This window comes from Mycoplana sp. 10N416 (genome assembly GCF_056394765.1).
The window spans coordinates 282,340-458,605 of the sequence record NZ_JBFTIM010000004.1 but is presented as its reverse complement, the minus strand read 5'-3'; the positions used below and the strand labels follow the sequence as shown (position 1 = coordinate 458,605).

Genomic DNA, 176,266 nt, shown 5'->3' with positions numbered 1-176,266 from the left:
CAGACGGTGATGTTCTCGCAGCCGGTGAACATCACCGCCGGCACGACCTATGTCGCCAGCTACCAATCCAACGGCCGCTATGCCGCGACGCCGAACTACTTCACCACGACGCGGACGAACGGCGTGCTCAGCGCRCCTTCMAGTTCCAGCAGCGGCGGCAACGGCGTCTACGCCTACGGCTCCGGCAACGAGTTTCCGACCTCGAGCTGGAGTTCGWCGAACTACTGGGTRGAYGTCCTGTTCGAGCGCTCCACCRCCAACGCGGTTCCGGTGGCCGCCAACGACAGCGGCTTCACCACCACGCCCGGAACGGCTGCGACGATCCAGGCGTCGGCGCTGCTCGCCAACGACAACGATCCGGACGGCGACCCGCTGACGATCACAGAGGTGGACAACGCAGTGAATGGCACCGTTGCCTTCAACGGCCAGACGAATGCCGTCACCTTCACGCCGACGGCCGGCTACAGCGGCCCGGCGAGCTTCCGCTACAGCATTTCCGACGGCCGCGGCGGCACGGCATCGGCGACCGTCAGCCTGACGGTGGTCCCGCCCTCGACGGGCACGCAGAGCGTCTTTGCCGCCACCAGCACGCCGACGACGCTCTCGGTCAACGACAACAACCGCGTCAACCTCGGCATGAAGTTCCAGGCGGACGTGGCCGGTTCCATCACCGGCTTCCGTTTCTACAAGGGCGCCAACAATACCGGCACGCACACCGGCTATCTGTGGAGCGCGACCGGCACGCTGCTGGCAAGCGCGACCTTCACGAACGAGACCGCCAGCGGCTGGCAGACCGTCAATCTCTCGAACGACGTCTCGATCCAGGCGAACACGACCTACGTCGTGTCCTACAGCAGCAACGGAAATTACTCGGCAACCAGCAACTTCTTCAATTCGGGCGTCGACAACAACAATCTTCATGCCCTGTCATCGGCCTTGAGCGGCGGCAACGGCGTTTACGCATACGGGGCGGCAGGGGTGTTCCCCACGAGCAGCTACAACAACACGAACTACTACGTGGACGTACTCTTCAGGCCGCAGCTGGCGGCATAAGTTTGGGCACAAGGGGCAGGCATGGTCGACGACAATCGACTCCCGGTAACCGTGCTGGCAGGGTTTCTGGGGGCTGGCAAGACGACAATTCTCAATCACGTGCTTCGCAATCGCGAGGACCTGCGGGTGGCGGTCATCGTCAACGACATGAGCGAGATCAGCATCGACGCGGATCTCGTACGTGATGGCGGAGCAGACCTTTCGCGGACGGACGAGGCGCTGGTCGAGCTGACCAACGGCTGCATCTGCTGCACGCTGCGCGACGACCTGCTCGGCGAGGTTCGCCGGCTCGCAGACGAGCGGCGCTTCGACTATCTCCTGATCGAAGGCACCGGAATAGCCGAACCCCTGCCGATCGCAGCGACATTCTCCTTCCGCGACGCGGCTGGGGCGGCGCTCGCCGACATCGCACGGCTGGACACCATGGTATCGGTCGTGGACGCCGCCAATCTGCTGGCGGACTATGCCAGCACTGATTTTCTGAGCGACCGCGGTGCGACGCGCGACGAGAACGACCATCGCAGCCTCGTCGATCTCCTGGTCGAGCAGATCGAATTCGCCGACGTCGTCGTCGTCAACAAGGTCTCCGAGGTGCCGGCCGAAACCAGGCAGGCCGTTCGCCGCGTCATTGCCGCGCTCAATCCGGATGCACGCGTGCTGGAGACGGACTTCGGCGTGCTCCCGTTGCGGGCCATCCTCAACACCGGCCTGTTCTCCGAAGCAAAGTCGGCAAGGCATCCCTTGTGGCACAAGGAATTGTTCGGCTGGGGCGACCACGTTCCGGAGACGGAGGAATACGGCATATCCAGCTTCGTGTACCGGGCGCGCCGCCCCTTCGATCCCTCGAGCTTCCATGCATTTCTTTCCAGGGAGTGGCCCGGCCTGATCCGGGCGAAGGGTCATTTCTGGTTGGCGACGCGGCCGGACTGGATCGGACTGCTGTCGATTGCCGGCGTGCAGCGGCGCACCGAGGCGAAAGGCCTCTGGTGGGCGACGGTGCCGCGCGCCCACTGGCCGCGCCAGCCACAGTTCCATGCGCTTCTCGACCGTCACTGGAGCCCGATCTGGGGCGACCGACGGCAGGAGCTCGTCTTCATCGGCACCCGGCTGGCCGAAGCCACAATCCGCTCAGCGCTTGATGAGTGCCTGGTCGGTGGCGAGGCCGGCTTCGATTCCAGCAGCGCGCGCGATCTGGATGATCCCTTTCCGCCCTGGCAACACGATTCCCCTCCTCCTTCACCTGCGAGCAACATCCTATGGAGACAACAATGACCCAGGAGCTTTATTCCGATGGCATCGGCGAGATCACCGTCACGGGCACGATCGTCCGCATCGACCTGATGTCCCTGTCGGCGACCGAACGCGACGCGAACAACAATCCAAAGCCGGTGTTCCGCCAGCGGGTCGTCATGCCGGTGGATGCCTTCGCCAATGCGGTCGACCTCATGCAGAAGGCGCTCAACGGCCTCGTCGAAGCCGGCGCCGTTCGCCGCATCGGCGACATTGCGGCCCTTCCGGCGGGCGATGCGGGGCAGCAGACACGGGGCTCGTCAAACGAGTCGCCGAATTTCAACTGAGCACGCGCGGCACTTATTGGGAGCGGCGATGGGCGCGTCTCAGCACACCAACCTCCAATGCCTGACGCTGGTCGCGCGTCATCATGGGATCGACCTGGCGCCCGAACGGCTAATGCATGACTATGCCATTGGCGAGCAGCCGGTTCCTACGCGAAAGCTCCTCAGGATGGCGAAGGATGCGGGCCTGAAGGCCCGGCATGTCCGCCTGAGCTGGGATGGCCTGTTCACGTTGGGCCAGGCCTATCCCGTGCTCGCCGAACTCGACAACGGCAACTGGATCGTGATCGCCGCCGCCGCCGGCAGCGGCGAGGACCGGATGATCCGCGTGCTCGATCCGCTCGCGAAGCGTCCGGAGTTCATTCTTCTCGACGAGGAGAAGTTCTCCCGAAGCTGGCATGGCTCCATCGTCCTCCTGAAGCGCAACTATCGCCTCTTCGATGACGATCAGCCCTTTGGCCTGCGCTGGTTCATTCCGGAGATCGTGCGCCAGCGCAGCCTCTTTCGCGACGTGGCGCTGGCGGCCTTCGTTCTCTACGGGCTTGGCCTCACCACGCCGATCTTCTTCCAGCTGGTGATCGACAAGGTTCTGGTGCACCAGAGCTATGCGACGCTCACCGTCCTCACCGTCGGCATTGCCATCGCGCTGATCTTCGATGCGGCCTTCACCTTTCTGCGGCGTTATCTGCTGCTCTACGCAACCAACAAGATCGATATCCGGATCGCCACCCGAACATTCGGCCACTTGCTGGATCTGCCGATCGCCCTGTTCGAGCAATCCTCAGCCGGCGTGATCGTCAAGCACATGCAGCAGACCGGGCGAATTCGCGAATTCCTGACCGGCCGTCTGTTCCTGACGCTTCTGGACAGCCTGTCGCTGCTGGTGTTCGTGCCGATCCTTCTTCTCTACAGCGTCAAGCTGACCTTCGTCGTGCTCGGCTTTGCCTTGCTCGTCGGCCTCGTCGTCATGATGCTCGTTGGGCCATTCCAACGACGGCTGCAGGCGCTCTACCGGGTCGAGGGGGAGCGGCAGGCGCTGCTGGTCGAAACCGTGCACGGCATGCGCACGGTCAAGTCGCTTGCCCTGGAGCCGCGGCAGCGGCAGGTGTGGGACGATCGTTCGGCCGAAACCATTTCCGTGCGCTTTCGCGTCGACAAGATCTCATCGATCGCCCAGGCCATCACCGGGCTGCTGGAAAAGCTGATGAGCGTCGCCATCATCGGGCTCGGCGCGCTCGACGTCTTCAGCGGCGCGATGACAATCGGCGCGCTGGTCGCCTTCAACATGCTGGCCGGGCGCGTTTCCGGGCCGCTCGTCCAGATCGTCACCATGGTGCATGAGTATCAGGAAGTGGCGCTTTCCGTGCGGATGCTCGGCGAGATCATGAACCAGCGCCGCGAACAGGCCGGCCGCGGCCGCGGAATCCGGCCGGAGTTCAGCGGAAAGATCGAGTTCGACAGGGTCACCTTCCGTTACGTGCCGGAAAACGCCCCGGCGCTCGACGACGTGTCGTTCACCGTTCCCGCCGGCTCGGTCTTCGGCATCGTCGGCAAGAGCGGCTCCGGCAAGACGACCGTGACGCGACTGATCCAGGGGCTATACCAGAACCAGCAGGGGCTGGTCAGGATCGACGGCTACGACAACCGGGAAATCGATCTCGTTCATCTGCGCTCGAGCATCGGCGTGGTGCTGCAGGATAATTTCCTGTTCCGCGGCTCGGTGCGCGAGAACATCGCCGCGGCCAAGCCGGACGCGAGCATCGAGGAGATCGTCGACGTCGCCCGCATTGCCGGCGCAGAGGAGTTCATCGAGCGGCTGCCGCGTGGCTTCGAGACCATGCTGGAAGAGAATGCCGCAAACCTTTCAGGCGGCCAGAAGCAGCGTCTTGCGATCGCGCGCGCGCTGCTGACCAACCCGAAACTGCTCATTCTCGACGAGGCCACCAGTGCGCTCGATCCCGACAGTGAAGCGATCATCCGCGAGAACCTGAGCAAGATCGCGAAGGGGCGCACCGTCATCATCGTTTCGCACCGGCTGTCGACGCTGGTCGACGCCGACGCGATCCTCGTCGTGGAGCGCGGCAAGGTTGCCGATATCGGCCGCCACGACCAACTGGTTTCGCGCTGCATGACCTATCGCCACCTATGGTCCCAGCAAACAAGGCAGGTGGCATGAGCGACGACAGCGCGAGAGGGCACGAGAACCTTCCCGTTCCGGCCGGCAAGCCCGGAACCGAACTCGTCGTGCAATACGCCCGCCCGCCGGTGATCGCGGAATTCCAGTCGGACGCCGTGGAACTCGAAGAACGCGCGCCGCCCAGGGTAGCGCGGATGACCCTCTACGGCATCACCGCGCTGATCGGCTCGGCGATCCTTTGGGCATCGCTATCGAAGATCGACGAGGTCGTCATCGCCCCCGGCAAACTCGTCACCACGCAGCCGACCATTGTCGCCCAGCCGCTCGAGACGTCGATCATCCGCTCCATCGAGGTCTCGGCGGGAGACGTGGTTCACGCCGGCCAGACGCTGGCCAGAATGGACGCAACCTTCAGCCAATCGGACGCCGACCAGCAGCGCACGAAATTTTCCGCCCTCGACGCGCAGGTGAAGCGCATCGACGCCGAACTCGCAGGGGTCGACTACACGGCAAACGCAGGCAGTTCACCGGATGAGCTGCTGCAAGCGCAGCTTTTCGCCCAGCGCCGCGCTTACTACCTCGCGCAGGTGCAGAATTTCGACCAGCAGATCGCCGGCCAGCTTGCGGCGATCGCCTCCAGCAAGGATCAGCAGGCGGTGCTGACGAACCGGCGCGACAATCTCAATCGCATCGAAGGGGCGCGCGAGTCGCTCTACCGGAAGGACAGCGGATCGCTGATCAACTTCCTTGGCGCGCGTGACGCGCGGCTTGATGTCGAGACGAGCCTGTCGGCGTTGCGCGGCAAGGCGGCGGAAGCCGATCACACGCTGGCGAAGCTGCGAGCCGACCGGCAGGCTTTTGTCGAGGACTTTCGCAGGGCGTCGATGGAACAACTGGTCGAACTACGCAACCAGCGCGACACCGCCGCCGACGAATTGAAGAAAATGGAACTGAGGCGCGAGATGATCACGCTGACAGCGCCGGCCGACGCCGTCGTCCTCGACCTGGCCCAGCGCTCGGTCGGCTCGGTGGTCCGCGAGGCGGAGCCGATCGTGACGCTCGTCCCCCTCAACGTCCCGCTCGAAGCGGAGGTCTCGGTCAACTCCCGCGACATCGCGCGCGTCGCAGTCGACAGCGAAGCCCGGATCAAGCTCGACGCCTATCCGTTCCAGAAGTACGGAACGGCTTCCGGGACGATCCGCACGATCAGCCGCGACGCCTTCAACCCGACCCAGCAGGAAGCGGCCACGGGACAATCGCCTGCTCCCTACTTCAAGGCCCGGGTGCCGCTGACCGACATGCAACTCCACTCCGACGGTGAGACGATCCGGCTCCTGCCGGGCATGACGGTCTCGGCCGAGATCAAGGTCGGTCGCCGAACCGTCATCTCCTATTTCCTCTATCCGCTGCTGCGCGGGCTCGACAGCGCCATCCGGGAGCCTTGATGGCCTTGCCGAGGCACCGCAGTGATCCCTACGCTAAATGACGAAGAAGTCGCTGTAAGCGATGCCCGCACTTTTCAGGCCGGCTGACAGGTCGGCGAACTGCACGGCCTTGTAGGCGGATCCGGAACCATCGCGATCGAAGAACAGCGCCCCGGTCGCATCGTTGTAGATGATGCGGTCGCTGGCATCGGCAGCGGCAGTTCCGATCCGGAAGGCATCGGCTGACAAAGCACCGGCCTTCAGGCCGCGGAAGATCGCGTCGTCCAGATGGATGATATCGGACTTCGTGTCGAAGTCGCTGATTTTGTCGATATTCTTGCTGCTCAGGGCGGAGTTGAAGACGAAAGTGTCACTGCCACGCCCCCCGGTCAGAGTGTCGGCACCCGCGCCTCCGTTCAGAACGTTCTTTCCGGCGTTGCCGACCAGAACGTTGTCGAGCGCGTTGCCGGTGCCGCCAATGCTTTTGGTACCGGTCAGCGTCAGGTTTTCGAGGTTTGCACCGAGCGTGAGCGTGACGGAACTCTTGACGAGGTCGATGCCTCCATTCGCATCCTCCTTGATCGTGTCGCCGCCATCGGTGATGTAGGTGTCGTTGCCGGCACCGCCAATCAGCGTGTCCTTGCCGGTACCGCCGTTCAGGACGTTCTTGCCGGCATTGCCGGTCAGTGTGTTGGCGAGGGCGTTGCCGGTGCCGTTCAGCGCGCCGGTTCCGCCAAGGATCAGGTTTTCGACGTTCGCCGAAAGCACCAGACTGACGGTGGATTTGACGGTGTCCCTGCCCGCACCCGCTTTTTCGACAACGACATCTCCCGCGTTGGCGACGATATAGGTGTCGTTGCCGGCACCGCCGTCGAGCCGGTCGCCCCCCTTTCCGCCATCGAGCACGTCGTCGCCCTCGTAGCCGAACAGCCGGTTGGAGGCGATGTTGCCGGTCAATGCATTGGCAAGCTCATTGCCGTGCCCCTCGACGCTCGCGTTGCCGGCGAGCACTAGGTTTTCGAAGTTGTCGTCCAGATACCAGGTGGTGCGGGTTTCGACGGTATCGACGCCTTGATTCGCTGTTTCAGTCAAAACGGCGTCTGCGTTGCGGATGACGTAATAGTCATTTCCCTGGCCGCCCGACACGGTGCCGGTGATCGATCCGCCGATCAGGTTGATGCGGTCGTTGCCCTCTCCCATGTCCACATTGCCTTCGATGATGCCGCCGCTATTGAGCGTCAGCGCGTCGTCGCCAGCCAGGAAGAAAATGTTGCCCTGAACGAAACCGGAGTTTGAGAAGGTGTCTGCCCCCCCGCCGAGGTCCAGGTGCCCCCTTATTGTGCCGGTATTGACCACCTGCTCGGCAGCAAGGCCACCGACGACCGCGTCCTGACTACTCCCCAACTTGTCGTGCGCGGCTATCGTACCGGAATTGAAGACCGTGTTGACCTGTGCTGCGTTCGTGAGCACATCGAGCCGACCATTGATGGTGCCGGTGTTGTTGATCGCAGCTTTGCCAGCGGCGTCCCCATAAGCAGCAACGAGACCATTCATCACCCCATTGTTGACGATGTAGGTGAAGTTCGATCTGGCAACTACGGCGCTATAGCCTCCCCCGATCATCCCATTGTTGGTGAGGTCGAGTTTCGTCAGGAGGACATAGATACCTTCGTTCGAGCCGTAGACCTCTCCATCGTTTTCAAGTCTCAGTGTGGCCTCCACCCCTGGTGCCCAGGCCATCATCGCCGTCGACGAGCTTCTGACCGAACCTGTGTCCCCCACGACGATCTTGGTATCGGTTCCCGCACCCAGATAGATGCCGACCTCGCTCCCAAAAACGTTCCCATCCACGATGAACTTGCGGTTATTCGCTGTGACGCTGGCGTCGATCGCGCCGCGGGGCGAGGGCGCGACGGCAAGCGTGACACCCTCACGTATCATCCAGACATCGTTGTCGGTCGAGGCCGTAACGGGTGTGATTGACTCTACTTCTATAACGTGAATCGCCATTTGAGCTTCCCTCCATCACGGTTCAATCCGATGCCGCGACAGCGGCCTGGCTTCGGTTGCTAGCGCGAAGCGAGACAACTGGTTGTCACCGAGGAAACAGCTAACGTGAAAATCGAGAGAGGATGCCGAACGAGCGGCAGCGGCGAAGCTGCGGCCGGCGCGCGTCGGGACTCATTCGAGCGGGTCGCAGTGAACGCCCGGCTCAGCTGGTGCGGAAATGCTTCGACAGCTTCAGGCCCTGCGCCTGGTAGTTGGAGCCCAGTCCGGTGCCGTAGAGGCTTTCGGGAAGCTCGAGCATGCGCTCGTAGACGAGACGCCCGACGATCTGGCCGTGCTCGAGGATGAAGGGCACCTCGTGGCTGCGCACCTCCAGCACCGCACGGCTTCCCGAACCGCCGGCGGCGGCATGGCCAAAGCCGGGATCGAAGAAACCGGCATAGTGGACGCGGAACTCGCCGACGAGCGGATCGAATGGTGTCATTTCGGCGGCATAGAGCGGCGGCACGTGCACCGCCTCGCGCGAGACAAGGATGTAGAATTCATCCGGATCGAGGATCAGTTCGTTGCGGCCGCGGCTGAACAGCGGCTCCCAGAAATCGAACACGTCGTGCTGGTTCTTCTTGTCGACGTCGACGACGGCCGTGTGGTGCTTGCCGCGATAGCCGACGAGGCCGTCCGGCCCGGTGCCCACCAGGTCGATTGACAGCGCGATGCCGCCGCCCGAGACGTTCGGCGTGTCGCTCGCCACCAGCGTGTCGGATGCGTGCAGCGCCAGAAGCTCGGCATCCGTCAGCAGCGCATTGCCGGTACGAAAGCGGATCTGCGACAGGCGCGAGCCGCGCCGCACGACGATCGGAAAAGTGCGGGGCGAGATCTCGAGATAGAGCGGCCCCTTGTAGCCGGCCGGGATCTTGTCGAATTCCTGCGCCCGATCGGTGATGACGCGGGTGAAAATGTCGAGCCGGCCGGTCGAGCTTTTCGGGTTGGTGGAGGCGGACAGATCCTCCGGCAGGTCGAGGCTTTCCATCAGCGGCACGATATAGACGCAGCCCGTCTCCAGCACGGCGCCGTCGGTAAGGTCGATCACATGCAGCTTCAGCCGGTCGAGCTTGTCGGCGACCAGATGGGCAGGCCCGGGCAGGAAACTGGCGCGGACGCGGAAGGCCTTCGAGCCCAGGCGCAGATCGAGGCTCGCCGGCTGAATCTGGTCCGGGTCCAGCGCGGCCTCGCTTATCAGCCTGTTGCTGTCGAACAGCCCCTTGATGGCGCGATCCGCCAGAATTCCCGTTGCACGTACCATAGACCGTTCCTTTAAACTGGCCGACAAAACCAAATGCCGGCAATTGACGCAAGCACCGCCTCGCAGTATGGAGCGGATATCCCGTGGTGATTTGGCCGGTCGGCTTGCAGCCACGTTAAACAAGTAGCTAAAAAGGCCGGGTGTCCAACCGGCCTGCTTTTCGCGGCCGGTTTTTTTGTTTTGGAAGGCAATCATCATGAGCAAGTCCTGGCGCCCGGCAACCCAACTCGTCCATGGCGGCACCACCCGTTCGCAGCACGCCGAAACCTCCGAAGCCATCTTCCTGACCCAGGGTTTCGTCTACGAGACCGCGGAAGCCGCCGAGGCTCGCTTCAAGGGTGAGACGGAGGGCTTCATCTATGCCCGCTACGGCAGCCCGACCAATGACATGTTCGAGCGGCGCATGTGCCTGCTCGAAGGCGCCGCGGAAGGCCGCGCCATGGCATCCGGCATGGCGGCGGTTGCGGCCGCGATCCTCTGCCAGGTGAAGGCCGGCGACCATATCGTCGCCGCCCGCGCCCTGTTCGGCTCCTGCCGCTGGGTGGTCGAGACGCTGGCGCCGAAATACGGCGTCGAGTGTACGCTGGTCGACGGGCGCGATCTCGCCAACTGGGAAAAGGCGATCCGGAAGAACACCAAGGTCTTCTTCCTCGAAAGCCCGACGAACCCGACGCTGGAGGTAGTCGACATCGCCGGCGTGGCCAAGCTCGCAAACCAGATCGGCGCCAAGGTCGTCGTCGACAACGTCTTCGCCACCCCGCTCTTTCAGAAGCCGCTTGAGCTCGGCGCCCATGTGGTCGTCTACTCGGCCACCAAGCACATTGACGGCCAGGGCCGCTGCCTCGGCGGCATCGTGCTGTCCGACAAGGAGTGGATCGAGGAAAGCCTGCAGGACTACTTCCGCCACACCGGTCCCGCCATGTCGCCGTTCAACGCCTGGACGCTGCTGAAGGGGATCGAAACGCTGCCGCTGCGCGTCAAGCAGCAGACCGAAAACGCTTCGCGCATTGCCGACCTTCTCGCCGATCACCCGAAGGTTGCCCGCGTCATCTACCCCGGTCGCAAGGATCACCCGCAGGCCGACATCATCGCCAGGCAGATGTCCGGCGGCTCCACGCTGATCTGCATCGAGCTCAAGGGTGGCAAGGAAGCCGCCTTCGCGCTGCAGAACGCCCTCGAGATCGTCGAGATCTCCAACAATCTCGGCGACGCGAAGAGCCTGATCACCCATCCGGGAACGACGACGCACAAGAACCTGACCGACGAGGCCCGCGCCGAACTCGGCATTTCGCCCGGCACCGTCCGCTTCTCCGCGGGCATCGAGGACAGCGAGGACCTGCTCGCCGACTTCGCCCAGGCGCTGGAGAAGGTGAAATCCTGAACCCGGTGAAGCAGCGCATGCCGGCCGTGCGCTGCTTTTTTTGCGCCCAGGGGCAGCCAACGCCGCTTGACGATCGACAATTGTCTTGATCGGATCGTCGAGAACGTGCCAACCAATGGATGGCGGTGAGCGTGCTGCCGCAAATGCCAAAGCGCAGATGCGATGCACCTGCGCGCATGGTTCGCCGCAACCCGTTCGAGAGCAATCAGCCTAAGGCCTTGGAATGTACAGAGCGCTTACCCGCGATATCGAGGTCACTGTCGAGCCCTATTTTCTGGAGGAGCAATCCGACCCGGACGACAGCCGCTATGTCTGGGGATACCGCATCGTCATCGCCAACCATTCCGATGCGACCGTCAGGCTGATGACGCGCTATTGGCACATCACCGACCAGAACGGGCTCGTTGACGAGGTCAGCGGTCCCGGCGTGGTTGGCGAACAACCGGTGCTGGGACCGGGGGATACTTACGAGTATTCCTCCGGCTGCCCGCTCGACACGCCATCCGGTGTCATGTTCGGCCATTACCAGATGGAAACGACAAGCGGCGAAGCGTTCGATGTCACCATCCCCGCCTTCTCGCTCGATGCGCCGGGCCAGAGCCGCACCCTGAACTGACCCCCGGCGTCTAGAGCCTTTCCGGGTTAGATTGAAGCATTAGATCGCGCCGTCGCTGTTGAAGATGTCGGCCATCACCTTCCAGTCGTCGCCGGCTTTCTTCCAGACGACCACGTACTTTCCCTTTTCGTCAACGGGCTTGTCGGTCGAGTATCCGAGTTCGTACGTTCCGATCTCATAGGCGATGTCGCCCGACTGGGCGACCTCGACAAGGGAGGGCGAAAAGGTGAGGGAAAAGTCCTTCATGCCGACCAGGCCCTTCCAGGCGGCCTCGACTGCGTCGCGTCCCTTGGCAATCGGCATGCCCGGCGCCAGGATCGATCCGTCTTCGGCATAGAACGCGGCGATGGCCTGCGGGTCCTTTGTCGCGACCGCCTTCAGCCAGGCCTCGTCATTCTTCAGAATCTGCTGCTTGTCGGCGTCCGAGTTCGCCACCGGCATATCGGCCGCCATCACGACGCCGATTGTCATCGGCACGAGAAAGGCAAATGCGCGGATCATGGCCTGCTCCTCGACGAGCGCGGCGGCCGGACGAAGCGGTCACCGCGGTCGTACTGTCCAGCGTGCGCGCAATTCTAACACAAAAGCGGACGCCGGGGCGGGCGTCCGCTTTTGCAACAGATCGAGTGCGTCAGGCGGCGGTGACTTCGCCAACCTCGAAGCGGTACGTCGTCGAACAGAATTCGCACGTTGCCGCGATATGGCCGTCGGTCGCCGTATGCTCGACCTCATCCGGCGACAGGCCCGACAGCACCGCCTTGAGCTTGTCGCGCGAACAGGAACAGCGGTCGAACACCGCCTGTGGCGGATAGACCCGCACGCCGCGCTCATGGAAAAGCCGGAACAACAGCCGCTCGGTTCCGACATTCGGATCCGTCAGCTCGTCGGCATCGATCGTCTCGACGAGCGATCGGGCTTCGGACCACTTGTCGTCCTCAGCGATGCTGTGGCCGACTTCCTCGCCGTCTCCGCCCGGCAGATCCGCCTGGCGCATGCGCTCAGGCGACTCCGGCAGAAACTGCGCAACCATGCCGCCCGCACGCCAGCGGTGACGGGCTTTGCCGTTCTCATCGCGGTCGAACAGTTCGGCCACGCCGAGGCGAACCCGCGTCGGAATCTGTTCCGACTGGCGGAAATAGACTCCGGCGATCTCCTCGAGCGTGTGGCCGTCGAGCGCGACGATGCCCTGGTACCGCTGCATGTGAGCGCCCTGATCGATGGTGAAGGCAAGGATACCCTTGCCGAGCAACTCGTGCGGGGCGACCTTGCCGGACTGTACCGCTTCCTCCAGCGCGTCGGCGTCGAACCGGGCATAGGCGCGCACGTTCTCGGGGCTGGAAAAGTCCGCGACGAGCAGATCGACCGGGCCGTCGCTCTTCGTCTGCAGGATCAACTTGCCCTCGAACTTCAGCGACGTGCCGAGCAAGACGGTCAGCACGATCGCCTCGGCCAGAAGGCGCGCGACGGGCTGCGGGTAGTCGTGTCGCTCGAGGATCGCGTCGAGCAACGGCCCAAGCTGGACCGCGCGGCCGCGCACGTCCAGGCCTTCCACCTGGAACGGCACGACGTGGTCGTCGCCGGCAAAATCGAGTTCGCCAAGTATCGGGGCTGGCTGGGCCATATTTCGCTCCTTCAACGCCATCGGCCGTCCGGCGGGATGCTGGCCACACCTGCCTGCGACGGCTGCGTTCTTCAGTGATTCTGCGCTATCGCCGTCGGAATGATCTCACATCCGGCGGATGCGACGCCAGCGGCGCCGCTGCAACATCGGGGTTCGCGCCATAGATCGTGGCGCGTCAAGCCGTTTTCAATAGGGCGTGAACGGCCGGTCAAATGGCGTTCAGGCACCAGGCAAGGATGGACTTCTGCGCATGCAGGCGGTTCTCCGCCTCGTCGAAGACGACCGACCGCGGTCCATCGATCACCTCATCGGTGACTTCCTCGCCGCGGTGCGCAGGCAGGCAGTGCATGAAGAGCGCGTCCTTGTCGGCCTTCTGCATCAGCGCCTCGTTCACCTGGAAGGGCTGGAAGATGTTGTGGCCACGGGCGCGGTGCTCCTGGTTCATGGAAACCCAGCAGTCGGTAACGACGCAGTCAACGCCGGCGACGGCCCGATCGGCGTCGTGGCAGAGCATGATCTCTCCGCCATTGTTGCGCGCCCAGTTGAGGATCTTGTCCTCCGGCTCGGAGCCAAGCGGCACGGCCATGTTCATGCGATAGCCGAAGCGGGCCGCACCCTCGACGAAGGAATGCAGCACGTTGTTGCCGTCCCCGGTCCAGGCGATCGTCCGTCCCTTCACCGGTCCGCGATGCTCCTCGAAGGTCATGATGTCGGCCATGATCTGGCAGGGATGCGTCAGGTCCGTCAGGGCGTTGATCACCGGCACGGTCGCATGCTCGGCCATCTCCAGCAGGCGCGCATGATCGGTCGTACGGATCATGATCGCGTCGACATAGCGCGACAACACCTTCGCCGTATCGCCGATCGTCTCGGCGCGGCCGAGCTGCATCTCGGTGCCCGACAGAAACAGCGTCTCGCCGCCGAGCTGGCGCATGCCGACGTCGAACGAGACCCGGGTGCGGGTGGAGGGCTTTTCGAAGATCATCGCCAGCATCTTGCCGGCAAGCGGCCTGTCGGCCGTGCCCTCCTTGGTCGCCGCCTTTCGCACCTTGGCGTCGTCGATGATCGTGCGAAGATTCTCGGCCGTCATGGCGGAGAGGTCGAGGAAGTGTCTGGCCATGCTGTCAGTCCTGCTGTTTGAGCCTCGGCAACGCCTCAGGCCTGCTTCTTCTCGGCGCTCAGTTTCTCCGCCGCCCGTTCGATCCGTGCCAGCCCCTCGCGCGCCTCTTCGGCCGTCGTGACCAGCGGCGGCAGCAGCCGCAGCACGTTGTCCCCGGCCGGGACGAGCAGCATGTGTTCCGCGCGAACCGCCTTGAGCAGGTCGGCCGAGGGAACCTTGGCCTTGATGCCGAGCATCAGGCCCTCGCCGCGGACATCCTCGATGATATCCGGAAAGCGGTCCGCCAGCGAGGCCAGGCCCTGACGCAGCACGAGCGCCACGTCGCGAACGTGTTCCAGGAACCCCTTTTCCAGCACGACGTCCAGGACCGCGTTGCCGACGGCCATGGCCAGCGGATTGCCGCCATAGGTCGAGCCATGCGTGCCCGCGACCATCCCGGCCGCAGCCTCCGCCGTCGCCAGGCAGGCACCGAGGGGAAAGCCGCCGCCGATGCCTTTCGCGACCGCCATGATGTCCGGCGCGACACCGGCCCATTCATGGGCAAACAGCCTGCCTGTCCGGCCGACGCCGGACTGCACCTCGTCAAGCACGAGCAGCAGCCCATATTCGTCGCAGAGCGCGCGCAGTTCCCGCAGAAACTCCTTCGACACGACGCGGATGCCGCCTTCGCCCTGTACCGGCTCGATCAGGATTGCCGCCGTCTCTTCCGTTATCGCGGCCTTTACGGCGGCGATGTCGCCGAAGGGCACCTGATAGAAGCCGGGCGCCTTGGGCCCGAAGCCTTCGAGATACTTCTCCTGGCCGCCGGCGGCGATCGTCGCCAGCGTCCGGCCATGGAAGGCCCCCTCGAAGGTGATGACGTGAAACTTGCCGGGATGGCCCTTGGCGAAATGATAGCGCCGCGCCGTCTTGATCGCGCACTCCAGCGCCTCTGCGCCGGAATTGGTGAAGAACACCTTGTCGGCGAACGTCGCGTCGATCAGCCGCTTGCCAAGCGTTTCCTGTCCCGGCACCTCGTAGAGGTTCGAAACGTGCCAGACCTTGTCGGCCTGGCTCTTGAGGCTGTCGACCAGATGTGGATGGGCATGGCCGAGCGAATTGACCGCAACGCCGGCGGCAAAGTCGAGATAGCGCGAGCCGTCTTCCGCGATCAGCCAGACGCCTTCGCCACGCTCGAAGCGCAGCGGCGCACGCAGATAGGTCTCGTAAAGCGGCGTGGCATCAGCCATGGCGCGTATCTCCTTCGCAGCGGATGCGGAAATCCATTCCCGTCTTGAGCTTTCCGTGTGGAAAAATGAAAAATGCCGCCCTGCGGCGGCCGCGGCACTATCAGCATTTCGGGGGTCGATGTCAATAAAAGTAGCTTCCATCCGTTCCGCCTCAATTGATCGCGTAGACGGACCCGAATTGCGCGCGGAAAGTGTCGCCGGGCAGTCACACCAAACTAGCAAGTTGGGGAAAACTGGAAAATCGATTCGGCCTGAATCGGGCGACTCTTGTCACAGAGTCCCCCTGTCAGTAGGTTAAAAGTCAATTGCTAGACTGCATGCGGCGGAACTAGTCACCCACAGTATCAAGGCGTTCCGTGCTCCGGAGCCATCCGGGGCATTGGCGACGGATTCCCGGTAGCGAACGCTGGAATGGAGGCGATAGGATGAACTGGACAGACGAGAGGGTCGAGAAGCTCAAGAAGCTCTGGTCCGAAGGACTGAGCGCCAGCCAGATCGCAGCACAACTCGGCGGCGTCAGCCGCAACGCGGTCATCGGCAAGGTGCACCGCCTCGCCCTTCCCGGTCGCGCTAAAGCCGGCGGCACGCCGACGGCGACACGGGCCAAGCGGCCGGCCGCCGCGCCGCGCCCCTCGAACTTCGCCCCGCGGGTCGTGACCCGCACCGTCGCCCGTCCGGCAGGCGCGACCGTCGTCAAGGAGGAAGTCGCGTTTGAGTACGACGACGCGCCGCTCGCGCGGATCAACACGAACGTCGTCTTGCCGATGTCGCGTCGGCTGGAACTGACGGAACTCACCGAGCGCACCTGCAAGTGGCCGAACGGCGACCCGCTGACGGACGATTTTCACTTCTGCGGCAACGAGTCCCCGGACAACTCGCCCTACTGCCTCTTCCATCAGCGCCTGGCTTACCAGCCGTCGGCCGAACGTCGGCGCATGCGGTAACCGGCGACACGCTGGAAAGAGACAGAATTGCAAACGGGCCCCGCGGGGCCCGTTTTTCGTTTCCGATTGTTTCCAGCCGATCAGGCCTCCAGCGAATAGCCGGCCCCGCGCACGGTGCGGATGACGTCCTGCATGTTGGAGAAGTTCAGCGCCTTGCGCAGACGGCCGACATGCACATCGACCGTGCGCTCGTCGACATAGATGTCATGTCCCCAGACGCCGTCGAGCAGCTGCGAGCGCGAAAAGACGCGCCCGGGAGAGGTCATGAAGAACTCGAGCAGGCGGAATTCCGTCGGACCGAGGCGCACCTCGCGCGTCCGGCGATGGACGCGGTGCGTCTCGCGGTCGAGTTCGATATCGCCGCACTTCAGCAGCGTCGAGACCACTTCCGGCCGGGCGCGCCGCAGCATCGCCTTCACCCGCGCCATCAACTCCGGCGTCGAGAAGGGCTTCACCACGTAGTCGTCGGCACCGGTGGCAAGACCCCGCACCCTTTCACTCTCCTCGCCGCGGGCCGTCAGCATGATGATCGGCAGGCGTTCGGTCTCGGAGCGCTGGCGCAGGCGGCGGCACAGCTCGATGCCGGAAACGCCGGGCAGCATCCAGTCGAGGATCAGGAGATCCGGTTGACGCTCCTGCAGGCGGATCTCCGCCTCGTCGCCGCGCAGGATCGTATCGACCTCGAAACCCTCCGCTTCGAGATTGTAGCGCAAGAGGACGCTCAGCGCCTCTTCGTCTTCGACCACGGTAATCTTGGGAACCATGCCTTGCGAACTCCGGCGTTCTAGAATTCAAACAATGCGACGCAGATCATTCCTTCTCCGCGCCGACTGAGGTGGTGTGATCGTCCTTCGGGCGCTCGCCTTCCGGTGGCGCACCCGTCGCCATGTAGAAGATCGTCTCGGCGATGTTGGTGGCATGGTCGCCGATGCGTTCGATGTTCTTGGCGCAGAACAGAAGATGGGTGCAGGGCGTGATGTTGCGCGGGTCTTCCATCATGTAGGTCAGAAGCTCCCGGAACAGCGAGGTGTAGACCGCGTCGATCTCGTCGTCGCGCTCGCGGATCTCCCTGGCCTTCTCGACGTTGCGCGACGCATACACGTCGAGCACTTCCTTCAACTGCATCAGTGCCAGTTCCGCGAGATGCTCCAGGCCGCGGGCAAGCTTGCGCGGCATGCCGGAACTCTGCACGGCGATGACGCGCTTGGCGTTGTTCTTGCCAAGGTCGCCGACGCGCTCGAGTTCCGCAGCGATGCGGATCGCGCCCATGATCTCGCGCAGGTCCGCCGCCATCGGCTGGCGCTTGGCTATCGTCAGGATCGCCTTCTCGTTGATCTGCCGCTCGGCAGTGTCCAGGATGACGTCTTCGGAGATGACCTTCTGCGCCAGCGCGGCATCGGTGTTGACCAGGGCGCGCACGCTGTCGCCCACCATCTGCTCGGCGGTGCCGCCCATCTCGGAGATGCGGCGCGCAAGGTACTTCAATTCTTCGTCGTAGACGGAAGCGATGTGGGGCGATGACATGGTGTTATCCTCAACTGGCGCCATGGCGCCGGGTATTCATTTGCGACGTTGCACCGGGTTCAGCCGAACCGGCCCATGATATAGTCCTGCGTGCGCTGGTCGTCGGGGTTGGTGAACATCTTGTCGGTGTCGTTCTCCTCGACCAGGTTGCCCAGATGGAACATGGCGGTGCGCTGCGAAACGCGCGCGGCCTGCTGCATCGAATGGGTGACGATGACGATCGTGAAGTTTTCGCGCAGCTCGTGGATCAGTTCCTCGACCTTGGCGGTGGCGATCGGATCGAGCGCCGAGCAGGGCTCGTCCATCAGGATCACCTCCGGACTGACGGCGACGGCGCGGGCGATGCAGAGGCGCTGCTGCTGGCCGCCGGAGAGGCCCGTGCCGCCTTCATGCAGGCGGTCCTTCACCTCGTTCCAGAGACCGGCCTTTTGCAGACTGTGCTCGACGACCTGGTCCAGATCCGCCTTGTTCTTGGCGAGACCGTGGATGCGGGGCCCGTAGGCGACGTTCTCATAGATCGACTTCGGAAACGGGTTCGGCTTCTGGAACACCATGCCGACACGGGCGCGAAGCTCGACCACATCGATCGCGGGGTCGTAAATGTCGTCCCCATCGAGCGTGATCGCACCGGTGACGCGGCAATTGTCGATCGTGTCGTTCATGCGGTTGAGCGTGCGCAGGAACGTCGACTTGCCGCAGCCGGACGGGCCGATCAGGGCCGTCACCGTATTCTCGCGGATGTTGAGGTTCACGTCGTAGAGGGCGCGTTTGTCGCCGTAGTAAACGGAGACATCCCTGCCGATCATCTTGTAAGGCACAGAGTTCATCTTCTTTTCCAGCGCTTCTTCAGCCACGGCTTCGGTCATGATGTTCATCTGCTTCTATCTCACTACCAGCGGCGCTCAAACCGGCGCCGCAACAGGATTGCGCCAAAGTTCATAATGATGAGGAAGACGAGCAGGACGATGATCGCCCCCGAAGTCCGCTCGACAAAGGCGCGCTCGGCCTCGTTCGCCCACATGTAGATCTGTACCGGCAGGGCCGTCGACGGATCGAGCGGCGTGGCGGGGACGTTGGCGACGAACGCGACCATACCGATCAGGAGCAGCGGCGCGGTCTCGCCGAGCGCGTGCGCCAGCCCGATGATCGTGCCGGTCAGGATGCCGGGCATGGCAAGCGGCAGGACGTGGTGGAAGATCGTCTGCATCTTCGAGGCGCCCAGCCCAAGGGCGGCCGCACGGATCGACGGCGGAACGGCCCGCAAAGCCGCGCGTGTGGCAATGATGATGGTCGGCAAGGTCATCAGCGTCAGCACCAGACCGCCGACGAGCGGCGCCGAGCGCGGCAGGCCGGCAAAGTTGATGAATACGGCAAGCCCGAGAAGGCCGTAGACGATCGAAGGCACGGCGGCGAGATTGTTGATGTTGACTTCGATCAGATCGGTCAGCCGGTTCTTCGGCGCGAACTCCTCCAGGTAGATGGAAGCGGCGACGCCGATCGGCAGAGACAGCACCAGCACGATGCCCATCAGATAGAGCGAGCCCACGAGCGCCACGCCGAGGCCGGCGGCTTCCGGCCGGCTGGAATTGCCATTGACGAACAGCCCGGTATTGAAACCCTTGGCGAGCACGCCTTCCTCCGCAAGCTGCTTCATCCAGCCGACCTGCTTGTCGGAAACCTTGCGGTTCTTCTCGTCGACGGTCAGGTCGAACTGCCCCTTGAAGGCGGAATCAATGGTGGCGCTGGCGAGAACGGTGACGGGCACAGTCTTGCCGATGATCGAGGGATCGTCGGCCACCATGTCGCGCAGCGTCACGCGCGCGCTATCCGACACCATCGCCGAAACCTGTTTCAGCGCCGCCCGATCGGTCGACTTGACGCCGAGTTTCTCGGCCAGCGCATTGCGCACCAGCAACGGATAGTTGGCGGTAACCAGCACCTTCGGATCGGTGGCGCGCTTGTTGGAGGGGTCGATGACCTTTTCGGAGAATTCGACCGGCAGCGTCATCTCCGTCTGCTGGAAGGCGGTGTAGCCCTTGCCGGCGACCGACCACAGCAGCACGAACAGGAACACGAGGCCGAAGACGATCGCGGCGAGACCATAGAAGCGGAAACGGCGTTCGGCGGCATAGCGGCGGCGAATGCCGATGTCGCGGCGCGGCGGCGCCTTGGAGACCGTATCGCCGGAAACCGCTGAGAGGAGATCGGTCATTCGTACTGCTCCCGGTATTTGCGGACGATATAGAGCGCGTAGATGTTGAGTGCGAGCGTGATGCAGAACAGGGTAATGCCCAGCGCGAAGGCCACCAGCGTCTGTGGCGAGGTGAACTCCAGGTCGCCGGTCAACTGGTTGACGATCTTTACCGTCACAGTCGTCATCGGCTCGAACGGATTGAACTGCATGCGCGCGGCGACGCCGGCGGCCAGAACCACGATCATCGTTTCACCGATCGCGCGGGAGGCGGTCATCAGAAGCGCACCGACGATGCCCGGAAGGGCAGCCGGCAGGATCACCCGCTTGATCGTCTCCGACCGAGTGGCGCCGAGGCCGAGCGAGCCGTCCCGCAGCGCCCGCGGCACCGCGGTGATGATGTCGTCAGACAGCGAGGAGACATAGGGGATCAGCATGATGCCCATGACAATCCCGGCGGTGAGAACGCTCTGCGCCTGGATGAAGCTGGCATAGTTGCCGGTGACCAGACCGTTGAGGTTTGCGGAAAGGTCGCGCAGGAACGGGCCGACGGTGACGAGCGCGAAGAAGCCGTAGACGATCGTCGGGATGCCAGCCAGCACTTCAAGCAGGGGCTTTGCCAGCGAGCGCATGCGAGGGGACGCATATTCGGCCATGTAGATGGCGGCGAACAGGCCGACGGGAACCGCCACGAGCATGGCGACGAAGCCGATATAGAGCGTGCCGGCCAGCAGCGGGATCAGGCCGAACTGCCCCTCCGAACTCGACCCAGCACCGGCGAAACGCGGATCCCAAACGGTACCGAAGAAGAAATCCCACGCTGGGACCGCGTTGAAGAAGCGGATAGACTCGGCCAGCATCGAGGCAACGATGCCGATCGTCGTCAGGATGGCGATCGAGGACGCCAGCACCAGGGCCCACAGCATGACCCGCTCGACCCTATTGCGCGCCCGAAACTGCGGCGCGACGGTGCGCAAGGCGACGAAGGCGCCCGCAAGTGACAGCACGATCGAGACGCCGGCGAGCGCCAATTGGCTCGACTGCGCCATCGCGTTCAGCGTCGCCGCGGACTCCAGCATGTAGGGCTGCGCCTCGGCGGCGACGGCGACACCCTTTGCGGCGAAGACCGACTGCAGCGTCGAGGGATCCTGCTTGACGGAAAGTACTTCGCCCTCCGAGAGCAGCGGAAGACCGCGGGCGATCGTGGTGACCATGCCGAAGGCAAGGCTCTGCTGCGCCGACGACTGCGCCTTGACCGCGTCCGGGAAGCTGTCACGGACGGAAGAGTTGACGACGAGCGGGCTGATCGTCAGCCAGAGGGCGACGAGGATCAGCGGCGGCAGGAACGCCGCGAGCGCCACATAGGCGCCGTAGTAATTCGGCCGGGAATGCAGTGCGGAAGGCTTGCCCCCGGACACCGCGGTTGCCCGCATGCGGCCGAGAACAAAGGCGACCGCGGCAATGGCCGGCAGGATGGCGAGTAGTAGCGTCGTGCTCATGCGGATGTCCTGGCCGCCTCATGCGGGAAAGTGCAAATGAGCGGAACCGGCGCAGCAGGCTGCGCCGGTTCCCTCGGTGTTACATGGTCTTGCCGCCTTCGACCGCCGTGCGGATCTCTTCGCGCTCAGCGTCCGGAGCGGAAACGAGACCGTACTCGGCGAGCGGGCCGTCGGGGCCGATCATCTGGTCGGATACGAAGAACTCGACATATTCCTTCAGGCCCGGGACGACACCGACATGCGCCTTCTTGACGTAGAAGAACAGCGGACGGGACACCGGATATTCGCCGGAGGCGATCGTCTCGACCGACGGCGTCACGCCGTTGACGGTGGCGACCTTCAGCTTGTCGGCGTTGTTTTCATAGAAGGACAGGCCGAAGACGCCGACGCCGGTCTTGTTGGCGGCGATGCGGGCAAGCGTTTCGGAGTAGTCGCCGTCGATGTCGACTGCAAGACCATCCTTGCGGACCGCGATGCACTTCTTGCCGGCTTCCTTCTCGTCGGCAACGACGGCCTTGATCGCGTCGACAGCACCGGTGTCCTTGCAGCCGACAGCGAGAACCTTCTCTTCGAAGACTTCGCGGGTGCCGTGCTTTTCGCCCGGAATGTAGGCGGCGATTTCGGCGTCCGGCAGCGCCGGGTTCACTTCCGACCACTTCTTGTAGGGATTGGCGACGAGCTTGCCATCGACCACGACCTCGGCGGCGAGCGCCTTGTAGATGTCGGCCGGAGCAAAGGCGAGGTCCGGATTGCCGGCGTCGGTCGCAAAGACGATACCGTCATAGCCGATCTTGACTTCCTGGACGTCGGTGACGCCGGCTGCCTTGCAGGCTTCCAGTTCCGAGTCCTTGATCTTGCGCGAGGAATTGGCGATGTCGATCGTGTCCTGACCGACGCCCTTGCAGAATTCCTTCAGGCCGGCGCCGCTGCCGCCGGATTCGACGACGGGCGTCTTGAAGTCGCCAAAGGTCTCGCCGAAGGTCTCGGCGACGATCTTGGCATAGGGCAGCACGGTCGAGGAGCCGGCGATCTGGACCTGGTCGCGGGCGGCGGCAACGCCGGCGAAGGCGACCGAGGCGACCAGTGCGGCTACGGTGAGCTTAAGAGAATTCATCTGTTGTCTCCCATGATGGGCTTGTGTGGGTTCGCCGGCGGCCGGCCTTTGCCTGCCGTCGATCGGCCGCCCTATCTAGCGCTGCGTCACAATCGCTTTTATGTCACTTTGATGAAACATTTGTGACGCACTAAGCATATGATACTACTCTGCTATTTCGGATGCCGCCTGTTTTTCGTCGGTCTTTGTGTCAGAACTTGACGGTGAAGACCGTCCCCTTGCCGACTTCGGACTTCACCACCAGCCGGGCGCGATGGCGCGTCAGGATGTGCTTGGCGATCGCAAGCCCGAGCCCGGTGCCCTTCTTCGAGCGGCTCGCCTCCACGTTCACACGGTAGAAGCGCTCGGTGAGGCGCGGGACGTGCTCGGGCGGTATGCCCGAGCCGAAATCAGTGACGGTCACTTCCGGATGCTCGGCATCCGACGCCGAGAGCAGCACTTCGACGCGCTTTCCCTCCTGGCCATACTTGCACGCGTTCTCGATCAGGTTCTCGAACACCTCGGTCAGTTCGTCCCGGTCACCGGCGACCTCGACCGTCTGTTCCGGCAGATCCAGATGGATCTCAACGCCCAGCTCAGCCGCAAACGGCTGCAGACTGTCGCGCACATGACCGAGCAGCGGCTTCAGATCCACCATCTCGTCGGGGACAATATTCGACTTCAACTCCAGTCGAGAGAGGGACAGCAGATCGTCGACAAGGCGGCTCATTCGCGTCGCCTGCTCATGCATGATGCCTAGGAACCGCTCCTGTGCCTTCTCGTCGGCCTTCGCCGGTCCCTGCAGGGTTTCGATGAAGCCGCGCAAGGAGGCAAGCGGGGTGCGCAGCTCGTGACTGGCATTGGCGACGAAATCGGACCGCATCTGCTCAATCCGCCGCGCCTGCGAGACGTCGCGGAACGAAATCAGGAAGTAGCGTCCACCGCCGAGACGTTGGCCGAGCGACGGCATCGGCGCCGCACGCACGATGTAGACCGTCTCCGCCGGCAGCCGCTCGGAATGCTCGATCTCCTTCGTCTGGCCGATTGCGATCACCTCGCGTGCCATGTCGAGGATTCCCGGCGCGCGGATGCGCCCGGCCAGATCGGCATTGCGCGGGATCGGCCCGAAGAGAGCGGTGGCGGCCCGGTTCTGGAGCTTGACCGTTTCGTCGGCGGTCACCACCAGGACGGGCATGTCGAGCGCATCTATCAGCACGGCGATCGACGCAAGTCCATCACCGGCGTTCGCATCCGATCGCGCCATGGCAACGGGCACGGCGTCAGCTTTGCCCTCGAGGCGATCCGCGCGGGCAAAGCCGGCGAGAACCAGCAGCACGGCCGCAAAGACAACCCAGCCTACCGGCACCCCACCCATCCACATCAGGAAGGCGGTAAAGACAACAGCGGCGAGAAGCACCCGCTCATCCCACAACTGCGCCAGGAGCCACCGAATTGTCGACCCACGCGTCTCCACCAGAACTCCCTTCATCAACTTCATCGGCTTGCTCCGCGATTGCCTTTGCAACAGGCAGCAATAGCGCGATTTGATGACATGTTTTTCACGGTGCGCTTGAAATCGCAACGCGGATATGTCCTCCTCGCCTGACATCGAGCGGAGGACGCGCGGCATGGTGATCTTTCCCGACATCAAACCTGTGGAGATCGAGATCGGCGGCAAGAAGCGCTCGGTCGACATCGACGATCCGAAGCTTCCGAACTGGGTCGATGACAACGCCCTGTCTTCGGGTGGATTTCCCTATGACAAGAAGATCGACAAGGACGAGTACGACGACGAGCTGAAAAGGCTGCAGGTCGAGCTCGTCAAGGCGCAGTACTGGCTGCAGGCGACCGGCCGGCGCGTGATCGCCGTCTACGAAGGGCGCGATGCGGCCGGCAAGGGCGGCACGATCTTCGTCACGCGTGCCTATCTGAACCCGCGGTCTGCACGTGTGGTGGCGCTCGCCAAGCCGACTGAAACCGAGCAGGGTCAGTGGTACTACCAGCGATACGTGACGCAGTTCCCGACCGCGGGCGAATTCGTCCTGTTCGACCGGTCCTGGTACAACCGGGCCGTCGTCGAACCGGTCATGGGTTTCTGCACGCCGGAGCAGTATGAAACCTTCCTCGAAGAGACGCCGCACTTCGAGCGAATGGTGCTCAACGATCACATCTTCTTCTTCAAGTTCTGGCTGGACATCGGTCGCGAGATGCAGATCAAGCGCTTCCATGATCGCCGGCATGATCCGCTGAAGACGTGGAAGCTGTCGCCGATGGACGTTGCCGCCCTCAACAAATGGTACGACTACACCGAGAAGCGCAACCGCATGCTTCACAAGACGCATACCGAGCGTGCGCCCTGGACCGTGGTGCGCGCCAACGACAAGCGGCGCGCCCGTCTCAACGCCATCCGCCACATCCTCGAACGGATCGACTACGACGGCAAGGATCGCAGCGCGATCGGCGAGGTCGACGACAAGATCCTCGGCTCAGGCCCGAAGTTCCTGAAATAGCGAACCGGACGTTCTTCCCCGCGGCTGCGGATTTGTCATTCGCCCGGCAGGACGCGGATGGCAAAGAGGTTGACCCCGGCCCCTCCGCCGCTCACGTCGCTGTTGATGAACAGACGCCCCGTCCCGTTCGGCGAAAGCGTGCGGTCGAAGGTCACCTGGAACAGCAGATCGGTGCGATCCGAAACGGCGAAGCGATGCCGATCGCAGTCGCCGAGCGTGGCGAAGTCGCATTCGACCGAGACCTGAACCGGCTTGCCGCTTTCGGGCTCGACGGTCAGGGCAATGGTCGACGTCTTGCCCGCCATGGCCTGCAATACAGCAGGCTCCACCGAAACCGCGACGGCGCCGGCGCGATCGGGAACCTGCGAGACAAGCCGGACCGCCGGCCCCTCGTCCGTGCTGACAGGCTCGAAGCGCCCCTTGGCGCCGGCCGTCAGCGCACTGGTCAGTGTCGGATCGAAGATTTCCCGCCAGTCGGCTGAAAAGGTGTTCTGCGTGTCGAGCGCCTCCTTGATCGGATCGGCTCCGGAGAAATCCTCTCCCCGCACCGTCTGCGGCGGGTTGGCGACGCTGCCGTCGCGTGCGCCAGGAGGCAGCAGCAAGCCGCTGCTTTGGACCCACCAGGCCGCCGTACCGACCGCGGCAGCAAGCGTCGTCACGACGAGCAGGAAGGAGAACAGCCGGCCGCGTCGCCTGGGCGCCTTGGCCATTCGGGGGGAGGCTGCAACGGTCGCATCCATCTGCCCTGCAGGCTCGCTGGCGGCTGGCCGCGCACCTTTGGCGGCCGCCCCAAATCCATCACCGCGATCAGGACGGATCTCGTCAAGCGTCGGCACCGCTCCGGCTGCGGCGGGTGGCTTTTCCCGCGCCATCGGCTGCTCGGGCTGCACCTGCGCATCCGCCGCCGGTGTAGTGCGCTCGTTCGCCACGCTTGGCGGCGCAACCGGTGCACGCTCCGCAGGCGGCCGCTCCGCCTTGAGGACAGCCCGCTGTTCGCTCTCGATCTGGCGGATGGTCACTTCGAGGCGGTGACGCTGTGCGGCGATCGCCTCCGGATTGTTGATCTCTTGCTTGCGCAGGCCCGCTTCGAGCGCATTGCGTGCCGACTGGTAGATCCGCGCACGGGTCTCGGGGTCGTTGCTTTCGGCGCGCGCGAGCGCGTTCCTGATGGCCTGTTCCAGTCCGCTCACATTGCCTCCTCGGGCGGCTTCGCGCAGATCCATCCGCGCGGGTCAAACGCGATCAAGGCGTCTTCGTTTTCCTTTGTTTAAGGATTCGGTAAACGTTGCGGCAGCGTTCTGCAAGCCTTGCGACGATCCATGCGACCGCAATGGGCGAAAACAACCCGCGGAACCGAGCCCCGGGCCGCTTGCAGCCGCTCCGGTCGATGGCGGCGAGCCGGAGAGAACGATGCGAGGCCTTTTCAACGCGCAGGAAGATTGTTACGCTTTTTACGTTTTCGTAAGCGTCAATTTATGGACCGATCATGCCCCTGCCCGCCATCCTGCGCGACAATCTGCGGCTACCCGCGATCGCTGCGCCGCTCTTCATCATTTCGCATCCGGCGCTGACCCTGGCCCAATGCAAGGCGGGCGTGATCGGCGCGTTCCCCGCACTCAATGCGCGGCCGGAATCGCAGCTCGACGAGTGGCTTGCCGAAATCACCGAAGGCTTGCGCGACCATGACGCCAGGCACCCCGCCCGCCGCGCCGCGCCCTTTGCCGTCAACCAGATCGTCCACAAGTCCAACAGGCGGCTCGAGCACGACCTGATGCTGTGCGTGAAATACAAGGTGCCGATCGTCATTTCGTCCCTGGGCGCGGTGCCCGAGGTCAACGACGCGATCCATTCCTATGGGGGCCTGGTGCTGCACGACGTCATCAACAACCGCCACGCCAACTCCGCGATCCGCAAGGGGGCCGACGGTCTCATCGCGGTGGCCGCCGGCGCCGGCGGGCACGCCGGCACGCTGTCGCCTTTCGCGCTCGTCCAGGAGATCCGCCAGTGGTTCGACGGGCCGCTGCTTCTGTCGGGTGCAATTGCGACCGGCGGCGCCATCCTCGCCGCCCAGGCGATGGGCGCGGACATGGCCTATATCGGCTCCCCCTTCATCGCCACGACCGAGGCCCGCGCCAGCGATGCCTACAAGCAGACCATTGTCGAGGGCAACGCGGCCGATATCGTCTACTCCAACCACTTCACAGGCATCCACGGCAACTACCTGCGGTCGTCGATCCGCGCCGCCGGGCTCGATCCGGACAATCTCCCCGAAGCCGACCCCTCCAAGATGGACTTCGAGAAGTCGGAAAGCGGCGCGAGGGCCTGGAAGGACATCTGGGGCTGCGGCCAGGGGATCGGTGCCGTCACCGAAGTCACCTCTACCGAGGCGCTCGTCGCCCGCCTGGAAGGCGAGTACCGGGCCGCTCGCACCCGCCTTGCCGCCCTTTGAGGCCGGCCACGTCCGCAAGTCATCCGAAAAAGCACCAAAGCGCGAACAGATGACTTGAAATCTCCGCGCAATGCGGTTATCAGCCCCACACATTCCGGCCCACGAAACTTCGCGGGCCGATACGGGCCGCTTTAGCTCAGTCGGTAGAGCACATCATTCGTAATGATGGGGTCAGGTGTTCGAGTCACCTAAGCGGCACCATTTTTCCCTCAATTTCAAATAGTTGGACAGTTGTCCTGTGCGCGTCCATTGGCTGGGTCGCCACGAGGCGCCACGTGCTTAGCTCGCACCTGCCTTAGAGGCGGCTTTTTAAGCGAGGGGACACTCGGGGGGAGGAGCTTTGCTCCCCCTCCTATCCTTTCCTCTTCTCATTCTCCTATATGCGGGAAAGTGGAAAGCATCCGCACTGAGCATCTACCCCCAACCATCAAATAGTGAAGGCTCGCTGTGCGGGGCATCCAGGATACCCACGATTGCTTCGATTGCGTCAGGTGTGAGGGGGTCAGCCAGCTTGACTCCATTGAACTCAAGGACACGTAGAACACGGCGGTTTTTTGGTCTGCCTTCGGTGAGCAGATAAGCCCATTGCACTTTGAGGTTATCCAGCACCTCCACGGGCAAGTCTTTTCTATTTACCAATCGCCAAAACTCAGCATCGTCGATCAAAAAATAGCAGTCACGGCGGATTTGGTCTTTGCCCTTCCACTGGCGTGTCCTCTGATCTTCCTCGTCCCAATTAGGGGAAGTGACATAGATGTTTTCGATATCAACTTTCCATTCAAGCGGCTCCTCCTCTTTTTCTTTCCGAGTTGGCTTCTTAGCTCGTTCGGCGAAAGAGTTGCGGGGAATCGGAAAATCGTCGTCGGGTGTGAAGCCGATCCCCTTGACTTCTCCGTCGTTAATGCAAGCGGCGTAAAACTCTGCCCGTGCGTCTAGTGCATGGGAAAGAGTGCCGGCTTCCATGCCTATCTTACTCAACTCCTCACTTTTCCTTTCAAGCACACCTCTCGTCAGAGCGACAACAATCTTCGCGCTTGATCGACAGGCGGCTTGGTCGCTCTCAAGTTTGTTGTAGGTTGTGGGGTCGAGCGCAGCTAGGAGCATCTCGTAAGTCATGGGTTTGTCGAGCGCAGGGAGCATCTCGTAAGTCCCTTGGGCTAGATCTCGGTGGTTCTGTCCAAGTTCCTGCGCCCACTCAGTTGGTGGTTTCCCCGTCAGCCCCTCTACATAAGCTGCGCCCACATCAGTATTGAGAAAAGCGAACACCGCAGCAGCCCCGCCACTGACTGTCATTGCGATTTTTGACAGAAAACTACCATCTTTCGGGGGCAAGACAATCAGTTCATACTTCAATGAACCTTGGAAGAAGGCTTCGTCTAGTGCCGCAATGATATTTCGGGTACTTTCTGCTGTGCGAATAAAAGTATCGAGCTTGAGGAAATGATCTTCCACGTCAAAATGGACGAACAAGCGATCTGATCGCCAATCAAACTCCCGCGGCAAAACTTCTGTCATATAGTTGCTGTCCTCACCTCAACCCCAGATGGCAAAACCTATTCTGCCGACGCCGTGTTGGGCAAGCGAAACCTGCAGATACTTGGTGATTGCGGGTTCCATCGGTCCGCCAGTCAGTGTCGTGTCAGTGAGCCGCGGCGCTATTGCGGTGCGTTTCACCCTTGCGTCACGGCTGCTTTGTTGCCGTGGTCGAGATCACGCCCTCCATCGAGAAGATAACGAACACCGGCAAGATCATCGGCAACCTGGCCCTGAAGACCGGCAACGACGTGTATGACGGCACGGGTGGGCGGCTGACGGGAACGATCTTCGCCGGCGCAGGCCACGGCACGCTACGCTACGCTACGCTACGCTACGCTACGCGGCGGCATCGACAACGACAACGACAACGACAACGACAACGACAACGACAACGACAACGACAACGACAGGTTCAACGGCGACACCGGCAACGACAACGACAGGTTCAACGGCGACACCGGCAACGACAAGCTCTATGGCGGAAAAGGCAACGACACGCTGAAAGGCGGTGCCGGGACATGTTTGTTTTCAAAAGCCTCAGGGACAGTACGATCGACTCCCTGGGCCGTGACGTCATCAAGGATTTCTCCCGTGCGGAAGGCGACAAGATCGACCTGAAAGGGATCGATGCCAACGCCAAGGCAAGCGGCGAGGCGTTCATCTTCATCGACAAGCAGGCGTTTCACAAGACGGCTGGCGAACTGCGCTACGAGATCAAGTCGGGCGACACCTACATCCACGGCGATACGAACGGCGACGGCAAGGCAGACTTCTCGATCCTGCTCGATCTCTCCCTCGCCATGAAGGCGTCCGACTTCATCCTGTGACTGCCGCCAGGGGCTCAGGGGGCGTGCGACATTCCGTGCGCCCAGCCCCTGCTCGCAAATGGTTTTTCGAGCCGCCCTTTGAGGCTGGACGCCCCCGGCGATGCCTGCCCCCGCGCTTGGCAACGGACCTTCCTTGCGGGCATGTCCAAGCGTGTTTCCGCGCGACTACTCCGCCGCCCGCTTCTCGATGACCGAGTCGGCCTCGCTGGTCAGTTCCACCTCGCGCACCCATTCGCGCCAGACCGCGACCAGGAGCGCCATCAGCACGGGGCCGATGAAGAGCCCGAGGAAGCCCATCGTCTTGACGCCGCCGATCAGGCCGAAGAAGGTCGGCAGGAACGGCAGCTTGATCGGGCCGCCGACCAGCCGCGGGCGTAGCGTCTTGTCGACGATGAAGAGCTCGATCGAGCCCCAGAGGAACAGCGCGATGCCGGCAAAGGGCGAGCCGCTGGAGATCAGGTAGACCGAGACGAGCGTGAACGAAAGCGGCGCGCCGCCGGGAAAGAGCGCCATCAGGCCGGTCAGGACGCCGAGCGTGACGGCCGAGGGAACGCCGGCGATCCAGTAGGCGACGCCGAGCACGATGCCCTCGCCGATCGCAATCAGCGTCATGCCGGTGACGGTCGAGCTGATCGTCGCCGGGACGATGCGCGAGATGCGCCCCCAGCGCATCGGCAGGATGCGTTCGCCGATGCTGTCGACCTGCGCCATGAAGGTCTCGCCGTCGCGGTAGATGAAGAACAGGGCGATCAGCATGAACAGCATCGTCAGGAGCAGGTGAAACGCCGCCCCGCCGGCGGCCAGCGCCACCCGATAGATGTTGCCGATGTTCGCACCGCTGATGATCTGGGTCAGCTCGCCAATGGCGCCGGGATGATCCAGGAGATCCGTCCACTGCTTCGCAGTCCACTCGCCGATAACCGGCAGGGCGCGGATCCAGTCGGGCACCGGCGCGCCTGTCTTGTTGGTCGCCACCGCCCAGCCGATCCACTCGCGCACCTCCTGGAAGGCGTAGGTGATCGCATACATCAGCGGCACGACGATGAAGCCGAGGATCAAGAGGATGGCGATTGCCGCGGCCAGCGTGCGGCTGCCGCCGATCGCCTGGCGGAGGCGGCAGAAGAGCGGCCAGCTTGCAGAGGCGATCACCAGAGCGGCGAGCACCGGCACGACGAAGCCATGGAAGAAATAGATACCGGCGACGATGATGAGGAAAAGGAGCCAGCGCGCGGCGGAAATCGGCGAGATCAACGCGACGCTGGAAGGCCGGGCGGCTCCGAGCAGGCGCGGTTCGGATCGGATGTTGCGCACTTCGGGCTGATGCACCGTCTTCCTCCTTGTCGGCGTCGCCCCTCGTACCAGTGTTCTCGGGCCGATCACCTGCCTATCGTGATATCAGCGTCTTATGTCCCGGCAAAGAAAACCTTGCGTGTACGGCGATCTTTTTTGCCGCAGCCGCCGGTACACATCGGGTTCCTTGCAGGCGCGCAACGATGGAACCACCGATTGCGACGACCATTGCCGCACTTGGAAGGGATGATGCTGGCGCTGTTCGGCACAATGGCCCTAATTTAGGTCCTCGTCGGGAGAGCACGATGCACGACAAGGAAAGCAGCAGTGACGATCCGGCATCGGCTGGTGCCGGCGCCCTGACCGGGCTGGCGACGCCCCTCCCGCCGGAAGGCGTTGCCGGATGGCGGAGACAGGAACGGGAGCGGCTGATCGCGCAGCGGCTCGCCCATTCTGCCGAGAGCCGGACGCAGGCCGCGGCGAACATCCTTGATCGGCTGCGTGCGGCGGTGGGGGACGTGCGCGGCCGCCGCATCAGCCTGTACTGGCCCTTCCGTGGCGAGCCGGACCTGCGCCCCTGGATCGAGGAGATCTGGGCGGGCGGAGGCATGGCGCTGCTGCCGATCGTCGTGGAGAAAAGGCATCCGCTGCTGTTTCGCAGCTGGCGCCACGGCGAGCGCCTCGAGCGCGGCGTCTGGAACATCCCCATGCCGGTGGAGGGTGTTGCCGCCGACCCGGATATCGTGATCGCGCCGGTGGTCGGCTACGATCCTGCCCACTATCGGTTGGGCTATGGCGGCGGCTTCTTCGACCGCACGCTCGCAGCACTGCAAAAGAAGCCGATGGCCATCGGCGTCGGCTACCGCTCGCAGGCGATCGCGACGATCCATCCCCAACCGCACGACATCCCCATGGACCAGATCATCGCGGCCGATATCGGCTCAGCCGGTTTGCGTCGCGGCCGGCCGGGTGCTGGCCCCTAGATAGATCAAGGGGGCCCGGCTCGCGGCTTTCCGAACTGGGGGCGGCCAGACTACCCGTTTGGAGTTTAGGCAGCTTTCAAAGATCCGCGACCGGAACATGCTCGTCGATGATATCGACAAATCTCCTCTCGCGCGTAACGCCTTCGCGCCATTGATCATTGAATTCCCCGACCAGCGCTTCAAGTTCGCTCCTGATCGTCTCGGATTCGAATTGTTCCATGTCATCAAAGTAATAGATGGCGATGTGTCGATGGGGAGTGGACCGATCGACCAGACGGAGCGCTTTCCTCGCCCTTAGCCGCTTCACGGCCTCCGGCATATGGATGTCGCTGTACCATCGGTTGAAATCCGCCCAAAGTTCGGGCTTTACCTCGGCCAGCACAAGCATGCATCCGGGCGTGGCCATATCTCTCTCCACTCGGTCATCTCGGAACGCCACGCGTGCGGCGGCCCGCCCAACGCGGACCTATTGGGCCGGGGCTGTCTCTTCGACTCGCTCGCTGCCGCCGAGGACCCAGCGGGTCAGCGGGCGGGCGAGAAGGATGAGCACCAGCCCGAAGGCGGCGCTGGTCATGAAAATGCGCAGGAAGGCGTCCTCCAGGCCGGTCGCATGCTCCGTGTCCATCCCGGCGGCGAGCAGCCCCGCCATCAGGTTGCCGAGCGAGGAGGCGACGAACCAGAACCCCATCATCTGGCTGGTAAACCGTTCCGGCGCCAGGCGGGAGAAGGTCGACAGGCCGACCGGGCTCAGCATCAGTTCGCCGACGGTGTGGAGGAGATAGGTGGCGATCAAGAACAGCGCCGAGACCCTCACGCCGGTTGCCGCGGTTTGCGCCGCGGGCACCAGCACCAGATAGCCCAACCCCATGGCGACCAGCCCCGCGCCGAATTTCACGAAGACCGGAATGGTCCAGCGCTGCTCGGCATAGATCCAGAACGCGGCGAAGGCCGGGGTCAGCAGGATGATGAAGAGCGAGTTGAGGTTCTGGAACCACGAGGCGGGAACGGTGAAGCCGCCGAGTTCGCGCCGGGTGAGGTCGTTGGCGAACAGGTTGAGCGAGGACCCCGCCTGCTCGAAGCCGGACCAGAACAGGGCTGCCGCCACAAAGAGGATGGCGAGCGCAATCATCCGCCTTTTTTCGGGCCCGGTCAGGTCGCCGGCAAGGAAGATGTTGAGGAAGAAGCCGACGGCCACGGTGACGATAATCAGGCCCATGGCCCTGGCGAGACCGGTGGCGCTGGCGAGGTCGATCAGGCCGGTGATCGCGGCGGCAGCGACAAGCACGACGACGACGCCGCCGATCATCCCGGTGAAGAGGTGGTCGCGACGGCCAGTGGCAACGTCGGGGTGGTGGTGGACGGCGGGCACGCCGCCCTTGTCGCGCAGCGACCTGCGGCTGGCGTAGACGAAATTGACGAGGCCGATCAGCATGGCGATGGCGGCGGCGCCAAAGCCCCAGTGCCAACCCCAGTTCTCGCCGAGATAACCGGCGATCAGTCCGCCGAGGATCGCGCCGACATTGATGCCCATGTAGAAGAACGAGAAGCCGGCGTCGCGGCCGCCGATATCGTTCTTGTCGTAGAGCTGGCCAACGAGGGTCGAGATGTTGGGCTTCAGCAGCCCGGTTCCGGCAGCGATTGACACGAGGCCGAGGAAGAAGATCGTGGCGGCGGACCCGGATACGGCGAGCAGGGCGTGACCGAGCATGATGGCGATGCCGCCGACGATGATCGCCCGCTTGCATCCCCAGAACCGGTCGGCGATCCATCCGCCGGGCAAGGCCAGTATGTAGGCCGAAGCCGTGTAGAGACCGTAGATTGCCGCCGCGTCGGCCGTCGTCAGGCCGAGGCCGCCGGTCTGCACCTGGTCGACAAGGAAGAGGATCAGGATCGCCCGCATGCCGTAGTAGCTGAAGCGTTCCCACATCTCGACGAAGAAGAGGGCAATGAGGCCCGACGGATACTTCACGGACGTCGCCATTGACGCCTCCCCGATCGTTACTCGAGGCAACTATAGCGCAGATCGACGGCCTCGACACGCGCGAAGACCACGGACCGCTCGAAAGCATTGCGTGAGCGACCTTTGGTCATGGCCAAGTGCAGGCCTGCCCACACTCGCTGTCGCCGTCAGGGGCGGACCCGTAATGAAGCTCGGCTTGGGCCTGCCTACTGCGGCACGCACGGGACGCGTGGACCGCCAGTCCTCGGCAGGTAGGTGTTGTCGGTGAGACGATAGCTCCGGTAGCGATTGGCGCACCATTGCTCGGCCGTCATGCCGTAGATCGGCGCGCCCGGTCCCACCGTCACGTCGCCGAGCAGTTCGCCGGTGGTGAACGCAGAACGCGGATACCAGTAACCATCCCTGTAGCGAAAGTACCCATCTCGATAGAACCGGCTGCCGAGGAAGCCGCGATAGTAGCGCCCGCCGCCGCGCAATGTGTCGACGGGATCCCCGCCGCGTCCGAGCGCATCCACCGGGTCACCGCCTCCCAGCAGGGTGGCGTCGTTGGATGAGCGCAACGCATCGATCGCCCAGGCCGGCGCTGGCGCGGCGAAGGCAAGACACCCCTCGAGGATGGCTGCGAACAGGATGGCGAACAGTTTTTTCATTGCTCTCTCCCTTCCGCTCTATCTGTCATTCTTTCACCCTCGCGGACACATTTCCAGTCTGCTTGCCAGCGGCACCCATCCTGTCGTCATGGTACGATTGCATCGAAACAAAGTCCCGGATGCGTGTCTCATTGACGCGTACGTCAATGTTATCCGGCGATTGTGCTTGAAGCCATGGATCAAAGGCATCATGCTCGTTGCATCGGAAGGTTGGGGATGCGATTCCGGGCCGTGGATGCAGTCGAGACGAGGGAGGAAGCGCGCTCATGTCAGCAACCGTCAAGGACCAGGCCGCCCCTACCCCAAACAAGGTCTGGCTCGCCTCTTACCCTCCGGGAACCCCTGCCGAGATCCCGCCGCTGGCATACGAATCGATCGGCGCGGCCCTTGTGCACCATTGCGGAGAGTATGCCGACCGCCCGGCCTTCACCAGCATGGGCAAGGCGATGAGCTTTCGCGAGCTTGAGGCGCTGTCGGCCGGGATCGGGGCGTGGCTGCAGTCACGCGGCTTGGCCAAGGGTGATCGCGTCGCCGTCATGATGCCGAACATCCTGCAGAACCCGGTCGTGGTCTACGGCATTCTGCGCGCCGGCTATACGGTGGTGAACGTCAACCCGCTCTACACGCCGCGCGAACTGGAACATCAGCTGAACGACGCCGGCGCCAAGATCCTGTTCACGCTGGAAAACTTTGCCCATACGGTTCAGCAGGTTGTCGCGCGCACCCATGTCAGGGATGTCGTGGTCTGCAGCATCGGCGACATGCTGGGTGTGAAGGGCCTCATCGTCAATCTTGTCGTGCGCAAGGTGAAGAAGCTCGTCCCGGCCTGGTCGCTGCCGGGCCATCATGCCTTCAAGGCAGTCCTTGCCCGCGGCATGGGCCTGAAGCTCACCAACCCGGAGGTGCAACGCAGCGATATCGCCTTCCTGCAGTACACCGGCGGGACCACGGGCGTTTCGAAGGGGGCCATGCTGACCCATGCGAACCTGCTGTCGAACATGGAGCAGATGGGCATCTGGCTGGAAACCGCCTTTCTCGGCAAGCAGCGGCCGGAGCGGCTGGTGTTCCTTTGCGCGCTGCCGCTCTACCATATTTTCGCGCTGACGGTGAATTCGCTGGCCGGGCTGCTGACGGGGGCGAACAACATCCTCATCGCCAACCCGCGCGACATCCCATCCCTGGTAAAGGACATGGGTGCCTACAAACCCAATGTCTTTCCCGGCCTCAACACGCTGTTCAACGCGCTGATGAACAATGCGGAGTTCCGCAAGCTCGACTTTTCCGACCTGGCGCTCACCTTCGGCGGCGGCATGGCCGTGCAGCGGCCGGTCGCCGAGCGCTGGCACAAGATGACCGGCTGCCCGATCGCCGAGGGCTATGGCCTTTCGGAGACCTCCCCGGTCGCCACCGCCAACCGTCTCGACTCCGCCGAGTTCACCGGCACGATCGGCATGCCGATTCCTTCGACCGACGTCGACATTCGCGACGACGCGGGCCACTCACTGCCGCTCGGCGAGCTCGGCGAGATCTGCATCCGTGGTCCGCAGGTGATGGCGGGGTACTGGAACCGGCCGGAGGAGACCGCCAAGGTCATGACGGCGGACGGTTATTTCCGCACCGGCGATATCGGTTTCATGGACGACAAGGGCCTGATCAAGATCGTCGACCGCAAGAAGGACATGATCCTTGTTTCCGGTTTCAACGTCTTCCCCAACGAGGTGGAAGAGGTGGCAATGACACATCCCGGCATCGCCGAATGCGCGGCGATCGGCGTGCCGGACGAGCACTCCGGCGAGGCGGTCAAGCTCTTCGTCGTCAAGCGGGATCCGGAGCTGACGGAAGCGGACGTGAAGGCCTTCTGCAGGGAGAACCTCACCAACTACAAGCGGCCACGCTATGTCGAATTCCGCAACGAACTGCCGAAATCGAACGTCGGCAAGATCCTGCGGAAGGATCTTCGCCAGCAGTAGCCGCCTCAGGATAAATCGATTTAAATTTTTCACGAATTTGGCGCAGTGCCCTTGATTCGCCTCGTTTAAAACGACTAGCTAGCGCCCATCAGCCATGTAGCGATTCAAGGAGCCCGCCATGACCGCGCTTGTCGAGACGCTGAAAACCACTGCTGCGGAGACCAAAGCCACGGACATTCGTGCCGCCTTCGCCGCCGACCCACAGCGCTTCGCCCGCTTCAGCGTCGCGCTCGACGACTTCCTCTTCGACTATTCCAAATGCGCGGTGAACGATCGCGTGCTGGACGGCCTCGAGGCGCTGGCAAGACAGGCCGGCGTCGAGAAGAAGCGCGACGCAATGTTTGCCGGCGAAAAGATCAACATCACAGAGGACCGCGCCGTCCTACACACGGCCCTCCGCAACCGCTCCAACAGCCCGGTTCTCGTCGATGGCCGAAATGTCATGCCGGATGTCAACGCGGTGCTCGAGGCGATGGGCGCCTTTTCCGACGGCATCCGCTCCGGCGCGCTCACCGGCGCGACCGGCAGGAAGATCACCGACGTCGTCAACATCGGTATCGGCGGCTCCGATCTCGGCCCGGCCATGGCGACGCTGGCACTCGCCCCCTATCACGACGGGCCGCGTCTGCATTTCGTCTCGAACGTCGACGGCGCCCACATTGCCGACACGCTGAAGACCCTCGACGCCGAGACGACCCTGTTCATCGTTGCCTCGAAGACCTTCACCACGATCGAGACGATGACCAACGCCGAAACGGCGCGCCGGTTCATCGCCGGCAAGCTCGGCGAAGCTGCCGTCGGCCACCATTTCTGCGCGGTCTCGACGGCGCTCGACAAGGTCGCAGCCTTCGGCATTGCCGAAGATCGTGTGTTCGGCTTCTGGGACTGGGTCGGCGGGCGCTATTCGATCTGGTCAGCCATCGGCCTGCCGCTGATGATCGCCATCGGCAAGGACGACTTCGCCGATTTCCTCGCAGGCGGTCATGCGCTCGACAATCATTTTCGCACCGCGCCGATCCGCCGGAACATTCCAATGCTGCTTGGCCTGATCGGCTTCTATCATCGCGATGTGCTGGGCTACCCGTCGCGCGCGATCCTGCCCTACGACCAGCGCCTGTCGCGCTTTCCGGCCTACCTGCAGCAACTCGACATGGAATCGAACGGCAAATCGGTGACGATGGAGAGCAAACCGGTGGAGGGGGCGACCGGACCCGTCGTCTGGGGCGAGCCGGGCACCAATGGCCAGCACGCCTTCTACCAGCTTATCCACCAGGGCACCGACATCATCCCGGCGGAGTTCATGATCGCCGCCAAGGGCCATGAGCCGGAGCTCCGTCACCAGCACCAGTTGCTGATGGCAAACTGCCTGGCACAGTCCGAAGCCCTGATGAAGGGCCGAACCCTTGCCGAAGCAAAGGCGCAGCTGACCGCCAAGGGCATGGACGAGACGAAGGCGGACAAGATCGCACCGCATCGCGTCTTCTCCGGCAACCGGCCGTCGATCACGATGGTCTATGACACGCTGACGCCGTTTGCGCTTGGCCGCCTGATCGCGCTCTACGAGCACCGCGTCTTCGTCGAGGGCGCGCTGTTTAACATCAACTCGTTCGATCAGTGGGGCGTGGAGCTCGGCAAGGAACTGGCCACCGGTCTGCTGCCAGTGATTGAAGGCAAGGAAAGTGCAGCCGGCCACGATTCGTCCACGGCAGGGTTAGTGGCAGCGCTGCTGAAGGCGGCCAACGTGTAGAGCGCTCGCCCCTCATCCGCCTGCCGGCATCTTCTCCCCGCAAACGGGGCGAAGGACGACTGCCCCGCCCGCCCGACTACCTCCGGCACACCGGTCGCCAACTCATTCCCTCTCCCCGCTCGAGGAGAGAGGGTGAGGGGCAATCTAAAAACAAGCGTTACAGCCCGATTTCCTTCGCCCACGGCGGATTGGCGCCGGCGCGCGACACCGTCACCGCCGCTGCCTTCGCGGCAAGTTCCAGGGCGTCGCGTAGCGCGTCTTCGGGAAGGGACGCCACTGCCGCCTTCGTCAGCAAATTGCTGCGCTTCAACGACGCCAGCACGCCAGCGTCGAACGTGTCGCCGGCCCCGATCGTATCGACCACCGCCACCTTCTCGCCGGGCACCGACACCTTGAAGTCCTTCGTGTAGCCATCGGCGCCCTCGGCACCCTTGGTGATGACCACTACCTTCGGCCCCCGCTTCAGCCACTCGGCGGCAAGCTCATCATGGCTGCCGTGCATGCCGAACCAGGCGAGGTCCTCGTCCGAAAACTTGATGATGTCGGACTGCGCGGCCATCCGGTTGATGCGTGCCATATGGGCTTGGGCGTCCTTGATGAAGCCGGGGCGGATGTTCGGGTCGAGCGAGATCACGCGCCGGTCGTGCTCGCGCGCCAGCAGCGTTTCGTAGGTGGCCCCGCACGGCTCGGGGATCAGGCTGATGGCGCCAAAATGCAGCGCCTCGCAGTCGTCGTCGAGCACCGGCAGATTTTCGAGCGTGATCATGCGGCCGGCAGTGTTCTCGTCATAGAAGGCATAGGTCGCCTGGCCGTTGACGAGCTTGACGAAGGCGACGGTCGTCGGCCGCGAGAGAACCGCGCAGGGACCGTAGTCGACGTTGCTGGCAGCCAGCGTCTTGCGCAGCACGTCGCCCAGAATGTCGTCGGAGAGGCCCGTGAAGAAGGCAGTCGGTACGCCGAGCCGCCCGAGCGCGACCGCCGTGTTGAAGATCGCGCCGCCCGCATAGGGCGCATAGGCGTCCTCGCCGAGCGTCGATGTCCGCGGCAGCATGTCGATCAGCGCCTCGCCACAGCACAGGATCATGAGAGCCCTCCTCCGTTATTTAATCGATTTAATCGAGTGCCGCGGAAAATGCCAGTGGTTTTGCTCAGGTCGTCGGAAGCGCGTTGACGCCGCCGTGGTCGGCCGACCAGAGGAGCGGTGCGTTGAGAAAGGCTTCGACCGAGGCGAGCGTTGCTTCGTCGAAGAGCTTTTCCGACCGGGCGGCGGCAAGCACATGGCGCCAGGTGGCGATGTGGTGCAACTTCACCTTTCCGTTGGCGAACCGCGTCTCGGCCTCCGGGAAGATGCCGTAGTAGAACAGCGCCATACCGTGATCGACGACGCCACCGGCTTGCCGGATTGCATCGATGAAGGTGAACATGGAGCCGCCGGCCGTCGTCAGGTCCTCGATCACCAGCACGCGCGCGCCTTCCGGCATGTGCCCCTCGATCTGCGCGTTGCGGCCGTGCCCCTTGGGCTTCTTGCGCACGTAGATCATCGGCAAGCCGAGGCGATCGGCAAGCAGCGCGGCAAAGGGAATGCCGGCCGTCTCGCCGCCGGCCACCACATCGAACTGCTCGAAACCCGCGCCGCGCAGCACGGTGGCGGCGGCAAAGTCCATGACGGCCGAGCGGATGCGCGGATAGGAGATCAGCTTGCGGCAGTCGATATAGACCGGGCTCGCCATGCCCGACGCTAGCTTGTAGGGCTCCTCGGGCCGGAAGTGGACGGCCTTGATCTCCCACAGCATGCGGGCGAGCAGCTCCGCCATCGTGTCGCGATCCGGAAACGAATTGGAAAACATGACAACCCTCCTGCTGGTGATTGCGAGCGAATACCAGCAAGACGCGGCATTTGCCATACGAACCGGCGATTACAGCGGGCTGCAGAAGCAAAAAAGCCTCCCCGGTGCGCCGGGGAGGCCTGTGTCATTCCGGAAAAGACAAGCGTCTTAGGCGACGGCCGGGGCGGAACCGCGGTGGGCATCGACGGAGAGCGCGCCGGGGCCGAAGGCGGCCAGCACGAGGAAGCCGCCGGCAATCGTCAGGTTCTTCATCATCATCAGGCTGTTGAACATGCTGAGCATCATGTTGGCGCCGTCCGGAAAGTCCGGAACGTTGATCGGGCTGCCATGGAAGACGAGCGCGGTGAAGGCACAGAAGGCGGCGAGCAGGTAGGCGGTGATCTTCGTCTGGAAGCCGACAAGAATGAACAGACCGGCGACGAGTTCAAACAGGCCGGCGAGATAGGCAAGCGCAGTGGCAGCCGGCAAGCCAGCGCCGGCGATCATGCCAGCGGTGCCGGAGGGATCGAGCAGCTTGGGATAGCCGGCGAGGATGAACATGGCCGAAAGCAGGATGCGTCCGACGAGGATGACGACGTTCTGGGGCATGGAATGGCTCCTGAAAGAGTTGCAGCGGATCTTTGCAACCATTTTTACCAGAACGCCACGTCTACACTAGCCTGCCATCAAGCTACACATCGTTCAACATTTGTGCACAATGCCGAGGACAGCTCACGTATTTGCGGCCGCGGCCTCGCAATTTCACCCCCCGACTTTTCTGTTGCAACCGACGTCGGAGTGCGGGAAGAATTCCTGAAAGATCGGGGATGGGGAGCGTCACGGCATGAACGAGATCAGCAGGAGCACCGCGTTCTGGCGGTCGTTTCCGATCTTCGAGGGCTTCAGCAAGGAAACGATCGCCGATGTCGCCGGGATCGCAAGTTACCGCAAATGGAACGCGGGCAACGTACTGTTCCAGCGCGGCGACGAAGGCAGCTATCTCATCGTCGTCGTCTCCGGCCGTATCAAGATCTCGCTGATCACCCCGCAAGGCAAGGAACTGACGCTACGCCACCTGGAGGCCGGTTCGATTTTCGGCGAGATGGCGATCCTCGACGGCCAGCCGCGCTCGGCCGACGCCACGGCCATGACCGTCGCCGAAGGCTACATCATCAGCAAGCGCGATTTCCTCGAGGTGCTGGAGCGCAACCCCAAGGCCTATCAGGCCATCATCCACTATCTCTGCACCAAGCTGCGCGAAACGACGGAGCAGCTCGAAACGATCGCCCTCTACGACCTCGACGCCCGCGTCGCCCGCTTCTTTCTGGCAACGCTTCGCCAGATCCACGGCAACGAGCTGCCGGAAAGCGCAAACCTGCAGCTTTGGCTGAGCCAGACGGAGATCGCCAGTATCGTCGGCGCAAGCCGGCCCAAGATCAACCGCTCGATCCTGACGCTCGAGGAGGCCGGGGCGATCCGCCGCACGGACGGCATCATCTTCTGCCATATCGGCAAGCTGCGCAGCATTGCCGAGCCTGAAGACGAGTAGCGGCCGTGCCCCCCGAATTCCGACAGTTGCGCTCCAAGCCGCTTCTTGTCGGGGTTCTGGCAAGCCTCCTCGGCACCCTGCTGATCTACACCCTTCCCCGCGGCGCGCTCGAAACGCCGCGCGAGCTGTTCTTCGACACGCTGACCCAGTCTGTTCCGGCGCCGGAGAGGGACGGGTTGCTCGTGGTCGATATCGACCACCGCTCCTTCCAGTCGGTGGCCGGCGGCGAGTGGCAACGCGCGCAAACGGCGGAACTGATATCGACGATTGCGGCGGCAAAGCCCGTCGGCTTGGCGCTCGATTTCGTCTTCAGCGGCAATTGCGATGCCACCGATCCGGCGAACCGGGCGTTGGCGGATGCCATCGGCGGCGTCCCGGCCGTGCTGGGCTTCCTGATCGGCGATCGCCCGCTTCCGACGCCGCGACCCGTGCCCGGTCTGGCCGTGCAACGGCCGGTGGAGGTCCCGGCTTCCTGGTTCGTCGACGGGACGGAGACGTCCTGCCCGATGTTCCAGGATCGCGCCGCCGCGGCGGCTTCGGCCTTTCTCGTCGGCGACGCGGACGCACTGGTGCGCCGCGTCCAGGCCTATTCGATCGTCGATAACGCCGCCTATCCGGCCCTGGGCGTCGAGGTGGCGCGCCGCGCTGCCGGCGCGGGGACGCCGGTGCTCGGCGGCACGCCCGCCTGGATCCGGCAAGACACACGCATTCTTCATCCGGACGAGAGCGGCAGCCTGCGCTTCGTCGCTGCGGACGCCGCCCGCATCGCGCGCCGGACGGCATCCGCCGTCGACGTGCTGCGCGGCGTCATAGCACCGGAACGCATCGCCGGCAGGATGGTGCTGATCGGCAGCAGCATGCCGGCGCTCGGGGGCCTGAGGGCCAGCGCCTCGATGCCGCTCGAGCCTTCCGTGCAGATCCACGCCGACCTCGCCACCGCGATCCTGACGGGTTTCGTCCCGACACGGGACCAGCGCCTGATTGTCTGGGAGGCGGCATTTGCGCTGCTTGCGGGGATCGGCATTGCATTTTCCATCACACGGCTGCGGCCCATGCCTGCCGCCGCGCTCGGGCTTGTCCTCCTGGTCGCGACCATAGCTGCGGCGGCACTGATCTACCGGCAGACGGCCCTCCTGGTCGATGCCGTGAGCATCGTGCTGGCGCTGACCTCCGTCCTGCTGGTGACCGGCATCTTGCAGTTCTCGCAGGTTCGCCGCGCCGAGCAGACCGCCCGCCAGCGCTTTGCGCAGTACCTGCCGGAATCCGTCGTCTCACGCTACCTCGACAATCCGGGCCTGGACCGCGTCGCCGGCGAGGAACGGCAGGTCACTGCCCTCTTCACCGATATCGAAGGCTTCTCCGCGCTCTCCCACCGCATCGGTCCGCAGCGCCTCGTCCCCTTGCTCGACATCTACTTTCGCGAGGTCAACGCGCTGGTCGAGCGCCAGGGCGGCATGGTCAACAAGATCGTCGGCGATGCGGTCACCGCTCTGTTCAACGCGCCCGACGACCTCGACCGCCACGTCGACAAGGCTATCGAGTGCGCCGTCGCGATTCACAGCCTGACCGAAGAGATGCGCCAGCGGTCGCCATTTGCCGCCGTCGCCTTCGGCCGGACGCGGATCGGCATTGAAACGGGCCTGGTGGTGCTCGGCGAGGTCGGAACCGGCGGACGGCTGGACTACACCGCCCATGGCGAGGCGATGAATGTTGCCGCGCGGCTGCAGGAGGAAAACAAGATGCTTGGAACCGACATCTGCATCGGACCCGTCGCCGCCGCGCAAACCACCCGCCCGTTGCGCTCCCTTGGCGCTCACGAGATCCGCGGGATCGGCTCGATGGAACTCTTCACCCCGGACGCGCCGCAATAGCGCCGAATGCTACGGCCGGCGACTGCCTTCAACGCACGCCGACGCTGGCATAGGCTTCCCTGATGCGTGCTTGCCCCCAACGCCGCACTGGCCCAGGCGCCGCGCCCGGGGCCGCAATGTCGATGCCCTCTCCCGCGCCGACCCGGCGCGTCACACCGCCGCCGGTGACGTCGACGGACCCGTGCTCGACGAAGACGGCGAAGGCCCCGCGATTCGGCCCGGCAAAGAACTTGGTGCCGCGCACGCCGATCATGCCGAAGGCGGTGCGCAATGCGAGGTCCAGCTTTGGCGCCCCCTGCGGCCGATCGAAGATCAGCCGGCCCGTGCCCAGCTCGATCGTGCCGCCCTGGCCGGCGATGAAACTGTCGACCAGCAGTTGGGTCTGGCTGCCGAGCAGAAGCTTGGTGTCGCTGCCGAGCGTCAGCGCCGCGAAGCTCTCCTCGCCGGTGACGATGAAGTCGCGGTCCATGATATCGGCGCCGGCATGGATCGGAGCGTTTTTGCCGCCGATCTTGCGGCTGACCGTGCCGCGCACCTCATCAGCGGCACCGATGATGGCATTGGCCGCGGCGGCCCTGGAGGCGATCGACGCGATCGCGAGCAGGCTTCCTGCGACGAATTCACGGCGGCCCACCGGCAGCCTGCCCAAAAGGTCTCGTACCTGCATCACCAACCTCTTCCGTTGGGAGATAACCCGGCCAATGGTGGCGTCCATCACCTTGGAAACGGTCCGGCTGGTCCGTTTCTTCATATCGGCCGCAACCTTTCGGACGAAAGGCAGCGGCCGATTAGGTTCGTTTCCCGAGAATGCCTCTCAGTTAACGCCGTCAGATCTCCGTCAGACGATCTCGCCGGCCTGCGGACCCCAGGTGTCGGTCATGGCAAAGCCGTTCGCCAGCGGATCGGTCGGATCGAGCGCGACCTGGTGCAGGCCGAAGGTCCAGCCGCGACCGGTGATGGTCGGGATGATCGCCTTGCGGCCGGCGACTTCCGTCTCCGCCTGCAGGCCGACTTCGAATTCGGAGCCAATGATCGAGCGCGACTTGAAGGTATCGCCGACCTTGACCTTGCCGCGGGCGTGCAGCGTGGCAAGGTTGGCCGAATTGCCCGTGCCGCAGGGCGAGCGGTCGACGCGGCCCGGCCACATGGTGGTGGCGGTCCGGATCGTGCCGTCTTCCTCGCGGTCGCGGAACATCACATAGGCGATGCCGTTGATCTCGGGGATTTCCGGGTGAACGACGGGCATCGCCTTGTTGATCAGGTCCTTCAGCGCCATGCCGGCGTCGACCAGCTTGCGGGCATTGGCCTTTTCGATCTTCGTGCCGATCTGGTCGACATCGACCAGCGCATAGAAGATGCCGCCGTAGCTGATGTCGAAGCGGACGCGGCCCCAGTCGGGCGTGTCGATCTCGGCATCGAGCTCATGGGCGAAGGACGGCACCATTGTCAGCTTCACCTTCTCGCAGCGGCCGTCGCGGCAGGTCGCCGTCGCCCTGACGAGACCGGCAGCCGTATCGAGCGTGACGATCGTTTCCGGTTCCTTCATCTCGATGATGCCGCTTTCCAGCAGCGCCGTCGTGATGCAGATCGAGTTGGAGCCGGAGGAAGCATGCGCCTGGTCGGCCTGCAGGATGATGAAGCCGGCATCGGCTTCCGGGCGCTTGGCCGGCAGCAGCAGGTTGACCGAACCGGTCGCCGCCGCGCGCGGCTCCAGGCAGAGCCACCGCCGCAGGCTGTCATCGACCGTGTTGATGTAGTTCAGCTGCTCGGCGATCGTGTTGCCGGGGATTTTTGGCACGCCGCCGATCGCGACCTTGCCGATCTCACCCTCGCAATGAACGTCCAGCAATTGGATCGTACGTTTCCATCTCATCGTATCATACTCCACTCATGTGATTGGATGTGTGGCGCCACACGCTCTGCCCGTCCTTGCGGGCAAGCGATGCGAGCGCCGCAATGTCGTCGAGCGCCCGGCGCTGGCGAACGAGCGCCGCAACCGCTTCCTCCCTGTCGATCAACGCGAACCTCAGCGTTGCGCCGACCGGGGCCTGCGCGAGCCGCCACAGGTCGGCCTCGATGACATTGGCGATCTTCGGATAGCCCCCGCAGGTGTTGGCCTCGGCGAGCTGGATGATCGGCTGCCCCGACGGCGGCACTTGCACGGTGCCCGGCATGATGCCGTGCGAGAAGAGTTCGAGTTTCCGCGTCAATGCCAGTTCGGGTCCGCTCAGGCGGTAGCCCATGCGGTTGGCCTCGTTGCTGACACTCCACTCGGTCGAAAAGAAGGCTTCCAGCGCGGCGTCGGTGAAGGCCAGGTACTCCGCCGACGGCAGCACGCGCAGGACGACCGGGCTCTCGGTGGGCGCCCCGCCGTCGCGCAAGTTCGTCGGATCAATGCCGATGCCGCCTTCGGGAAGCGCGCCGCCTTCCACGAGCAGCAACTGGTCGCCGCGATTGAGGCCCCGCCCCTGCCAGCCGCCGAAGCCGCTTTTCAGGTCGGTGGCACGCGAACCGAGCACCTCCGGCACGTCGACACCGCCACCGAGCGCCAGATAGGCGCGTGCGCCTGCGCGCGGCAGGCCGAGCGTCAGCGTCTCGCCGGCCCGGGCCGTCTCCGCCCACCAGGACGGCAGCGACCGGTCGCCGAGGGTGATCGGGCAATCGGCACCGGTGACGGCGAAGACGGTGTCGCGCAGAAACCGCAGGCGGAAGGGAAAGAGCGAGACTTCGATGCCGGCCGCATTGGACGCGTTGCCGAGCAGGAGATTGGCGGCCGCGAGCGCCGGGGCATCCATGGCGCCCGACCAGCCGACGCCGACGTCGAGGAAGCCGGGGCGGCCCAGATCCTGCACGCTGTTGACCGCCCCGGTCGAAAGAATCTCGATCACAGCTCGATCCTTTCTGCGCGGAAGCGGATCCGGTCGCCCGGGCGGAAGGCGGCTGGCGGCTCGCGTGACGGGTCGAACAACGTCATCTCCGTCCGCCCGATGATGTGCCAGCCAGATGGCGCCGTCACCGGCATGATGCCGGCCTGCGCGCCGCCGATGATCACCGAACCGATCTCTACCTTCATGCGCGGCACCGCCCGACGCGGCATGGCCAAACTGGGATCTAGCCCCGACAGATACACGAAGCCCGGCATGGCGCCGACGGCGGCGACGGAATAGTGAGCCTCCGAGTGCCGCCGCACGACCTCCGCCGGCGTCAGGCCGCAATGCTGCGCAAGGGCGGCAAGGTCCTCCCCCGTCGCGCCGCCATAGGCAACCGGCACCTCGATCTCGCGGCCGGCGACGGGGTCGGGGACGATGTTGTGCCAGGCCGCGTCGAGCTCTCGCTCCAGCTTATCCGGCGTGATCGCGACCGGATCGAAGACGACCATCAGGTTGTTCATGCCCGGCACGGTCTCGCGAACGCCGTCCACCGCGCGCAACGCCTTGGCCACCGCCCAGATCCGCTCCTGTGTCGCAGGCGAAAAAACCGCATCCGCCGCGTCGAGCAGCACGGCGCCCGCACCCTCCATGCTGATTACCGGATATTCGCTTCTGTTGGTCAAACGGGGGATCCAATCCGGACGGCGTTACAGGATTGACGATGACGGCCCTGATATATCAGAGCGGACCGCAATCCAACTGCTTTCATCATGCGTCGGCGACCGCATCGCATCAACTGCGCTTTGGGCGGGACAGATGGAGAAAATCATCCTAGAACCAAGAGGGAAGCGGGAGGAGACGAGAATGACCGACAAGCCCTTGAGCGTCGATCTCAATTCGGACATGGCGGAAGGTTTTGGCGCCTATCGCATGGGAGATGATGACGCGATCCTGCGCGTCGTGACTTCCGCCAACATCGCCTGCGGCTTCCACGGCGGCGACCCGGAAATCATGGCGACGACCTTCGCACTGGCGCGCGAGCGGGGCGTCGCCGTCGGTGCACATCCCGGCTTTCCCGACCTGTGGGGCTTCGGCCGGCGCAATATTCCCTTCTCTGCCGGCGAGATCGAGCGGCTCGTCGCCTACCAGATCGGCGCCGCCCAGGCGCTCTCCACCTATGCCGGCCATCAGATCACCCATGTGAAGGCCCATGGCGCGCTTGGAAACCTCACCCAGCAGGATGCCGAGGTTGCGATGGCGGTCAACCGGGCGATCAAGGCCGTCGAACCGAAACTCGTCTGCCTCGTCATCGCCCTCGGCCATCAGCAGCGCCAGGCAAACGAGATGGGGCTCGCCACCGCCTCGGAGATCTTCGCCGACCGGGCCTATACCGAGGAAGGCCACCTCGTTCATCGCAGCCAGCCGGGCGCTGTCATCCATGACGCGGTCGAAGCCGCCGCGCGCGTCGTGCGCATGGTGCGCGCCGGTGCGATCGAGACCGTGACCGGCAAGTGGATTGAGACACCGATCGATTCGATCTGCGTCCACAGCGACACACCGGCCGCCGTGACGATCGCGCGGACCGTTCGTGATGCCCTCGAGGCGGACGGCATCACCGTGCGCAATTTCCTGAAGTAGGCGGAGACGAGGATGGATCTCGAAGTCATCGAACGGCTGATGCAGATGCTGTCAAATTCGGATGTCGAGGAACTGGATGTGACGGAGGGCAACCTGCGCATCCGGCTTGCGAAGGGCGCGACTGCGCGTAGAAACGCCGTCCCCGCTGCCTCGGAGGGTCGCCATCAGCAGTCGCCGATCCTGCCGGACGACCCTTCCACCGCCGTCGACAGCAACGTGCACACGATCGTGGCCGGCCTTCCGGGCACCTTCTATCGCGCCCCGGCACCGGGCGCTGCGCCGTTCGTCAATGCGAAAGACGAGATCCGCGACGGCCAGCAGATCGCGATCGTCGAGGCCATGAAGATGATGAACCCGGTGGAGGCGGACTGCGACGGCACCGTGCTGGAGATCCTGCTCGACGATGCCGCAGCGGTGCAGGCCGGAACCCCGCTGTTTCGCATCCGCAGGGTGGCCGGCTGACCATGTCCCGCCAAACCACTCGCCCTGTTCTCGATTGGATCGCGTCATGACCCGGCGTTTCGGCACCGTGCTCATCGCCAATCGCGGCGAGATCGCGCTTCGTATCCTGCGCGCCTGCCGGGAACTCGGCCTTGGCACCGTCGCGGTGCATTCGGAGGCCGACCGGACCCTGCGGCATGTCGAACTTGCCGACCGCTCGATCTGCATCGGCCCCGCACCATCGAGCGCAAGCTATCTCGACATGCACGCGCTTCTGCTCGCCGCCCGCCATTCGGGCGCTGATGCCATCCATCCGGGCTACGGCTTTCTCTCGGAGAACGCGACCTTCGCGAAGGTGGTGGAGGATGCCGGCCTTGTCTTCATCGGCCCGCCGTCGCAGGCGATCGCGCTGATGGGCGACAAGGTTTCGGCGAAAGCGGCGATGCGCGCCGCCGGCGTGCCCTGCGTGCCCGGTTCCGACGGTGCCCTGCCCGACGACCCGGCCGAGATCCGGGCAATCGCTGAGGCCACCGGCTATCCGCTGATCGTCAAGGCCGCAGGCGGTGGCGGCGGCCGCGGCATGCGCGTCGTGCGCCGCCCCGAAGATCTTGCGAACGCCGTCGCCGTGACCCGCGAGGAAGCCGGCCGCGCCTTCGGCAACCCGGCGCTCTATGTCGAGCGCTTCCTGGAACATCCGCGCCACGTCGAGATCCAGGTGCTGGCCGATTCGCACGGCAACGCCGTCTATCTCGGCGAGCGCGACTGCTCGGCGCAGCGCCGCCATCAGAAGGTCGTGGAGGAAGCGCCGGCACCGGGCATCGCGCGAAGCCTGATCGAGACGATTGGCCGGCGCTGCGCCGAAGCCTGCCTCGCCATCGGCTATCGCGGCGCCGGCACCTTCGAGTTCCTCTACCAGGACGGCGAATTCTTCTTCATCGAGATGAACACCCGCGTCCAGGTGGAACACCCGGTCACGGAAATGGTGACCGGCATCGACATCGTCCAGGCACAGTTGCGCATCGCGCAGGGCGAACCGCTCGGCTTCCGTCAGCAGGATATTCGCCTTGAAGGACACGCGATCGAATGCCGCGTCAACGCGGAAGATCCGTTCCGCTTCACGCCGTCGCCGGGCCGGATCGAACGCTTCGTTGCACCGGGCGGCTTCGGCATCCGCGTCGACAGCCACCTCGTTGCCGGCTACGAGGTACCGCCCAACTACGACTCGCTGATTGCCAAGATCATCGCCCATGGCGCAACTCGCGAGGAGGCACTCGTCCGCATGCGGCGCGCGCTTGCGGAAACAACGATCGAGGGCATCCGCACCAACATCCCGCTGCACCTGAAGCTGCTCGACGAACCGGGCGTCGTCGCCGGCGGCTTCGATATCCACCACCTGGAACGGCTGCTCGAAGGTGGCACCCTCGGAGGCGCGGCGCGATGACGGACGAACTCGCCAGCCAGCTGGACGAGCTGATGGTGCGCTACGGCATCGCCGAACTCGACATCGAGGAAGGCGGCCTGCGGCTGAGCCTGCGCCACCGCGCGCACCATCCCCAGGCGCCAAGTGATGCGGCGAGTACTGGCGCGGCAGCCGCCTCGATCTTTCGCTCGACAAGCTTCGGCACGCTGCATCTGTCGCATCCCGCAAGCGCCGTCGCCCCGCCGGTCCTGCCCCGCAGGGTCCGGCGCGGCGAGATCATCGCCTATGTCTCGATCGGCCCGCTCCTGCGTCCCATCCTTGCCGAGCGGGATGCCGTGCTCGTCGCGCAATTGCCGGCGGACGGGTCTGAGATCGGCTATGGCGATCCTCTGTTCGAGGTGGTGGCGGCTGCCGTTCTGCCATCCCCATGAAACGCCCCGGCTTCGCTACAAGACTTTCGCAATCCGGCTCTTGACCGACACATCCCCGCCGGAGAGATTTCACCGGCCAATTCCTGATGCGGAACCTTTTCCATGACCAAGCTCATCGTCTTCACCGACCTGCACATGACGCCCGAGGGCACCACCATCATCGGCCTCGATCCCTACGAGCGCCTGCGCAAGGGCATCGAGCACGTCAACCTTCACCATCCGGATGCCGACCGCGTCATCTTCACCGGCGATCTGACGCACCGCGCCGACCATGCCTCCTACCTGCGGCTGAAGGGTCTCCTCGCCACCCTGGTGCCGCCGGCGGCGATCACCATCGGCAACCACGACAACCGCGAACGCTTCCTCGACGCCTTCGACCATGTCGCACCGGACGAGGGCGGCTTCGTCCAGCAGGCAATCGACTTTCCCGACTGCCGGGTGCTGTTGCTCGATACGCTGTTCGCCCCGCCCTACGACTATCCCGCCAGCCATTCCGGCCTTCTCTGCGAGCGACGCCTCTCCTGGCTTGACCGGAAGCTGGCGAAGGCGGAAAGGCCCGTGCTGCTCTTCATGCACCACCCGCCGCATCCCACCGGGTTCACCGGAATGGATTCGATCCGCTTGACCAACGAAGCCGCTTTCTACGACCTGGTTCTGCGTCATGGAAACGTGCGCCACATTTTTGCAGGCCACGTCCACCGCACGATCGGTGGCTCGCACCACGGCATCCCCTTTTCGATCTTCAAGAGCCCGGTGCACCAGCAGCCAATGCCATTCGACGCCCCGAACGCCTCGCTGTCGGTCGATGAACCCGGCGCCTATGGGATCGTGGTGCTGACGCCGGAGGGCCTGCAGGTGCACAACGAGGACTACGAAATCGCCCGACGCGACAGCGCGATCGCGTGACGGTTCGTGACGCCCCCTTTCGGATGTCGGAACCCAATCCACCGGCAGGCGTTTTGCCTTGGTGAAGGGACCGACAGACCCAATTCGAAAGGAAAAGGTTATGTACAGGATTCTCATGGCTGGCGTTGCGCTTGCATTGGCAGGTGCGATGACCGTCCACGCTGAAGAAAAGAAGAACAACCCCGGGCTCGGCGCCGCCACGGGCGGGGCGGCAGGTGCTTTGACCGGCGCACTCGTTGGCGGGCCCGTCGGTGCTGCGATCGGCGGTGTGGCCGGTGCGACGCTTGGTGCGGCCGCCTCCGTTCCGCCGGCGGCACGAACCTACGTGATAGAGCATCCCGTCGAACCGGTCGTGCTCGAAGGGCCGGTCACGGCCGAAACGCGCCTGAGGCAAGACGTCGTGCTGACACCCATTCCCGATCATCCCGATCTGGCCTACATCTATGTCGATGGCAACCCGGTGATCGTGCGAACCCACGACCGGCGGGTGATCTATGCGCAGGACGTGCAGACGACCGGAAGCATCGCTCGCGAAGTGCCGCCAACAACGATCACCTATATCGAGCGCCACCCGGTAGGCCCGGTCGTGCTTGAGGGACCCGTCGCGGCCGGAACCGTCATTCCCGACAACGTCGACCTCGTCGCCGTGCCAGACAGTCCCGCCTACGGCTACATCTACGTGGACGAGCGCCCGGTCCTCATCGAGCGCAACACCCGGAAAGTCGTCTGGGTGCGCTGACCTTCCCGCTCCATGAATTGGCGGCCCGCTCCTCGTGGCGGGCCGCTTCTGCATGTGTCGCTGAAGGGGGCCGGCTCAAGGGCATTTTACGCCGCGACGCGCCTCAGGGGTGCCCCGCCTCACCGCCTCCACGCTTCAGCGCCTCGATGACCTCGCCGTCGGAAACCTGCGCAAAATCGAGATAGTGCAGCCCCACGGCGCGGAAGTCGCGCGGCTCACGAAGGCAGACGACACGGTCGGCGGACGGCGTCAGGAGTTCGATCGCCTCCGGCGGGGCAACCGGGATGGCAAGCGTGACCGAGCGTACGCCTTGCAGACGGAGCGCTTTCAAGCCGGCGGCAAGCGTGGCACCGGTTGCCACCCCGTCATCCGCGACGATCACGTCGCGCCCCTCCAACGCCACGGCCGTTTTGCCGCCGAGATAGGCCGTCCGCTGGCGATCGATCTCGGCGATCTGCCGAGCGACCTCGGCCTCGATATAGGCCCGGGTGGCACCGCTGGAGACGACGAGATCACTGTTAATAACCGTCTGGGGCGTGTCACTGCCGGCAACCGCGCCGATCGCCACTTCCCGGTTCCAGGGAGCACCGATCTTTCGAACAAAAAGGAGGTCAAGTTCGGCCCCGAGCCGGGCGGCGATCTCCGCTCCGACGGCAACGCCGCCACGCGGGATGGCAAGGACCACCGGCCGCTCGAAGGGTTCGCGCGACAGCACTTCCGCCAGGCTTCGGCCTGCATCGGCTCGATCGACAAACTGATGGAATCCGGACATCCCGGCACCCGCTGACAGCAAGAGGAAGATGCTGGAGTTCGCACCCCATCATATCAAATTCGTTAATGTCTTGCCGATACTGAAATAGGACAGACGAGCAGACTCCGCAGGGTCTGGAGCTGCTCCCCGGATGCCGGTCGGCATTTCCACCTCTCCATGACGGAGCCACTCCCATTTCGATTGCGTCTGATCGCCGTGAAACACCGGCGAAGGTCTCAGCTCGTGAGGATCACATGTTCAACATACAGCCCAAGTCGCTGGCGACGAAGCTGATCGCAGTAACCGGAAGCACGATCGCCCTCGTTCTCCTGGCATCGAATTTCATCCTGATTTCCCAGTCCGAGGACCGGGTGCAGTCGCTGATCCTGAACGAGGCCAACAGCGAGGCCCGTGCGATCGCCGCAGACATCGCCGGAGCGGTCGGTGAGCTGGCCAGTGCCGCTCGCTCGACAATGGGCATCATTGGCACGGGCCACGAAACCGGACAGCTTGACCGCAAGAGCGTCATCGATCTCCTGAAGGTCAACGTCGAGAAGAACGACTTTGCCTTTGGCAGCTGGTTCGCAGCGGACAAGGATGCTTTCGACGGCAAGGCAGCCGAGTTTGCCGAGAACGCCGAGTTCGGTGGTGCCAAGGACGGCACCTTCAATCCCTACTGGACCAAGCGCGCGGACGGCATCACCTTCTCTACGTTCGAGTCCGAGTACGACGCGGAGTTCTATCAGCTCGCGGCAAAGAGCGGCAAAGGCGCGATGACTGCACCCTACCTGGAGACGGGAACGGGCCAGGCCATTTCCATCTCGTCGATCGCCTATCCGGTCATGTCGAAGGGCAAGCTGATCGGCGTCGGTGGTGTCGACGTCAGGCTCACCACGCTTGCCGAACGTGTCTCCCAGCTCAAGCCCTTCGGCTCTGGTCGCGTTCTGGTTCTGACCCAATCCGGCAAGTGGTTGGTCGCCCCGCAACCGGATCTGCTGATGAAAGACTACGAGGGAACCGGCAGCGAGGTCATCAAGGAGGCACTCGCCTCGCAGAAGGCCGGCTTCGTCCCGAACCTCGAGTTCGAGGATGGCGCGTCCTTCGACCGTGTCGTCTATCCAGTCGCGCTGCCAGACGTGAATGCGACCTGGGTCGTGCTGGTCGACATTCCGCGCGCGGTGATCAACGCTCCGGTGGAGGAGCAGACCTTCATGATGGTCATCGGTGGCCTCATCGTGCTTGGCGCCGTGCTGGCCGGCCTCTGGATCGCCGTCCGTCGGTATGTGCAGAAGCCGCTCGCAGGCCTCGTCAGCGACGTCGAGAAGCTGAGCCACGGCAACTACGCCGATCCGGTTTCCGGTCAGGAGCGTGGCGACGAGACCGGTACGGTCGCGAAATCGCTTGAAGGGTTCCGCCACCAGCTCGCCGACGCCAAGCGCCTCGAGGCCGAGGCCGAGAGCCATCGCCAGATGAGCGAGACGGAACGCAATCGCTCGGAGGCCGAGCGGCAGGCCGCAAGCACCGTGCAGCGCGACATCGTTTCGCGTCTTGCCGATGGTCTAGCCCGCCTTTCGGCCGGCGAGCTTTCCTATCGCCTGGGTGGCGAGTTCCCCGGCGAATACGCCAAGATCAAGACCGACTTCAACTCGGCCATGGCAAGTCTCGAAGAGACGATCCAGACGGTGAATGCATCGGTCGCCAACATCGGCAACGGCACCAACGAGATCTCCAACGGCGCTGCCGACCTGTCGCACCGCACCGAACAGCAGGCCGCAAGCCTGGAGGAGACCGCAGCCGCCCTCGACGAACTGACCTCGCAGGTCAACTCGAGCGCCGACAATGCCCGCACCGCCGCCCAGTCGGTCGCCACTGCGAGCGACGACGCCGGCAAGTCGGGAGAGGTCGTGCAGAAGGCAATCGCCGCCATGAAGGGCATCGAGAAGTCGTCCGCCGAAATCTCCAACATCATCGGTGTGATCGACGAGATCGCCTTCCAGACCAATCTTCTGGCGCTCAATGCGGGTGTCGAGGCGGCGCGCGCCGGCGAGGCCGGCAAGGGCTTTGCCGTCGTCGCCCAAGAGGTGCGCGAACTTGCCCAGCGCTCCGCCAACGCCGCCAAGGAGATCAAGAACCTCATCAACGCCTCGGAAACGCAGGTACGCGAGGGCGTCAACCTCGTCGGCAATGCTGGCAGCGCGCTGGAGAAGATCGCCGAGCAGGTCATGCACATCAACGAGCTGATCCGTCAGATCTCCTCCTCGGCATCCGAACAGGCCGTCGGCCTGAAGGAGATCAACTCGGCAGTGAACCAGATGGACCAGGTGACGCAGCAGAACGCCGCGATGGTGGAGGAAACCACCGCCGCCAGCGTTGCGCTGAACGAGGAGGCGAAGACGCTGCAGTCGCTCGTTGCCCGCTTCCGCACCGAGCGCGGCCAGCCGGTCGTGGCGCGGCAGCCGCAGCGTCCGGTCCAGGCCGCGGTGCAAACGCCGGTCCGCCGCCCTGCTCCGGCTCGCGCAATCCCGCAGGTCTCCGGAAATGCGGCACTTGCCCGGGACGACTGGGAAGAATTCTGATCCGAACGGCATGGCAGAAAACGGCAACGGCGCCCTCGTGGCGCCGTTCGCATTTCAGTTTGGTGCTGGCGCCGCTCAGCGGCACCAGCGGACGGCACGCCGCCTCACAGCCGTGCGACGCGCTCCGTCAGCAGCTCGAAGAACCCGTGCGAGTCGACGTCGCGCATGACCCGGGCGTTCGGCTTGCGGTCGGTGACCTGCCACCAGTCGACGACGGTCATGCCGGCGGTCAGTTCAGAAGCGGTCTCGATCGCGACGTTGCAGACGCGGCCGTCGAACAACTCAGGGCGCAGCAGATAGGCGATGACGGTCGGGTCGTGTAGCGGTCCGCCGTCGGAACCGTACTTCTCGACGTCGAAGCGCTCGAAGAATTCCAGCATCTCCACCAGCGCGATCGCCGGGCGTGAGCCGATGGCGCGGAGCTTCTCGACCCGGGTCTTCAGCGTCAGCACCTTGTGCGTGACGTCGAGCGGCATCATCACGATCGGGACGCCGGCGCGAAAGACGATATCGGCGGCCTCCGGATCGACATAGATGTTGAATTCCGCAGCCGGCGTGATGTTGCCGCCCTCGAAGAAGCCGCCACCCATCATGACGATCTCCTCCACCCGCTCGGCAATGTCCGGTGCCTTCTGCAGCGCCAGCGCGACGTTCGTCAGCGGCCCGAGCGTGCACAGGGTCACCGTGCCTGCAGGCTCGCTCCGCAGCGTATCGACGATGTAGTCGACCGCATGCATGGCCTGCAAGGGCATGGTGGGCTCGTCGAGGTCCGGACCATCGAGCCCGGTCTTGCCGTGCACGTGCTCGGCGGTGACGAGCGGGCGGACCAACGGTGCGTCGGCACCGGCGAAGACCTTTACGTCGGGGCGTCCACACAGCTCGCAGAGGATGCGGGCATTGCGCGCGGTGAGCGTCAGGGGCACGTTTCCGGCGACCGTGGTGATGCCGAGAACGTCAAGTTCATCGGGGCTGCCGAGTGCCAGCATGATGGCCGCCGCATCGTCCTGACCCGGATCTGTGTCTATGATTATTTTTCTTCGTTGCGACATAGGTCTTCACCTTCCCGAATCATCTGCAGTGCCGTCCTTCCGGCAAAGGGCCGACTATATTTGCCGGAGGCCGCGAGGCAAGCGTCTTGCGCCTCTGCCGGACAGTCCCCATATTGCGCTCTGCAGGATGCTGAAAATTCGGGTCCTGCAACGGTCGCTTGAACGCAAGGACTAATGAAATGAGCCGCATCACGCCCTTTGCCAGCCCGCTCCTTCTCGGTTTCGACGCGATGGAAAAAACGCTCGAACGGATCGCCAAGGGCAACGACGGTTACCCACCGTACAACATCGAACGGATTCGCTCCGACATCGCTTCCGGCGATCCGGAACGGCTGCGCATCACGCTCGCCGTGGCCGGTTTTGCCGAGGACGATCTCGAGGTGACGACGGAGGAAAACCAGCTGGTCGTCCGCGGCCGGCAGAGCGACACCAGCGAGCGCGACTTCCTCTATCGGGGCATTGCCGCCCGGCAGTTCCAACGCATGTTCGTCCTTGCCGACGGAATGCGGGTGCTCGGTGCCGAACTGCGCAACGGCCTTCTTTCGATCGACCTCGTACGCCCCGAACCGGAGCGTTTGGTAAAGAAAATTAACATTTCCGTACCAGACTAGGCCAAGCGATCATTGCGGCGGGAGCGCCGCGGAAATGCTCACGGATAGTCTGATCTAAACCGGACGCACCGACGGGTCATGACGACAGCGGGCATCCGGGCAGGCCGGTAACCAATCCGGCGAATTGCCAGGAGGCAAACATGGGACTGAAGACAATCACGCCTCAATTCACCAAAGCCGACCTTGCGCATCTGGGCGCGGGCGAAGTCGGGTATATCCGCAAGATGCGGGCCGACGAAGTTTCGCGCTGCTTCCCGGAAGCGCCGGACATCGATCCGAACCTCGACCTGTGGGCGCTGTTTGGCGCCGACGGCACGCCGATCCTTTTGACCGACAATCGCTCCAGCACCTTCTACAAGGCCGCGGAAGACGAACTGCGCACGGTCAGCCTGCACTGATCTCGCGGCCATCTTCCAGGCTCGCTTGCTGAGCTTTCCTTCCGCTTTTCGCACGTCTCCGTCCCGAAGCCGGTCACCGATTTCGGGAGAAATACGCCACAAGCGCCGGCGGGATCAGACCCGCCGGAAGGTCAGGTAGGCGGAGCTTCGCCCTTCCCGCCGCGCCTTGGCCTCGTAGCGCGTTCCGGGCCAGCCGGCAAACGGCGTCAACCAGTCGGCGGCATTGCCTGCCGTCCATTCGAAGGCCGGGTGCGCGCCGCAGTGCAGCAGCGTCCAGTTGACATAGGTGTCGATGTCGGAGGCAAAGCAGAAGTGCCCGCCGGGCTTGAGCACCCGGGCGAACCGGTCGAGATTGACCTTCGAGACAAACCTACGCTTCCAGTGCTTCCGCTTCGGCCACGGGTCGGGATAGAGCAAATCGATCTGGTCGATCGAGGCCGCCGGCAGCCAATCCAGAACCTCGGTCGCGTCGTCGTCGTACAGGCGAATGTTGCGCGCGCCGGTCTCCTCGATCCGGCCGACCAGCTTGGCCATGGAATTCACGAACGGTTCCACGCCGATGAAGCCCGTATCCGGCTGCTCCAGCGCTCTGTGTATCAGGTGCTCGCCGCCGCCGAAGCCGATTTCCAGGCGCAGGCGGGCCGGCGTGAAGGCGAACAGGTCCTCGATCCGATCCGGGGCCGGCTGCGACAGGTCGAGCGCCAGCGTCGGCAACACCTCATCCAGCTGCCGCGCCTGCCGTTCACGCAGCGGCTTGCCCTTGCGGCGTCCGAAGAAGGCTTCCGTGGCGCGGCTCGGGCGCTGCTGTTCTGTCATGGGCTGGTCTCTCACGATAAAAGCGAAAAGCGGGTGCCTTCCTGAAGCCGGCCCCACGGGGGAACCGGTTTTTCAGGAAGACGCCCGCTTTACAATCTTACGACGCCTCGGAAAAGGCCGATCAGGCCGCCTTAAGCGTCTCCGCCGTCCTCACCGCCTCTTTCAGCGGCTTGACCAGGTCCAGCTTCTCCCAGGAGAACGACCCGTCGCGGCCAGCCTTGCGGCCGAAGTGGCCGTAGGCGGCGGTCTTGGCGTAGATCGGCCTGTTCAGGTCGAGATGCCGGCGGATACCGGAGGGCGACAGATCCATCACCTGGCGGATCGCGGCCTCAACCTGATCCTCGCTCACCTTGCCGGTTCCGTGCAGGTCGACATAAACCGATAGCGGCTGGGCGACGCCGATCGCGTAGGACAGCTGGATGGTGCAGCGATCGGCGAGGCCGGCCGCAACGACGTTCTTGGCCAGATAGCGCGCCGCATAGGCCGCCGAGCGGTCGACCTTGGTCGTATCCTTCCCGGAGAACGCGCCGCCGCCGTGTGGCGCGGCACCGCCATAGGTGTCGACGATGATCTTGCGGCCAGTCAGGCCGGCGTCGCCGTCCGGTCCGCCGATGACGAACTTGCCGGTGGGGTTGATGTACCAGTTGCAGTCGTCGGCGATCTTGATGTCGTGCAGCGCCTCGCGGATATAGGGCTCGACCACCTTGCGGACCTTGGCCGAATCCCAGCTGTCGTCGAGGTGCTGGGTGGACAGGACGATCGAGGTGACTTCCGACGGCTTGCCGTCGACATACTTCACCGTCACCTGGCTCTTGGCGTCGGGGCCGAGCTTGGCGACGTCGCCATCGCCCTTCTTGCGGGCTTCGGCCAGAAGCTGGAGAACCCGGTGCGAATAGTAGATCGGCGCCGGCATCAGTTCCTCGGTCTCGCGGCAGGCATAGCCGAACATGATGCCCTGGTCGCCGGCGCCCTCGTCACCCTGCTGGTCGGCGGCATTGTCGACGCCCTGGGCGATATCGGCGGACTGCCCGTGAAGCAGCACATCGATCTTGGCATTCTTCCAATGGAAGCCGTCCTGCTCATAGCCGATGTCGCGGATCGCCTTGCGCGCAGCCGCCTTGAACTTCGCAGGGTTGATGACGTCGTTGCCGTGCTTGTCCTTCTTCATCAGGCTCGGCGGCAGCCGCATCTCGCCCGCAATGACCACCCGATTGGTGGTCGCAAGCGTCTCGCAGGCAATGCGAACGATCCAGGGATCGAATTTCGTCTTGTTCGCCTCGCGGTAGACCAGGTCTACGATTTCATCGGAGATCCGGTCACAGACCTTGTCGGGATGTCCCTCGGCCACGGACTCGCTGGTGAAAAGATAGTTGCTGCGCATACGGGAGTTCCCTCAATGAAGACGCTTCCGTCTTAGTCAGTTCGGCCCCGAAAAACAAGCGCAGAACGACATAAACATATCTTTATGTCCAACTATTTCACCTGAGCCGCCGCAAAAGAAAACGGCCCCAAAAGGAGCCGTTTTCTTGCGCACGATTTGTCAAGCGACGCGAGAGGCTACTCCACTTCCGCCTCGGCCGCGAGCGCCTTCACGAGGTCCACGAGTTTGCGACGCACCTTGGGATCGGCGATCTTCACGAAGGCGCGGTTCAGCTGCAGCCCCTCCGAGGAGGAGAGGAAATCCACCACATAGTTCGAACTGGAGGCCTCGGCCATGCCGGGTTGATTGCCCGAGCCATCGCCCGGGGCATCCTCGAAGAAGAAGGAAACCGGCACGTTCAGTATGCTGGAAATGTTCTGCAGACGGCTCGCGCCGACGCGATTCGTGCCTTTCTCGTATTTCTGGATCTGCTGGAAAGTGATTCCCAGGTTTTCGCCCAGTTTTTCCTGACTCATGCCAAGCATGGTGCGGCGAAGGCGGATCCGGCTACCGACATGAATGTCGATCGGGTTCGGCTTCTTCTTGTTTTCCATCTTTGCTGTTTCCTAACGCGCGAATTGGCCTGTCATCCGGCATCGACCTTTAGACCTAACGTCACGTTGTACCCGAAAATTTTCCGGACTTGATATACGACTATGATGCCGGTGAAGGTCACTATGCAATTTTAGGGGTTTTTGGTCAATTCGCTCGCCTGATAAAACCATGGCGAGAAATCACCGCAGATCCGAAAAAGATTGCAACTAGACACCAAAACCAGAGGTTTTGTGACACAATATCATGAAAGGGGGCGACTTTTCCCGGTATGGCTGCATCGACAAATCCACTCCTATCATAAGGAAGCCCTAATGCAACCTCGCCCCTGGAATTCACAACCGCCGAGACCCCATTATTGGCGGCCCGCACGAGCGGCAGACCGGTTTCGACCGCGCGCACCCGCGCCTGATGGAAGTGCTGGTAGGGTCCGGGCGTGTCGCCGAACCAGGCATCATTGGTGATGTTGAGCAGTGCGTCGGTCGCATAGGCGGTCGGGTCGATCTCGCCCGGAAATATCGCCTCGTAACAGATGAGCGGGTAGAACGAGCGTCCCTTCGGCAGGGTCAGCACCTGATGGACGCGCGCGCCCGAAAAGCCGCCCGGGAAGGCGGCGACGGCATTGATCCCCCATGAATTGAGTACCTCCTCGAACGGCATGTATTCGCCGAAGGGGACGAGATGGACCTTGTCGGCCGCACCGAGGATCTGCCCCGTGCCGTCGATCGCATAGATCGAGTTGTAGTAGCGCGGCGGCTTGCCGGTGCCCCCCTCCTCCGCGCGCACCGCGCCGGCAATCAGCACCTGATCATCATCGAGGACGTCGGCGATCCTTGCGAGCGCATCCGGATTGTCGGTCAGGATGAAGGGGATCGACGTCTCCGGCCACACGACGATGTCGGGGCGATTTTTGCCGGAAGGAGGTGCGGCGGTCAGCGCCAGGTGCTTCTCGAACACCGCGGCCCGCTGCCCGTCGTCGAGCTTGACGGACTGGTCGATCATCGGCTGCACCAGCCGGATGGTCACATCCGTATCGGCCGGATCGGGCTGCAGGTGCAGCACGTAGAAGCCATATCCGGTCTGCAGCGCCAGGAGCAGGACCGCCAGCGAAAGACCCAGCCGCTTGCCGCGGCCGGTCCAGAGAAGCGCAGGCGCAGCGAAGACGAAAACAGCCAAAACGTTCATGCCGGCAATGCCGAAGATGCGTACCGGCTGCATCATCAGCGCCACCGGCATTGCGCCGTAACCGATCGCATTCCAGGGAAAGCCGGTGAACAACCAGGAGCGGAGCCACTCGGCGAGCCCGAAGGCGGCGGCAAGTGCAAACATGCGTCCCACGCCGTCGGACCAGAAGAGCCGCGCCAGCGCCGCCGCAAAGCCATAGAAGAAGGCAAGGACCGCCGGCAGTCCAAGCACCGCCAGCGGCAGCGCCCAGGCAAATTCGTCCGCCTCGACCAGCAGCGCATTGCCGAGCCACCAAAGCCCACCGAGGAAATAGCCGAACCCGAAACACCAGCCGATGCGGAAGGCCGGGGCCAGCCGGTGCAGGAGGCCGGCGTCGGGATCACCGCTCGCCCCGTCGATCAACCAGACCAGGACCGAAAACGAGACAAACAGGGCGGCAAAGAAGCCAAACGGCTGCAGCGCCAGCACCCCGACCAGGCCCGCCAGGAATGCTGCCAATGCCCGAGTCCAACCGGACATCAGCATGACCTTGCCTGCCAGTCGCTCCATACCGCTCCCTCGAACCTCGCGCGAATCAGCGCGCCAAGTCTTTCAAAAAACGGCGCACTTGTCGCGCACCGCTAGATGTCGGGAAGATGGCAAAAGATCGACGGCGAAAGGCGTGAGAGCGCCACTGACGGCATCAATTCAGCAATACGCTACCAACCAAGCAACCGACGATCAGGAAATAAAACAGAATAATAAAGTGAATATATTTTCTGCGCTCGATGAAGAAGAACGACATGTAGTTGGGATGGTATATCCGTCGTCGATCCTTGATAATCACGGACACGACTGTTGCTCCAAACAAGAACACAAAAACATAGACCAGATAAAATAATGCGATACCCATACCCCAAAACCTTGCCACCCACGCGACCGAAATTGACACTTTTCGCTCACGTAGGCAAGCAACGCCGGGTCAGGCGTTGCCTTGGGTCTTGTCACCTTCAACAGGGGCGTGCTCGGGTACGGCGACAACATTCTCGCTCTCCGGCTTCGCCTGTCGGCGGCGCTGGGCGGGCGGGCGCTTGCGGGTGATCCGCACGCGCTTGACGCGACGGGGATCGGCGTCGAGCACATGGAACTCGAAGCCGGGCAAGGCCTGCACGACCTGGCCGCGAACCGGGATGCGGCCAAGCGAGTTGAAGATGAGGCCGCCCAGCGTATCGGCATCCTCGAGCTGCTCGCGAATGTCGAAATCGCCGCCGATCGTCTCGGCCAACTCCTCGAGTTCGGCCCGCGCGTCGGCGATGAAGACGTCGTCGGAGACCGGTGTGATCATCGCCTCGTCGTCGTCGTGCTCGTCTTCGATGTTGCCGACGACCATCTCGACGATGTCCTCCAGCGACGCAAGACCGTCGGTTCCGCCGTATTCATCGATGACGAGTGCCATCTGCGTGCGGGCGGCCTGCATGCGTCCCATCAGGTCCGATGCGAGCATCGAGGGTGGCACGAACAGCACTGGTCGGATGATGCCCGCCTCCAGCACCGTCTTGCTCAGGTCGGCTCGGGCGAGATCGAACTGCGGCTTCGGCGCCTTGGCCGGTTTTTCACCGACCGCAGCCGGGACCGCCGTGGCGGCGCCGTTCTTCGCTCCGTTGCGCCGCTTGTTGCGCGCCTGCTTCGTCACATAGGCGAGAAGGTCGCGGATGTGCACCATGCCGCGCGGGTCGTCGAGGCTGTCGCAATAGACGGGCATGCGGGAATGGCCCGATTCCTCGAAGATCACCATCAACTCACCGATGGTGACGTCCTGCTCCACCGCCTCGATGTCGGCGCGCGGGACCATCACGTCCTCGACGCGGATCTCGCGGAAGCGCAGGATGTTGTGCAGCATTGCCCGCTCTTCGGGCGAAAAGGCCGCGTCGTCGGACAGGTCCGAGGTCTTCAGCGCCTCGGCCAGGTCATGGCGCAGCGTCGAAGCGTCCTGGTTGCGGAAGAAGCGCGTGGCGCGCGCCCAGAAGGATCGTGCCGGTCTCGACTGAGGTTCCGGCTTGGGCGTACTGCCCCCGTCGTCCTGCTCTGAGGCGCCGGCCTCGTTCGTGTCAGCCGTCAGCGGCTGTGTTCTCAAATCGCTCATTGTTCCAAACTATTGAACCGGGTCGTCCCCGTAGGGGTCAGATAGGCCAAGCTCGCCCAAAATGCGAGTCTCCAGCCCCTCCATTTCTTCGGCCTCGTCGGTTTCCATATGATCATAACCGAAGAGGTGCAGAAATCCATGCACCAGAAGATGCGTCAGATGCTCGTCGAACGGCTTGCCCAGTTCGCCGGCCTCCCGTTGCAACGTCTCGTATGCCAGGATGATGTCGCCCAGCATCGGACCGGGCATGTCGCCGGGCGCCAGAGGATAGGCCGGAAAAGACAGGACGTTCGTCGGCTTGTCCTGCTCCCGCCATTCGGCATTGATCGTGCGGATCGACGCGTCGTCGGTGAAAAGCAGCGACAGTTCCGGCGGCTGTTTTGGGAAGGGCTGCCCTTCCGCCCTGGCCAGATGGCCGGCCGCCGCGCCGATCACCCGCGCGCTCTGGGCAAGGAGCGCCGTCTCGTCGGGCCAGGAGCCCCCTTCGACGCTGATCTGGATGTCGATTTCAGTCATGGTACAAGGGACCGCCTCAGCGGTCCATCAGCTCGCTTTCGTCCTGGACGGCGCTCTGGGATTCGTAGGCACGGACGATGCGCGCCACCATCGGATGGCGAACGACGTCGGCATCCTTGAAGCGCACCACCGACACGCCTTCGACCCCTTGCAGGATGTGCAGCGCCTCCACCAGGCCGGACTTCATCCCGCGCGGCAGATCGATCTGGCTGGGATCGCCGGTGACGATCATGCGCCCGTTCTCGCCGAGGCGGGTGAGGAACATCTTCATCTGCATGGAGGTGGTGTTCTGCGCCTCGTCCAGGATCACCGCCGCGTTGGCGAGCGTGCGCCCGCGCATGAACGCCAGCGGCGCGATCTCGATGACACCGGCCGCGATCGCCCGCTCGACCTTGTCGCCGGGCATCATGTCGTAAAGCGCGTCGTAGAGCGGGCGAAGATAGGGATCGACCTTCTCCTTCATATCGCCCGGCAAAAAGCCGAGCCGTTCGCCAGCTTCCACGGCCGGTCGCGACAGGACGATCCGGTCGACGGCGCCGCGCTCGAGAAGCTGGGCGGCATAGGCGACCGCCAGATAGGTCTTGCCGGTGCCGGCCGGCCCGACACCGAAGACGAGCTCGGAACGCTCCAGCGCACGGATATAGGCATCCTGCATCGGCGTGCGCGCCGCGATCGTCTTCTTGCGGGTGGAAATCTGCGTCATGGTCAGCTTGGCCTTGCGCTCCATCGTCGGCAAGGAAAGCTGGTCGTCGGCAGCGACGGCCATGCGGATCGCGCCCTCGACGTCGGACAGCTCCACCGACCCGCCGCTCTGCAGCCGGCCGTAGAGATAGTCGAGCGCTCGGCGGGCCTGGTTGGTCGCCACCACGTCGCCGGAAATGACGACCGAGTTGCCGCGGGCACGCGCGTCGATCTGCAGCCGCTGTTCCAGCAGCTTCAGATTCTGGTCGAACTGGCCGAACAGCTCGCTGGCGTATCGATTGTTCTCGAAGGTTAGCACGAAGTGATTTGCGTCTGTCGCAGGCGGCTTCGACTGGCGCGGCGATGTCGTCATCAATTCGTGTCCGTTCAAGCGGCAAGGCTCCCTAGTTGTCCGCCCATCAACCGATCGCCTCAGCGAAGAGGCTGTTGGGGCCGGCACCGGTGATTCGCACCCTTATAATGTCACCGATTTCGGAACCTTTTGCATCAATATTAACAGGCTGCAACCAGGGCGAACGTCCGACGAGTTGGCCGGGCATGCGCCCCGGTTTTTCAAGCAGAAGGTCGATATTCTTGCCGACGCAACCTGCGGCGAAGGCCGTCTGCTGTTCGAACAGCAGGGCCTGCAATCTTTCAAGGCGTTCGGACTTTACACCTTCCGGGACCTGCCCGTCCATCTCCGCGCCCGGCGTGCCCGGCCGGGTCGAATACTTGAACGAGAACGCCTGCGCGTAGCCGACCTTGCGCACGAGCGCCATCGTGTCCTCGAAGTCCGCCTCGCTCTCGCCGGGGAAGCCGACGATGAAGTCACCGGAAATGGCGAGATCGGGCTGGACGGCACGGATGCGCTCGATCAGCGCGACGTACTCGGCCGCCGTGTGGCGCCGGTTCATCGCCTTGAGGATGCGGTCCGAGCCCGACTGCACCGGCAGGTGCAGATAGGGCATCAGCTTCGGCAGGTCGCGGTGGGCGGCAATCAAAGCGTCGTCCATGTCGCGCGGATGGCTGGTCGTGTAGCGGATGCGCGCCAGCCCGTCGATCTCGGACAAGCGGCCAAGCAGGGCGCCGAGCCCCAGTTCGACGCCGTCGGGACCGATCCCGTGCCAGGCATTGACGTTCTGACCGAGCAGGGTGATCTCGCGCACGCCGGCCTCGACCAGTCTCTCCGCTTCGGCAACGATCTTGGCCATCGGGCGGGAGACTTCGGAGCCGCGCGTATAGGGCACGACGCAGAAGGTGCAGAACTTGTCGCAGCCCTCCTGCACCGTCAGGAACGCCGTGACGCCGCGGGCGCGGGTCTGCGCCTTCTGTGGCGCGGGCAGATGGTCGAACTTGTCCTCGATCGCGTAGTCGGTCTCGACGACGCGCTCGCCCTGCTTGGCGCGCCTGAGCGCCTCCGGCAGGCGATGGTAGGTCTGCGGGCCGATGACGAGGTCGACCGCCGGCGCGCGGCGCAGGATCTCGTCGCCTTCGGCCTGGGCGACGCAGCCGGTGACGCCGATCATGAATTCGCGGCCTTCCTTGGCGCGCGCCTTCTTCATGTCGCGCAGGCGGCCGAGTTGCGAGTAGACCTTTTCCGCCGCCTTCTCCCGGATGTGGCAGGTGTTGAGGAGGACGAGATCGGCGTCCTCGAGCGTGGTAGTCGCCTCGTAGCCGTCCTTCGACAGCGCATCCGTCATGCGCTCGCTGTCGTAGACGTTCATCTGGCAGCCATAGGTCTTCACGAACACCTTGCGGGTGTTGGCGATCGCTGGCTGCTTCTGCTCGGCCATCTCGGTGGCGGAAATCTGGTCGGTCATGGCGGCTCTTTAGTCGAAATGGCCCGGAAATTGAAGCCCTTTCACCGCCCACGCAGCCGATCGCCGAGCATCTTGCGGATTCGTGCCTCCACCTCGCGGCTGACGACCTTGCGGTTGCTCGACGGGTCGTAGACGATCATCTCGCCAAAATCGACATCCACGTCGAGCGCACCCTCCTTCAGGATGCCGAGCAGATGCGGGATCATCGCGATGTCGCCTGGCCAGGCGGCGATCGGGCGATGATAGCGCCCCATCGCCATGCCGTGAACACCGGTATAGGCAATCGAAACCGGCTGGATGAAAACCGTGCCGCCCGGTGCCGCGGAGGCGGCGGTGGCGGCGGCACCGAACAGCGAGGTCTTGATCTCCAAGAGCCGGTTGCCGTCCGAGGTCGTGCCCTCCGGAAACAGAACGACGACCTCGCCGCCGGCGAGACGCCCGGCGATGTCGTTGACCTGCTCGCCGGTCTTGCGCTTCTCCTCGCGCACGACGAAGATCGACGCCTGGAGACGGGCGAGAAGGCCGAAGACCGGCCAGCCCCGCACCTCGGCCTTGGCGATATAGACGACATCGGCAATCGAGCCGAGCACGAGAATGTCCTTCCAGGACGCGTGGTTGGCCGCCAGCATCAGCGGCCGGCGCCGCTCCAACGTTCCATGCACCCGCACCTTCAACCCGATCAGCCGGCAGGCCGCGCGATGCCATAGCCGTGGAATGCGCCGGCGAAGCCTCAGGTCGAGGTGGAGGGCAACGAGTTGGACCGGCAGCAGCGCCAACGTCACGAGCGCCAGGCAGGAAAGGGCAAGGACGATGCGGAGCCAGGCGATCAAGCGGGTCTTGCGAGCAGACGGCGCCTCGTCAGACCGCCTTACTCGCCCTCCTTCTTCAAGGGCACGCCATAGAGCTCCAGCCGGTGATCGACGAGCTTGAAGCCATGCTCGCGCGCGATCCGTTCCTGCAGCGCCTCGATTTCCGGCGAGTGGAACTCGATCACCCGGCCGCTCTTCAGGTCGATCAGATGATCGTGGTGCTCCTCGGGAACCGTCTCGTAGCGCGACCGTCCGTCGCGGAAATCATGACGCTCGATGATGCCGGCATCCTCGAACAGCTTCACCGTGCGGTAGACCGTCGAGATCGAGATGCGCGGATCGACCTCCGCCGAGCGGCGATAGAGTTCCTCCACGTCGGGATGATCGGCAGAACTCTCCAGCACGCGGGCGATGACGCGGCGCTGCTCGGTCATGCGCATGCCGCGCTCGACGCAAAGCTCTTCCAGCGTTTTCTCCGGTTCTGTCATTTCGCATTATTCCCGTCGCAAGCATGCCGGTGTGCATCGAAATGCGACACCGCTCACAAGGGGACTAGCGAAGATCGCGCCTCATGACAAGCGCCGTGGACCGTCCACCGGCACCCTCGTAGTAGGCTTTCCGTTCGCCGACCTTGATGAAGCCGAGCTTGTCGTAGAGCCTCAGCGCGGCGATGTTGCCCTCATCCACCTCGAGGAAGATCTCGTCGGCGCCGCGCATGCGCGCCTCGCGCAATGCCGCCAGCATCAGCCGCCAGCCGAGGCCGGCGCGCTCGAAGCGCGCATCGACGCTAATCGTCAGGATCTCCGCCTCGCCTGCCGTGGCCCGCGCCAGCACGAAGCCGCCGGCCGACCGACCGGATTTGTTCACCTGCCAGGCGACGAAGCCGAAGACGGTGTCCTGGGCGAGCAGCGAATGAAACTCGCCGTCACTCCAGGCGCGGGCGAAGCGCGCCTTGTGCAGGCTTGCTGCCACGCCGCGATCGCCCGCCGCTATCGGAAAGATTTCGAACTCCGGCTTGCGAATGAAAAAGTCGGTCAGCGCCACGGCAATCAGGCCCTCGCAATGGCAAAGCCGGCCTGGGGCTTGGCGTCCGGGCCGCGAAGATAGAGTGGTTTCGGCCGATCGGCCGCGGGATCGGCAAGCGCGCCGAGCCGCGCGACCATGTCGATGGAGAGGCTGTCCGGCAAGCCGACCGTCTCGCCATCGCCGAGCAGCGGCGCAGCCGAACCGATGACGGCGCCTCCTGCCTTGGCCGCAGCGATCCGTGCTTCATCGAGGGAGAGCACGGCCGCTTGGCCGCCGGGCTGGCCGTCGGCCGAAAAGGGCTGGCAATAGGCTTCGCCGCGCTTGGCGTCGATCGCGACGAACACCGGCATCCCTGGCTGGTCACGCAGATGCTGCGCAGCCAGACAGGCGAGCGTCGTGACGCCGACGGAGGGAATGCCGAGCGCCAGCGACAGGCCGCGCGCGGCCGCGACCCCCACACGGATGCCGGTGAAGGAACCCGGGCCGATCGTAACGGCGATCCGCTCGATCTGCGGCAGGTCGACACCGGCATTGCCCAGCGCCAGGTCGATGAACTCCATCAGGCGCTCGGCATGGCCGCGGCCGATGTCCTCGCCGGCAGCGCCAAGCGTCTTGTCCGCATCACTGTCGTAGATGGCCGCGTTGCAGCCGCTGCCGGAGGTGTCGATCGCCAGCAGGATCATCGGAGGCACCCGGTCGGCGGGTGCCGGAATTTACATGACAGCTTCAACTTCCTGCACTTCCGGTATGAAATGGTGCAACAGCTTCTGCACACCGTGTTTCAGCGTGGCGGTGGACGACGGGCACCCGGAGCAGGCGCCTTTCATGTTGAGATAGACGCGGCCGTCGCGATAACCCTTGAAGGTGATGTCGCCGCCGTCCTGCGCGACCGCGGGACGGACGCGAGTGGCCAGCAGCTCCTTGATGGTGGCAACGATCGCCTCGTCGCCCTCGTCGTAGAATTCGCCTTCCTCGTTCTCCTCGGCACCCAACGCCCCATCGGCAAGAATGGGCTGCCCGGACATGAAATGCTCCATGATCGTGCCGAGGATCGCCGGCTTCAGATGCTGCCAGTCCGCGTCCTCCTTGGTGACCGTGATGAAGTCGTAGCCGAAGAACACACCGGTGACGCCCGGTACGGCAAACAGGCGCGCGGCGAGCGGCGAAGCGGCGGCGGCTTCCGTCTCGCTGCGAAACTCGGCCGTGCCCTGCTCCAGCACGATCTTGCCGGGCAAGAACTTCAAGGTCGCCGGGTTCGGCGTGGTTTCGGTCTGGATGAACATCGTTTCGTCTCCATGCTGCTGGGCCGTGCCCGCGGCGAACTGTTTAGAATTATTCAAAAGAAAGATAGACTTTTCCCTGCGCCGCATCAAGGGACCGGCGGCAAATTCACGCGCTCGCCAGCCGCAAGCCGATCAACTCAGCGCGTCGAGCTCCTCGTCTGTCAGGTCTTGCGGAATGACCGTCACGGGGATCGCAAAGGTCGCGCTGCGACCGGCGAGCGAGGAGACCAGCGGCCCCGGCCCCTCCTTCGTCGCGCCGGCTGCCAGCACCAGGATCGCGATGTCCCGGTCGTCTTCGATCTGGGCGTTGATCTGCTCGGTTGCGTTTCCCTCGCGGATCACCGTTTCCGGTTCGATGCCGAGCGTTTCGCGCAGCGACTGGGCGACCTTTGCAAGGATTGCTTCGGCTTCCTCGCGCGCTTCCGCCCGCATGATCTCTTCAACCCCGAGCCACTCGCGAAAATCGCCGGCGGGAATGACGTAGAGCAGCACCACGGCACCGTTGGAATTCTTCGCCCGTGAGGCGGCATAGTGGGTCGCACGCCGGCACTCGGGCGTTTCGTCGACGATCGCCAGGAACTTCCGGCGATGGCCGTCCAGGCGTGAAAGTCGTTGCGATACCATTGTGCATTCACCTTCCGGCCGATTCCATTGCAGCTTATACCAAATCGCGACAATGGGAATTGGCAAGCGTCAACGTCAGGCGACCAGCCACGTACCGCTTGCCTTCGATGCCCAGCCTCGCCCTCTCCCGGCACGCCGGAAAAGGGCGCAGGCACTGCAACCTCAGCGCAAGAAGCCGATGATGTCGGAGACTTCGCCCATTGTCTTCTCCGCCCGCTCGCGCGCTCGCTCGCCGCCGCTACGCAGGATGGCGTCGATGTGGCTGGTGTCGTCCATCAACCGGCGCATCTCCTCCGTGATAGGCGAAAGTACGCTGACGGCGAGGTCGACCAGCGCCGGCTTAAAGGCGGAAAACTGTTGGCCGCCGAACTCAGCCAGAATGTCCGCCTTCGATCGGTCGGAAAGGGCAGCATAGATGCCGACGAGGTTCTCCGCCTCGGGTCGGCCCTTCAGTCCTTCGACCTCGCTCGGCAGCGCGTCCGGATCGGTTTTGGCCTTGCGGATCTTCTTCGAGATCGTATCGGCATCATCCATCAGGTTGATGCGCGACAGGTCGGAGGGATCGGATTTCGACATCTTCTTGGTGCCGTCGCGCAGGCTCATGACGCGTGGCGCCGGCCCGCCGATCAGCGGCTCGACCATCGGAAAATAGGCATGCACCGGCTCGTCGCCGACCGTGATGTCGATGCCGGTTCCGGTGCGGCGGATCTTCTCCTGGAAGTCCAGGTTGAACTTCATGGCGATGTCGCGGGCCAGCTCCAGATGCTGCTTCTGGTCGTCGCCGACCGGCACGTGGGTGGCGCGATAGACGAGAATGTCGGCCGCCATCAGGCTCGGATAGGCCAGCAGGCCGAGCGAGGCGTTCTCGCGGTCCTTGCCGGCCTTGTCCTTGAATTGGGTCATCCGGTTCATCCAGCCGATGCGGGCGACGCAATTGAAGACCCATGCCAGTTCGGCATGGTGCGGCACCGCTGACTGATTGAAAACAATATGCTTTTCCGGGTCGATGCCGGAGGCAATGAAGGCGGCGGCGATCGAGCGGATCTGGCCGGGCAGGTCGTCGTGGACCAGTTGCGCGGTGATCGAATGCAGGTCGACGACGCAGTAGATGCAGTCGTTGCTTTCCTGCAGGGCGACGAACTTGCGAATCGCGCCGAGGTAGTTGCCGAGATGGAGATTGCCCGTCGGCTGGACGCCGGAAAAGACGAGCGGTTTGAAAGTGGTCATGTTGTCCTCGTGAGGCTGGTGGAGGGCCCAAGCAGCGATCGCTGCAACAGGTTCACGCCGGCGCTTATGCACGGCGACAAAGCCACAATCAAGGGGCGACCCTTGGGAGAGAACACCGGCCGCGCGCGTAATCGCGCCAAGCGGACACCGCGTTTACCCTACTTCTTAAGTATTATCTAATATTAGCAATTTTATCCGCAGAAAAGCCTTTTTCTGGATTTTAGTTCTCGCTTGGGCAGAAGGGGGACTCCGATCAGCACGCCTGACGGGCAAAGGGAGAGGTATCATGCGAAATGCCTGTTCCATCCTGCTGGCCGGCCTGTTCACGCTTTCGTCGCTCGTCATGGGCGAGGCGCAGGCCGGTGATCACACGAAAGTACCGTTGCGAACGCCGAAGGCCCGCATCACGCTGGCCTATGCGACACAGACGCCCCGCGTTCGGCACAGTTGCTTCCCGGGCAAACTGCATGCGGTCCTGGCGTATATCGCCGCCAAGACCGGCCGGCGCCCGCTCGTTACCTCCGGTCATCGCACCGGCGGCCGCCGCGGCTCCTATCACCGCAAATGCATGGCGGCCGACATCCGGGTTCCCGGCGTTTCGGTGAGCAAGATCGTCGCCGCGGCCAAGGCGGCGCCGGGCATCGGCGGCATCGGCACCTATTGCAACGGCATCGTCCATGTCGACGTCGGACCGAGCCGGCGCTGGAACTATTGCGGGGGCGGTCGGGCGCGCTCGAAGAAGCAGAAGGCGACGACGGTGGCCATGCGTTGAGCGTCGGGCTCCGCGGTGACGGGCGATCGGCCTCAGTCGCCGCCTGCCGGCGCGTCCGGCTTTGCGGTCTTGCGCCCGATGTTGCGTCGGATCATGCGGAGATCGGCGCCGCCGATGAGGAAGGCCACGCCGAAATAGACCGCCATGGCAAGCGCGACCAGCGCACCGAGCGCTGTGACCTGGTCGAGCAGCGGCGACGTCGGCGCCAGCCAGCCGGCGAGCGCCTCGGAGGCGTAGTCGAGGCAGACCGCCATGATCACCGTCGCGATCACAAGCCGCGCCACGCGCCAGGCCAGCGCCTTCTCCAGCGGCCAGTGGCCACGCCGGACGAGCGTTGCGAACAGGAAGATCGCCGTCAGCCAGCCGGAGGTCGCCTCGGCCGTGGCGATGCCGCGCTCGTAGAAGAAGGGAAAGAGCGACACGGCGAGCACGCAATTGATGATGACCGAGAGCATGGTGATGCGCATCGGCGTCTTGGTGTCCTCGCGGGCGAAGAAGCCCGGATTGAGCGCCTTGATCATCACGAAGCCGGGAAGTCCCAAACCGTAGATCGCCAGCGTCCCGGCAACGACGGAGGTCGTCTCCGGCGAGAACGCACCGCGCTCGTAGAGAACCCGCACGATCTCGTCCGAGATCACCCAGAGCGCGCCGGCCGCCGGCAGCGTCAGAAACAGCACGAACTCCATCGAGCGGTTCTGCAGATTGCCGGCTTCCTTTTCATGGCCCGCCTTCAGCGCCCGCGCCAGCTCGGGCAACAGCACGACGCCGACGGCGATGCCGACGACGCCGAGCGGCAGTTGGTAGACGCGGTCGGCATACTGCAGCACCGAGATCGCCCCGTCCTTGGTGGAGGCGATCATCTGGCCGATGATCTGATTGATCTGGGTGATGCCACCGGTCACCGCCGCCGGCAGCGCCAGCCACAGGAGCCTTTTGACGTTGGGCGTCATCCGCGGCCGGCGGAAGCCGATGCGCATCCCGGCGTGCCGCACCCCGGCATAGAGCACCGCCATCTGCAGCACGCCGGCCGCAAGCACGCCCCAGGACAGATACCAGGCGGTTTCGAGCGGCGCGGCACCGGTGTAGAGCGCAAGGCCGAGCGCGCCGATCAGCACGACGTTGAGGAACACCGGCGCCACGGCCGCGGCGAAATAGTGATGCAGGGAGTTCAGCATGCCCGACAGCATCGCCGTCAGCGACATGCACATCAGGTAGGGGAACATGACGATCGCCAGTTCCACCGCCACGTCGAACTTTTCCGGTTCGCCGACGAAGCCCGGCGCGATGACCCAGGCCACCAGCCATGGCATCGCCAGCTCCATGGCGATGGTGATGATCATCAGCACCGTGAACAGAACGCCGAACACCTCCTCGGAAAAGCGCTTGGCCCCGTCGATGCCGCCCGCCTCGATCTCCTTGGCAAACAGCGGCACGAAGGCGGCATTGAAGGCCCCTTCGGCAAAAAGCCGGCGGAAGAGGTTGGGGAAGCGGAACGCCGCATAGAAGGCGTCGGCCATCGGGCCGGTGCCGAGGGCGGCGGCCATCAGCGTCTCACGGGCGAAACCGAGGATGCGGCTGCCGAGCGTCGCTCCGCCGACGGTCGCGAATTTCCTGACCAGACTCATTCTTTGGTTCTTGTCCCTGCCTGCGTGCCGACCGGCGCGAGAATGCCGGAGGGCATCCGGTCGCGCGCCTCGTCCGCCTCCTCGGCCATGACGGCCTTGAGGCGGGCGGCGATGTTGTTCTGCCGGTTCTCGTTGGTGATCTTGTGGCCGAGCAGATCGGTCACGTAGAAGGTGTCGATCACCTTCTCGCCGAAGGTGGTGATGTGCGCGGAGGCGATGTCGAGCGACAGGTCGGAGAGCACCGCCGTCACCTCCGAGAGCAGGCCCGGACGGTCGAGGCACTCGATCTCGATGACGGTGAACTTGTTCGACAGCGTGTTCGAGATCGTCACCGCCGGCGGAACAACGAAGGTCTTTGCGCGCTTGCGGCCGCGCGTTCGCGTCGCGATCACTTCCGGCAGCCGCTTGCGGCCGGAGAGCACATCCTCGATCATCTTGCCGATGCTGGCCGCACGGCGCATTTCGTCGGAATCGTTTGGAAACTCGCGGTTGACCAGGATCGTGTCGAGCGCGCGCCCGTCCGAGGTGGTGAAGATCTGCGCATCGACGATGTTTGCCCCGGCTGCGGCACAGGCGCCGGCGATCACCGTCAAGAGCCGCGGATGGTCCGGCGACAGCACCGTGATTTCCGTGATGGCGTGGAAGGAATCGGTGCGCACCATTGTGGCGAGCGCCTGGCCCACCTTATCGGCGCCGCGGATGAACGCGGCGTGGCGCGCCTGGTCCTCCAGCGGCACAGTCAAAAGGTAGGGATCGTAGTGCAGCTGGGTATAGGCATCGCGATCCTTCTGGCTCCAGTCGACCAGCGCCTCGTGCAGCCTCTCGCGCGCGAACCTGGCGCGCTCCTTGCGGGAGACTTCGGAAAAGCCGCCCGAAAGCAACAGTTCGGTCTCGTAGTAGAGCGTGCGCAGCAACTGGCCCTTCCAGCCGTTCCAGACGCCGGGCCCCACCGCGCGGATATCGCAGACGGTCAGGATGAGCAGCATCTTCAGCCGCTCCATCGAGCGCACCTTGTCGGCGAAGTCGACGATGGTCTTGCGGTCGTTGAGGTCGCGCGTCTGCGCCACCATCGACATGACCAGATGCTCTTCGATCAGCCAGACGACCGTCTCGGTCTGCTTCGGTGAAAGCCCGAAGCGCTGGCAAAGCTTGCGCGCCACCCGGGCGCCGGCAACGGAATGGTCCTCCGGCCGGCCCTTGGCGATGTCGTGCAGCAGCACCGCCACATAGAGCGAGACGCGGTCCTCGATCGCCGGCATGATCTGCGCGGTGAGCGGATGCGCCTCGGCCTCGCGGCCCTGGTCGATCGCAGACAGCACGCCGACGGAGCGGATCAGGTGCTCGTCGACCGTATAGTGGTGATACATGTTGAACTGCATCATCGCGACGATCTTGCCGAAATCGGGGATGAAGCGGCCCAACACGCCCGACTCGTTCATGCGCCTGAGGCTCAGCGTCGGATCGCGCGGCGAGGTCAGGATCGACAGGAACAGCCGGTTCGCCTCGTCGTTCTCGCGCAGCGCGTTGTTCACCAGCTTCAGCGACCGGGTGACGAGCTTCAGCGCGTCGGGATGAAACTCGAGCCCATTGATATCGGCGATGTGGAACAGCCGGATCAAGTTGACCGGATCACGCTTGAACACCTCCGGGTCGGCGATGGTGATGCGCCCGCGATCGTCGACGAAATCGAGCGTGCCCGGGATCTTGCGGTTGCGGCGGGCAAAGCGGTTGATCGCCGCCGAAATCCCCGGCGCTTCCTTGGCCTGCTGGTCCTCCAGCGTGGCGCAGAAGATCCGCGTCAGGTCGCCGACGTCCTTGGCCACCAGGAAATAATGCTTCATGAAGCGCTCCACCGCCGACAGGCCGGGGTGCGGCTGATAGCCGAGGGAGGCGGCGATTTCCGGCTGGACGTCGAAGGAAAGCCGTTCCTCGGCCTTGCCCGTCAGGAAGTGCAGTTGGCAGCGCACGGCCCAGAGAAAGTCTTCCGCCTTCTGGAACAGCTTGAACTCGTGACGGGAGAGCACGCCGAGCTTCACCAGTTCCTCGGTGTCGCGGACGTGATAATGGTACTTGGCGATCCAGAAGAGCGTGTGCAGGTCGCGTAGCCCCCCCTTGCCCTCCTTGATGTTCGGCTCCACCAGGTAGCGCGTATCGCCCGCCTTGCGATGCCGCTCGTCGCGTTCGCTGAGCTTGGCGGCGATGAATTCCGGGCCGGTGCCGCGCATGATCTCGCGCGTAAAGCGCGTCCACAGCTCGTCAAACAGCGGGCGCGAGCCGCAGAGATAGCGGGCCTCGAGGATCGCGGTGCGAATCGTCATGTCCCCCTTGGAGAGCTGCACGCTCTCCTCGATATTGCGGGTCGCGTGGCCGACCTTGAACCCCATGTCCCACAGGATGTAGAGCATGAACTCGATTGCCGGCGCGCTCCACGACGCCGGCTTGGCCGGCAGCAGGAAGAGAAGATCGATGTCCGAGCCGGGCGCCAGTGTGCCGCGTCCGTAACCGCCGACGGCGGTCACGGTGATGCGCGCGGCCTCGGGCGCCATCGCGGCGTTGAAGATGTGGTTCAAGGCAAAATCGTGCAGCACCGTGATGATCTGGTCCTGCAGCCAGGAGAGCCGCGCGGCACACGCAAGGCCGCTTCCGTCGACGGACAGCAGTTCGCGCGCCTGCTCGCGCCCTTCCGTATAGGCCTTCTTCAGTTCGCCGAGGAGCGCCTTGCGCATCTGGTCGCGGTAGTCGGCATGCGCGCTTGCGATGAATTCGCAACGCCCCTTGAGAGCGGCGATATCGAGCAGGCCCGAATGGCCCGGAGCAGTAACCTTGCTGTCCATCGAATGCCGGTCGCCCGCTTTCTGTTGCTCCATCGTCACCCTTCAGTGCCAGGTCATCGCCCTTGGGTGCTAGGCGTATAGCCTTTTTCGGCGCGCCGCGACAGTCGTTCCCGGCGCTGGGGTCAACCGGGCTCGACACCTACCCTTTGCCGACCTCCCGCTTCAGGGCATAGAGCGCCTCCAGAGCCTCGCGCGGCGACATGTCGTCCGGGCTGAGCCCTTTCAGCATCTCGTCCACCTTCGACACGCCGGCGCTCTTCGCCTCTTCGCGGCGCACCGCCACCTGGAACAGCGGCAGGTCGTCGATCAGCTGGCTTGCCGGGTTCTTGCGGTCAGCGTCCTCCAGCTTGGCGAGCACGTCCTTGGCGCGCGCGACCACCGACGCCGGCAGGCCGGCAAGCCGGGCCACCTGAATGCCGTAGGAGCGGTCGGCCGCACCCGGTCCGACCTCGTGCAGGAAGATCACTTCGCCGTCCCACTCCTTCACCCGCATCGTGGCATTGGAAAGGCGGGCGAGCTTTTCCGACAGCACCGTCAGCTCGTGGAAATGGGTGGCGAACAGGCCGCGGCAGCGGTTGGCCTCGTGCAGGTGCTCGACTGCCGCCCAGGCGATCGAAAGCCCGTCGAAGGTCGCCGTGCCACGTCCGATCTCGTCGAGGATGACGAGCGAATGCTCGGTCGCCTGGTTGAGGATCGCCGCCGTCTCGACCATCTCGACCATGAAGGTCGAGCGCCCGCGTGCCAGGTCGTCCGAGGCGCCGACGCGGGAAAACAGCCGGTCGACAATGCCGATATGCGCGCTTTCGGCGGGCACGTAGCAGCCCATCTGCGCCAGGATGGCGATCAGCGCATTCTGGCGCAGGAAGGTCGACTTACCGCCCATGTTCGGACCGGTCAGGAGCCAGATCGCACCATCCCCCTTGGTACCCGTGCCGCCCTTCGGCGACAGGTCGCAGGAATTGGCGACGAAGGGATTACCGGCCTGCTTGCGCAGCGCCTGCTCGACCACCGGATGGCGGCCACCGACGATGGCAAACATCTTCGAGCGGTCGACGACTGGCCGGCAATAGGCCTGCTCCTCGGCGAGCACCGCCAAACCTTGCGAGACATCGACCACCGAAAGGGCACGCGCTGCTGCCTTGATCGCATCGGCCTCGGCGACGACGGCCGCGGTGAGAGCATCGAAGGCGGCAAGCTCGATCGCCAGCGCCCGGTCGGCCGCATTGGCGATCTTCGTCTCCAGTTCGGAGAGCACCGTCGTCGTGAAGCGCATCGCGCCGGCCATCGTCTGGCGATGGATGAAGCGGGCCTTCGCCTCGTCGCCATCCGTCAGCGCCGAAGCGTTGCCCGCCGAAACCTCGATGAAATAGCCGAGCACGTTGTTGTGCTTGATCTTCAGCGACTTGACGCCGGTCTCCTCGGCATATTGCAGCTGCAGTCCGGCGATCACCCGGCGCGACTGGTCGCGCAAGGCCCGCATCTCGTCGAGTTCTGCATCCGCGCCCTCGCGGATGAAGCCGCCGTCTCGCTTCAGGAGCGGCAGTTCTTCGCCGAGCATGCCTTCAAGCTGCTGCGTGAGGGCAGAGGGTAGTGCGGCGATCGCGGCAAGGGCTGCGTCCAGTTCCCCTTCCAGCCCCTGCCCGGCCATCATCCGCGCCACGGCATCCGAGGCCCGCAGACCGTGCAGCAGGGCGCCGAGGTCGCGCGGTCCGCCGCGGCCGAGTGCCAGCCGCGACAGTGCCCGCGGCATGTCCGGCAAGAGCTTGAGCATATCGCGAAGGTCGGAGGCAAACGACGGCCGCTCCAGGAGCGCGGCGATCGAATCGAGCCGTTCGTTGACCGGCTCCGGGTCGGTCAGCGGTGACATCAGCCGCTCGGCCAGCAGCCGGGCGCCGCCGCTCGTCACGGTGCGGTCGAGCGCCTTCAGCAGCGTGCCGCTCTTTTCGCCCGACAGCGTGCGCACCAGTTCCAGATTGGTTCGCGTCGCCGGGTCGATGAAGAGCGTCGAGGCCGAGCTTTCGCGCTCCGGCGGCCCCAGAGGCGGGCGCTCGGCAATCTGCGTCTTCTCGACATAGGCGACCGCCGCGGACGCCGCCGAAAGCTCGGCGCGCGAGAACGAGCCGAAGCCATCGAGCGTGCCGACGTCGAAGTAACGGGCGATCCGCGCTTCCGCCGTGGCACTGTCGAACAGCACCGCCGGCTGGGGCACGGCGACCCGGCCGAGCACGTCGATCACGGGGCGGAATTCCGGATCGTGGAACAGCGTGTCAGGCACGATCAGTTCGCGCGGTTCGATGCGCAGGATGTCGGCGAGCAATCGCTGCTGCGTGGTCTCGGCCAGCCGGAAAACACCGGTCGAGATGTCGATCCAGGCCAGCGCAAGCGCCGGTACCGCGCCGCCGCGGATGCGCGACAGCGTCATCAGGTAGTTGGCGTCCCACGGCGAGAGCAGCTTCTCCTCCGTCAGCGTGCCGGGCGTGACGAGCCGAACCACGTCGCGGCGGACCACCGATTTCGAACCGCGCTTCTTCGCCTCGGCCGGATCCTCGACCTGCTCGCAGACGGCAACGCGAAAGCCGAGCGCGATCAGCTTCTGCAGGTAATCGTCGGCCGCATGCATCGGCACGCCGCACATCGGGATATCCTGCCCCATGTGCTGGCCGCGCTTTGTCAGGGTGATCCCCAGCGCCCGCGCCGCATCCACGGCGTCCTGGAAGAACAGCTCGTAGAAATCGCCCATGCGGTAGAAGAGCAGACTGTCGGGATTGTTCGCTTTGATTTCGATATACTGCTCCATCATCGGCGTCGCCGATGCGCGGCTTGCCTGGCTGGCGAGCTCGGCGGTCGTCAGTATGTCGCTGTTACGCAGGATTTGGTCGTTCACGGAAAGACTGTTCAACGAAAAAAAGAAGTGTCACCCTAGCCGCGGGTCGCTATAGAACACAACACCTGAGGGGTGTCGCACGCACGCTTCCCACAGGAGCTTACTTCAAGACATGGGGAGACCGATGGCGGACACCAGCAAGACGAAACGGGCAGTTGCGAGCGTAACCGATCAGGAAGCACTGGATTTTCACGTCCATGGCCGGCCCGGCAAGCTGGAAATCACGCCGACCAAACCGATGGCGACGCAGCGCGACCTGTCGCTCGCCTATTCGCCGGGCGTCGCCGCTCCGGTCAAGGCGATCGCCGAGGATCCCTCGCGCGCCTATGACTACACGACGCGCGGCAACATGGTCGCCGTCATCTCCAACGGCACGGCGATCCTCGGCCTCGGCAATCTCGGCGCACTCGCCTCCAAGCCGGTGATGGAAGGCAAGTCCGTCCTCTTCAAGCGCTTCGCCGACGTCGATTCGATCGATCTCGAGGTCGACACCGAAAACGTCGACGAGTTCATCAACTGCGTCCGCTATCTCGGCCCCTCCTTCGGCGGCATCAACCTCGAGGACATCAAGGCGCCGGACTGCTTCATCATCGAGCAGCGGCTGCGCGAACTGATGGACATCCCGGTGTTCCACGACGACCAGCACGGCACCGCCATCATCGCCGCCGCCGGCCTGATCAACGCGCTGGCGCTGACGGGGCGCGACTTCAAGACGACGAAGCTCGTCTGCAACGGCGCCGGAGCGGCGGCGATCGCCTGCGTCGAACTGATCAAGGCGATGGGCTTCGCGCCTGATAACGTCATCCTCTGCGACACCAAGGGCGTCATCTACCAGGGCCGCGAAGACGGCATGAACCAGTGGAAGTCGGCGCATGCGGTCAAGACCGACCGCCGCAGCCTGAAAGAGGCGCTGGTGGGCGCCGACGTGTTCTTCGGGCTGTCGGCCAAGGGGGCGCTGACGGCGGAGATGGTGAAGTCGATGGCGCCGCAGCCGATCATCTTCGCCATGGCCAACCCCGATCCGGAGATCACCCCGGAAGAGGTCGCCCGCATCCGCAACGACGCCATCGTCGCAACGGGACGGTCGGACTATCCGAACCAGGTCAACAACGTCCTCGGCTTCCCCTATATCTTCCGCGGCGCACTCGATGTCCGCGCCACGACGATCAACGACGCGATGAAGATCGCCGCCGCCGAGGCGCTGGCGAGCCTCGCCAAGCAGGACGTGCCCGACGACGTCGCCGCCGCCTATCAGGGCAACCGCCCCCGCTTCGGCGCGCAGTACATCATCCCGGTTCCGTTCGACCCGCGCCTGATCTCGGCCATTCCCGTCGCCGTGGCGAAGGCTGCGATGGACACCGGCGTCGCCCGCCGACCGCTGCTCGACCTCGACGCCTATGCGCGCGAGTTGAAGGCACGGCGCGATCCGATCGCCTCGACCCTGCAGAACATCTATGCGCGCGTGCGCCGGCATCCGAAGCGCGTCGTCTTCGCCGAGGGCGAGGAAGAGCAGATGATGCGGGCGGCCGTCTCCTACGCCAACCAGCAGCTCGGCACCGCCATCCTGCTCGGCCGCGAGGATCGCATGCGCAGCGTCGCCGAAAAGGCCGGCATCGTTCTCGACCGGCCGGGGATCGAACTGCTCAACGCCCGCATCTCCAAGCGCAACGACGCCTATACCGACTATCTCTACGCCCGCCTGCAGCGGAAGGGCTACCTCTTCCGCGATGCCCAGCGGCTGATCAACAACGACCGCAACCATTTCGCCGCCTGCATGGTGGCGCTCGGCGATGCGGACGGGATGGTCACCGGGCTGACGCGCAACTACTCCACCGCGCTCGAGGACGTGCGCCGCTGCATCGACCCCAAGCCCGGCCACCGCGTCATCGGCGCCTCGCTGGCGCTCTGCCGCGGCCGCACCGTGCTGGTCGCCGACACCGCCGTGCACGACATGCCCTCGGCGGAGGAACTGGCCGACATCGCCGAGGAGGCCGCCGGCCTTGCCCGCAAGCTCGGCTACGAGCCGCGCGTCGCCATGCTCGCCTATTCGACCTTCGGCCACCCGACGGGCGAGCGTTCCGAGCGTGTGCGCGAAGCGGTGAAGATCCTCGACAAGCGCCGCGTCGACTTCGAATTCGACGGCGAAATGGCCGCCGACGTGGCCCTGAACCCGAAGATCATGGAGCAGTATCCGTTCTGCCGCCTCTCCGGGCCCGGCAACGTGCTGGTCATGCCGGCGTTCCACTCCGCATCGATCTCGACGAAGATGCTGCAGGAACTCGGCGGCTCGACCGTGATCGGCCCGCTGCTGGTCGGCCTCGACAAGCCGGTCCAGATCGTCTCGATGGGCGCAAAGGATAGCGACATCGTCAACATGGCGGCGCTGGCCGCCTATAACGCAGGCGTTTGACCGTTGGCAGCCGCCCCGTCTGGTGAGACGAGGGCGTAACGGTTCCCACTAGCCCGGGCGCAAGCGATTGCTGCGCCCGGCGCTGCGACCCGCGGCCGTCGACAGGCGACAGCAAACAACAGCCGGATTCGCACGCAGACCTCCGGTGCCAAGGCATGCTGCCGAAAGTGCAGCCGGTTTGGGACGAGACGTGCGACAAGCCAAAGAAATCGAAAACGCGGCGAGCAGCCCAGAAAGGCTCCGCTCGCCGCGCTTTTAGCCGGCTATGCAAGCAATAGGCAAAAAGAAGCCCGGGGCCTCGTACTCCCCGGGCTCAAGGGCCGCACCCCCAGGCGGGCTCCGGCTTATTCGTTGATCAGGCGCTTCAGCAGCTCGATCTCGTGGCTGAGCTTGGTGTCGCCGGCGATCAGATCCTCGATCTTGCGCACGGCGTGCAGCACCGTCGTGTGGTCACGACCGCCGAAACGCCGGCCGATCTCCGGGAAGGAACGCGGCGTCAAGGTCTTCGACAGATACATGGCGATCTGGCGCGGCATCACGACGACACGCGTGCGCCGGCTCGACACCAGTTCCTGGCGCGAGACGTTGTAGTGCTTGGCGACGACACGCTGGATGTCCTCGATGCGCACCCGGCGGGGCTCGCCGGCGGCAACCAGGTGCGCCAGCAGCTCGTCGACGCGCTCGACCGTCAGCTGCGGCTCGAAGGTGCGGCGGAACAGGAGCTGGTTGAAGGCTCCCTCAAGCTCGCGGCCGCTCGCGGTGATGTTGCGGGCGACATGGCTGAGGATGTCGGCCGGGATGTCGAGCGATGCGTCCTCCTGGCGGGCGACTTCGAGGCGACGCTTTAGGATATCAAGGCGCATCTCGTAGTCCGGCGCCTCCATTTCGATCGCCACGCCGCCCTGCAGGCGGGAGCGCACGCGCGGATCGAGCGATTCCAGCTCCCAGGGTGCCCGATCGGCCGCGACGACGACCTGCTTGGCAGAATCGAGCAGCATGTTGAGGAGGTGACAGAACTCGTTCTGGATCGAATTGCCCTGCAGGAACTGCATGTCGTCGATGACCAGCAGGTCGATGTTGCGCAGCGTCTCCTTCAGCGACAGCGCGTCGTTGTCGCGGATCGCGGTGGCAAAGCGCCACATGAAGTATTCGGCGGTCAGGTAGACGACGCGCGGGCTGCGGGCGCTCGAAAGGGCCGCATTGGCGATCGCCTGCAGGAGATGGGTCTTGCCGAGGCCGACGCTGGAATGGATGAACAGCGGATTGAACCGCACAGCACCGGCGCCGGCTTCCGCGATCGTCTTGGCAGCGGCGAGCGCCACCCGGTTGGACGAACCCTCGACGAAGCCATCGAACGTGTAGCGCGGGTCGAGCGGCGACCCGAAGAGCGTGCCGGCTTGCGTCGGCTGACGCTGCGGCGCGGCCGGCGGCGTGATACCGGCGGCGACCTGGGCGATCGGCTGCGGACCGGCGGCGCGGCGCGGCTGGACGGCCGGCGCGACTTCGGTTGCCGTCGCAACCTCCTCCGCGCCGGGGCGGGTGCCACGCATCGCGGTACGGACCAGGATTTCAACCTTCAGGATTTCCGCGTCTTCCTGCTGGAAGAGCGAGGTGATGAGGTCGAGATAGCGGTTGTTGATCCAGGATTTGAGGAAGGTCGTCGGCACGGACAGCCGCACGACGCTCTTGGACTGGGAGTGAAGCTTCAGCCGGCCGAACCAGCTGGCATAGACATCCTGGCCGACCTGCGCCTTGAGGCGCGCGCTGACCCGCTCAAAGAGGGCGTCATGCTTGGTCTCGGACTTGTCCCCTGGCTTATCGCTTCCTTCCGCGATTGCATTAAGTGCGTGATCCCCGTTTCCGAATGCACCTACAGACGTAGCCGTGTTCGTTTGCATTTTGCCGCCTTTCAAGTTCAGTCGATGCGCCGGCAAGTCATGCCGGCACCCTTTTATATGTCCATCCTCCACCGCCTCTGCCGGAGCCATCGGCAGGCGGTCTCGGTTATTGCCGGTCGCGTCGCCCCCACTGCCGGACGCGGCCAACATTTTTTGGGCAGATCCAGCGGTCGCGGCCATCGGCCGCGCCGTCCAAACTGCCCTTCCACGACGCGAACTCCTCGTACCGATCGCGCGCGGCATTCCCTCATCCGGCCTCCTCGTGGCTGCCGTCCTCGCGGCTCCACCGGACACGGCTGTTGGACGGCAAAAAATTACCGTTCCGGCCCCCTTCGCGCGGCGGCCGGTCAGCTGCTTCCGGTGTCAGATGAGACGGAGCTATGCACTCCGCTACAGGGTCGAACCGTCTCCCACCACCCGAACGAGCAGTGTTTGGCGTTTCTATATGCTTGCGTGTGCGCCCCCTGTGGAAGGCATTTAGGCAGGATCAAACGGTAGAATCAATGCCCTATTTTACGCAATATTAAGCCGTGGCCGTTGACTCTGGTGACGCAATTTGACTCAGGAAACCGGGCGTTTCGAAGAATCTGTTATGAATCAATGGCTTTGATTTTTCCGGGGTTTCAACGGGTGCGCGAATCAAAAAAAATAATTATTCGCTTGACTCATAAGCCGCCGCAATTGCCCCCACCCTAGGTGGCATCCCAGCCAGCATCCTCGCGCAAGCCTTTGTTTTTAAAGCATTTCTTCTGTCATCACGCTGACATGGAGCAGCTTTGCACGTTAACCATAGCGGCGACAAAAAGGCAAAGAAAAAGCCCGGCGAATCCGCCGGGCTCCTCCAAATTTGCATAGCTCGCGCTGTGATATCAGGCCGAGAGGGCCTTCACGCGGTTGGCGAGTCGCGAAACCTTGCGCGAAGCGGTGTTGGAATGCAGCACGCCCTTCGTGGCGGCGCGCATCAATTCCGGCTGGGCTGCCTTCAGCGCCGCAGCGGCCGCGGCAGCATCGCCGGAGGCGATTGCCTCCTCGACCTGACGGACGAAAGTGCGGACGCGCGAACGGCGAGCCTTGTTGACTGCGGTGCGGCGAGCGATCTTGCGGGTCGCCTTCTTCGCCGAAGTGGTATTGGCCATGGATGCCTCTCTTCAGATACCAGACACAAACTCCGCCTTCGCCGTGCCGGGTCACTGCGACCTGTCATTCAAGCAATTCGGGAGCAATATCGGAAAACCTTGGAAGGGGCTTTCCAAAACTGTGGCCGGCGTATAGCGGGAATTGGCAGGCACGTCAACGCGCAAATTGAAGAAATGCCACACCGGCATATGCGCTGGACCGATTCAGAATTCGGGCTTTTCTGCACTTTTGGCCGGGCGGCACGACTGCCGCCCAACCGAGCCGCCTTTGTCCGTACCAAGACGCTATTTCTGGCAGGCCGCACACTGGAATGTCGAGCGCCCGCTCTGGACGATGCGGCCGATGGTGCCCTTGCAGCCGGGCGTGCGGCAGGCTTGCCCCTCCCGATCGTAGACCGAAAACGAATGCTGGAAGTAGCCGAGCGAGCCGTCGGCGCGGATGTGGTCGCGGAGCGTCGAACCGCCCGCTTCGATCGCCTCGGCGATCACCGCGCGGATCGCCTCCGTCAGAAGCGAGAGTTCCTTTCTCGGCTTGCCCGCCGCCGTCACCAGCGTGCCCGCGGCCCGCTCCGGCGACAGATGCGCCCGCCACAGCGCCTCGCACACATAGATATTGCCGAGGCCGGCGATCGTCTTCTGGTCGAGCAGCGCCGCCTTCAACGGCAGGCTCCTGCCGCGGAAGCGCGCGGCGAGATAGAGCGCGTCGAGCGCGTTGCCGGTTGGCTCCTCGCCGAGATCGCGCAGATAGGGATGTTCGGTGAGCGCCTCGCGCCGGGCGAGATCCATGAATCCGAAACGGCGTGGGTCATTATAGATGACACGGCGCGGGCCACCCTCGGCCTGAAGATGCAGCACCACATGGTCGTGCCGCTCGTCCTTGCCGCGCGGCACATGGAAATCGCCGGGCACCGCCTCGCCCGTCCCCTCCGCCACGCGGAAGGAGCCCGACATGCCGAGATGGGCGATGATGACATCGCCACCCTCGAGATCGATCAGCAGATACTTCGCCCGTCGCCCGAGCGCGAGCACCCTTCGCCCGGTGACGACCTCGGCGAAACGATCGGGAAACGGAAAGCGCAGGTCCGGTCGCCTAAGCTCGGCGCGCGCGATCACCGCCCCCTCCATCACCGGCGCCAGCCCGCGCCTGACCGTCTCCACCTCCGGCAATTCCGGCATCGTCAGCTCCTTGAAGGGATTTAACCGTGCGGCGCATTTGCCGCAGCCCGGCAATTCCCTATCGCCCATCTTTATTCTATATACCAGCGCGACGATGCCGCAGGCCGAAATCGCGCCGGCGCGCAACCGCGGCGCGAGCGGCACACCGCCGGCGGCGCATCAGGTGGAGACAGGCATGAGCGATCGGGAACGCACGTCGGCGAATGGCGGCATGGAAACCTCCTACGGTTTCCGCCAGGTGGGTGCGGGCGAGAAGCAGGCGCTCGTCAACGACGTCTTCCACAAGGTCGCCAAGCGCTACGACATCATGAACGACATCATGTCCGCCGGCCTGCACCGGGCCTGGAAGGACGCGATGATCGCCGCCCTCAACCCGCGCAAGGACCCGGCCTACCGCACGCTCGACGTCGCCGGCGGCACCGGCGACATCGCGTTTCGCATCATCGAGGCCTCGGATCGGCTGGCGCACGCCACCGTGCTCGACATCAACGGCTCGATGCTCGCCGTCGGCGCCGATCGCGCGGCGAAGAAGGGGCTTTCCGCCAATCTCGATTTCGTCGAGGCCAATGCCGAGGAACTGCCCTTCGAGGCCAATTCCTTCGACGCCTACACGATCGCCTTCGGCATCCGCAACGTGCCGCGCATCGACGTCGCCCTCTCGGAGGCTTACCGCGTGCTCAAGCGCGGCGGCCGGCTGCTCGTGCTGGAATTCTCCGAAGTCGAGGTGCCGCTGCTCGACCGCTTCTACGACGCCTGGTCGTTCAAGGCGATCCCGCAGTTCGGCAAGATGATCACCGGAGAGGCCGAACCCTACCAGTACCTGGTCGAATCCATCCGCAAGTTTCCGAACCAGCAGGACTTTGCCGAGATGATCCGCAAGGCCGGGTTCTCGCGGGTCTCCTTCACCAACTATACCGGCGGCATCGCCGCCCTTCATTCCGGCTGGAAGCTCTGATGCGGTCAGATTTCGTCACGTCGACCGCCTCGCTCCTCTCGCGCCGCGCGCCACGCATCCGCGCCTCCGACGCCCGCGGTGGCCGCGCATGACCACGCCTGCCGCCTATTTCCGCCTGGCCCGCGTCGGCTGGGTATTATTGCGCGAAGGCGTTGTCTCGGAGCTGCCGGTGCAGGAAATGCCGCCCTCGGCGCGGTTCCTCTCGAAGGTCGCCGGCCTGTTCGCCCGCCGCCGCTCGGCCAAGGAAGGCCGCAGCGCCCGGCTCGCGCACGCGATCGAACGGCTCGGCCCCTCCTACGTCAAGATGGGTCAGTTTCTCGCCACCCGGCCGGACGTGGTCGGCGTCGCCATCGCCGACGACCTTTCGGCGCTGCAGGACCGCATGGCGACCTTCCCGATGGCGGACGCCGTCGCCACCGTCGAGGGCTCGCTCGGCCGTCCGGTTTCCGACCTCTATGTCAGCTTCGGCGAACCGATCGCCGCCGCCTCGATCGCCCAGGTGCATCCGGCGACCGTGCGCGACGCGACGGGCGAGCGCCGCGTCGCCGTCAAGGTCATCCGTCCCGGCGTGCGCCAGCGCTTCACCCACGACCTCCAGGCGATGTACGCCGCCTCGCACCTGCAGGAGCGCTTCCTGCCGCAGACGCGACGGCTGAAGCCGGTCGAGGTGACACGCACGCTCGAGCAGACGACGCGCGTCGAGATGGATCTGCGGCTGGAGGCCGCCGCCATCTCGGAGCTTGGCGAAAACACGAAGGACGATCCCGGCTTCCGCGTGCCTGTTGTCGACTGGGAGCGCACAGGGCGCGACGTCGTCACCATGGAATGGATCGACGGCGTGAAGATGTCGGACATCGAGGGCCTGCGCGCCGCCGGCCACAACCTCGACGCGCTCGCCGACACGCTGATCCAGTCCTTCCTGCGCCACACGCTGCGCGACGGCTTCTTCCATGCCGACATGCACCAGGGCAATCTGTTCGTCGATGCGCAAGGCCATATCGTCGCCGTCGACATGGGCATTGTCGGCCGGCTCGGGCACAAGGAGCGCCGCTTCCTCGCCGAAATCCTCTTCGGCTTCATCACCCGCGACTATGTGCGGGTGGCGAACGTGCATTTCGAGGCCGGCTACGTGCCCGCGCGCCACGACGTGTCGAGCTTTGCGCAGGCGATCCGCGCGATCGGCGAGCCGATCCATGGCCAGCCGGCCGAAACGATCTCGATGGCGAAGCTGCTGACGCTGCTCTTCGAGGTGACGGAACTGTTCGACATGGAGACGCGCACCGAGCTCGTCATGCTGCAGAAGACGATGGTCGTCGTCGAGGGCGTGGCGCGCACGCTGAACCCACGCTTCAACATGTGGAAGGCGTCCGAGCCCGTCGTCGGCGGCTGGATCCGCGACAATCTCGGCCCGAAGCGCATCCTCGCCGACCTGCGCGAAGCCGCGCATGCCGCTCTGCGGCTGGCCGAGGCCGCACCCGAGATCGCCGCCAAGACCGAAAAATTCTCCCGCGACCTCACCGCCATGGCCGAGAACGGCCTGCGCTTCGACGCAGCCACGGCGGAGGCGATCGGCAAGTCCGAGGCTCGCCACGGCCGCTCGGGTCGGATCGCCCTCTGGGTGATCGCGGCGGCCCTCATCTATATTGCCTGGGTGGTCGGGTAGCGATTGCCGTCGCGCTACCATAGAATCAGCATCGCCCCCGTCAGCAGCAGCACCGCGCTCCAGACGGCATCGACATTGACCCAGGCGCTGCGCAGGATGCCGAGCCCGACGAAGCGGTAGACGGCAAGCGCGGCCAGGCCCATGGCACAAAGCATCGCGCCGGTGTGCACGGCGACTGCCGCCAGCATCGCCGCCGTGCTTCCGCCGCCCGCCGCCGCCAGCGGCGAGGCCGCAAGGCAGATCGGTGTCAGCGCCGGCAGCACCATCAGCCCGGCGCCGTGCGCGGTCGCCATCAGGAAGGACCAGAGCGCCAGCCCCGCCAGCCCCGTCGTCATGCCGACACGCACGCGCTGGCGATGCCCGAACAGATAGTGCCAGGCGGCCCAGGCGACGAGGACCGCGCCCGTCGCCGTCCGCACCAACGTCGGATCGACGAACAGGCCCGCCATGACGACGGCTCCGACGACCAGTCCGACCGAAGCCGCATGGCCAAGGGCGATGACCGGCAACGCCCCCACCACCGCGGCCGCGCTCTGCCGGTGCAGGCCGAGCGCGACGGCGAAGAGCCAGCCCATCGCCGGGTTGAGGCCGTGAAAGGCCCCGAGCCCCGCAAGCAGCAGCCATGGCCACAGAGCGTTCATCGCCAGCTTCTCGCTTTAAAGCGTGACGCGCAGATACGCTTGTCACGCTTTAGGTTCTTTCGCATGTCCTTGTCCCGAAACCGGTTCCCACTTTCGGAAGACATGCTCTAGGGGTAGCAATAGGAGTCCGACGAGCAGTCGCCGCCCTGCAGGCGAACCTGGTGCGGCCGGTGCGACTTCGGCCATTCGACGAAGAACTTTTCGTCGAAGGCGATGCCGCCGTCCGGCCCCGCGTCGAGCTTGACCATCCAGCCGGTCAGGCCCTCGGGATAGAACTGCTCGTCGATCGCGCCATAGAGCGAATTGGTGAAATAGACGCGCCGGCCGTCGCGACTGATTTCCACCATCTGCGGCCCGCCGTTCAGGCCACCGTTCTTCGCACCCGGATGGGACGCGCGCGAGACGATGCCGCCGATCCGCACCTTGCCCGTCTGCTTCGGCTTGAACGGATCGGAGACGTCAAATTGCAGCAGGTCGCCGGTGCCCCAGCAGGAGACGTAGAGAAACCGGTCGTCCATCGACAGGTCGATGTCGGTGACGAGCGGCGGTACCGCCTTGAAGCCCTGCAGCATCGGCGGCAGCTGTTCCGGATCGGCCGGCTCGGCGGGAATGTCGATCACCTTGGTGACCGCCCACTTGTCGCCGTCGCGATGCCAGACCCAGATTGAGGAGGACAGATCCTCCAGGCACACCACGGAATTGACGAAGCCATAGGCCTTGGTCGGGTCGTGCGCCGGGCGCAGCTCGAACACCAGCTGGTACTTGTCACCGAGATCGATCGTCTGCAGGTGCTTTCGCTTGTGCAGGTCCCAGAAATGCAGCCGGCGCCCGTATTTCGCACCGAGCAGGATTTCCGGGACGAGGCCGTTTTCGAAGGTGTCGGGCGTCCCCCATTCGCTGGTGACGAGGGTGTCGTGGCCGAGGTGCCACCAGACATCATAGGAAAGCTCCTGCGGCCCGCGGTCCATTTCCCACTGCCCGCGGACCTCGAACGTCTCGTGATCCATCAGGAAGACGCCGCCCGGCGCCTTTCCCTCGCGATTGCCGAGCGCTGCGACATAGATGCCCTCCGGGCCGCAGTGAATGGTGTGGGGTCGCGTGTAGCCGGCCCGCTCGGCCACCTCCCCCGGCTCAATCACCTTGACGATCGCCGGCCTGCGGCCGTCCGGCTTGGTGTCGAGGATGTGGATGCGCGACGATTTCAGCCCCGGCACGACCAGGTAGCGCCGTTCGGCGTGCGGATGCGGCGCGTTGGGGCAGAGGCAGGAGGAGCAGGCGTTCCAGCCGAAATGGTGCAGTTCGTCGCCGACATTGGGCATCGGAACCGTGTGAACAATCTGCCCGTAGGTCGCCGAGGCGGGATCGACGTCGACGACGTCAAGTTCGTCCGGAACGGCCCGCGTCGGGTCGAACGCAGCTACATAGGCCAGCGTCTCGGGTGCGGCTTTCATCGCCATGCGCGGCGAGGGATAGAAGCTTGGATCGGGTTTCCACGTGACCATGTGAGGGCCTCCTGGCTTCGCGTTTGCAAAACAACTGGAATGCCGACTGTCCGCCGCTCCGGCATTGCGGGACGGCAGGATCAGCGATGCTTCAACAGGATACCGGGATGCGTCCTGAAGGCGCGCCTGGGCGCCGGGATCTCCCACTTGCGATTGTCTCAGATTAGCGCGGCCTTCGGCAACCTTTTTCCGCGTTCTGGCGGAAGCCTCGCAGCGCCGGTGTCGTCGCGACCGCCAACTGTCCGACTGCTTTCTTCCTTGCAGACCCGCTATCTTCAAACTCGCTAAAATTAACAGCTTCATATTATCGAATTGATCGCGGTTTAAGGAGCAGGCTTCGGCTCGTCGCGATCGGCCCGGCACATCGCCCGGCCTGCCACAAATTTGGCAATAAATGCAGCTCCAATGCCACCGGGGCGTGTAACAAAAGTGATTCGGAGGAATGCGCCATGCGCAGAATCAGTAACCTCGCCCTCGCGGCTTGCGTGTCCGCAACGCTTGCCGCCGTGCCGGTCGGTCTCGACCTGAAGGATCCATCCAAGCTCACCACCGCGTCCGCCTTCGCCAAGGAAGGCAACAATGGTGGCGGTAACAGCGGCGGCAATCGCGGCGGCAGCGACAAGAGCGGCGGTAAAAGCGGCGGCAGTGACAAGAGCGGCGGTAGCGACAAGGGCCGCGGGGGCGACAAGAGCGGCGGCAAGAACACTTCCGCACGGGGCAAGTCCGAAACCGCACACGCGCGGGTCGACACCAAGGAAAAGAAGGATCCGATCGCCAGGGCGTTCGGCAAGCTCTTCGGCAAAGATGACGCCAAGGGAAAGACCAAGCTGGCGTCGGTGGAAAAATCCAAACCGTCCAAGTCGGTCGGGAAGGCGACAAGCCCCACCACGACGACCGCCAAGCTGAAACAGGCGCAGGCGGAAAAGCCGCTGTCGGCCAAGCTTGGCAGCCTGAATTCGCTGAAGCGCAACTACCACGCCTACATGAATTCGCAGGATCCGCGCATGGCCGCAATCCGCGCCTATGTGACGGCCTATGCACAATTCGAGCTGGAAAACGGCGTCGACGCCGTGCCGGTCGATCCGGCGCTGAGCGACGAGGCCCTGAGCGCCGCCCTGCTTTCGGCCGCCAACAAGAACATCAATACGGCGCTGCCGGGCGAACCGGCGGTTGTCGATCCGCAAGTGATGGACTGGGCGAAGGGCGTTCTCGGCGTCGGCCCCTCGGTCGGCAAGATCGATCAGGTGCGCGAGGAACTGGCATCCCGACAGCCAACGGATGTGGTCACCGAGCCGGACACCGAGCAACCGACAGACGTCGTCGAGCAGCCGACCGAACCCGACGTCGAACAGCCGGCAGACGTTGTCGAGCAACCGACCGAGCCCGACGTCGAACAACCGACGGATGTCGTCGAGCAACCGACCGAGCCGGGCACCGACCTGCCCACGGAAACCGAACAGGCGGCCGTCGAATAGCACCGGCCTATGCCGGTCATCCGGCTGTAGGCGGGAACCACGGACCACCAAGGCAGGGGCGCAAGCGCGCCCCTGTCGTTTTTTGCCGGACGCGCGAACTGCAAAGCCAAATCTCGCCGCGATCACCTTGATTATCGCCTGACCGGCTTGGGATCAGGCATTTGGTTGCCCGACGATCTCAGCGCCCCGGTGCTGCCGGAGCCGTTCGGCAAGCAGATGCGCCGTATGCCGCCTCCTTGTAGGCGACGATACTTGCTGACACGTGCCAACCAGTTCGATCGTCTGGGCCTCGTCAATTTGATTGTCGACCACACTTCATTTCAATTTAAAGTAAAGTCGCGAATCTGGCGTGGCTCTGACGGGCTGTTCGCGTGATCGCTACGTTGGACGTCAGGAACCCAAGAGCGCAACACGCTTCTGCGGAGGGGAGAAGATTTGAGAGATGTGAAAGGACGGACAGATGAACTGGTTGCGACGATCTACGCGGCGCTGCTGGGGGAAACAAGCTGGCAGAGCTTTCTGGACGAACTGAACGGCGCCTCTCCCGGGGCGCTTTCCACCCTGTTTTTTCATGACATGCGCGCGAACGCCGGGGCCATGGCCTACGTATCCGGATCGGAGGGTCGCGAGAAGGCTCTGGGCGACTATGAAAGCTACTACAGCAATCTCAATCCGTGGATGAGAAAGGTCGCTGTAACTCCAATCGGCAGGGGTATCATCGGTGAAGCGATTGTGTCCCGCGACGAATTCAATCGAAGCGAATATTATAATGACTACATTCGCCGCAACGGACTTGAGACCGGCCTCGGCCTGACCCTGCACAGGGACAACGCCTGCTACTTCCTGTTGAGCACGCTGACAGACGACAAGGATGTTGACCGCAACCTTGCCCGCGCCGACACGCTCACGCAGATCGCGCCACATTTGAAGCGGGCGTTTCGTTATTATCGCTCCGGTGAGTTCCACGCCGCAGCACTGGATCTCGGCGAAGGCGTCGGCGATGCCAGCGGTCTGGGACTGATCGTCGTCAATGACGATCTGAGGGTGGTGAGGGTATCGGCTGCAGGCCAACAGGTGCTTGCTGCCGGTGAGCCGGTTGGCCTCGATGTGATGGGTCGGATACGATTCCAGGATCGTGACCTGCAGATGTCATTGCAGGCCATGTTTAATCACGGCCGCTCCGGGCAGACGACAGAGGTCACTTACGCGCCGCAACCCGGTATGCGCTTCATACGGTTTGGCGGAAGCCGGGTGCTGCAGTTTTTCGCGGGACCGATGGTCGCTATTCTGATCGGCGACACGCGCGGCAATCTGAAACCGACCCTTCTGGAGATCGCCGCTTCATACGGGCTTTCGCTTGCCGAAACGCGGGTGTTCTCCGAGATCGTGGCCGGCCTGAGCATCACAGAAATAGCCCGAAATGCCGGCGTCAAACGCGAGACGATCCGTTCGCAGCTGAAATCCATCTTCACCAAGACGGGAACGACGAGTCAAAAGGACATCATACGGCTGGCCGCGGGGATCTCTCGATAAGCAGAGCCACGCATCCCCCGATCGGGGGATGTGTCGTCGACCGTTATGCAATCTAACGCAGCGATCGACGCGGCTTTGCTCTGAGAGGATTGCAGATGGGGCAGATTTCATCGAACGTGGAAATAGAACTGAATGGCTCTTCGAGTTTTTCGATCGGGGCCGATGCCTATTCCTGGAGTGCTGATCGCCATCTCCTGATCGCCGACGTCTGGATTCCGCTCAACGCGACGGCACGCACCGCAACCTTTGCCCTTGCCGGCTCCGATTGGGGCATCGCGCTCCTGCGCGTTTCCGGCAACGCGAACGCCGTCATCAACGACGCCACCACCGGTGGAGACAGGTACATCGAGCACATCGCCCTGAGCAACGCGGGCGGCAACACGGTCAATCTCAACAAGGCGCAGGTAGGCGTCATCACCGGCAGTTCCGGGATCGACAAGATCACCGTCGGCGCGACATTCGTCGGAGCCCTGCATCTTGCAGGGGGCAATGACACCGTGGTCACCAAAAGTGGCTTTGTCGAAACCATCAACGTTGGTGACGGCAACAATTTCGTCACCGTTGGCGCTGGTGGTGCGGGCGTCGTCTTCGCCGGGAAAGGCCAAGACAATATCGTGGTCGCCGGAGACGTGGACAGCCTCCTTGCCGGTCACGGAAACGACACCATCAAAACGGGCGCGGGTTGGGTCGGCACGATCGACGCAGACCGGGGTAATGATACGGTCGTGCTGGGCAGCGGCGGCGCCAACTATGTCAGCCTCGGACGCGATGCTGACACGATCAAGCTCAGCCGCCTTGCCGACAAGACCATGACTGTGGTGATCGACGGCGGCTCCCAGGTTTCCAGTTCGTCGTACAAGGATTTCGACACGGTCGACTTCTCCGCTTTCGCCTCGAAGGTAACGGTCGGCCTCAACGGTGCCTATACCGTCAAGTCCGGCTACGGTAACTTCCTGATCCGGAACTTCGAAAACGCCACCGGCGGCCAGGGCAGCGACACACTTACGGGCAACAGCGGCAACAATGTTCTCAAGGGCGGCGCTGGAGACGACCGGATCGAAGGAGGCCTCGGCGCCGACAAGCTCTACGGGGGCACCGGTGCAGACACATTCGTCTTCAGATCCGTCAAGGATTCGACGGTATCGTCTCCCGGTCGGGACACGATCTACGACTTCAGCAGGTCCCAGAAGGACAAGATCGATCTTTCCGTGATCGACGCCAGCAGCAAGGGCGCCGGCAACCAGGCTTTCGATTTCATCGGGACCAAGAAATTCACGAAGACCGCCGGTGAGCTGCGCTACGAAAATAAGAACGGCGACACCTTTGTCTATGGCGACGTCAACGGCGATGGAAAGGCCGATTTCTCCATCATGCTCGACTTGAGCCTGGCGATGCGCAAGTCGGACTTCATCCTCTGAGGTCAAGACGCATTGCGCTCAGGCCCTCGATGCCCGGGAGCGCCGGGGGCCGCACGCCCGGGTAATCGGATCCAACGACATCCGGAGCGAGGTAACCGAGACCCGCGCATCCCGGCGGGCCCGCTTGACCGGGATACGGCGACGGCTAGATTGGCTGCATGGCTGAGCGACGGAACATTGACGAGGCGGCCGTGCCGCTGATGGCAGCACTTCGCCGTCATCTGCGCAGTCTCTACTATGGCAGCCATCCGCGCGCGCTGGCGTTTCAGTTCGCCATGATGATGGTGGACCTCGCCATCATCGTCTTCTTCCTGATGGGACCGTACCTGCGCGCCGGCAACGCCTATCTGCTGGTCGACTACGCCGTCACCGTCATCATCGCGCTCGAGCTGGTCGCGCGCATGCTGGTGGCGCCGAGCCTGCGCTACTGGCTCGGCCGGCCGATGACCTGGGTCGACCTCTTTATCCTCGCCACCCTGCTCTTTCCCAACCAGCTCGCCAACTTCGCCTTCCTGCGGGCACTGCGCATCTGGGCGATCAGCCAGAGCCGGCTGTTCTCGCTGATCCTGAAACGGCGGGGCTACAGCGAGTACGAGGACACGATCCAGGCCTGCATCAACTTCCTGATCTTCCTGTTTATCGTCACCGGCTTCGTCTACTCGACCTTCTTCTATGGCGAGCACGTCAGCGGCTTCATCGATGCGCTGTATTTCACCGTCGCCACCGTGACGACCACGGGTTTCGGCGACATCACGCTGCCGGGCCCGCTTGGCAAGCTGACCTCGATCGTGACGATGATCATCGGCATCTCGCTGTTCGTGCGACTGGCGCAGACGATCGTGCGCCCGCCCAAGGTTATCTTCCCGTGCCCGCAATGCGGGCTGCGTCGCCATGATGCCGATGCGGTTCATTGCAAGGCCTGCGGCTACCTGCTGAACATTCCCGACGAGGGCAACTGATGGCGAAGCGCATCGCCCCTCCCGGCCTGCCTTACGAGGCAATGCTTCACGATCGGCCAATCCGCGACCTTGTGGAAATCCGTTCCCGTTTGTGCGGTTATGCGCTAGGAACCTCGCTGCCCCTGCCCCGACGGCGGGGCCAGATCGCCATGGATGGAACCGGCTCATGACCTTGAAGGACAAGCGCATTCTTCTGATCATCTCGGGCGGCATCGCCGCCTACAAGAGCCTCGACCTGATCCGCAGGCTGCGCGAGCGTGGCGCGACGGTGGTGCCGGTCATGACGGCCGGCGCGCAGCAGTTCGTCACCCCGCTCGCCGTCGGCGCGCTGTCATCCGGCCATGTGTTCACCGAGCTGTTTTCCCGCGAGGACGAGCAGGACGTCGGCCATATCCGCCTGGCGCGCGACTGCGACCTCGTCGTCGTGGCGCCGGCCACCGCCGACCTGATGGCGAAGATGGCGAACGGCCTGGCCGACGACCTCGCCTCGACCGTGCTTCTGGCGACCGACCGCCCGGTGCTGATCGCGCCGGCGATGAACCCGAAGATGTGGACGCATCCCGCCACATTGCGCAACGCCGAGACGCTTGCCGGCGACGGCATCCGCTTCGTCGGGCCGAATGCGGGCGAGATGGCCGAGGGTGGCGAGGCGGGGCTCGGACGCATGGCCGAACCGCTGGAGATCGTTGCCGCCATCGAGGCGCATCTGGACGGCGGCCCGAAGCCGCTTGCCGGCAAGAAGGCGGTCGTCACCTCCGGCCCCACGCACGAGCCGATCGACCCGGTGCGCTACATCGCCAACCGCTCCTCCGGCCGGCAGGGCCACGCGATCGCCGCCGCGCTCGCGAAGCTCGGTGCGGATGTCACCCTCGTTTCCGGTCCGGTCGAGATTGCGGACCCCGCCGGTGTCACGACGGTGCATGTCGAGCGGGCCGAGGAGATGCTGGAGGCGGTCGTCGCAGCGCTTCCCGCCGACATCGCCGTGATGGTCGCGGCCGTCGCCGACTGGCGCGCCGCTGCGGCCGGCGCGCAGAAGATCAAGAAGAAGCCGGGCGAGGCCCCGCCGCCGCTGCAGCTTGCCGAGAACCCGGACATCCTGAAGACGGTCGGCCATCATGCCCAACGCCCGAAGCTTGTCGTCGGCTTTGCCGCCGAGACGCAGGACGTGGAGGCGAACGCGCGCGAAAAACTGAAGCGCAAGGGCGCCGACCTGATCGTCGCCAATGATGTTTCACCGGAAACCGGCATCATGGGCGGCAGCCGTAACAGCGTCAGGATCGTTTCCAAGGACGGCATCGACGCCTGGCCGGACCTCTCCAAGACCGATGTCGCCACGCGCCTGGCGGCGCTGATCGCCGAAAGGCTCGCCTCCCTGCCGTGACGCACCGCCCCATCGGCTACGATCCGCCGCGTCTCCCGGCGCGACGCGTCAGCCGACGACGGCGAGTTCCTGGTCTTTGGCCTGCGCGGCGCGGCTGTCAGGCGCGAAGAGCTGCACGTCGATCCCGTCCTCGCCGAGCACGACGGCGCTGCCGTCGGGGATTTCAACCCAGGCATCGGTGTCGTCGTTGAGCGGCTCGGAGACGAGGCAGTAGCCGCCCGTCCGGTCCATCGGCGCGGCATACAGCGTCGGGGCGCGGAAATCGGTGGCGTATCGCACGGCATAAAGGGTGCGTCCGTCGGAGAAGGCGGCGGTGAAGCGGACGAGGACCTTGCGATCAAGCTGCGCCGCCAGCCGCTCGACCAGACCGATCGTCTCGGCCATGGCGGCGAGCGGGTCGCGTTCGAGGCCGAACTGCATGGCGAGCAAAAACAGCAACTCCGAGTCGGTCGCACCGGTGCGGGCGGCATAGAGGTCATTGTCGAGCATCGACTCCATCGGCCGGCGCAGGTGCTCGAAATCGGCTATCTGGCCGTTGTGCATGAACGACCAGGCGCCGTGGACGAAGGGATGGCAGTTGTCGCGCCGCGTGCCGCCGCCGGTTGCCGCGCGTACATGGGCGAGAAACAGCGGCGAGCGAATCTGCCGGGCGATGCTCTTCAGGTTGCAGTCCGACCAGGCCGGCAGGATGTCGCGGTAGCGCCCCGGCTCCGGCCGCTCGCCATACCAGGCAATCCCGAAACCGTCGCCGTTCGTCGCCGTCTTCGCCCGGGTCGCGCAATGGGACTGCTCGATCAGCGAATGGGCGGGCGAGGAGACGAGTTCCTCGAGATAAAGCGGTTTACCGCGATAGGCTGCCCATCGGCACATTGGCTTCACTCGCTTTCTGCCGGCCTTCCGGCCGAAAGGTGGACGAACGCATTGACCCGGTGCTCGGAGCAGAATCATCGAAAAAAGGTAAAAATGCGTTAACGAAAGTAAACGGGCCGGAAACCATATGCGCCATTCTGGACCGGTTCCGTCGCCATTTCCGCACCCTGCGAGAGGGCGTTTGGTGAACACTGCGTTTCAGTCGTCCACAATTTCTTACCCGTCCGAGCCGCACTATATTCGCCTGCAAGTGATGAACCATTGAAAGGACCCCTTGCATGTCCATACGCCCCGTCAAGCACGAGAGCATCGCCCGCCCCGCCATGGAAGGCGCCGGCGTCAAGCTCCATCGCGTCTTCGGCTTCGGTGACCCGTCGATGACCGACCCCTTCCTGATGATGGATGACTTCCGCAACGACGATCCCAACGACTACATCCGCGGCTTCCCCTGGCATCCCCATCGCGGCATCGAGACGATCACCTATGTGCTCGCCGGCACCGTCGAGCACGGCGACAGCCTCGGCAACCAAGGCACCATGGGCGCCGGCGACGTGCAGTGGATGACCGCCGGAAGCGGCATCCTGCACCAGGAGATGCCGAAGGGCGATTTCGCCGGGCGCATGCACGGCTTCCAGCTCTGGGCCAACCTGCCGTCGTCGCTGAAGATGACCGCGCCGCGCTACCAGGACATCAAGTCCGCCGACATTCCGGTGGTCGTCGACGATGACGGCACGGCAGTGCGCATCATCAGCGGCGACTTCTGGGGCAGGAAGGGTCCCGTCGACGGCATCGCGGCCGAGCCGGTCTATCTCGACATCTCGGTTGCGCCGGGCCAGAAGAAGACGATTCCGATCGACACCTATCGGTCAGCCTTCGCTTACATCTTCGCCGGCTCCGGCACTTTCCGCGACGCCTCGAAGCCGTTCGGCGTCAAGGTCGAGAAGGAGTACCAGGGCGAGGAGCTGAACATCCGCGATCTCTCCGGAAACCGCACGCTGGTGGTCTTCGACACCGGCGACCACGTGACGGTGCAGGCAGGCGAAAAGGGCATCCGCTTCCTGCTCGTCACCGGCAAGCCGATCCAGGAACCGGTCGCCTGGCATGGACCGATCGTGATGAACACGCGGGAGGAATTGCAGCAGGCGATGCGCGAGCTGCAAAACGGCTCCTTCATCAAGCCCGCACATTGACTGGCCTTATTCGTTCCTGCCTTGACATGTCTTGAGCGGCAAGGCCGGCCATAAGCCCGAAACCAACGAAAAGGGTCGCACGCGGCCCTTTTCTCTTTGGTGGGCAATTGACCGATCCGCGCAGCATCTCTATTCATCGAGTCATCTGATGACTTGATGAATGTGCTATGGAATCGGTGCACCGAAGCAACCTCGCAGAAACCGCAGCTGCGGCGATCCGCAAGGAGATCGTCGCCAAGCAATGGCGCGTTGGCGACCGGCTGCCGAACGAGGCCTCGTTGTCGGCCATGCTGGCGGTAAGCCGCGGAACGGTGCGCGAGGCTGTGCGCGCCCTTGCCGCACAGGGCTACCTCGAAACGCGCCAGGGCTCTGGCACCTATGTGCTCACGACGGTCGATCCCGCACCCCGTATGAGCGTGGCGCGGAGCGCAAGCCTCCGCGACCAGTTCGAAGCACGTCTGGCCCTCGAGGTGGAAGCAGCCCGCCTTGTGGCTCTCCGCCAGACGCCCGAGATTATCGCGAGGCTTCGTACGCTTCTCGCCCGCCGCGGCAACTTCGACGGCACGGATCGCGCGGGATTCATCGAACGTGATCTTGCTTTCCACAAGGCGGTAATCGCTGCTTCGGGCAACCGGGCGATGGTCGAGATCTACGAGTTCTTCTCGCAATCGATCGCGGAAACGATCGAGGCCACGCTGGGCGACGACCTGCCCGAGCCCGACATGCAGGCCCACGCCGACATCGTCGACGCCATAGAAACCGGCGAGCCCGAAAAGGCAGATGCCGCCGTGCGACGCTTCATGCACCCCATAACTGCCGCTCTCGATCAAATGGCGAAATCATGAACCTACATCTCAAGGACGCGGACACCACCGTGGAGGATATCGACCGCCAACTGATCGACGCGGAAGCGGACAGCGTTCCGCCGCCTGCGCCGCCAGCAACGGGCAACGGCCTTTCCCGCGTCATTCTCGGGGCCAGTCTCGTGCTGATCGCATTCAACCTGCGGCCAGTCTTTTCCAGCGCCTCGGCACTTCTGCCGGAGATCCGCAGCACGCTGCAGCTTTCCCCACTCGGCGTGAGCCTGCTGACCACCTTGCCGGTTGTCTGCCTCGGCCTGTTCTCGCCGATCGCAGCACGCCTCGCGCAGAGGATCGGCAGCGAGCGCACGCTGCTCGCGGTTCTCTTGCTGCTGGCGCTGGGCACCGCCCTGCGCGGACTATCCTCGATCCCCCTCCTCTTCCTTGGAACGGCGCTCGCCGGCGCCTGCATTGCCGTTGGCAACGTCCTCCTCCCCGGACTGGTAAAGCGCGATTTTGCCGACCGCACGGCTTCGATGACCGGCTTGTACACAATGGCCCTGTGTGGCGGCGCTGCCGCCGCCGCCGGACTTTCCATCCCCGCCGCGCAGGCGTTCGGAGGCTCGCTGAATGCTGCGCTGGCGATCTGGGCCGTCCCCGCCGTCATCGTCGGCCTGATCTGGCTTCCCCAGGCGATGTCCGTCGACCGGGCCGGACGGCGCACCGGTTTCCGGGTCGAAGGTCTGTGGCGCGACCGCCTGGCGTGGCAGGTCACGCTTTTCATGGGCTTGCAGTCCGCCCTCGCCTACTGCGTTTTTGGCTGGCTGGTGCCAATCTTGCGGGAGCGCGGGCTCGATGGCGTCACCGCGGGCGCCATCGTCTCGATGTCCGTCATGGTCCAGTCGGCGGCCTGCATCGTCGCACCGCAGATCGCTGTCCGAGGCAAGGACCAGCGGCTGATCCACGTGGCGCTTTGCGCCATTGCCGTGATCGCCCTGCTGGGCCTCCTTTTTGCCCCGCTGTCGACCGCATGGTTCTGGGCTGCGCTGCAAGGCGTCGGCCAGGGTGGATTGATCGCCGTCGCAATGACCGCAATCGTGCTTCGCTCGCCCGATGCGCATGTCGCCGCGCATCTCTCCGGCATGGCGCAGTGCGTGGGCTACCTGCTTGCTGCCGTCGGCCCGCTGATCGTCGGCCTCATCCACAGCTGGACGGGAAGCTTCCAAGCCAGCGCGGTTCTCTTCGTGCTTCTCGGCGTCGGCGCTGCCATCCACGGCTGGGGCGCCGGACGAAAGCTTCATGTCGGCGCCAGAACCGTGAGGATCGACGATTGACGGCACGCCGAGCCAATGGCTTGGCGCAGGGCAGCGTCGGAGGCGCGGGCAATGCCGATAAGCAATCGCAAGGCGCGAACGGCGTACCTCCTCAGGCCGACGCATTGAACTGATGGTCCCTCGACCTATCCTCCTCCCCATGCTTGACGGGAGGATGGGATGGAAATCGACGGCCAATGCCACTGCGGATACATCACCTACGAGGCGGAGATCGAGCCCGAAGTGGTGTCGATCTGCCATTGCAGCGATTGCCAGCGACTTACCGGCTCTGCCTATCGCGTCAGCACCGTTGCCGCACACGAGGATTTCCGCCTGACGAGCGGCGAGCCCTCGGTCTACGTGAAGATCGGCGAAAGCGGCAACAGGAGCCTGCAGTATTTCTGCCCCCGCTGCGGCTCGCCGTGTTATCGGACCGGAGAAGGCGATCCTCCGGATGAGGTGACAATCCGCCTCGGCACGATCAACCAGCGTCGGGCATTGGTGCCGACGATGCAGATCTGGTGCAGCTCGGCATTGCCGTGGGTCGAGGAGCTGAGACATTTCCCCAAGCGGCAAAAGGATTAGCGCCTGGACGCAAGCGTATCGACGCTTCGACGCGGCGTGATCATTGCGTCGCCACGCCGTTTGGTAACGCGCTCAAGCCGCAGTCTGTGCTGGCAAGGCCTGCTCTTACAACTCCTTTGCTGGACAAGCAGAAGGCGCAGGTATTTAATCAGCGCCTTCTAATATTAACATTCCCGGGCATTGGAGGGCGTCATGGCGAGCGTCAAATGGAAACTCCAAGGACGTGAATTCATTCAGTGCAATTGTGCCTATGGTTGTCCCTGCCAGTTCAACGACCTTCCGACGCATGGCGATTGCCAGTCGGCCGGGGCAATCGACATCGAAAGCGGTTTTCATGGGGACACCAGGCTCGACGGGCTGCGGATCGCAATGATCGCGACCTGGCCGGGCGCGATCCACGAGGGCCACGGGCAGTGCGTGCCGATCATCGACGAACGCGCCACGCCGGAACAGCGCGACGCCCTGCTCCGCATCATGAGCGGCCAGGACACTGAGCCCGGCGCCACCTTCTTCGCCGTCTTCGCCACGACCTTCGACACGGTGCACGAACCGGTCTACGCGCAGATCGACTTCGACGTCGACGTCGACAAGCGGACGGCGCGGATCGGAGTTCCAGGATGGATCGACGCGCGTGGCGAGCCGATCCTCAACCCGGTAACAGGTGACAAACACCGTGTCCGACTCACCATGCCGCAGGGCTTCGAGTTTGATACCTGCGAAGTCGGCCGCGGCTGGGCGGAAATCAAGGGCCCGCTGACGCTGTCGCTCGCCGACAGCCATGCCCATTTCGCCCGCCTCCACATGACCGAAACCGGGGTCGTCCACTAGGCTCAGGTGAGGCCATGGCGCCTTCGGCATTCGACACGGTCCTCAGGCGAGACCGCACCATCGTTGCCCTGTGCCTTGCAGCGATCTCGGCGCTTGCGTGGCTCTACCTTCTCTCACTGGCTCGGTTGATGGGCGGCATGCCGATGGATGGCATGGAAGCCATGCCGGGGATGGACATGCCCGGCATGGCGGCGACGGTGGCAAGCCGGCTTGCCTGGAGCCCCGGCGACGCCGCACTCGTGTTCACCATGTGGTTCGTGATGATGGTCGGCATGATGCTGCCGTCCGCCGCGCCGATGGTCCTTCTCTATGCACGGGTCGGGCGGCATGCAGAGGCGCAGGGCATGCCGTTTGCTGCAACCGGCATCTTCGCCGCCGGCTATCTCGCGGTCTGGCTCCTGTTCTCGCTCGCCGCCACGTTCGGCCAGTGGCTGCTGGAGCGCTCACTTCTGCTGACACCGATGATGGAAAGCCGCAGCACCGTCCTCGACGGAGTGCTGCTGATCGTCGCCGGCGCCTACCAGTGGACCCCGCTGAAATACGCCTGCCTTTCGAAATGCCGGGCTCCGGTCGCTTTTCTGCAGGCGACCGGCGGCTTCCGGCGCGATCCGGCCGGCGCCTTTGCCATGGGCGTACGCCATGGTACCTATTGTGTCGGCTGTTGCTGGCCGCTGATGCTGCTCTTGTTCGTCGGCGGGGTGATGAACATCCTCTGGATCGCAGCGATCGCGTTCTTCGTTCTGGCGGAAAAGCTCTTGCCCCGCGGCGACCGGATCGGACGAATCGCCGGCGCGCTTCTCGTCGGCGCCGGCGTCTGGTTCATCGTCAGGGCGCTTCAGTGACCCTCGACATCACGCCGCCTTGGCGACGTGGTACTCCTTGATCGCGGCCATCTTGATCGCCGGATAACGCTCATGCTCGTAGCGCAGCGAGAACGCGTCCTGCGCCAGGAACACCGGATCGCCGTCGAGGTCGCGAGCGATATCGCCGCGGCGCACGGTGACGAACTTTTCCAGATCGGCCGGATTGTCGGCGGAGATCCAGCGGCAGACGGAGAAGCGCGACATCTCGAAGGAAACCGGCAGGCCGTACTCCTGCTGCAGACGCTCCTTCAGAACGTCGAGCTGCAGTGCACCGACGACGCCGACGATCGCGGGCGAACCGTCCTCCGGCGAGAAGAGCTGAACGACGCCTTCTTCCGCCATCTGATGCAGCGCTTCCTTCAGCTTCTTTGCCTTCATCGCGTCCTCGAGCCGGACGCGGCGCAGGATTTCCGGCGAGAAGTTCGGAACGCCCTCGAAGACAAGCGCCTCGCCTTCGGTCAGCGTGTCGCCGATGCGCAGCGTGCCGTGGTTCGGGATGCCGACGACGTCGCCGGCATAGGCCGTATCCGCCAGTTGCCGCTGCGAGGCGAAGAAGAACTGCGGCGCGGAGAGCCCGAGCTGCTTGCCGGTACGCGCAAGCCGGGCTTTCATGCCGCGCTCCAGCTTGCCGGAGCAGACGCGGGCAAAGGCAATGCGGTCGCGGTGGTTGGGGTCCATGTTCGCCTGGATCTTGAAGACGAAGGCCGTCATCTTGTCTTCCGCCGCATGCACGGTGCGGGTGTCCGCTACCTGGTCGCGCGGCGGCGGCGCATAGGCGCCGAGCGCGTTGATAAGATCGCGAACGCCGAAATTGCGCAGAGCCGAGCCGAAGAAGACCGGCGTCAGGTGGCCTTCGAGGAACGCTTTCTTGTCGAAGGGCTTGCAGGCCTCGATCGCCAGCGTCAGTTCTTCGATGAAGGCTTCGCGCTCGTTCTCGGGCAGGCGATGCGACGCCATTTCCGGGTCGTTGACCTTGGTGAGGCGTTCCTGCGTGTCTGCACCGCGCACCTCGTTGGTGCCCAGATGGTAGGATCCGCAGAAGGTCTTCGAGCGGCCGATCGGCCAGGTGACCGGCGCGCAGTCGAGCGCCAGCTTCTCCTCCACCTCGTCGAGGATCTCGAAGACGTCGCGGCTCTCGCGGTCCATCTTGTTGATGAAGGTGATGATCGGGATGTCACGCATGCGGCACACCTCGAACAGCTTCAAGGTGCGCGGCTCGATGCCCTTGGCGGCGTCGATGACCATGACGGCCGCGTCGACCGCCGTCAGCGTGCGGTAGGTGTCGTCGGCGAAGTCCTCGTGGCCGGGCGTGTCGAGGATGTTGAAGACATTGCCCTCGTACTCGAAGGTCATCACCGAGGTGACGACCGAGATGCCGCGCTCGCGCTCGATCTTCATCCAGTCCGAACGGGTCTGGATGCGGTCCTTCTTCGCCTTGACCTCGCCGGCAAGCTGGATCGCGCCACCGAACAAGAGCAGCTTTTCTGTGAGGGTCGTTTTACCGGCATCCGGATGCGCAATAATTGCGAATGTGCGGCGGCGGGAGACCGCCTCGGCGAGACTTTCGGCCATGCTCTCTGAATTTCCTGTTGATCGCGCGCCTTCTACTGGTTTCCTCGGCGATTTGCAAATTGACGGAGGAAACCCGCGGACGGTTTATGCATTCATGACCATGACCAAAGCGACCGCCATTCCGACCCTCAATCTTGTCCGCCTGCCGCATGGCGACGGCCTCGACCTGCCGACCTATGAATCCGCCGGCGCGGCGGGGATGGACCTGCGGGCAGCGATCAGCGAGGGCGACCGCTTGGTGATCCGTCCGGGCAAGCGGGTATTGGTGCCGACCGGCTTCGTCTTCGAAATCCCCGCGGGGTACGAAGGGCAGGTCCGGCCACGCTCCGGGCTCGCCTTCAAGCACGGCATCACCTGCCTCAACACGCCCGGCACGATCGACAGCGACTATCGCGGCGAGGTGCAGGTGCTGCTGATCAATCTGGGCGACGAGAAGTTCGTCGTCGAACGCGGCATGCGCATCGCCCAGATGGTGATCGCCCCCGTGGTGCAGGTGGCGGTGCGAGAGGCCGCAATTGCCGGCGAGACTGGTCGCGGCGCCGGCGGCTTCGGCTCGACCGGCGTGCAATGAACGACCGCACCGGCTTGATCCATCGCGAGGACTTTTTCGCCGATCCCGCCGGGTGGGCCGCCTTCAAGGATCTGCTCGATGACGTGTTCGGCATCGATCTTGACCCGCTCGACCGGCTGGGCGGTCCAGACCCCAGCAGCATGCCGTCGGCCTATTTCGATGCGGGCGGACGGTGTATCGCCAACTTCACCGCATTTTCCATGCCGCTCATGATCGACGGGCGGATGGTGAAGGCGGCCGGCCTGCAGTCCGGCGCCGTGCGGACGGAGTATCGCGGCCGCGGGCTGTTCAGGGACCTCATTCGTCGCACCCTCGAACGCTGCGATGCACACGGTTTCGAGGCAGTTTCGCTCTACACCGACAAGCCGGCCCTCTACGAGCGCTATGGATTTGCGATCGTGCTGGAGCACCGCTTTCGCGGTCCGGCGCCGCAAATTCCGGACGGACCGCCATCGGCGCGGGCGATCGACCTCGGCCATGCGGATGACCTCGCGCTGGTTCGGCGTCTTCTGGCGGATCGCGTAGCGGTTTCACAGCGCTTTGCCGTCACGCAGCAGTCCACCATGTTCCTGCTGAACGCCGCGATGCTCGACGGACTAAAGCTAAGCCACTTGCCGGAGCAACATTCGATCGTCGCCTGGCGCGATCGGGAAGATGGCACCTTCGAACTGCTCGACGTCGTCGCCGCGCAGCTCCCTGCACTGACCGCGATCCTGCAGGCGCTCGGCATCCGACCGGCAAAGGTCGACGTGGCGTTTCCGCCCGACAGACTCGACTGGCAGGGCGAGGCGGTAGCCGAAGAGGGTGAACTGCGGTTCATGCTGCGCAGCAAGGCCGGCCCCACGCTGTCAGGACCCGGTCGGCTATCGCCAATGGCCGAGTTCTGATCGCCACGGGCCCCTGAGGCCGCGGCTACGGCAACAGTCCCGGCAGCCGCCGCCTGACGGGCGTGGCCTTCACCAGCGAGGTGTTCGTCTGCGCCCGTTCGGCGATGCCATCGAGCAATGTGTCGAGCTCCTCCATCGAGCGCAGGTAGAGCCGGACAATAAAACAGTCGTCGCCGGTGACCTTGTCGCACTCGACGCATTGCGGCATCTCCTGGATCAGGCGCTCGACGATATGCAACTGGCCGGGCAGCGGGCGTACCCGCACGATCGCCTGCAGCGAATAGCCGAAATGCTGTGGATTGACGTCGATGGTGAAGGCGTCGATGACGCCGCGCTCCTCCAGCTTGCGCAGCCGCTCGGCCACACTCGGGGACGACAGCTCCGTCGCTGCGGCCAACTCCTTCAGCGACAACCGGGCGTTCTCCGCCAGAAGCAACAGAATGCGCCTGTCTGTATCATCCATAATCATAAATCCGCTCAAAACGCCTAAGATTATGAAGCGATGATAGCATATACCCTAATAAACTCCATGGAGATCTGATACCGCGTCTCATATTCTTCGCACATCACATTGAAGGAGACACAGCCCCATGGACAAGACAATCCGCACCGGCTCGATCGAAATGACCGCCGCCATGCTGATTTCCGGAACGATCGGCTGGTTCGTGCTGGTCTCCGGCCAGCCGACACTGAACGTGGTGTTCTGGCGCTGCGCGATCGGCACGGTCGCCCTTGCCGCCATTTGCGGGGTCCTCGGGTTGTTGCGCCCCGGTTTGCTTACGCGGCGACGGTTTGCCCTTGCCGTCCTTGGCGGCGTCGCGATCGTCGCCAACTGGCTGCTGCTGTTCGCCGCCTATCCGCTGGCTTCGATCTCGATCGCCACCACCGTCTACAATACCCAGCCGTTCATGCTGCTGGCGCTCGGCGCGCTGTTCTTCAGGGAGCAGATCACGGCGGCCAAACTGTCCTGGCTGGCGTTGTCCTTTGCCGGCATGGTGGCAATCGTCCAGGCCAAGCCGGCCGGCGATTTCGGCGGCGCCGACTACGCTCTCGGGATCGCGTATTCGCTCGGTGCCGCCTTCTTCTACGCGCTGGCCGCCATCGCCGCCAAGGGGCTGAAGGGCACGCCGCCACACCTGATCGCCCTGATCCAGGTTGCCACCGGCGTCGTGATGCTGCTGCCGTTTGCCGATTTTTCGGCGCTGCCGTCGTCCCCTGCCGCCTGGTCGAGCCTGGCAACGCTCGGCATCGTCCACACGGGACTGATGTATGTGCTGCTCTACGGGGCGATCCAGAAGCTGCCGACCCATCTGACCGGCGCACTTTCCTTCATCTACCCCGTGGCGGCGATCCTCGTCGACCGCGTGGCCTTCGGCCATGCCCTGCAGCCGATGCAGGTTGCCGGCGCGGCCGTGATCCTGGTTGCGGCGATGGGCATGAATCTCGGCTGGTCGCCGGCGCGCGTGCTGCGGCGGAACGCCAGCTAGGCGGAGAGCAGCGTCCCTGCGCCTGCTGCCGACGGCGCACCTTACATTGACCCACGAACGGTCCTGCTACTTGGCCTGCCGCGTCGTTTCGAACAGGAACCAGGTGCGGCGCTCGGCCTCGTCGATCCAGTTCTCGAGCAGGCTTGCGGTCGCTACGTCGCCGTGCTCGTCGCACAGACCATGCGTCTCGCGCAAAAGCGAAACGAGGTGCTTGTTGTCCTCCAGAAGTTCGGCCAGCATGTCTTCCGGGGTGACGTAGTCGGCATCGTTGTCCGGGATCCGCTGGAGGCGCGCGGCGTGGCCGATCGAGCGCAGCGTCGTGCCGCCAATCTTGCGGGCACGCTCGGCGATGTCATCGGTCGTCGCGAAGATTTGCTCGGCCTGCTCGTCCAGCAGCAAGTGATAGTCGCGAAAATGCGGACCAGACACGTGCCAGTGGAAATTCTTGGTCTTCAGGTAAAGCGCGAATATATCGGCGAGAAGCGCCGTCAGCGCGTGCGAAATGTCGGTGATCGCGTTCGAGGCGAGACCCGAAGGCGTCTTCAGGGGCGCGAGCCTGCGTTTTTCGGCTGAGGTCGGCGACATGCGGTTCCTCCTTTTGAGGACGGGTAAAAGACGTCGATCGGCGCGACGAAGCTCTGCCTATCCCGGCAAAGCCGTGCTTGCGGCGGCGATGGAGAAGCTAGAGCGGCGCGCCCGATCGTCAACCGCGCGTCTCGACGACCGGCTTGAATGCGCGTCCGTACAGGCGTAGAGATCGCGCGAAACCGAGGTATCTCATGACACTTGCAGCCTTGCTTGCCTACAGCGGCGCGCTCTTCATCGCTGCGGTGATCCCGGGTCCGGGCATCACCGCCATCGTCGCGCGTGCGCTCGGCTCTGGCTTCCGCGAAACCTTCTTCATGGGACTCGGCCTGATCCTCGGCGACATGATCTACCTGACGGCCGTCATCCTTGGCCTGGCCTTCATTGCCCAGACCTTCACGACGGCGTTCATGGCGATCAAGATCGCCGGCGCGCTTTATCTCTGCTACATCGCCTGGAAGCTTTGGACCACGGGTCTGGTGCCGCAGGAGATCGAAGCCCGCCGCTCTTCCAGCATGGCCATGTCGTTTTTGTCCGGACTGCTTTTAACGGCCGGCAATCCCAAGACGATGCTCTTCTACGTGGCGCTGGTGCCGACACTGATCGACCTCGGCGCGATCGGTCTCGAAGACTACGGCTTGCTGCTCGGCGCGACCTTCATCGTGCTCCTGGTGGTGCTCATTCCTTACATGGCGCTGGCATCGCGCGCCCGAACGCTTCTGAAGGGGCCGAGCGCCCTTCGGGGCCTCAACCGCGTGGCGGCAGGCATACTGGCAAGCACCGCAGCCTACATCGCAACCCGCGCAGCGTGAAATAAAGATCCGTCTTCAACCGCATTGGAATGCGATTTTTTCAATTCGCGGACAATCCGTGGATGATGCGGCACTGGCTTCCGCACGTCTTAGAACCTATTCTCCGCACAACATTCGAAGATTGAAAGGGAGCCGAATATGTCTGAACCCCGCAAGCCCGGCCGCGGCCGTGTCTACGCCTCGATCATCGAGACGATCGGCGACACTCCGATCGTGCGGCTCGACAAGCTGGCCAAGGAAAAGGGCGTGAAGGCGAACCTTCTGGCAAAGCTCGAATTCTTCAACCCGATCGCTTCGGTGAAGGACCGTATCGGGGTAGCGATGATCGAAGCGCTCGAGGCGCAGGGTAAGATCACCCCCGGAAAATCGACGCTGATCGAGCCGACCTCCGGCAACACCGGCATCGCCCTCGCCTTCGCCGCAGCGGCCAAGGGTTACCGGCTGATCCTGACCATGCCGGAAACCATGTCGGTCGAGCGGCGCAAGATGGTGGCGCTGCTCGGCGCGGAGCTCGTGCTGACGGAAGGGTCGAAAGGCATGAAGGGCGCGATCGCCAAGGCCGAGGAACTGGCGGCGACGGTTCCCGACGCGATCATTCCCCACCAGTTCGAGAACCCGGCCAATCCGGAGATTCACCGCAAGACAACGGCGGAGGAAATCTGGAACGACACCGAGGGCCAGGTCGACATTCTCGTCTCCGGCATCGGCACCGGCGGCACGATCACCGGCGCCGGACAGGTGCTGAAGGCGAAGAAGCCGAGCGTCAAGGTGGTTGCCGTCGAGCCGGCGGACAGCCCCGTTCTGTCCGGCGGCAATCCCGGCCCGCACAAGATACAGGGGATCGGTGCAGGCTTTGCGCCGGCGATCCTCGACACCAAGATCTATGACGAAGTCGTCACCGTGGCCAACGACGAGGCCTTCGAAAACGCCCGCCTGGTGGCAAGGCTCGAGGGCGTGCCGGTCGGCATCTCCGCCGGTGCAGCACTCGCCGCCGCCATCAAGGTCGGCAAACGGCCGGAGAACGAAGGCAAGACCATCGTCGTCATCATTCCCTCCTTTGCCGAGCGCTATCTCTCGACCGCGCTGTTCGAGGGTCTTGGCGGCTGATCGCAGCGACAGTGGAGAATTTGCAGGGCGCACCATCGGTGTGCCCTGCTGGCCATTGCGCGGTCGCAACCATCGCACGTACCGCCATTGTCATTGCGGTCGGCGAGACCGTTGTGTGCTGATTACTGTGTGTCGGGCCTTGTGTGCCAATCGTTGCCTGAAAGCGGCTCGGTTCCCGAAGGTGCTCTCAAGCCGGCAGCACAATCCGCCCGGACAATGCCTTCCGAGAACGCGCGCAAGTCTGTCTTCATACCAGCCCCGTCGTGGCTGCGGGCCCAGCCTGTCGTGACCCGCCTGCGACCGCCGCGTCCCGGCGTCAAAACTGGCCTCAGGCGGCGACCGTCAGCCGTTCCCCGGCGATACGATAGGAGATCGCCTCGGCAAGATGGATGCGGCCAACACTGTCCTTGCCGTCGAGGTCGGCCAGGGTGCGGGCGACCTTGAGCACGCGATGGTAGCCGCGGGCGGAGAACCGCATTTTCTCCGCAGCATCCCGCAAGAGCTGCAGGCCGCCGGGGTCAGGCTCCGCGATGCGCTCGATCAGCGCCGTCGAAGCACGGGCGTTGATGGAAACCTCCGCGCTGCCAAGGGCAACGAAACGATCGCGCTGGACCTCGCGGGCACGCGCGACGCGAGCCGCCACCGTCGCGCTCGATTCTGCCTGCATCGGGCGGATGAGATCGCTCGCCGATACCGCCGGCACGTCGATGCGGATATCGATGCGGTCCATCAGCGGACCGGAGATGCGCCCCTGGTAATCCGCCATGCAGCGCGGCCCGCGCGCGCAGACCTGACCCGGCTCACCCGCCATGCCACACCGGCAGGGGTTCATGGCCGCGACCAGCTGGATTGCCGCCGGATAGCTGACGCGATGATTGGCGCGCGCAATCACGCATTCGCCGGTTTCGAGCGGCTGACGCAGCGCATCGAGCACCCGCGGCGAGAACTCCGGGAACTCGTCGAGGAAGAGAACGCCGTGGTGGGCGAGTGACGCCTCTCCGGGCCGGGCGCGCAAGCCGCCGCCGACAAGAGCGGCCATCGTCGCCGAATGATGCGGCGCCCGATAGGGGCGGCGATCGGACAGCTTGCCGCCGGCGAGTTGGCCTGCGATCGAATGGATCATCGAGACTTCGAGCAGTTCGGCCGGTGCGAGCGGCGGCAGGATCGACGGCAGGCGGGCGGCCAGCATCGACTTGCCGGAGCCGGGCGGCCCGACCATCAGGAGATTGTGTCCACCGGCCGCAGCCACCTCCAGCGCGCGCTTTGCACTCTCCTGACCCTTGATGTCGGCAAGATCCGGCAGGTTGGCGGGTGCGGCGCGAATGGCGGGCTCGGGCCGGCTGAGCACCTGCGTGCCGCGAAAATGGTTAGCGAGCGCAATCAGGCTGCGAGGCGCCAGAATGTCGATCTCCGCGCCGGCCCAGGCCGCCTCGGCACCACTGTCGGCTGGACAAATGAGTCCCTTGCCGAGCGCATTGGCGCCGATGGCCGCCGGCAGAGCGCCGGCGATTGCCGCAATCGTACCGTCGAGGTTGAGTTCGCCGATGACGACGTAACCCTCCAGCGCATCGGCCGGAATGGCGCCGAGCGCCGCCATCAGGCCGAGCGCGATCGGAAGATCGAAATGGCTTCCCTCCTTGGGCAGGTCTGCCGGCGCCAGATTGACCGTGACCCGCTTGGCGGGCAAGGCGAGACCCGATGCGTGCAGTGCGGCCTGAACCCGTTCCCGGCTCTCGGCGACGGCCTTGTCAGGGAGCCCGACGATCTGCATGCCGACCCTGCCGGGCGCCACCATCACCTGGACCTCGACGGGAACGCCGTCAATGCCCTGAAACGCCACCGTACTGACCCGTGCCACCATGACCGTCCCCCAAACAGTCTGCCGCCGATCGCCTCATCCGACGTCATCACAATCTGTCATAGAAAGCGGAATGGAACAAGAACATTTACGGAACAATTTTCAGCCAGGCCGTGCAAACCGGTTGCGCCCGGTTGCAAACACCGCACGCATGAGAACAAACGCGACCGCCTATTCAGGACCGCGGGCGAAATGCGACGGGAGCAATGTATTCGAGAACAAGAAGGCAGCGTAATATCCAAGCGCTATCCGGCCATCACCCGCAGCGGAACGCTCCAAGTCAAGCGCCACGTATCCAACAGACATCCACCGCATACCCAAGGAGGAAGTCATGGTCAGTGAACCTGTCCGCGATCCGAGCACCGATCACCTTCTGACACCAAAGAATTCAGCCTTCATCATTATCGATTACCAGCCGGTCCAGGTGAACTCCATCGCCTCAATGGACCGTCAACTTCTGGTCAACAACATCGTCGGCGCTGCCAAGGCGGCTGTCGTGTACGGGCTGCCGATCGTGCACTCGACGGTCAATGTCAAAACCGGCCTGAACAAGCCGCCGATTCCGCAAGTGCGCAAGGCGTTGGAACGATGCCCGACCTACGATCGTACGACGATCAACTCCTGGGAAGACGTGGAATTCCGGCGCGCGGTCGAGGAAACCGGTCGAAAGAATGGACCGAAGCGCGCCTCACGTTTCCGGCCATCGACGCGCTGCAGGCGGGCTATGAGGTCTATGTCGTCGACGCGGTTGGCGGCACATCGCTCGCCGCGCACGAGGCGGGCCTGCGCCGCATAGAGCAGGCGGGCGGCAAGATGACCAGCGTGCCGCAACTCTTCTGTGAATTGCAACGCGACTGGTCGCGCAAGGAAACAGTGCCCGCCTTCATGAACCTGTTCATCGAAACGGGCGGCACGGCGGGGATTCAGTTCTCCTACGACCAAAGCGAATAGGGGATCGCGGAGAGCGGATGGATGGCGGTGCCGGCGCCTCTTCGATCAGACGCCGGCGCAGGTTGCTCAGGCGCGTTTGCGTTCAATCGCATCCCACAGGAGGCTCGAGACGTCGGCGCCACCGAATTTCCGCACCTCGCGGATGCCGGTCGGCGAGGTGACGTTGATCTCGGTCATGTAGTCGCCGATGACGTCGATGCCGACGAACAGGAAGCCGCGTTCGCGCAGCGACGGGCCGATCCGCTTGCAGATCTCGATCTCGCGGGCGGTCAGTTCGGTCGCCTCGGGACGGCCGCCGGCATGCATGTTCGAGCGGGCATCGTGCTCGGCGGGCACGCGGTTGATCGCACCGACCGGCTCGCCGTCGACGAGCAGGATGCGCTTGTCGCCCTTGCGCACGTCCGGCAGATAGGCCTGGGCGATGAAGGGCTCGCGGAACATCTGCCCGAACATTTCGAGCAGCGAAGAGAGGTTGCGGTCGTCGCGGGTCGAGTGGAAGACGCCGGCGCCGCCGTTTCCATAGAGGGGCTTGAGGATGATGTCGCCCATCTCCTCGCGGAAGCGGCGGATCTCGGCCGGGTCGCGGGTGATCAGCGTTGCCGGCATCAGGTCGGCGAATTCGGTGACGAAGATCTTCTCCGGCGAGTTGCGCACCCAGGCGGGATCGTTCACCACCAGCGTCTTCGGATGGATGCGCTCCAAAAGATGGGTGGAGGTGATGTAGGCCATGTCGAAGGGCGGGTCCTGGCGCAACAGCACCACGTCCATCGTCGACAGGTCGACCCGCTCGGGTTCGCCCAACTCGTAGTGGTCACCCTTGACGTCGCGAAGCTGCATCGGCTCGACGGTCGCAAAGACCTTGCCATCGCGAAGGCTGAGCTTGTCGGGCGTGTAGTGGAAGAGTTGGTAGCCGCGCGCCTGGGCTTCGAGACTCATGGCGAAGGTGGAATCGCCGCTGATATTGATGGTGGACACGTGGTCCATCTGGACCGCGACGTTCTTGATCTTTGCCATGGAATGTTTTCCTCACGGATTGCCGCCCACATTTAGGCTTGCGCCCCGGCAAACGCAACGGGCGGCGCCCCGCCCGTAAACAGCACGATCGATGCCTCAGGCGGCGAGCCCGCCCCGGCCACGTCCGGCGCGCATCATGTCGCGCAGCCGCAACGCCGTGGCGATCGGGGCTGGAAACTGCTTGCGACAGAAGGCGATCTTGCGAACGTATCTATCGACCTGCCACGTCGCCCAGGTCTTGCCGGCAAAATAGGCGATGTCGCCGGCGCGAAGCATGCGTTCGCTGCCGTCCTCGGCGAGGACATGCACCTCGCCCTCAAGGATCATCACCGTCTCGTCCCAGCCGAAATACCAGCGGAAGGTGCCCGCAGTGCAATCCCAGACTGCCGTGGTCGACTGATCGTCATGGCCGCGCGAATGCAGCGCGACCCGGGCGTGCGGCTCACCGGACACGATCAACGACGGCTCGATCGGCGCATCGACCATCTCCATCTCGTCCATGGAGGCCGCGATCAGCGGCCGCGACGGCGCCATTGGCAGCGGCAGCGTCTTGGCCGCCATGCCGATCACGCCCGCAAGCATCAGTTTCCAGACCATTACAACTCCGCACGATGGTTCATTGGCAACCATAGCGGGCGGGACGTAAGGACGGAGTGCAGATGTTCGGTCAAATTTTATCGATCGATGAATCCGGGTCTGGTTACCTGGGTTCAGAACGCATCCGGCAGGTGCCGCGGGATACGCCACGGCAGAACCGCGATGATATCGTATCGCACGGATAGCCGATGCGCATCGCGCTGGCGGGCGAGCCACAGGTCGCTTGCGGCGCGGATCCGCCGCTGGGCCGTTCCCGTCACCGCGAAGACCGCGCTCTCCTCGCTCCGCCGCGCCTTCACCTCGACGCAAATGACGAGGTCGCGCTTGCGGGCAATGATGTCGATCTCTCCGACCTTCGTGCGGTAGCGGACGGCCAGCACGCGGTAGCCTTTGGCGAGCAGATAGAGGGCGGCCACGAATTCCGCGACATGGCCACGGCGAAAGGCCCTTCGGCGGAGCTTTCGTTCCGCTTCAGTCCCCATCGCGCGCCTTCATGCCGACGAGGCGCTGGTAGAGATCGCGGCGCGGCAGGCCCGTCTGGCGCGCCGCCTCCGTGGCGGCCTTGCCGGCGGGCATCTCCTGCGCCAAAGCGGCAAGCAGCGCATCGACGTCGGCGATTTCGGGGACAGCCGCTTCGGTCGGCGGGCCGACCACCAGCACGATTTCACCCTTGACCTGCGGATTTGCCTGATAGTGCGCGGCAAGCTCGGCGAGCGATCCCCGGCGAAACTCCTCGAACGTCTTGGTCAGCTCGCGGCAGACCGCCGCCTGCCTTTGATCGCCAAGCACCTCGGCCGCGGCGGTGAGCGTCGCCGCGATCCGATGCGGCGACTCGAAGAAAATCAAGGTCGCATCCACTCGGCCGAACTCGCCCAGGCGATCGCGGCGCGCCTTGTCCTTGACCGGCAGGAAGCCGGCAAAGAGAAAGGCGTCGTTCGGCAGGCCGGATCCGACAAGGGCGGCCAGGGGCGCCGACGGCCCGGGGATAGGGACGACCTTGCAGCCGGCAGAAAGCGCCAGCTGGCCCAGACGGTAGCCGGGATCGGACACCAGCGGCGTGCCCGCATCGGAGACGAGTGCCACCGATTTGCCCTGTTCGAGCGCCGCGACCAGCCTGGGACCGACCTCATCGGCGTTGTGCTCGTGGTAGGCGTAAGGACGCGTGGCGATGCCGTAGCGATCCAGCAGCACGCGGCTGACGCGGGTATCCTCGCAGGCAAGCACGTCGGCCCCGGCCAGCGTCTCCAGCGCGCGCAGCGTGATGTCGCCCAGATTGCCGATCGGCGTCGCCACCAGATAGAGCGCCGGCTCGAGTGGGCGCGCCGGGACCATCACCCCGTGGAGGCGGTAACTGCGGGCCACGGAGGCGCTCCCCTTGTGCGGTTCTTCCTGCATCTGAAGCGTGCGTTCCTGCTATCATCCGGCGCAAATGCGCTATCCCGCCTCCTTATGGGCGAGGCCGGAGCGCGCGGCAAGCCCGCAAGGCTTGCACCCGGCATCGGTTTCCCCGGCGACGATCGCCGAGCCTCTTGCATTTGCACACGAAAATCTGCCAATTTGCCCCTCCACATCTTCCGGCGCCAGCCGGCAACAGAAAAGACGTCGCGCCGGCGAGCCGGCGGGCAGGGTCGAAAGCGGTACGTCCATGCGCATCACCATCGAACGGTCCAACCTTCTGAAATCGCTGAACCACGTCCATCGCGTGGTCGAGCGGCGCAACACGATACCGATCCTCTCCAACGTGCTCTTGCGCGCGGATGGGGGGAGCCTCGAGATGAAGGCCACCGACCTGGACCTCGAGGTCACCGAGGCAACGCCGGCACAGATCGAACAGGCCGGCGCCACGACCGTTCCCGCGCACCTGCTGTACGACATCGTCCGCAAGCTGGCGGACGGTTCGGAAGTGCTGCTCGCAAATACGCCGGACGGCGCGGCCATGACCGTCACTTCCGGCCGCTCCAAGTTCTCGCTGCAATGCCTGCCGCAGTCCGATTTCCCCGACCTGACCGCGGGCAGCTTCAGTCATACGTTCCGCCTCAAGGCGACCGACCTGAAGATGCTGATCGACCGCACGCAGTTTGCGATCTCGACGGAGGAGACGCGATACTATCTGAACGGCATTTTCATCCACACGATCGAAAACGCCGGCCAGTTGAAGCTGCGGGCCGTCGCCACCGACGGCCATCGCCTGGCGCGCGCCGATGTCGAGGCGCCATCCGGTTCCGAGGGCATGCCGGGCATCATCATCCCGCGCAAGACGGTCGGCGAACTGCAGAAGCTGGTCGACAATCCGGACCTGGTTGTGACGGTCGAGGTGTCGGATGCAAAAATCCGTTTCACCATCGGCTCGGTCGTGCTGACTTCGAAGCTGATCGACGGGACCTTCCCGGACTACCAGCGCGTCATCCCGACCAACAACGAGAAGGAACTGCGGATCGACTGCCAGTCCTTTGCCCAGGCCGTCGACCGGGTTTCGACCATCTCGTCCGAGCGCGGCCGCGCGGTCAAGCTGTCGCTCGCCGAAGGCCAGATGACACTGACCGTCAACAATCCGGATTCGGGCAGCGCCACCGAAGAGGTGCCGGTCGGGTATGACAGCGACCCGCTGGAGATCGGCTTCAACGCGAAATACCTGCTCGACATCACCGCCCAGCTTTCCGGCGAGGAAGCCGTGTTCCTGCTGGCGGATCCAGGTTCGCCGACGCTCGTGCGCGATCTTGCCGGCGACGATGCGCTCTACGTGCTGATGCCGATGCGGGTCTGATCCGCGTTTCGGAACGAAGAGGCCCAAAGCCGGTTTCTCCCTTGCCGCCGGCGGTCTGTCGGGTTGTCCTCGTTTGTGCCGACACGGTCAACGGGCCGCCGCTGGAGCGAAGGCGGTGAGCCAGAGATGCCCGGCGGCTGTTGACGGCGACGGCTCCGCGCAAATCGCACGCCCGATGTGTTCGTCTACTTCGACAATACGGACGTAAAACTCAGAGCGCCGTTCGATGCATTGTCTCTGGCAAGGCGACTGGGCGTTTCTCCGGGTCTGGATGCCGCAAAACGGGGTGAGCGCGCACCTGGACAGTCGCAAGCGGAGCGTGAAACCGTCGCAAGATGACTTGTTTTTGCCGCACGCGGAAACAAATACTCCAGAAGCATCTTCCGAATCACCGGGAAGGCGCCTAAGCAGCAGCCGTCATAGTCGGGGGAGTGGACATGAATTTGCGCGGTAAGGTCAAAGAACACCTCGGACGGAAATTTGGCGAGGAGATCCGCTTCTTCAAGGGCTGGATCAACAACACGCGTGCCGTCGGCTCCATCATCCCAACATCTTCGGTCACCGCGCGGCGGATGGCCAGCGTGATCAACCCGAGTTCGGGCCTGCCTGTTCTGGAACTCGGGCCGGGAACGGGCGCAATCACGAAGGCGATCCTGAAGGCGGGCGTCGCATCGGCCAAGATCGTCTCGGTCGAATATTCAGCGGACTTCTATAACCATCTGGTCGAGCGGTTCGAGGGCGTGAAGTTCATCAACGGTGATGCTTTCGACCTCGACAACACCCTTGGCGCACTGAAGGACCAGCAGTTCGACAGCGTCATCTCCGCGGTCCCGCTCCTCAACTTCCCCATGCATCGCCGCGTAGCGCTGATCGAGGATCTGCTGCGGCGAATTCCCGTTGGACGTCCGGTGGTGCAGATCTCCTACGGACCCGTCTCACCGGTCCCCGCCATGCCTGGCCGCTACCGGATCAGCCATCTGGATTTCGTCGTGCGCAACATTCCGCCGGCGCAGCTCTGGACCTATCGCCGGACGCATTGACGGCCCGGATCCACGACCAGCCGACCAGCGGCGGCGATCTTTTCGCCTTCCGGCTTGCGGATCGAACCGTCACATGCGACTGGACGGCAATGGAGTTCTGGAAAGGCATGGGATCATGAACGCACGCGAACGCCTGATCGTCGGGCTGGACGTCCCGACCATCGCGGACGCCGAGGCGAAAGTCCGCGCGCTCGGCGACAGCGTGCTGTTCTACAAGATCGGCTACCAGCTCGTCTTCGCCGGCGGGCTGGAATTCGCCCGCGACCTGGCCAAGGACGGCAAGAAGGTCTTCCTCGACATGAAGCTGCTCGACATCGACAACACGGTGGCGAAGGGCGTGGAAAACATCGTCAAGATGGGCATGTCGATGCTGACGCTGCACGCCTATCCGAAAGCGATGCGGGCGGCCGTGGAGGCAGCCAGGGGCTCCGATCTCTGCTTGCTCGGCGTCACCGTGCTCACCTCGATGGACGCGCAGGACGTCATTGAGGCCGGATACGAATACGATCCGCACACGCTGGTGCTGCGCCGGGCCGACCAGGCGCGCGCGGCCGGCATGGGCGGCATCGTCTGCTCTGCCGAGGAAGCCGGCGCGGTGCGCAAAGTCGTCGGCCCCGAGATGGCGATCGTCACGCCGGGCATTCGACCCGCGGGCGCCGACAGGGGTGACCAGAAGCGGGTCATGACGCCAGCGGAAGCACTAAAGGCCGGATCGAGCCACCTGGTCGTCGCGCGACCGATCGTCAATGCCGCGGATCCGCGCGCTGCCGCCGAGGCGATCCTCGCCGAAATGACCGGCGTGCCCGGCACATAATCGACAAACGAAGAGGAGGAAAACATGGCCAAGGGGTACTGGATCGCGCGCGTCGATGTTCGCGACACCGAGCGCTACAAGGATTATGTCGCAGCGGCAAAGCCCGCTTTCGAAAAGTATGGTGCAAATTTCCTTGCCCGCGGCGGCACTTTCCAGAAACTGGAAGGTCAGCCACGCGCCCGTAACGTGGTGATCGAGTTCCCGTCCCTCCAGGCAGCGATCGACTGCTACAATTCGCCCGAATACCAGGTCGCCGCAGCCATCCGCCAGGAGGTCGCCGAGGCCGAGATGGTGGTGGTCGAAGGGGTCTGAAACCCAGCGCGGGACATCTTCGGATGAAGCTGGCGGGTGTGTGCAGACAAGCCTTCACCTGCCGGTTTCTTTGGGATATGTAGGCCGCACCCACCTCGCCTATTCCAGGAGCTTCCCGCATGACACTCTCCAACCTTCCGCCGCAGGTCACCGTGTTCGGTGGTTCCGGTTTCGTCGGACGTCATGTGGTGCGAGCGCTGGCGAAGCGGGGCTACCGCATCCGCGTCGCCGTGCGGCGGCCGGACCTCGCGGGATTCTTGCAGCCGATCGGCGGCCTCGGCCAGATCTCCTTCGTGCAGGCGAACCTGCGCAATCGCGCCTCGGTCGAACGCGCAGTGCAGGATGCGGACCACGTCGTCAACTGCGTCGGCATCCTCTTCGAGAGCGGGCGCAACCGCTTTGACGCCGTTCAGGATTTCGGCGCCCGCGCGGTGGCGGAAGCCGCGCGTGCCCGCGGCGCCACCCTCACGCACATCTCGGCCATCGGCGCAGATGCGAATTCGGCCTCGGGCTACGCCCGCTCCAAGGGGCGCGGGGAACTTGGCATCCGCCAGGCGCTGCCGGACGCCGTCATCCTGCGCCCGTCGATCATCTTCGGGCCGGAGGATGGCTTCTTCAACAAGTTCGCCGAGATGTCGCGCTTTGCGCCGGCCTTGCCGCTGATCGGTGGCGGCCACACCAAGTTCCAGCCGGTCTATGTCACGGACGTCGCCGAAGCCGTGGCGCTCTCGGTCGACGGTAAGGTGGCCAAGGGGACGACCTACGAACTCGGCGGTCCGGAAGTGCTGACCTTCCACCAGTGTCTCGAATTGATGCTGCAGGTCATCGACCGCAAGCGGCCGATGGTCTCCATTCCCTTTAGCGTTGCCTCGTTGATCGGCTCCATCTCCTCGCTCGTCCCCTTCGTCACGCCGCCGCTGACCGCCGACCAGGTGAAACTGCTCCGGTCGGACAACATCGTGTCCGACGAGGCAAAGAAAGAGGGGCGCACGATCCAGTCGCTCGGGATTACGCCCGCGCTCGCCGAAGCGATCCTGCCGTCCTATCTCGTTCGCTACCGCCCCAAGGGGCAGTTCACGCGCGGCACCTTGTAGCCGAAACGGGACCGACGGGTCGGGGGCTTACGCCCTTTCCGAAGCCGTTCCGGCCCCCCTTGCGCATCCGGCAGCCACTCCATCATTTGCTTGGGCGGCAGAACGTTGCAGTTCTGCCGCAGTAAAAAAGTCCGTACTGTATTTACGTGACATTCAGCATATTCGCTTATTGATGTTTTGCAGGGCGGCACATACACACCGCCTCGCGTGACGGGCCAGTGCGGCAGAACCGGCGCGGATCTCTCCTTTAAGGACCTCTTCGACATGGGCAAGGCAATTGCACTCTTCTTCGGCTGCGCAGCACTGGTGATCCTGGCTGGCTCCTTCATGGCCCCGACCACTGTCGCTGCCGGCAAGCATGGCTGTGCGCCCGCCTATGGCGTCGATCCCTGCACGACCGCTTCGATCGGCCGCTGAGCCGGCAAAACAAAAGCCGGACGATCACGCCCGGCTTTGCTTTACGTTTTACGAGATTGGGTCTGCTTTAGGGCCCGCCCTACCCCCAAAGCGCCAGGCCGATCAATCCGGCCACGCCCACGACGATCCGCCAGAGCGCGAAAGGTGCAAAGCCGCGCCGCGAGACGAAGTCGAGCAGCGAGCGGACAACCAGCAACGCTGCGAAGAATGCGGCCACGAAGCCGACAACGATCAGCATCCCATCGTCAAAGCTCAGCGCATCCCTGTTCTTGTAGAGGTCGAGCGTGAAGGCGCCGAGCATGGTCGGCATGGCGAGGAAGAACGAGAACTCCGCTGCCGAACGCTTGTCCGTGCCCATCAGCAGCGCACCGGCGATCGTCGCGCCCGAGCGCGAGGTTCCCGGCACCATGGCCAGGCATTGGAACAGGCCGATCTTGAGCGCCAGCGACGGCGGATAATCCATGACGTCCTTGTAGCGCGGGTTCAGCGGCAACCGATCGATCGCGTACAGTATGACGCCACCGACAATCAGCACGACACAGATCAACCGTGGGGTCTCGAACAGCACCGTCTTGATAAAGTCGTGCGCGATCACACCAATGAGCGCTGCCGGCAGAAAGGCGACCAGGACACAGAGCACGAACCGCCGCGCCTTTGCGCTGGTCGGCAGTGCGACCGCGATCTGGATCAGCTTCGTCGCGTAGACGGCGAGGATGGCCAGGATGGCGCCGAGCTGGATCAACACTGCGAAGGTGTTGCCGGGCGACTTGAAGCCGAGGAAATGCCCGGCAAGCAGGACATGGGCCGTTGAGGAAACGGGGATGAACTCGGTCAGCCCCTCGATCAATCCGAGAACGAGGGCACTGACTATCGATTGGTCGGCCATGGAAAATCCTTGAAGAGATGGTGTCACACGCGAACACGGAAACTGATTCGCTTGTGTTTAGGTCGCCATCTTCCTATAGCTTTGTGGCAGGAGTCGTGACCAGTGCAAACCGCCGCTCCGGCCCTTCGGCCGGTCCACTTCCTCCGCCTGTCATCTAAAGAAAAGCCAGAATGCCGACCCTCTATCATCACCCGATGTCCTCCGCCTCGCGCTTTGTCCGGCTGATTCTCGCCGAATACGGCTACCAGACCGATTTCGCGGAGGAACAGCCCTGGGAGAACCGGCGCGATTTCCTGGCGCTCAACCCGGCCGGCACGCTGCCCGTCTATGTCGATGACAGCATGCGCGCGCTGTGCGGGGCCACCGTGATCTCCGAGTATCTCGACGAGACCCATGGCGTCTTGAAGCGCGACCGGCGGCTGCTTGCAGAGGATCCTTTCCAGCGGGCGGAGATTCGCCGGCTGGTCGAATGGTTCCTGCAGAAGATGGAGCAGGACGTGACACGACCGCTGGTGCGGGAGCGCATCTTCAAACTGCAGATGACGCCGGACCAGGGCGGCGGCCCGCCCGACAGCAAGATCCTGCGCAATTCGCGCGCAAACATCCGCCAGCACATGAAGTATCTGTCCTGGCTCGCCGGGTCGCGCACCTATCTCGCTGGCGACCGGCTCAGTTATGCCGATCTCGCCGCGGCCGCGGCGGTGTCCGTGCTCGACTATCTCGGCGAGATCAACTGGCAGGACGCACCGCAGGCAAAAGACTGGTATCAGCGGATCAAGTCGCGCCCCTCCTTCCGCCCCATGCTGGCCGAGCGTGTGCGCGGCGTAACTCCGGTCTCGCACTACGCGGACCTTGATTTCTGAGGCCAGGACCCATGCCCGGCGCCGTCGACAGCGCGGACAGATCCGACAAGGCACGCCAAAAGCTGAAGGCGTTCCTCCTCTCCGAGGCAATCGAGAAGGGGTTCGACATCTGCCGCGTGGCACGGCCGGATTCCATCCCAGATGCACCAGAACGGCTGAAGGCGTTCATCGACGCCGGCTACCAGGGAACGATGGACTGGATGGCGGAGACGAGCGAGCGGCGCGCCGATCCGCGGGTGCTCTGGGGCGATGTGCGCTCGGTCGTTCTTTTCGGAATGAACTACGGGCCCGAGGAGGACCCGCGCGACGTGCTTACCATGCCCGACCGGGCGGCGATCTCGGTCTACGCCCGCAATCGCGACTATCACGACGTCGTCAAGGGCAAGCTGAAGGAAATCGCCACCCGGTTTGCCGCGCGCGCCGGCGAGGACGTGAAGGTCTTCGTCGATACGGCCCCGGTGATGGAAAAGCCGCTTTCCATGCAGGCGGGTCTTGGCTGGCAGGGAAAGCACACGAACCTCGTCAGCCGCACGTTCGGCTCCTGGCTCTTCCTCGGCAGCATGTTCACCACCGCCGAGCTTGCCCCGGACGAACCCGAGCGCGACCATTGCGGCTCCTGCCGCGCCTGCCTCGATGCCTGCCCGACGAACGCCTTTCCCGCGCCGTACAAGATCGACGCGCGGCGCTGCATCTCCTACCTCACCATCGAGCACAAGGGCATGATCGACCGGGATTTGCGGCCGCTGATTGGCAATCGGATCTATGGCTGCGACGACTGCCTGGCGGCGTGTCCCTGGAACAAGTTTGCCGCGACCGCTTCGGAAATGAAGTTCCACGCCCGCGACGACCTGCGGGCGCCGCGTATCGCCGAATTGCTGGACCTGGACGACGCCGCCTTCCGCACGCTGTTTTCCGGCTCGCCGGTCAAGCGGATCGGGCGCGACCGGTTCATTCGCAACGTGCTGATCGCCGCCGGCAACAGCGCCGATCCGACGTTGATACCGATCTGCATGAGGCTGACAGACGACCCCTCGCCGACCGTCCGCGGCATGGCGGTGTGGGCGCTGCGCCGGCTGATGAGTGAAGCAGAGTTTCAAGTTTTTGCCGGACGAGCAGCCGGCGAAGCCGATCCCGAGGTGCGATCGGAATATGAAGCGGCAATGGAGGCTATCTGATGCGTCTTCTGGTTCTGGGTGCCGGCTTTTCCGGTCGCGCCATCGCGCAGACCTTCAAATCCGCGGGCTTTTCAGCCGCGGGAACGACACGCTCCGCAGACAAGGCGGCGGCTCTGCAGGCGCTCGGCATCGTCCCTTTGGTCTATGACGGCGAAACGATCTCCAGCGCGCTTGCAGCGTGCTTGCGGGAAACCACCCATCTTGTCCAGTCCATCGCTCCGGGCAAGAGCGGCGATCCGCTTTTCCGCCCGGGCGCCATGCCACTGCTGGATCTGATGCCGAACCTGCGTTGGGCCGGCTATCTCTCGACCGTCGGCGTCTATGGCGACCACAAGGGGGCCTGGGTCGATGAAGACACCCCCATCCATCCGGTCTCGACGCGCTCGGTGGAGCGGGTCGGGGCGGAAAATCGCTGGCTCGCCTTTTCTGCGGAGAGCGGTGTTCCGGTTGCGGTCCTGCGGCTCGCCGGCATCTATGGCCCCGGTCGCAACGCGCTGCGCAACGTCGCCGAGGGCACGGCACGACGGCTGATAAAGAAGGATCAGGTCTTCAATCGAATCCGCGTCGAGGACATCGGCGGCTCGGCGCTGTTTCTGGCTGAGGGCGGGCACGGCGGGATCTTCAATATCACCGACGACGAGCCCGGGCCGCCGCAGGATGTCGTGGCGGAAGCGGCCCGGCTGATGGGGGCCGAAATGCCGCCGGAGATCCCGTTTGAAACGGCCGAACTGTCACCGATGGCGCGGTCGTTCTACGGCGAAAACAAGCGCGTCTCGAACGCGAAAATCCGCTCGCTCGGCTTCACCTTCCGGTACCCGAACTACCGCATGTCACTGGCGCAGATGAGGACCGACGACGTCTGGGGCGGTTGAGGCCGCCGGGACGGTTAACAAAAGGTTGCCAAAACGAGGCCGCACCCGCCCAAGTTTCGTCTCTTTTGCGCAACCTTTCCGGGAAATTAGCCCCCGATAGATTCGGTTTAGGGTACTCTTTTCGACGTATGCGCAATTTTTTTTCGTCTCCCCCGGGCGATCGAGGCGGAAAATTCCACGCTTGTCAACACTTCAAGGTCATCACTGATTCTAAACGACTTTTTCCGACCCGACGGTGGTTAAACGGAAGTCATCGGCATTTTATTCAAATCGTTACCAACATCTTAACGAAGTAAACCGCCCCGAGGCGTGCGATTTTTTGCCATTTTTGGCCCGAATACACAGACCTGTCAGAAGAAACTGGACACCAGCTCTGAGGGGGTCAACATGTCTTTCAAGTCCTCTGCTGCAGCACTTGCGGCAATCGTCATCGCTGCGCCCGTTACCTTCGCATCCGTCGCCGAAGCCGCCGGCTGCGGCGGTGCCTCGTGGTACGCCCTGACGTCGAAAACCGCTTCCGGGGAACGCATGAACCCGGCCAAGCTGACGGCTGCCCACAAGACCCTGCGCTTCGGCACCAAGGTCAAGGTCACCAATTCCAACAACGGCAAGAGCGTCGTCGTCCGCATCAACGACCGCGGCCCCTTCATTCGCGGCCGGGTGCTCGACCTGTCGAAGGCGGCCGCCTCTGAGATCGGCATGATCGGCGCCGGTCACGCCAAGGTCTGCTACCAGATCGTCAGCTGACGCATTTCTCCACCTTCGGCTTGCTCTTGCCGCCCATCGCCGCTACCACGGCGTCAAAATGGAGTTGAGCAATGCGGTTGGGTGGACGGCTCGCGGGAGCCATCGAGGTTCTGGCGGATATCGAGACGCGCAATCGTCCGGTGGCCGACGCGCTGAAGGACTGGGGCCACGCCCACCGTTTCGCCGGCTCCGGAGATCGGGCGGCGATCGGCAACATCGTCTACGACGCGCTGCGCATGAAGCTGTCGCACGCCTACCTGATGGACGATGACAGCGCTACTTCTCTGGCCCTGGGCGTCATGCTGCGGCAGTGGCGCCTGACCGCCGAGGCGCTGGTTCGGGAACTGGACGGCGACAAGTTCGCCCCGGAAATTCCCACCGAGCGGCTGAAGGCCTTCGGCACGCGCCGACTGAAGGACGCGCCGCTGCATGTGCAGGGCGACATTCCCGCCTGGGTCCAACCCTCCTTTGAAGAGAATTTCTCCGAAGACTGGCTCGAGGAGGCCAAGGCGCTCACAGGACGTCCGACCCTCGACCTCCGCGCCAACACGCTGAAAGCGTCGCGCGAGAAGGTGCTGAAGGCGCTCGAAGACAGCGGCGCCGTGCCGACCACGATCGCCCGCAACGGCATCCGCATTCCCGCTGGCGAGGGCCCGGCACGGCTGCCAAACGTTACCGCCGAACTCTCCTTCCAAAACGGTTGGTTCGAGGTGCAGGACGAAGGCTCGCAGATCGTGGCCGACCTGGTCTTCGCGCAGGAGGGCGAGCAGGTGCTCGATTTCTGCGCCGGCGGCGGCGGCAAGACGCTGGCGATGTCTGCCACCATGAACAACAAGGGACAGGTGCACGCCTACGACGCGGACCGCAAGCGGCTGGCGCCGATCATCGAGCGACTGAAGCGCGCGGGCACGCGCAACGTCCAGGTGCACGAGGATTTCTCCAGCCTTGCACCGCTCGCCGGCCGTTTCGACCGCGTGCTGGTCGATGCGCCCTGCACCGGCACCGGCACCTGGCGGCGCAGGCCGGACACGAAGTGGCGGCTGACGGACAAAAACCTCGAAGAGCGGCTCGCCCAGCAGGAAGAGGCGCTGGCGAGCGCTGCAGACTTCGTGCGCCCCGGTGGCTATCTGCTGTATGTCACCTGCTCGGTACTGCCCGAGGAAAACGAGAACCAAGTCTACGGCTTTTGCGAGGACAATCCGTCCTTCGAGATTCTTTCCGCCGCCGAAGTGTGGATGGACCTGTTCGGTACGGACAAGCCGCAGCCATGGTCGGCGGACATGAAGACGGTGACGCTGACGCCGGCTTCGACCGACACGGACGGCTTCTTCTTCTGCGCCATGGGCCGCAAGAATTGACATACGGCAATTGGCGGCAACTTCATGGCCGAACTGTCGAACGATTCTAAACTATACCTTTTGACACCAGTTTAATTTTGAGCGAAGAGACTCCGGCTTGTACGCCCGGCCGCGGGCGACGTCCCGACGCCTCGTGCCCGCTTGGGCAGGTGCGCCGGGAGGGAACGAAACTCAAATGGAATCCCGGGAGACATCATGAAGACGCCCTTCCTTCGCACGGCCGCATTGGCGCTTCTGGCCGCCACCTCCGCGTTCGCCGTCCAGCCCGCCTCCGCCGCGACCGATGCGGCTGCAGTCGTCAAGCACTACAGCGAGATCGCGCATGCCAAGTTTTCCGACTCGCTTTCCACCGCCAAGGACCTCGCAGCCGCCATTGACGCGCTGATCGGCAACCCGACCGAGGACACGCTGAGGGCTGCGCGCGCCGCCTGGATCAAGGCCCGCGCGCCCTACCAGCAGACGGAAGTCTACCGTTTCGGCAATGCCGCCGTCGATGAGTGGGAGGGCAAGGTCAACGCCTGGCCGCTCGATGAGGGGCTGATCGACTACGTCGACGCAAGCTACGGCACGGAAAGCGACGAAAACGCGCTGTTCGTCGCCAACGTGATCGCCAATGCCAAGATCAAGATCGACGGCAAGGACGTGGACGCCACCAACCTCACGCCGGAATTCCTCGCAGGCACCCTCCAGGAGGCCGGCGGCGTGGAAGCAAACGTCGCGACCGGCTATCACGCGATCGAGTTCCTGCTGTGGGGTCAGGACCTGAACGGCACCGGCCCGGGCGCGGGCAATCGTCCGGCAACCGACTTCGACACGAAGACCTGCACCGGCGGCAACTGCGACCGCCGCGTCGCCTATCTCAAATCCGCGACCGATCTGCTGGTCGGCGACCTGGAGGAAATGGTCGCGCAGTGGGCACCGGAGGGCGAGGCTGCGAAAACCGTCAATGTCGATCCGAAGGCCGGCCTCTCGTCCATCCTCACCGGCATGGGCTCGCTGTCCTATGGCGAACTTGCCGGCGAACGCATGAAGCTGGGCGTCCTGCTGCACGATCCGGAAGAGGAGCACGACTGCTTCTCCGACAATACGCACAACTCGCACTACTACGACGCGGTCGGCATCCAGAGCGCCTATACCGGCGAATACATCCGTCCCGACGGCACGAAGCTGACGGGCCCGTCGCTTTCTGAACTGGTTGCCGCGAAGGATGCGGGCCTCAACACCGAGATGAAGGCGAAGCTCGACACGACCATTGCGGCCATGCAGGCGATGGTAAAGCGCGCCGAGTCTGTCGAGGCTTATGACCAGATGATCGGTGAGGGCAATGCCGAGGGCAATGCGGTGGTGCAGACGGCAATCGACGGGCTCGTCGACCAGACCAAGACGATCGAGCGGGTCATCTCGGCGCTGGACCTGGGTAAGATCGAGCTTGAAGGTTCCGACAGCCTGGATAATCCTAACGCTGTCTTCCAATAAGAATGCAAAGGCGGGCCGCGCACGTTCACGACGCGGCCCGATCTCAACCATGAGGCCACCCCACGCCTATCGCCTTTTGCCCGCACTCGGCGCGTTGCTGCTGTCGCTCGCCGGTGCTGCACCGGCGGGCTCGGGCGAACTGCCCGGCAGCGAAGGCCGCACAGACCTTTCCGCCAAGGACAAGGCAAGGGTCGAAGTGGTGACGAAGCCGACGGCGGACTTCTCCAAGGCGGAACAATACGAGGCGATGTCCGGCGGCGCGGCGACCTCGACGGCAGCCGTCAACGCCGACAGCTTCTCCCATTTCTCCGAAAACCTCACCTTCCAGCAGGAAGAGGGGTTCAAGCTCGGCAACGCGCTGTTCCGTAAGGTCTGGGTGTCCTCGCCCTCCTCGACGCAGGCCTCCGACGGGCTGGGACCGCTCTTCAATTCGCGCGCCTGCCAGAACTGCCACCTGAAGGACGGCCGCGGCCACCCGCCGGAACCCGGCGACAACACGAGCACCACCTTCCTGCGCCTTGCCCGCCCGCCGGCACACGAGGCCGAACAGGCGAGGCTGGACAAGCTCGACGTTCTCAACTTTCCCGATCCGGTCTATGGCGGCCAGTTCCAGGATTTCGCCGTTCCCGGCCTGGCGGCAGAAGGGCGGATGCAGGTCGAGTACACGGAGGATGCCGTGGAGCTTCGCGGCGGCGAGACAGTTTCCTTGCGCAAGCCCCGTTACTTCGTGACCGATCTCGCCTATGGCGACCTGGACCCGACCACCACGCTTTCGCCGCGAATGACCCCGCCGATGATTGGGCTCGGCCTGATCGAGGCGGTCCACGAGGCGGATATCCTGGCGCTCGCCGATCCGGACGACGCGGATGGCGACGGCATCAGCGGCAAGACCGCGCTGGTTCGCGACAAGACGGGGGAACTCCTGCTTGGCCGTTTCGGCTGGAAAGGGCAGAACCCGACCGTCCGGCAGCAGAGCGCAGAAGCCTTTATGAATGACATCGGCATTTCCACGCCGGACACCCCTGCCAGCCACGGCGACTGCACGCCGGCCCAGGCGGCTTGTCTCGCCATGCCCGTTGGCGTGCAGAAGCGGCTCGGCGATACGGAAGCACCCGATCCGGTACTCGACCTCGTGACCTTCTATGCGGAGAACCTCGCTGTTCCGGCGCGCCGCAAGGCGAGCTTCGCCGAGACGCTGGCCGGCAAAAAGGTGTTCTACGAGATTGGCTGCACCGCCTGCCACAATCCGAAATTCGTCACCCGCCGCGATGCGCGCGACAAGGCGCAGTCCTTCCAGCTCATCTGGCCTTATTCCGACTTCCTGCTGCACGACATGGGCGAAGGACTTGCCGACGGGCAACAGGTGGGTCTCGCCGATGGCCGCGAATGGCGGACACCGCCGCTTTGGGGCATCGGTCTGACGGAGACGGTCAGCGGCTACACCTTTTTCCTGCACGATGGGCGGGCGCGCAATCTGACCGAAGCCATCCTCTGGCACGGCGGCGAGGCGGAAGCCGCCCGAAACCGCTTTGCCGATCTGGAGAAGGCCGACCGTGACGCCTTGTTGAGCTTCCTGGAGACCCTTTGATGACCCTGCCGCACCACACCGGCCTGCGCCGGATGCTTCTTGCCGGCCTTGCCATTGCCGTACTGGCGTTGCCTGCATCGGCCCAGGATGCCAATCCGCTGCCGCCGGTCGTCCTGACCGACGAAGCGGTCGCCACGGTGATGGCGCGGGCGGTCGACGAAGTCATCCGACCCGGCTATCGCGACCTGCACTCGTCGGCGGCAGCGCTGACCGCAGCCGTCTCGACCTTTTGCGCGACCCCGTCCGCCGAGAGCAAGGCCGCCGCCCATGCCGCCTTCGATGATGTGGTGGCGAAGTGGTCGTTCATCGAGATCGTCCGCGACGGGCCGGTGCTGGAGCAGAACCGCTTCGAGCGCATCCTTTTCTATCCCGACCGAAAGGGCACGGGGCTGAAGCAGGTGCAGGCGCTGCTGGCGAAGGCGGATGAGAAAGACACCGACGCCGCCGCGCTGCCGGGAAAGAGCGTTGCCGTTCAGGGCCTCGGCGCGCTGGAATTCGTCCTCTACGGCACAGGCGCGGAGACATTGGACGAAACCAAGGACAGCTTTCGCTGCCGCTATGGCACAGCCGTTGCCGAAAACATCGCCGCGACGGCTGGCGCACTCAGCGCCGATTGGGAACGGGCCACCGGCGTCCAGAACGACTGGAAGCACCCGGGACCGGACAACCCGGTGTTCCGCGACAGCAAGGAAGCCATCACTGCCCTCCTCGGCATTCTGGTTCACGGCGCGGAAACGGTGCGCGACCAGCGCATCGAGGCCTTCTACAAAGGCGAGGATGCCAACCCGAAGCCGAAATCGGCCGTCTACTGGCGATCCGGCAATACCTGGAATTCTATAGACGGAAATCTCGAAGGGCTGCGCGCGCTGTTCACGAAATCCGGCATGGAAGGTCTGCTGGATCCGGGGGCGGCCTCCATTGCAGGCAACGTCGAATTCGTTATCCGGTCGCTGGAACGGGCCGTACCGAAGATCGATCCTGATATCGAAAACGCCGTCAACGATCCGGCCGAGCGGAAGAAGATGGACTTCCTCATCGTCAATGCTCGTGACCTCGTTCTGCGGTTGAGCAACGAGTACGGCGGGGCAATCGGCCTGGGCGCCGGCTTCTCGTTCTCGGACGGCGATTGATCGCAACACTTGCCTTCGCGGCAGCTTCAGGGAAAGGGCGGGGCATGCGCACACCGCTTCTCGATCGCAGGCAGTTCATGAAGGCGGCGGGGGCGGCCTGGGCCAGCTCGCTTGCGCCGTCGTCGCTCCTTGCGTTGGAGCGCGCAGACGCCGTGTTCGCATCTGGCTACATGGCTCCGGACGGAAGCTTCGGGGTGGCAACGCTTGCCGAAGACGGCGCGTTCATCGACCGGGTGCCGTTGCCGGCGCGCAGCCATGGCATGGCCTACAGCGCCACGACCGCGCATGCCGTCGCCTTTGCCCGCAGGCCCGGCACCTTCGCCCTAATCTTCGACACGCGGCGGAAGGCGGAGCCGATCGTCATCCATGCCGGTGCGGACCGGCATTTCTTCGGCCATGGCGGCTTTTCACCGGACGGGCGCCTGCTCTATGCGAGCGAGAACGATTTCGAGGCCAACCGCGGAGTGATCGGTCTCTACGATGCGACCGATCGCTATCGCCGTATCGGCGAGTTCGACACTTACGGCATCGGCACCCACGACCTGACAGTTTCGGACGACGGCAAGATCCTGGTCATCGCCAATGGCGGAATCGAGACGCATCCGGATTTCGGCCGCACGAAGCTGAACCTCGACCACATGGAGCCGTCGCTGGCTCTGGTCGATGCCGCGACCGGCGCGCTGATCGAACGGCATGCATTGCAGCCGGCGCTGCGCCAGCTTTCGACCCGCCATGTCGACATCGACGACAGGGGCCGCATCTGGTTTGCCTGCCAGTACGAAGGACCGCGCAACGATCTGCCGCCGCTCGTCGGCCATTTTGCCAAGGGCGAACAGATCAGCTTCCTCGACCTGCCGCCGGAGACGACGACGCGGCTTGCCAATTATGTCGGCGCGATTGCCGTCAACCGTGCGGAAGGGCTGGTCGGGCTGACCTCGCCGAAGGGTGGGGTGGCGGTCACGGTCGAGGCCGCGACCGGGCGGGTCCTGCGCCAAGAGGCCATTGCCGACGCAGCCGGGATCGCGCCGTCGCAACACGGGTTCGCCGTCTCCTCCTATGATGGGCGGTTCAAGGGGATGAAAGCCGATCTCGCCTGGGACCAGCACATCGTCCGCCTCGGGCGGACGTAAGCAGGGTCAGGCCGCGCCTGCGTCTCGCGAAATCAGCAGGTGCAGGTCATGCCAGGCGTAAGCCACCTGTTCGTAGCGGTGGCCACCCAGTCCGATGATGCTGGTTTCGACCGGCGTCGCCCCCAGGCGCTCGTAGAAGGCGCGGTTGGGATTGGTCGAAAGTACCCAGGCAATCAATGTGACCGTGCCGCCCTCGACCATCCGCCGCGCCACCGCCCGCACCAGCGCGGCGCCGATGCCGCGCCCCTGATAGGCCGGCAGGACATAGAGCGCATAGATCTCGCCGATCGGAGTCGGCGCGGTGTAGCGGGCGGGACCATAGTTCGCAAAGCCGACCAGGGCCTCGCTCCTGTGATCGATCGCGACGTAGTGCCCAACGCCGGTCGCGTTACGACGGGACATGTGCCGCACCGCCTGCTCGGCCGGCGACATGCGGTCGAGATAGGCATCGTCGAGCTGGCCGCGGAAAGTCGCCCTCCAGGTCTCCACGAGCACCCGGCCGATTGCAAACACGTCCGCGGTCCGGCCATGCCGGATTTCGATCGCATCATCCATGTGAAAGATGTAGGGCACCGGCCCGCGCATGCAAATCTCCCCGCCGCCGGGGCGCGTCCGGATTGCGCGCAATTGACGTCTTGCGGTGCGAAAGCACGCGTGCGAGGGTCTCGCCGCCGGGCGTATCCGGTAAAGCGAAACGAGCGACATGACAGACCTTCCACCCGCGGATTTCCGCGAACGCATCACCTCGAGTTTCCAGCGCCAGCCGGCCATGCGCCTGATCGGGGCGCAACTAACGCGCATCGAGCACGGCACTGTCGAAATCGAGCTCCCCTTCGACGAAAAGCTGACGCAGCAGCACGGTTTCCTGCATGCCGGCATCATCTCGGCCGCGCTCGATTCCGCATGCGGCTACGCCGCCTATTCGGTGATCGACCCGGACGCCTCCATCCTGACGATCGAATTCAAGGTGAACCTCATGTCGCCCGGCCGCGGCGACTGGTTCCTGTTCCGCGGCGAGGTGACGAAGCCGGGCTCGAACATCATCGTCGCGGACGGACGGGCATATGCCGTCAGTGACGGACCGGCCAAGCTGATCGCCTCGATGACCGGAACGATGATGGTGGTGCGCGGCCGGGAGGACGTGGCCGGATGAGCTATGAGCTGAAAAACGTCGCCGGGCGAAAGCTGCTCTACGTAATGGCGGTCGCCTCGGAGTATGGCGAGCACCTGCAAAGCCGCATATCGCCGCTGCTGACCGGCATTGGTCCGGTCGAGGCGGCGGTGCAGGTGACGCGGGCGCTCGCCCGGCTGGACGTGAGCAACAGCCTGCCGGACCTCGTCGTCTGCCTCGGCTCGGCCGGCTCCGCCACGCTGGAGCAGTCGGAAATCTACCAGGTGACCAGCGCCTCCTACCGCGACATGGACGCCTCGCCACTCGGGTTCACCAAGGGCGCCACGCCACTTCTCGATCTTCCGGTGGTGGTGCCGATGCCGCTGCGCGTGCCCGGCATTGCCGGCGCCGCGCTGTCAACGGGGGCGAACGTCGTCAGCGGCGCCGCCTATGACGGCATCGACGCGGACATGGTGGATATGGAGACCTTCGCCGTTCTCCGCGCCTGCCAGGCCTTCGGCGTCGCCCTGATCGGTCTGCGCGGCATCTCCGACGGCAAGGCCGAACTGAGGCATGTCGGCGACTGGACCGAATACCTGCACGTCATCGACGAGAAACTCGCCCATGCCGTCGACGATCTGGAACGGGCTGTGGCGGACGGATCGATCGCGGTTTGAAGCCGCAAATCCGGGCTGCCCGGTTGCGCGCTGCGGCAAATTTCATTAAAGGCTCGCCATGACCCAGACACCCCATCCCGACAGCGTCCTCATCATCGATTTCGGCAGCCAGGTGACCCAGCTCATCGGCCGGCGTGTGCGCGAAGCAGGCGTCTACTGCGAGATCATCCCCTTCCAGTCCGCCGAAGAGGCGTTTCACCGGATGAAGCCGAAGGCGATCATCTTCTCCGGCGGCCCGGCTTCCGTGCTCGATCACGGCAGCCCGCGCGCGCCGCAGATCGTGTTCGATTCCGGCCTGCCGATCCTCGCCATCTGCTACGGGCAGCAGACACTGGCAACCCAGCTCGGCGGCAAGGTGGAGGGCGGGCACGCCCGCGAATTCGGTCGGGCCGACGTGGAGATCCTGAAGGATAGCCCACTGTTCGAAGGCGTCTGGGAAGTCGGCAAGAAATATCCGGTCTGGATGAGCCACGGCGACCGCGTCACCGTCGCTCCCGAAGGCTTCGAGGTCATCGGCGTCTCCGAGAACGCGCCGTTTGCGGTCAGCGTCAACGAGGCGAAGAAGTATTACACCACCATGTTCCATCCGGAGGTGGTGCACACGCCGGACGGGGCGAAGCTGCTGTCGAACTTCGTACACAAGATCGCCGGCATCACCGGCGACTGGTCGATGTCGGCCTATCGCGCCCGCGCAGTCGAGGCGATCCGCGAACAGGTCGGCAACAAGCGCGTCATCTGCGGCCTGTCGGGCGGTGTCGACAGCTCGGTTGCGGCCCTCCTCATTCACGAGGCCGTCGGCGAGCAGCTGACCTGCATTCTCGTCGACCACGGCCTGATGCGGAAGGACGAGGCGGCGAACGTCGTCGCCATGTTCCGCGAGCACTACAACCTGCACCTCGTTCATGTGGACGCCTCCGACCGCTTCATCGGCGAGCTGGAGGGCGTTTCCGACCCCGAGACCAAGCGGAAGATCATCGGCCGGCTGTTCATCGAGGTGTTCGAGGAAGAGGCGAAAAAGCTCGGCGGCGCGGAGTTCCTGGCGCAGGGCACGCTCTATCCGGACGTGATCGAGAGCGTCTCCTTCACCGGCGGCCCGTCCGTCACCATCAAGTCGCACCACAATGTCGGCGGCCTGCCCGAGCGCATGAACATGCAGCTCGTCGAGCCGTTGCGCGAGCTCTTCAAGGACGAGGTGCGCGTGCTCGGCCGCGAACTCGGCCTGCCGGACAGCTTCATCGGCCGCCATCCCTTCCCGGGACCGGGCCTCGCCATCCGCTGCCCGGGCGGCATCTCCCGCGACAAGCTGGAAATCCTGCGCGAAGCCGACGCGATCTATCTCGACGAGATCCGCAAGGCCGGTCTCTACGACAAGATCTGGCAGGCCTTCGCCGTGCTGTTGCCGGTGCAGACGGTCGGCGTGATGGGCGACGGACGCACCTACGAGTTCGTCTGCGCGCTCCGCGCCGTCACCTCGGTGGATGGCATGACGGCCGACTTCTACCACTACGACATGAACTTCCTCGGCCGTGCCGCGACCCGCATCATCAACGAAGTGCGCGGCATCAACCGCGTCGTCTACGACGTGACGAGCAAGCCGCCGGGCACGATCGAGTGGGAGTGAGATTAATATTCTTACTTCCATGGAAAGCCATTCCTAAACTTTCCCTCCGCCTTGATCTAAGCCCGCGATTTCGTGGGCTTTTTCTTGCTCGCTGGCCCATCGCAATCACTCGATGGCCTGAGCGCGCGATAATACCGCTGCCGTCATTGGAGGCCCTTCGGCGGTGAAATGATGGCGAGCCGAGCAACATTCTTCCAGTTTCGGATGTCGGAATCCTCCGGCACAATCACATCCATCCCAGCGATGTAAAAGGCTGGGGCCATCGTTGAGCTGCGGGCGAAGCTACGCCAACATTCAGAGAGGGGGCGAGCGGCGACGGGGTTGGACCGTTGACTCCCACCGGGGACGCCCATTCTGCCGCCGCTCTTCCGGTCGATGGTGACGCCACGGCTGTGAACAAGCCCGGTGCGGCCGTGGCCCCATCGACAAGCAACCAAGTTGGAACCAGCAGGGCGAGCACGACACGAAGCCCCAGGATCATCCTTCTACTGGCCGCCAGCCCGACGCCGATTCCGCAGATGTTCGTTCGGTTGCCCGACCTGGGGACTCTGCGGCTCGACGTCGAAGCCTTAGTAGTGATCTGGTCGATGCGCGTACCGTTGTCAATCCAGCGTCAGCACGGTTAAGCGAAGGGCACGATCGACTGGGAGTGAGCGCAGCGCATCGGCACGCCGTCGCATGGTGACGATCACATCTATCGCCTGCGCTCGCCTGATGAAGCGGCAGCGGGCTGACAATGACGCACGCCCTAGACGCCCGTCCTTCCCATTGCCTAGAACCCGAACGACTGCTGGGCGGGTTCCGGCGGGGCGAAGGAAATACCCTCAAGCGCCAGCATCTTCAGCTTGGACGAGGCGCCGCCCGGGGCGGAGAAGCCGCCGATCTTGCCGCCGGCGGCGAGCACACGGTGGCAGGGAATGATGAGGGCGACCGGGTTTTTCGCCATGGCCTGACCGACATCCCGCGCGGCTTCCGGACCGGCGCCGAGCTGGCGGGCGAGCGCGCCGTAGGTAATTGTTTCCCCCCAGCGGACTTGCCGGACGGCATCGTAAATCGCCGTGAAGAAGGGCGACTGGCCGGAAAGGTCGACGGGTACGCCGGTAAAGTCGACCGCCTCGCCGGCAAAATAGCGACCGATCGCCGAGACTGCCTCCGCAATGGCAGGCGGAGGTTCCGCGGGTTCGGCAGCAGGCAGACGTCGCAGCAGCAGGCGGCGCGTCGTGTCCGCATCCTGACCCGGCAGTTGGAAGCGCACGACACCGGCGGCGTTCCAGGCGATGGCGCAATGACCGCTCGGCGTTTCGAAGACCAGGTAGCTGACCGCGTCGGACATGGCGAAAAAGCTCCGTGCTCGCGTATGTCCCAAGATTAGGCTTCCCCGACAGGAGTTCAACCCGATTACCGTCGCCGCGGGCATGGGTCCTTGTGGGCACGGCTCTGCGGCGAAACCCCGGTTCCCGTTCCGGCCCAGCATCGGACGAACCCCGCCCGGTCGATTTCCGAGGCAGGCCGGATCGCTGGAACGGAAATTCGTGCTGAAGTTGCCATATCTTGACTTCGCGACCACAAGGAATGGAACCTTCTTGTCGACCGTTGCTCGGTCAGCTAACCATGGATCACTGCGACAATTGTCCAGCCGAAGTCAGCTCAAGCATCAGCGAACAAAGACATGAACATTTCCGAACTCATCATCCCTGGCGACACTCCCGGCATCGAATGGCGGATTCCGGTGCTGCATTTCGTCGGCACCTCCGCCACCGCACCGAAGGTCTATATCCAGGCTGCGCTGCATGCCAACGAGCTGCCTGGCACGGCCTTGGTCCATTACCTTTGCGAGCGCCTGCGCGGCGCGGAGGCCGAAGGGGCGATCCTCGGCGACATCGTGGTCGTGCCGCAGGCCAACCCGATCGGTGCCGCACAATCTCACTTCGGTGAGATGCAGGGTCGCTTCGACCTTGCCTCGCGAACCAATTTCAACCGCGACTTCCCGCTGGTCACGCTTGCCGAACGAGACAGCCTGATTGCCGACCTCGACGGGCAGACGGCGGTCAACCGGTTGAAGCGGAGCCTGCTGCACATGGCGCTCAGTGCCGATCTCGTGCTCGATCTGCACTGCGACGATGAATCCGTCCAGTACGCCTATATCGACGAGGCCTTCTGGCCGGAGGCTTCTGATCTCGCCAGCGCGCTGGCGATGGAGGCGGTGTTCCTCTCGGACGGCGAAAGCACCGCCTTTGAAGAGGCGGTCGGTTATGCCTTCAAGCGGCAGGGCGAAGAGAAGCTGGCACGGGTGCCGGGGCGGCTTGCCGTGACCGTGGAGCTGCGCGGACGGCGCGACGTGTATCCCGACATGGCGAAAACGGACGCACACGGGCTCTGGCGCTTCCTTGCCGCACGTGGCGCCGCTCGCGACGAAACCGTGCGCCTGGCCGACTACACAGGGCCGGCGGTGCCGCTCGACAACATCGAGATGGTTCGTGCGGTCGAACCGGGCACGGTCCTGTTCCACAAGGACATCGGCGACACGGTCGAGGCGGACGACTTGCTTGCGACGCTGATCACAGAGCCGGGTGCAGCGGACGGCTCCGTCGAGATACGTGCCGCCCGCGCCGGGTTTATTGCAACCCGCACGTCCGATCGCTTCGTCCGCAGCGGTGGCGATCTGATGAAGATTGCCTGCGGCGAGCCGACCCGTTTGGGCCGAAAGCCGGGCACGCTCGAGGACTGAGGACTGTTTTCCTCAACTGCAAGACGCGCACAGACGACGGGACGGGCCGGCTTTGACCGGCCCGTCCCGTCTGCCGGCGCTTGGCAGAAGCGACTTTCATTGCCCCCGTCCCCGCTTTAAGGTGAATTCACCAACGCGTTCAATCACTAGGGGCGGTGTCCGGGCCGATATGTTGCAGACGATCTCCGACTACTGGCCGCACATTCTGGTTGTCCTGTCGATCCTGCTCGGCCCGCCTGCTGCAATCCATGCAACGATGACGAAGGCAGAGGTGCGCGCCGCGATCGGCTGGGTCGGTGTCATCCTGCTTTCGCCGATCATCGGTGCCGCCATCTACTATGCGTTTGGCGTCAATCGCATTCACCGCAAGACGCTGACGCTGCAACGCGCTGGCCCGATAACGCAAAAGGGCCGTCATCATCCGGCTTCCTATGACATCGCCGACGAAACGGTGCATGCCCGATATGGCGGAGCGCTGGCGGCGATGAAGCATCTCGGCGACAATGTCGGGCGCTTCCCCCTCACCTCCGGCAACCGGATTGAATTGCTCGAATCCGGCGATGTGGCCTACGAGGCCATGCTCGCGGCCATCGGCAGCGCCCAGCGCAGCATTCTGCTGGAGACCTACATCTTCGATCGCGACGGCATGGGAGCGCGGTTTGTCGAAGCGCTGTCCGCGGCAACCGTACGCGGCGTCGACGTTCATGTGCTGATCGACGCGGTCGGCGCCCGCTATTCGACGCCCAGCATCGTGCCTTCGCTGCGGCACGCCGGCGTTTCGGTGCGGGTGTTCAACGGCAACATCATCATGGGACTGCGGCTGCCTTACGCGAACCTGCGCACGCACCGGAAGATCCTGGTGATCGACGGGCAGATTGCCTTCACCGGCGGCCTCAACATTCGCGCAGACTTTACGAGCGAATTCGCGGGTGAGTTGGTCGCCAAGGATACCCATTTTCGCGTTGCCGGTCCGATCGTCGGCGACCTCTTTCACATTGCCTACGAGGATTGGCGCTTCTCCGGCGGCGAGGCCCTCGACGGCGATGCCTGGCGGATCGAACCGCCAAAGGCCGAGCCGGGGACGGAATTGATGGCCCGCGTGGTGCCCTCCGGTCCGGACAAGAGCATCGAAACGAACCTGCGCATGCTGATGGGGGCGATATCGATCGCCAAGAGCCACATCCGCATCATGTCGCCCTACTTCCTGCCCGAGCGAGACCTGATCAGCGCCCTGGTGACCGCGGCGCGGCGCGGTGTTCGGATCGACATCGTCGTGCCCGGCACCAACAACCTGATGCTCGTTGACCTGGCGATGACAGCGCAGTTCGATCAGTTGTTGACAGCCGGCTGCCGCATCTGGCGTTCGAGCGGCAGCTTCAACCACTCGAAGCTGACCGTCGTCGACGGCGTGTGGTCCTATATCGGCTCGTCGAACTTCGATCCACGCTCGCTCCGCCTCAACTTCGAGATCGATATCGAGGTGTTCGACACCTTCTTTGCCGCCGCGATCGAGGCGCGGATCGGCGCCGTGCTGAAATCCGCCGAAGCGGTCGATCTGCATGCGTTGCGCGCCCGCCCCTTCTCGCGCCGGCTGATCGAGCGGATCACCTGGCTGGGCTCGCCTTACCTGTAATGGCAGTTACAAAGGTCATGCGGATCGCAGCGCGGCGGGCTCCGGCGAGCAATAGCTGCGGTCCCAGATCGCCTTCAGGTCGATGTGCGCCTTGATCGGCAGGTGGTCGGAGGCCACCTTGGCGAGCGGACTGTCATGAACCTCGACGGTTGCGACGAGATCATGGGGGTGACCGAGGACGCGATCGAGTGCCAGAACCGGAAAGCGCGATGGGAAACTCGGGACGGCACCGGAGGCGGGGTCGAAGACCGGCGAAAGCGGCGAAAGCGAGGAGCGCCGCCCGACGCGCCATTCGTTGAGATCGCCGATCAGGATCGTCGGCATCTCCTCTTCCTGGGCGACAGATGCGAGAATGTGCTTGGCCTGCATTTCGCGCGATCGCTTGAGAAGGCCGAAATGGGCGGCGACGACCCGGAGCCTGCCGGTCGGAAAGTCGATGTGGACCACCAGAGCGCCGCGGGGCTCGACTCCCGGCAATTTCAATTGCTGAACCTTCAGAACCGTGCCCTTGCGAAACATCAGCATATTGCCGTGCCAGCCGTGGCCGGTGCTGGACAAGGTCGTTATCGGTACCGGCACGAGGCCGCAGTCCCGCTCCAGGCTGGCGAGATCAAGTAAGCCCGAACGGCAGCCGAAGCGCTTGTCCGCTTCCTGAATCGCGATGATGTCCGCATCAATTTCGGAAATGACCTCGGCCACGCGCTCCGGATCGAATTTCCGGTCGACACCGACGCATTTGTGGACGTTGTAGGAGGCGATGACCGTGTCGCCACCACCGCGATTGGCGGATAGCGGCCGGTGCCCACGGCGGTTGCGGATCGCAGACAGGGCTGCGGTGCTCACCTTCTCGTTCAGCTTTCTCAACGAACCTTCCTTTGCACGGTCGTGCAGGTCGAAGATAGGGAACGCTTCGGCGCGCCGCAACCGCGAAACGATAAAATGTGCCTTATCAGGCAATCCGAACGGGCACGAAAGATCACGCTCGAAATCCGTGACCATTTCCCGTAAACCGTCAGCAGTCTCAAGCAGCAGGGGTTCCGCCATGTTCGACACACTCGCCCGCCAGCCCGATGATCCGCTCCTTGCCCTGATCGGGCTTTACCGAGCCGATGCGAGACCCGGCAAGGTCGACCTCGGCGTCGGCGTCTACCGCGACGAACAGGGCGCCACACCGATCTTCCGCGCGGTCAAGGAGGCCGAGCGGCGCCTGCTGGAGGGCCAGACCACGAAGACCTATGTCGGCCCCGAGGGTGACCCCGTGTTCCTCGAGCGGTTGTGGAACCTGACCACCGGACCGGCCGGCCGCAGCCTTGCCACCGCGGGCGTGCAGACACCGGGCGGATCGGGAGCGGTGCGCCTTGCCGCCGACCTTTTGGTGCGGATGCGTGTCAAGAAAATCTGGCTCGGTATGCCCACCTGGCCAAACCACGCCGCCATCTTCAAGGGGTCGGGCCTCGAGGTCGTTACCTACCCGTTCTTCGACGTCCCTTCGCAGACTGTTCTGTTCGACGCGATGATGGAGGCGCTGCAGGGCGCAAACGCCGGCGACGCCGTGCTGCTGCATGCGAGCTGCCACAACCCGACCGGCGGCGTACTCGCGCCCGAGCAATGGGCCGCCGTTTCCAGGCTGATTGCCGAGCGCGGCCTGCTGCCCCTCGTCGACAGCGCCTATCAGGGTTTCGGCAAGGGGCTGGAAGCGGATTCGGAAGGGTTGCGCTCCCTGCTTGCCGCCGTGCCGGAGGCTCTTGTCGCCATTTCCTGCTCGAAGAATTTCGGGCTCTACCGCGAGCGCACCGGCGCCATCTTCGCGGTCGCCAGGTCCAAGGAGGCTGCGGATGCGGTGCGCACCAACCTCGCCGGCCTCGCCCGCACAAGCTACTCCATGCCGCCGGACCATGGTGCAGCCATCGTCAGCACGATCCTCGGCGACGCCGCGTTGACGGCGGACTGGATGGCGGAACTGGAGACGATGCGCGGCCGCGTCGCATCGATCCGCGAGCGACTGGCCGCCGGCCTTGCACGCCGCTGGCAGGTGATGACGGCAATCGCCGGGCAGGAAGGCATGTTCTCGCTGCTGCCGCTGGAGGAGGCCGACGTCATGCGTCTGCGCGCCGAGCATGGGATCTACATGCCCGGTTCCGGCCGCATCAACATCGCCGGCCTCAAGACCGCCGAGGTCGACGCCGTCGTCGAGAAGTTCCTCAGCCTCTGACGAGGTGATGCCTGAGCGACCGAAACAAATGACGATCGGCGGCAATGCCCGCCGACCACGTCGTGCCGGATAGGCACCCAAGGGAGAAAATGGTGACGATCACCCTCTACGGCATCAAGAATTGCGACACGATGAAGAAGGCGCGGACTTGGCTGGACGGCCGGAAGATCGCCTACCGATTCCACGACTACAAGGCGGAGGGCATCGATGCGGCCTCCGTCGAGCGCTGGATCGACGCGCTCGGCTGGGAGACCGTGCTGAACCGGGCCGGAACGACCTTCCGCGCCCTAGCACCAGCCGACAAGACCGACCTGACCGCGCAAAAGGCTGCCGCACTCATGCTCGCGCAGCCTTCTATGATCAAGCGTCCCATCCTCGATCTCGACGGCAGCTATTTCGCCGGTTTCAAGCCCGATCTGTATGAGGCGGCATTCTCGACCTAAAGCGCGTCGCGATCAGATCCGCTTGCCGCGCTTTAGGTCCATGTTCTTTCGCATGTCTTAAGCCGAAACCGGTGGCCACTTGCTTTGGTGCCGACAACGGGCGATCGACTTCCTGCCCACATGATCCGGAAGGGACGTCTTCTCCAGACGTCCCTGCCCTGCCTCAACGTGCCAGAGTCAGATGATGAAGAAGTCGGCTGCCGTCATTGCCAGTCCGGCGTCCAGCGTTGCAAAGAGCACGCGGCCGCCGGACGCATTTCCGTTGGAGTCGTAGTAGAGGTTGCCGGCGTCCTTTTCGTAGATTATGCGGTCGCTCGCGTCGCCGGCCATGCCGCTATTGTTGGCGCAGAACTGCGCGGCGCTAAGCACACCCGTGCCCGTCAATTTGGTGAAGATCGCATTTTCGAGCCAGATCGTGTCGGCAGCCACGTTGAAGTCGTCGATCTCGTCGACATTGTTCGAGGCACTGAGCTTCGTGTTGAACACGAAACAGTCCTTTCCACTGTCGCCGCGCAGCAGATCATTGCCGAGACCGCCGGCGATCTTATCGTTGCCAGCGTCGCCGCGCAGCCAGTTGCTGCCCGAGCTTCCCGTCAGCTTGTCGGCGAACGCGGTACCGCGAACCCCTTCGATGCTCGTCAAAGTGTCGGTCTTGCCGAAGCCGTCGATCGCCGTGCCGGCCTGCAGGTTAACGGTGACGCCGACCTTGCCGCCGCTGTTGCTCTGGTCGCGATGATAGCTGACCGTATCGAAACCGCCGCGGCCATCGATGACGTCGCGACCGCCGATGCCCTGAAAATCCTCGTCTCGGGCGGAGCCCTTCATGACGTCCCGGAACTGGGTGCCGCGGAAGGTCTCGAAGTTCTGGAAGGTCTCGGCATTGCCGTAGGGATCCGTCACGGTCCCGGCGGCGGCATCCAGCGTTATGCCGCCGCGCGCGTTGGAATTATAGCGGGCATCCTGAAAGCTCAGATTGTCCCACCCCGCGCCGCCGTCATAGCTGTCCTTTCCCTCACCGCCGATGACGAAGTCATCCCCGCCACCGCCGTTGATGATGTCGTTGCCGGCGAAGCCCTCGAGGTCGTCGTTCCCGGCCGACCCGTTCAACCTGTCGTTACCCTTCATTATCCAGGCCTGGAGGTTCCAAGGATCAAAGGTATGGGCGGCGTTGTCGAGTGCCTCCAGGGACAGGCTGAGCCCCTCGAACTTCGACACCAGAGTGGTGCCGTCCGACTGGAACAGTTCAATCCTGGCCACCTTGCCGCCAATCGGATTCCCCTCGGAATCGAAGCCGAAATCGGTCCCGCTGAACCGCAACCGAAGGCCGTTGTCCAGCTTCAGGTCCATCTTGGTCGACGTCCTGGTCACGACCGTTGCCGTCGAAAGATCCACCAACTCCCCGAACATCGGGTTGTAGTCGAGCCCCGCGATCGCCGGTGAATAGCTCTGCGGATACTTCCCATTGGGAAAGAAAACCGTATAGGTCGCCATTTTCTCCACCTCTCATATTAGAGAGCGAGAATTTAGCGCTTGCCGTGCGAAACTGTCGATATCGCCCCCGTTCACTCGAAGGACGTAAGGTGGCGCAGGGCGATCGGTGCTTCGGCAGTCATCACGCCACGTCGTCAGCCATTTGGCTTGTCTCCATGAACAAGCGGATCGATGAATGCCCGGAGGATCGCAGTCAGAGCCTCGGGCTGCTCGACGCAAGGGAGATGGCCTGCATCGGCAATGACTTCGTAGCGGGCGCCCGGGATGAGCTTGGCGGTCGACAGGACGACAGCCGGCGGTGTCGGGCCGTCCTGATCGCCGACGACACACAGCGTCGGCACGGCGATGCGCGTCACAGCGTCCGTGAAATCCGCGTCCCGGATGGCGGCGCAGGTGGCGACGTATCCGATCGCCGGCTGACGGACCAACATGTTGCGATAGCCATGATAGGCGGTATTTTCCGGCCGGCGGAAGGCGGGCGTGAACCAGAGCCCCATGACGGCGTCAGCGATGCTCTCGATGCCGTCACGCTCGACGGTGGCAATGCGCGCATTCCAGCTTTCGGCCGAACCGATCTTGTGGGCGGTGTCGCACAGGACCAGCGCCTTCACCAGTTCCGGCCGCGCCGCGTAAAGACCCTGTGCGATCAGGCCGCCGACGGAGAGCCCGACGATGACGGCCTCCTTCACGGCATAAAGATCAAGCAGGCCGGACAGGTCGCTAACGTGGTCATCGATGGAATAGGGTACCTGGCCGACATCCGACAACCCGTGGCCGCGCTTGTCGTAGAGGATCATGGGAAAATCGCCGGCAAGCCGCACGATGACGTCACGCCAGATGCGGAAGTCCATTCCCAGCGAATTGGCGAAAACAAGGACGGGCTTGTCCTGCGAGCCGCCGATGATCTGATGGTGAAGGCTGATGTCGTTTATCCGGGCGAACTGCAAAGGATGTCTCCTCCCGATGACCAGATTAAAGGCGGACACACGATCGACAACCGCATCAAGTCTGACGACCGCCGAACGCCCGCCGTCCAAAGATCGGCCCTTTCAGCGAACGGCCGATCTTCATTCGCCTGCATTCAAGGCAATATCAGCCTTTTCGCATCCGCGCATCCACTTCGCCCGCCTCCGGGATCGACGGCTGGGCGCCGCGCTTGAGGCAGGAGAGCGAGCCGGCGATGGCGGCCCGGCGCAGGCAATCGGCGAAAGGCAGACCCGCGTCGAGTGAAGCGACCAGATAGCCGCAAAAGCTGTCGCCTGCGCCGACCGTGTCGACCGGCTCGATCTTCAGGCCGGGAGCGCGGAAGACATTGCCCTTGCGGATGGCGATGACGCCGTCGGCGCCGAGGGTCACGATGATCGTCTGCCCGGTCCGCTCGTGGATCGAGCGCATCTCGGCCTCCCGCTCCGCGTCGGAGAGGCCGGACTTGCCGGCATACTGTTCGAACTCGATCTCGTTGGTCACGACGATGTCCGCCTTGGCGCCGAGCGTGCGGGCATCCGCCGTCATTGGTGCGAGATTGATCACCGAGGTCACGCGTCTCGCCCTGGCAGCATCGAGCGCTGCGTCGACGGCCTCTGTCGGCACTTCGAGCTGCAGCGCCAGGAAATCGCCGGCCGACATCTGCGACACGGCCACCTTGGCGTCCGCCGCGGTCACGTCGCCATTGGCACCGGCGACGACGACGATGACGTTCTCGCCATCGTCGGCAACCAGGATGTGGGCCGTACCGGTCGGCTCGTCCGCGACCTTGACGAGATCGAGATCCACGCGCGCATGGGTGAGAAGCACCAGCGATTCGGCGGCAAAGGCATCCCCGCCGACGGCTCCCGCCATGCGGACCGTTGCCCCGGCACGCCGGGCCGCAAGCGCCTGATTGGCGCCCTTGCCGCCAGCGGCCGTGGTAAAACTGTGTCCCGGCACGGTTTCGCTCGCTTTCGGCAGGCGTTCGGTCGTGGCGATGAGATCCATGTTGATGGATCCGAAGACGGTGATCATGGGGGCTCGTTCCTCCGGTATGCCTCAACCGACACTGCCCGAGCCGGTCAGTCCTCGTCAACCACTCTCAGTTTCAATTGGCCGGTGCGGCTTTCGACCGCACGTTCCGCGGCGGCGGCAGACGGCGCCTGCACCTGTCCCGGCCCTGGCGGCGCAGCCGTTTCAAACTCCATCTCACCGATCCGAGCGCCGCGCCGGACAAGCTTGTCGGTCGAGGTCAGGATCTGGTCCACGTCCTTCTGCGCCGATGTGAAGTGCCCGTGCAGCTTGCGAACACGGTCGTCGAGACGCCCGAGATCCTCCATCAGCCGGATCACCTCGCCCTGGATCACGTGCGCCTGCTCGCGCATGCGCTGATCCTTCAGGAGCGCCTGCAGGACCTGGATCGACAGAAGCAGGAGCGACGGTGAGACGATGACGATGCGGGCACGGTGCGCGCGCTGGACGATCGCCTCGAAGCTCTCGTGGATCGCGGCGAAGATCGATTCGGAGGGGACGAAGAGAAAGGCGGTATCCTGCGTCTCGCCGGCCAGCAGGTATTTTTCGGCGATGTCACGAATATGGACGTCCATGTCCCGCCGGAACTGCTGGGTGGCCAGCTTCGAGGCTTCGGCATTCGCAGCCGCGCCCATGGCGTTCCACGCCTCCAGCGGAAACTTCGCGTCGATGACCAGCGGCGGCTGGCCATTCGGCATGCGGATGATGCAGTCCGGCCGCATCCCGTTTGGAAGCTGCGCCTGGAACTGGTAGGCGCCGGTCGGCAGGCCGTCGGCCACGATCGCCTCCATTCGCCCCTGGCCAAAGGCGCCGCGGGTCTGCTTGTTTGCGAGAATTGCCTGCAGGCCGACCACGTCCTTGGCCAGCGACTGGATGTTCGTCTGCGCCGTGTCGATCACCGCGAGCCGCTCCTGCAGGCGGCGAAGGTTTTCATGCGTGGCGCGCGTTTGCTCGCTAATCGACTGGCCGAGGCGCTGCGTCAGCCCGTCGAGGCGCTGGTTGATCGACTGGTTCGTCTCGGCCTGGCGCGCGCCGAACACCTCGGCCATGGCGGCGATCCGGCCCTGCATCTCGTTTTGCGCGCGCAGCAGCTCGGCCAGGCGCACTTCCGCAGCTACGGCAGCCGCGCGCTGGCGGCTTGCGGCACGGCGGGCGAAGACGATCCAGCCGGTCGCCACGATCGCGGCGAACAGGCAGGCAAGCTGCAACGCCGGATCGCGGGCAAGCGCATCAAAAAGCCGACTCACTGCGGCCTGAAGGGATGGTTCCGGATTCATGCGGCAAACATAGCAGCATTTGCGCGCAAGAATAGATCATAACGTGAACAAACGGGGCCATCGCGAGATGCAAGGCAATTGAAAGCCGTCCAGCAAACCGCTAAGTGAGGCGAATGACGATCAAACCGCTGATTATCCTTCCCGATCCCATCCTTCGGCAGGTCTCCGCACCGCTGGAGACCATCAACGACGAAGCACGGCGCCTTGCCGACGACATGCTGGAGACGATGTACGACGCGCCCGGCATCGGCCTTGCGGCGATCCAGATCGGCGTGCCGCGTCGGATGCTGGTGCTGGACGTGTCGAAGGACGGCGAAGATAAGACGCCGCTCGTCTTCATCAACCCGGAGATCGTCACGACCTCGGACGCGCGCTCGGTGTACGAGGAGGGCTGCCTGTCGATCCCGGATTACTACGCCGAGGTCGAGCGCCCGGCCACGCTCACCGTTCGCTATCTCGACCGTGAGGGCAAGGAGCAGACGATCGACGCCGACGGGCTTCTCGCGACCTGCCTGCAGCACGAGATCGACCACCTGAACGGCGTGCTCTTCATCGACCACATTTCCAAGCTCAAGCGCGACATGGTGATCCGCAAGTTCACCAAGGCGGCAAAGACGCGCGGCGCCAAGGCGATCTGATCCGGCATCGGACGGCGTCACCGCGAGGGCTTGATTGACGCTCGTAAACCCGTTTGAAGGGATCAACGAGCTTAAACGGGAGCATCGCCGCATGGCGCTTCGCATCATCTTCATGGGTACGCCGGAATTCTCGGTGCCGACGCTGACGGCGCTCGCCGAGGCCGGCCATACGATCGTGGCTGCCTATTCGCAGCCGCCGCGCCCCGGCGGACGGCGCGGGCTAGAACTGCAGAAGTCGCCGGTGCATCAGGCCGCCGAGCGGCTCGGGATCCCCGTGTTCACGCCGCTGAACTTCAAGGCGGAGGCGGATCGCGCCACTTTCCGGGCGCTGGAGGCCGACGTCGCCGTCGTCGTCGCCTACGGGCTTCTGCTGCCCGAGGCGATCCTCACCGGGACGCGGCTCGGCTGCTACAACGGCCACGCTTCGCTGCTGCCGCGCTGGCGCGGTGCGGCACCCATCCAACGCGCGATCATGGCCGGCGACGCGGAAACCGGCATGATGGTGATGAAGATGGACAAGGGGTTGGACACCGGCCCCGTGGCGCTGACCCATCGCATCGAGATCGGCCCGGACATGACCGGCGGCGCGTTGCACGATGCGCTCATGCAGGCCGGCGGCGGCCTGATGGTCGAGGCAATGGCGCGTCTGGAGGCGGGCGACCTGCCGCTGACGCCGCAGGCCGAAGAGGGCGTGCTCTACGCCGCCAAGATCGACAAGGGCGAGACGCGCGTTGACTTCGCGCGACCGGCCGCCGACGTGCACAACCACATCCGTGCGCTTTCCCCCTTCCCCGGTGCCTGGTTCGAGCTTTCGCTAGCCGGCAAGCCGGAGCGGGTCAAGGTGCTGGGATCGCGCCTGGCAGCAGGGTCGGAAAAGCCGGGAACGGTGTTGGCCTCCGACGGGTTCGTTGTCGCCTGCGGCGACGGCGCCGTCTCCCTGACACGGCTGCAGAAGGCCGGCGGCAGGCCGCTCGACGTCGCTGACTTCCTGCGCGGCACCCCCGTCGCCCCAGGCACGGTGATTATCTGATGCCGCGCTATCGCCTGATCATTGAATATGACGGAACGCCCTATGTCGGCTGGCAGCGGCAGGAGAACGGGCATTCCGTGCAGGGCGCGGTCGAGAAGGCGATCCTGTCGCTGACCGGCGAAACCGTCTTGATCCGCGGCGCCGGCCGCACCGATTCCGGCGTGCACGCTATGGGCCAGGTCGCCCATGCCGATCTGTCACGGCCCTGGAAGGAGCACACCCTGCGCAACGCCCTGAACGCGCATCTGGCGCAGGCAGGCGAGCGCGTGGCGATCCTCGACGCGACTGAGGCGGCGGACGATTTCGACGCCCGCTTTTCCGCCGTGCGGCGGCATTACCTCTACCGCATCATCTCCCGCAGCGCGCCGTTGGCGCTCGAGGCAAATCGCGCCTGGTTCGTGGCGAAGCCGCTGGATCACGAGGCGATGCACGCGGCCGCACAGGTGCTGGTCGGCAAGCACGACTTCACCACCTTCCGCGCCGCCCAGTGCCAGGCGAACAGCCCGGTGCGGACGATCGACCGGCTCGACGTGACGCGCGCCGGCGAACTGATCGAGATCCGGGTCACCGCACAAAGCTTCCTGCACAACCAGATCCGCTCCTTCGCCGGGACGCTGAAGCTCGCCGGCGAAGGCAAGTGGAGTATCGATGACGTGCGCGCCGCATTGGAAGCCCGCGATCGCAAGGCCTGCGGCCCCGTCGCGCCGCCGGAAGGGCTTTATTTCATGCAGGTCGACTACTGAGCCAATCAGCTCGGCAGGGTGCCGAGCGCCACCTGCAGGCCCTGACCCACCAGCAGCGGCGGCAGCACGAAAAGCGCGGTGAGCGTGGCGGCAAGCAGCGCCTGCTTGCCGAGGCACATCAACAAGAGCCGGTATTGCAGCACGATACTGGCGCCGAAGACCACATAGAGCAGCAGTCCCGAGAGCGCGGAGAAGGCCGGCACCACAAGGGCCAGTGCGAAAGGAATGGCCGTCGCATAGGCAAACGGCACCGCGATCCAGTTGCTTGCTATCACCATGGTTACCAGATGGTGGGCATAGCCCAAGGGCCGCGCCAGCACGGTCAGCAAAGCCAGCGGCAGCAGCCAGCCGACCACGTCGATCAGCAGCAGCTTCAGGATGAACTCGGCGCCGGCCGTCGTGCCCTCGGGCATGCGGCCGAGAAAATAGAGACGCCAGGATGCCCAGATGACGGCGAGCGCCGGCAGGCTCCAGGCGAAGGCCCAGAACGAACGAGCGAGCCCGCGCCAGCTCAGATCGAGCCAGCGGAACCCGTCCGGCCGCTGCCGCACGAGGTGCAAGATGCCGGTCAGGTAATGCAGGACCTCGTCAAGTGCCGGCATTTCCGAACCAGCGCGCAAGGAAGGTTTCGTAGATCATCGTCAGCGTCTCCAGATCGGCCACGGAAACGCGCTCGTCGACCATGTGCATGGTCTGGCCGACAAGGCCGAATTCCACCACAGGACAATAATCCTTGATGAAGCGCGCATCCGAGGTGCCGCCGGTGGTCGAAAGCTGCGGAACGCGGCCGATCGCCGCCTCGACCGCCGACGACAGCGAGGCAATCAGCCGGTCGTCGCGGGTCAGGAACACATGGCTCGGGCGCTCGGCCCATTTGATCTCGTAGCGTACCGGCGCCCGCCCGGGCCGCAGCCGGTCGTCGGCGGCAGCCTGGTCCAGGCGACGAACGATCTCGGCCATGACGGTTTCCGCCGTCCAGGTATCGTTGAAACGGATGTTGAAACTCGCCGTCGCCCTGGCCGGAATGACGTTGACCGCCCTATTGCCGACGTCGATGGTCGTCACCTCAAGGTTGGAGGGCTGAAAATCCGCCGTTCCCGCGTCGAAGGGCGGGTCCATCAGCGCGTCGGCAAGCGCGATTACGCTGCGCACCGGGTTGTCGGCCAGATGCGGATAGGCGGCATGGCCCTGCACGCCGTGAACGGTGACGGCACCCGACACCGAACCGCGCCGGCCGATCTTGATCATGTCACCGAGCTGGTCCGGGTTGGTCGGCTCGCCGACGAGGCAGGCGTCCCAGCGCTCACCGCGCGCGGCCGCCCATTCGAGCAGCTTGCTCGTGCCGTTGATCGAGGGCCCCTCCTCGTCGCCGGTGATCAGGAACGAGATCGAACCGTTCGGCGGGCCGTGCTTCTCGATGTGGCGGGCGACGGCGGCGACAAAGCAGGCGATGCCGCCCTTCATGTCGACGGCGCCGCGGCCGTACATTTCGCCGCCGGCGATCTCGGCGGAAAAGGGGCCATGCGTCCAGGCGGCCTCGTCGCCGACCGGCACCACGTCGGTGTGGCCGGCAAACATCAGATGCGGGCCATCGGTGCCGATGCGGGCGTAAAGGTTCTCGACGTCCGGCGTTCCCGGCTCGGACATCACCATGCGCTCGACGGTGAAGCCCGACGGCTCGAGCATCGCCGCGAGAGCCGTGAGCGCTCCGCCCTCGGCGGGCGTGACAGAGGGGCAACGGATGAGGGTGGCGAGGTTCTGGACGGGGCTTGTCGCTGTCATGATGATGCACTGCCTGCTGGCTGGGTTCGGCGCGCGAACTGCGTCGCCGTGCTCGCCTTCCGATCTAGCCGAAAGGCTTGTCGCTGTCATCAACCTTCGCCGGGTGCTTGGCCGCCCCCGCGCGGGCTAGTCCTTTGGCCGGTCCGGCACGATCCCATATGCATTCGGCCCCGGCGTGCCGGGCCAGACCATGAAGGCGATCAGCGCGAAGATGGAGATGGCCGGCACGAACAGGCACAGGACGAGCGGCGCCGGGAGCGCCATGTCGTGCAATCGCTTGATCGTCAGCATCACCGAGGAAAGGGTCGAAACGACGCCGACTGCGAAAAACAGCAGTGTCCAGGTAACGAACGCCGGCTCCTCATGCGGCGTCATCACCATGCGGGTGAGAAAGGCCGCAGCGAGCGCCATCCAAAAGCCCCAGGCCAGCGCGTAGGGCAAACGGGACAGGCGGCCGGACCAGCCGAAGAAGAGCCATGTGAGGCTCGGAGCCTGGTCCGGCCTTCCCATATCAATCCCTGAGCAGTTCGTTGATGCCGGTCTTGGAGCGGGTCTTTTCATCGACGCGCTTGACGATCACCGCGCAATAGAGGTTCGGCGCCGGCTGGCCATTGGCCATCGTGCCGCCGGAGGGCATGGAGCCGGCGACGACCACCGAATAGGGCGGCACTTCGCCATACATGATCTCGCCAGTGGCGCGATCGACGATCTTGGTGGACTTGCCGATGAAGACGCCCATGCCGAGCACCGAGCCCTCGCGCACGATGCAGCCCTCGACCACCTCGGAGCGGGCGCCGATGAAACAATTGTCCTCGATGATCGTCGGACCGGCCTGCATCGGCTCCAGCACGCCGCCGATGCCGACGCCACCAGACAGATGCACGTTCTTGCCGATCTGCGCGCAGGAGCCGACGGTGGCCCAGGTATCGACCATGGTGCCCTCGCCGACATAGGCGCCGAGGTTGACGAACGACGGCATCAGGATCGCGTTCGGGGCGATGTAGGCCGAGCGGCGGACGACGCAGTTCGGCACCGCGCGGAACCCTGCCTTCTCGAATTCGTTGACGCTCCAGCCGTCGAACTTGGAAGGAACCTTGTCCCACCAGACCGACGCGCCCGGACCACCGGGGACGATCTCCATCGGATTCAGCCGGAAGGACAGCAGCACCGCCTTCTTGAGCCATTGGTTGACCGTCCAGTTGCCGTCAGTCCCGCGCTCGGCCACCCGTGCCTTGCCGCTGTCGAGAAGGTTCAATGCTGCCTCGACGGCGTCGCGGACTTCGCCGCGCGTCGCGGTATTGACCGTTTCGCGCTGCTCAAAAGCACGTTCTATGATGGCTTCAAGGGCGGAGACATTGGAGTTGTTCATCGGAATTCCTTAAACTTCGGCCACTATCCTGACGTATCGGGAATGTCGGAGGGGGCGTGATTTTCCGGTGCCAAGTCCTAGAGCATGATCCCGGAAAGTTGAAGCCCTTTTCCGGCAGACGGTGTCGCGACGGCGTCGGTGGAATGCTACAGCCGGAAATAGCGCGATTGACACAGAAGAACAGGCCGGCGCGCAGGCCATCGAAACGGAAAGTGAAATGGCACGACTGAAGAAGAAGAACCTCCGCAACAAGAGCGGCGTATGGGATCCCCTAGCGGACAGCGCGTTCGACAAGCATAGAGCCTCAGTCGTTCCACAAACACCGCAGTCGACCTCCGGCGCCTACCGGCTCGCCTATGCGGACGACGAGTTTCTCTGCCGCGAGGAACTGCGGCCGGTCCGCCTGCAGCTGGAATTGCTGAAGGTCGAGATGATGCTCACCGAGCGTGGCATCAATTCGACGATCGTGATGTTCGGCGGCGCCCGCATTCCCGCCCCCGGCATGGAGGCATGGGCGGCGCGCAACGAGACCCAGCGGAAAAACCTCGAGGCCGCCTCGGTCTATTATGAAGAGGCGCGCAAGTTCGCGAAACTCTGCTCGGCACGCTCGGCAGAGACAGGCTACAAGGAGTTCGTCGTCGTGACCGGCGGCGGCCCCGGCGTCATGGAAGCGGGCAACCGCGGCGCAGCGGAGGCCGGCGCGCCGTCGATCGGCTTGAACATCGTCCTGCCGCACGAGCAGGCCCCGAACGTCTATGTGACGCCCGATCTCAGCTTCAACTTCCACTATTTCGCCGTGCGCAAGATGCACTTCCTGCTACGGGCGAAGGCCGTGACCGTGTTCCCCGGCGGCTTCGGCACGCTGGACGAACTGTTCGAGACGGTGACGCTGATGCAGACCGGGCGCATGGCGCTCGTGCCGCTGATCCTGTTCGGCAAGGAGTTCTGGAACTCGATCATCAATCTGGAGGCACTGGCCGAGTTCGGCACGATATCGCCGAGCGATGTCGAGCTGATGCAATTCGTCGACACCGCCGAGGAGGCCTGGGAGATTATCGAGACCTTCTACGAAAAGCTCGACAAGGAAGCCAATTCCGGAAACGGGAAGTGATAATCGGGCTGGCCGTCGGAATTCGACGGCCGGCCTCAATCGCCGAGCAAACGGGTCAGAAAGTCGGTGAGGTCCGACGTCGTGTAGTCGATGTGCCGGTCCTCGTCGGTTTTCTTTTCCCAGGCATCGCCGAATTCGTGGCTGTCGTCGCGCGGCATCAGGAGCACGGTCTTCATGCCAAGCGCCTTCGGCACCAGCAGGTTGCGCGGCAGATCCTCGAACATGGCGGCGTGCGCCGTATCGACGCGATGCAGCGCCATGAACTTGTCGTAGGTGCTGCCAGCCGGCTTCGGCACGTATTCCGCGGCGACGATATCAAAGATGTCGTCGAAATGGTCGAGGATGCCGAGCGCGCGCGCCGTCATCTCGGCGTGCCTGACGCTCCCGTTGGTGAAGATGAACTTCCGCCCCGGCAGCGCCCGGATGGCTTCGCCAAGATGCGGATCCGGTGACAGCACGCCGTAGTCGATCGCGTGCGCCATATCCAGGAACTCCGACGGATCGATGCCATGGTGGATCATCAGGCCCTGCAGCGTCGTGCCGTGCTCCAGATAATAGCGCTTCTGGATCGCCCGCGCCTCCTCGCGTGACAGGCCGAGCAACGTGGAGACATAGCTGGTCATGTTGCGGTCGATCTGGGCGAAGAGATCGATGTGATGGGGATAGAGCGTGTTGTCGAGGTCGAACACCCATTCGGTGACATGGGCAAACTCGGAACGGGTCGGAAGGCGGTGCGTCTCGGTCATGGGCGCCCTTATGACACGGGAGCAACAAGAAGCAAAAAGGAATCGTCATTGCGGCAGCGCCGATGGATTTGGTCCGGCCGCCATGCTAGCCGGCTGGCATGGAAGCCTGGATCATCATCACCATTTGCGCCGCGTTCCTGCAGAACCTCAGATCGGCGCTGCAAAAGTACCTGCGCAGTTCGTTGGGCACGACCGGCGCGAGCTTCGTCCGCTTCGGTTACGGCTTTCCGATCGCCATCGTCTATGCTGCTGCGCTTCATTATTTCGCTGGCTACGAATTTCCCACGCTCAATGCGGAGTTTGCCGTCTGGTCGGTTATAGGCGGGCTGGCGCAGATCTTCGCGACCATTCTGCTCGTCTACCTGTTCTCGCTGCGCAACTTCGCCGTCGGTACCGCCTATTCCAAGACCGAACCGGTGCAGGCGGCGATCTTCGGCCTGATCCTGCTCGGCGAGCGGCTGACGCCGAGCGCCGTCGGCGCCATCATCGTCGGGGTCCTCGGCGTGATGCTGATCTCCGTTGCCCGCATGCCGCTGTCCTGGCGCAACCTGCTCGTCGCCATGACCGGGCGCACGGCGATGATCGGCATCGCCTCGGGCGCCGTCTTCGGCATCTCGGCCGTCGCCTATCGTTCGGCGGCGCTGTCGCTGGGCGGACCCAATCCGATCATGCAGGCGGCGGTGACGCTTGCCTGCGTCACCACCTTCCAGACCGTTTTCATGCTCGTCTGGATGACAATCAAGGACCCTGCCGAGATCGGCCGGGTCGTGCGATCCTGGCGCTCATCGTCTCTGGTGGGGCTTGCAGGCGTCACCGGCTCGGCCTGCTGGTTCACGGCGATGGCATTGCAGCAGGTCGCCTATGTGCGCGCACTCGGCCAGATCGAACTGCTTTTCACCTTCGCCGCTTCCTGGCTCGTCTTTCGCGAGCGCATCAACCGCATGGAGGTGGCCGGCTGCCTGCTGATCGTCGCTGGGATTCTGCTGTTGCTGATGTGGAAATGACGTAAGCCGGATTGTCCGATCCGGCCCCGTTTCATCAAGGAACGATCAGCGTGCCGGCACCGCGCTCGGTGAAGAGCTCGAGCAGGACCGAGTGGGCCGTCTTGCCGTTGAGAATGACGACACCCTGCACGCCTGCGCCGATCGCCTCGATGCAGGTCTCGACCTTCGGGATCATGCCGCCGGAGATCGTGCCGTCCTTGATCAGCGCGCGAGCTTCGGCGACAGACAGTTCCTTGATCAACTCGCCCTGCTTGTTCAGCACGCCCGGGACGTCGGTAAGGAAGAGCAGGCGCACCGCGTTCAGCGCACCGGCGATGGCACCGGCGAAGGTGTCGGCGTTGATGTTGTAGGTGTGGCCGTCGCGGCCGGGCGCCACCGGCGCAATGACCGGGATCATCTCGGACTTCGCCAAAAGGTCGATCAGCGTGCGGTCGACCTCGACCACCTCTCCGACAAAGCCGAGGTCGAGGATGCGCTCGATGTTGCTGTCCGGGTCGACGACGGTCTTCTTCGCCTTTTCGGCGAACACCATGTTGCCGTCCTTGCCGCAAAGGCCGATCGCCCATTCGCCAGTCTGGTTGATCAGCGCCACGATCTCCTTGTTGATCGAGCCCGCGAGCACCATTTCGACGATTTCGACGGTCTTCTCGTCAGTGACGCGCAAGCCGCCTTCAAATTTCGATTCGATCCCCATCTTCGTCAGCATGGCACCGATCTGCGGGCCGCCGCCGTGGACAACCACGGGGTTGACGCCGGACTGCTTCAGAAGTGCTATGTCGCTGGCAAAAGCCTTGCCCAGTTCGGCATTGCCCATGGCATGGCCGCCATATTTCACGACGATCGTCTTGTTTTCATAGCGCTGCATGTAGGGCAGAGCCTGCGCCAGCAGCCGCGCCTGGGTTTCGCTTTCGGTCAGGGACATGGGGGCCTCGCAAATCTAGTCGGGCGCCTGTTTAACGCATGTTGCGTGACGATGGAATGATGGAGACCGGGCGCCTGCCAAATTCATCCTTTCTGCTAGGGGGCGGACAACTGCACCACTCCACGACCGCCTGATATGCTCCTTCCGGATTTGGAAAGCTTCGCCCCGCCAGCCAGGAATCCGCCCGTGCGTGACGACGAAATTGCCTATCTGATCGGGCGGATCTGCCTCAAGGACAGGCAGGCATTTCGCCGCTTGTACGATTTAACCAGCGGAAAATTCTTCGGTATCTGCCTACGCTTGCTGCGCAGGCGCGAAGATGCCGAGGAAGCGTTGCAGGAGATCTATCTGAAAATCTGGCAGCAGGCGGATCGCTTCGCACCCGGCGAAGCGAGCGCATTTTCCTGGCTTGCCGCCATTGCGCGTCGCCATGCGATCGAGGTGATCCGGGCGCGAAGACCAGTGGCAAGCAACATCGAGGAAGCATATGATATCGTCGATGTCGAACCCGGACCCGAGGCAACCGCCGTTGTTGGTTCCGAGGGTGGACGTGTCGGGACATGCCTGCAAAGGCTCAAGGCCACGGATGCTTCAGTGGTACGAAAAGCCTATGTGGAAGGATTGAGCTACGAGGAGCTCGCCACGCTCTATGGCATCCCGGTCAACATCGCGAAGGGCTGGCTTCGACGAAGCCTGCTGGAACTGAGAGTAGCTGAACCATGACATCGTCTGACCAGAACAACAGGGATCCGCGCCGCGATGAAGTGATCGCCGGCGAATATGTCCTTGGTGTTCTTTCGGCCGAGGACCGCCGCAAGGTCGAAGACCGGCTGCGCAGCGACCGCGCCTTCGCGGCGATGGTCAACCGTTGGGAAGAAAACCTCTCGGCCATCAACCAGGAACTCGAAACGGTGACGCCGCCGGCTCGGGTCTATGCCGCGGTCGAACATCAGCTCTTCGATTCATCCACGGGCGATGCCGGCATGTCGGTCTCCGGTACAATCTGGACCTCGCTTGTGTTCTGGCGCTCGGCAGCGTTTGCCTCCCTCGCCGCCGTTGCCACCTTTCTCATCGCCTGGTCGGGAGTACTTACGCCCTCGCCCGCAAAACGGCTTGTCGCGGAACTCTCGGGCAAGGACAGCCCGATCGCCCTGGTGGCGCATTACGACGAAGCCAACGGCATGCTGAGTCTCACCCCAACAGCGACTGCGCAGGATGGCGCGAAATCGCTCGAACTGTGGCTGGTGCAGGAGGGACGGCCACCGGTCTCGCTCGGCGTTCTCCCGCAGTCCGGCGAGGGATCGTTGAGCATCCCTTCAGCCATGCGCTCAAGGTTGACACGCGACGCCCTGCTTGCGGTAAGCGTCGAACCGCCCGGCGGTTCTCCCACGGGCGCCGCGACCGGCCCCATCATCGCCTCCGGCAAGGCCCAGCCATTCCGCTGACCCGGGAAAAACCCGCTCGGCGTCTTAAGCCGGCCTCAGAACCGCGATGAAGGATTGGCTGAACTGCGGCACCAGATCGCGGTTCATATTCACGGCCGTGCGATCTCCTCGCTGCGACGGCAAGCGAGGAGAAAGAAGAGTGCTCGGGCGGCTCGCGCCACCTGAGCATCCGCATGTCGTTCAGGAAGCTGCGGGGGCGGCGGTGGCCCCGGATAGGGCCGCCTGCAGCTTCGCTTCCTGCTCCGGCGACAGCGACGTCTTCAGAACCCGGCCGCGCAGCCCCTCGAACTCGGCCAAAACCTTTTCGGGCTGCACCTTGCGAACCAGGACGAAAAGAGCGGAAGAATTGTTCGCAATCGTATCGCCCAGAGACTTGATGAAATTGTCATCGATACCGTAGTCCGTGAGCGAACCGGAAAGCGCCCCTGCGCCCGCCCCGACCGCGCCGCCGATCGCAAACCCGGCCAGCGGGTTCAGGAACAGAAGCCCGACCAGGCCGCCCCAGAGAGCACCGGAGAGCAGGCCGGAGGAAGCCCCGATCGCCGTCAGGTTGAGGCTCTGCTTCAGATGGACCTTTCCCGCGGCGTCGCGCACGACGACCACCGCATCCTCCAGGTCGATCAGATATTCCTTTTTCAGTCCGTTCAACTTCACAAGGACCTTGTCGGCTTCGTCGGGCGTATCGAATCCTATTACGATCAAATCAGACATTTGCGTGCTCCAGTTTGCGACCGTGGCGGCAAGGCCGCCCACGAGCAGCTTCCAAGCAAAGCTGCGTCCCCTTGCGCGCCAGTAAGCGCGCTGCACAACGAAAATAGGGCAGAATTCATCACCGGGTAGTGACGTCGATCAACTGAATTCGCTTTTGACTTTTCAGCGCGCGATGGTCGTCTCGATCGCCTCTCGCAGCATGTCGAGGCCCCTGCTCTTCTCGGACGAGGTGGCAAGGATCTCCGGATAGGCGGCCGGGCGCTTTCGGATCTTCTCCGTCGTCTCTGCCACGAGTCGCGGAACGCCCGCTTCCTTGATCTTGTCCGTTTTGGTCAGGACGAGTTGGTAAGACACCGCCGCCTTGTCGAGGAGGTCGAAGACGTCCTCATCGTTCTTCTTGATGCCGTGGCGGCTGTCGATCAGGACATAGACGCGCTTGAGCGTCGAGCGTCCGCGCAAATAGTCGAAGACCAGCTTGGTCCATGCGTCGACCTGCTCCTTGGGCGCCTGCGCATAGCCATAGCCCGGCATGTCGACGAGCGCCATCGGCGGGAGATCGCCTGCCTCGCCGGAATAACCGTCCGGAACGAAGTAGTTGAGCTCCTGGGTCCGCCCGGGGGTGTTGGAGGTGCGCGCCAGCCCCTTGTGGCCGACCAATGCATTGATCAGCGAGGACTTGCCGACGTTGGAGCGGCCGGCGAAAGCGATCTCCGGCGGCCCCTCCGGGGGGAGGAACTTCATGGCGGGCACGCCGCGAATAAAGATCCACGGCCGGCCGAAGAGCGGTTTGTCGTCGCCGGAATTAGTCGAAGTCATCGTCTGGCCTTTCAGAGCTGTCGGCTCCGGCTTCACGGTTTCGGCGATCAAAGTCAAGCGGCAACCGGGCCGGGCTTCAGCGCCGCAGCTGGCGCCACATCTCCAGGCCGAGATAGCACAGCAGCGCTGCCAGCACGATGATGCCGCCGACGATCGTCCGCTCGCCCGGGATCTCGGCCAGGAAGAGCGCAACCCAAAGCGGCGCCAAAACGGTTTCCGCGGTGCCGAGCAGCGCGGCAAGCGCCGAGGGAACCAGCCGGGCGCCCGTGACGAACAGCGCAAGACCCAGGCCGAAATTGAACGCGCCGAACACGACAAGTATCCCGAGCTCGGACAAGCTGACGGAATAGTCCGCCGCCTGCATCGCTGCCATACCGCAAGCCAGCACCGTTCCGGTGAAAACCGCCGGCGTCATCCGCACGTGGGAAAACCGCCGGGTAATCACGGTGGCGGACGCGAAGGCAAAAGCGATCAGCAGTGCGAGCGCGTCTCCGATCGGCGAGACCGTGCCGGTGACCGACCCTGAGACCATGACCCCGACACCGCAAATGACGACGGCAATCGCGACCCAGGTGTGCAGCGCTATTCGTTCACGAAACAGTACCCAGCTCATCAGCGCCGCGATCAGGGGAACACTCGCCTGGATCAGGAGGATGTTGGCAACCGTGGTGTGGGCGAGCGCAAGAATGAAGGACGTCGAGGCGGTGGCGAAGCAAACACCGACGGCCAGCCCCGGCAGGCCCATTCCGGAAAACAGCTTTACTGTCCCACGCGGGCCGTCGCGCACAAGCATGAAACCGAGAAGGAAGACGGCGGCGAAAAGCGCGCGCCAAAACACCACCGTCCAGCCGTCCTCGATGTCGAGGAGGCGGGCGAGCGTCCCGCCGAAGCTCCAGACGATTGCCGAGCCTAGCACGAGTGCGGCGCCATAGACCCGGCTGCGGGCTTCTGGGTTGAGGTTGGGGTGAGTCACGGATGCGGACATTCTTGCGCTCGGCAACATGGGAACGCTGACAGCATAAGCAGAATGACTGTCGGGACAGCCGCGTAACAGCGACATCAAGGTGCCGCAAGTGTGGAAATAGGGGTAGCGAAAAGAATGAAGCCCCGGAGACCGGGGCTTCGATAATGGCGGACGCGGATCCGGCTATTTTGCCGGATCGGCTTTCTTGCCGAATATGCCCTTCAGGTTGCTGAACAGCTCTACCTTGACACCATGGCGCTTCATGATGACCGCCTGCTGGATGATGGAAAGCGTGTTGTTCCAGGCCCAGTAGATGACGAGACCGGCGGGGAAACTTGCCAGCATGAAGGTGAAGATGACCGGCATCCAGGTGAAGATCATGGCCTGGGTCGGATCCGGCGGCGTCGGGTTCATGCGCATCTGCAGGAACATGGTGACGCCCATGATCAGCGGCCACACGCCGATCAGCAGCATATGCGGCACCTCGAAGGGCAGCAGTCCGAACAGGTTGAACAGCGATGTCGGGTCCGGTGCTGAGAGATCCTGGATCCAGCCGAAGAACGGCGCATGGCGCATTTCGATGGTGATGTAGATGACCTTGTAGAGGGCGAAGAACACCGGGATCTGCAACAGGATCGGCCAGCAACCGGCCAGCGGATTGATCTTCTCCTCCTTGTAGAGCTGCATCATTGCCTGCTGCAGGGCCATTTTGTCGTCGCCGAACTTGGCCTTCAGCTCTTCCATCTTCGGCTGCAGCCGCTTCATGTTCGCCATCGAGGCGTACTGCTTGCTGGCAAGCGGGAAGAACACGCCCTTGACGACGATCGTCGTGATCAGGATGGCCACGCCGAAGTTGCCGAAATAGCGGAAGAAGAAGTCGAGCAACTGGAACATCGGCTTGGTGAAGAACCAGAACCAGCCCCAGTCGATCATCAGGTCGAAGCGGGGAATGGAGAGGTTCGTCTTGTAGCTGTCGATGACCGGCACTTCCTTGGCACCGCCGAACAGCATGTTCTTGACCTCGGCCTTCTGTCCCGGCGCGATGGTGATCGCGTCCTGGCGGAAATCCGCCTGGAAGCGCGCCCGGCCGTCGGTAAAGTGCGAGAAGCGCGTCTGGTAGGGGACCGTCTGCGGCGGGATCAGCGCGGTCGCCCAGTACTTGTCGGTGATGCCGAGCCAGCCGCTCGTGGCCGTACCCGGCTCTATCGTCGTGTCCTTTTCGGCGGCCGAGTATTTCACCTCGTGCAGGCCGAGCGCACCGAGATAGCCGATGAAGCCCTCGTGCAGGACGTAGACGCTTGGCGTCGTGGGCTTGGAGAAGCGGGTGATGCGGCCGTAGCCGGAGATCGAAAGGGGCGCGTCGGTGGTGTTCTCGATCGAGTCGACGACCTGGAACATGTAGTGCTCGTCGACCGAGATGGTGCGGACGAACTTGACGCCCTTGTCGTTGGTGTAGGTCAGCGTCACCGGGGTGCTCATGGTGAGCTTGCCGGTGCCCTCCTGGGTCCAGACCGTCTGCGCGCCCGGCACCTGGCCGGTGGAGTCGTTGCCGACATAGCCGACCTCGGCGAAATAGCCGTGTTCGGTCTCGGCCGGGCTCAGCAGCGTGATGATCGGGCTTGTGCGATCGACGGTCTCGTGGAACTCGCGCAGCTTCAGGTCGTCAAAGCGCGCACCCGCCAGGTTGATGGAGCCGAGCAGCGCGTCTGTCTCGATCGCGATGCGCGGCGAGGCGGTGACAGCAGCCTCGCGGCTTTCCGCCGTTGCGCCGGGAACCGCGGCGCCGGAGGGCGACGGTGTCGTTGTCGTTGTCGTGGCCGCCGAGCCCGCGGCCGCATCCGGCTTGGCTTTGTCCAGCTCCGCCTGCATCTCGGCGACCGTGCGCTCGCGCTCGATCTTCGGATTGACGTAGAGGAACTGCCAGGCGATCAGGATCAGCACCGACAGCGCAATCGCCACGAAATAATTGCGGTTGTTTTCCATCATTCTTTCCCGGGGCCTGCGGAAGCCGGCCTCTTGTGTTTTTGTCTGTTGCTGATGCGCTCGCGAAGGCGGTCCTGCAGTTCTGCGAAGGACGCATGAAGGATGTCGCGCCTGGCGACAATGACATAATCGTGTCCGGGCTGCATTGCAAACCCGGCAGATAGCCGCACCGCCTCCTTCAAACGCCGGCGCATGCGATTGCGCTCGACGGCGTTGCCGTGCTTCTTCGTGACGGTGAAGCCGACGCGCGGCGGTGTGTCCGGCTCGAGCCGGTCGCGCATCTCAAGGAGAAACAGCGGCCCCTTGCGCTTCTCACCCTCACGCACACAAAGAAACTGCGGGCGGCTTTTCAGCCGTCCGACAGTCAGTTTTTCGTCATTCTTCGTCATTGCCCGGCAATCTCGCTTCGGGCAAGCGCGGCCTTAGGCCGAAAGACGCTTGCGGCCGCGTGCACGGCGGGCGGAAAGAACCGCGCGACCGCCCTTGGTGGCCATGCGGGCACGGAAGCCGTGGCGGCGCTTGCGAACAAGCTTGGAAGGCTGATAGGTACGCTTCGACATTTATTTAATACCGCGGTGTGCGGCCCTTCTTGGGTTTGCGTTTAAGCAAGGAGCGTTACGTTCGCGGACACGGAATCCCCAGCGGAATGCCGAGCCTGTCCGAACGTGGGCGGCTTATAGGGCGAAAGCCGCCGGAAAGTCAATTCCAGGCATCCGGGCCACCTTGATCGAAACGCCTCGCTGCAGAATCGCAGACCTCCACACCAGCCTGAAACTGGACGTCTTGAAGTTGCGTTCAAAAACAAGGCTATCAGCCCGTCGCACACCGCAATCAATAGAATTCTCATTAACTTTTAACGGGTAGCGTTCGCAAGATACGCGCCGTTGGGTCGCGTCTTCTACAGTGCATTTTGGGGGTGCCGCATATGAAGATACGTACGAAAATCTACCTCATTGTCGGAGTCATGGGGTTGATTTCGATCCTCATCGGCGGCATGGCGCTTGGCGTCGTCTACCAATACGATCAAAAGCTGCGGCAATATGAGAACGCCGCTGACCGCGCCTATCTGGGTGAACACCTGAACCGCCAGGTCACCGCCGTGGTCATGGAAGCTCGCGGCGTCTACAGCTCGGACACGACCGACGAGGCCAAGAAATTCGCCGACGGCATCCTGAAGCAGCTCGACGGCATCGACGAGACCTTGAACGAATGGAAGCCTATGGTTCCGCAGGCGCAAATGGCGGCGTTTGAAGCCGTCGTCAGCCGCGCGGCGGAATTCCGCACCTTCCGGGCCGAAACCGCCCGTCTCGGTACCGAAGCCTCGCCGGCGGCCGCCAACGAACAGGGCAACAACGACGCGAACCGCGCCAACCGCAAGGCGTTCCAGGAGGAGATCGACGCGGTCGTCCAGACTGACCGCGAGAACCTTGACGCGATCAAGGCCGATATCTCGGCCTTCGAGGCGATGATGCTGACGCTCGTGCTTTCGACCATCGTTCTCGGGCTGGCCGCGGGCGGCGGGGCTGCCTTTTATGTCGCCACCAACCAACTCAGCCGTCCGATTCAGAACGTGACCGAGACGATGAAGAAGCTCGCCTCGGGCGATCTTTCGACGGAAGTCCCCTACGGTGGCCGGAAGGACGAAATTGGCGACATGGCCGCCGCCGTCGCCGTGTTCCGCCAGAACGCCATCGAGGTGCGCGACCTGAACGCCCAGGAACTGGTCCTGCGCGAGAAGAGCGCCGATCTGCAGTCGAGCATCGCAACGGTGGTGAATGCCGCCGCAGCGGGCGATTTCAAGCAGCGCATCACCAAGGATTATGGCAACGACGACCTGAACCAGTTCGCCGCAAGCATCAACGAATTGGTGGGCAGCGTCGATGCCGGTATCAACGAGACCCGCCGCGTCATTGCGTTGCTCGCCGAGGGGGACCTGACCGGCACGATGAACGGCTCCTTCCAGGGTGCCTTCGCCGAGCTACAGACGAACGTCAACAACACGCTGGCGACCCTGCAAAGCGCAATGCGCGACGTCCGCGCGTCGACCGACTCGATCCACGCCAACTCGGGCGAGCTGCGCACGGCCTCGGACGATCTTTCCAAGCGCACCGAGCAGCAGGCTGCTGCGCTGGAGGAAACCTCGGCCGCACTCGAGGAGATCACCGCGGCCGTGAAGAACTCGACCGAACGGGCCCAGGAGGCCACCGTCATGGTGGGTGAGGCCACCCGCAGCGCCAAGCAGTCCGGCGAGGTCGTTCGCAATGCCGTCGATGCCATGGGCCGCATCGAACAGGCGTCGAGCGAGATCACCCAGATCATCAACGTCATCGACGAGATCGCCTTCCAGACCAACCTGCTCGCCCTGAACGCGGGCGTGGAAGCCGCGCGCGCTGGCGAAGCCGGCAAGGGCTTTGCGGTCGTCGCCCAGGAGGTGCGCGAACTTGCCCAGCGCGCCGCCAGCGCGGCCAAGGACATCAAGGGGCTCATCACCAAGTCCAGCGACGAGGTTGCGGTTGGGGTGAAGTATGTCCAGGCGACCGGCGAGTCGCTCTCGGACATCGAGACCCGCGTGTTGAAGATCGACGAATACATCCACTCGATCGCGACGGCCGCGCGCGAACAGGCGACCGGTCTCCACGAGGTCTCCACCGCCGTAAACCAGATGGATCAGGTCACGCAGCACAATGCGGCGATGGTGGAGGAAAGCTCGGCTGCGACCCACAAGCTCAACGCCGAAGCCGACAGTCTTGCAAGCCTCGTCTCACGCTTCCGGACCGGCGGCGCCCAGCAATATGCCGTCTCGGCGCAGGCGACGCACCGGCCGGTCGCCTCTCCCGCACGTCGGATGATGGGCAATGTCGCGCGCGCCTTCAGTGGCCGCGGCGGCGCTGCCCAGGCGGTTGCCCAGGAGGGGTGGGAGGAGTTCTGATCCCACCGCGCATTCATCTTGCCAAGGGCGGCGGGTCATTCCGCCGCCCTTTCTCATTGCGACGGGCTTCTGTGACCGCAACCGGGCCCCCGCCTCTTGCGGGAAGCAGCATCAACGCGATCTGCGAAATGCGCATTGGTCGCTGTCCGGTTGGAAAGTACCATTACATCCCTTATGATGGTGCTTGAAACCAAGGCGCGCGGCACGCGCGGAGCCGAGGCAGCGAAAAGGCGACAGCCTGCAGCAGGCATCGGAGCATCACGCGCCCCGGCGGCCAAGGAGGGTTCGTCGCCAGCATACCGCCATGACGATCGCGGAATGGCCAGGAGTCCGCCATGAAGGATAACGAAGCCCACCCGATGCTGGGCGATGTGCCAATGCCGAGCGCGCTTTCCGGTCTATCCGGCAGGTTGCTGCTGCTGACGGTCGCCTTCATCATGCTGGCGGAAGTGCTGATTTTCGTTCCCTACATTGCCAACATGCGGGTGCGCTGGCTCGGCGACCGCCTGAACACCGCCGCCGCGGCGGCGATCGTCGCCGACGGTTTTCCCCAGCAGGACCTGTCACGCACACTGCAAGACGAAACGCTGCTGGCGACAGGCACGAAGGCCATCGTGTTGCGGCGCCAGGACGCCTCGCGGCTGATTGCGATCGCCGACATGCCCCCCAAGGTGGACGCACAGTATGACCTCGCAGCGGTGGAACCGATCTCGGCGATTCGCGACGCATTCGATACGCTGATCTTCGGCGGCGATCGCATCATCCGCGCCTATGGCCCGATCGGAGACAGCGATGCAACGATTGAAATCGTGCTCGCGGACAAGGCGCTGCGCAGGGCGATGCTGGTGTATGCGCGCAATGTTCTCTTCCTCACCGTCGTCCTGTCTGCGATTGCCGGGGGCGTTGTTTTCCTGGGTCTCAATCGGATGCTGATCCGGCCGATCCGCCGGATGACGGGCAGCATGCGCGAGTTTGCCGCCGATCCGACCGATCCGGCCCGCGTGCTGCAGCCGTCCGGGGGCCATGACGAACTGGCGGTCGCCGGCGTCCACCTGGCGGAAATGCAAAGAGCTCTGCAAGGAACGCTGCGGGAGCAGAAGAACCTCGCCGACCTTGGGCTTGCAGTCTCGAAGATCAACCATGACATGCGCAACATCCTCTCGTCCGCACAATTGATGTCGGACCGGCTGGCCGATGTGGACGATCCCGTCGTCAAGCGCTTCGCGCCGAAGCTCCTGCGGACGATCGACAGGGCCGTCGGCTACACCACCGACGTGCTTGCCTATGGCCGGATGCGCGAGCCGGCACCGCGTCGCCGATTCCTCCCGTTGAAGCCGCTGGTGATGGATGTTTCGGAGATGCTCGCAATCGATCCGCTTTCGGGAATCGACTTCATCCTGCAGATCGACCCGGGCCTTGAGGTCGACGCCGACAGCGAGCAGCTCTTCCGCGTCATTCACAACATCTGCCGCAACGCCTTCGAGGCGCTGACACAGCATCAAGAGCGTGACGGCGGCCGGCTGACCGTCTCGGCGGTCCGGACCGGCAGCGTCGTCTCGATCACCATCGACGACACGGGGCCCGGCATGCCGGCCAAGGCCCGCGAGCACCTGTTCACCGCCTTTCACGGTTCTGCTCGCTCGGGCGGCACGGGCCTTGGCCTCGCCATCGCCCGCGAGCTGGTTCTTGCCCATGGCGGGACGATTGCGCTTGTGGAGAAAGCGGCCAAGGGCACGCAATTCCGCATCGAGCTTCCCGATCGTCCGGTTCCGCTGGCGGCCTTTCGCAACAAGGCGTCCTGACGCGCGCCCTACTCTTTCAGCCTCCTTGCCGTGAAATCTTTGGTTTTCGCGTTCTTTGTCCGAAACCAACCGCCACTTTCGGGAGACCTCGTCTGCCGCGTTGATCGCCGCGCGCCACGCAGACCAGACTTGCATCATGTGCAACTTTTTTTTGGAAAAGGCGCTTGCATTAAATCAGCGGACCATTTAGGTACTCGCTCGCAGCCGGGCGACACGCCCACCGCTGAAAACGCACCCGTAGCTCAGCTGGATAGAGCACCAGACTACGAATCTGGGGGTCAGGAGTTCGAATCTCTTCGGGTGCGCCATTTCTCTTCAAAACTGCGATCAGCGGGCCACCAGTCATTGCCTAGTGGATAGCGGCTTGCTTCCGATGATCCTGACCGGCTTGTCCTCGACCTCATCGATGACGGCCTGGATATTGGCCTTTTACGGAAGGGAATGTCGCCGGATGTGATGTTCTCGCACATCATCCTGCCGTGCGTTCCGACTTGGCTTCCACGCGCCTCTTGTCAGGGCGGGTCGAAGGTGCAGCCTCAGGCACGCACCCGATCCCTTCGCCTAAGTCGGAAAACAAGGGTTGTCACGCGCGCCGTCAGGATTGGGGGCGTATCGCGACTTCGATCCGCGGTCTGCGGTCGTAGAGCCCAAGCACTTGACCCTGCAAGCGTAGCAGTGCCGTGACGCTGTCAAGGCTGGGGGTGGCAATGCCGAGCCGCCGGGCCACTTCCAGCACGGAGGAAACCAACGGATCGATTTCCATCGGCCGGCCGAGTTCCACGTCGTGGCGGGTGGAGGGCTTGTGCCCGACAATATCGGTGCCACCCTTGATGCGCTGCTCGATGGTCACACCGAAGCGCGCGCCCACCGCCTCGCCCACGGCCTTGCATTCCACCATCATGTCGTGAATCAGGCGGCGGCAGGCGTCATCGGCGCCGATGACGTCGAGGCTGGCGCCGGTCAGTGCCGAGACTGGATTGAAGGAGCAGTTGCCCCACAGCTTGATCCAGATCTCGTCGCGCAATCGCGCCTTTCTGGGAGCCCTGAGGCCGCCGGCGATCAACATCTCGGAAAGCAGCTGCAGTCGCGCGCTGTCCGAACCGTCGGGCTCGCCCAGGGTGAAGCGGTCGCCGCTAACGTGGTGGATGACGCCCGGCTCCGGGACATCGCAGGCCGGATAGACCACGCAGCCGATCGCCCGTTCAGGGCCGAAGAATTTCCACTGCGCGCCCCCGGGGTCGACACTTTCCAGCCAGGTCTCATCCAGCACCGTTCCCGTCTTGGCGGCGTGAAAATACCACCACGGCAACCCGTTGACAGCAGGCACCACCGTCGTGTCTTTTCCCAAAAGCGGCTCAAAGCGCTCGACAACCGCCGGCACGGCATGCGCCTTCATGCCGACGATGACGTAATCCTGCTCGCCGAGTTCACGCGGATCGTCTGTGGCGCGGATGCGGCAGGTCTGCTCCTCTCCGTCCTTCCGCAGCGTCAGGCCAGAGGCCTGCATGGCCGCCAGATGCGGCCCGCGCGCCACCACCGAAACGTCCGCGCCGGCCTTCGCCAGAGACACAGCGAGATAGCCGCCGATAGCCCCCGCCCCGAATATGCACATCCTCATCTCAGAGCTCTCCCAGATCGAGCAACTTGGCCAATCCTATGCGCTGGACCTTGCCGGTCGCGCCCTTCGGTACTTCGTCGAGGAACACGATCTTCCTCGGCACCTTGTAGGCTGCGAGCGCCTGGGCCGCAAAACCCTGCAACTCGGCCGCCGAGAGGTTTGCACCGTCCACCAGCACCACGGCCGCCGCCACCTCCTCGCCGAGCGACTTGTGCGGCATGGCGAAGGTCACGGCCTGGCGGACCGAAGGGTGCTCAAGCAACACATCGTCCACTTCCAGCGGCGACACCTTCTCCCCGCCCCGGTTGATGATCTCCTTGATGCGCCCGGTGATCTTGAGGTAACCGTCGGCATCAAGAAAGCCCTGATCGCCGGTGCGGAACCAGCCGTTGGTGAAGCTGGCGGCGATGGCCGCGGGATTGTTTTCGTAGCCGACGGTGACATTGGCGCCACGGATGCAGACCTCTCCTTCCTGTCCCACCGGAACTGGTGCGCCGCCCAGGTCGATGATGGAGATCTCCGGTCCGGCGGCCCGACCGACGAAGCCCGGCCTCTGCTCACCCGGCGGGAGGGGATTGGAGGCCATCTGGTGCGCGGCCTCCGTCATCCCGTAAGCCTCGATCACCGGGCAGTGGAAGGTCTCTTCCAGGGCCTTGAAGACGGCCGGCGGCAGCGAGGCCGAGGACGAGCGCACGAAGCGCAGCCTCATCTGCGTCACCGCCTCGGGGTTTCGTTCAGCCCGCTGCAGGATGGCCTGGTGCATGGTGGGCACCGCTGAATACCAGGTCGGCTCCTCCTCTGTTGCCCAGCCGAAAAAACGCAGGGCGTTGAAGCCCGGCGAGCAGCAGATCGAGGCCCCTGCCGTCACCGAGGCCAGCACCACCGCCATCAGCCCATGGATATGGAACAGCGGCATGATGTTGAGGCAATGGTCCTGCGGCGTCAGTTGCAACGTACCGGCGATGTTGTTGGCGGAAGCGAACAGGTTGGCCTGCGATAGCGGGACGACCTTGGGTCGCGACGTCGTGCCGGAAGTATGAAGGACCAGCGCCTCGTCGCCAGGACCGGGCGGCACGCAGCCGGCCTCCTCGGGCCACAGCGAAAAGACACCAGCCGGCGCGTCCGCTTCCACCGCGATCTCCGCGACGGCAATGCCGAGATGCTCGGCCGCCGCCCGCACGGGATTGTCCGATCCGGCATCCACCAGCACCAGCTTCGGCCGCAGGTCGGAGAGATAGAATTCGTATTCGGCCTGCCTGTAAGCCGGGTTCAGCGGTGCCGCCGACAGGCCCGACGCAATCGCCACGAAGGCCGAGGCCATCTCCGGACCGTTGGGCAGCACGATCGCCACCCGGTCGCCCGCGCCGATGCCGCGAGCCGCCAGCTGTCGGTGGATGCGCCCCACGAAATCGCGCAGCCCGCGATAGGTCTGTGCCACGCGCCCCGGTGCAGTCAGCGCGATAGCGTCATCCGCAGCCCCACGAAGCAATGATAGAACAGTGTTTACCAACTCCAGCTCCCTTCAGCTGTCGTGTGTCTCTCGCCCTATCGAGCGCCGGTGCGATCCGAGTGGTCAGTCGTAAAATTCGGGGGCCAGTCGAAGAGTTTGCACCCGTACCGGATCATGCAGCAGGATGAGTTCTGCGGACCGTGCCTCAGCGATCGCCTTCAGTTTGCGGATGGAGGCGAGCGCGGCCACATCGTCGCAACTCTCCCCTGGGAGAACCTCATCCTCGAAGTTCTCCCAAAGGTCTCCCGCGTCAGCAGTCAGAACCTTCACGCCACCCTTCGGCAGGGTCACGACAAGAGACTGATGTCCCGGCATGTGGCCGCGGGTGAAGACCCCCTCGATCCCCGGCATCAACTCCCAATCACCGTCGACGATCTGCCATTTCATGTCCGGGAAATCGAAATCGTCGTTGAACACGGCGAGGTTGCCGTGGTTCGAAAATGCGAACTCATGCTCCAACCGCTGGATCCAGATCCGTGCGTGCCGAAGGTGCTTTAGGTTCCCGGTATGGTCGCAATGAACATGACTGAGAACAACATCGCTGATATTGGCCGGCGATACGCCGACGGCGGAGAGCTGTGCAAGGAAATCATGTTCTGGAAGCACGATCGGCGGTGCGAGCCACCCGCGGCTCATGAAAAGGCTTTCGCGACGAACCGGATCGCGGATGTTGTCGACGTTCACGCCTGTATCGAAGAGGACGAAGCCTCGCTCGGTCTCGATCAGATAGGCACAGATGGGTTCTGACATGACGAAGCGAGCGCCACGGTCACGGGTCGACACCGTCTTGGGGATGATTTCATAACCGAGCAGCAAGACCGTTATTTTACTGACAAGAGTCACAACTTTCCCCCGCATGTGTGCATCCCAATATGACATCAGTAGCCCCGCCGATTTTTTGCATTTTTTTAAATTCGACGCTAATTTTTGCAAACTCAGCACGATATTTGCGAATTCTTGGCATCAACACACCGATAAAGTTCTTCCTGAGGGACACAGTCACCATAAGGTGATGGCTATCGGGAGGAACGGATGAACAAGACGCGACGCGAACTGCTTACGCTTACCGCACTTGGGTTGGGCGCCTGGGCAACGGGGCTCCCTGCCGCCAGGGCTGCCACCACCTCCCCCCGTATCCGCGCAATCTTCGAAACGCCGATGGAGGAGCCTTTCGTCACGCAGCTCCACCTGGCGATGAGCCGCATCGCGAAGGAGGCCAACCTCGACTACAAATATTCGGAGTCGGTCAAGGCCGCCGACTTTTCCCGTGTGCTGCGCCAGTGGTGCGAAGAAGGAATCGAGCTGATCGTCGGCGACGCCTATGGAACGGAACAGGCCTGCCGGCGTGTCGCCGGCAGCTATTCCGAAACGGCGTTCACGCTGGGCTCTGCCATGGGCCCGACCGGCCCGAACGTGTCGACCTTTTACGGCCAGAACTATGAGGCCGCCTATCTTGGCGGCATGCTGGCAGCTGGCCTCTCCAAGTCCGGCAAGATCGGCGTCGTCTCGGGCATCGCCGTGCCGACCACCTACGGCCTTCTCAATGCCTACCGGGCCGGCGCCAAGGAAATGAAACCCGACATCCAGATGAAGGCGGCCTATATCGGCTCCATGTTCGACCCGCCGAAGGCCAAGGAAGCCACCATCGCGATGGCCGATCTCGGCGTCGACGTGGTGTTCGCCGAACGCATCGGCGTCATCGAGGCCGCGACCGAACGTCAGATGATCGCCATCGGCAACATGACCGATCAGTCGGCAATCAATCCGGCAACGGTGGTCAGCAGCGTGATCTGGGACCCCTACCCGATCATCAAGGCTTCGGTGGATGCGGTGATGTCCGGCACCTTGACCGCGAAGGACTACAGCACGATCGAAAACGTCGCCAACGGCGTGAACTACCTGGCGTCATACAAGGAGTTCGAGGACAAGGTGCCCGCCGAGCTGAAGGCGGCGATCGAGGCCAAGTCCAAGGAGATAGCGAGCGGGGCCTTTACCGTCGCTTACGACACCAACGAAACCAAGTCCGACTGATCGGCGGCAAACCCTTGTCGATCTGCAACGACGCACCAATTCTGTCGCTTTCCGGCATAACCAAGCGTTTCGCCGGCGTGACGGCGAACAAGGCCGTCGATTTCAACCTGCATCGTGGGGAAATCGTCGGCCTTCTCGGAGAGAATGGCGCCGGCAAGACCACCCTCATGAACGTGGTCTTCGGACTTTACCGTCCGGACGAGGGCGCCATCCGCATAAGCGGCGAACCCGCCAGCATCGGCAACACTGCCGATGCCATCGCGCTTGGTATCGGCATGGTACATCAGCACAGCCACGCAGTGGGGCGCCATACCGTACTTGAAAACCTGATGGCGGGCCTGCCGGGCCGCTACGGCCTGCTGGATCGTCGTTCGGCATTGAAACGGCTCTCGGTGATTGGCGATGCCTACGGCCTCCGCCTCGATCCGGATCGGCTGGTGGGCAGTCTCGCGGTCGGAGAGCGACAGCGCCTCGACATCATCCGCGCCCTCTTCCGCAAGGCGCGGGTGTTGATCCTGGACGAACCGACTTCCGTGCTCACGCCGCAGGAGACGGAGGGGCTGTTCGCCGCCTTGCGAGCCCTCAAGGCCGACAAGGTGGGTATTGTCTTCATCAGCCACAAGCTCAACGAAGTGCGTGCCATCACCGATCGCGTGGTGGTCATGCGTCGGGGTGAAGTGGTTGCCGCCGTGGCCAACGACGGCACCCTGACCAATCTCGATCTGGCCTCCCTCATGTGCGGGCACGAACCGGAGCGCGTGGTTCGCGAGCCGCGCGAACAGGGAGAGACGCGGCTTTCGATCAGAAAGCTCAGGCTTGACAAGCCGAAGCTGGAGAAACAAGCCGGCGCGCCAATCGATCTGGATATCCATGCCGGCGAGATCGTCGGCATCGCGGGCGTGTCCGGCAACGGGCAGGTCAGATTTGCAGAGACGGTCGGCGGCGTGGAGACGATCGCCGAAGGTGAGATACGGCTCAACAACAAGCCGATCGGGAACCCGTCGCCGCGGCGCATGCAGGCCGAGGGACTGGCCTACATTCCCGAAGACCGGATCGGCGCCGGTCTCGTGGGCGCGCTCCCGGTAGAGGAAAACCTGGTTCTGTCGCGCTTTACCGAGGCACCGTTTGCGCGCCACGGATGGCTCGACTGGCGTGCCATTAAGGACTTCGCCACCAGGCAGATCGCAGCTTATGACGTTCGCCCGCCAAATCCGCAAGCGCTCGTGGGCCTGTTGTCCGGCGGCAATCAGCAAAAGGCGATCGTCGCACGGGAACTGGCGTTCTCGCCGCGTATCCTCGTCATCGCGCAGCCGACGCGCGGACTGGATGTTACGGCCATCGCCTTCGTTCACCGGGCGCTGATGAACCTGCGCGACCAGGGTTGCGCAATCATGCTCATATCTGACGATCTGGACGAACTCTTCCAACTCTCCGACCGCATTGCAGTCATGTATGAGAGCGAAATCGTCTGTGACGTTCCCATCGAGGTGGCGACCATCGCCACGATCGGCCTTGCCATGAACGGCGGCACCAAGACCCATGGTGCTAGCGCATGAGGTTGATTGCCAAGCAACAGCAGACCTCCCGCCGGCGCGACGCGATGATGCCCGTGCTTGCCGTTGCCGCCAGCCTCGCCATCTGCGGTGTGCTCATCCTTATCGCGGGGGCCAACCCGTTCACCGCTTTCGGGATCATGGTTTCGGCTGCATTCGGCGGGAAATTGGCGCTGACGGAGACCTTGGCGCGCGCCGCACCGCTGATGTTGTCAGGGCTTGCCGCGCTCGTGGCGCTGCGCACGCGCTTCTGGAACATCGGCGGCGAAGGACAGATCATCGTCGGCGCGATGGCGGCGGCATGGATCGGTGCCCTCCCCCAATTGCCGACACCTCTGCTCATTCCAATGATGCTCATCGGCGCGGCGCTGGCCGGTGCCGCGCTCGCCGCCGTCCCGGCGACCCTGAAGACCCGATTGGGCGTCGATGAAGTCGTCAGCACCCTCATGCTCAACTTCATCGTCATGTATGTGATGATGGCACTGCTGTCCGGCATTTGGAAAAACCCGGTGACGGGATGGACCAACAGTCCCGACATCCTGCCTGCGGCGGAATTCCCCGTGTTCTGGAGAGGCACGAGGCTGCACCTCGGCGTCCTCGTTGCGTTCCTCGCCGTCGGCGTCATCGGCGTCCTGATGAAGTACACGACATTGGGGCTTTCGATGAAGATCGTGGGCGAAAACGCGAAGGCGGCACGCCATGCCGGCCTCAATGTTGCCCGGGTCACGCTGCTTGCGGCGATGCTATCGGGCGCC

At 64.1% G+C, this 176,266-nt stretch carries 163 protein-coding genes, 2 tRNA genes, 2 pseudogenes and 1 riboswitch (1 of these 168 cut by a window edge); of the genes and pseudogenes, 84 read left to right on the top strand and 83 right to left on the bottom strand.

The window, feature by feature from the left end; all coding sequences use genetic code 11:
* The 5 genes from AC1DDS_RS11460 to AC1DDS_RS11440 all read left to right on the top strand — a co-directional run.
* Positions 1-1,053: DUF4082 domain-containing protein (locus AC1DDS_RS11460; RefSeq protein ID WP_477479008.1), on the top strand; the 1,053-nt coding region annotated here is incomplete at its 5' end.
* 21 nt (positions 1,054-1,074) lie between these two features.
* Entirely contained in the window at positions 1,075-2,325 is a 1,251-nt protein-coding gene (locus AC1DDS_RS11455; RefSeq protein ID WP_477479007.1) for a GTP-binding protein, read from the top strand.
* Positions 2,322-2,630, top strand: a complete 309-nt coding sequence (locus AC1DDS_RS11450) for a hypothetical protein (RefSeq protein ID WP_477479006.1) — start codon at positions 2,322-2,324, stop codon at positions 2,628-2,630. Before AC1DDS_RS11455 ends, AC1DDS_RS11450 begins: the two co-directional genes overlap by 4 nt.
* Before the next feature lie 28 nt (positions 2,631-2,658).
* A complete protein-coding gene (locus AC1DDS_RS11445; RefSeq protein WP_477479005.1) occupies positions 2,659-4,803 on the top strand; it encodes a peptidase domain-containing ABC transporter in 2,145 nt (714 codons plus the stop codon).
* Positions 4,800-6,209, top strand: a complete 1,410-nt coding sequence (locus AC1DDS_RS11440; RefSeq protein WP_477479004.1) for an HlyD family type I secretion periplasmic adaptor subunit — start codon at positions 4,800-4,802, stop codon at positions 6,207-6,209. Before AC1DDS_RS11445 ends, AC1DDS_RS11440 begins: the two co-directional genes overlap by 4 nt.
* 33 nt (positions 6,210-6,242) lie before the next feature.
* On the opposite strand, the gene AC1DDS_RS11435 is transcribed toward AC1DDS_RS11440, so the two are convergent.
* A complete protein-coding gene (locus tag AC1DDS_RS11435) occupies positions 6,243-8,198 on the bottom strand; it encodes a calcium-binding protein (protein ID WP_477479003.1) in 1,956 nt (651 codons plus the stop codon).
* 202 nt (positions 8,199-8,400) lie between these two features.
* Positions 8,401-9,498, bottom strand: a complete 1,098-nt coding sequence (locus AC1DDS_RS11430) for a 2'-deoxycytidine 5'-triphosphate deaminase (RefSeq protein ID WP_477479002.1) — start codon at positions 9,496-9,498, stop codon at positions 8,401-8,403.
* A 73-nt stretch (positions 9,499-9,571) separates the two neighbouring features.
* A riboswitch (SAM riboswitch) is annotated at positions 9,572-9,650 on the top strand.
* A 44-nt stretch (positions 9,651-9,694) separates the two neighbouring features.
* Between AC1DDS_RS11430 and AC1DDS_RS11425 the strand changes: the two genes are divergently transcribed.
* Positions 9,695-10,879 carry an O-succinylhomoserine sulfhydrylase gene (locus AC1DDS_RS11425; protein WP_477479001.1) on the top strand — a complete coding sequence of 395 codons (1,185 nt, stop codon included), beginning with the start codon at positions 9,695-9,697 and terminating at the stop codon, positions 10,877-10,879.
* Positions 10,880-11,102: 223 nt separating this feature from the next.
* The gene (gene apaG / locus AC1DDS_RS11420; RefSeq protein ID WP_477479000.1) at positions 11,103-11,495 is read left to right on the top strand and encodes a Co2+/Mg2+ efflux protein ApaG; all 393 of its coding nucleotides are present in this window, start codon (positions 11,103-11,105) and stop codon (positions 11,493-11,495) included.
* Positions 11,496-11,534: 39 nt separating this feature from the next.
* On the opposite strand, the gene AC1DDS_RS11415 is transcribed toward apaG, so the two are convergent.
* The 4 genes from AC1DDS_RS11415 to AC1DDS_RS11400 form a co-directional block, all read right to left on the bottom strand.
* A complete protein-coding gene (locus tag AC1DDS_RS11415) occupies positions 11,535-11,996 on the bottom strand; it encodes a YybH family protein (protein ID WP_477478999.1) in 462 nt (153 codons plus the stop codon).
* A gap of 130 nt (positions 11,997-12,126) precedes the next feature.
* Positions 12,127-13,116, bottom strand: a complete 990-nt coding sequence (locus tag AC1DDS_RS11410; RefSeq protein ID WP_477478998.1) for an Hsp33 family molecular chaperone — start codon at positions 13,114-13,116, stop codon at positions 12,127-12,129.
* A gap of 208 nt (positions 13,117-13,324) precedes the next feature.
* The gene (gene argF / locus AC1DDS_RS11405; protein ID WP_310411485.1) at positions 13,325-14,236 is read right to left on the bottom strand and encodes an ornithine carbamoyltransferase; all 912 of its coding nucleotides are present in this window, start codon (positions 14,234-14,236) and stop codon (positions 13,325-13,327) included.
* Between the two features lie 35 nt (positions 14,237-14,271).
* Positions 14,272-15,465 carry an acetylornithine transaminase gene (locus AC1DDS_RS11400; protein WP_477478997.1) on the bottom strand — a complete coding sequence of 398 codons (1,194 nt, stop codon included), beginning with the start codon at positions 15,463-15,465 and terminating at the stop codon, positions 14,272-14,274.
* Positions 15,466-15,890: 425 nt separating this feature from the next.
* On the opposite strand from AC1DDS_RS11400, the gene AC1DDS_RS11395 reads away from it, so the two are divergent.
* Positions 15,891-16,409, top strand: a complete 519-nt coding sequence (locus AC1DDS_RS11395; RefSeq protein ID WP_477478996.1) for a GcrA family cell cycle regulator — start codon at positions 15,891-15,893, stop codon at positions 16,407-16,409.
* An 80-nt stretch (positions 16,410-16,489) separates the two neighbouring features.
* On the opposite strand, the gene phoB is transcribed toward AC1DDS_RS11395, so the two are convergent.
* From phoB to phoR, 7 genes are all read right to left on the bottom strand, one after another.
* Positions 16,490-17,173, bottom strand: a complete 684-nt coding sequence (gene phoB, locus AC1DDS_RS11390) for a phosphate regulon transcriptional regulator PhoB (RefSeq protein WP_310411495.1) — start codon at positions 17,171-17,173, stop codon at positions 16,490-16,492.
* A 46-nt stretch (positions 17,174-17,219) separates the two neighbouring features.
* The gene (phoU, locus tag AC1DDS_RS11385; RefSeq protein ID WP_477478995.1) at positions 17,220-17,933 is read right to left on the bottom strand and encodes a phosphate signaling complex protein PhoU; all 714 of its coding nucleotides are present in this window, start codon (positions 17,931-17,933) and stop codon (positions 17,220-17,222) included.
* Positions 17,934-17,992: 59 nt separating this feature from the next.
* Positions 17,993-18,808, bottom strand: a complete 816-nt coding sequence (gene pstB, locus AC1DDS_RS11380; RefSeq protein WP_310411501.1) for a phosphate ABC transporter ATP-binding protein PstB — start codon at positions 18,806-18,808, stop codon at positions 17,993-17,995.
* 14 nt (positions 18,809-18,822) lie between these two features.
* Positions 18,823-20,145 (bottom strand): phosphate ABC transporter permease PstA, encoded by a 1,323-nt coding sequence (pstA, locus tag AC1DDS_RS11375; RefSeq protein WP_477478994.1) that lies wholly within the window; start codon positions 20,143-20,145, stop codon positions 18,823-18,825.
* Positions 20,142-21,623 (bottom strand): phosphate ABC transporter permease subunit PstC, encoded by a 1,482-nt coding sequence (gene pstC, locus AC1DDS_RS11370; protein ID WP_477478993.1) that lies wholly within the window; start codon positions 21,621-21,623, stop codon positions 20,142-20,144. Before pstC ends, pstA begins: the two co-directional genes overlap by 4 nt.
* Positions 21,624-21,702: 79 nt before the next feature.
* Positions 21,703-22,737 (bottom strand): substrate-binding domain-containing protein, encoded by a 1,035-nt coding sequence (locus tag AC1DDS_RS11365; RefSeq protein ID WP_477478992.1) that lies wholly within the window; start codon positions 22,735-22,737, stop codon positions 21,703-21,705.
* Positions 22,738-22,927: 190 nt separating this feature from the next.
* Positions 22,928-24,205 carry a phosphate regulon sensor histidine kinase PhoR gene (gene phoR / locus AC1DDS_RS11360; protein WP_477479023.1) on the bottom strand — a complete coding sequence of 426 codons (1,278 nt, stop codon included), beginning with the start codon at positions 24,203-24,205 and terminating at the stop codon, positions 22,928-22,930.
* 139 nt (positions 24,206-24,344) lie between these two features.
* Here phoR and ppk2 point away from each other — a divergent pair, with 139 nt between their 5' ends.
* Positions 24,345-25,226 (top strand): polyphosphate kinase 2, encoded by an 882-nt coding sequence (ppk2, locus tag AC1DDS_RS11355; RefSeq protein ID WP_477478991.1) that lies wholly within the window; start codon positions 24,345-24,347, stop codon positions 25,224-25,226.
* A 35-nt stretch (positions 25,227-25,261) separates the two neighbouring features.
* On the opposite strand, the gene AC1DDS_RS11350 is transcribed toward ppk2, so the two are convergent.
* On the bottom strand, positions 25,262-26,416 hold the full coding sequence (locus tag AC1DDS_RS11350) for a serine/threonine-protein kinase (RefSeq protein WP_477478990.1): 1,155 nt from the start codon (positions 26,414-26,416) through the stop codon (positions 25,262-25,264).
* A gap of 296 nt (positions 26,417-26,712) precedes the next feature.
* Between AC1DDS_RS11350 and AC1DDS_RS11345 the strand changes: the two genes are divergently transcribed.
* Positions 26,713-27,675, top strand: coding sequence for an NAD(P)H-dependent flavin oxidoreductase (locus tag AC1DDS_RS11345; RefSeq protein WP_477478989.1), 963 nt, complete (start codon positions 26,713-26,715; stop codon positions 27,673-27,675).
* Positions 27,676-27,800: 125 nt separating this feature from the next.
* Positions 27,801-27,876 (top strand) — tRNA-Thr (locus AC1DDS_RS11340).
* A gap of 213 nt (positions 27,877-28,089) precedes the next feature.
* Here the strand turns inward: AC1DDS_RS11340 and AC1DDS_RS11335 are convergent.
* Positions 28,090-29,190, bottom strand: coding sequence for a hypothetical protein (locus AC1DDS_RS11335; RefSeq protein ID WP_477478988.1), 1,101 nt, complete (start codon positions 29,188-29,190; stop codon positions 28,090-28,092).
* Positions 29,191-29,559: 369 nt separating this feature from the next.
* On the opposite strand from AC1DDS_RS11335, the gene AC1DDS_RS11330 reads away from it, so the two are divergent.
* Positions 29,560-29,829, top strand: coding sequence for a hypothetical protein (locus AC1DDS_RS11330; RefSeq protein ID WP_477479022.1), 270 nt, complete (start codon positions 29,560-29,562; stop codon positions 29,827-29,829).
* Positions 29,730-30,038: a M10 family metallopeptidase C-terminal domain-containing protein gene (locus AC1DDS_RS11325; RefSeq protein ID WP_477478987.1), complete on the top strand. Its 309-nt coding sequence runs from the start codon at positions 29,730-29,732 to the stop codon at positions 30,036-30,038. Before AC1DDS_RS11330 ends, AC1DDS_RS11325 begins: the two co-directional genes overlap by 100 nt.
* A gap of 165 nt (positions 30,039-30,203) precedes the next feature.
* Here AC1DDS_RS11325 and AC1DDS_RS11320 read toward each other — a convergent pair whose 3' ends face one another.
* Positions 30,204-31,364 carry an AI-2E family transporter gene (locus AC1DDS_RS11320; RefSeq protein WP_477478986.1) on the bottom strand — a complete coding sequence of 387 codons (1,161 nt, stop codon included), beginning with the start codon at positions 31,362-31,364 and terminating at the stop codon, positions 30,204-30,206.
* Between the two features lie 269 nt (positions 31,365-31,633).
* Here AC1DDS_RS11320 and AC1DDS_RS11315 point away from each other — a divergent pair, with 269 nt between their 5' ends.
* Positions 31,634-32,311 carry a 5-formyltetrahydrofolate cyclo-ligase gene (locus AC1DDS_RS11315; protein ID WP_477478985.1) on the top strand — a complete coding sequence of 226 codons (678 nt, stop codon included), beginning with the start codon at positions 31,634-31,636 and terminating at the stop codon, positions 32,309-32,311.
* Positions 32,312-32,387: 76 nt separating this feature from the next.
* On the opposite strand, the gene AC1DDS_RS11310 is transcribed toward AC1DDS_RS11315, so the two are convergent.
* From AC1DDS_RS11310 to AC1DDS_RS11300, 3 genes are all read right to left on the bottom strand, one after another.
* Positions 32,388-32,699 carry an EthD domain-containing protein gene (locus tag AC1DDS_RS11310; RefSeq protein WP_477478984.1) on the bottom strand — a complete coding sequence of 104 codons (312 nt, stop codon included), beginning with the start codon at positions 32,697-32,699 and terminating at the stop codon, positions 32,388-32,390.
* 78 nt (positions 32,700-32,777) lie between these two features.
* A complete protein-coding gene (locus tag AC1DDS_RS11305) occupies positions 32,778-34,292 on the bottom strand; it encodes a peptide MFS transporter (RefSeq protein ID WP_477478983.1) in 1,515 nt (504 codons plus the stop codon).
* 185 nt (positions 34,293-34,477) lie between these two features.
* On the bottom strand, positions 34,478-34,921 hold the full coding sequence (locus AC1DDS_RS11300; protein WP_477478982.1) for a BA14K family protein: 444 nt from the start codon (positions 34,919-34,921) through the stop codon (positions 34,478-34,480).
* A gap of 266 nt (positions 34,922-35,187) precedes the next feature.
* Between AC1DDS_RS11300 and AC1DDS_RS11295 the strand changes: the two genes are divergently transcribed.
* A complete protein-coding gene (locus AC1DDS_RS11295; protein ID WP_477478981.1) occupies positions 35,188-36,891 on the top strand; it encodes a long-chain-fatty-acid--CoA ligase in 1,704 nt (567 codons plus the stop codon).
* Positions 36,892-37,009: 118 nt separating this feature from the next.
* A complete protein-coding gene (gene pgi / locus AC1DDS_RS11290) occupies positions 37,010-38,638 on the top strand; it encodes a glucose-6-phosphate isomerase (RefSeq protein WP_477478980.1) in 1,629 nt (542 codons plus the stop codon).
* Between the two features lie 157 nt (positions 38,639-38,795).
* Here pgi and AC1DDS_RS11285 read toward each other — a convergent pair whose 3' ends face one another.
* The 3 genes from AC1DDS_RS11285 to AC1DDS_RS11275 form a co-directional block, all read right to left on the bottom strand.
* Positions 38,796-39,722, bottom strand: coding sequence for a carbohydrate kinase family protein (locus tag AC1DDS_RS11285; protein WP_477478979.1), 927 nt, complete (start codon positions 39,720-39,722; stop codon positions 38,796-38,798).
* A gap of 64 nt (positions 39,723-39,786) precedes the next feature.
* A complete protein-coding gene (locus AC1DDS_RS11280) occupies positions 39,787-40,485 on the bottom strand; it encodes an orotate phosphoribosyltransferase (RefSeq protein WP_477478978.1) in 699 nt (232 codons plus the stop codon).
* 147 nt (positions 40,486-40,632) lie between these two features.
* On the bottom strand, positions 40,633-41,073 hold the full coding sequence (locus AC1DDS_RS11275; protein WP_477478977.1) for a DoxX family protein: 441 nt from the start codon (positions 41,071-41,073) through the stop codon (positions 40,633-40,635).
* Between the two features lie 235 nt (positions 41,074-41,308).
* Between AC1DDS_RS11275 and AC1DDS_RS11270 the strand changes: the two genes are divergently transcribed.
* Both AC1DDS_RS11270 and AC1DDS_RS11265 read left to right on the top strand, forming a co-directional pair.
* Entirely contained in the window at positions 41,309-42,013 is a 705-nt protein-coding gene (locus AC1DDS_RS11270) for a Crp/Fnr family transcriptional regulator (RefSeq protein WP_477478976.1), read from the top strand.
* A gap of 5 nt (positions 42,014-42,018) precedes the next feature.
* Positions 42,019-43,884, top strand: coding sequence for a CHASE2 domain-containing protein (locus AC1DDS_RS11265; RefSeq protein WP_477478975.1), 1,866 nt, complete (start codon positions 42,019-42,021; stop codon positions 43,882-43,884).
* Between the two features lie 28 nt (positions 43,885-43,912).
* Here AC1DDS_RS11265 and AC1DDS_RS11260 read toward each other — a convergent pair whose 3' ends face one another.
* The 4 genes from AC1DDS_RS11260 to pxpB all read right to left on the bottom strand — a co-directional run bounded on the left by AC1DDS_RS11260 (position 43,913) and on the right by pxpB (position 47,437).
* Positions 43,913-44,533, bottom strand: coding sequence for a FecR domain-containing protein (locus AC1DDS_RS11260; protein WP_477479021.1), 621 nt, complete (start codon positions 44,531-44,533; stop codon positions 43,913-43,915).
* Between the two features lie 189 nt (positions 44,534-44,722).
* A complete protein-coding gene (locus tag AC1DDS_RS11255; RefSeq protein WP_310411561.1) occupies positions 44,723-45,757 on the bottom strand; it encodes a proline racemase family protein in 1,035 nt (344 codons plus the stop codon).
* Positions 45,758-45,761: 4 nt separating this feature from the next.
* A complete protein-coding gene (locus AC1DDS_RS11250; protein ID WP_477478974.1) occupies positions 45,762-46,772 on the bottom strand; it encodes a 5-oxoprolinase subunit C family protein in 1,011 nt (336 codons plus the stop codon).
* A complete protein-coding gene (gene pxpB, locus AC1DDS_RS11245; RefSeq protein WP_477478973.1) occupies positions 46,769-47,437 on the bottom strand; it encodes a 5-oxoprolinase subunit PxpB in 669 nt (222 codons plus the stop codon). Before pxpB ends, AC1DDS_RS11250 begins: the two co-directional genes overlap by 4 nt.
* Positions 47,438-47,618: 181 nt before the next feature.
* On the opposite strand from pxpB, the gene AC1DDS_RS11240 reads away from it, so the two are divergent.
* The 6 genes from AC1DDS_RS11240 to AC1DDS_RS11215 all read left to right on the top strand — a co-directional run bounded on the left by AC1DDS_RS11240 (position 47,619) and on the right by AC1DDS_RS11215 (position 52,329).
* On the top strand, positions 47,619-48,392 hold the full coding sequence (locus AC1DDS_RS11240; RefSeq protein ID WP_477478972.1) for a LamB/YcsF family protein: 774 nt from the start codon (positions 47,619-47,621) through the stop codon (positions 48,390-48,392).
* Between the two features lie 12 nt (positions 48,393-48,404).
* Positions 48,405-48,854: an acetyl-CoA carboxylase biotin carboxyl carrier protein gene (locus tag AC1DDS_RS11235; RefSeq protein ID WP_477478971.1), complete on the top strand. Its 450-nt coding sequence runs from the start codon at positions 48,405-48,407 to the stop codon at positions 48,852-48,854.
* A gap of 46 nt (positions 48,855-48,900) precedes the next feature.
* Entirely contained in the window at positions 48,901-50,274 is a 1,374-nt protein-coding gene (accC, locus tag AC1DDS_RS11230) for an acetyl-CoA carboxylase biotin carboxylase subunit (RefSeq protein ID WP_477478970.1), read from the top strand.
* Positions 50,271-50,684: a hypothetical protein gene (locus tag AC1DDS_RS11225; protein WP_477478969.1), complete on the top strand. Its 414-nt coding sequence runs from the start codon at positions 50,271-50,273 to the stop codon at positions 50,682-50,684. Before accC ends, AC1DDS_RS11225 begins: the two co-directional genes overlap by 4 nt.
* 102 nt (positions 50,685-50,786) lie before the next feature.
* On the top strand, positions 50,787-51,590 hold the full coding sequence (spdA, locus tag AC1DDS_RS11220; RefSeq protein ID WP_477478968.1) for a 2', 3'cyclic nucleotide phosphodiesterase SpdA: 804 nt from the start codon (positions 50,787-50,789) through the stop codon (positions 51,588-51,590).
* A 100-nt stretch (positions 51,591-51,690) separates the two neighbouring features.
* On the top strand, positions 51,691-52,329 hold the full coding sequence (locus AC1DDS_RS11215; RefSeq protein ID WP_477478967.1) for a DUF1236 domain-containing protein: 639 nt from the start codon (positions 51,691-51,693) through the stop codon (positions 52,327-52,329).
* Positions 52,330-52,432: 103 nt separating this feature from the next.
* Here AC1DDS_RS11215 and AC1DDS_RS11210 read toward each other — a convergent pair whose 3' ends face one another.
* Positions 52,433-53,101: a phosphoribosyltransferase gene (locus AC1DDS_RS11210; protein WP_477478966.1), complete on the bottom strand. Its 669-nt coding sequence runs from the start codon at positions 53,099-53,101 to the stop codon at positions 52,433-52,435.
* 233 nt (positions 53,102-53,334) lie between these two features.
* Between AC1DDS_RS11210 and AC1DDS_RS11205 the strand changes: the two genes are divergently transcribed.
* On the top strand, positions 53,335-55,656 hold the full coding sequence (locus tag AC1DDS_RS11205) for a methyl-accepting chemotaxis protein (RefSeq protein ID WP_477478965.1): 2,322 nt from the start codon (positions 53,335-53,337) through the stop codon (positions 55,654-55,656).
* 104 nt (positions 55,657-55,760) lie between these two features.
* Here the strand turns inward: AC1DDS_RS11205 and AC1DDS_RS11200 are convergent, their stop codons facing one another.
* Positions 55,761-56,705: a nucleoside hydrolase gene (locus AC1DDS_RS11200; protein ID WP_477478964.1), complete on the bottom strand. Its 945-nt coding sequence runs from the start codon at positions 56,703-56,705 to the stop codon at positions 55,761-55,763.
* 179 nt (positions 56,706-56,884) lie between these two features.
* On the opposite strand from AC1DDS_RS11200, the gene AC1DDS_RS11195 reads away from it, so the two are divergent.
* On the top strand, positions 56,885-57,316 hold the full coding sequence (locus AC1DDS_RS11195) for an Hsp20 family protein (RefSeq protein WP_310411597.1): 432 nt from the start codon (positions 56,885-56,887) through the stop codon (positions 57,314-57,316).
* Between the two features lie 140 nt (positions 57,317-57,456).
* Positions 57,457-57,714 (top strand): BQ00720 family protein, encoded by a 258-nt coding sequence (locus AC1DDS_RS11190; RefSeq protein WP_310411600.1) that lies wholly within the window; start codon positions 57,457-57,459, stop codon positions 57,712-57,714.
* Between the two features lie 114 nt (positions 57,715-57,828).
* Here the strand turns inward: AC1DDS_RS11190 and trmB are convergent, their stop codons facing one another.
* The 15 genes from trmB to trpS form a co-directional block, all read right to left on the bottom strand.
* On the bottom strand, positions 57,829-58,530 hold the full coding sequence (gene trmB, locus AC1DDS_RS11185; RefSeq protein WP_477478963.1) for a tRNA (guanine(46)-N(7))-methyltransferase TrmB: 702 nt from the start codon (positions 58,528-58,530) through the stop codon (positions 57,829-57,831).
* A gap of 121 nt (positions 58,531-58,651) precedes the next feature.
* A complete protein-coding gene (metK, locus tag AC1DDS_RS11180) occupies positions 58,652-59,911 on the bottom strand; it encodes a methionine adenosyltransferase (RefSeq protein WP_477478962.1) in 1,260 nt (419 codons plus the stop codon).
* Positions 59,912-60,087: 176 nt separating this feature from the next.
* Positions 60,088-60,504 (bottom strand): helix-turn-helix domain-containing protein, encoded by a 417-nt coding sequence (locus AC1DDS_RS11175; protein WP_310411612.1) that lies wholly within the window; start codon positions 60,502-60,504, stop codon positions 60,088-60,090.
* 145 nt (positions 60,505-60,649) lie between these two features.
* Positions 60,650-62,236: an apolipoprotein N-acyltransferase gene (gene lnt / locus AC1DDS_RS11170; protein ID WP_477478961.1), complete on the bottom strand. Its 1,587-nt coding sequence runs from the start codon at positions 62,234-62,236 to the stop codon at positions 60,650-60,652.
* 412 nt (positions 62,237-62,648) lie between these two features.
* A complete protein-coding gene (locus tag AC1DDS_RS11165; RefSeq protein ID WP_477478960.1) occupies positions 62,649-63,809 on the bottom strand; it encodes a hemolysin family protein in 1,161 nt (386 codons plus the stop codon).
* A 9-nt stretch (positions 63,810-63,818) separates the two neighbouring features.
* Positions 63,819-64,325 carry an rRNA maturation RNase YbeY gene (ybeY, locus tag AC1DDS_RS11160; RefSeq protein WP_477478959.1) on the bottom strand — a complete coding sequence of 169 codons (507 nt, stop codon included), beginning with the start codon at positions 64,323-64,325 and terminating at the stop codon, positions 63,819-63,821.
* 16 nt (positions 64,326-64,341) lie between these two features.
* Entirely contained in the window at positions 64,342-65,397 is a 1,056-nt protein-coding gene (locus AC1DDS_RS11155) for a PhoH family protein (protein WP_310411625.1), read from the bottom strand.
* Between the two features lie 28 nt (positions 65,398-65,425).
* Entirely contained in the window at positions 65,426-66,799 is a 1,374-nt protein-coding gene (miaB, locus tag AC1DDS_RS11150; protein WP_477479020.1) for a tRNA (N6-isopentenyl adenosine(37)-C2)-methylthiotransferase MiaB, read from the bottom strand.
* A gap of 68 nt (positions 66,800-66,867) precedes the next feature.
* Positions 66,868-67,656, bottom strand: coding sequence for a lyso-ornithine lipid O-acyltransferase (gene olsA, locus AC1DDS_RS11145; RefSeq protein ID WP_477478958.1), 789 nt, complete (start codon positions 67,654-67,656; stop codon positions 66,868-66,870).
* A gap of 38 nt (positions 67,657-67,694) precedes the next feature.
* On the bottom strand, positions 67,695-68,123 hold the full coding sequence (locus tag AC1DDS_RS11140) for a Fur family transcriptional regulator (protein WP_310411635.1): 429 nt from the start codon (positions 68,121-68,123) through the stop codon (positions 67,695-67,697).
* Positions 68,124-68,187: 64 nt separating this feature from the next.
* Positions 68,188-68,679 (bottom strand): GNAT family N-acetyltransferase, encoded by a 492-nt coding sequence (locus AC1DDS_RS11135; RefSeq protein WP_477478957.1) that lies wholly within the window; start codon positions 68,677-68,679, stop codon positions 68,188-68,190.
* 5 nt (positions 68,680-68,684) lie between these two features.
* The gene (tsaB, locus tag AC1DDS_RS11130) at positions 68,685-69,344 is read right to left on the bottom strand and encodes a tRNA (adenosine(37)-N6)-threonylcarbamoyltransferase complex dimerization subunit type 1 TsaB (protein ID WP_477478956.1); all 660 of its coding nucleotides are present in this window, start codon (positions 69,342-69,344) and stop codon (positions 68,685-68,687) included.
* A gap of 30 nt (positions 69,345-69,374) precedes the next feature.
* On the bottom strand, positions 69,375-69,944 hold the full coding sequence (locus tag AC1DDS_RS11125) for a NifU family protein (protein ID WP_310411643.1): 570 nt from the start codon (positions 69,942-69,944) through the stop codon (positions 69,375-69,377).
* Positions 69,945-70,076: 132 nt separating this feature from the next.
* Positions 70,077-70,568, bottom strand: coding sequence for a universal stress protein (locus AC1DDS_RS11120; RefSeq protein ID WP_310411646.1), 492 nt, complete (start codon positions 70,566-70,568; stop codon positions 70,077-70,079).
* 162 nt (positions 70,569-70,730) lie between these two features.
* Positions 70,731-71,795: a tryptophan--tRNA ligase gene (gene trpS / locus AC1DDS_RS11115; protein WP_477478955.1), complete on the bottom strand. Its 1,065-nt coding sequence runs from the start codon at positions 71,793-71,795 to the stop codon at positions 70,731-70,733.
* Positions 71,796-72,081: 286 nt separating this feature from the next.
* On the opposite strand from trpS, the gene AC1DDS_RS11110 reads away from it, so the two are divergent.
* Positions 72,082-72,567, top strand: coding sequence for a YcbK family protein (locus AC1DDS_RS11110; RefSeq protein ID WP_477478954.1), 486 nt, complete (start codon positions 72,082-72,084; stop codon positions 72,565-72,567).
* Between the two features lie 32 nt (positions 72,568-72,599).
* Here AC1DDS_RS11110 and murJ read toward each other — a convergent pair whose 3' ends face one another.
* The 3 genes from murJ to mutS form a co-directional block, all read right to left on the bottom strand.
* Entirely contained in the window at positions 72,600-74,192 is a 1,593-nt protein-coding gene (murJ, locus tag AC1DDS_RS11105) for a murein biosynthesis integral membrane protein MurJ (protein WP_477478953.1), read from the bottom strand.
* Complete coding sequence (locus AC1DDS_RS11100) at positions 74,189-77,026, bottom strand: [protein-PII] uridylyltransferase (RefSeq protein ID WP_477479019.1); 2,838 nt, start codon at positions 77,024-77,026, stop codon at positions 74,189-74,191. The genes murJ and AC1DDS_RS11100 overlap by 4 nt, the downstream gene beginning before the upstream one ends.
* A 139-nt stretch (positions 77,027-77,165) precedes the next feature.
* Positions 77,166-79,910 (bottom strand): DNA mismatch repair protein MutS, encoded by a 2,745-nt coding sequence (gene mutS / locus AC1DDS_RS11095; protein ID WP_477478952.1) that lies wholly within the window; start codon positions 79,908-79,910, stop codon positions 77,166-77,168.
* Positions 79,911-80,034: 124 nt separating this feature from the next.
* Between mutS and AC1DDS_RS11090 the strand changes: the two genes are divergently transcribed.
* The gene (locus AC1DDS_RS11090; RefSeq protein WP_477478951.1) at positions 80,035-82,320 is read left to right on the top strand and encodes an NADP-dependent malic enzyme; all 2,286 of its coding nucleotides are present in this window, start codon (positions 80,035-80,037) and stop codon (positions 82,318-82,320) included.
* Positions 82,321-82,664: 344 nt separating this feature from the next.
* Here AC1DDS_RS11090 and dnaA read toward each other — a convergent pair whose 3' ends face one another.
* From dnaA to mutM, 3 genes are all read right to left on the bottom strand, one after another.
* Positions 82,665-84,218: a chromosomal replication initiator protein DnaA gene (dnaA, locus tag AC1DDS_RS11085; protein ID WP_310411662.1), complete on the bottom strand. Its 1,554-nt coding sequence runs from the start codon at positions 84,216-84,218 to the stop codon at positions 82,665-82,667.
* A gap of 869 nt (positions 84,219-85,087) precedes the next feature.
* Positions 85,088-85,354 carry a 30S ribosomal protein S20 gene (gene rpsT / locus AC1DDS_RS11080; protein ID WP_310411665.1) on the bottom strand — a complete coding sequence of 89 codons (267 nt, stop codon included), beginning with the start codon at positions 85,352-85,354 and terminating at the stop codon, positions 85,088-85,090.
* Positions 85,355-85,639: 285 nt separating this feature from the next.
* Positions 85,640-86,530, bottom strand: a complete 891-nt coding sequence (gene mutM / locus AC1DDS_RS11075) for a bifunctional DNA-formamidopyrimidine glycosylase/DNA-(apurinic or apyrimidinic site) lyase (RefSeq protein ID WP_477478950.1) — start codon at positions 86,528-86,530, stop codon at positions 85,640-85,642.
* A 175-nt stretch (positions 86,531-86,705) separates the two neighbouring features.
* Here mutM and ubiE point away from each other — a divergent pair, with 175 nt between their 5' ends.
* Both ubiE and ubiB read left to right on the top strand, forming a co-directional pair.
* Positions 86,706-87,485, top strand: coding sequence for a bifunctional demethylmenaquinone methyltransferase/2-methoxy-6-polyprenyl-1,4-benzoquinol methylase UbiE (ubiE, locus tag AC1DDS_RS11070; RefSeq protein ID WP_477478949.1), 780 nt, complete (start codon positions 86,706-86,708; stop codon positions 87,483-87,485).
* Positions 87,486-87,573: 88 nt separating this feature from the next.
* Positions 87,574-89,148 carry a 2-polyprenylphenol 6-hydroxylase gene (ubiB, locus tag AC1DDS_RS11065; protein ID WP_477478948.1) on the top strand — a complete coding sequence of 525 codons (1,575 nt, stop codon included), beginning with the start codon at positions 87,574-87,576 and terminating at the stop codon, positions 89,146-89,148.
* 14 nt (positions 89,149-89,162) lie between these two features.
* On the opposite strand, the gene AC1DDS_RS11060 is transcribed toward ubiB, so the two are convergent.
* Both AC1DDS_RS11060 and AC1DDS_RS11055 read right to left on the bottom strand, forming a co-directional pair.
* The gene (locus AC1DDS_RS11060) at positions 89,163-89,789 is read right to left on the bottom strand and encodes a hypothetical protein (protein ID WP_477478947.1); all 627 of its coding nucleotides are present in this window, start codon (positions 89,787-89,789) and stop codon (positions 89,163-89,165) included.
* Positions 89,790-89,896: 107 nt separating this feature from the next.
* Entirely contained in the window at positions 89,897-91,291 is a 1,395-nt protein-coding gene (locus AC1DDS_RS11055; RefSeq protein ID WP_477478946.1) for a selenium-binding family protein, read from the bottom strand.
* A gap of 449 nt (positions 91,292-91,740) precedes the next feature.
* On the opposite strand from AC1DDS_RS11055, the gene AC1DDS_RS11050 reads away from it, so the two are divergent.
* The 5 genes from AC1DDS_RS11050 (at position 91,741) to coaBC (ending at position 98,057) form a co-directional block, all read left to right on the top strand.
* A complete protein-coding gene (locus AC1DDS_RS11050; protein WP_477478945.1) occupies positions 91,741-92,766 on the top strand; it encodes a hypothetical protein in 1,026 nt (341 codons plus the stop codon).
* Positions 92,767-93,210: 444 nt separating this feature from the next.
* Positions 93,211-94,299, top strand: coding sequence for a helix-turn-helix transcriptional regulator (locus tag AC1DDS_RS11045; protein WP_477479018.1), 1,089 nt, complete (start codon positions 93,211-93,213; stop codon positions 94,297-94,299).
* Positions 94,300-94,394: 95 nt separating this feature from the next.
* Positions 94,395-95,717 carry a calcium-binding protein gene (locus AC1DDS_RS11040; protein WP_477478944.1) on the top strand — a complete coding sequence of 441 codons (1,323 nt, stop codon included), beginning with the start codon at positions 94,395-94,397 and terminating at the stop codon, positions 95,715-95,717.
* Between the two features lie 158 nt (positions 95,718-95,875).
* Entirely contained in the window at positions 95,876-96,676 is an 801-nt protein-coding gene (locus AC1DDS_RS11035) for a potassium channel family protein (RefSeq protein WP_477478943.1), read from the top strand.
* A gap of 166 nt (positions 96,677-96,842) precedes the next feature.
* Complete coding sequence (coaBC, locus tag AC1DDS_RS11030; RefSeq protein ID WP_477478942.1) at positions 96,843-98,057, top strand: bifunctional phosphopantothenoylcysteine decarboxylase/phosphopantothenate--cysteine ligase CoaBC; 1,215 nt, start codon at positions 96,843-96,845, stop codon at positions 98,055-98,057.
* Between the two features lie 48 nt (positions 98,058-98,105).
* Here the strand turns inward: coaBC and AC1DDS_RS11025 are convergent, their stop codons facing one another.
* Positions 98,106-98,927, bottom strand: coding sequence for a class II glutamine amidotransferase (locus tag AC1DDS_RS11025; RefSeq protein WP_477478941.1), 822 nt, complete (start codon positions 98,925-98,927; stop codon positions 98,106-98,108).
* A 278-nt stretch (positions 98,928-99,205) separates the two neighbouring features.
* Here AC1DDS_RS11025 and AC1DDS_RS11020 point away from each other — a divergent pair, with 278 nt between their 5' ends.
* The 6 genes from AC1DDS_RS11020 (at position 99,206) to AC1DDS_RS10995 (ending at position 104,485) form a co-directional block, all read left to right on the top strand.
* Positions 99,206-100,117, top strand: a complete 912-nt coding sequence (locus tag AC1DDS_RS11020) for a pirin family protein (protein ID WP_477478940.1) — start codon at positions 99,206-99,208, stop codon at positions 100,115-100,117.
* A gap of 167 nt (positions 100,118-100,284) precedes the next feature.
* Positions 100,285-100,962, top strand: a complete 678-nt coding sequence (locus AC1DDS_RS11015; RefSeq protein WP_477478939.1) for a FadR/GntR family transcriptional regulator — start codon at positions 100,285-100,287, stop codon at positions 100,960-100,962.
* Positions 100,959-102,251 (top strand): CynX/NimT family MFS transporter, encoded by a 1,293-nt coding sequence (locus AC1DDS_RS11010; protein ID WP_477478938.1) that lies wholly within the window; start codon positions 100,959-100,961, stop codon positions 102,249-102,251. Before AC1DDS_RS11015 ends, AC1DDS_RS11010 begins: the two co-directional genes overlap by 4 nt.
* A gap of 159 nt (positions 102,252-102,410) precedes the next feature.
* The gene (locus AC1DDS_RS11005; RefSeq protein ID WP_477478937.1) at positions 102,411-102,815 is read left to right on the top strand and encodes a GFA family protein; all 405 of its coding nucleotides are present in this window, start codon (positions 102,411-102,413) and stop codon (positions 102,813-102,815) included.
* Positions 102,816-103,007: 192 nt separating this feature from the next.
* Positions 103,008-103,643, top strand: a complete 636-nt coding sequence (locus AC1DDS_RS11000; protein ID WP_477478936.1) for a DUF1326 domain-containing protein — start codon at positions 103,008-103,010, stop codon at positions 103,641-103,643.
* Positions 103,644-103,657: 14 nt separating this feature from the next.
* A complete protein-coding gene (locus AC1DDS_RS10995) occupies positions 103,658-104,485 on the top strand; it encodes a DUF2182 domain-containing protein (RefSeq protein WP_477478935.1) in 828 nt (275 codons plus the stop codon).
* Between the two features lie 9 nt (positions 104,486-104,494).
* Here the strand turns inward: AC1DDS_RS10995 and AC1DDS_RS10990 are convergent, their stop codons facing one another.
* A complete protein-coding gene (locus AC1DDS_RS10990; protein WP_477478934.1) occupies positions 104,495-106,078 on the bottom strand; it encodes a peptide chain release factor 3 in 1,584 nt (527 codons plus the stop codon).
* A gap of 100 nt (positions 106,079-106,178) precedes the next feature.
* Between AC1DDS_RS10990 and dut the strand changes: the two genes are divergently transcribed.
* Both dut and AC1DDS_RS10980 read left to right on the top strand, forming a co-directional pair.
* Complete coding sequence (gene dut, locus AC1DDS_RS10985; RefSeq protein WP_477479017.1) at positions 106,179-106,649, top strand: dUTP diphosphatase; 471 nt, start codon at positions 106,179-106,181, stop codon at positions 106,647-106,649.
* Entirely contained in the window at positions 106,646-107,536 is an 891-nt protein-coding gene (locus AC1DDS_RS10980) for a GNAT family N-acetyltransferase (protein ID WP_477478933.1), read from the top strand. Before dut ends, AC1DDS_RS10980 begins: the two co-directional genes overlap by 4 nt.
* 25 nt (positions 107,537-107,561) lie before the next feature.
* Here the strand turns inward: AC1DDS_RS10980 and AC1DDS_RS10975 are convergent, their stop codons facing one another.
* Positions 107,562-108,002, bottom strand: coding sequence for an Lrp/AsnC family transcriptional regulator (locus AC1DDS_RS10975; RefSeq protein ID WP_477479016.1), 441 nt, complete (start codon positions 108,000-108,002; stop codon positions 107,562-107,564).
* Positions 108,003-108,126: 124 nt separating this feature from the next.
* Between AC1DDS_RS10975 and AC1DDS_RS10970 the strand changes: the two genes are divergently transcribed.
* Positions 108,127-109,023 carry a DMT family transporter gene (locus AC1DDS_RS10970; RefSeq protein WP_477478932.1) on the top strand — a complete coding sequence of 299 codons (897 nt, stop codon included), beginning with the start codon at positions 108,127-108,129 and terminating at the stop codon, positions 109,021-109,023.
* A gap of 66 nt (positions 109,024-109,089) precedes the next feature.
* Here the strand turns inward: AC1DDS_RS10970 and AC1DDS_RS10965 are convergent, their stop codons facing one another.
* A complete protein-coding gene (locus AC1DDS_RS10965; protein ID WP_310411733.1) occupies positions 109,090-109,608 on the bottom strand; it encodes a Dps family protein in 519 nt (172 codons plus the stop codon).
* Positions 109,609-109,802: 194 nt separating this feature from the next.
* On the opposite strand from AC1DDS_RS10965, the gene AC1DDS_RS10960 reads away from it, so the two are divergent.
* Positions 109,803-110,420 (top strand): LysE family translocator, encoded by a 618-nt coding sequence (locus tag AC1DDS_RS10960; protein ID WP_477478931.1) that lies wholly within the window; start codon positions 109,803-109,805, stop codon positions 110,418-110,420.
* Between the two features lie 138 nt (positions 110,421-110,558).
* Positions 110,559-111,527, top strand: coding sequence for a cysteine synthase A (gene cysK / locus AC1DDS_RS10955; RefSeq protein WP_310411740.1), 969 nt, complete (start codon positions 110,559-110,561; stop codon positions 111,525-111,527).
* Between the two features lie 328 nt (positions 111,528-111,855).
* On the opposite strand, the gene AC1DDS_RS10950 is transcribed toward cysK, so the two are convergent.
* Positions 111,856-113,388, bottom strand: coding sequence for a YifB family Mg chelatase-like AAA ATPase (locus tag AC1DDS_RS10950; protein WP_477478930.1), 1,533 nt, complete (start codon positions 113,386-113,388; stop codon positions 111,856-111,858).
* Positions 113,389-113,716: 328 nt separating this feature from the next.
* On the opposite strand from AC1DDS_RS10950, the pseudogene AC1DDS_RS10945 reads away from it, so the two are divergent.
* Positions 113,717-114,336, top strand: a pseudogene (locus AC1DDS_RS10945) (isochorismatase family protein).
* 66 nt (positions 114,337-114,402) lie between these two features.
* On the opposite strand, the gene gshB reads toward AC1DDS_RS10945, so the two are convergent.
* From gshB to rsmI, 4 genes are all read right to left on the bottom strand, one after another.
* Positions 114,403-115,350 (bottom strand): glutathione synthase, encoded by a 948-nt coding sequence (gshB, locus tag AC1DDS_RS10940; RefSeq protein ID WP_477478929.1) that lies wholly within the window; start codon positions 115,348-115,350, stop codon positions 114,403-114,405.
* Between the two features lie 96 nt (positions 115,351-115,446).
* Positions 115,447-115,947, bottom strand: coding sequence for a cupin domain-containing protein (locus AC1DDS_RS10935; RefSeq protein WP_477478928.1), 501 nt, complete (start codon positions 115,945-115,947; stop codon positions 115,447-115,449).
* Between the two features lie 113 nt (positions 115,948-116,060).
* Entirely contained in the window at positions 116,061-116,429 is a 369-nt protein-coding gene (locus AC1DDS_RS10930) for a YraN family protein (RefSeq protein ID WP_477478927.1), read from the bottom strand.
* A complete protein-coding gene (rsmI, locus tag AC1DDS_RS10925; RefSeq protein ID WP_477478926.1) occupies positions 116,419-117,342 on the bottom strand; it encodes a 16S rRNA (cytidine(1402)-2'-O)-methyltransferase in 924 nt (307 codons plus the stop codon). The genes AC1DDS_RS10930 and rsmI overlap by 11 nt, the downstream gene beginning before the upstream one ends.
* Before the next feature lie 250 nt (positions 117,343-117,592).
* On the opposite strand from rsmI, the gene dnaN reads away from it, so the two are divergent.
* The 7 genes and pseudogenes from dnaN to AC1DDS_RS10890 all read left to right on the top strand — a co-directional run bounded on the left by dnaN (position 117,593) and on the right by AC1DDS_RS10890 (position 122,388).
* Entirely contained in the window at positions 117,593-118,711 is a 1,119-nt protein-coding gene (gene dnaN / locus AC1DDS_RS10920) for a DNA polymerase III subunit beta (protein ID WP_310411758.1), read from the top strand.
* A gap of 437 nt (positions 118,712-119,148) precedes the next feature.
* On the top strand, positions 119,149-119,751 hold the full coding sequence (gene pmtA, locus AC1DDS_RS10915; RefSeq protein ID WP_477478925.1) for a phospholipid N-methyltransferase PmtA: 603 nt from the start codon (positions 119,149-119,151) through the stop codon (positions 119,749-119,751).
* 2 nt (positions 119,752-119,753) lie between these two features.
* Positions 119,754-119,870, top strand: a pseudogene (locus AC1DDS_RS10910) (histidine phosphatase family protein); the annotation flags it as partial.
* Entirely contained in the window at positions 119,867-120,565 is a 699-nt protein-coding gene (gene pyrF / locus AC1DDS_RS10905; RefSeq protein ID WP_477478924.1) for an orotidine-5'-phosphate decarboxylase, read from the top strand. The pseudogene AC1DDS_RS10910 and the gene pyrF, both read left to right, overlap by 4 nt.
* A 24-nt stretch (positions 120,566-120,589) precedes the next feature.
* Positions 120,590-120,877, top strand: coding sequence for a DUF1330 domain-containing protein (locus tag AC1DDS_RS10900; protein ID WP_477478923.1), 288 nt, complete (start codon positions 120,590-120,592; stop codon positions 120,875-120,877).
* Between the two features lie 119 nt (positions 120,878-120,996).
* Positions 120,997-121,971, top strand: coding sequence for a complex I NDUFA9 subunit family protein (locus AC1DDS_RS10895; protein WP_477478922.1), 975 nt, complete (start codon positions 120,997-120,999; stop codon positions 121,969-121,971).
* 264 nt (positions 121,972-122,235) lie between these two features.
* On the top strand, positions 122,236-122,388 hold the full coding sequence (locus tag AC1DDS_RS10890) for a metallophosphoesterase family protein (protein WP_310411774.1): 153 nt from the start codon (positions 122,236-122,238) through the stop codon (positions 122,386-122,388).
* Between the two features lie 79 nt (positions 122,389-122,467).
* Here AC1DDS_RS10890 and AC1DDS_RS10885 read toward each other — a convergent pair whose 3' ends face one another.
* Positions 122,468-123,274, bottom strand: a complete 807-nt coding sequence (locus tag AC1DDS_RS10885; RefSeq protein WP_477478921.1) for an undecaprenyl-diphosphate phosphatase — start codon at positions 123,272-123,274, stop codon at positions 122,468-122,470.
* A gap of 170 nt (positions 123,275-123,444) precedes the next feature.
* On the opposite strand from AC1DDS_RS10885, the gene AC1DDS_RS10880 reads away from it, so the two are divergent.
* The 9 genes from AC1DDS_RS10880 to AC1DDS_RS10840 all read left to right on the top strand — a co-directional run bounded on the left by AC1DDS_RS10880 (position 123,445) and on the right by AC1DDS_RS10840 (position 133,613).
* The gene (locus AC1DDS_RS10880) at positions 123,445-124,137 is read left to right on the top strand and encodes a glutathione S-transferase family protein (RefSeq protein ID WP_310411782.1); all 693 of its coding nucleotides are present in this window, start codon (positions 123,445-123,447) and stop codon (positions 124,135-124,137) included.
* Positions 124,138-124,148: 11 nt separating this feature from the next.
* Positions 124,149-125,312: a tRNA epoxyqueuosine(34) reductase QueG gene (gene queG, locus AC1DDS_RS10875; protein WP_477478920.1), complete on the top strand. Its 1,164-nt coding sequence runs from the start codon at positions 124,149-124,151 to the stop codon at positions 125,310-125,312.
* On the top strand, positions 125,312-126,184 hold the full coding sequence (locus AC1DDS_RS10870) for an SDR family oxidoreductase (RefSeq protein WP_477478919.1): 873 nt from the start codon (positions 125,312-125,314) through the stop codon (positions 126,182-126,184). The genes queG and AC1DDS_RS10870 overlap by 1 nt, the downstream gene beginning before the upstream one ends.
* A gap of 387 nt (positions 126,185-126,571) precedes the next feature.
* Complete coding sequence (locus AC1DDS_RS10865) at positions 126,572-126,931, top strand: septal ring lytic transglycosylase RlpA family protein (RefSeq protein WP_477478918.1); 360 nt, start codon at positions 126,572-126,574, stop codon at positions 126,929-126,931.
* Between the two features lie 71 nt (positions 126,932-127,002).
* Complete coding sequence (locus tag AC1DDS_RS10860) at positions 127,003-128,289, top strand: RsmB/NOP family class I SAM-dependent RNA methyltransferase (RefSeq protein ID WP_477478917.1); 1,287 nt, start codon at positions 127,003-127,005, stop codon at positions 128,287-128,289.
* Between the two features lie 195 nt (positions 128,290-128,484).
* A complete protein-coding gene (locus tag AC1DDS_RS10855; RefSeq protein ID WP_477478916.1) occupies positions 128,485-129,765 on the top strand; it encodes an imelysin family protein in 1,281 nt (426 codons plus the stop codon).
* A gap of 49 nt (positions 129,766-129,814) precedes the next feature.
* Positions 129,815-131,353, top strand: a complete 1,539-nt coding sequence (locus AC1DDS_RS10850) for a di-heme oxidoreductase family protein (RefSeq protein ID WP_477478915.1) — start codon at positions 129,815-129,817, stop codon at positions 131,351-131,353.
* Positions 131,353-132,483 (top strand): imelysin family protein, encoded by a 1,131-nt coding sequence (locus AC1DDS_RS10845; protein WP_477478914.1) that lies wholly within the window; start codon positions 131,353-131,355, stop codon positions 132,481-132,483. The genes AC1DDS_RS10850 and AC1DDS_RS10845 overlap by 1 nt, the downstream gene beginning before the upstream one ends.
* 44 nt (positions 132,484-132,527) lie before the next feature.
* Entirely contained in the window at positions 132,528-133,613 is a 1,086-nt protein-coding gene (locus tag AC1DDS_RS10840) for a DUF1513 domain-containing protein (RefSeq protein ID WP_477478913.1), read from the top strand.
* A gap of 6 nt (positions 133,614-133,619) precedes the next feature.
* On the opposite strand, the gene AC1DDS_RS10835 is transcribed toward AC1DDS_RS10840, so the two are convergent.
* Positions 133,620-134,198, bottom strand: coding sequence for an N-acetyltransferase family protein (locus tag AC1DDS_RS10835; protein ID WP_477478912.1), 579 nt, complete (start codon positions 134,196-134,198; stop codon positions 133,620-133,622).
* A 118-nt stretch (positions 134,199-134,316) separates the two neighbouring features.
* On the opposite strand from AC1DDS_RS10835, the gene AC1DDS_RS10830 reads away from it, so the two are divergent.
* The 3 genes from AC1DDS_RS10830 to guaA are packed head-to-tail and all read left to right on the top strand — an operon-like array spanning position 134,317 to position 137,022.
* Positions 134,317-134,766: a PaaI family thioesterase gene (locus tag AC1DDS_RS10830; protein ID WP_477478911.1), complete on the top strand. Its 450-nt coding sequence runs from the start codon at positions 134,317-134,319 to the stop codon at positions 134,764-134,766.
* Positions 134,763-135,401, top strand: a complete 639-nt coding sequence (locus AC1DDS_RS10825) for a 5'-methylthioadenosine/S-adenosylhomocysteine nucleosidase (RefSeq protein WP_477478910.1) — start codon at positions 134,763-134,765, stop codon at positions 135,399-135,401. The genes AC1DDS_RS10830 and AC1DDS_RS10825 overlap by 4 nt, the downstream gene beginning before the upstream one ends.
* Positions 135,402-135,459: 58 nt before the next feature.
* Positions 135,460-137,022 (top strand): glutamine-hydrolyzing GMP synthase, encoded by a 1,563-nt coding sequence (guaA, locus tag AC1DDS_RS10820; RefSeq protein WP_477478909.1) that lies wholly within the window; start codon positions 135,460-135,462, stop codon positions 137,020-137,022.
* A 772-nt stretch (positions 137,023-137,794) separates the two neighbouring features.
* Here guaA and AC1DDS_RS10815 read toward each other — a convergent pair.
* A complete protein-coding gene (locus AC1DDS_RS10815) occupies positions 137,795-138,355 on the bottom strand; it encodes a methylated-DNA--[protein]-cysteine S-methyltransferase (protein WP_477478908.1) in 561 nt (186 codons plus the stop codon).
* Between the two features lie 336 nt (positions 138,356-138,691).
* Here AC1DDS_RS10815 and AC1DDS_RS10810 point away from each other — a divergent pair, with 336 nt between their 5' ends.
* Together AC1DDS_RS10810 and AC1DDS_RS10805 are read left to right on the top strand one after the other, a co-directional pair.
* On the top strand, positions 138,692-139,750 hold the full coding sequence (locus tag AC1DDS_RS10810) for a M14 family metallopeptidase (protein ID WP_477478907.1): 1,059 nt from the start codon (positions 138,692-138,694) through the stop codon (positions 139,748-139,750).
* A gap of 169 nt (positions 139,751-139,919) precedes the next feature.
* Positions 139,920-141,383, top strand: a complete 1,464-nt coding sequence (locus tag AC1DDS_RS10805; protein WP_477478906.1) for a phospholipase D-like domain-containing protein — start codon at positions 139,920-139,922, stop codon at positions 141,381-141,383.
* 15 nt (positions 141,384-141,398) lie between these two features.
* Here the strand turns inward: AC1DDS_RS10805 and AC1DDS_RS10800 are convergent, their stop codons facing one another.
* Positions 141,399-142,247, bottom strand: a complete 849-nt coding sequence (locus tag AC1DDS_RS10800; protein ID WP_477478905.1) for an endonuclease/exonuclease/phosphatase family protein — start codon at positions 142,245-142,247, stop codon at positions 141,399-141,401.
* Between the two features lie 178 nt (positions 142,248-142,425).
* Between AC1DDS_RS10800 and AC1DDS_RS10795 the strand changes: the two genes are divergently transcribed.
* Both AC1DDS_RS10795 and AC1DDS_RS10790 read left to right on the top strand, forming a co-directional pair.
* Positions 142,426-143,595 (top strand): amino acid aminotransferase, encoded by a 1,170-nt coding sequence (locus AC1DDS_RS10795; protein ID WP_477478904.1) that lies wholly within the window; start codon positions 142,426-142,428, stop codon positions 143,593-143,595.
* Between the two features lie 92 nt (positions 143,596-143,687).
* Positions 143,688-144,038: an ArsC family reductase gene (locus tag AC1DDS_RS10790; protein WP_477478903.1), complete on the top strand. Its 351-nt coding sequence runs from the start codon at positions 143,688-143,690 to the stop codon at positions 144,036-144,038.
* Between the two features lie 177 nt (positions 144,039-144,215).
* Here AC1DDS_RS10790 and AC1DDS_RS10785 read toward each other — a convergent pair whose 3' ends face one another.
* The 4 genes from AC1DDS_RS10785 to AC1DDS_RS10770 all read right to left on the bottom strand — a co-directional run bounded on the left by AC1DDS_RS10785 (position 144,216) and on the right by AC1DDS_RS10770 (position 148,804).
* Positions 144,216-145,529, bottom strand: coding sequence for a calcium-binding protein (locus AC1DDS_RS10785; protein WP_477478902.1), 1,314 nt, complete (start codon positions 145,527-145,529; stop codon positions 144,216-144,218).
* A 134-nt stretch (positions 145,530-145,663) separates the two neighbouring features.
* Entirely contained in the window at positions 145,664-146,476 is an 813-nt protein-coding gene (gene pcaD / locus AC1DDS_RS10780; RefSeq protein ID WP_477478901.1) for a 3-oxoadipate enol-lactonase, read from the bottom strand.
* Between the two features lie 145 nt (positions 146,477-146,621).
* Positions 146,622-147,530, bottom strand: a complete 909-nt coding sequence (locus AC1DDS_RS10775; RefSeq protein ID WP_477478900.1) for a ribokinase — start codon at positions 147,528-147,530, stop codon at positions 146,622-146,624.
* 47 nt (positions 147,531-147,577) lie between these two features.
* On the bottom strand, positions 147,578-148,804 hold the full coding sequence (locus AC1DDS_RS10770) for a DNA recombination protein RmuC (protein WP_477478899.1): 1,227 nt from the start codon (positions 148,802-148,804) through the stop codon (positions 147,578-147,580).
* Between the two features lie 113 nt (positions 148,805-148,917).
* Between AC1DDS_RS10770 and def the strand changes: the two genes are divergently transcribed.
* From def to truA, 3 genes are all read left to right on the top strand, one after another.
* Positions 148,918-149,442 carry a peptide deformylase gene (gene def, locus AC1DDS_RS10765; RefSeq protein WP_477478898.1) on the top strand — a complete coding sequence of 175 codons (525 nt, stop codon included), beginning with the start codon at positions 148,918-148,920 and terminating at the stop codon, positions 149,440-149,442.
* A 91-nt stretch (positions 149,443-149,533) separates the two neighbouring features.
* Positions 149,534-150,472: a methionyl-tRNA formyltransferase gene (gene fmt / locus AC1DDS_RS10760; RefSeq protein ID WP_477478897.1), complete on the top strand. Its 939-nt coding sequence runs from the start codon at positions 149,534-149,536 to the stop codon at positions 150,470-150,472.
* Complete coding sequence (truA, locus tag AC1DDS_RS10755; protein ID WP_477478896.1) at positions 150,472-151,215, top strand: tRNA pseudouridine(38-40) synthase TruA; 744 nt, start codon at positions 150,472-150,474, stop codon at positions 151,213-151,215. The genes fmt and truA overlap by 1 nt, the downstream gene beginning before the upstream one ends.
* 5 nt (positions 151,216-151,220) lie before the next feature.
* Here the strand turns inward: truA and AC1DDS_RS10750 are convergent, their stop codons facing one another.
* The 4 genes from AC1DDS_RS10750 to dapD form a co-directional block, all read right to left on the bottom strand.
* On the bottom strand, positions 151,221-151,817 hold the full coding sequence (locus tag AC1DDS_RS10750) for a hypothetical protein (protein ID WP_477478895.1): 597 nt from the start codon (positions 151,815-151,817) through the stop codon (positions 151,221-151,223).
* Positions 151,804-152,997: a succinyl-diaminopimelate desuccinylase gene (dapE, locus tag AC1DDS_RS10745; RefSeq protein WP_477478894.1), complete on the bottom strand. Its 1,194-nt coding sequence runs from the start codon at positions 152,995-152,997 to the stop codon at positions 151,804-151,806. The genes AC1DDS_RS10750 and dapE overlap by 14 nt, the downstream gene beginning before the upstream one ends.
* Positions 152,998-153,123: 126 nt before the next feature.
* Positions 153,124-153,507 carry a DUF805 domain-containing protein gene (locus AC1DDS_RS10740; RefSeq protein WP_477478893.1) on the bottom strand — a complete coding sequence of 128 codons (384 nt, stop codon included), beginning with the start codon at positions 153,505-153,507 and terminating at the stop codon, positions 153,124-153,126.
* Between the two features lies 1 nt (position 153,508).
* A complete protein-coding gene (dapD, locus tag AC1DDS_RS10735; RefSeq protein WP_477478892.1) occupies positions 153,509-154,366 on the bottom strand; it encodes a 2,3,4,5-tetrahydropyridine-2,6-dicarboxylate N-succinyltransferase in 858 nt (285 codons plus the stop codon).
* Between the two features lie 217 nt (positions 154,367-154,583).
* Here dapD and AC1DDS_RS10730 point away from each other — a divergent pair, with 217 nt between their 5' ends.
* Positions 154,584-155,477 (top strand): LOG family protein, encoded by an 894-nt coding sequence (locus AC1DDS_RS10730; RefSeq protein ID WP_310411870.1) that lies wholly within the window; start codon positions 154,584-154,586, stop codon positions 155,475-155,477.
* A gap of 35 nt (positions 155,478-155,512) precedes the next feature.
* On the opposite strand, the gene AC1DDS_RS10725 is transcribed toward AC1DDS_RS10730, so the two are convergent.
* Positions 155,513-156,223, bottom strand: coding sequence for a pyrimidine 5'-nucleotidase (locus AC1DDS_RS10725; RefSeq protein ID WP_477478891.1), 711 nt, complete (start codon positions 156,221-156,223; stop codon positions 155,513-155,515).
* 98 nt (positions 156,224-156,321) lie between these two features.
* Here AC1DDS_RS10725 and AC1DDS_RS10720 point away from each other — a divergent pair, with 98 nt between their 5' ends.
* Positions 156,322-157,227 (top strand): EamA family transporter, encoded by a 906-nt coding sequence (locus tag AC1DDS_RS10720; protein ID WP_477478890.1) that lies wholly within the window; start codon positions 156,322-156,324, stop codon positions 157,225-157,227.
* Positions 157,228-157,261: 34 nt separating this feature from the next.
* Here the strand turns inward: AC1DDS_RS10720 and argB are convergent, their stop codons facing one another.
* Positions 157,262-158,149, bottom strand: coding sequence for an acetylglutamate kinase (argB, locus tag AC1DDS_RS10715; RefSeq protein WP_477478889.1), 888 nt, complete (start codon positions 158,147-158,149; stop codon positions 157,262-157,264).
* A 186-nt stretch (positions 158,150-158,335) separates the two neighbouring features.
* On the opposite strand from argB, the gene AC1DDS_RS10710 reads away from it, so the two are divergent.
* Both AC1DDS_RS10710 and AC1DDS_RS10705 read left to right on the top strand, forming a co-directional pair.
* Positions 158,336-158,872: a sigma-70 family RNA polymerase sigma factor gene (locus AC1DDS_RS10710; RefSeq protein WP_477478888.1), complete on the top strand. Its 537-nt coding sequence runs from the start codon at positions 158,336-158,338 to the stop codon at positions 158,870-158,872.
* Positions 158,869-159,594 (top strand): anti-sigma factor, encoded by a 726-nt coding sequence (locus AC1DDS_RS10705; RefSeq protein ID WP_477478887.1) that lies wholly within the window; start codon positions 158,869-158,871, stop codon positions 159,592-159,594. The genes AC1DDS_RS10710 and AC1DDS_RS10705 overlap by 4 nt, the downstream gene beginning before the upstream one ends.
* Positions 159,595-159,774: 180 nt before the next feature.
* On the opposite strand, the gene AC1DDS_RS10700 is transcribed toward AC1DDS_RS10705, so the two are convergent.
* The 6 genes from AC1DDS_RS10700 to rpmH form a co-directional block, all read right to left on the bottom strand.
* On the bottom strand, positions 159,775-160,305 hold the full coding sequence (locus tag AC1DDS_RS10700) for a DUF1269 domain-containing protein (RefSeq protein ID WP_310411888.1): 531 nt from the start codon (positions 160,303-160,305) through the stop codon (positions 159,775-159,777).
* 162 nt (positions 160,306-160,467) lie between these two features.
* Positions 160,468-161,121, bottom strand: coding sequence for a ribosome biogenesis GTP-binding protein YihA/YsxC (gene yihA / locus AC1DDS_RS10695; protein WP_477478886.1), 654 nt, complete (start codon positions 161,119-161,121; stop codon positions 160,468-160,470).
* 76 nt (positions 161,122-161,197) lie between these two features.
* Positions 161,198-162,106, bottom strand: a complete 909-nt coding sequence (locus AC1DDS_RS10690; RefSeq protein ID WP_477478885.1) for a DMT family transporter — start codon at positions 162,104-162,106, stop codon at positions 161,198-161,200.
* Between the two features lie 162 nt (positions 162,107-162,268).
* Positions 162,269-164,068: a membrane protein insertase YidC gene (gene yidC / locus AC1DDS_RS10685; RefSeq protein WP_477478884.1), complete on the bottom strand. Its 1,800-nt coding sequence runs from the start codon at positions 164,066-164,068 to the stop codon at positions 162,269-162,271.
* Complete coding sequence (gene rnpA / locus AC1DDS_RS10680) at positions 164,068-164,457, bottom strand: ribonuclease P protein component (protein ID WP_477478883.1); 390 nt, start codon at positions 164,455-164,457, stop codon at positions 164,068-164,070. The genes yidC and rnpA overlap by 1 nt, the downstream gene beginning before the upstream one ends.
* A 33-nt stretch (positions 164,458-164,490) precedes the next feature.
* Entirely contained in the window at positions 164,491-164,628 is a 138-nt protein-coding gene (gene rpmH / locus AC1DDS_RS10675; RefSeq protein ID WP_108001706.1) for a 50S ribosomal protein L34, read from the bottom strand.
* A gap of 365 nt (positions 164,629-164,993) precedes the next feature.
* On the opposite strand from rpmH, the gene AC1DDS_RS10670 reads away from it, so the two are divergent.
* The 3 genes from AC1DDS_RS10670 (at position 164,994) to AC1DDS_RS10660 (ending at position 169,107) form a co-directional block, all read left to right on the top strand.
* Positions 164,994-166,997, top strand: coding sequence for a HAMP domain-containing methyl-accepting chemotaxis protein (locus AC1DDS_RS10670; protein WP_477478882.1), 2,004 nt, complete (start codon positions 164,994-164,996; stop codon positions 166,995-166,997).
* Positions 166,998-167,332: 335 nt separating this feature from the next.
* Entirely contained in the window at positions 167,333-168,799 is a 1,467-nt protein-coding gene (locus tag AC1DDS_RS10665; RefSeq protein ID WP_477478881.1) for an ATP-binding protein, read from the top strand.
* Positions 168,800-169,030: 231 nt separating this feature from the next.
* Positions 169,031-169,107 (top strand) — tRNA-Arg (locus AC1DDS_RS10660).
* 287 nt (positions 169,108-169,394) lie between these two features.
* Here the strand turns inward: AC1DDS_RS10660 and AC1DDS_RS10655 are convergent.
* From AC1DDS_RS10655 to AC1DDS_RS10645, 3 genes are read right to left on the bottom strand one after another with little or no spacing between them, the layout of a single operon-like run.
* Complete coding sequence (locus AC1DDS_RS10655) at positions 169,395-170,417, bottom strand: 2-dehydropantoate 2-reductase (RefSeq protein ID WP_477478880.1); 1,023 nt, start codon at positions 170,415-170,417, stop codon at positions 169,395-169,397.
* Between the two features lies 1 nt (position 170,418).
* A complete protein-coding gene (locus AC1DDS_RS10650; protein WP_477479015.1) occupies positions 170,419-171,933 on the bottom strand; it encodes an acyl--CoA ligase in 1,515 nt (504 codons plus the stop codon).
* A 57-nt stretch (positions 171,934-171,990) separates the two neighbouring features.
* Positions 171,991-172,869 carry an N-acyl homoserine lactonase family protein gene (locus tag AC1DDS_RS10645; protein WP_477478879.1) on the bottom strand — a complete coding sequence of 293 codons (879 nt, stop codon included), beginning with the start codon at positions 172,867-172,869 and terminating at the stop codon, positions 171,991-171,993.
* A 90-nt stretch (positions 172,870-172,959) separates the two neighbouring features.
* Between AC1DDS_RS10645 and AC1DDS_RS10640 the strand changes: the two genes are divergently transcribed.
* The 3 genes in view from AC1DDS_RS10640 to AC1DDS_RS10630 are tightly spaced (at most 14 nt apart) and all read left to right on the top strand, a layout consistent with a single transcriptional unit that may run on beyond the window.
* Complete coding sequence (locus AC1DDS_RS10640; RefSeq protein WP_477478878.1) at positions 172,960-173,958, top strand: BMP family protein; 999 nt, start codon at positions 172,960-172,962, stop codon at positions 173,956-173,958.
* A 14-nt stretch (positions 173,959-173,972) separates the two neighbouring features.
* On the top strand, positions 173,973-175,514 hold the full coding sequence (locus AC1DDS_RS10635) for an ABC transporter ATP-binding protein (protein ID WP_477478877.1): 1,542 nt from the start codon (positions 173,973-173,975) through the stop codon (positions 175,512-175,514).
* Positions 175,511-176,266, top strand: the 5' portion of a protein-coding gene (locus tag AC1DDS_RS10630) for an ABC transporter permease (protein ID WP_477478876.1). It continues 318 nt past the right edge of the window; only the first 756 of its 1,074 coding nucleotides appear in the window; it begins with the start codon at positions 175,511-175,513; its stop codon lies off the right edge, out of view. The genes AC1DDS_RS10635 and AC1DDS_RS10630 overlap by 4 nt, the downstream gene beginning before the upstream one ends.

Bases quoted from the DNA above. Each gene is read 5' to 3' on its own strand.
- AC1DDS_RS10900 (WP_477478923.1), top strand. From the start codon at position 120,590: ATGGCCAAGGGGTACTGGATCGCGCGCGTCGATGTTCGCGACACCGAG.
- def (WP_477478898.1), top strand. From the start codon at position 148,918: ATGACGATCAAACCGCTGATTATCCTTCCCGATCCCATCCTTCGGCAG.
- AC1DDS_RS11285 (WP_477478979.1), bottom strand. From the start codon at position 39,722: ATGATCCTGTGCTGTGGCGAGGCGCTGATCGACATGCTGCCGCGGACA.
- trpS (WP_477478955.1), bottom strand. From the start codon at position 71,795: ATGACCACTTTCAAACCGCTCGTCTTTTCCGGCGTCCAGCCGACGGGC.
- AC1DDS_RS11455 (WP_477479007.1), top strand. From the start codon at position 1,075: ATGGTCGACGACAATCGACTCCCGGTAACCGTGCTGGCAGGGTTTCTG.
- AC1DDS_RS11255 (WP_310411561.1), bottom strand. From the start codon at position 45,757: ATGAGATGGAAACGTACGATCCAATTGCTGGACGTTCATTGCGAGGGT.
- AC1DDS_RS10775 (WP_477478900.1), bottom strand. From the start codon at position 147,530: ATGATCACCGTCTTCGGATCCATCAACATGGATCTCATCGCCACGACC.
- AC1DDS_RS11295 (WP_477478981.1), top strand. From the start codon at position 35,188: ATGTCAGCAACCGTCAAGGACCAGGCCGCCCCTACCCCAAACAAGGTC.
- AC1DDS_RS11125 (WP_310411643.1), bottom strand. From the start codon at position 69,944: ATGTTCATCCAGACCGAAACCACGCCGAACCCGGCGACCTTGAAGTTC.
- AC1DDS_RS11325 (WP_477478987.1), top strand. From the start codon at position 29,730: ATGTTTGTTTTCAAAAGCCTCAGGGACAGTACGATCGACTCCCTGGGC.
- phoB (WP_310411495.1), bottom strand. From the start codon at position 17,173: ATGGTTCCCAAGATTACCGTGGTCGAAGACGAAGAGGCGCTGAGCGTC.
- AC1DDS_RS10870 (WP_477478919.1), top strand. From the start codon at position 125,312: ATGCGTCTTCTGGTTCTGGGTGCCGGCTTTTCCGGTCGCGCCATCGCG.
- mutM (WP_477478950.1), bottom strand. From the start codon at position 86,530: ATGCCGGAATTGCCGGAGGTGGAGACGGTCAGGCGCGGGCTGGCGCCG.
- AC1DDS_RS11440 (WP_477479004.1), top strand. From the start codon at position 4,800: ATGAGCGACGACAGCGCGAGAGGGCACGAGAACCTTCCCGTTCCGGCC.
- truA (WP_477478896.1), top strand. From the start codon at position 150,472: ATGCCGCGCTATCGCCTGATCATTGAATATGACGGAACGCCCTATGTC.
- AC1DDS_RS10950 (WP_477478930.1), bottom strand. From the start codon at position 113,388: ATGGTGGCACGGGTCAGTACGGTGGCGTTTCAGGGCATTGACGGCGTT.
- AC1DDS_RS11200 (WP_477478964.1), bottom strand. From the start codon at position 56,705: ATGTCGCAACGAAGAAAAATAATCATAGACACAGATCCGGGTCAGGAC.
- AC1DDS_RS11205 (WP_477478965.1), top strand. From the start codon at position 53,335: ATGTTCAACATACAGCCCAAGTCGCTGGCGACGAAGCTGATCGCAGTA.
- AC1DDS_RS11005 (WP_477478937.1), top strand. From the start codon at position 102,411: ATGGAAATCGACGGCCAATGCCACTGCGGATACATCACCTACGAGGCG.
- dapD (WP_477478892.1), bottom strand. From the start codon at position 154,366: ATGAACAACTCCAATGTCTCCGCCCTTGAAGCCATCATAGAACGTGCT.
- AC1DDS_RS10935 (WP_477478928.1), bottom strand. From the start codon at position 115,947: ATGGTCTGGAAACTGATGCTTGCGGGCGTGATCGGCATGGCGGCCAAG.
- AC1DDS_RS11300 (WP_477478982.1), bottom strand. From the start codon at position 34,921: ATGAAAAAACTGTTCGCCATCCTGTTCGCAGCCATCCTCGAGGGGTGT.
- coaBC (WP_477478942.1), top strand. From the start codon at position 96,843: ATGACCTTGAAGGACAAGCGCATTCTTCTGATCATCTCGGGCGGCATC.
- metK (WP_477478962.1), bottom strand. From the start codon at position 59,911: ATGCGCAGCAACTATCTTTTCACCAGCGAGTCCGTGGCCGAGGGACAT.
- AC1DDS_RS11100 (WP_477479019.1), bottom strand. From the start codon at position 77,026: ATGGACAGCAAGGTTACTGCTCCGGGCCATTCGGGCCTGCTCGATATC.
- argF (WP_310411485.1), bottom strand. From the start codon at position 14,236: ATGGCCAGACACTTCCTCGACCTCTCCGCCATGACGGCCGAGAATCTT.
- AC1DDS_RS11215 (WP_477478967.1), top strand. From the start codon at position 51,691: ATGTACAGGATTCTCATGGCTGGCGTTGCGCTTGCATTGGCAGGTGCG.
- AC1DDS_RS10825 (WP_477478910.1), top strand. From the start codon at position 134,763: ATGAGCTATGAGCTGAAAAACGTCGCCGGGCGAAAGCTGCTCTACGTA.
- AC1DDS_RS10880 (WP_310411782.1), top strand. From the start codon at position 123,445: ATGCCGACCCTCTATCATCACCCGATGTCCTCCGCCTCGCGCTTTGTC.
- AC1DDS_RS11000 (WP_477478936.1), top strand. From the start codon at position 103,008: ATGGCGAGCGTCAAATGGAAACTCCAAGGACGTGAATTCATTCAGTGC.
- AC1DDS_RS11055 (WP_477478946.1), bottom strand. From the start codon at position 91,291: ATGGTCACGTGGAAACCCGATCCAAGCTTCTATCCCTCGCCGCGCATG.
- AC1DDS_RS11280 (WP_477478978.1), bottom strand. From the start codon at position 40,485: ATGTTTTCCAATTCGTTTCCGGATCGCGACACGATGGCGGAGCTGCTC.
- AC1DDS_RS10885 (WP_477478921.1), bottom strand. From the start codon at position 123,274: ATGGCCGACCAATCGATAGTCAGTGCCCTCGTTCTCGGATTGATCGAG.
- AC1DDS_RS11015 (WP_477478939.1), top strand. From the start codon at position 100,285: ATGGAATCGGTGCACCGAAGCAACCTCGCAGAAACCGCAGCTGCGGCG.
- rsmI (WP_477478926.1), bottom strand. From the start codon at position 117,342: ATGCAGGAAGAACCGCACAAGGGGAGCGCCTCCGTGGCCCGCAGTTAC.
- AC1DDS_RS10655 (WP_477478880.1), bottom strand. From the start codon at position 170,417: ATGAGGATGTGCATATTCGGGGCGGGGGCTATCGGCGGCTATCTCGCT.
- dut (WP_477479017.1), top strand. From the start codon at position 106,179: ATGACCAAAGCGACCGCCATTCCGACCCTCAATCTTGTCCGCCTGCCG.
- pstC (WP_477478993.1), bottom strand. From the start codon at position 21,623: ATGAGCACGACGCTACTACTCGCCATCCTGCCGGCCATTGCCGCGGTC.
- miaB (WP_477479020.1), bottom strand. From the start codon at position 66,799: ATGGCCGAGCAGAAGCAGCCAGCGATCGCCAACACCCGCAAGGTGTTC.
- phoR (WP_477479023.1), bottom strand. From the start codon at position 24,205: ATGAAGGGAGTTCTGGTGGAGACGCGTGGGTCGACAATTCGGTGGCTC.
- AC1DDS_RS11305 (WP_477478983.1), bottom strand. From the start codon at position 34,292: ATGGCGACGTCCGTGAAGTATCCGTCGGGCCTCATTGCCCTCTTCTTC.
- pyrF (WP_477478924.1), top strand. From the start codon at position 119,867: ATGAACGCACGCGAACGCCTGATCGTCGGGCTGGACGTCCCGACCATC.
- yihA (WP_477478886.1), bottom strand. From the start codon at position 161,121: ATGACTTCGACTAATTCCGGCGACGACAAACCGCTCTTCGGCCGGCCG.
- AC1DDS_RS11345 (WP_477478989.1), top strand. From the start codon at position 26,713: ATGCCCCTGCCCGCCATCCTGCGCGACAATCTGCGGCTACCCGCGATC.
- ppk2 (WP_477478991.1), top strand. From the start codon at position 24,345: ATGGTGATCTTTCCCGACATCAAACCTGTGGAGATCGAGATCGGCGGC.
- ubiB (WP_477478948.1), top strand. From the start codon at position 87,574: ATGACCACGCCTGCCGCCTATTTCCGCCTGGCCCGCGTCGGCTGGGTA.
- AC1DDS_RS11110 (WP_477478954.1), top strand. From the start codon at position 72,082: ATGCGAAATGCCTGTTCCATCCTGCTGGCCGGCCTGTTCACGCTTTCG.
- AC1DDS_RS11175 (WP_310411612.1), bottom strand. From the start codon at position 60,504: ATGGAAAACAAGAAGAAGCCGAACCCGATCGACATTCATGTCGGTAGC.
- AC1DDS_RS11270 (WP_477478976.1), top strand. From the start codon at position 41,309: ATGAACGAGATCAGCAGGAGCACCGCGTTCTGGCGGTCGTTTCCGATC.
- AC1DDS_RS11120 (WP_310411646.1), bottom strand. From the start codon at position 70,568: ATGGTATCGCAACGACTTTCACGCCTGGACGGCCATCGCCGGAAGTTC.
- AC1DDS_RS10725 (WP_477478891.1), bottom strand. From the start codon at position 156,223: ATGACCGAGACGCACCGCCTTCCGACCCGTTCCGAGTTTGCCCATGTC.
- AC1DDS_RS10980 (WP_477478933.1), top strand. From the start codon at position 106,646: ATGAACGACCGCACCGGCTTGATCCATCGCGAGGACTTTTTCGCCGAT.
- AC1DDS_RS11315 (WP_477478985.1), top strand. From the start codon at position 31,634: ATGCACGACAAGGAAAGCAGCAGTGACGATCCGGCATCGGCTGGTGCC.
- AC1DDS_RS10850 (WP_477478915.1), top strand. From the start codon at position 129,815: ATGAGGCCACCCCACGCCTATCGCCTTTTGCCCGCACTCGGCGCGTTG.
- AC1DDS_RS11335 (WP_477478988.1), bottom strand. From the start codon at position 29,190: ATGACAGAAGTTTTGCCGCGGGAGTTTGATTGGCGATCAGATCGCTTG.
- AC1DDS_RS11090 (WP_477478951.1), top strand. From the start codon at position 80,035: ATGGCGGACACCAGCAAGACGAAACGGGCAGTTGCGAGCGTAACCGAT.
- AC1DDS_RS10665 (WP_477478881.1), top strand. From the start codon at position 167,333: ATGAAGGATAACGAAGCCCACCCGATGCTGGGCGATGTGCCAATGCCG.
- AC1DDS_RS10700 (WP_310411888.1), bottom strand. From the start codon at position 160,305: ATGTCTGATTTGATCGTAATAGGATTCGATACGCCCGACGAAGCCGAC.
- argB (WP_477478889.1), bottom strand. From the start codon at position 158,149: ATGTCCCTGACCGAAAGCGAAACCCAGGCGCGGCTGCTGGCGCAGGCT.
- AC1DDS_RS11190 (WP_310411600.1), top strand. From the start codon at position 57,457: ATGGGACTGAAGACAATCACGCCTCAATTCACCAAAGCCGACCTTGCG.
- AC1DDS_RS10960 (WP_477478931.1), top strand. From the start codon at position 109,803: ATGACACTTGCAGCCTTGCTTGCCTACAGCGGCGCGCTCTTCATCGCT.
- AC1DDS_RS11140 (WP_310411635.1), bottom strand. From the start codon at position 68,123: ATGACAGAACCGGAGAAAACGCTGGAAGAGCTTTGCGTCGAGCGCGGC.
- AC1DDS_RS10890 (WP_310411774.1), top strand. From the start codon at position 122,236: ATGGGCAAGGCAATTGCACTCTTCTTCGGCTGCGCAGCACTGGTGATC.
- AC1DDS_RS11310 (WP_477478984.1), bottom strand. From the start codon at position 32,699: ATGCTTGTGCTGGCCGAGGTAAAGCCCGAACTTTGGGCGGATTTCAAC.
- AC1DDS_RS11400 (WP_477478997.1), bottom strand. From the start codon at position 15,465: ATGGCTGATGCCACGCCGCTTTACGAGACCTATCTGCGTGCGCCGCTG.
- lnt (WP_477478961.1), bottom strand. From the start codon at position 62,236: ATGGAGCGACTGGCAGGCAAGGTCATGCTGATGTCCGGTTGGACTCGG.
- AC1DDS_RS11020 (WP_477478940.1), top strand. From the start codon at position 99,206: ATGTCCATACGCCCCGTCAAGCACGAGAGCATCGCCCGCCCCGCCATG.
- AC1DDS_RS10840 (WP_477478913.1), top strand. From the start codon at position 132,528: ATGCGCACACCGCTTCTCGATCGCAGGCAGTTCATGAAGGCGGCGGGG.
- AC1DDS_RS10705 (WP_477478887.1), top strand. From the start codon at position 158,869: ATGACATCGTCTGACCAGAACAACAGGGATCCGCGCCGCGATGAAGTG.
- ybeY (WP_477478959.1), bottom strand. From the start codon at position 64,325: ATGACTGAAATCGACATCCAGATCAGCGTCGAAGGGGGCTCCTGGCCC.
- ubiE (WP_477478949.1), top strand. From the start codon at position 86,706: ATGAGCGATCGGGAACGCACGTCGGCGAATGGCGGCATGGAAACCTCC.
- AC1DDS_RS11195 (WP_310411597.1), top strand. From the start codon at position 56,885: ATGAGCCGCATCACGCCCTTTGCCAGCCCGCTCCTTCTCGGTTTCGAC.
- AC1DDS_RS11410 (WP_477478998.1), bottom strand. From the start codon at position 13,116: ATGGCCCAGCCAGCCCCGATACTTGGCGAACTCGATTTTGCCGGCGAC.
- AC1DDS_RS11240 (WP_477478972.1), top strand. From the start codon at position 47,619: ATGACCGACAAGCCCTTGAGCGTCGATCTCAATTCGGACATGGCGGAA.
- dnaA (WP_310411662.1), bottom strand. From the start codon at position 84,218: ATGCAAACGAACACGGCTACGTCTGTAGGTGCATTCGGAAACGGGGAT.
- AC1DDS_RS11050 (WP_477478945.1), top strand. From the start codon at position 91,741: ATGCGCAGAATCAGTAACCTCGCCCTCGCGGCTTGCGTGTCCGCAACG.
- cysK (WP_310411740.1), top strand. From the start codon at position 110,559: ATGTCTGAACCCCGCAAGCCCGGCCGCGGCCGTGTCTACGCCTCGATC.
- AC1DDS_RS10830 (WP_477478911.1), top strand. From the start codon at position 134,317: ATGACAGACCTTCCACCCGCGGATTTCCGCGAACGCATCACCTCGAGT.
- AC1DDS_RS11010 (WP_477478938.1), top strand. From the start codon at position 100,959: ATGAACCTACATCTCAAGGACGCGGACACCACCGTGGAGGATATCGAC.
- AC1DDS_RS10730 (WP_310411870.1), top strand. From the start codon at position 154,584: ATGGCACGACTGAAGAAGAAGAACCTCCGCAACAAGAGCGGCGTATGG.
- pstB (WP_310411501.1), bottom strand. From the start codon at position 18,808: ATGAACATCATGACCGAAGCCGTGGCTGAAGAAGCGCTGGAAAAGAAG.
- murJ (WP_477478953.1), bottom strand. From the start codon at position 74,192: ATGAGTCTGGTCAGGAAATTCGCGACCGTCGGCGGAGCGACGCTCGGC.
- AC1DDS_RS10795 (WP_477478904.1), top strand. From the start codon at position 142,426: ATGTTCGACACACTCGCCCGCCAGCCCGATGATCCGCTCCTTGCCCTG.
- dnaN (WP_310411758.1), top strand. From the start codon at position 117,593: ATGCGCATCACCATCGAACGGTCCAACCTTCTGAAATCGCTGAACCAC.
- AC1DDS_RS10640 (WP_477478878.1), top strand. From the start codon at position 172,960: ATGAACAAGACGCGACGCGAACTGCTTACGCTTACCGCACTTGGGTTG.
- AC1DDS_RS10805 (WP_477478906.1), top strand. From the start codon at position 139,920: ATGTTGCAGACGATCTCCGACTACTGGCCGCACATTCTGGTTGTCCTG.
- AC1DDS_RS10690 (WP_477478885.1), bottom strand. From the start codon at position 162,106: ATGTCCGCATCCGTGACTCACCCCAACCTCAACCCAGAAGCCCGCAGC.
- AC1DDS_RS10865 (WP_477478918.1), top strand. From the start codon at position 126,572: ATGTCTTTCAAGTCCTCTGCTGCAGCACTTGCGGCAATCGTCATCGCT.
- yidC (WP_477478884.1), bottom strand. From the start codon at position 164,068: ATGGAAAACAACCGCAATTATTTCGTGGCGATTGCGCTGTCGGTGCTG.
- AC1DDS_RS11425 (WP_477479001.1), top strand. From the start codon at position 9,695: ATGAGCAAGTCCTGGCGCCCGGCAACCCAACTCGTCCATGGCGGCACC.
- AC1DDS_RS11210 (WP_477478966.1), bottom strand. From the start codon at position 53,101: ATGTCCGGATTCCATCAGTTTGTCGATCGAGCCGATGCAGGCCGAAGC.
- AC1DDS_RS10785 (WP_477478902.1), bottom strand. From the start codon at position 145,529: ATGGCGACCTATACGGTTTTCTTTCCCAATGGGAAGTATCCGCAGAGC.
- AC1DDS_RS11395 (WP_477478996.1), top strand. From the start codon at position 15,891: ATGAACTGGACAGACGAGAGGGTCGAGAAGCTCAAGAAGCTCTGGTCC.
- AC1DDS_RS11450 (WP_477479006.1), top strand. From the start codon at position 2,322: ATGACCCAGGAGCTTTATTCCGATGGCATCGGCGAGATCACCGTCACG.
- trmB (WP_477478963.1), bottom strand. From the start codon at position 58,530: ATGACAGAACAGCAGCGCCCGAGCCGCGCCACGGAAGCCTTCTTCGGA.
- AC1DDS_RS10670 (WP_477478882.1), top strand. From the start codon at position 164,994: ATGAAGATACGTACGAAAATCTACCTCATTGTCGGAGTCATGGGGTTG.
- accC (WP_477478970.1), top strand. From the start codon at position 48,901: ATGACCCGGCGTTTCGGCACCGTGCTCATCGCCAATCGCGGCGAGATC.
- guaA (WP_477478909.1), top strand. From the start codon at position 135,460: ATGACCCAGACACCCCATCCCGACAGCGTCCTCATCATCGATTTCGGC.
- AC1DDS_RS11430 (WP_477479002.1), bottom strand. From the start codon at position 9,498: ATGGTACGTGCAACGGGAATTCTGGCGGATCGCGCCATCAAGGGGCTG.
- AC1DDS_RS10845 (WP_477478914.1), top strand. From the start codon at position 131,353: ATGACCCTGCCGCACCACACCGGCCTGCGCCGGATGCTTCTTGCCGGC.
- dapE (WP_477478894.1), bottom strand. From the start codon at position 152,997: ATGACAGCGACAAGCCCCGTCCAGAACCTCGCCACCCTCATCCGTTGC.
- AC1DDS_RS11035 (WP_477478943.1), top strand. From the start codon at position 95,876: ATGGCTGAGCGACGGAACATTGACGAGGCGGCCGTGCCGCTGATGGCA.
- rnpA (WP_477478883.1), bottom strand. From the start codon at position 164,457: ATGACGAAGAATGACGAAAAACTGACTGTCGGACGGCTGAAAAGCCGC.
- AC1DDS_RS10930 (WP_477478927.1), bottom strand. From the start codon at position 116,429: ATGGGGACTGAAGCGGAACGAAAGCTCCGCCGAAGGGCCTTTCGCCGT.
- pstA (WP_477478994.1), bottom strand. From the start codon at position 20,145: ATGACCGATCTCCTCTCAGCGGTTTCCGGCGATACGGTCTCCAAGGCG.
- AC1DDS_RS10860 (WP_477478917.1), top strand. From the start codon at position 127,003: ATGCGGTTGGGTGGACGGCTCGCGGGAGCCATCGAGGTTCTGGCGGAT.
- AC1DDS_RS11445 (WP_477479005.1), top strand. From the start codon at position 2,659: ATGGGCGCGTCTCAGCACACCAACCTCCAATGCCTGACGCTGGTCGCG.
- apaG (WP_477479000.1), top strand. From the start codon at position 11,103: ATGTACAGAGCGCTTACCCGCGATATCGAGGTCACTGTCGAGCCCTAT.
- AC1DDS_RS11415 (WP_477478999.1), bottom strand. From the start codon at position 11,996: ATGATCCGCGCATTTGCCTTTCTCGTGCCGATGACAATCGGCGTCGTG.
- AC1DDS_RS11060 (WP_477478947.1), bottom strand. From the start codon at position 89,789: ATGAACGCTCTGTGGCCATGGCTGCTGCTTGCGGGGCTCGGGGCCTTT.
- tsaB (WP_477478956.1), bottom strand. From the start codon at position 69,344: ATGATCCTGCTGGCGATCGACACCTCCGGCAGCGGCTGCAACGCGGCC.
- AC1DDS_RS10965 (WP_310411733.1), bottom strand. From the start codon at position 109,608: ATGTCGCCGACCTCAGCCGAAAAACGCAGGCTCGCGCCCCTGAAGACG.
- AC1DDS_RS10895 (WP_477478922.1), top strand. From the start codon at position 120,997: ATGACACTCTCCAACCTTCCGCCGCAGGTCACCGTGTTCGGTGGTTCC.
- fmt (WP_477478897.1), top strand. From the start codon at position 149,534: ATGGCGCTTCGCATCATCTTCATGGGTACGCCGGAATTCTCGGTGCCG.
- AC1DDS_RS10750 (WP_477478895.1), bottom strand. From the start codon at position 151,817: ATGCCGGCACTTGACGAGGTCCTGCATTACCTGACCGGCATCTTGCAC.
- phoU (WP_477478995.1), bottom strand. From the start codon at position 17,933: ATGTCATCGCCCCACATCGCTTCCGTCTACGACGAAGAATTGAAGTAC.
- pgi (WP_477478980.1), top strand. From the start codon at position 37,010: ATGACCGCGCTTGTCGAGACGCTGAAAACCACTGCTGCGGAGACCAAA.
- AC1DDS_RS11235 (WP_477478971.1), top strand. From the start codon at position 48,405: ATGGATCTCGAAGTCATCGAACGGCTGATGCAGATGCTGTCAAATTCG.
- rpsT (WP_310411665.1), bottom strand. From the start codon at position 85,354: ATGGCCAATACCACTTCGGCGAAGAAGGCGACCCGCAAGATCGCTCGC.
- AC1DDS_RS10770 (WP_477478899.1), bottom strand. From the start codon at position 148,804: ATGAATCCGGAACCATCCCTTCAGGCCGCAGTGAGTCGGCTTTTTGAT.
- queG (WP_477478920.1), top strand. From the start codon at position 124,149: ATGCCCGGCGCCGTCGACAGCGCGGACAGATCCGACAAGGCACGCCAA.
- AC1DDS_RS10995 (WP_477478935.1), top strand. From the start codon at position 103,658: ATGGCGCCTTCGGCATTCGACACGGTCCTCAGGCGAGACCGCACCATC.
- AC1DDS_RS10815 (WP_477478908.1), bottom strand. From the start codon at position 138,355: ATGTCCGACGCGGTCAGCTACCTGGTCTTCGAAACGCCGAGCGGTCAT.
- AC1DDS_RS10855 (WP_477478916.1), top strand. From the start codon at position 128,485: ATGAAGACGCCCTTCCTTCGCACGGCCGCATTGGCGCTTCTGGCCGCC.
- AC1DDS_RS10835 (WP_477478912.1), bottom strand. From the start codon at position 134,198: ATGCGCGGGCCGGTGCCCTACATCTTTCACATGGATGATGCGATCGAA.
- AC1DDS_RS10720 (WP_477478890.1), top strand. From the start codon at position 156,322: ATGGAAGCCTGGATCATCATCACCATTTGCGCCGCGTTCCTGCAGAAC.
- AC1DDS_RS11225 (WP_477478969.1), top strand. From the start codon at position 50,271: ATGACGGACGAACTCGCCAGCCAGCTGGACGAGCTGATGGTGCGCTAC.
- AC1DDS_RS10990 (WP_477478934.1), bottom strand. From the start codon at position 106,078: ATGGCCGAAAGTCTCGCCGAGGCGGTCTCCCGCCGCCGCACATTCGCA.
- AC1DDS_RS11040 (WP_477478944.1), top strand. From the start codon at position 94,395: ATGGGGCAGATTTCATCGAACGTGGAAATAGAACTGAATGGCTCTTCG.
- rpmH (WP_108001706.1), bottom strand. From the start codon at position 164,628: ATGTCGAAGCGTACCTATCAGCCTTCCAAGCTTGTTCGCAAGCGCCGC.
- AC1DDS_RS10810 (WP_477478907.1), top strand. From the start codon at position 138,692: ATGAACATTTCCGAACTCATCATCCCTGGCGACACTCCCGGCATCGAA.
- AC1DDS_RS11435 (WP_477479003.1), bottom strand. From the start codon at position 8,198: ATGGCGATTCACGTTATAGAAGTAGAGTCAATCACACCCGTTACGGCC.
- spdA (WP_477478968.1), top strand. From the start codon at position 50,787: ATGACCAAGCTCATCGTCTTCACCGACCTGCACATGACGCCCGAGGGC.
- gshB (WP_477478929.1), bottom strand. From the start codon at position 115,350: ATGGCAAAGATCAAGAACGTCGCGGTCCAGATGGACCACGTGTCCACC.
- AC1DDS_RS10970 (WP_477478932.1), top strand. From the start codon at position 108,127: ATGGACAAGACAATCCGCACCGGCTCGATCGAAATGACCGCCGCCATG.
- AC1DDS_RS11275 (WP_477478977.1), bottom strand. From the start codon at position 41,073: ATGCCCCAGAACGTCGTCATCCTCGTCGGACGCATCCTGCTTTCGGCC.
- AC1DDS_RS10740 (WP_477478893.1), bottom strand. From the start codon at position 153,507: ATGGGAAGGCCGGACCAGGCTCCGAGCCTCACATGGCTCTTCTTCGGC.
- pmtA (WP_477478925.1), top strand. From the start codon at position 119,149: ATGAATTTGCGCGGTAAGGTCAAAGAACACCTCGGACGGAAATTTGGC.
- AC1DDS_RS11025 (WP_477478941.1), bottom strand. From the start codon at position 98,927: ATGTGCCGATGGGCAGCCTATCGCGGTAAACCGCTTTATCTCGAGGAA.
- AC1DDS_RS11365 (WP_477478992.1), bottom strand. From the start codon at position 22,737: ATGAATTCTCTTAAGCTCACCGTAGCCGCACTGGTCGCCTCGGTCGCC.
- AC1DDS_RS11165 (WP_477478960.1), bottom strand. From the start codon at position 63,809: ATGAGCGATTTGAGAACACAGCCGCTGACGGCTGACACGAACGAGGCC.